Origin of the sequence: Actinobacillus genomosp. 1 (assembly GCF_029774175.1) — a bacterium.
GTDB lineage: Bacteria > Pseudomonadota > Gammaproteobacteria > Enterobacterales > Pasteurellaceae > Actinobacillus.
Genome location: NZ_CP103834.1, coordinates 72501 through 303186, shown reverse-complemented (window position 1 = coordinate 303186; position 230686 = coordinate 72501). Strand labels below are relative to the sequence as shown.

Below are 230686 nucleotides of genomic sequence, written 5' to 3'. Positions count from 1 at the left end.
TCAACAAAATGTAATCGCTTATTTAACCGAATTAGCAAAGAAAATTCAAAACGAACTGAGATTAGCGGAAGCTAATTTGAAACTTGAAATTGAGCCGAGTCAATTACCGAATCAATCATTAACTGTTGAATCAACTCAAAAAGTAATCCATTTACTTAATGTATTGCCAAACGGCATTATCCGTAATAGTGATGTTGTCAAAGATGTAGTAGAAACCTCATTAAGTATCGGCTTAGTCAAAATTGAGGAACAACAACTCACCGCAACGATTTTAGCTCGTTCATTAATCGAAAGCGGAAAAGAAGATGTGAGAGGAAAAATCAATTCGCTTGCAGCATTAACCGGTGCGAAAGTTACATTCTCAGGAAACTACCCTGGTTGGGAGCCTGATACTCATTCACAAATTACACCATTAACAAAAACAATTTACGATGAAGTATTAGGTTATGAAGCTCAAATTAAAGTTATTCATGCCGGATTAGAATGCGGATTAATCAAAAAAGTATATCCGACTATGGATCTAGTATCTATCGGTCCAACGATCCGTAATGCTCATTCACCGGACGAAAAAGTACATATCCCAGCAGTTGAAATTTACTGGAAACTTATCACTAAATTACTTGCTCAAGCACCGGTAAAATAATCCTATAAAACAAAAACGGCTAGAAGTTTACCTCTAGCCGTTTTTGTTTTTCGATATCACTCACCGTAACGCATGTTTCACGATTCCCACTAAACCGCCTAAAAGCCCTTTTCCGCTGAGTTATCAACGTGCTTTCTCAATTTCCCAAAAGCAAAAACCCTGTCGTTATCACTAACCACAGGGTTTCTTTTCGCTCTCGCGCTAATTTCAATCTGGCGATGCCCTACTCTCACATGGGGAAACCCCACACTACCATCGGCGTTACTGCGTTTTACTTCTGAGTTCGGAATGGAGTCAGGTAGAGCCACAGCACTCTGGTCGCCAGAATATTCTGTTGATGTCTTTTGTCTTCTTTATCTGTCTTTTTCTTTGTTCTTTATTTGTCTTTTTATTGACATCTTAAATTCGAAACAAGCTGTTCACTGATTTTTTAGTCTTTCGTTCTTTGTTTAGTTTCTTAACTTCACGCCCAAAAACACTTGAGCGTTGTATAGTTAAGCCTCTCGGGCAATTAGTATGTGTTAGCTCAACGTATCACTACGCTTACACACCACACCTATCTACGTCGTAGTCTCCAACAACCCTTACAGTCTTATAGACTGGGAGAACTCATCTTGAGGCAAGTTTCGTGCTTAGATGCTTTCAGCACTTATCTCTTCCGCATGTAGCTACCCAGCAATGCCTCTGGCGAGACAACTGGAACACCAGTGATGCGTCCACTCCGGTCCTCTCGTACTAGGAGCAGCCCCTCTCAATTCTCCAACGCCCACGGCAGATAGGGACCGAACTGTCTCACGACGTTCTAAACCCAGCTCGCGTACCACTTTAAATGGCGAACAGCCATACCCTTGGGACCTACTTCAGCCCCAGGATGTGATGAGCCGACATCGAGGTGCCAAACACCGCCGTCGATATGAACTCTTGGGCGGTATCAGCCTGTTATCCCCGGAGTACCTTTTATCCGTTGAGCGATGGCCCTTCCATTCAGAACCACCGGATCACTATGACCTGCTTTCGCACCTGCTCGACTTGTCTGTCTCGCAGTTAAGCTTGCTTATACCATTGCACTAACCTCACGATGTCCGACCGTGATTAGCAAACCTTCGTGCTCCTCCGTTACGCTTTGGGAGGAGACCGCCCCAGTCAAACTACCCACCAGACACTGTCCGAGACCGCGTTCCGCAATCTTCGTTAGAACATCAAACGTTAAAGGGTGGTATTTCAAGGACGCCTCCACAATCACTGGCGTGACTGCTTCAAAGGCTCCCACCTATCCTACACATCAAAATTCAATGTTCAGTGTCAAGCTATAGTAAAGGTTCACGGGGTCTTTCCGTCTAGCCGCGGGTACACCGCATCTTCACGGCGATTTCAATTTCACTGAGTCTCGGGTGGAGACAGCCTGGCCATCATTATGCCATTCGTGCAGGTCGGAACTTACCCGACAAGGAATTTCGCTACCTTAGGACCGTTATAGTTACGGCCGCCGTTTACTGGGGCTTCGATCAGGAGCTTCTCTTGCGATAACACCATCAATTAACCTTCCAGCACCGGGCAGGCATCACACCCTATACGTCCACTTTCGTGTTTGCAGAGTGCTGTGTTTTTAATAAACAGTTGCAGCCAGCTGGTATCTTCGACCGGTTCAACCTTCGTGAGTAAATCACTACAATCTACGCCGGCGCACCTTCTCCCGAAGTTACGGTGCTATTTTGCCTAGTTCCTTCACCCGAGTTCTCTCAAGCGCCTGAGTATTCTCTACCTGACCACCTGTGTCGGTTTATAGTACGGTTTAGATAAACCTGAAGCTTAGTGGCTTTTCCTGGAAGCGTGGTATCGGTAACTTCATCTCCGTAGAGACTCGTCATCACTTCTCGGTGTTATGTACATCCGGATTTGCCTAAATGTACCACCTACCGGCTTAAACAGACATCCAACAGTCTGATTACCTAACCTTCTCCGTCCCCACATCGCAGTTTATCCAAGTACGGGAATATTAACCCGTTTCCCATCGACTACGCTTTTCAGCCTCGCCTTAGGGGCCGACTCACCCTGCCCCGATTAACGTTGGACAGGAACCCTTGGTCTTCCGGCGAACGAGTTTTTCACTCGTTTTGTCGTTACTTATGTCAGCATTCGCACTTCTGATACGTCCACCAAACTTCTCAATTCAGCTTCATCCGCTTACAGAACGCTCCCCTACCCAACAATGTTTCCATTGATGCCGCAGCTTCGGTGACTAGTTTTAGCCCCGTTACATCTTCCGCGCAGGCCGACTCGACTAGTGAGCTATTACGCTTTCTTTAAATGGTGGCTGCTTCTAAGCCAACATCCTAGCTGTCTAAGCCTTCCCACTTCGTTTCCCACTTAACTAGTACTTTGGGACCTTAGCTGGCGGTCTGGGTTGTTTCCCTCTCCACGACGGACGTTAGCACCCGCCGTGTGTCTCCTGAGTATCACTCTTCGGTATTCGCAGTTTGCATCGGGTTGGTAATCCGGGATGGACCCCTAGCCGAAACAGTGCTCTACCCCCGAAGGTGTCCGCTCAAGGCTCTACCTAAATAGATTTCGGGGAGAACCAGCTATCTCCCGGTTTGATTGGCCTTTCACCCCCAGCCACAAGTCATCCGCTAATTTTTCAACATTAGTCGGTTCGGTCCTCCAATTAGTGTTACCCAATCTTCAACCTGCCCATGGCTAGATCACCGGGTTTCGGGTCTATACCTTGCAACTCTTCGCCCAGTTAAGACTCGGTTTCCCTTCGGCTCCCTTATTCAGTTAACCTCGCTACAAAATATAAGTCGCTGACCCATTATACAAAAGGTACGCAGTCACAAGATTTCTCTCGCTCCCACTGCTTGTACGTACACGGTTTCAGGTTCTATTTCACTCCCCTCACTGGGGTTCTTTTCGCCTTTCCTTCACAGTACTGGTTCACTATCGGTCAATCAGGAGTATTTAGCCTTGGAGGATGGTCCCCCCTTCTTCAAACAGGATTTCTCGTGTCCCGCCCTACTTATCGTTAGCTTAGTACCATCGTAATGTTTTCGGATACGGGATTATCACCCTCTACGATTGAGCTTCCCAGCTCATTCTCCTAACAAAACGATTATCACTAACAGGCTCTTCCGCTTTCGCTCGCCGCTACTTACAGAATCTCGGTTGATTTCTTTTCCTCGGGGTACTTAGATGTTTCAGTTCTCCCGGTTTGCCTTATTAAGCTATGGATTCACTTAATAATACTAGATTCTTCATCTAGTGGGTTTCCCCATTCGGATATCTTGGATTAAACGCTTCTTATCAACTCATCCAAGCTTTTCGCAGATTAGCACGTCCTTCTTCGCCTCTGATTGCCAAGGCATCCACCGTGTACGCTTAGTCACTTAACTATACAACCTCAAATGTTCTTGTTCTTTCAAACTTTTACATTTAACGTGTTGATTAATTCAACTAAACACTTGACTGCTTTTGTTCAGTCAAGATTTTTTAACTACTCAGACTTTCTTTCGAAAATCTCTCAGTTTTTCAGCTTGTTTCCAATTTTTTAAAGAACAATTTAAGACAATAATTTGACTTATCATCATGACTAAATAAACAAATACACCATTTATTCACTTAGTCATGATGATTGGTGGAGATAAGCGGGATCGAACCGCTGACCTCCTGCGTGCAAGGCAGGCGCTCTCCCAGCTGAGCTATATCCCCATACATCATGACTTAATATAATCACACCTTTCGGTTTTCACTCGTTTAGAGTGGTGGGTCTGAGTGGACTTGAACCACCGACCTCACCCTTATCAGGGGTGCGCTCTAACCACCTGAGCTACAGACCCAAAAGGATGCCGGATTATATCCGTTTTCGTCTTCTTTCTATCAAACAATCTGTGTGAGCACTCGCTGTCGCTTAATTCTTGGTAAGGAGGTGATCCAACCGCAGGTTCCCCTACGGTTACCTTGTTACGACTTCACCCCAGTCATGAATCATACCGTGGTAAACGCCCCCCTTGCGGTTAAGCTATCTACTTCTGGTACAACCCACTCCCATGGTGTGACGGGCGGTGTGTACAAGGCCCGGGAACGTATTCACCGCAACATTCTGATTTGCGATTACTAGCGATTCCGACTTCATGGAGTCGAGTTGCAGACTCCAATCCGGACTTAGACGTACTTTGTGAGATTTGCTCCATGTCGCCATATTGCTTCCCTCTGTATACGCCATTGTAGCACGTGTGTAGCCCTACTCGTAAGGGCCATGATGACTTGACGTCATCCCCACCTTCCTCCAGTTTATCACTGGCAGTCTCCTTTGAGTTCCCGGCCGAACCGCTGGCAACAAAGGATAAGGGTTGCGCTCGTTGCGGGACTTAACCCAACATTTCACAACACGAGCTGACGACAGCCATGCAGCACCTGTCTCAGAGCTCCCGAAGGCACTCCCGTATCTCTACAGGATTCTCTGGATGTCAAGAGTAGGTAAGGTTCTTCGCGTTGCATCGAATTAAACCACATGCTCCACCGCTTGTGCGGGCCCCCGTCAATTCATTTGAGTTTTAACCTTGCGGCCGTACTCCCCAGGCGGTCGATTTATCACGTTAGCTTCGGGCACCAGTCTCAAAGACCAATCCCCAAATCGACAGCGTTTACAGCGTGGACTACCAGGGTATCTAATCCTGTTTGCTCCCCACGCTTTCGCACATGAGCGTCAGTACATTCCCAAGGGGCTGCCTTCGCCTTCGGTATTCCTCCACATCTCTACGCATTTCACCGCTACACGTGGAATTCTCCCCCTCCCTAAAGTACTCTAGTTGACCAGTATGAAATGCAATTCCCAGGTTAAGCCCGGGGCTTTCACATCTCACTTAATCAACCGCCTGCGTGCCCTTTACGCCCAGTTATTCCGATTAACGCTCGCACCCTCCGTATTACCGCGGCTGCTGGCACGGAGTTAGCCGGTGCTTCTTCTGTGACTAACGTCAATTGAATGCCCTATTAAAACATCCACCTTCCTCATCACCGAAAGAACTTTACAACCCGAAGGCCTTCTTCATTCACGCGGCATGGCTGCATCAGGGTTCCCCCCATTGTGCAATATTCCCCACTGCTGCCTCCCGTAGGAGTCTGGACCGTGTCTCAGTTCCAGTGTGGCTGGTCATCCTCTCAGACCAGCTAGAGATCGTCGGCTTGGTAGGCCTTTACCCCACCAACTACCTAATCCCACTTGGGCTCATCTCATGGCATGTGGCCCGAAGGTCCCACACTTTAATCCTAAGATATTACGCGGTATTAGCTACAGTTTCCCGTAGTTATCCCCCTCCATAAGCCAGATTCCCAAGCATTACTCACCCGTCCGCCACTCGTCACCCAAGGAGCAAGCTCCTTTGTGCTACCGTTCGACTTGCATGTGTTAAGCCTGCCGCCAGCGTTCAATCTGAGCCATGATCAAACTCTTCAATTCAAAAAGTTTAATCGCTCAATATACTGCTTAGCTAAGTTCACTTCCCTTACCTAACCAAGTTAAGTAAAAAGAAAAATATGAATTTCTAGTTTAAGCACCTATTAAGACTTCAAGTTTTAAATAATTTTTTAAAATCAAGTCAATCAACAAGTGCCCACACAGATTGTCTGATATATTGTTAAAGAGCAAAAAAGAACGACGCACTGCATTTACTTCTCGTTCACAACAGCGCGTCGTTGTGTGAGGTGCATTATAGAGAAATTCACATTCCTTGCAAGTACTTTTTACAAAAAAATCTTGAAAAAGTGTTTAAGAGAACAGATTTAATACAATTAGTGCATTATTTTAACCAAACAAGTGTATTAATTGTGCTTTCAATCCGCTTTGGCGTTGAATATTATTATTCACCGCTTGTAGCCAAATCTGTTTTCCTCCGAATAACGTAAAATGTTTTTTAGCTCGAGTAATTGCCGTATAAATTAATTCTTTACTCATAACCGGTGCAAAATGTAGCGGTGTTATCAGTAAAGTATATTCAAATTCCGAACCTTGTGATTTATGAACCGTCATCACATAAGCCGACTCAAACTCCGGAATCCTATTTAACGAAAGACTTAAATACTCATCATCGATTTTCGTGTCAAAATAAACTCTCGATACTTTATTTTCATCCGGTAAGATAATTCCTATATCGCCACTATAAATATGATTTTGGGGAGAGTTTTGCGTAATAAGTAACGGTTTACCGATATAGTAGTTTTTACTTTGTTCTAAAGAAATCAGTTTTGCCACAGCTAAAGCTATTTCTATCCTTTTATTTAATTGTTCTACACCCAATTCGCTTACTCGCAATGCCGATAAAAATCTTACTTTTTGGAAAGCCTTAAAAATTTCGCCGACTGAAACTTCTTGCGGATTGTTAAACCGCAATTTTACTAAAGTAAGGTACTCTTTATATAGCTCTACCGCCTTATCGACTACTTGCTTTACGCAGTTTCGGATCCATTGTTGTTTTTCGGAAAAGTCTGAAATATACGCATATTCAACTAAAGATAGATCCGTGGAACCTTTTGCAAAAAGCTGCCAAGATTCCGCCGCTTGCTTTTCATTAACTAATTTGGCTAACTGCCCGATACCAGAATTATCCGCAAAACGGTAACTTTTTTTCAAATGGCATAGTGAATCACAAATCGCTACCGGTTTTCCTTGCGAAACTAATTGATAACCGGTAACTTGACGCAAATAATCGCAATGTTCTTGGCTATAGCCTTGTTGAATAAATTCTCCTAGCTCTCCCATAATTGCGCCCGCTTCCACCGACGCAAGCTGGTCTTTATCGCCTAAAATAATTAATCGGGTACTCGGCTTTAATGCCGCCATTAATTTTTCCATCAAGAAAAGATCGATCATAGAGGCTTCATCTACGACTAACAGATCAATATGTAGCGGATTTTTTTTGTGATAACGAGGTTCATCGCTTTGCGGACGTATTCCTAATAAACGATGAATGGTCGATGCGATCGTTGGAATATCGAAACTCAAATGAAGTCCGCTCAGACTCAATGAAATGGACTCTTTCAAACGTGCAGCCGCTTTTCCTGTCGGCGCAACAAGTGCAATATTTAGCATCTCTTTACCGCTACGCAGTTGTTTTTCTTGCAAAGCGGCTAATAATTTGGCAACCGTCGTCGTTTTACCAGTTCCCGGTCCGCCGGAAATGACACTAAACTTTTTCTTGATTGCGGTAGCAACCGCCACTTTTTGCCAATTTATCTCATCGGATTTTTCAAATAATTTTTCAATAATCCGTTTATCTAATTCCGTATTTGCAATTTCTTGCGAAAATTCGACCGCTTTGACTAAGTAATTCGCAATATTATTTTCCGCCTGCCAGTAACGATAAAAATAAAGTAGTCCATGCTGAAACAGCATCGGTGCAACTTGTATAGGATCCGAACTAAAGGCAATATGATTTGCTAATACCTTCTGCCATTCAAGCGGTGTAATATTGTCGATTTTTTGCAAGATTTCGCTATGAATATCTCGCTCGCTATTCCTACCGGTTAATCCGAAAAAAGAATGTGTTATATAAGAATCAAGGCGAATAGCGGAATGCCCTTGCATTACCTGAAAAGAAACCAATGCGGCAAGCAGTACCGCCAAGTTTTTTTGTTGTTCGGTATAGGGATGATTTTGCTGTTTACGATCAATCATTTTGGCGAACTGATAATCTAATTCGGAAATCACATTCGTTTCTTTCAAATCGTATAAAAGTGTCAGCATAAAGAAAATCCTCAACGTTAAATCTGTATAGAATTATCCGATGTTCATTATTCGTTGTCCATTTATTCTCATCGGGCGTATAATTATCTTTACTTTCAAATAAAACTATCAACAAAAAGTAATGAAACCAGCAACAGCAACTATTAGCCGCGAGGCTCTCCGTCATAATATAGAACTGATCAAAACTTTTGCACCTCAACAAAAACTCCTCGCCATGATTAAAGCTAATGCCTATGGACAAGGCTTATTACCCGCAGCTAGTACGCTTGCCGATTTAGTCGACGGTTTTGGCGTTGCACGTTTAAGAGAAGCATTGGAAATTCAAGAAACTGGTTATACCGGCAAAATTTTATTAGTTGAAGGCTTCTTTGACCGAGAAGAATTATTAAAAACACTCTCTCGCCGTTTTGATACGGTAGTTCATTGCTTAGAACAGCTTGAATTACTTGAGCAAGTTGCTCAAGAATGGCAACAAGAGCAACAAAAAGGATTCTGGAAACGTAAAGCAAAAATTTATTTCCCAATCAATGTTTGGTTAAAAATTGATACCGGTATGCATCGTCTAGGTGTCCATCCGGAACAAGTTGAGATGTTCTATCAACGCTTAAAAGCCTGTCCATTAGTAGCAAGTATTAGCTTTGTCAGTCATTTTAGCCGTGCGGATGAACCTGATTGTGGTTACACCGAAAAACAAATTGCAATCTTCGAGTCAGCAACAGAACCTTATCCTACCCACGAACGTAGTATTTCCGCATCAAGCGGCATTTTATATTGGAAACAAGCTCATTATGAATGGGTGCGTCCCGGCATTATTATGCACGGTATCTCTCCGCACTATACACCAATCACGGACTTAGGCTTCAAACCGGTAATGACGCTTGCTTCGTCTTTGATTGCAGTAAGAACACATAAAGCAGGCGAACCGGTCGGTTACGGCGGTGCTTGGATAAGTGATAAAGATACCAAATTAGGTGTCGTGGCAATGGGCTACGGTGACGGCTATCCTCGTAACGCACCGGAAGGTACACCTGTTTTAATCAACGGACGAATCGTGCCGATTGTCGGACGAGTTTCGATGGATATGTTGACGGTTGACTTGGGTGCGGACAGTCAAGATAAAGTCGGTGATGAAGTGATTTTCTGGGGCAAAGATCTCCTCATTGAAGATGTTGCACAACATATCGGCGTAATCAGCTATGAATTGATTACTAAACTTACGCCACGCGTGATTTTTGAGTATAAATAATCCAAATAAGAAGCGGTCGTTTTGACAAAAAATCTTGCAAAAACGACCGCTTGTTGACTTATCTAGTATCGAGTAACTTACTCAATTATTTTGCACAACCACAGTGTGAACCATTTTCTTCAAAACGGCGAGCTGCTTCGTCCCAGTTTACCACGTTCCAGAATGCTTTAATGTAGTCTGGACGACGGTTTTGGTAATTTAAGTAGTAAGCGTGTTCCCACACATCTAAACCTAAAATTGGGAAACCTGAAACTCCAGCAACGTCTTTACCCATAATTGGGTTATCTTGGTTTGCTGTTGAAACCACTGCTAATTTGCCGTCTTCAATCACTAACCATGCCCAACCTGAACCAAAACGTGTTGCTGCTGCTTTTTCAAATTCCGCTTGGAACGCTTCTACTGAACCAAAATCACGCACGATGGCATCTTTTAATGCACCTTGTAAAGTTGTACCGGTTTTTAAACCTTTCCAGAAAAGCGTATGGTTTACGTGACCGCCAACGTTGTTACGTACTGCAGTACGTTTTTCAGCAGGCACTTGGCTTAAATCTTTAATTAATGCACCCGGACATTTTTCTAAAAGCTCAGGGTGAGCTTCTAATGCTGCATTTGCGTTATTTACGTATGCTTGGTGGTGTTTTGAGTGATGGATTTCCATCGTTGCTTTATCGAAATGTGGCTCTAACGCATCATAAGCGTAGCCTAACTCTGGTAATTGATATGCCATTTTAGGGTCCTTTTTGTTAGGTGAATAAAAATCGTGTTAAATATACCAAAAATAGGCTTGAGAAGACATCATTTTTTAATCTAAATCAAAAAAATAGAATTTTTCTATCATTTTATGAAACTATTTTTAGTTCCGTCTTTTATTTCTAAAAAAAACAATTGACAAACCAAACACTTTCCCCCATTCTCTCGAATAAGTGAAATATTGATTCAACAATATACAGAGTAACCAGAATTATGGCACGTTTTACAATGATTACCACCACCGGCATGATGACCATTATGTGTAAGGCATAATGCGGGGGTGTGTACCAGTAAAACGGCAAGAAACAGACTAAACCCGCTAACAAGCGGGTTTTTTTATACCTAAATTTGCAAATACTAATATCAAAAAATCATCAGGAGAAATTATGCGAGTTCTTAAATTTGGCGGTACTTCCCTTGCAAACCCGGAACGCTTTATCCAAGCTGCCGACATCATTGAAAAGGCACATTTAAAAGATCAGGCGGCGGGCGTACTTTCCGCACCGGCTAAAATCACCAATCACCTTGTCGCCATTGTCGATAAAGCTATCGCAGGCGAATCTTTCGAAACCAACCTTAAAGAAGCCACCGAAATTTTCCACAATATTATCAATGGGCTCTATGCAACAAATAATAATGTTGATCGTGAAGGCTTATTGGCTTTAGTGGAAGCGGAATTGACCCAAATTCAAGGTGTGGCAAATGAAGCGGCAAAAAGCAAATCATTACCGGATAGTGTTGCGGCGACGATTCACTGTCGTGGCGAAAAACTATCGATTGCGATGATGCAAGCGTGGTTCGAAGCGAAAGGTTATGGGGTAACTCGTATTGATCCTGTTGAAAAATTATTAGCGCACGGCAGTTATTTAGAATCCTCCGTCGATATTGCCGAATCAACCAAACGTGTAGATGCTAATTCTATTCCAAAGAAAAATGTCGTATTAATGGCAGGTTTTACCGCCGGTAATGAAAACGGTGAACTCGTGTTACTCGGTCGTAACGGTTCCGACTATTCGGCTGCGTGTTTAGCCGCTTGTTTAAAAGCGGATTGTTGCGAAATTTGGACGGATGTGGACGGTGTTTATACTTGTGACCCTCGCTTAGTACCGGAAGCGATTTGTTTAGAATCAATGAGCTATCAAGAGGCAATGGAACTCTCATACTTTGGTGCGAAAGTGATTCACCCTCGTACCATCGGTCCGTTAGTCCCGTTAAATATTCCGTGCTTAATTAAAAATACCGCAAATCCTGATGCAAAAGGCACGTTAATTGACGGCAATGTAGCTACTGACGGCTTAAAAGTAAAAGGCATCACTAACCTTGATAACGTTGCAATGTTTAACGTATCGGGTGCCGGAATGCAAGGTATGGTCGGTATGGCGGCTCGTGTTTTCTCAACAATGTCAAAAGCCGGTATTTCGGTCATCTTAATTACCCAATCTTCTTCCGAATACAGTATCAGTTTCTGCGTACCCGCAAAATTCGAGGAAAAAGCGACCGCTTGTTTAAATGCGGAATTTGCTCAAGAGTTAAGTAAAGGCGATTTAGATCCGATTGATATGATCCGTGAGCTTTCTATCATCTCGGTAGTCGGTGACGGTATGCGTACAGCTAAAGGGATTGCGGCACGTTTCTTCTCTTCACTTGCGCAAGCAAATATCAGTATCGTTGCGATTGCGCAAGGTTCGTCTGAACGTTCAATTTCTGCGGTTGTACCGATGAATAAAGCGATTGAAGCGGTTAAAGCGACTCATCAGGGTTTATTCAGTAATAAAAAATCGATTGAAGTCTTTTTAGTCGGCGTGGGAGGTGTCGGAAGCGAACTGATTGATCAAATCAAACAACAAAAAGCGTTTCTGGCAAAAAAGGATATTGAAATCCGTGTTTGCGCATTAGCGAACGCGGATAAAATGTTACTCAATGAGAACGGTTTAAACTTAGATAACTGGAAAAGTGATTTGGAAACGGCAACTCAGCCGTCCGATTTTGACGTTTTATTGTCGTTTATCAAATTACATCACGTAGTTAATCCGGTCTTCGTGGATTGTACTGCGGCACAATCCGTAGCAAACCTTTATACCCGAGCATTAAAAGAAGGTTTCCATGTAGTAACGCCGAATAAGAAAGCGAATACCGGTAGCTATCAATATTATCAAGAACTACGTGCTGCGGCTCGCCAAGGTCAGCACAAATTCTTGTATGAAACTAACGTGGGCGCAGGTTTACCGGTAATTGAAAACTTACAAAACTTGCTTGCCGCCGGTGATGAAGTGGAAAAATTCGAAGGGATTTTATCCGGTTCACTCTCATTTATCTTCGGTAAATTGGATGAAGGCTTAACACTTTCGGAAGCAACTCTAATCGCAAAAGAAAAAGGCTTTACCGAACCGGATCCGCGCGATGACCTTTCCGGTGCGGACGTTGCACGTAAGTTGTTAATTCTTGCTCGTGAAACCGGTTTAGCATTGGAATTTGACGATATTGAAGTGGAAGGCGTATTACCGAAAGGCTTCTCAGAAGGTATGAGCAAAGAAGAATTCTTAAAAGTCTTGCCGGAAATTGATGCACAATTTAATGAACGAGTGCAAGCGGCTAAAGCTGAGGGTAAAGTATTGCGTTATGTCGGTTCGATTACCGGTGATAAATGCCGAGTAGCGATTGAAGCGGTAGATGAAGATCATCCGTTGTATAAAGTAAAAGACGGTGAAAACGCATTAGCGTTTTTAACTCGCTACTACAGCCCGATTCCTCTTTTATTAAGAGGTTACGGTGCCGGTACGGATGTAACCGCCGCCGGTATCTTTGCCGATATTCTACGTACCTTACACGGAGGTTCAAACTAATGACGACATTACGAATTTATGCGCCGGCGTCAAGCGCCAATCTTAGCGTAGGTTTTGACTCTTTAGGTGCTGCCATTTCTCCGATTGACGGCTCGTTACTTGGCGATGTGGTACAAATTGAAGATTGCGAAACGGCTTTTGAATTGGAAAGTGCCGGTTATTTCGTGCGTAAATTACCGAAAGAGCCGCAAAAAAATATCGTTTATCAAGCCTACGTATTATTTAGCGAACGCTTGAAATTACGCGGCGGTTCAGTCAAAAACTTACGTCTTATCCTTGAAAAAAATATGCCGATCGGTTCCGGTTTGGGATCAAGTGCCTGTTCAATCGTTGCGGCATTGGTAGCTTTAAATAAATTCCATGACGAACCGTTCTCAAAAATGGAATTGTTAGAAATGATGGGCGAACTGGAAGGACGAATTTCCGGTTCAATCCATTATGATAACGTTGCACCTTGCTATTTGGGCGGCTTGCAGTTAATGACGCAATCACTCGGTAATATTTGCCAAACCATTCCGTTCTTTGACGAATGGTATTGGGTGCTCGCTTATCCGGGCGTTGAAGTTTCGACGGCGGAAGCTCGTGCTATTTTACCGAAAAACTATACTCGTCAAGATATGATTCAACAGGCGCGTTACCTCGGTTCGTTCGTACACGCTTGTCATACGCATCAAGACATCTTAGCGGCGACAATGATGAAGGATTTAATTGCCGAGCCTTATCGTGAAAATCTACTGCCGAACTTTGCCGAAGTTCGCCAAGGCTGTAAAGATCTCGGTGCATTATCGGTAGGTATTTCCGGTTCGGGCCCGACAATGTTTGCCATTGCGCCGGATTTGGAACACGCTCAAAAATTAGTAGCCTATCTTGAAAAAGAGTATCTACAGAATAACGAAGGCTTTATTCATATCTGTAAAGTGGATAACCAAGGCGCGCGTGAATTGAAATAATTCGCAGTGTATTTAGTCTACTATACAAGCGGTCGGATTTTGCAAAAAAATTGTAAAATCCGACCGCTTTTTTAGTGTGATTCTCCTCGTCTTTTGAACAAGTCAATTTCATATTCCTTTCCGTTATATTAAATGATTTTTCGCCACTAACATCTTTCGGAAAAATATCGTATGCTTGCCGAGAAATCTTAATTCAGACTAAAGGAACAACTCTATGACAATTTATGCAGACAACTCATATACTATTGGCAATACCCCGATTGTTCGTTTAAAAAACTTCGGTCAAAACGGAAATTTATTAGTAAAAATCGAATCTCGTAACCCAAGCTTCAGCGTGAAATGCCGTATCGGCGCCAATATGGTATGGCAAGCGGAAAAAGACGGTATTTTAACCGAAGGCAAAGAAATCGTAGATGCGACCAGCGGCAATACCGGTATTGCTCTCGCTTATGTAGCGGCGGCTCGCGGTTATAAAATCACTCTTACCATGCCGGAAACGATGAGTACCGAACGTAAACGCTTATTACGCGGTTTAGGTGTAAACTTGGTTTTAACCGAAGGCTCAAAAGGTATGAAAGGCGCGATTGCTAAAGCGGAAGAAATCGTCGCAAGCGATCCGAACCGTTATGTGATTTTAAAACAGTTTGAAAATCCGGCGAACCCGGCGATTCATCAACAAACCACCGGTCCGGAAATTTGGAATGCGACCGAAGGTAAAGTGGACGTGATTGTTGCCGGTGTGGGTACGGGCGGTACGATTACCGGTATTTCTCGCTATATCAAACAAGATCAGGGCAAACAAATTATTTCCGTTGCGGTCGAACCGAAAGAATCACCGGTTATTAGCCAAACCTTAAACGGCGAAGAAGTTAAACCGGGTCCGCACAAAATCCAAGGTATCGGTGCCGGCTTTATTCCGAAAAACTTAGACTTAAGCCTTATCGACCGTGTCGAACAAGTTTCAAGTGAAGAAGCGATTGCAACCGCACGCAGAATTATGGCGGAAGAAGGTATCTTAGTCGGTATCTCGTCCGGTGCAGCGGTAGCAGCGGCGGATCGTTTAGCGAAGTTACCGGAATTTGCCGATAAACAAATCGTGGCGATTTTACCGTCCGCTTCAGAACGTTATTTAAGCACCTTATTATTTGAAGGTGTAGAAGTTTAATTTTCTCTTCTTTCTTTAAAATGCCGGTATAACGCCGGCATTTTTTTGTTTAGAAATGCTCGTAAGCGGTCTATTTTTGCAAAGAATTTGCAATTTGGATGATTTTGCTGTATTATTCGCCACGTCTTTTTACGGTATTATCCGTATCTATTTATTCTTAAATTAATCCAATCTTACAATTATCAAGAATTATTTCTTATGCATCTTACTCAATTAAAAAACACTCCTGTATCGGATCTTGTTGCGCTCGGCGAAGGGCAAATGGGCTTAGAAAATTTAGCTCGTTTACGTAAACAAGATATCATTTTCGCCATTCTTAAACAACACGCGAAAAGCGGTGAAGATATTTTCGGTCAAGGTATCTTAGAGATCTTGCCGGACGGCTTCGGTTTCTTACGTTCGGCTGACAGTTCATATCTTGCCGGTCCTGACGATATTTATGTTTCCCCGAGCCAAATTCGTCGTTTCAACTTACAAACCGGTGATAAAATCGAAGGTAAAATTCGTCCGCCGAAAGAAGGCGAACGCTATTTTGCGCTATTAAAAGTTGATCTCGTCAATGATGACAAACCTGAAGTTTCTCGCAGCAAAATCTTATTTGAAAACTTAACCCCTTTACACGCCAATTCACGTTTACGTATGGAACGCGGTAACGGTTCAACCGAAGATTTAACCGCTCGTATTCTTGATTTAGCAGCTCCTATCGGTAAAGGTCAGCGTGGTTTGATCGTCGCACCGCCGAAAGCAGGTAAAACCGTGCTTCTGCAAAATATCGCACAAAGCATTACCCATAATCACCCAGAATGTGAATTGATCGTATTACTGATTGACGAACGCCCGGAAGAAGTCACCGAAATGCAACGTACCGTACGCGGAGAAGTGATTGCCTCCACCTTTGACGAACCGGCGACACGTCACGTACAGGTTGCGGAAATGGTAATCGAAAAAGCGAAACGCTCGGTAGAGCATAAAAAAGACGTGGTTATCTTATTAGACTCGATTACTCGTCTTGCTCGTGCTTACAATACCGTGACCCCTGTTTCCGGTAAAATCCTTTCCGGTGGTGTGGATGCAAACGCATTACATCGCCCGAAACGTTTCTTCGGTGCGGCACGTAACGTAGAAGAAGGCGGCAGCTTAACCATTATCGCGACGGCATTAGTTGATACCGGTTCGAAAATGGACGAAGTTATCTTCGAAGAGTTTAAAGGTACCGGTAATATGGAATTACACCTTTCTCGTAAAATTGCGGAACGTCGTGTATTCCCTGCGATTGAGTTTAATCGTTCGGGTACACGTAAAGATGACTTATTAATGTCGCCGGAAGAACACCGCAATGCGTGGATGTTACGTAAAGTGCTGAATCCGATGGATGAAGTAGCGGCAATGGAATGGTTAATCGATAAACTCGGCGTAGCCAAAACCAACGAAGAATTCTTCGAATTAATGAAACGTTCATAAAAATATTAGGCACTCTTTCGAGTGCCTTTTTCTTATCTACTACTTGGCTAGAATTTAGCTTCTAAACTTAGTACATAATTTCTGCCCGGTGCGGCATAACTTGCATGACCTCGATTATAAACCGGAACCACACTGGTTACAGCGGTTTGGCGAACCGCTTCCCAAGTGCTGTATTTACGATTGGTTAGGTTATAAATACCGCCTCGTACGGTAAAGTGTTTGGCAAACGTATAATAACCGATCACATCATAAATATACCAAGGTCGAGTACGTTGATTCGTCACACCTTTCACCACATCGTCGGTGTAATAAATCGTTCTACCGATTAATTCATCGGCTTTTTTCGCTTTAGAATAAGTTAGAATATAATTCACGCCCCATTTACCGTTCGGCTCATCATAACCCAAACTTGCCACATAACGTTCCGGCTGTATCGCATCTAACACTGGGCTACGAACAAACACATAATTCGGTTTCGTATCGACGTTTTTTACTTTAATACGGTTATAAGCAAGATTTGAATACAAACCGTCCGGTAAAGCAGACCAAATACCATGCCAATTAAGTTTACCTAATAGATTTACCCCATTAAGATTAATCGATTGGAGATTATAAAAGCCATGAATACCTTCAAGCCCTTTTTCTCTCGCACTGACAATCAAATCTCTATAGCGGTTATCAAAATAACTGACTTCCAATACACCGAAATCACCGTTAAAAGCTACACCGACTTCTTGGTTAAGTGCCTTTTCCGAAGTTAATTTCTTTTTAAGCAATGCTCTACGCCAATATTTGCTATCATTGGCTCCGGGAACACGGCGACCGAACATTTCATCAAATGACGGTATTCTAAAACCGTTTGAAACACGATAAGACAGTGCAATATGTTCTATCGGTCGCACAGTTAAACCGGTATTCCATGAAAAGTTTTTATGCTTACCGGCATCTATCCAATCATCATCCGATTTAAAGCGATGATAGTCATAACGTGCACCTAAACCTAAATCCAGTTTATCACCGATGAAAATACGATCCGATAAACCAATCGCATAATGTTGTCCTTTGGTAATATGTGCCGAACAATCGGTAAAATCTTTGCGTTTTTCATAATTCGTATCGGACTTACAATAACTATCACGAACGACGATTGCTTGTCTTTTCCCAATAATTCTCGGGTATTTATAAGTACCGCTATTGTAATAGCCGACATCTTTATCTCGATTTCCTACGTCATAATACGGATGTTCCGATCTATCATCTTTAGAATAGACTAAATAAGTACGTTCGAATTGATCTCGCTTATGGTTAGAACGCATACGATCATAACTCATTAGTAAATTAAATAAGTGTTGCGTTTTCCCGATTTCCAAATCCTTTTCAAAAGAAAGTTGGACTTGTTTATGACGTTCCTTATAAATATTACGTTCATAATTGGCATTAGAATCACGCTTATCCGGTGTTACCTTACAATTTTTATCAATGTATGGATATCGACTGCAATTTAAATTATGCACCTTAGTCAGTAAACGAATATCTTGTTGGTCTAAATTGAGATTTAAGCGGTCAAAGATACCCTTATCGTTCTCAGACTTATATTGATAACCAAACCCTAAGCGACGTTTCGTATGCCGTTCGTCAAAGAATCTTGCTTGGCTCCAATAAGCACTTTGTACTAAACTAGGATTAAGCGTATTTCCGTAACCAATCGCTTGAGTAGGATCATCCGGATAAAAGTTTCTACCGAATAACGAGTATGCTATCTCTGTTTTTCTAGGATCCAATTGTCCTTTACTATTTCGCTCTAAACCCGCATATTTCTCCTGCGTCATGTCTTGTATATCATAACGTTGTTTAGTTTGCTCAAATACGGCATTTACCGAATGTTTCGGGGAAAAATGGTAAGCTAATTTAAATAACCAAGAACCCGACTGATATTTCATAGGATTCGGCGCAATACGTCCGTCACCGGTATAATCTTTCGCATTAACCGAATCCTTTACTACTTTCGCCCCTCGCACAATCGGACGCGGAACACAGCCGGGATTACTCCCCTGTCCGGTCGGACATTCGTCTTGAAAGACGAACCAGTTATCCCTTTGATTTTTATCTAAATTGAGATCCTTCGGTACAACGCGGTAGAAGGACTGCCTTACATTAGTGGCATCTTTATGGATTTCCGTTTCTTTGCCCTTTCGATGCGTATATTGCACCAGTGCTTCAAATCCACCGGAACGACCGGCAAAACTAAGCGATTCACTAAATTGCTTATTTTTACTCACATAAGCTGTTTTACTGTCTAATCCCCAATTTTGTCCTTCTTTGATAACATCATCCGGATTTTTAGTACGGAAACCGACAGCGCCACCTAAGGCACCGCTACCGTATTCTTGTGAGCTTGCTCCTTTACTAAATTCAATCGAACGAATATTTTCATATTCAATTTCATTAATTGCTCCGCCTTGCGCAAGCGGCGAGATGCTTTTATAGGACTGAATTTGCGGTAGCCCGTCCACCAGTAATGCCACACGATTGCGATCCACCCCTCGAATCGAATAACCGCTACTTGCGCCTCGTCCTTGTTCAACCACTGAAATACCAGGATCATAACGGGTCAGATCTCGAATATTTTGTACCTGTTCTTTATCAAGATCCTTACTGGTTTTGGTAACTTTACCTAAGCCGGTAACTTCATTTTGTCGGCGGTGTACTTCCGTTTTGGCTTTGACCGTAACGGTATCTAATTCCGTTTCATTCTGCTTTGCATAAGTTTGTGCGGATAAAATCAGGAAAGCGGATTGAATTGCGATATAACTTAAACTTAATTTAAATTGCTTCACTCTCTACCTCTCCCCTATTTCTTCTCGACTTGACGTTTTGCACCGAATACACCGGCTGCTTTATCCTGACTTTGTTCATTGCTCAAGAAACTACCGCCGATCTCTGATGCCGTCTTACCATAAAAACCGCCTGATACTTTGCCCTCAACATGGTAAGTTTTTCCTTCGGCAGTAAAACCTTCGCTTAATGTTTTTACTACACCGGAAAAACCGTTTTTCTCTATGACACCTTCTTGAAGCGACAATACGGTTCCACTAACCGGCCCGCTACCAAAACCGCCATTCACTTTTTTATCTGCAAAATTCACTTCTAAATATACTGCGCTATTTTCCGGTGCTTGCCATTTCGAGCTATTATCTTTGCTGCCGATTTGCCCCTGCCAACTGCCCTTATATGCAAATACTCCCGATTTCGGAATTGCATTGACTGCGGTACGTTCGCCGGTTATATATAATTTTTTCCCCTCGCCCGCTACTTCAAAGCTACCGAATTTAACGTCCGCCAAGTTCTCACAACAAGCGGTCACTTTTACCGATTTATTTGCCAATTGCTGCTCAAAATTTTGTTTAAGTAACGGAATAATTCGCCCGTCAATCACAAGTAAATTCGCTTGCCCGAACGAATCCATTTCAGTTTGTTTAAAGTCGGCTAAATCAATTTGTCGAGCATCGAATCTTGTTTCTGTCGCTGCTTTGCCGTCTTTTTGTTTGGCAGCAAACACGCCGAATAACGATTTATCATTAGCTAAGAATTTCCCTGCCAATTCTTCCGCATTCGGCCCGTAGAATCCTCCCTCTAAAGAATTATTAGCATTTGAACCGAAATAACGATCTTTCGGATCAGTGGCTTTGGCACTACCGCGGAAACGGTTACCAAACAGTTTGCCATCAATATCATATCGTTTAGTTCTTTCTTGTGCTTTACCGCTATATACAGGATGATTTCGATATAACTGACCGGTTATTTCTTTTTTACCAAAATTCACGGTAAATTCACTGGTATGTCCTACTGCACCTTTATTTTTATCATTATTAACAGGTTCATCATAGGAAATCGCACCATAACGATCGCCGACATGAGATTCTTCAAAACCTTGCGCACTGCGTTTATTTACCGCATCGGTGGTGAAATCCCACGTGCCTTCATACTTCACAATTTTATCAACCGGTAATGCTTTAGACGGATTTACGCCTTTGTAGAACACATATCCGACTTTACCGGAACGATATACTTTTTCTTTTTTTCATTTTCCTCTGCAGTAAATCCACCGTTAGCAAATACGAAACCGGAACGGACATAGTCCATATTTCTTGTACGTTGCGGGGATTTGCCGTCATGAGAATAAACTAAGGAAAATTTATCTCCGGAATTTTTTACTGACGGATGATCTTCAATTTCTTTTGCGTGAGGAATATCTTCTAGCTTGCCACTTAAACGATGAACATTTTCCGGTGAAAGATCTGCTCGTTCTTCAGCTTTCGGGAGAATAACACGTCTTGGTATCGCAATTTCCGAACCTAAAGTCGGTTGTAAAAATTCCGGTAATTGTTCGTAAGGTTTCGCTTCGGTAATGTCATCTCCAAACTCTATCGGTTTAGCCTTTTTAGGCTCATATCTCGGCACTTTTTCTTGGGTATTATCTAAGCCAAAGCCACCTTTACCGCCTGAACAGGCGGTCAGTAATGTTGCGGCTATTACTATCGCAATTTGTGATTTTTTCACGTTCATTTAAGTTCTCCTTTATAAATAAGAATAATTATCATTAAAATTATAGCAAATATTTTTAATTATTTTGTAAGAAAATGTATAAATATCTTTTTATTTACAATACATAGACTAAACGCAATAAAAAATCCCCCTAAGTGATTCACTTAGAGGGATTCTGTTTCGCTTAAATATTGTTAAAAAAACTATCCGCAAAAATTCACTAAAATATAACCGCTTACAGACTTTCCAATACGTCTCTTAATACTGCAACCCCCTGCTCAATCTGTTGTTCCGAGATAATGAGCGGCGGCAATAAACGTAATTTTGTCTTGGCGGTAAGCGTTAATACACCTTTCTCTATTGCTTTCGCCACCACATCAGCGGCTTTTACATCGTCTTCAAATTCAATACCGAGCATTAAACCTAAGCCGGAAACCGATTTTACTTTTGGTAAGGTAAGCAATGCCGCACGTAATTTTTCGCCTTTAACCGCAACATCAGCAAGGAATTTTTCATCCATTTTGGCTAACACTGCATTTGCCGCCGCACAACAAACCGGATTCGCGCCGAATGTTGAACCGTGATCACTTTTACTCAACGTATTTTGGCATTTTTCACCCAATACGAAAGCACCGATCGGTAAACCGCCACCTAAACCTTTGGCAAGCGTGATAATATCCGGCTGTAAGCCGAAGTGCTGATAAGCAAATAATTTTCCGGTACGCCCGATACCGGTTTGTACTTCATCAATAATAAAAATAATATCTTTTGCTTGGCAAATTGCTTGTACGCCTTGTAAATATTCGGCATCTAATGCACAAACACCGCCTTCGCCTTGCACCACTTCTAGAATTACCGCACACACATCATTTTGTTCAAGACGTGTATGTAAAGCATTTAAATCGTTAGCCGGTGTATGTTCAAAACCTTGTGTAAATGGGAAAAAGTGCTGATGAAAAACATCTTGTCCGGTTGCAGCAAGAGTTGAAATCGTACGTCCGTGAAATGAATTAACTAAACTGAGTACGGTCGCTCTGCCCTTGCCGTATTTGTCGTGGCTATATTTACGCGCAGTTTTAATTGCCCCTTCATTCGCTTCCGCACCCGAATTGCAAAAAAATACGCGTTTTAGACCGCTTGCCTTCACCAAACTTTTAGCCAGTACAGCAGACGGCTCGGTAAAGAATAAATTTGAAGTATGTTGTAATTTACCCGCCTGAGTGGTTACCGCCGCCAGCCAACTGTCATCCGCCCAACCGAGACTATTTGTCCCGATGCCACTGGTAAAATCTAAATATTGATTGCCTTCGAAATCCCACACGTCACAACCTTTTCCGTGTGAAAGGGCGAGGTTAAATCTGCCGTAAGTTTGAGCGATATAATCTGTATCTAATTGTTTGATGTCGTTGCTATTCATTTTCTCTTCCTAATTATTTTTTATAAAAAAGCGTGCCGTTTTTACCACCGAATAGTGAAACTAAAATGGCGTGCGGTACTCGTCCGTCAATGATGTTTGCCTCAATGCCGCCGGCGTTAATAAAATCGGTACAGCAGGCAATCTTCGGAATCATACCGCCGGCAATAATGCCTTGATCAATTAAGTCTTGTACTTCGCTGACCTCAACCTCCGGAATCAACGTACTTTCATCAAAGCGATCACGTAATAAGCCGGCAATGTCCGTCATACTCACTAATTTCGCTGCTCCTAATGCCATCGCAATTTCACTTGCTGCCGTGTCCGCATTGATATTGTAAGCGACACCTTGCTCATCCACACCAACCGTAGAAATCACCGGAATTAAATTTGCATTTAACGCAAGTTCCAATAATTGAGTATTTACTTTAACAATCTCGCCGACAAAGCCGTAATCTACTTCGCCTTGTAACTTTTCGCATTGCAGCATATTTGCGTCAATACCGCATAAGCCAACGCCTTTGCCCTTTAGCAATGCCACCAAGCTTTTATTCACTTTACCGGCAAGCATTTGTAATACCACATTGATCGTATCTTGATCGGTTACTCGTAAGCCATTGATAAATTGCGGTTCTTTGCCAAGTAATTTCACCCCTTGTGAAATTTCCGGTCCGCCGCCATGTACTAATACTACTTTTACACCTAATTGGTTCAGCAATAAAATGTCTTGCATCACCAATTTTTTTAGATCTTCATTGATCATCGCATTGCCGCCGTATTTCACTACGATAATTTTTTCTTGATACGGAGCAAGATAAGCGGTCGCTTTTTCTAAAAGATTTGCAAAATTTTCAACTTCGTTTTGTAACATTTTAAACCCCAAATAATATCTCACGCTGACTATACGTCTAGTCCGGCTGTTTCTTCACGGCCTAACATTATGTTCATACATTGTACTGCCGCACCAGATGCGCCTTTACCTAAATTATCGAAACGTGCACACAATAACAGCTGTGTTTCATTACCGTAAACAAAGATTTCAAGGCTGTCTTTACCGCTCAATTCATTCGCCGCCAACATTCCGTCTTCAGGTAGCGAACAAGCAGGATGAACCGTAATCAATTTGGAATTTTGATAATACTCGCTGAATAAATTTGCAATTTTTTCAGCAGAATTGACCGCTTGTGAAAGGGCTGAAGCAGGGAGCGGTACAGTCACCAACATTCCGCTGTAATAGTCGGCAACTACCGGAGTGAAAATAGGAGGATGGTTTGAACCGGTAAGCACTTGCATTTCCGGTAAATGTTTATGTTTGAGAGCTAATCCATAAACACGAGGGGCATTGAATTTTTGTTCACGATCCGGATTTTGATATTCGGAAATCATTGATTTACCGCCGCCGGAATAACCGGTGAGAGAATGACAAGAAAGCGGATAATCGGCACTTAACGCACCTTTTTCAATAAGAGGACGAACTAATGCAATATAACCTGTCGCATGACAACCCGGCACGGCAACTCGATTCGCATTTTGAATTTTTTCAAACTGCCCGGAAAGCTCTGCAAAGCCATAAGTCCAATCAGGATTTACACGATGAGCGGTTGAAGTATCACAAATTCTTGCATCCGCCGGCGCATGAGCGACTAATTCTTTCGAAGCTTCATCCGGTAAACAAAGAAAAGTCAGATCCGCTTCCGCGACTTTCGCTACTCTTGCACTGAGATCTTTACGTAATGCTTCCGGTAGGCTTAATAGCTCGATATCTTCCGCACTAGCAAGACGATCAAAAATACGTAAACCGGTTGTACCGACTGCTCCGTCCACAAAAATTTTATATTTACTCATCATAAATCCTTATTACTGTCAAAACATTGAGCATCTTACTCTTATTCAAACAGAATTTCAAACGCAAAACAGAATAAAAATTCATTAAAAATGAATAAACATTCAATTAATTTTAACATTGCCTATCACATATAAAAAATCCTCCGAGATTTTCACCTCGAAGGATTTACAAAATAATTTGGAAAATTGACCGCTTATTCTGCTTGGTCACCGATTAATACAGATTCTAACGCAATCGTGATCATGTCATTAAAAGTTAATTGACGTTCTTCCGATGAAGTTTGTTCACCGGTACGGATATGGTCAGAAACGGTACAAATTGCTAATGCTTTCGCACCGTATTCCGCCGCTACCGCATAAATACCTGCCGCTTCCATTTCCACACCTAAGATGCCGTATTTTTCCATTACGTCAAACATTTCTACATCCGGTGTATAGAATAAATCCGCAGAGAATAAGTTACCTACGCGTGCTGCAATACCTTTTTGTTTTGCCGCTTGAACTGCCGCTAATGTCATATCAAAATCGGAAATTGCCGCAAAATCGTTATCACGGAAACGAATACGGTTTACTTTTGAATCAGTACAAGCACCGGAACCGATGATTACATCACGTACTTTCACATCTTGACGCACAGCACCGCAAGAACCGACACGAATGATTTTTTTCACACCGTATTCGGTAATCAGTTCTTTTGCATAAATTGAGCAAGATGGGATCCCCATACCGTGCCCCATTACTGAAATGCGGCGACCTTTGTAAGTACCAGTATAACCGAACATATTACGGACATCCGTCACTTGCACCGCATCTTCTAAAAACGTTTCAGCGATATATTTGGCACGAAGCGGATCGCCCGGCATTAATACAACGTCAGCAAATGCACCTTCAGGTGCGTTAATGTGTGGAGTAGCCATTTTGTTTTCCTCTATTACGCTATAGTTTATAAAAATTAATCAATTTATACTGTTTATCTTAGTAACCGCTTACTTCTTGATTTGCTTGGCCATTTAAAGCTGCTAACAAGTTTGTTAATAAACTTGAAGCACCGAAACGGAAATGAGCCGCATTTACCCAATCTTTGCCTAAAATCTCTTGAGCAAGCACTAAATATTGTGCCGCTTCTTGTGCTGTTTTTACGCCGCCCGCCGCTTTAAAGCCGACGTTATCCGCAACATTTAAATCACGAATGGTTTCTAACATAATGCGTGCCGATTCTAAAGTTGCATTTACCGGCACTTTACCCGTTGAGGTTTTAATAAAATCCGCACCGGCTTTAATTGCAATCTCACTTGCTTTACGAATTAATTCAGCGGTTTTCAGTTCCCCGGTTTCAATAATTACTTTCAATAATACGTTTGATGCTTGGCAGACCGCCTTACATTGTTGAACTAATTCAAAACCGATTTGCTCATTACCCGCCATTAATGCTTTGTAAGGGAATACTACATCCACTTCATCCGCACCGTAAGCCACAGCAGCTTTGGTCTCCGCAACTGCGATTTCAATATCATCATTACCATGCGGGAAATTAGTTACCGAGGCAATTTTAACTTGCTCCGTACCTTGTGCTTTTAGCGCTTTACGAGCAACCGGCACAAAACGCGGATAAACACATACTGCTGCCGGCGTACCGAATTCCGTCTTACCTTGCTGACAAAGAGAAATTACTTTCTCATCCGTGTCATTGTCATTCAACGTAGTTAAATCCATCAAGGATAAAGCGATTTTTGCCGAATCTTTTAAACTCATACGAACCCCCGTTTTACTTTTGTAAAAATATAGAAAAATTAGACCGCTTGCATATTAGATTAAGTCACGCAAACGTTTACTTCGTCCTAAAACGACAACACCACTGTTTCCAGTGGTGTTATTCATTAAATCATTGGCGATTACATTACCGCTCCGCCGATACCGATAAATAAACCGGCAATCGCTGCACTCATTAAGTTAGAGAGCGTACCTGCAATAACAGCTTTAACCCCCATACGAGCCACATCACCTCGGCGACTTGGCGCCATACCGCCTAAACCGCCGATTAAGATTGCGATTGAACTTAAGTTGGCGAAACCACATAAGGAGAAAGTAATGATTGCAATCGTTTTCGGACTTAAGGCTACCGTTGCTTCAGGTTTTAAGTAGTTCACGAAATCCGCATAGGCAACAAATTCATTTAAAATTAATTTCTGACCGATTAATGAACCTGCCACTTGAGATTCTGCACCCCAAGGCACACCGATTAACCATGCTAAAGGTTGGAACACATAACCGAACAATGATTGTAAGGTTACATTTTCATAACCGATAAGTGAAGAAATTCCGCCGATAAAACCGTTAAGCATTGCAATTAATGCGATAAACGCTAATAACATCGCACCGACGTTCATTGCCAATTGCATACCGGAGAACGCACCGACCGCCGCCGCTTCAATCACATTCGAAGGTTTTTCTTCAATATCATCATCACTTAATTCGTCTTTAAACTGCTCTGATTGCGGGTGAAGAATTTTAGCGAATAATAAACCGCCCGGAGCCGCCATAAATGATGCCGCAATTAAATACGGAAGCGGTACGCCCATACCCGCATAACCAATCATTACCGCACCGGCAACCGAAGCTAAACCGCCGCACATTACTGCGAATAACTCGGAATTGGTCATTGATTTAATATAAGGTTTAACTAAAAGAGGCGCTTCCGTTTGACCGACAAAGATATTTGCCGCCGCAGACATTGATTCTGATTTAGATGTACCTAATACTTTTTGTAACGCACCGCCGAGGATACGAATAACAATCTGCATGATACCTAAATAATATAGTACGGAAATGAGAGATGAGAAGAAAATGATCGGAGGAAGTACTTTTAATGCGAAAACGAAACCGCCGCCACCGAATACTTCAAACATTTTATCACTTACCAAGCCGCCGAATAAGAAGCTGATACCGTCGTTACCGTAATTGATAACTTTACTCACACCTTCTGCTGCAGCTAATAAACCCTGACGACCGGTTTCCCAATAAAGAATGATCGCTCCAATCCCAACTTGTAGAACCAATGCTCCGATTACCGTACGAATACTAATAGCTTTGCGGTTATTTGATAATGCAAAGGCAATCAGTAAAAGCACAACAATACCTAAGATACTATTTAACGCACTCATTTGAAAAACCTCAAAAATGAAAAAAGAATAACAAATACCGTTATACAAAACAGTAAGTAAAAAAGCATAATTACTATACCTTTTTTTACATAAAAAATCTCTAAAAATTTACAGCTAGAATATTTCAAAATTGAGAGATTGATCACATTATCATTATTTAAAATCATATAAATAGATATAATTACCCTATCTTATTCTCTATGGCTTTATTTATGTTAAAAAAATCACCGATTCCACTTATGCGTTGGTCTGCCACACACCAATGGGAACTTCGTTTTGATACGATTCTCATTCTCTCATTGACGATGATTTTCATTGGTATCGCAGAGGGATTGCTTATTTTAGCGAATTTAGGCGCAACGCCTTGGACGGTATTATCGCAAGGCTTAGCCTTACAGCTGGATATATCTATCGGTACATCTATCGCGCTAATCAGCTTTTTAGTGTTATTACTGTGGATTCCGTTTAAATTACGTTTTGGTTTAGGAACATTGCTGAATATATTTCTAATCTCATTATTTGCCGATATTTCCGTCAATTTTCTTGAAAAACCAGAGACACTCGTTTTCAGAATAATCTATATTCTGATTGCGATTATCATATTTGGGGTCGGTACGGCGATTTATTTATCGTGCCGGCTAGGTGCCGGGCCAAGAGATGGATTAATGGTAGGAATTTGTTTACGTTACGGTTGGAAAATCAGTATAGTCAGAACACTGATTGAAATTTTCGCCTGTGTTGTCGGTATTCTGCTCGGCGGTACATTTGGGATCAGCACTATCCTTTTTGCAATAAGTATCGGCTGGCTTATTCAGCTCACTTTTTCGGTTTTAGTTCGTTATTTTCAAGCGGTCTGATTTCGCACATTTTTTGCCCAAAACAGCGAGAATCAAACCGCTTGCTTTGTGTAACTAAGCGTGCGTTAATGTCACAGCTTCTCGTACTAATCTACCGATTTCATCCCAATTCTTCGCTTGAATCAAAGATTTCTCGACAAACCAAGAACCACCGCAAGCCACAATATTCGGAATGGCGAGGTAGTCCTTGATATTGCTCGGGCTAATGCCGCCGGTCGGCATAATTTGCAGATTAGAGTAAGGTCCCAGTAAGGCTTTAATCATTTTCACGCCACCGCTAGCTTCCGCCGGGAAGAATTTAACCGCTTCAATGCCTAACGCCAATGCCGCTTCAATTGACATCGGGTTATTCACCCCCGGGGTAATCGGGAAATCTAAATCTTGGCACAGTTTCACGATAGTCGGATTAAAGCCCGGTGTCACGACAAAATCCGCACCGGCATTTTTCGCTTTGACCACTTGCTCGGCGGTTAATACCGTACCGGCGGCAATCAATACGTCCGGATAATGCTGGCGTACTAAGCGAATCGCCTCTTCCGCCGCAGCCGAGCGGAAAGTAATCTCCGCCACCGGTAAACCGTTTTCCGCTAACGTCTTAACTAACGGTAAAATATCTTCCGCTTGTTCTACCGCAATTACCGGCACGACTTTTACCTGACGAAGTTTTTCAATTATTTGTGCTGTTGTATATTTCATCATCTGTTCCTTACTACATCGAATTAAATTGAGCGAGTAAATGAGCTGTCGCCGATTTCTCAATAATTGCGCCTTTGTGTTGAATGACAATACCGGCTAATTGATTACCTTGACGACAGCACACTTCTAGCGGTTTATCTTGTAAATAACCGGCTAAGAATCCGGCATTAAAAGAATCCCCTGCAGAAGTGGTATCTACAACGTGTTCCACCGGAGTGGTCGGCGCAGTCGTTTGTTGCTGATACTCACAAACGACTGCGCCGCGACTACCTTGTTTTACTACGATTTTAGCAATCCCGTAAGCCGATAAACGCGCAATGGTCTGCTGTTCGTCCTTGTCTTGCCATAACATCGCTTCATCATCAAACGTCACTAAAGCCACATCAACTAACGGTAATAGAGCTTTATAACAAGCTTGTGCCTGTTCAACGCTTTCCCAAAGCTTAGGACGGAAATTACTGTCAAACGCAATTTCAACTCCCGCTTCTTTTAATGCCGCTAAATAAGTAATCAATAACGCTCGGTCAATTTCCGGTAAAATAGCTAAAGATATGCCGCTTAAATAAATCATATCTACCGAATCCAGCTCGCTTAATACTTGAGGAAAATTCGGATGCTGCAATAAATAACGGGCTGCCGATTGATTACGCCAATACAAAAATGTTCGTTCGCCTTGCTTATCTAATTGAATTAAATACAACCCCGGCGAACGCTGTTCGTCTTTTAACACCCATTGAGTATTAATGCCGTCTGCTTGCCAATAAGCCAACATTCCTTGACTTAATTTATCTGTCCCTAAAGCAGACACGTAGCACACTTGAAGCTTTTCGGGAGCGGAGACTCGTGCCAAATAGGTTGCCGTATTGAGCGTATCGCCGCCATAAGTCTGGCGCATTTGCCCAAACGGCTCCCCATTCAGCTCTATCATGCACTCCCCTAAAAGGGCTAGTTTTTTCATCTTTTTTACCGATTATTTGAAATAATTTTTTGCATTATGGTAACAAATGTTTTTGACCATATTCCCCAACAACTCAATATCATTCGGAGCTTCACCTTTTACCACCCAAGTCCCGATCATTTCACATAAAATACGGCGGAAATATTCATGACGAGTATAAGATAGGAAGCTTCTAGAATCGGTAAGCATACCAACAAATTGACTTAACAAGCCTAGTTGAGAAAGCTGTTGTAGTTGTCTTTCCATTCCATCTTTTTGATCATTAAACCACCAGCCTGATCCGAACTGAATTTTTCCTGCAATCCCACCTGTTTGAAAATTACCGATCATCGAAGCAATCATCTCGTTATCACGAGGATTTAAACAATATAAAATTGTTTTTGGTAATTGATTGGTTTGATCCATTGCATCTAATAAATGAGAAAGCTGTGAAGCATAAGTAAGATCTGCAATTGAATCAAAACCGGAATCCGCACCAAGTAATTTAAACATTCTAGTATTATTGTTACGTAAAGCTCCGATATGCATCTGCATTACCCAATTACGCTTACAATATTCAGTTGCCAGCCATACTAAAACGGCAGTTGTAAATTGAGCGATTTCTTGTTCCGAAAGCGGTTTATTTTCTAATCTTTTTTGCAAGATTTGATCTAATTTCGCTTCATCGGGAATTGGAGAAAATCGTAGCACTTCAATGCCGTGATCCGCAGATTTACAACCATTCGAATCAAAATGTTCAACTCGTTTTAGTAATGCTTTTTTCAAAGCGGAGAATGAATTAATTTCAATATCGCTCACTCTACCGAGTTGTTTGATATAATCATTAAATGTAGGTAATTCGATTTTAAACGCTTTATCCGGTCTGAAACTCGGAACAACCTCAATATCAAAATTAGGGTCATCTTTAATGATTTTATGGTATTCCAAACTATCAATAGGGTCATCCGTTGTACCGGATAGCTTAACATTCATTTGTTGCATAATGCCTCGAGCAGAAAATTCAGGCTGTTGAAGCATTTCATTACATTCATCCCAAATTTGTTTTTCCGTTTTCGGGCTAAATAAAATATTCGTCAAACCAAACGGACGACGTAACTCTAAATGTGTCCAGTGATAAATCGGATTGCCGATACATTGGGGAACCGTTTTCGCCCATGCCTGATATTTTTCATAATTGCTCGCATTACCGGTAATTAATTTTTCGTCAATACCGGCCGAACGCATTGCTCTCCATTTATAATGATCCCCCTCTAACCAAATTTCAGAGAGATCTTTAAATTGTCGATTTTCGGCAATCTCTTTTGGCGAAAGATGGCAGTGATAATCAAATATAGGCTGATCTTTTGCATAACTATGATATAGCTCACGAGCAATATCATTAGATAATAGAAAATCTTCACACATAAATTGTTTCATTGTTTCCCCCTACACTCCACTATATGCAGAGAAACCGCCGTCAATCGGTAATACAACGCCGTTAATAAAACTCGCATATTCTTCATCCATTAAGAATAGAATTCCTCCCATTAATTCATTTGCTTCACCAAAACGCCCCATTGGAGTATTAGTGAGAATCTTATGCGCTCTTGGTGTAGGGTTTCCTTGCCCATCAAATAATAAGCCGCGATTTTGATTACTTACTAAAAAGCCCGGAGCGATGGCATTACAGCGAATACCTACGTGAGAAAAATATACCGCTAACCATTGTGTAAAATTACTAATTGCCGCTTTTGCACCTGAATATGCCGGGATTTTTGTTAATGGAGTGTAAGCATTCATGCTTGAAATATTAATGATATTTGCACCTTTCTTACCGATCATATCTTTCGCAAAGACTTGGGTCGGTAATAATGTTCCTAAGTAATTCAAGTTAAAAACAAATTCAATACCTGATTTATCTAATGAAAAGAAAGATTTTGTGGTATCCGGTAAATCAAACTCGTGGAATTCGTTATCAGTAGTTGCTTTCGGATTATTCCCTCCCGCTCCATTAATTAAAATATCGCAAGTTCCCAAATCCCGAGCAATTAAATCACGAGTAGTTTTAATACTTTCTAGCTCTAAAACATTAGTCTGATAGGCTTTTGCAATATAGCCTTCTTGATTAATTTCATCTGCATAATTTTGTGCCGCTTCCAAATTGATATCCAATAATGCGACTTTCGCACCGGTTTTAGCAATTTCCTTGGCAAAATAAGCACACAGTACACCACCGGCACCGGTAATAACGACAACTTTATCTTTAAAATTATGATTTCTTGCTAATGACATATCTAAATTCTCCCGAATATAATTTACAAAAAGAGAGGGCGTGATAACTCACGCCCGAAAAACACATATTATCTTGCCGCATCAATTTTTTGCACGAACGGACCGATCACACTATCAGCTAGAGCCTTATCGTGCATAGGTTTCACTGCATCAACAAATGGCTGTTTATCTACTTTTACAAATTCAACACCAAGTGTTTCTTTTGCTTTTTTCACTTCTTCGGCAGTCATTTTCGCCCAAAGATCTTTATGACTCATCATGGAATTATCCGCCGCTTGTTTTACAGCTTTTTGTTGTTCAGGTGTTAATTTCGCCCAAGACTTTTCACTAATCAATAAAACATCCGGAATAATAGTGTGCTCATCTTCGCTAAAGAATTTTGAAACCTCACCATGTCGCATTAAAGTTAATGCTGTCGGGTTATTTTCGGCTGCATCCACAACACCTTGCTGTAATGCGGTGTAAAGTTCACCAAATGCTAATGGAGTAGGAGACGCTCCCATTAATTTCACCATTTCTAATGCACTCGGGCTAGGTTGTACACGTACTTTTAAGCCTTTCAGATCAGCAGGGGTTTTAATTGGTTTTGCCGCATAGAAACTACGGGAACCTGCATCATAATAAGTTAAACCGATAAAACCTTTTCCTTTTGTCGATTCTAAAATTTTTCCACCGATTTCAGGATCCTTTAAGACTTTGTAATAGTGTTCGCTATCTTTAAATAAATAAGGAACGTTAAATGCACCATATACCGGTTCAAATGCTTCCAGTTCACTCGCATTTGATTTTGCCATATCTAAAGAACCTGATTGGATCAACTCCATTGATTCACGTTGGTTACCCAATTGGCTGTTTGGATAAATACGAATAACAACTTCACCATTAGTTAATTTTTTAACTTCATCCGCCATATTTTGCATTGAGATATGGACCGGGTGAGTTTTGTCATTATTGTGACTTAGTTTTAATGTCGTTTTTGCTGAAGCTGATAATGAAACAGTAGCAGCTAATAAACCACTAATCGCAATTGCTAAGGCATTTCTTTTTGTGAACATAATTAAGTTCTCCATCGTGAATGATATGAAAAGCGAAATAATTCTATATTTAGATTGAATTATTTTTCAAAATAATGTTAGACCAATACTAAAAATTGTTCTAGACAATTTAATTAAATTTGTGACAAAACTCACAAAATTCATAAAAAAACCTGTTTAAACACTAAAAATAGAGTATATTTGGTTTACCAATTTTGATAAACCATCAAAATAAGTCGTATTTTATTACCTTATGAGGAGAAAATTATGGCACGGCTCATATCTTTACTTGATCGAATCTTAGCCACTTTCTGCGTAGTCCTATGTATCGGACTTGTTATCTCTGTTGTATGGCAAGTCTTCTCTCGTTATGTTTTAAATGATCCGAGTACAGTTACAGATGAATTAGCCCGCTTCTTATTTATTTGGGTCGGACTTGTCGGTGCTGCTTACGGATTAGGGAAGAAAAAACATTTAGCAATAGATTTATTGTTAATGAAATTAGAAGCCAGTCCTAAAAAATACCTTTTACTTCAATTTGTTATCAATGCTATTAGTATTTTCTTCGTAAGTGTCATTATGTGTTACGGCGGTAGCCGATTAGTCTTAGATACTATTGCAGCAGGACAAATATCCCCTGTTCTAGGGATTCAAATGGGTCTTGTTTATTTAGCCTTACCTGTAAGTGGATTCTTTATGCTCGTATTTTTAGTAAGAGACGTATTCACTGATATTCATAAACTTTCAGCTCAACATTAAGGAGTCTATTTATGGAATGGACAACGATTATCACATTAGCCGGTAGTTTTTTCTTTTTTCTTGCTATTGGTGTACCAATCTCATTTGCTATTGGTGTATCTTCATTTTTAACTATTCTGCTGGCAATACCTTTTGATTCTGCGATTGCTGTTATTTCTCAAAAAATGGCATCCGGTTTAGATAGTTTTTCTTTACTTGCAATCCCATTCTTTATTCTTGCCGGGAACATTATGAATAGAGGAGGAATTGCAATACGATTAATTGAGTTTGCTAAAGTATTGGGCGGTCGTTTACCGGGTTCTCTTGCTCATGTAAACGTATTAGCAAATATGATGTTCGGTTCTATTTCAGGTTCTGCTGTTGCAGCGGCGGCGGCAGTAGGCGGAACAATGGCTCCGCTTCAAAAGAAAGAGGGATATGATCCTGCATTTTCAGCAGCGGTAAATATCACTTCTTCTCCGACAGGTTTATTAATTCCACCAAGTAATACCTTTATTGTTTATTCATTAATTTCAGGCGGTACATCTATCGGGGCTTTATTCTTAGCAGGATATATTCCCGGTATTTTGATGGGCTTAGGGATTATGATCGTTGCATATTTCTTTGCTAAAAAACATAAATATCCGGTATCACCGAAACCTACACTAAAAGAAGTAACACATCGTACATTAGATGCTCTACCGAGTTTAGGATTGGTTATTGTAATTATTGGAGGGATTATCGGTGGTATTTTTACTGCAACTGAAGCTTCTGCAATAGCGGTTGTTTATACGTTAATTCTTTCGATGATTGTCTATAAAGAAATTAGCTTAAAAGAATTACCGGCAATTATTCTTGATGCAATGGTTACCACTTCAATCGTGTTATTGTTAATTGGTGCATCAATGGGGATGTCTTGGGCAATGGCGAATGCCGATATTCCTTACACAATTAGTGATGCTTTACTTGGTATCTCAGATAATCCGATTATTATTCTATTAATTATCAACATTATCTTACTTATCGTCGGTACCTTTATGGATATGACCCCGGCATTACTGATTTTTACTCCTATCTTTCTACCAATTGTAACTGAATTAGGAATGGATCCCGTTCATTTCGGTATCTTAATGGCATTTAACTTATCTATCGGTATTTGTACACCTCCGGTCGGTTCAACATTATTTGTCGGTTGTTCTGTTGCAGGTGTAAAAATTGATAAAGTCATCAAACCGTTATTACCGTTCTATGCAATATTAATCGTAACCTTATTTATTGTCACTTTTATTCCACAATTAAGCTTATGGTTACCACAAATGTTACTAGGTTATTAATAAAAGGAATAAATGATGAAAACATTAAAATTAATAAAATTTGTAAAAGCAGAAAATAATCGAATTGATATTGAATGTGAACGTAATTATTTATTACATATCTTTGTATTAGAGAATGACATTATTCGTGTCGCTTTCAGTAAAAATTATCAATTTAAATTAGATAGAACATGGGCTATTACCCCGAATCAAGCAGATATCGAGTGGTCTGGAAGAAATCGTTTTTCTACCGATGGATTCTCACTACCTAGTTATCAATTAGAAATAAATGATAATGTTATTGAAGTATCTACCAATCTACTGAAACTTCGTGTACATAAACCATTATATTTAGAATGGCAATATCAAGTTAATAATAGTTGGCAACCTTTAAGCCAAGATAGAAAAACCGGTGCCTATTTATTTGGTACGGACGATAGCAAAATTAGCCATTATATTGAGCGCAATACTTCAGAGAATTATTATGGCTTAGGTGAAAAATCCGGAAATTTAAATAGAAAAGGCCGCCGTTTCGAAATGCGTAATCTTGATGCTATGGGATATAATGCCGAAACAACCGATCCGCTTTATAAGCATATCCCATTCTATATTACTAGTAGAGATGATGTAAGTTTTGGTATCTATTATGATAATTTAGCATCTTGTTGGTTCGATTTAGGTAATGAATTAGATAACTATCATATTGCATATAAAAGCTATCGTGCAGAAGATGGAGATCTAGACTATTACGTTATTCTTGGTCCAAGTGTACTTGATGTTACCAAAAAATATACGGCATTAACCGGTGGTACGATTTTCGGCCCGAAATGGAGTCTAGGTTATAGCGGTTCTACAATGAGTTATACCGATGCCCCAGATGCTCAAGAACAGTTAAAAAAATTCGTAGACCTATGTGCCGAATATGATATTCCATGTGATTCATTCCAGTTATCATCAGGCTATACTTCTATTGGAAATAAACGATATGTGTTTAATTGGAATTACGATAAAGTTCCAAATCCGAATGCAATGTCTGCACATTTTCACCAAGCCGGTATGCATTTAGCTGCAAATATTAAGCCTTGTTTACTACAAGATCATCCGCGTTACGAAGAAGTAAAAAACTTAGGTTTATTTATCCAAGATTCTGAATTTAATCAACCGGAACGCTCGGTATTCTGGGATGACGAAGGCTCTCATTTAGATTTTACCAATCCAAAAACTATCGAATGGTGGAAAAAAAATGTAACCACACAACTTTTAGAATACGGTATTGATTCTACTTGGAATGATAACAACGAATATGAAGTTTGGGATGGAAATGCAAAATGTGCAGGTTTTGGTAAAGAAATTCCAATTAAACTCATTCGACCGTTACAGCCGCTATTAATGATGAAAGCTTCCTACGAAGCACAACGTGAATTTACTCCTACTCTACGCCCATATCTCATCTCTCGTTCAGGAAGCCCGGGTATGAATCGTTATGTTCAAACTTGGTCGGGAGATAATAGAACCAGTTGGAATACCCTACGTTATAACATTCGTATGGGACTTGGTATGAGTTTATCCGGTTTATACAATTTAGGCCACGATGTCGGCGGATTTTCCGGTAATAAACCTGAACCGGAATTATTTGTTCGTTGGGTTCAGAATGGTGTAATGCACCCTCGTTTTACGATTCATTCTTGGAATGATGATAAAACGGTTAATGAACCTTGGATGTATCCGGAGGTAACTCATATTATCAGAGATACAATTAAACTTCGTTATCGCTTAATGCCATATCTCTATAACATCTTTTGGAAATCTCATAATGAATTAGAGCCGATGTTACGTCCGACGTTCTTGGATCATGAAAATGATATAAACACATTTGTAGAAAGTGATGATTATCTTTTAGGTAAAGATCTACTTGTTGCATCTGTAGTAGAACAAGGACAACGTGAACGGGATGTCTATTTACCTCAAAATAATGTAGGTTGGTATGATTTTTATAATCACGCTTATCATAAGGGCGGACAAACAATTACAACTGAAGCTCCTCTCGAGAAAATTCCATTATTTGTAAAAGCAGGTTCAATTATTCCGGTGTCTGCTAGAGAAGCCTATATAGATTCTCAAAATGATACCTACAGAGAACTAATGGTATTTCCATTTATAAAAGATGGAGAAACGTCAAATACTATTTTTGACGATGACGGAGAAAGTTTTAAATACCGTAACAACGAGTATTTACAATTAGTGGTAAAATTACATTGTACGAATACAAATATCTATATTGATATTCATAAACAAGGTAATTGGATTCCATCTTATAAAGAGCTAAAAATAACACTTCCAAATAATGAAAAAAGACAGCTTATTATAAACGGTAATGTCTTTATAGAAGGGGAGTTAGTTTCATTAAATGATATTCCTAGAGAGAGTTAAAAAATGACAAAAAATGCAGATCTACGTTCATATAAAAAAATTGGTTCTATTTTAAAACAAGAATTAATTGACGGTATTTACCAAGTTGGTGAGCGACTGCCGCCTGAACGGGATCTTGCAGAAAAATTAAATGTAAGCCGAACGGTCATACGTGAAGCGATCATTATGTTAGAACTAGAAAATCTTGTATCAGTTCGAAAAGGATCCGGAGTTTATGTTATCCGACAACCGTTATCCGAAGCACAAAATGATGACGTTTATGAATATGAAGATGTCGGTCCATTCGAACTACTACAAGCTAGACAGTTATTAGAAAGTAGTATTGCTGAATTTGCCGCAATTCAAGCTAATAGAAATGACGTATTACGATTAAAAGAAATTTTAAATCAAGAACGTATTACTTTAGAACAAAATGACGAGGACTATTCCGCAGATGAAGAATTTCATAGTGCAATTGCTGAAATTACACAAAATGAAGTGTTAATAAAAATGCAAAAAGAGCTATGGAAGTATCGAACAAATTCAATGTGGAAAGGCTTACATACACACATCAGTGATCAAAAATATCGCCGTAAATGGCTAAAAGATCACGAAAATATTTTAAATAGTATTCAACGTAAAGACCCTGCTCTTGCTAAAAAAGCAATGTGGCAACATTTGGAAAATGTTAAACAAAAGCTATTCGAATTATCTGATATAGAAGATCCTAATTTCGACGGTTTTTTATTTAATGTTAATCCGGTTGCTGTCGGTCTTTAAATCATAATTAAGATTAAGGAGTTTTCTATGGAACAAGCATGGCGTTGGTATGGTCCTAATGACCCGGTTTCTCTTTCAGATGTTCGTCAAGCTGGGGCAACAGGCATTGTAACGGCTTTACATCATATTCCGAACGGACAAGTTTGGACGGTAGAAGAAATACAAAAGCGTAAGAAAATTATCGAAGATGCCGGATTGGTATGGTCTGTCGTGGAAAGTGTACCGGTTCATGAAGAAATAAAAACGCAGACTGGTAATTATCAAGTATGGATTGATAATTATAAACAAACTTTGCGCAATCTTGCTGCTTGTGGCATTGATACCGTATGTTATAACTTTATGCCGGTTTTAGATTGGACTCGTACTGATTTAGCCTATGAAGTAGCTGATGGTTCTAAAGCTCTTAGATTTGATCACATTGCGTTTGCCGCCTTTGAGTTACATATTTTAAAACGTCCCGGTGCAGAAAGTACTTATACGGAATCAGAACGCCAGCAGGCAAAAATCTATTTTGAGAAAATGACCGATGAAGATATTGCTACACTGACAAAAAATATCATTGCCGGATTACCCGGTGCAGAAGAAGGTTATACGTTAGAAGAATTTCAGGCTCAGTTAGATCGTTACAATGGAATTACTCCGGAAATTTTCCGCACTCATTTAGCCTATTTCCTCAATGAAATTATTCCGGTTGCTCAAGAAGTTGGAATAAAGATGGCGGTTCATCCTGATGATCCTCCTCGACCAATTTTAGGATTGCCGCGTATTGTTTCTACAATCGAAGATATGCAATGGTACGTCGATACTCAACCACTGCTGGCAAATGGTTTTACTATGTGTACCGGTTCATATGGGGTTCGTCCGGATAACGATTTGGTAGAGATGACAAAACGTTTTGCTGATCGAATTTATTTTGCTCACTTACGTGCAACCCAACGAGAAGAAAATCCGTTAAGTTTCCATGAAGCGGATCACTTAGCCGGCGATGTCGATATGTTCGGTGTTGTTAAAGCCTTATTAGATGAAGAATATCGTCGTAAAGCTAATGGAGATTCACGTTTAATACCAATGCGTCCGGATCACGGTCATCAAATGTTAGATGATCTCCATAAAAAAACGAATCCCGGATATTCAGCAATTGGACGTTTACGTGGTTTAGCAGAATTCCGCGGATTAGAACTTGCGTTGAAAAAAGTATATTTCGAAAAATAACTTTAACTAACTCAGGCCTAACTAGGTATAAACGACTTAGTTAGGCTTTTTTTATTCGATTCACAAAAGTTAAAAACATCTATAACACTAAGAGCAACTAACACCTTGTACTCCCCGATAAATCACTATATGCTATGAAAACTTAATACAAGCGGTCTAATTCCGTAAAAATTTTACAAATCAGGAGAATATATGGCGAACATTCGAGAAATTTATTTGGCGGGCGGGTGCTTTTGGGGGACGGAAGCCTTTATGCAACGTATTAACGGCGTGCTTGATGCACAATCAGGTTATGCGAACGGCAATACTGAAAACCCGAGTTATCAAGAAGTGTGTGCCGGCAGCGGTCACGCTGAAGTGGTGAAAGTGACTTACGATGCGGATAAAATCAGCCTAGCAAAATTATTAGATTACTATTTTAAAGTGATTGATCCGGTAAGTGTAAATCAACAAGGCGAAGATAAAGGTATTCAATATCGCACCGGTATTTATTATGTTGATCCGCAAGATATTCCGGTTATTAATCAAGCACTTGCCGATTTACAAGCACAATATGAGCAACCACTCGCGGTTGAGAATACAATGTTAGAACATTACTTCCCGGCGGAAGAATATCATCAAGACTATTTAGATAAGAATCCGAACGGCTATTGCCATATTGATTTGCAATTAATGAACGAGATTCTACGTAATCAATAAAAAATTAAGGCGTATCATTGGATACGCCTTTTTACTATTTCCGCATTAAACCGTAAATCGCTTTGAGAGCCGCAAGCGGTAAAATTCTCGGTAAACCTCGCATTAAGAAAATAACGAATCCGGTTAAAGGATCATGAATGTTACATTCATTTTTAAGCTTCATTAAACGCCATTCGCTTTTGAAATAATTCCAACCGTGTCGGCGACTTACCATACCGTTTCCAACTCGGGCATATACCAATAAATCGGCTAAGTTCGCCACATGATTGCCGTTTGCCACCATTTTTACCCAAAGATTATAGTCTTCTTGTAAATCTTGATAGCCGCCGCACGCCTGTACCGCTGATTTTTTATAAGCAACCGTCATATGATTAAACGGGCAACGCAAGCGGGTAAATTTTACAATATCTTCCGCTTTAGTCGGCACATTTCGGTAAGCAACAATATCTTGAATATTCTCTCCGAATTCGGTAATTTGTCCACCAAAGATTATCGTATCCGGATTTTGCTCGATAAATGCCACTTGTTTTTCAAAACGTTCCGGCAAACAAATATCATCGGTATCCATACGAAACACCCATTCGTGCGAACAATAATTTAAGCCGTCATTCAGCGTTTTGCCTAAACCACGATTTTGCTCAAAACGAACCGCTTTAATCGGAAGTTGTTGCTCGTATTCCACTACAATTGCATCCAGTTCCGCGGTCACTTTACCGTCAAATAACACTACGATTTCATCGGCCTGTCGAGTTTGTGCTTTTAAGCTTTCAAAACATTCTCTTAAAAACTGCGGGTTTTCTTTGATATACAAAGACATTAAAACAGAGAATTTCATTAAATAAACCTTTTCATATTAATTGCCAATTTTGGCGAGATAAATGTAACCATTGCAATAATTAAATGTTTTAAGCTATGGCTACGTTTGAACATTTGCAAATAATAACTTGCCGCTTGGCGAGAAAGATTCATCGCATAAGGGTAAGATAAAATATACAGCGAGTTCATTTCAAAATTTGCCGCTTGCGTTTCCGTTTTCACATATTTTTGGCGAATCGCTTGCAACGCTAACTCCGTATTGGCGGTATTGGTCGAAACGCTCGAACGTTTGGTATGAAAACCGCAAATGCTAAGCGGTTGATCAATAAATAGCGGTGCAAAATTCGGGCTGGATACCACTTTCAGTACAAATTCATAATCTTCCAACGATTTTAAATCGGTCGCTAAACCGCCCAATTCAAAAAAGAATGATTTTTTAATACCCAACATCGGCATTCCACCAATCTTATTAGCTAGTAATATCGCATCTAAATTCAATTTTTCCGGAGGAAGCGGTTTGGTAATATAGCTAAATCCTTCATTAACCATCACACATTCCGCCGGATGATAAACAAAATTTGCTTGCGGGTGTTGAGCAATCTCCTGCGCAAGTACTGCACATTTTTGATCGGCAAAACGGTCGTCGTCGTCAAGGAACAGTAACCATTCATAACTTGCGTGTTCCGCACCGACATTGCGACTGCCTGCAGCCCCTTTATTCGGATTATTACGGATTACTTTTACTTCGAAAGGATACCTATGCGCTACCGTAACAGGTTGTTGAGAAAAATCATCAACGATAATGACTTCAAAATTTTGTAGCATTTGTTTAGTCAAGCTATCCAATAATGTTGGAATTTCTTGATTACGATTGTAGGAAGGCACAATAATACTAAACATTTTTTGCCTCGCTATTTTTGTTAAAAAATACTTTAATTCGACCGCTTGATCCGAACAAAGATAAGAACATTAACAAGACGAACATAATGCCCGGATAAGCATAAGTGTCCGCTTTAATATTCAATACGCTCAATAATGCTAAAGTGGAAAGCGTAAATTTCCAACTGCCGTTTAACCAATTATCTGCCACTCGTTTAACAAAATATGCGGTAAATATAAAACACACGAAAATATAGCCGACACCGCCGTATAAGGCTTGGCGAATAAAACCAGAATCAGAGCCACCGTAATAACTACCGCCGTTTACATAATATTGACCGTCACCCATAATTAATTGCTTCACTTCCGGCATAAATAAATGCTTATTCATCAACGTATCGGTTGAAGAACTTAGGCGATCACCACCGTTAATTAAGTTGATTACCGGTTCGAGGGCGTGTTCTACATAAGGGTGAGTCGGATAGTTATAGGCTAAAAACAACACAACCGCAGCAAATGCAATAACAGCCGTAAGGTAATGACGACGAAAATACAGTACTAAACTCACAATTGAAAATGTGAGGAACGTACGTCCGGCAATCAGCCCGATAAACAGCAATAAAAAGACATAAACCGCATTTAATTTTTCCGTTTTATGATGATATGCCAATAAAAAATGCAGTAACAACATATAGAAAATACTTAACGGGAAAAATGCCGAAGACGTTAAGTTATATAAACGATATTCCTGCTCCGAACCGATAAAGCGACTTAAATGTCCGCGCATTTCGGCATTAGTATTTAATGCTAATTCTATAAATAAGGTTACGCCCAATAATGCTAAGAAACCGATAGTTGCTTGTACGCCAATCCCAATTTTCAGATCACGAATTAAATAAGATTTACCTTGCTCGGTTTGATAAAACAGATTGTAAATCACAATACCGAAAATAAAGGCAATCAACAATTTTACGTACATACTGATTACGCCAAGCTCTCGCGTGCCGTTAATCAGAAGAGGAATTATCGATAATCCGATTAATGCGATACAAGCAATTAAACTATCAACCGGCACGACAAAACTTTTTTGGGTTTTGTTATACCATTTATAACCAAGCCATAATAACGATAAAAAGCCGGTTAATAAGCTCATTCGCACTACATGGAAAAACCACGGATCATAAATATAAAAAAGATTAATCAACGATGTCATTTATAAATTTCTCTTAATCGCTAACAATTTTTTAAGCGGAAACTTTAATAATTTTTTCAGCATATTGTTGGAAATTGAACCGCGTAATGTTTCCAAATTACTGACTAAATTCGGATTTTCAATCGCCATCAGCGGACGTACCACCAAAGTATCAATCGCAAATTTTTGTCCGAATAGAATATAGTCGTCCGCCAACCAAAACGGTAAAGCCGCTGTTTTTTGCATTAAAAATTTACGAGCCGCTGATTTTTTAATTAAATAGGCAACCGTGCCGGCAAAATAGTTTTTATACGGATAGGCATAACGATATTCGGTACCGCCGACTTTTTTCTGCATAAAACGGAAGGTTGTCGGATAGTTGATCGCTAATTCCGTATCATTAAAATCAAGAATTTTCGATTGACCGACTAATACCATATCCGCACTGAGCTTTTCATTGAGCAAAGCGGTCAAATTTTGCTGAAAATTTGCAGCAAATAGGCAATCGTCCTCACATACCAGTGCATAATCGTCTTCATTAATCGCCGCATCATTGACAATTAATTCGTACACACCTAGATGACTCATCGTACAACCGATTTCGCCCTTCGTCACTTTACGTCCGTAATGTTGCTCAAACTTTGCCATATCAAAACGTTGTTCAAGTTCGGCTTGCTCAACACTCATCGTATTAATTGCACTAAATAACGTAAAATCAGCCGTATCCGGTTGGGAAAAGAAAAGCTCTCTGCGTTGTGCGTCTTTATCGAGAGAGATGAGAAATTTTTTCATTTTGGTTCTACCGTCGTTTGTATTACAGGGTATTTAAAATAATAGATAATTGAAATAATCAGACGAGTTAAACTCCCGCCGATAAAGGCATAAGCGACACCATACAATTGGTAATCACGCAATAAATAAAATAGTCCGACAAAGACTGCAATCGATAGAATTTGACGTGTAAACAACAACACTTGTTTACCTAACAACAGCATATTTTGTGAGAGAATCCAAGAAAGTCCGGCTAAAATCGAATTGATAATAAACCAAATCAATACGTCCGCCACTTCAACATATTTTGCACTAAAGAAAAAGCTAATAATCGGCTCGGCAAGTAAAGGCACTAACACGATTGCACCAACACTCATTAAAACAACCACCGCTAATACCGCTTTAATTCGGTTTAAATTATTTAATAATCCCGAATAGTAGTAATCCGCTAACATATTGATAAATTTAGTCATCAGCGAATCAAAAGCAATACATACCGTATAAAGCCCTAATACGTAATTGCCCATAAACGCCATAATCAAAAACTTATCCAAACTTGATGTGGTAGCCCCGAAAATTTGTAATAAATTTTGCTTGCCCCAAGTTTTCAGGAAAAATTGACGATCAATTTCGCCGACTTCATTTGTCTTTTTAAACGATTTATCAATTTTTGCCAGATAGAATAAGCAAGCAATCGCTTGAATAGCACTAAATAGCGTCAAAAGATAAAGCACAACTTTAAATTCTTGTTCTCCGAACAGCCAATAAGCCGAACCGTAAATCGTCACTAATAAAATCGGCTGTTGCAAAGTTAAGATACGATACACTTTCATCTTCGGATCGATTTTACTTTTTTCTAACGTAATCGTCAGGATCGCCGTTAGCACGACATTAATGATAAAAAGTCCGTCATAAGAGGTAAAATCAAACAGTAACATTGCAATATTCGCTACAAGTACGGTAAATGCAAGAAAAGCAATAAAATAACGTTTCCAGTGTAAATATTGCTTATTGCGCATTGATAACGCTAAAGCGAAACCGACCCCGCCGGTTGCAATCGTAACTACATAAGAAACTGCGGTAATAAATAACTGATGAGTACCGCGATCTTCTACGGAAAGCATATGCGCCAGAATAAAAGAGCTTACCATGGTAAGCCCCATACTCAAGACGGTTACCGCAATCAGTTTTACCAGATTACCGCTAATGTTGATAGGTTTTGGCATAATTAATATCTTTTGTCCATTGATTGTAATAACCGGTATTTTTCCCGTAGGAGTTATCACATACTTCATTTGACAGGCCTAATAAACATGAAAAAATATGTCCGTGTAAACGGCTGGTCACGACATGATCATAACTTAGGAATACATCTTGGCAACGATTAATCACATCTAAAGCATGCTGATACCACAAATCATTAATTTTATTCTTCACAAAACCTAAATTGAATCGATTTGCCAATTTTGAAAAACGGCTGCACCATAATTCAAATTTAATGTCGCTCGGTAATAAAATATCATCCCAGTCTTTAACATTCGCTAAATTTGGTAATGTTGCCTGAATTTCCGCTTCAATATGACTTTTCTCTACATCTTTACGTAAGAAATACAGCGTTTTATCGGAATTAGAAACTGCTTTCTGCGGCAAATGCCCATAAAGTTGATGAGCCATATCCGGAGAAAGTTGCACTTTATCGGAAAAATGCGCTTTCATCATTTCAAAGGTTTTAATATCACGTGCAAATAAATGGCAGTCTTTATGTGCCGCAAAAACAGCAGCCGACTTTTTCATTGCCGCATCATTTGAGAAATGTGCCGTTTGCGGTAATAAAATAATACGGTTATTTGGAAATGCTTTAACCAAATCTTCCCGCATTTTTTGGATAGAAGGATAAATATCGCCGAAATTACCGCCACCATGGCAAAGAATCGTTGAATTCGGAGTAACGAATTTTTTCGCTTCTTTCACATCAAAGCCCTGTAGGCTACGACGAAGACGAATATTAAGATTATAATCCTTAAAAAATTGTTCCGTACCGGCATAGATCAATAAATCCCCTACATTTAGATGCAGAGGATAATCGAAATAAAGTACGTCATTTTTATCTAAAATGAGGGTTTCAATCTTTTGTAATTGTTGTTTTAATGCTAAAAGGGTTTCGTTCATAAAATAAAGCCTATTGAGTAAGACCGAATTACTGGCAAATGTGGCATTTGGACAGGGTAAACAGCGGCAAGTTCCACTCAAAAACTTAATAAAAATAAAGTGTGCATTCTACCAATAAATCAAGCAAAATACGCAAAAATTTTTAGAGGCTTTTTTATGTTTTATCTCGGCAAAATTCTAACCGCTATTGTACTTCCTCCCTTTAATATCGCCGTACTTTGGCTTTTTTCCTTAATTTTTTATTGGCTAAATTTCAAAAAAATCAGTTATGGTTTGGCTTTTTTGGGGATCGGTTCGCTTTATCTGTTCAGTACGCCTTATGTCGCTACCAAATTAACCGATTCTCTCGTTACCGAAGATAATTTGTCTTTAGATGATTATAAAAAAGCGCAAGCGATTGTGGTACTTGGCGGTGGCGTTCGGGATAGCAAAGAAATTTATAATCAAATTGCAGTAGGTAATCAGGCGTTAGAACGTATGCGTTATGCCGCTTATCTGCAAAAAGAAACACAGTTACCTTTGCTGATTACCGGCAGTAGCCCGAACGGTACTTCCGAAGCGAAAACCATGGCGAACGAGTTTCAGTATTTCTTCGGCGTACCGACCCAATGGCTGGAAGAAAAAGCCAAAACCACCAAAGAAAATGCCCAGTTTTCACGTGAGCTATTAGCAAAAGACGGTATTAATAAGATTATCTTGGTCACGAATCAATGGCATATGAAGCGTGCCAAAATGTTATTTGAAAAACAAGGTTTTGAAGTGCTTCCGGCGAGTATCGGACACGGCGTAACCCCAAAAGAATACATTAATTTTGCCTATTTTATTCCACAATCCGGTGCAATGGACAGCATAATGCTTTCTTTAAAAGAATGGCTAGGCTATTGGAAAGAAAAATAACATATATTATTAAGCGGTCTGATTTTCGTTATTTTTGCAAAAAATTTGGAAAATCAGACCGCTTGTCGTATGAATTCGCTGTTAGCCGATTTCTTGCGGATCAATATCTAAGGTTAAACGAATATTGGTTTGTAAGCCTAAATTGGCTTTATCCGAATCAAATTGATCGATCAACTGTTGTAATACGCCTCTTGAGCGATGTTGAATTAATAAAAGCCAGCGGTAATGCCCCGCTTTTTTTGCCATCGGTGCAGAAAAAGGAGGTAGAATTTGAATATCCTGTAAACCGAGTTCCGTGCTTTTTTGCTGGAAGTAAGCGGTCAAATTTTGCAAAAGATTTACTACTTGCTGATTGTCTTTACCGGTTGCTCGTAACAACACTTGCGCAGCAAACGGCGGCAAGCCCATCACTTTACGCATTTTTAACGCTTCTTGTGCAAACGCTAAATAACCTTGTTCTAACAAAGTCTTGAGCAACGGATGTTCCGGATAATGCGTTTGTAATACCACTTCGCCCTGCTTTTCCGCTCGTCCGGCACGCCCCGCTACTTGTACATAAAGCTGCGCCAAACGTTCTTCCGCGCGGAAGTCGGTGGAAAATAGTGCCGAATCTACATTCACAATCGCTACCAATGTAACATTCGGAAAATGGTGTCCCTTCGCTAACATTTGCGTGCCGATCAAAATTTGGCTTTTGCCTTCTCGGATATCATTTAAGTGATTTTCCAATGCCCCTTTACGAGCGGTGGAATCTCGGTCGATACGGCTAATTTGGTAAGTTGGAAACTGCTCACTTAACACTTGCTCCAACTGTTCCGTCCCCACTCCGGTCGTAATCAGATTGGTTGAGCCGCAATGTCCGCACTGGCGAGGAATCACCCGCTGCGAAGAACAGTGATGACAACGCAAGATTTTTTGTTTCTGATGATAAGTGTAAGGCTTTTCACAAGCGTCACATTCACATATCCAGCCACACTCATGGCAGAGCAAAACCGGCGCAAAGCCGCGACGATTTAAAAACAACATTACCTGATTTCCTTGTTCCAAATGCTGTTTCATCATCGCTAATAAGCGATCGGAAAGTCCGGCGGTAATACGCTGTGTTTTTAAATCAATCAGTTGCTGTTTCGCCTGTTGAGCATTACCGGCACGGGCAGTTAAAGATAGTTCGATAAACTTGCCGTTTTGAGCATTTTGCACGCTTTCTAAACTTGGCGTTGCAGATCCTAAAATGATCGGAATATGTAAATTTTTTGCCCGTAAAATCGCCAGATCTCTCGCGTGATAACGCCAGCCGTCTTGTTGTTTGAAAGAACTATCATGCTCTTCATCAATAATGATTAAGCCCAATTTCTCAAACTGGCTAAACAATGCCGAACGAGTACCGATGATAATCGCACTTTCACCGTTTTTTGCTCGCAACCAAGCATTCAAGCGTTCGGTTTCATTCATATTCGAATGCAGCACGTCAATTTCAACATTAAAACGGGCTTTAAAGCGTTGTACCGTTTGCGGGGTCAGTCCGATTTCCGGCACTAACACCAACACTTGCTCGCCTCGCTTTAACACCTCTTCAATCACTTGCAGATACACTTCGGTTTTGCCCGAACCGGTTACGCCATTTAATAAAAAAGCTTCAAAACCGTTTTGTACTGTTAAGCGGCTAACGACTAAGGTTTGCTGTTTATTTAATACCAGTCGATTATGCAAGTTTACAAGCGGTCGATTTTGCAATTTTTTTTGCCAATGTTGCGGCTCAAACGGCACATTAACCGGTTCGATATAGTTTTTCTCCAATAGCCCTTTCCAAGCCGATTGACTACAAGCGGTCGGTTTTTCAAAAAAATTTGCAATTTCTGCCAGTTCCGCCAGTAAATCTTGTTGTTTTTTTGCCCTCTTGTTCTCACCCGAGAGCAATGCCGCCCGCCCGGTCTCAGTAACTACAAAATAATCCGGTTGCGATCTTTCGGTGCTATCACCATTGCGCAATTTCACCGGCAAAGCATTGATCGCCACTTCACCGATAGGAGCGTGATAATAACGAGCCGCCCAACGGATCAATGTCCAAATTTCCTCGTCAAAGATCGGTTCTAAATCTAATACTGCTTTAATCGGTTTGAGCTTATCTTCAGGCACATCGCTTGTTTCAGGGAAATCTACCACCACGCCGATTTTCGTTTGATTACCGAAAGGCACTTCAACACGCACGCCTTTGACTGCCGACAAAAACGGCGGCAGTAAATAATCAAAATAACGATGTAACGGCACAGGCAATGCCACTCTAACTAGCTTCGACATAATCAATAAAAAAGAAAGGACAATAGCTTATTATCTATTGCCCTTTGGGGTTTTGCAAAAAAATCTTAAAATTTAACCGCTTGTTATAGTTTTACCGGCTCAATAATTTCACTTGGGTAACAACCTAATACTTTGACATAGCTTGTTACATCTTCTAAAGCTTTTAACGCCTGTTGGGTATTTTCAGCATGCGTATTTGCTTCTAGTTCCACATAGAACATTTCTTCCCAAGGTTTACCGTAAATCGGGCGAGATTCCAATTTGGTCATTCGGATTTGATGTTGTTTAAAGACCATTAACGCATCCACTAATGCACCGGCTTGTTGAGAAGTGGTCATCAGTAATAACGTTTTTGTTTGTACTTGTGGCGAAACGTTAATCGCTTGTTTCGCTACCACGATAAAACGTGTGATATTGTTTTGTTGGTTGGCAATATCGGTTTTGATATTGGTTAAACCGTAGAGTTTACCGCCGTCCTCATTGCCTAATGCGACGATATTCGGCTTATTTAAGCGAGCGACCATCTGCATTGCGTGTGAGCTGCTTTCGCAATACTTGATATGGACTTTATTCAGGCTTTGAATAAATTGGCTGCATTGTTGAATCACTTGTGGGTGACTGTACAAGGTATCAATTTCAGCAAGATCTATATTACCGTTTGCCAGTACGCAGTGCTTGATCGGATAAGCCAATTCACCGACCACCGCTAAATCGGTATGTTGTAGTAAATCATATACGTCATTGATTGAACCTGAAGTGGTGTTTTCAAGCGGAAGCACACCAAATTCGGCTTCACCTTCACTCACCTTATCAAACACTTGTTGGAACGAATCACAACTCAATTCAATTAAAGAACCTTGATATTTTTTAGCAAATTGACGGGACGCCATATTGGAATAAGAACCACGCATACCTAAAAAGGCAATCGATACATTTTGTTCTTTTTGCTCGTTTAATTTATTTTGCAGATAATTTTGCTGAGTCAACACGGAATCTTCGATAATACGTTGGAAAATTTGTGTGACATATTGCGGATCTAATTGGTAATTTTCCGCTTCGGCATGGCTTACTAGTGCTTGTAATAGCGCTTTTTCTCGTTCGATATCACGTAGCGGTTTTTGTGTGATTTCTTTGCTACGAACAACATCAAAAGCAAGCCGATGACGTTCGGCAAGTAATTTCAGTAAATGGCGGTCAAGTTGGGTGATTTGTTGGCGGATATTGGATAGATCTAAAGACATTGCGTTTTCTCTTAATTATTTGATTTATCAAGATTATAGCGATTTAGTTGATAAAAAAAAGATAAGCGGTCAAATTTGCAAAATTTTTTGCAAATTTGACCGCTTTAATACGCTTACTATGCTAGAAAATTAATGTTGTTCTTTTACGCTTAATTTCAGTGAAATAGCTACTGATATTGCGAGAAGTGTGACTATGCCTATCCCAATTGTCATCCACATAATTTACTCCTTTGTTAAATTTTCTTTGTTCTTTCTTATAAAATCTGCACTATAAACTAAAGAATAAGTGCAGATAAGTAATAAGATAGTACTCGATATTTTATAAAATATACTATTTGAGCTATATAGTACAACAGGTATCGTTAATATAGAAATTTTACTAATATCATCAAAGGTTTTACACCATGAATCTAAACTTTCTTTATGAAATGGCTTTTGAAATACACTAAGCATAATTATCTCCAAATAACTGCAGGAGAATAATTAAAGTTAAAGATTTGGATAGCCAATTTTCCTAAGTTTTCGATCGAGATCGCAAAATTTTCTAAAATGAGTAGTAGTAACTAATTCGCAATACCCTTATGACGTAATAATGCGTCTAAGGTTGGTTTACGACCACGGAAACGTTCAAACAATACCATCGGTTCTTCCGAACCGCCACGCGTCAGAATATTATCTAAATAAGATTGACCTGTCGCTCGGTTGAAAATACCGTCCTCTTCAAATTTTGCAAAGGCATCCGCTGATAATACTTCCGCCCATAAGTAACTGTAATAACCTGCGGCATAGCCACCTGCGAAAATATGGCTAAAGCTATGTGGGGTACGCACCCATTCAGGTGTGCGAACCACAGCAACATCCGCTTTTACTGCTTTTAAGGTATCTAACACCAAGCCTTCACGAGGTTGTGCCAAATGCAAACGGAAATCGAATAAACCGAACTCTAATTGTCTTAATACAAACATTGCCGCTTGGAAGTTTTTCGCCTTGAGTAACTGGGTTAATTTATCTTTCGGTAACGGTTCGCCGGTTTGATAATGCCCCGAAATAAATTCAAGTGCTTCCGCTTCCCAACACCAGTTTTCTAAGAATTGGCTCGGTAATTCCACCGCATCCCATGGCACACCGTTGATCCCCGCAACATCACCGACATCAATTTGGGTTAGCATATGATGGATACCGTGACCGAACTCATGGAATAACGTAGTGACTTCGTCATGTGTAAAGAGTGCCGGCTTATCGCCAATCGGTTTATTAAAGTTACAAGTTAAGTATGCTACCGGTTTTTGTAATGATCCGTCCGCTAAACGTTTTTGGTTGATACAATCGTCCATCCACGCACCGCCACGTTTATTTTCACGTGCGTATAAATCTAAATAGAATGCACCGCGTTCTTCGTTTTGCTCATCGTAAATTTGGAAGAAACGCACGTCTTCGTGCCAAGTATCAATACCGAATTTTTCTTCGATTCGTAAGCCGAAAATACGTTTCATTAATTCAAATAAGCCTGAAAGTACGCGATCTTCCGGGAAATAAGGGCGAAGTTCTTCATCATTGATTGCATATAACGCTTGTTTTTGCTTTTCACTATAGAATGCAATATCCCACGGCTGAAGTTCGGTTACGCCGTATTCTTGTTCAACAAAGGCGTGTAGTTCCGCTAATTCTTTTTCACCTTGTGCTTTTGAACGTTTGGCTAAATCTTCTAAGAAATCGACAACTTGTTGCGGGTTCTCCGCCATTTTGGTAGCAAGAGAAAGATCAGCATAAGTTTCAAAACCTAATAATTGCGCCATTTCTAAGCGTAATTTAAGTTTCTCATCGATATTTGCTGAGTTATCCCATTTGCCTGCATTTGAGCCTTGATCAGAAGCACGGGTTGCATACTCTTTATAAATTGCCGCACGTAGTTCACGGTTTTCGCAGTAAGTCAGTACCGGATAGTAACTTGGGAATTCTAAAGTAAAGCGGTAACCTTTTTTACCTTTGCTTTCCGCAGAAAGTTTTGCCGCTTCTAAGGCGGATTCAGGCAAGCCTTGAAGCTGTGCTTCGTCTGTGATCACGATATCCCAGCCCATTGTGGCATCAAGGACATTATTACTGAATTGCGAGCTGAGTTCAGATAAACGGGCAGACACTCCGCCATAACGTTTTTGTTTATCTGCGGGTAATGAAATCCCTGAAAGTTCGAAATCACGTAGACTGTTTTCAATCGCTTTTTTCTGTGCAAGCGAATAGCTCTCAAACTCCGGTGAGTTTTTAAGTTTTACATAGCCTTGATATAAGCCTTGGTGTTGTCCCGCCCAAGTACTGTATTCGGAAAGTAGCGGTAAGCAAGCCTGATAAGCTTCACGTAGTTCCGGCGAGTTTTTTACCCCGTTTAGATGACCGATAGGCGACCATGCACGCGCAAATTTATCACCGGCAATGGCTTGCGGCATGTAGAAATTTTCCCAAGTCGGATTTTCGATTTGAGCAACTTGTTCAATAGTATCGCGACATTCTTTAATCACTGCTTCTACTGCAGGTTGGATATGCTCCGGTTTGATTTGTGAAAATGCAGGTAAACCAGTGTAATTTAAAAGAGGATTGGACATTGTTTATTAATTCCTTTTGTTTAGTCAAAAAGTGTTATTATGATTAGGCTAAGGCGAGAAAAGATCAAGTCCTTCAAATAAAAAGCGGACGGAATTAGTGCATTTTTTACAAAAATAGACTAAATCCGACCGCTGAATGATTAGTATTTGACGATATGTCCATAGCTTTCAATAATCGCTTTTAAACGATCCATTGTTTCTTTTGGAGGCGGTAATACGCCTTCCAATTCATATTTATAACCGAGTGTTTCCCATTTATGTGCGCCCAAGCGGTGATATGGCAATAACTCGACTTTCTCAATATTTTGCATACCCTGGATAAATTGTCCTAAGCGGTGTGCGGAATCGTCATCATCGGTATAACCCGGTACGACAACATAACGAATCCAAGTGCGTTTATTTAATTTTTGCAAATAACGAGCAAAATCAAGCGTACGTTTATTCGATACACCGATTAAATCTTGGTGAATTTCATCATTTAGCTGCTTTAAGTCAAGCATTACTAAATCGGTCACTTCAAGCATTTCATCAACGACCGGGCTATAATGGCGTACGAATCCGTTGGTATCTAAACAAGTATCAATGCCTTCCGCTTTACAGGCTCTAAACCAATCTCTTACAAATTCCATCTGCAATACGGCTTCACCACCAGATGCGGTCACACCGCCACCGGTTGCTTTCATAAAGTGCTTGTAGGTTACCACTTCTTTCATCAGATCTTCGACACTGATTTCTTTACCGCCGTCAAGATCCCACGTATCACGGTTATGGCAGTATTTGCAACGCATCAAACAGCCTTGTAAAAACAGAATAAAGCGGATTCCCGGACCATCAACCGTGCCGCAAGATTCGTATGAGTGGTAGCGAGCAAAAGTCATAAAACTTCCTTAATGAATAAATTTAAGAATTTCAATTGTAAATATTTTAGCAGAAATCAAGCTATAAGTAGCTGAATTTCACGAAATTTTTACTATTTTACTTGGCATTTCCATATCCAAAACTCATATGACTTTGAAGTCTTTGAGGCAACAGCAATAGTATCCAAATCAATAAATATTATTTTATCTTCAGGGTAAATAAAAGGATTATTACACATTTTAGGAATATCTAAATAAAAGAAATTATAGAGTGAATCTTTAATAAATTCTGTAGTTCTTATCCTATCCTTTATATCTATTAAATTACAAATACTTATTATCAATACAATAATTGGAGTTATTATATAAATGGAACTGTTCAAACAGTTTATCTTTACTTCTTTATATATTTTTATTTTATTTCTGTATTCGTACATTTCTATAATCATATTTACCAAATTTAGAAACGGTAACAAAAAATAAAAAAGTAAAGAAGAAATGAAAAACAAGTATAAAAATGAAATTGCAACAAGAAAGAAATCTGAAAAATATTGTGAACTCAAGGAGGTAATGTCAATTATATCGTTAGGAATGAGAAAATATAAATAATAACCAAGAACAATAAAAGTGGGTAATACTATGTTATTTAGAATAAACTCGTTAATATCACTATTTTTAGTATTATATAATTTATATGATAAAACAAATATTAGAGGACATAATGATATAAGTATCGCTGTTGCTGATTTTACAGAATTAATCTCATCAATACACATACAAAGAATTAAAGTTGTAATTCCAGATAAGCATATTTCAATTAACGACCTCAAATAAAAATTACCTACTAGTTTAGCGAATGAATTTTTCTTTGGTGGAACTCTACATACTAAGGATATAAAGAATAAAAACATACCGAAATAAATTAATATATCGGAAAAAGATAAAAAGTTATAAAGTAAAGCTAACAATACAGTTAGCATAGTTAGATATTTAATTAACATAAACAATAAAAAGCCGCCGTAAAGGCGGCTTTGATAATGAATAGAGAAATTACATTGATTCGGTAAATGTACGAGTAATTACGTCCATTTGTTGCTCTTTAGTTAAAGAGTTGAAACGTACCGCATAACCGGATACACGAATAGTTAATTGCGGGTATTTTTCCGGATGTTCAACCGCATCTAATAATGTTTCACGGTTTAATACGTTTACATTTAAGTGCTGACCGCCTTCAACAGTCGCTTCGTGGTGGAAGTAACCGTCCATTAAGCCTGCAAGGTTACGTTTTTGAGCTTCGTAATCTTTACCTAATGCGTTCGGTACAATTGAGAAAGTATATGAAATACCGTCTTTCGCATAAGCAAACGGAAGTTTCGCAACAGAAGTTAATGATGCAACCGCACCTTTTTGGTCACGACCGTGCATTGGGTTTGCACCAGGACCAAACGGAGCACCAGAACGACGACCGTCAGGCGTATTACCAGTTTTCTTACCGTAAACCACGTTAGAAGTGATAGTAAGAACAGACTGTGTCGGAGTCGCATTGCGGTAAGTTTTGTGCGTTTGGATTTTTTTCATGAAACGTTCAACTAAGTCACAAGCGATTTCGTCTACACGGTTATCGTTGTTACCGAATTGCGGATATTCGCCTTCGATTTCGAAGTCTAACGCTACATTTGCAGCCACTACGTTACCGTCTTTATCTTTAATGTCGCCGCGAACCGGTTTCACTTTTGCGTATTTAATTGCAGATAATGAGTCCGCCGCAACAGAAAGACCTGCGATACCACACGCCATTGTACGGAATACGTCACGATCGTGGAATGCCATTAATGCGGCTTCGTAGCTGTATTTATCGTGCATGAAGTGGATGATATTTAATGCAGTCACATATTGTGTTGCTAACCAATCCATGAAGTGATCCATACGAGCCATTACATCGTCGAAGTTTAAATATTCGTCTGTAATCGGTGCTGTTTTTGGACCAACTTGTGCACCAGATTTCTCATCAATACCGCCGTTGATTGCGTATAACATTGTTTTCGCTAAGTTTGCACGAGCACCGAAGAATTGCATTTGTTTACCGACAACCATCGGAGATACGCAACATGCGATTGCATAGTCATCGTTATCGAAGTCAGGACGCATTAAGTCATCGTTTTCGTATTGTACTGATGAAGTATCAATAGATACTTTTGCACAATAACGTTTGAAGCCGTCCGGTAATTGTTCAGACCAAAGGATAGTTAAGTTTGGTTCCGGTGACGGACCCATTGTGTAAAGCGTATTTAAGATACGGAAGCTGTTTTTGGTTACTAACGTACGACCGTCTAATCCCATACCTGCTAAAGTTTCGGTTGCCCACATTGGGTCACCTGAGAATAATTGATCGTATTCAGGTGTACGTAAGAAACGAACCATACGTAATTTCATTACTAAATGGTCGATTAACTCTTGCGCTTCTTCTTCTGTAATTTTACCTGCTTTTAAGTCACGTTCGATATAGATATCTAAGAATGAAGATACACGACCGAATGACATTGCCGCACCGTTTTGTGATTTAACCGCAGCAAGGTATGCGAAGTAAGTCCATTGAACCGCTTCTTGTGCAGTTTCAGCCGGACGAGAAACGTCAAAACCGTATGATGCAGCCATTTGTTTGATTTGGCCCAATGCACGGTGTTGTTCTGCGATTTCTTCACGTAATTGAATTGTTGCTTGGATATCTTCACCCGCTTCTAAACGAGGTTGTAATGAAGCAAACTGTCTTTGCTTGTCTTTCATTAAGAAATCCGCACCGTATACCGCTAAACGACGGTAGTCACCGATAATACGACCACGACCGTAAGCATCCGGAAGGCCGGTAATTACACCTGATTTACGGCAACGTAAAATGTCCGGAGTATAAACATCGAATACACCTTGGTTATGTGTTTTACGATATTCAGTAAAGATTTTTTCTACTTCAGGGTTTAAGGTACGACGATAAACTTCGCAAGAACCTTTAACCATTTTGATACCGCCAAACGGGATAATCGCACGTTTTAATGGCGCATCAGTTTGAAGACCTACAATTTTCTCTAAAGCTTGATCGATATAACCCGCTTTGTGAGAAGTAATTGTTGATGGAGTTTCGCAATCAATATCGTACGGTTCGTGAGTTTTGTTCTCAACTTTGATTTTTTCCATCACTTCTTCCCATAACTTAGTTGTCGCAGCTGTTGCGCCAGCTAAGAAAGACTCATCGCCTTCATAAGGAGTATAGTTTTTTTGGATAAAATCACGTACGTTTACTTCAGTTTGCCAGTCGCCACCAGTAAACCCTGCCCATGCTTTTTGTTGAGCTTCAGTTAGTTGAGTCATTTTAAGTCCTCTGTTTGTTAGTAAATTAAGTCTGACAAGCGGTAATTTTTACAAATATTTGCCTAAATCGAACCGCTTAAATTGAAAATCATTTTAGTGCTTACGGATATATAAGAACCATTGCACTAAGCCAATGAAAAATACACCGCCTACGATATTACCAAAGGTAACCGGAATTAAATTTTTCACAACGAAATGGTATAAATCTAAATCTGCATATTGTGCCGGATCAACATTAATCGCCGTCCAAAATTCGGGTGATGCAAAGTGTGAAATCATCATGCCCATCGGAATCATAAACATATTGGCAACACAGTGCTCGAAGCCTGACGATACGAACAAAGCAATCGGCATAATCATAATAAACGCTTTATCGGTTAGGCTTTTACCTGCATTTGCCATCCATACCGCAAGACAAACCATCATGTTACATAAAATACCGAGGGTAAAGGCTTCTATCCAAGTATGGTGAATTTTATGTTGTGCCGTTTTAAGAATAGTTAAACCCCATTGACCGTTTGCCGCCATAATTTGACCGGAGAGCCAAATCAACACCACCACACTTAAACCGCCGATAAAATTACCGCCGTACACAATGCACCAGTTTTTAAACATTTGAAACCAAGTAATACGATGCGTCGCTTTAGCCACAGCGGTTAAAGTTGATGAAGTAAAAAGTTCAGCACCAAAAACTACACATAAAATTACGCCAAGTGAGAAAACCGTACCACCGACTAACTTCGCCATACCCCAAGGCACATCCGACGCACCAGTTTGGGTTGTGGTATAAAATACGAATGCAAGTCCAATAAAGCCACCTGCTAAAATTGCGGAGATGAAAGAATATAATTGATGTTTAGTCGCTTTATAAACTGCGCCGTCTTCAGCGATTTTTGCCATTTCAGCAGGAGAGAACATTTATAATCCTTAAATATAAATTTGAAAAATTACAGAAATTGTTGAGAATTATAGACCTGTTACCTCAATCCCTCAAAACAAAATTGTAATTATATTGAGGTAAATCAAAAGCACATTTTGATATAGATCAAATTGAAACTAAACCTCAAACTTTTGTTAAAATAACCAGATCAGGCGTTTAACAAAAATTTTACAAAACGAGTATGACAGATTATTTTACTTCTTTTTTCAGCTTATTTTTTTCAGTAGAAAATCAGCTGATAACAATGTTTCTAAGCGCATTTTTGAGTGCAACGGTACTGCCCGGCAATTCCGAAATTATTTTTACCACGCTAGCAACTCAAACTCGCTTGACTGATTCGAATTTATTTTCAAGCCAAATACTTTGGCTACTTGGTGTTGCAACCGTGGGTAACAGCCTTGGCAGTTCCATTACTTATGCAATGGGATTATTAATTCCCAAACCGCTGGATTTAAAACATAAAACGGCTCAATGGGCATTACGTTTATGTGAAAAATACGGGGTATTTGCCTTATTGTTAAGTAGTTTGCCGATTATCGGTGATCTGCTATGCGGTATTGCCGGTTGGCTTCGTTTTAATTTATGGCAATCGCTTATCTTTATTTGCTTGGGTAAATTTATACGTTACTTAATCTTACTGTTTGCCATATCACCTTGGTTTTAACTATTAAATAACTCCCTATAAAAAAGCGGTCTGTTCTTGCAAGTTTTTTGCAAAATCAGACCGCTTGTCGCTTATAAGTTTCTTAACGCTTCGATGCGTTTTTCAAGTGGAGGGTGGCTCATAAACAATTCTTTAGAACGCGCACCGTTAATCATAAATGCCGCGAGAGAACCTTGCATTTCTTGCGGTTCGTGTACGTGTTGTAAACGCTGTAACGCCGCAATCATTTTCTCTTTTCCGACTAATTGTGCTGAACCGGCATCCGCACGGTATTCACGGTAACGTGAGAACCACATTGCAATCATGGTTGCGATAACACCAAAGACCATTTGCAAAACAATATCCACAACCCAGAAAACTAGAGTGTTTTGGGTCGCATTACCGTTTTCATCTTTGCCGCTTGAAGCCGCCGTCGAAATGATACGGGATAAGAAAATAACAAAAGTATTTAATACGCCTTGTAATAAAGTCATCGTCACCATATCGCCGTTTGCGATGTGTGCGATTTCATGTGCAACCACCGCTTCGGCTTCATCTTCCGTCATGTTATCCAATAAACCGGTACTTACCGCCACTAACGAATTACTTTTTGTCGCACCGGTTGCAAAGGCATTGACATCGGCAGAGTGATAAATCGCAATATCCGGCATTGGAATATTCGCTTGTTGCGATTGACGTTGTACGGTATCGAACAACCACTGTTCCGCATGATTACGCGGTTGTTGAATCACTTCCGCACCGACGGAACGTAACGCCATGCTTTTTGACATAAATAAAGAAATTAAAGAGCCGGCGAAACCGAATACGAGAGACATCACTAAAATGCCGCCGGTGCTGCCGCCTTGAATACCGGTCACTTGGAAAATAATGTTTAACACAATACCAAGTACGAAGGTAATCGCTAAGTTAGTTAATAAAAATAAGACAATTCTTTTTGCCATAGGTAAATAAATCTCCAAAGAAAGAGTGGGGAAAAACTAATCGATAAATAAGGGTAATTCTATAAGAATTTAAGCGTTTGACAATAATTATTCCCATAAATTTAACTGTTTTTTAACGTTTTCCGGCGGGTAATGCACCGAAAGCCCGATTAGTCGCACCGAACGATGATTTGCCCTTTGCCAGACTTGTTGCAGTAACTCAATAAAACATTCTAACGAAAGCCCGTCAGTGGTACGTTCCAAAGTAGTTTGCGTAAAGTCACCGAATTTTAGTTTGATGCCTAACTTTCTAAATTCCTGTAGAGAATGCTCTCCCCAATTTCGTTGCAAACGAAAAACCAGTTTTTTAAACAGCTGATCAACAATTTGTTCCGCTTCCGCTAAATGCCAAATATCAGTCGGTAACGTATTTTCGACTGCTAAGGATTTTCGAGGGCGATTCACTTCGATTTTTCGGTTATCAATCGCGTGGCTGAAGTCCCAAAGTCGTTGCCCGAATTTTCCAAATGTCTTATAAATAAAAGCTTTATCGTTGTTCTGAATATCGCCGCAGGTGTGTAATCCCAGTTGAGCTAATTTTTCATTGGTTACCTTACCGACCCCTGGGATCTTTTTTAGTGGCAAATCATAAATAAAAGCGGTCATATTTTCCGGAGAAATGACAAATTGCCCGTTAGGCTTGTTTTGATCCGAAGCGATTTTTGCCAAAAATTTGAGCGGAGCAATGCCGGCGGAGGCGGTTAAATGTAACTCATTCCAAATTGCCGAACGAATTTCTTGGGCAATCCAAGTGGCAGAGCCGGAACATTGTTGGCAATCGGTCACATCTAAATAAGCCTCATCTAATGAAAGCGGTTCGATGATATCGGTATAACGGCGAAATATTTGATGAATTTGTTCGGAAACCGCTTTGTATAACGGCATATTTACCGGCACCAGAATCAGATTCGGACAGCGTTTTAACGCTTGAGCGGTCGGCATTGCACTGTGTAATCCGAATTTTCTGGCTTCGTAATTACAAGTAGTTAATACGCCTCGACCTTCAACGGAACCTCCAACGGCAACAGGCTTGCCGATTAACGCCGGATTTTCTCGCATTTCAATCGCAGCATAAAAACAGTCCATATCGATGTGAATGATTTTGCGTTGCCTTGCCATATGATTTCGAATACTTATAATTAAGCTGTATATAAAAACAGTTTTATTTTATGTGGTTACCGTTAAAATTTCAACTCAAAAAATACATAATGATAAGGAAGATGAAATGTTATACGGTTTGGCGATAGTGCTGATTCCCTTGTTTTTAGGCTATTTATTTAAAGTCGGTAAAGGTAAATTACAGGTTGTTAATCAGGTTGTAAGTATTTGTTTATATTTGATTTTATTTGTGATGGGGATCTCGCTCGGGCAATTAGATGATATTGGTAGTAAATTACCGCAAATCGGCGGGATTGCGTTGGGCTTGAGTTTGATCATTCAATTATCAAACATTATCGGTTTAGCGATTTACGATAAATGGCAACCGATGGTGCGTGAAGAAGTGAATCCGCAAGAAATCCCTTCTCGTTGGGTAATGCTAACGGATTCGTTTAAATTAATCGGCACCACCATTGCCGGCGGCGTGATCGGCTTCGTCACTAAAGGAATATTAGCTTTTCCATTACACGCCAGTACTTATGTATTAGAAGTGATGATCTTCGGCGTTGGGATTCAGTTACGTAATAGTGGGATTCCGTTACGAGAAGTCTTTTTTAACAAACGAGGCATTTACACTTCTTTAGTTATGATTGTCAGTAGTCTTATCGGCGGAGTTATTGCCGCTTTGGCACTGGATTTAAGCATTATACAAGGGCTTACGTTTGCTTCGGCATTCGGTTGGTATTCATTATCCAGCGTATTAGTTAATGACGCTTGGGGGCCGATATACGGCAGTATCGCCTTCTTTAACGATCTCTCACGAGAGATTTTCTGTTTATTTACCATTCCGTTTTTTATGCGAGCGTTTCCTTCTACCGCAGTCGGACTAGGTGGGGCGACTTCATTAGATTGTATGTTACCGGTGATTCAAAAATCGGGGGGAACGCAGGTTGTGCCGCTTGCCATCAGCTTCGGCTTTATTGTGAATCTGGTTGCACCGTTATTATTAGCGTTATTTATCGGTTTAGCCGGATAACAAAAATGGCAGGTTTATAAACCTGCCATTTTTTCGTCTTAATGATTAATGCACTTTCAGCAATTTAGCTAATGCCAATGACTTACGTTCAATTTCTTGCCATTCCGATTGAGGCTCGGATTCTTCAACAATACCGGCACCGGCATAGAGCGTAATACAATTTTGTGCTATTTGTGCAGAACGTAAGGCAACGCAAAACTCCGCCTCGTCCGGTTGTAAATAGCCTAATGTACCGGCATACCAACAGCGTGAGAATTGCTCATATTCGGCAATAAATTGTTTTGCCGCTTGACGCGGTAAGCCAGCGACCGCTGCAGTCGGGTGAATGCGAGCGAGACAATCCGCATCACTGATATTCGGTTTTAATACCGCAGAAATTTTACGGCGTAAATGCTGAACATTATGTAAGCGTTTAATTTCTGCGTTGCTGATTTGCAATTCGGTAACACAATCGGTTAGTTGAGTCTGAATATCATCCACCACTAGCTGATTTTCATAAATATTTTTCGGATCGGTCAATAGCCACTCCGCATTCAGTTCGGTTTGCACAATACTTTCTGTAACAGCGGCAGTACCGGCAAGCGCTTCGGTTTTGAAGGTTTGCTGTTGGCGTTGATACAAACGTTCGGGGCTTGATCCGACAAATGCCGAGTCGGCATTCTCCGACCAAATAAAGTGATAACAACCTAAATTGGTTGTTTGACTCACGGCAAGTAAATCATAAGCGGAAAGAGCCTGCTCAAATTGTAAAGTTTTGGCATTAGCAAGCACTACTTTATTAAATTTTCGTTGCTGAATATGACTAATTGCTCGCTCGATATTTTGTTGCCAGCCGGCAAAATCATAAACGGAATTTAGTGAAACTAACTTGTTTTCAACTAATTCGAGCGGTGCGGTTTGAGTGAAATTTACAAAAATTTGTTCAAAAATGACCGCTTGTTGCGACAATTCCTTCTCATCAATATAGAAATAAGCGGTTAAATTTTGCTGATTTTTTACCAATTGCAAGCGAGGCAAAATAAATTGGCACTTACCTTCAAATTGTACGCCGCCGACTAATCTAAATTGCGTTTGTTTAACAAACCTTTGTGCTTCATCTATAGCGGAAAATGTCCGAATCGCGCCGATACTTGCAATGGTCTGATCAGTATCTCTCGCCTGCCAAAAAAAGTGCGGATAATGATTTTGTGCCTTTAACCAGCTCAATAACGCAATATTTTCTTCAGACAAGGGAATCTCAGCTTGATATTCAATCAAGCCAAAATGCGTTTTAACATCTGTAGATTGCTTGCTAAGCTGTTGTTTTAATTGGTTTAAAATAGACATTTGCAAAATTTCTAAAGAATCTGACCGCTAAATTTTAGCTATTGTGAAAAAAGGTCATTATTTTAGCTTATTTCCTCTTTAAATTCCTAACAAATCAGAGTAAAGTTGAACAATTTTCTTACTCTAATAACGATTTTATTTCAAAACAAACAGGACAAACACCATGGAACGTTTCCCTAAATCCGACAAACTCGCAAACGTTCGTTACGATATTCGTGGCGCAATTCATAAGGAAGCTCTTCGTTTAGAAGAAGAAGGTAATAAAATTTTAAAATTGAATATCGGTAACCCCGCCCCGTTTGGTTTTGAAGCCCCTGACGAAATTGTAGTTGATGTCATTCGCAATTTACCTAAATCTCAAGGTTATTGCGATTCCAAAGGTTTATATTCGGCGCGTAAAGCGGTTGTGCAATATTACCAGTCTAAAGGAATTCGCAGTATTGATGTGAACGACGTATATATCGGTAACGGTGTATCGGAATTAATTACAATGTCAATGCAAGCCTTACTGAATGACGGTGACGAAATGTTAATTCCAATGCCGGATTATCCGCTTTGGACTGCGGCGGCAACGCTTGCCGGCGGTAAGGCGGTACATTACCTGTGTGATGAGAACAACGAATGGATGCCTGATATTGAGGATATTAAAGCGAAAATCACACCGAGAACCAAAGGGATTTTAGTGATTAACCCGAATAACCCGACCGGTGCGGTTTACAGTCGTTCAATGTTGCTCGAGATTGCGGAAATTGCCCGTCAGCATAATTTGATGATTTTCGCAGACGAAATCTATGAAAAAATTATTTATGACGGTGCGGTTCACCACCATATTGCCGCTCTCGCACCTGATTTATTATGCGTAACCTATAACGGCTTATCAAAAGCCTATCGAGTTGCCGGTTTCCGTCAAGGTTGGATGGTGTTAAGCGGTCCGAAAAATCAGGCGAAAGGATTTATTGAAGGTTTAGATATGCTTGCGTCTATGCGTTTATGTGCGACTACACCGATGCAACACGCAATTCAAACCGCATTAGGCGGCTATCAAAGTATCAATGAGTTCGTATTACCGGGCGGTCGCTTACTCGAGCAACGCAATAAAATGCACGAATTATTGGTACAAATTCCGGGGATTTCTTGTGTGAAAGCGAAAGGTGCGCTTTATATGTTCCCTAAAATTGATACGGAAATGTACGGCATTAAAGACGATGCAAAATTTATTTACGACTTATTACAAACGGAAAAAGTATTATTAGTACAAGGTTCTGGTTTTAACTGGCATAAACCGGATCACTTCCGTGTGGTGACATTACCTTATGCGCATCAAATTGAAGAAGCCCTTGGTCGTCTTGCGAATTTCTTAAAAACTTATAAACAATCTTAATCTTTTCTCTGCCCCTGTTCGGGGCAGATTATCTCTTACCTATTATGCAACTCGGTATTATTTATTCACTTTCCGCTTCCGCATTATTCGGCGGAATGTATTATCTTGCGACATTATTACGCCCGCTTTCCGGCGAAAGCTTATTCGGCATTCGCATGGTCGTTACATTACCTTTTCTATTTTTCGCCATTTTTGTCCTCAAGAAACAACATGAATTTTTTGCGTTTGCCAAACGTTTAAAGCAACAACCGCATTTAATACTTGTCATCTTAATCACCTCTGCGATTGTCGGTTCGCAAATGTGGCTTTTTTTATGGGCTCCGAATAGCGGCAAAGCGTTGGAAGTTTCAATGGGTTATTTACTGATGCCGATTGTCATGGTGGCTTTCGGGCGTTTAGTTTATAAAGAAAGCTTATCTCGTGTTAAATGGCTGGCGATAATTTTCGCCACACTGGGCGTATTAAATAGCGTCATTTTTGCCGGCGGTATTTCTTGGGAAGGCGTTTTCGTCTTTGTCGGTTATCCTGCTTATTTCCATATTCGCAGAAAATTCCAATTAAGTAATATCTATAGTTTCGTCTTTGAAATTATGTGTCTGATTCCAATTTCGCTGTATTTTATTTGGAATACCGATATGGATTTTATTTATGCACAGAATCCGAATATTTACTACTTTATTGCGATTTTAAGTGTAGTAAGCGGTTCGGCACTACTTTCTTATACGTTAGCCAGTACCATATTACCGTTTAATGTGCTTGGGCTATTGGGCTACTTAGAGCCGACTTTTATGATGATGATTTCATTTTTAATCGGTGAGCGATTGGATCCTAATTCCTATTTTCTAATGACCTGTTTGGTTATTGCAGTATTGTTCTTAATTTTAGACGGCATTTTTAGTATTCGAAAACAACGTAAAAAAGTGACGGTGGAGAACTAAATGTTAAAAGGCATACTATGCTGCATGAGTGCCAATTTTTTATTTGGGCTAGGTTATTATTTTGCGATCTTATTACGCCCGCTTAACGGCGAAAGTATGTTCGGCTATCGCATTGTAGTATTAGCTCCCTTTATTTTATTGGCAATTTTACTGTTTAAACAAATGGAGAAATTTCAGCAGCTTTGGCAAAAAATCAAGCAAAATCCATCGCTTGTCTTGGTGCTGTTATTGCTTGCTTTGAATACCGGTATTCAGCTTTGGTTATTTTTATGGGCGCCGAATAACGGACAAGCGATTGAAGTTTCCATCGGTTATTTGTTGTTACCTATTGTGGCGGTAGCGTTAGGTAAAATCGTGTTTAAAGAGCATTTTACCCTGTTAAAATGGCTTTCGCTCGGCTTTGCGGTGATTGGTGTGGCTTCCAATATTTGGCTGACCGGCTCGTTTTCATGGGCGACAATCGTTGCCGGTGTCGGTTATCCGCTTTACATTACGCTGCGTCGTTACTTTGAAATTAATACGCTTGCCACCTTTTTCGTAGAATTACTGTTAGTGATGCCGTTTGCCGGTTATTTTATCGCTCAAACCGATATGCAGCCGATTTTGGCTAACAATCAGCATATTTATTACTTCCTTGCTCTGTTCGGCTTGGTAAACGGGGCAGCTTTTATTTTATATATCGCCTCCAGTAATCTATTACCGGTAAACGTTCTCGGTTTGCTCGGCTATGTAGAACCTCTGGTAATGCTTTGCGTTTCGTTTATGATTGGCGAAGTTTTGGATTCCAAATCGTATCTATTAATGATTTGTTTAGCCTTGGCAATTATCTTATTAACCATTGATAATTTTAGGCTGACTCGCAGATGAACGATATTGTCAATTATTGGGGATTTTTGACCGCTTGTATCCTGCTGAATCTTACCCCGGGTTCCGATACGATTTATATTCTCACGCGTACGATTGCCGAAGGAAAAAAAGCCGGTTTAATGTCCTCATTTGGTATTTTGACGGGGTTCTTTGTACATATTTTGGCGGTATCGGTCGGACTGGCGCAAATTATTGCCCATTCTCCCACTCTGTTCGCCTTGTTAAAATATGCTGGCGCAGGGTATTTAGGTTGGCTCGGTATTAAAATGTGGCGAGAACCGTTTTTAATCCATCAAGTCAATTTGGATAAATTACCGTTATGGCAAATTTATCGTCAAGGTTTGCTCACCAACTTATTGAACCCGAAAGTTATTCTATTCTTTTTAGCATTATTGCCGCAATTCGTGGCAAGTCATGTAGAAAGTACTTTTTTGCCTTTTTTCTTATTGGGATTAACCTCGCTTTCAACCACGACGATTTGGGTCGTTATATTAGTCTTTGCCGCTTATCCGCTTGGAAATTTGCTACGAAGCAATCCGAAAATAGGCGCATCAATGAATAAAATTTGCGGCACAATCTTTATCGCTTTGGCGATAAAAATCGGATTAGAATAGCGGTATATACAAGCGGTTAAATTTTCCGGCTTTTTTGTAAAAATCCCCGAGAGTTTGTTCACTATCGGGGATTCATTATCAGAAGGTGACTTCCGCGGTTAATTTAAAATTACGCTCCGGCGCATAAAATCGCGCTAATCCGGCACCTGTTTTTTGATCAATTAAATTACTGGTACCGAACGGACGAATAGAACGGGCGGATTCCCACGTAAGATATTTACGATTTTGTAAATTATACACGCCCGCTTGCAAGGTTACATTTTTTAACGGCTTTGCATACGCAATTAAATCTACAATAGTATAAGCACCGCTACGCCATTTTAAATGGCTGTTATCCGCTTTTTCTTCAGCGTGATACATATTGTAGGTATCTTCCGCTTTTTTCGCACTCACCCGAGTTACATATACGTCCAAACCGAATTTATCTTCAGGATGAGCATACCCTAAACCGAATACGGACGTTCGCGGCTGAATCGCATTAAGCGGGATATTACCGTCTATTTTACCTTTTTGATAAGTGTATTTATAACTGGCACTAAATCCGTTCAATAATTGCCATAATTGTCCGAAGTGTAGTTTAGAGTTGATTTCCAATCCGTTTACTTTCGCTTCTTGGCGATTAATATTTTGATATATTTGATACGGTCTGGCCGTCGCACTTCCGCCGAAAGCATTCACTAAGTTTTTTGCTCCAAGATATTTTAAATCGATAAAATTATCATAATCCGTTTTAAAGTAGCTGGTCGTGATAAAACCGAGATCGCCGTGCAATGTAAGTGCGGCTTCTTTGGTTTCCGCATGCTCCGCTTTTAAATTTACATTCGGCAAAATGGTAAAATCAGGATGCTTAAATGTGAAATAGAGTTCATCCGAAGTCGGTGCTCTGAACCCGTTTGAATATTTCAGCTGTATTTGTAAAAACTTAAACGGATCCGCCGTTGCGCCGAGAGAGTACGAATGTTTCTGATATAAAGTTTTTCTTGAAAGATAGCGGATATTATCTTCGGCATTTTTACGAATATCTTCTTTAGAAGGCTTATCCGGTAAAGGAACGAATAAACCTTGTAACATATCGTCAGGAATTTTTGCCGTTTTCCCCGCGATATATTCAGGCTTATATTTAATGTCATCGTAACGATAACCGATATTAAAACTCAAGTAATCATTCGCTTTAATGTTATCGGCAAAATACAACGAGGCATTTTCGGCTTTTACCGGAATCAGGAAAGAAAACTCCCCTTCACTCGGACAAAGTAATCCGTTCCATTGATCCGCACCCGTCGCATTTTCACAAGTAATGGCTTCTTCTACGCCTCCCTTGGCAAAATTCGTTCTAAACCCAAAAAATCGTTTTGCCCACCATTGTGCCTGACCGAATGCGCCGAAACCGCTACGATTGACCATCTTTTTCTCGGTTTGATTATAAGCTCCGCCATATTCAAGCGAATGTTCCTTATCAAAGAGAGAAAGCGTTTTCGTCAAATCCAAATTAATTTGTTTAGTATTCGTATCCAAATCTCGTTCGGTATAAATATTTTCGGTATAGCCCTTACTTTCCGGCAGTAATACGCTATTAAAGGCATTTTTCCGAGAGATTGCGGCAAATTTTTTACCGTTTTTATCCGTATAAACCCTATCTAACATCACTTCTTTAGAGGATATGCCGTCATAACCCTTTTTATAGGCGGTTACCGGCGCGTTACAATCAAAAATAGTACAGTCAAACCAAAAATCTTTAACTAAATTAATCCCTTTAGTCGAAGTCCCCGTCGAATCGGAAATCGTCGTCAAACCTAAATCATCAACGCCTAATTTCGGCTTATTACCGTCTCGATCCACCACTTTGCCGTCTTTTAATTGTAGGCCTGCCGGATTACTTGTTTCATCACAATGTTTACCGTCGCAATAATCATCGGTACGAGCGCGATTTTTAATTTTTTGTGTCGAATAAGTCACTTTCAGCGTATCCCAAAATGGATTTTGGCTGAAATTCTCATAAACGAACGCATAATTTTGACGCTTACTCTTATCATTCGTATGACGTAATTCTTTTTCATTAACATTAATAAAAGTAGTCGGCTTTAAATTATAAGAAAAATCGTGCCCTCTATTCGTTTTCTCATATAAATCGGCAACAACGCTGAAACGATGATTTTCAGACGGCGAATAACCGAATTTAATTAATGTACTGTCTTTCTTAATCGAATAAGGATCGGCTTTTTCACGTTTTTTTCCCTGTAGTAACCCATCGGCACGTTTATAATCATAGTTTTCCAATTCGTGTCCGTTACGTAACGTTTTAATCGCCAGCAAATCAAAATTTTTATAACGTCCGGCAAGAGTCAAGGAGTTAGCTCGTTGATTATCTGCCGTTGAATAACCCGTTTTATAGCCAATGTGATAATCTTTTTCAGTTAAAAAATCTCGCGCGTCTTTGGTTTCGAATACGACCGTTCCTCCTAATGCTCCGCTACCGACATGTACCGAATCAGCCCCCTTTCGAATAGTCGCCTGCTTCAAAGTTTCAATTTCAACACTATTACGCGTGTTATTAAAATTACCATAACCTTCAAACAGTTCTTTAAACCCTTGAGATGAGAGTGTTTCCGCTTGATGTAAACCATCAACGGTAATCGCGACACGATTCTCATCAACGCCTCGAATCGCATAGCCGCTACTGCCCATTCGCCCCGTTTCAACAACCGTCACGCCGGTTTCATAACGCACTAAATCTCGTGAATCTTGAACCTGCTGTTTAGCAAGCTGTTTAGCCGATTTCTTTATTTCGGCAATTTTTTGCGGCTGTTCGGACTCTTTAACTACTACGGTATCTAACTCGGCATTTTCTTCTGCAAGCGCAACATTGTATTGCAATACGCAAAGCGCAATAATCGACAGATTAAAACGAATCTTAATCATTATGATTCTCCTTTTAAAAATAAAAAAACTGTACCGTTTAAAAAACCGGTACAGTAAACAGTTATCGTATAATTATTCTGTTTTATGACCTTCATCCAAATGCACAAAGCTCACAAGATCATCAGGGCTGACCTCAAATGCCTTACCGAAGCCTTTCACAAAAAGCCCGTGAGTCGGTTTAAAGCTAAATAAATTAAAATCTTGCATTTTTGCCAGTTCGTCAATTAACTCGCCATGGCGCACTTTTAAAGCGGTTAATCCGCTTTCCCACTCTTGTGTTCCACGTTCAATCATTCGAGCCGTCGCATCAAAAGTTAAACGGCGACGCGCAAAAATCTGGCGACTGTTCTTCTCATCGTCAATCAGCATTAACGAAACTTTCGGTACTTCAATTAAATTACGAGCGTGACGTGCAATGGTTGAAATCAGCACTTGATATTCACCGTCATTAATTACAAAAGGGGCGTAACTGACATTCGGATTGCCGTCTTTATCTACCGTAGAAAGTACAATAGTTTGAATATCCTGTTTTAATTCTTGAATTTCCGGCCCTAAACGATTTTGTAATACTTCTTGGCGATTTGTCGCTGTCATAAGATCTCCTTAATTTTCCTCAGCTAAACTTCATCAAAGTTATTGATAATAAAAACAATTCTTAATTATATTAATCTTGATATTTTGCGCAATCCGAAAAATGTAAATTTTGACACTTATTTAACAAATCGAGCGTTAATCTTTGTTTCGGGCATAAAAAAAGCAACCCGTTCGGATTGCTTTTATCTAACTTGATTGAGGATTTTTAATTCATCATTTCACGTGCCGCCTGCATACTCTGAATAATTGCACGACGGTTTATCGACTCATTATCACTATCTAATACTTTACGCCATAAATCTATCGCTTGTCGGTAGTCTTTTTTAGCGTAAGCATCCGAAGCTAATAGCAATAAACTTGAACTTTCTTTCTGATCTAAGCGCAATGCCTTATCTACCCATTGTCTTGCTTTTTCCGAAAGTTTATTCTGGTTAGCATAATACTCCACGGTTGCCATTGCACCGAAAATAGCCGCTTTTTCGCCTAATACTTTCAGCGCATTGTCATAACAAACTAATGCGGACTCAAAGTCGTTATTCAACGCATAAGCCTGTCCTAATTCATACCAAAGATCTCCGTCATTCGGCGTTGCCCGTAAACGGTCTTGTAAATTAGTAATATATCGATAATTTTTCTGCTCTTTGTCTTCCAACTGTGTTTGAACTTGGAAGGCTTGGTGCATTTGATTTCCGGCTTGTACAATTTGGTAACGGCCCGTTTGCCAATAAGCTACACCGGCAACCAGTAAGATAACCAATAATAAAGCAAATAGCGCAAGCGGTCGTTTTTGCCCCAAATTTTGCAAACTTTCGGATATTTGCCGCTGTTCGAATTGATAACGTTCCTGTGCTTCGGCAAGATATTCCGCTTTCAAATCCGAGGTAAAATTATCAGCAAATTTAACCGCTTGTTGATAATTCTCTTGGTTAAGTTGTTGTCTTGTTTTCATCTTGATTTACGTTGCTATTTATTACGTTTTTTAGTACGCCACACAATTGCGCCGAACAGTATGAGAAATAGCCCGACCGGCATACCCCATAATAACCAAGTTTGCGCATTAAACGGCGGTTTATAATTCACAAAGTGTCCGAAACGCTCGGTCATTATCTTAATAATTTCCTCGTCCGTTTTTCCTTGATTAACCATTTCATACACTTCTAAACGTAATTTATATGCCGTGGTCGCATTAGACTCGACTAAATTCTGGTTTTGACATTGCGGACAACGCAAAGACTTTGCCAGAGCAACCGCTCGTATGCGATCGGCTTCGTTCTGAAATTGAAAGGTATCCACCATTTCCGCCTTGGCAACCAGACTGAATACAAGCGGTAAAATTAGTGCTATTTTTTGCAATACTTTTGCCATTATTTTTCCTCTTGTAATGCTTTTAAACGAGGAAGAAAATCCTGTTCGAAATCAGGGTTATACCCTTTCTGCTGATAACGCACCACACCGTGCTTATCAATCAAATAACTGGAAGGTGCGGACGATACTTTTAACGTTTGGATTAAAAATCCTTTTTCATAATCATCAATTACTAAATCGAACGGATTCCCCCAACGCCCCAATGCTTCACGCGCATCATTCGGCTGATCGGAATAAGTAAGACCGACAATCGGCACACCTTGCTCTTTCAATTTGAGTAAAATCGGAAATTCTTTAATACACCAAGTACACCAACTTGCCCAAACGTTTAAAATATAAGGCTCTTTCGGCAAACTGTTATTATTAATATGCGCATGGTGATCGAGTAAATTTTTACCGACAAATTCCGGAAGAGGTTTATCTCGCCAATCTTCGGTCGGCGAAAGCGCATCTTTGCTCATTAACGGAACCGTTAGAAATGCGACTAATGCAACCAATAATAATAAGGGTAAAAATAAAAACGCTTTTTTCATATTTCATCTGTCCATCAAGAGGTTATTTTCGACGATAACCGAATAAGGCGAGTATGGAAGCTAGCACCATAATAATACCGCCGAGCCATAATGCTCCGACATAAGGTTTATAATGCAAACGGAACGCATATTCCAAATTACCTAATTTGTCGCCCATCACAATATAAATATCGTCCAAACCGTGATGATAAAGCCCGACTTCCGACATCGTCATGGTACGAATATCATAATAACGACGTTCCGCTACCACCGTTGCAAGCGTTTTTTCCGCTTTACTAATACTAAACAGCGCGTTTTCGGACGTATAGTTTGCACCGATACCGTCCTGATAATCTTCATATTTAAAGGTAAAACCGGCAAGATCCGCCTGTTGCTGCGGTTTTAAACGTACTCCGATTTCATCGCCATAATAACTGTTCATCATGGCTCCGATAACACAAATCGCAAAACCGATATGCGCTAAACGCATGGCAAGCGGTCGGATTTTCCAAAATTTGCTCGAATAAGGCAAATGCGTCAAAATAATCCACACTGCTAGACTGACAAATAGCGTCGGTAATATGTCAAATTGATGTAATTTAGTTTGCGAAATCGTTTGTTGAATCAAGATAAAACTTAGTCCGACCGCCACCGGTAACAGCCATAATTTCATCAAAATTTGTTTCGACGGAATTTGCTTCCAACGCAATACCACCGCAAATCCCATTACCGTCATTAACAGTAATGCCAGCGGCGCAAAAACATTATTAAAATAAGGTGCGCCGACCGAGATTGAACCCCAATTCATTGCCGTAAAAATCATCGGGTAAAAAGTCCCGAGCAACACAACCGAGGCGGCTACGCTCAATAGCCCGTTTACTAGTAATAAAGCGGTTTCTTTGGATAGCGGTTGGAAACGTACTTCGCCCTGCCATAAATTCACTCGGAAGGCGAACAAGGCTAACGCAATAAAACTTAAACTGAAAAACAGAATAAGCAGCGCCATTCCTCGATCCGGATCAACCGCAAACGCATGTACAGAAGTGAGTACGCCGGAACGAACGATAAAAGTACCGAGCAAGCTCAACGCAAAAGCAAAAATCGCCAGTAAAATCGTCCAATAGTTAAAGATTCCGCGCTGTTCACTCACCACTAAACTATGCACTAATGCAGTCCCCAGCAGCCATGGCATCAACGAAGCGTTCTCGACCGGATCCCAAAACCACCAGCCCCCCCAGCCTAATTCATAATATGCCCACCATGCGCCGAGAATAATCCCTGCGGTAAGAAAACCCCAAGAGATCATGGTCCAAGGTCGAATCCAACGTACTATCGCAGCATCTAACATACCTTCCATCAATGCCGCCACAACCATTGCGAAACTCACCGCAAAACCGACATAGCCTAAATAAAGTAAAGGCGGATGGAAAATAAGCCCTACGTCTTGTAACATCGGGTTAAGATCTCTGCCTTCCGGCGGAGGCGGAAAGCTACGCTCGAACGGATTGGATACCAATAAAATAAAGAGCATAAATCCAAGGCTGATTAAACCTAATACCGCCAATGTTCGTCGGTTAAACAAGCGGTCGGATTTATCTGAAAAAATGCAAAACACGCTAGTCCATAACGTCAGTGCCGTTAGCCAAAACAGCATTGAGCCTTCATGACCGCCCCAAGTCGCTGCAAATTTAAAGAAGTCCGGTAATTGACTATTAGAATGCTGCGCAACATAAATAACCGAGAAATCATCGCTCAAAAAAGCATAAGCCAATAGACCGAAAGACAATAAACAACCTATCGTTTGCAAGTTACTTAATAAAACATTGTATTGAAGCAAACTCGCTTTCTTGGTTAGCTCTCCCCACAATGTCAGCCCTACTTGGCAAATAGCGGCAACCGCCGCAAAAATTAACGCAAAATAACCCAATTCAGGAAGCATAGAAACCTACTTCAACTTCAATAAATAACATCTGATTTTACAAAGAAAATCTCAAAAATAACCGCTTGTTTTCACTAAACCTAATCATAAAGATTTGTTACCTTTATGTAAACGAAAAGGGCGATAACTCGCCCTTTGTTGTTAAGATATTTGATCAAATACGAATTTTTCAATGCTTTATTTCTCTTCATTGTTTGTATTTGAACTCACCGATTCTTCCGCCAAAATTTCCGCCGCGTCCTCATTCAATGCTTCCGCCGCTTGCTGAGGTTTAACAAACGGTTTCGGAGTGAAATATTTCCGAATTAATTCCGCCGAAGTACCGTAAATAAGCTCTTCTTTAAAACGTTCTTTATCCAGCAAGCGAACATTCTCTACGATTTCGGTCGCTTCCACTTCATCCACGCCTAATTTCATCATTGCCGCTTTACTTAATACCAAAGCGGATTCCAATGTTTCGCGAATTTGGAAATCTACGTGTAATTTGGTTAGTTCAATCGCACTATGACGGTCATAAGTTCGTGCGAATATCGGGGTAAGCGGATACTCATTCTTAATTTGTTCGACAATTAATGCGCTACGTGTCGGATTATTAATCCCTAACACGACACAATCGGCTTTTTCCAATCCGCTGGCTCGTAATACGTCTAATCGCGTACCGTCTCCGTAATACACTTTAAACCCGAAAGTAGCCGCCGCTCGAATACGATCAGTACTTGAATCAATCACGGTAACCGTAATACCTCTCGCTAACAATGCCTGACAGACAATCTGACTAAAACGCCCGAATCCGATAACAATTACGCTGTTCTCCAAATCTTCGGCAATCTCAATCCCCATCATATTCGGAGCTTCGGCACTCGCTTTACGCGCAATCATACGTTGCATCAGCAACATCACTAACGGCGAGATTAACATCGACACAATCACCGCTGCGGTAAAAGTCGCCTGCTGATCTTGATCTAATAATCCAGCCGCCGCCGCTGCAGAAAACAGTACGAAAGCAAACTCACCGCCATGGCTCATAATCGAAGTACGCATTAAGGCTTCTCGATTCGAAAGCCGTGTAATCAAAGCGATAATATAAACGCCAAATGCTTTCCCAAACACGCACACCGCAACGATACTTAATAACCAAACTAAATCGTTAAACACGAAATTCAGATCAAGCGACATACCGACACCCATAAAAAACAGCCCGAGTAATAGCCCTCTGAACGGTTCTATATCCGCTTCCAACTGGTGCCGAAAAGAAGATTCGGACAGAATAACACCGGCGACAAACGCCCCCATTGCCATCGAAAGTCCGCTCATTTCCATCAATAACGCCGCACCGAGTACCACTAGCAATGCCGCAGCGGTCATCATCTCTCGGACTTTCGCTTTCGAAATCATTCTAAATAACGGATTCATCACCCATTTACTGCCGATAACTAAAATAAGGATACCGACAATCGCAATACCGATAGAAGTTAAACTTGATGTTTGTTCTTCATTCGCTTGTTCCGGTGCCAGAAAAGCAATCGTTGCCAGTAAAGGTACAATAGCCAAATCTTCAAATAACAAAGTCGAAACAATGCGTTGTCCTTTTTGAGTACTCGCAATCCCTTTATCTTCAAGCACTTGCATTACAATCGCTGTAGAAGAAAGGGTAAAACCCGCCCCGGCAATAAAAGCGACTTCTTTGCTTAACCCAAGAATATAAATGCCGGCTAAGGTCAATAACACGCCGCAAGTCGCAACTTGCAAGAACCCTCGTCCAAAAATCGCTTTACGCATACTCCACAATAATTCGGGGTGCATTTCCAAACCGATAATGAACAGGAACATCACAACACCGAGTTCCGCCAAATGAACGACCGCTTGCGGATCCTGAATCAATCCTAACACCGACGGGCCAATCAGACAGCCCGCCACTAAATAACCCAGTACACTACCTAGCCCGATACGTTTAAATAACGGCACAATCGTAATACTGGTAGCAAGTAACGCCACAATTTTCGCTAATTCCGGATTATCTAAATGAGAGATATCGATCGACATAAAATTGAGATTCCAAATATAAAATAACTAAATTAATACCATCCTGTTCCAGTACATCTTAATTTAGCAAGTTGAGTAATAAAAATACGATTCTTACTGCATTTGCCGCAAATATTGGCGATGTTGCTTACTTTGGAAAGGCACAATTTGCGTTTTGCCATCTAAACGAATTAATTGATAAAATTGGGGAAAATTAAAACTTTCCAACGAAGCATTTTCTTTACTCTTTTCAGCGGCATGCATTCGATTGATTTCTTTTACTTTTTCTTCTTTAGAGCAAAAACAATCGTAACAAATTTCTAAGGTGTTTCGTTCATCTAAAATATATACGTTAAAGCTACCGTCCGCATTATCCTCAAAGAAAAATTGTAGAAACCCCTCACTGGCAAATTCATCAATTTCTTTCGGAAAAACACTGCTTGCTTTAGCTCGTACACCCGCTTCATCTTGTAAATTTGCAACTTTTGGGCTAAATTCGACCGCTTGCTCATCTATCGGTTGAATCTCTACTTTTTGTTTACCAAAAACGAATTGCCACATTTTGCCGGCAACTTTTAAGGTACTTAACGGTTGTTTTTGTGAAATCGTTCCCGTTTGAATCGTAATACATTTATGCACCAATTCCGCAATAAAGTCACGTAACTCACTGCGTAAATGACGGCTGTAACAAAAAACATTAACCGATTGCGGTGAAGCCGAGCTTCGATAAATCTTATTAGAGATCAACTTCAATGCTTTTAAAATCGCATCGTCGCCTTCAAAATGCTGCGTTCTGATTTCATTCCACAAATTCCGGTAAATAATGCTTACACTGCCGACTAAACTCTGCTGAGTCGAGCCAAAATTAAATAAATCGCTCGGCTGTAGGGTACGTCGGGTCTCCGACAATTTTTGCGTCGGATCTTTAACTAAATTTACCGCTAAAATCAGGCTGCGAATTTCGTTCGGATGCAACAAATCATCGTCAATCATTTCCGGAGCTTTAACCGGAAATGATAAACGTAAGTCGGTAATAAATTGGCGCAAACGAGCCAAATCCAAACTGCGGCTGACCAAATGCAGTTGGGTATTGGAAGTAATTACCCCGTTAAAGTAGCCCCAAGCAACCAATTTGGTTAGATTTTTCGCCTGTCTAACGTAGCGTAACGCCGGATCATAAGGACTTCTCGGTGCTTGATTGATCATATACCAGCCCGCTTGCATCGCAGATCCTTCCCGTACTTCAATAAAAGTCACCGCACTTTCCGCCAAATTCTCGGAAATTTGAGGATTAATTAACGGCACTTTACCCGGTGCCATTTCAAACACCGAATATAATTTTCGCATTAAAATATCAATATCACTGGCTAAAATGCTCGGATCGATATGAAATTTTCGGGCGAATTGAATTAAATTTCGATAACTCTGCAACAGCTGCTCGACAATAATTTGCTGATGAGTGACCGCTTGCTTAATTTTCCAATTTTGACGATTGTCCAGTAAGTTAAGTTCTTGCAGGTTCCAATTCCATCCCTCGATTAACTCTCTTAGAGCCTGCGTACGCCATGTTTCTCTCGCTTCGCCCTCACTCGCTTTCACATAGAAACACATTCTTAACCGCGATAAACGCAACATTTCTTTACGCCGACTCAGATAGCCCGTCACTTGCTCCAACATCGCCAGATAAGGATCAAAATGATATTCGCAATCTTGCTCTGAGAGTAATTTCAACTTGAATTGTTTTGAGATCAAATCCGTATCCGGATAAGTATCCGCATAACTTTCCAATAATAAAATTTTGATTGCCGATTTATAAGGATATTCAATCCCTTTATATAATTGCCAAAGGCTCGCACCAAAAAACTCATCGGCTGAAAGCGATGAAAAATCGCCGAAATCAACCCATTCCTCCGGATTAAATTCGGTAGAAGATAAATATCGCTGATAAAGTCCGTCAGGTAAATGTAACCAAAGCAATCGCTTACCGGCTAAACGAATCGCCGAACGATAAAATTCATCCAATAAGAAATAATGTTGCGCAGAACCGCTATGTTCTTCATTTACATCGCTATGATATAAATGCGCTTTAAAATGCGCCGGATTCATCAAATAGAAGTTGATTTCCACGCCTAAATGTTTAGCCCATTGTTTAATTTTTTCCAGTTTCTGCTCAATTAATTGGTACTCTAAAGCATTTAAACGATCAGAATAACACAGCCATAAATCAATATCGGATAGACTGGTTTGCGTAATTGCACCGGTACTGCCCATAGAATAAAGCCCGTCAAACGCAGTAAAATCGGAAGGACTTTGAAGTGCATAACGGTCTATTGATAATTGGGAAAGATAATGCGCTTGAGATTCCGAAAGTTCAAAAGAAGCGATACCGCTCGGTGCATTCTTTACATATGCGGGTAATTCCGGCAAATTGGCATGGATTAAAAGCGGTAATAATGAGAAAACCTGCTCGAATTGCGGACTGTTCGCCGCTAAAGCACGTTGAGTTCTGAAATGATCCAACGCATCAACACGAGAAATTCCCCATGTAATATGTGATGTCCAATCAATATTTTTTGAAAAGGAAGCCTCGGATAAATGATTATTTATCGTATTTGTTGATAACTGTAACGTTTTCACATTTACTCCCTTACAACATAAAAGTGTGATCAATGTAACATTTTGATAAAAAAAGTAAAGACAGCCGCCAAATAACTTTTGACATCTCGCAAAAATTTTAGAAAAACAGCTCGGATCAGAATTGAAACCATCACGAAAAGAGTTCAGACCAGTCCTAAAATCATGTAAAATAAATAAGTTTTAGTAGCTTACTTTAGCGAACAAGTGTAAGCTGAATCTAATATCTTACGAAATCAATCTGATGAAGGAAACAAAATGAAAAGAGTCGTTATCACTGGTTTAGGCGTTATTTCTAGTATCGGTAACAATAAAGAAGAAGTTTTAGCTTCATTAAAAGAAGGTAAATCAGGTATTGAATTCGTTCCTGAATTTGCTGAAGTCGGTATGCGCAGCCAAGTTGCCGGCACAATTAAATTAAATCCGGCCGAATTAATTGACCGTAAAGTCTATCGTTTTATGGGGGATGCCGCCTCTTACGCTTATCTTTCAATGAAAGAAGCTATCGAAGATTCAGGTTTAACCGAAGATCAAGTATCAAACGATCGTACCGGTTTAGTTATCGGTGCAGGTACCGGTTCGGCACACAGCCAATTAGTGGCTTGTGATGCGGTACGCGGTCCGCGCGGCGTGAAAGCGGTTGGTCCTTATGCGGTAACCAAAACCATGGCATCAAGCGTATCGGCATGTTTAGCGACACCATACAAAATTCGTGGCGTAAACTATTCAATCAGTTCTGCATGTGCAACTTCTGCGCACTGTATCGGCCATGCAATGGAATTAATCCAATTAGGTAAACAAGACGTTGTATTTGCTGGTGGTGCGGAAGAACTTTCTTGGGAATGTGCAACCGAATTCGATGCGATGGGAGCGGTTTCAACCAAATATAACGATAACCCGACTAAAGCAAGCCGTGCTTATGACGCAAACCGTGACGGTTTCGTTATCGCAGGCGGCGGTGCGGTTGTGGTTGTTGAAGAATTAGAACACGCACTTGCACGTGGCGCAAAAATCTATGCTGAAATCGTAGGCTACGGTGCAACCTCTGACGGTTATGACATGGTTGCGCCAAGCGGTGAAGGTGCGGAACGTTGTATGAGACAAGCGTTAGCAACCGTAAACGGTGAAGTGGAATACATTAACGTACACGGTACTTCTACACCGGTTGGTGATGTGAAAGAGTTAGGTGCAATTAAAAACGTATTCGGTGATAAAAAACCTGCGATTTCATCAACAAAATCAATGACAGGCCACTCTTTAGGCGCAGCGGGCGCACACGAAGCAATCTACTCATTATTAATGTTAGATAACGGCTTTATCGCACCAAGTATTAACATCGAAACATTAGACGAACAAGCGGAAGGCTTAAATATCGTGACAGAACGTCAAGAGAAAGCATTAACAACCGTAATGTCTAACAGCTTCGGTTTCGGTGGTACGAATGCTTGCTTAGTATTCCAAAAATATAACGGTTAATTGAAAAATCGTATAAAGTAAAAAAGTGCGTTTAATACGCACTTTTTTATTAGCTTAAGCGGTCGAATTTGGCTTACTTTTTACAAAAAAAGCTCATCTTCGTTGAAGATGAGCTTTTTCTTTATCGAGTTACTATCGATTGAATTCTCTGCTCAATGCCTGCCGCATCTAAGCCTAAATCTGCATAGCTTTCCGCTTGGGTCGCTTGTGGCACAAAGAAATCAGGAATACCAAGCATGACAAGCGGTCGAATTTTACCGATTTTTTGCAAATATTCATTCACAAAACTGCCTGCACCACCTTGAATTGCATTTTCTTCCAAGGTAACCAATAACTCATGCGAATCCGCTAATTCCGCTACTAATTGTTCATCAAGCGGTTTCACAAAACGCATATCTACCAGCGTGTAATTATGTTTTTCTGCAACGATACGTGCTTCATTTAGCAATGGACCAAAGTTTAGAATCGCCACTTTTTGCCCTTGCTGAATTAGCTTACCTTTACCAACTTCAAGCGCTTGCATCGGTTCTAACGCCACACCTTGCGCATTACCTCTCGGGTAACGTACCGCCACCGGTGTATTCATGCTATAAGCCGTATAAAGCATTTGACGCATTTCATTCTCGTCTGACGGACACATAATCGTCATATTCGGGATACAGCGCATAAAACTCACGTCAAATGCACCTTGGTGAGTTTGCCCGTCCGCACCGACAATCCCAGCTCGGTCAATCGCAAAAATCACCGGTAAATTTTGAATCGCCACATCGTGAATCAGCTGATCGTAAGCACGTTGCAAGAAACTTGAATAGATCGCTACCACCGGCTTATAACCGGCAATTGCTAAACCTGCACCGAAAGTCACCGCATGCTGTTCAGCAATCGCAACATCAAAGTATTGTTCAGGGAAGCGTTTTGAAAATTCAACCATGCCCGAACCTTCCCGCATTGCCGGTGTAATCCCAATTAACTTGCTGTCTTGTTCCGCCATTTCGCATAGCCAATTACCAAAAATATCCGAATAAGTTGGAATCGTTTTTGATTTCGGCAATTGCCCACAAGTCGGGTCAAATTTAGGCACGCCGTGATAGCCAATCGGATCATTTTCCGCCGGCTCGTAACCTTTACCTTTTTTGGTACGAATATGTAAGAACTGTGGGCCTTTTAGCTCACGCATATTGCTTAACGTTTTAACCAATTCATCAATATTATGACCGTCGATCGGACCGATATAGTTAAAACCTAACTCTTCAAATAAGGTACTTTCCGGCGAGATCACCCCTTTCATATGTTCTTCACTTTTCTTCATGAAGTTTTTAATGGTCGGGACTTTATCCAATACTTTTTTGCTGCCGTCACGTACGGTCGTATAGATTGAACCTGAGAAAATACGTGCCAGATGATTATTTAGTGCGCCGACATTCTCGGAAATCGACATTTCGTTGTCATTTAAAATGACTAACATATCCGTATGTAACGCACCGGCATGATTCATCGCTTCAAACGCCATACCCGCCGTAATTGCCCCATCACCGATCACACATACGGTTTTTCGTCCGGCATTTTCTTTTTCTGCCGCTACAGCAATACCGACACCGGCACTGATTGAAGTCGAAGAATGACCGACACTTAATACGTCATAAAGGCTTTCCTCACGCCAAGGGAAAGGATGGATACCGTTTTTTTGGCGAATGGTATGCATTTGGTCACGACGACCGGTAAGAATTTTATGCGGATACGCTTGATGACCAACGTCCCAAATCAGTTGATCAAAAGGCGTTTGATACACATAATGCAAAGCCACCGTCAGCTCTACCACCCCTAAACCGGAGGCTAAATGACCGCTTGTTTGGCTAACCGATTCCAGTAAATAAGCACGAAGCTCATCCGCCACAGGCTGTAATTGCTCTTTTGCAAGCAAACGCAAATCTTCCGGAGAATTGATTTGGCTTAACAGAGGATATTTGTTTTGCATAGTGTTTTCTTTTTTTATTTAACTACGAACCGCACAAATTAACACGGATATTGCAAAATAACCGGAAAATTCAACCGCTTATTCGCTTTATCCGTGTAATCTATGCGTTAAATTAGTTTTTAAGATCTTCAGTTAATGCCGGCTGGATCGCATTTAAAATCTCTTTTACCACACGAGCCTGACCCGCTACGACATTACCTGATTTTAAGTAATCCGTACCGCCAACAAAGTTTGTTACGATTGCTCCCGCTTCACGTGCAATTAAATCGCCCGCTGCGCAATCCCACGGTTTTAAACCGATTTCAAAGTAACCGTCCACACGATTTGCCGCTACATAAGCTAGATCAAGTGCCGCAGAACCGGTACGACGGAAATCCGCCACGCCGTTATTCATTAAACCTTCTAGCATATTTAAGTGCGCAGGACGATGTTTAGCCGCTTTGAAAGGAAAGCCGGTTGCAAGTACGGTACCGTTTAAATCACGACGTTCCGTTTCTACACGTAAACGGAATTCATTGAGTTTTGCACCTTCACCGCGCACGGCAGTGAAAAGTTCATTACGGATTGGGTCATAAACAACTCCCACTGTTGTACGACCGTTTTCACGTACCGCAATCGAAACCGCAAAATGAGGTAAGCGTTTCACGAAGTTTGTTGTACCATCTAATGGATCAATCACCCATTGCACATTTTCGTTTTCGCCTGCCAAGATACCTGATTCTTCGCCGACAATAGCGTGATCAGGATAAGATTTACGAATAACTTCGATAATCGCCGCTTCCGCCGCTTTATCAATTGCCGTTACATAATCATTTGTACCTTTTTGAGCCACTTCGATTTCACTCGCGGCTTGCTCATAGCCTTTAGCAATAATATTGCCTGCTTTTCGTGCAGCACGAATAGCAATGTTTAACATTGGGTTCATAATTCCACCAGATTTTAAAGAACATAAAAAGACGACTGATTATAAAGAAACTCGATAAATAAAGAAATAACAAGCGGTCTGATTCTCAAAATTTTTTGCAAAAAAGCGGTATTTTACTAAGTGAATAAACTATAATAGCCCGAAATTTTCCCTAAGGAACAATCAAATGAAACCAAAATTTAATGAAAATAAACCTCGCTTTCAAACCGTTGATGAGCGTCGTGATAACAAATTCCAAACCAAATCAAACCGCTTTAGCGATGACTCTAATTCAAACCGCCGAGAGCAACGTAACGAACGCTCTTCAAACCGTTTCGAAGATAAACCTCGTTTTGACAAACCGAAATTCGGTGGTGATAAAACCCGCTTCGAGCGAAAAGATCGCCAAGAAGCTCGTGAAGTGGTTTACCCGACAAGCGGTAAAAAAGCCGGCGGCGAAGGTAGCGTACAAATTAGTGTAAAAGGCGGCAATAGCACAATTAAAGAGAAAAAAACCGGCCCGCTTTCTCCTCGCGCACCGGAAAAAATTAAGAAGAACCGAGCGGAAGAAATGAAAGTGTACGGCGAAAACGCCTGCCTTGCATTGTTTAAACAAAGACCGGATGCGATTGTGCGTTTATGGGCAACTGTAGAAGGCGCGAAAAAGTTAGGCGATATGCTTAGCTACCTCGCCGAACACAAAAAAGCTTACCATGTGGTAGATCGTGTCGAAATGGAACGCGTTACCGGTACAGAACATCACGGCGATGTCTGTTTATTAGTGAAAAAAGCCGTACCGTTCTCATTAGAAGGATATCTACAAGTACCGCGTAAACGTGACTGTTTAGTCTTGCTGGATGCGGTAAATAATGCACAAAACGTAGGCGGTATTATTCGTACTTGTGCGTTCTATGGGGTAAGCGGTGTAATTGTAGAAAGTGCAGATACGCTTAATTCAAGTGCTGCGGCTCGCGTTGCCGAAGGCGGCTTAGAATTTGTCCGTCCGCTTGAAACTAAACATAAACAAATCGCACTGACGCAATTACGTAATGCCGGTTATCAAATCGTCCATTTAACCCGCAATAAACAAGCAACTTCGCTGGCAAAAACCAAATTAGCTGAAAAAACGGTATTCGTATTAAGTGAAATTCCGGCACAAGATATTGAATATCCGGAAGATACCACCGTACAACTTTCTTTTGAAAACCCGTTAAACAGCGGCTTAAATGTGGCGGTAAGTGCCGGTATCGTGCTGAATCAATGGTACCAAACACATATCGTTTAAGATTGAAACTAAAAAACAGGCTTACGCAAAAACGTAAGCCTGTTTTTCTTTGGACTTTTGTCAGCCTATTAGCCCTTTTATTCCGTCAAAAATCAGAATCATACCAAATACAATAAAAATCACACCGGCGACATTATCAATATAGCGGCTATATTTTGCATAAAAATTGCGAATCGGTTTGCGAGAGAAAAGCAACGAAACCAATAAGAAATAAACAAATGCGCTCCCGACTAAAATCATTAATACCGCAAGTAAATCCGCCATATTGGATAATTGTGCAACATAGCCGGATAACACACTGCTAAAAAATACCGCAATTTTGGCATTCGCAATATTCACACTTAATGCTTTTAAAATTTCTTGTCTAGCCGTCGTTTGCACCACTTTTGCTTTTGACTCATCAAATTTTGCATTTTGGGTAACTTGCGCCATTTTAACGCCCATATAAGCCAAAAAGCTTCCGCCTAAAATCATAATAATATACTGAATAATATGCGTAGTTTGGCTCAAGACAGATAATCCAAACACTGCTACAACCGCCCAAATTGCTACACCAATAGAAATACCGATACAAGCACAGATCGCATTACGCGTACTATCGCTTGCCGCTTTTCGGCTAATATAGAAAAAATCAGGGCCGGGGCTAATTAAACCGATTAATTGCACAATAAAAATCGTCATCAACATAACACTTTCCTAAATAAACCAATAAATAAAATGTAAAACAATCAGAGCATAAATTGCAGCAAGAATATCGTCAAACATAATGCCTAAACCGGTTTCCAATTTTTCATCGAAATAACGAATCGGATAAGGCTTTAAAACATCAAAGAAACGGAAACAAATAAACGTCAGTATATAAGCCAGCCAATTATATTCGGGTAAAAACGCAAACATCAGAAAAATTGCCACAATTTCATCCCATACGATACGTCCGTCATCATGTACATTTAGATCTCGACTGGTTTGCTCGCAAATATGGCAACCGGCAATAAAACTAATCAGGGATAAACCGATAAAGAATAGAGAACTCTCGGTCAAATTCCACAATAAAACGGCAATCAAAACACCGGCAAGCGATCCCCATGTACCCGGAGCCGGTTTTAATAAGCCAGAGCCAAAACCGCAAGCGAATAAATGAATCGGATTTTTTAAATTAAAACTGTTCATAGCTATTTTTTATGATGACTTAAAATGATCGAAACCGACTTGAGCCGGCGTTGGTACTTGTTTGCCATTTTGGTGCAAAATCAGACCGCTTGTTGCCGGGGTAATTTGACCGATACAGCTGACTTTAATCCCTTGAGAACGTAAAATTTGCTCCATTTCCGACCGCTTGTCATCCGATACGGTAAAGCATAACTCGTAATCTTCCCCACCGGTTAAAGCGAAATGAAGCGCTTCTTGCTCACTATATTTAGCCACTAAATGTGTAGAAAGCGGTATGTTATCCAGTTCGATTTCAGCCCCGACTTGACTACGCGTTAGAATATGCCCTAGATCCGCTAATAAGCCGTCTGAAATATCGATTGCACAACGGGAAAATGCTCGTAATGCCAGTCCTAATTCCACTCTTGGCGTAGGTCGTAAATGGCGTTGCACTAAATAGCGGTCGGATTCGTCCGAAATTTTGCAATTATTCAACAACAGCGATAAACCGGCTGCACTATCCCCTAAACTGCCGGAAACAAAAATCCAATCACCGACTTTTGCTTGATGTCGGAACAATCCTTGATCTTTCGGTAAAATTCCTTGTGCGGTAAGAGTGAGCGAAAGCGGTCCGCCGGTGGTATCACCGCCAATCAAATCCACATGGTAGCGATCTAGCACGGCAAATAGACTGTGACTAAATTCGGTAAGCCACTGATGATCAACTTTCGGAAGCGTTAAAGCTAAAGAAACCCAAGCGGGAGTTGCCCCCATAGCGGCTAAATCACTTAAATTAACCGCCAATGTTTTATAAGCTAAATCCGCAGCGGAAATAGACGGAAGAAAATGCGTTCCAGATACAAGTGTATCAGTAGTAATCGCTAAACGTTCATTCGGTTTTAAAGTAGTCACTGCACAGTCATCACCGACTGATAAATCCACATCTGAACGTACCTTATTACGTTTAAAATATTGTGCAATGACTTCAAATTCCGTCATTTTTCCTCCGTTACATAACAAAAAAGAAGGTGAACTTACGCTCACCTTCTTTTGATAAACCAATTACTTACGACCTAAAGCCGGTGCTAATTTGTCTAAAATACCGTTGATATATTTATGGCTATCGTCCGAACCGAATACTTTCGCCACTTCAATACCTTCATTAATCACTACTTTATAAGGTACGTCAAGTTCATATTTTAATTCGTATGCTGAAAGACGTAAGATAGTGCGTTCAATCGGATCAACTTCATCTTCCGCACGATCTAAAAACGGACGAAGCTCGTTATCAATCGCTTCTACATATAAAACCGTACCACGTAATAATTTACGGAAATAGGGTAAATCAACACCATTCATATCTTGGTCTGTGACAAATGATAATTCAACTTCTTCTACACTATTTTGCGAAACATACCAAGAATAAAGAGCCTGAACCGCACACTCTCTGGCACGGCGACGTGGGGAAACTTTCATAAAACCTCTGCGTTTATCATAAAGAGCAAAATGGCGGCATTTCAATAAACCGCCACACAATAATTCGGACGCAATCTATAAATAATTTATTGCGATTTAAGCGAAAGATTTTAGCACAATTTATCCTATTTTGGCGGTAATTTCTGTGAAGAATGCGAGGAAATTTGCTGTTTTTCGTTTTTGACGATATAAGGCGTAACGAAAATAACTAATTCGCGCTTACTGATCCTATCACTGGAATGGCTAAATAATTTTTTAAGTACCGGAATTGAACCTAAAATAGGGACTCTGTCCTCTCCTTTTGCGGCTAAATGTTGAAAAATACCACCAAGTACAATGGTTTCACCATGCTGAGCAAATACTTGCGTATTGAGTTCTTGTTTATCAATCGTCACTAAACCATTAATTGTTGAAGCGGCTGAATTCGGTGAATTTTGCGTCACTATCAGATCGAGCAAAATCTGATTATCGTTTGAAATATGCGGTGTCACTTGCAAGCCTAAAACCGCTTCTTTAAATTCAATATTTTTCACTTCATCTTTACGGTTATATAACACATAAGGAATTTCCGTCCCTTGCTTAATACTTGCCGGCTTCTTATTGGTGGTCAGCAAACGAGGACTGGCAATAATTTCCACATCATTTTCCTGCTCTAAAGCGGTTAATTCCAAATCAAGCACACGACCATTAATTTTAGCCACTTGTAACGCAATAGAAGCAGCATTATTTACCGGAAAATTTACGTTTAAACGGTTAGTATTCGGTAGGCCATTCGCTTCAAGCGAACCGGCAATTTTATGATGTCCGTTTGCCGGAGAAAATATCCCCCAGCGTACGCCTAACTCTTGTAAATTCTCACTACTTATCGTGACAATTCTCGCTTCAATCGCAATTTGCTCGGTCGGCTTATCCAAATTTCTAATTAATTTCACGATATTTTTCATTGATTCCGGACTATCTTTAATGATCAAACTATTACTACGATCATCAAAATGCAAATAACCGTTTTCCGATAAAAAATGACCGCTACCTTTGGTTAAAGATTCAATTACTTCCGCCGCTTTGGCATAATCTAACTTGATGGTTTTAGTAATTAACTTAGGTTTTAACAATTCAGCATTTAAGCCTACGCTAGTAGTTCTTTCATCTTTTTTATGGCTAATAAAATAGATCTGATTTTCATAGGCACTGGTCAGCTTATTTGCTTGAGTAATACTTTTTAGCACACTATCAAAATCGCTATTTTCAATCCTTAAGGTGGTATTTGTTTCAATATTGTCGCTTAACACAATATTTTTGCCGTACTCTTCGGCTAAGTAGCTTAAAATTTCTGCTGTCGGCGCATTTTTTAATGAAATAGAAAAAGCATGTGCAATCACAGAGGACAACATAAAAAAGAGTAGCAAAATCATTCTGTTCATATTTTCCGCCTATAACTTTAAGGTAATTGAAGTCGGGGATTGGCAATTTTTCTCTGTTTGCCAATCAATGTAACTTATTGATTTTAAATCAATCTCTATGATCTGAATCAACTCGTCATTCAGCCAATCATTAACTTGCAGATCAAACAGTTGCTTTTGAGCATCCATAAAAATCGCTTTATAGTTATCCTGTTTTTTCAGAACGCCGATAAATTTTAATTGTGCCAATTTTGCCGGCAAATAACGGGAATTTCGTTGTGGCGGTAAGCTACAAGCGGTTAAATTTTCCATATTTATTACAATGTCCGCCTCCGTTGAAAATGTGTTGCTTTCTTCAGTTAATTTCTCTCCGTAAAAGGGATCCGCAATACTTATTGATGAGAGAAACAATAAGATCCAAGCATATTTATTCATTTTTATCCTCAATAACAATAACGTTCGCTCTTAATTGCAACTGCTTTTCCTGATCCAATTTAATTAAATGGATCTCTTTAAATTTTAATAATTTAATTTCAGATAATGTCTTAATTAATTTAAATATATTCGATACTTGATGAGTTAAGGAAAAATCAATAGATTTTTCCGGTTCTAAACTCCATTGCATTTGTTCCAACTTTACTTGATGCGTAATAAATATATTTTGTAATTGTTGATTAAGCCGGCTAATGTGCTGTTCTTTTTCTTCTAAATTATGATGATATTGGGTAACGCTTTGATAAAGCCGACGTTTTTGATCTATTTCTTCGGTTAGCTGTTGATGGATAAGGAATAATTCTTTCTCAAAGTAAGACTCATATAAATATTGATAAGAAGGATAACTGATTATCGAAATAAATATCATTAGCGCAATTGTCTTAAAATAGCTTTGTATAAAAGATAAAATACGAAATAAAGAGTGATTCGGTAATAAATAAAGGCTATTAAGTGAAAACATTATTTATTCTCTCAGCATAATATTAAAACTAAATTCAACTTGATGTTGTTCATTTATTTGAAAATTAACTAATGCAAATTTAAATACTTTTTGCTTAGCCAGATATTTCTCTAATTGTTCAAATTGACTCGAATTTATAAGGAGACCGACTATTTTCATCGTGGGAATATCATTGTATTCAAGAATCACTTCTTCTATGCCGCCTTGCGGTAACGGTAAACTTTGTAATAAATTTAAAAATGCGGTGACTTGGTTTTCCGTCAATACATAAGACGTATCAGATATTGGCGAACGTCGATATTGTTCTAACTTTCGATTCAAAGTATCCAATTCCGTTTTAAGCTGCTGATTTTGCTTGGCAAGCGGTCTGTTTTGTTGATTTATTTGCAAAGCGGTTAGTTGCAAATAAGTAGCAAGACCTACCGCAACGATTGTAATCGAAAGCAAACCGTAAAATTGTTTATAGATTTTTTGTCTCCATCGTCTTATACGAAAATCGGTTAAATTTATCCCCTGCCATTCCATAAACTCGCCCCTAATGCGGTTAAATATAAAAACGGATCTTTTATCGAATTCGGTAATTCAAGCTTGCTTAAATCACAATTTGCTTGCGTAAGATCCGTATTAAATTCAATGCCTTTAGTCGTTAATCTAAACGTCTTATCTTCCAAAGCGTAAATCCTGTCTTCTAGCGACAATTCTAGCGTTGATAAATAATTGAAACCGCGAACAAAACAATAAAGCTGACAGTCAAGAATCGTATCGGATTGAATTAGAAGAGAATCCGCATAGTTTTTACGTAAAGCATAAACGATTACCCGAATTAACCTTTCATCCGCTAACGGAAAAATTTGATAATCAAAATAAAGCTCTTTAAGTGAAATCGGTAATTCTTGGTGTAACACCTGTAAAAGTTGGCGATAGATCATCGCATGATCATAACTTATCGGTAAAAACAAATATTTTCGCCAAATATATTGAAAAGGGACAGAACGAATAAATGTTAAATTTTTTGGGAATTCAACCGCTTGCGGTAATGAAAATTGATTATTCTCTGCTATTTTTTGCCAATAAATTTTTCTTTGATGTCGATATTCAAAGGAAAAACAGCGATAGGTCTGATTTTCACTTACTCCAACCAAACAATTTTCAGATTCCTTTTTAAGTAATTTGGCGAAAAATTCCACAATTTTAATTCCTTAAATCAACTTTATTCGATTTTTAAGCGGTTTTTTTAACGTTTTTGGCTTATAATTACACTTTTATAGTCGCTATATCTTGGCAATAACTTTTATTTCCGTCATTTACCAGAAGAGAATTTTTCGATGAAGATCGCAAAAATAATATTAAGTGCCTTACTTTCACTTATTATTTTAGGTGGCATTGCTGCCGGTTTAGCTTATATGCATATCAGAGAAAGTTTACCGAATGTATCCAGCTTAAAAACGGTTGAACTGCAACAACCAATGCAGATCTTTACCGCAGACGGCAAATTAATCGGTGAAGTGGGCGAGCAACGTCGTATTCCGGTGAAATTAGCCGAAATTCCGCAAACTCTGATTGATGCGGTTATCGCGACTGAAGACGTTCGCTTCTATGAGCATAAAGGTATTGATCCGAAAGGAATTGTTCGAGCAATTTGGCGTTCAAGCCAAGGCGACACCCAAGGGGCGAGTACCATTACCCAACAATTAGCTCGAAATTTCTTCTTAACCCCCGAACGTAATTTAGAACGAAAACTAAAAGAAGCGATTCTTGCTCTCGAAATTGAAAAAGTACTAACGAAAGACGAAATTCTTGAGCTTTACCTAAATAAAATTTATTTAGGTTATCGTTCTCATGGTGTTGCCGCTGCCGCTAAAACCTATTTTGGTAAAAACCTTGATCAGCTGACTCTGGGTGAAATGGCGATTATTGCCGGTTTACCGAAAGCACCATCGACGATGAATCCGTTATATTCGGTAAAACGTGCGGAAAATCGCCGTAATGTGGTACTTGGCCGAATGTTGGAAGTTAAAAAAATTACTCAACAACAATACGAGCAAGCGAAAGCGGAGCCGGTAAAAGCGACTTATTATGGAACTACGTTAGAATTCCGAGCGGATTATGTTACTGAAATGGTTCGCCAAGAGATGGTCAAACGCTACGGTGAAGACGTTGCCTATAATAAAGGCTTTAAAGTATATGCCACCGTCCTTTCAACCGACCAAAAGGCGGCGCAAGACGCATTAAGTGAAAACTTAATTAATTATGATCGCCGCCACGGTTGGCGCGGAGCCGAAAAACTTTGGACCGGCAAAGAAGCTTGGGACGACGAAAAAATCATTGATCATCTAAGTAAATTACCGAATTCCGATCCATTTATCGGAGCGGCGATTACGAGCGTCGGAAAAAATAGCTATACCATTATGCTACCTAACGGCGATAAAGAGGAACTGCAAAAATCAAATGCCGTATTCGGTAAACAAATCAAACTTAATGCGGGCGAACAAATTTGGGTTCGTAAACATAAAAACGGTAAAGATTGGCAACTCGGTCAGATTCCCGAAGTAAATTCGGCATTAGTATCGTTAAATAGTGATAACGGTGCGATTGAAGCGATTGTCGGCGGATTCAGCTTCGAACAAAGTCGTTTTAATCGAGCAACCCAATCACTCGTTCAAGTCGGTTCGTCAATCAAACCGTTTATTTATGCCGCGGCAATGAATAAAGGTTTAAGTCTTTCGACTACCTTAAGCGATTCTCCGATTACGATTACTAAAAAGGGACAAAAACCGTGGACACCTAAAAATGCGGATAATCGTTATGAAGGTCCTTTACGTTTACGCGTCGCACTCGGTAAATCCAAGAATATGGTCGCTATCCGAGCATTACAGATGGCCGGCGTAGATTATGTTGCGGAATATCTTGAGCGTTTCGGCTTTAATCGGGAGCAATTTGTCGCAACCGAAGCTCTTGCGTTAGGGGCGGCTTCGTTTACCCCGTTGGAAATGGCTCGAGGGTATGCGGTATTTGATAATGGCGGTTACTTAATCGATCCTTATATTATTGAACGTATTTTAGATAATCAAGGTAACGAATTATTTAAAGCCAATCCGGCTATTGCTTGTCTAGATTGTAATATCGGCGTGAAATATCCTGAACCGACCTATTTTGACGGTGTGAAAATTCATGATGAAACACAATTGCAAGCATCTACGGAAGTGTCGGAAAGTGATGAAACCAATGATACTCCGGCTGAGAATGACGATGAACTTGAAATTAAACCTGCAGTTAAATCCGATGCACCGAGTTTAATGACTGAAGCGGTACAAAACGGACAGGAAACCCGTTATGCGCCTCGAGTGATTAGCGGTGAACTTGCTTTCTTAATGCGTAGCGCATTGAATAGTGCGATTTACGGAGAACCGGGACAAGCCTGGAACGGAACCAGTAAAGCATTAGCGAATGAATTTAAACGTAAAGACATCGGTGGAAAAACAGGTACGACCAATAATTCGAAAGTCACTTGGTATGCCGGTTTCGGAGCTAATATCGTTACTACGGTTTACGTCGGTTTTGATGATAATAAACGTGATTTAGGTAAAGGTGAAGCAGGAGCGAAAACCGCAATGCCCGCTTGGATTAAATATATGAAAGTGGCGTTAGCGGATAAAAAAGAAAGAACGCAGGCAACTCCGCCGAATATCATTGAAACCAAAATTGATAGCGTAAGCGGCTTCCTTGGTAATAACCTAACCGAATACTTTATTAAAGGAACCGAACCGACGAAAAAATATATCGTAGAAAAAGCTTACAAACTACCTCAAGAATCTAAACCGCATTTAGAACAACGCTTAGGTTTACCACCGAAAGAATTATTAAATTCACCGGGTAGCTTTGAATTATTCTAAAAAAATAATTTATGAAATTTTAGGGATTATCTCCCTATGAGGTTGAAATTGGGTATGGTTTCTTGCGATAATCATACCCAATTATTTTGGGCAATTTGTGGTATTTATTATACTAAATTAAATCGAAAAACCATTTTGCAAAATTTTTCGTAAAACAGACCGCTTGCTGTTGCTAAAAACACGAAGCAATTGAGCATTAGCGGTCGTTTTTTTCCACAAATTGAATTTGTCACATAATATATTTTAAATAAAAGAAGAACAAACGATGGCAGAAAAACGTAATATTTTCCTTATAGGTCCTATGGGTGCAGGTAAAAGCACCATCGGTCGTCAGCTCGCTCAAATGTTAGGAATGGAATTTATTGATTCTGACGCTGTGATTGAAGAACGTGCCGGTGCCGATATCGACTGGATTTTTGATCTTGAAGGCGAAGCCGGTTTCCGTAAGCGTGAAGAACGCATTATTAATGAGCTTACGCAAAACCAAGGTATTGTATTATCAACCGGCGGCGGTTCCGTTTTATCAAAAGAAAATCGCAATGTATTATCTGCTCGAGGTATTGTTATCTATCTTGAAACAACGGTAGATAAACAATTCGAGAGAACGCAGCGCGATAAAAAACGTCCGTTACTTCAAACGGAAAATCCTCGTGAAACCTTGGAAGCACTCGCCAAAGAGCGTAATCCGCTTTATGAAGAAATTGCGGATATTACGCTACAAACCGATGAGCAAAGTGCGAAACTGGTTGCAACGCACATCATCGAACTGATTGATAATCTGCAATAGGTTTCTCGGGATTCGGTTTCCTATAAATATTGAATGAGGAAGTAATAAATATGTTGCAAGTAAATGTTGAATTAAAAGAGCGTAGCTATCCGATTAGCATCGGAGCCGGTTTACTCAGTGATCCGCAAAGCTATTCTTCGCTGAAAGCGGGCGATAAGGTAATGATTGTTTCAAACCCGACCGTCGCCGCACATTATCTTGCAACAGTAACCGATACGCTGAATTCATTAGGTTGCAGTGTCGATTCCGTTCTCATCCCGGACGGGGAGAAATATAAAACGCTAGATTCTCTTAATATGATTTTTACCGCCTTATTGGAGAAAAATCACAATAGAGATACGATACTTATCGCCTTAGGCGGTGGAGTGATCGGTGATGTAGCGGGCTATGCCGCAGCGTCGTATCAACGCGGTATTCGTTTTATCCAAATTCCAACGACCTTGCTTGCACAAGTCGATTCGTCGGTCGGCGGTAAAACGGCGGTTAATCACCCGCTTGGCAAAAATATGATCGGTGCGTTCTATCAGCCTATTTTGGTTATTATTGATACGAATACCTTACAAACGCTTCCTAAACGAGAAGTGAGTGCCGGGCTTGCCGAAGTAATTAAGTATGGTGCAATCTTCGATATTCATTTCTTCGAATGGTTGGAAAACAATATCCATCACTTAGTCGCGCTGAAACAACACGAACTGGAATATTGTATTCAACGCTGTTGCCAGCTAAAAGCTGATGTCGTAGCACGTGACGAAACGGAGAAAGGCGACCGTGCATTACTTAATTTAGGACATACCTTCGGTCATGCGATCGAAGCTTATATGGGATACGGAAACTGGTTACACGGTGAAGCCGTGTCGGTCGGGATGCTGGAAGCGGCGGAATTATCCCGTATTCTAGGCAATTTATCCGCACAAGATGTCGCTCGTTTGGAAAAATTACTTGCACAAGCCGTACTCCCGACAATTTCTCCGGATACGATGGAGCCGAGCGAATATTTACCTTATATGTGGCGAGATAAAAAAGTATTAAGCGGTCAATTACGTCTTGTCTTATTAAAATCGCTCGGAGAAGCTTACGTTACGGCACAAGCGTCGGAACAGCAAGTTTTAGCTGCGATTGAAAGATTCACACAACGTTAGTTCAATGAATAATAGAAGAGCTTTTCTAAAGTGGGCGGGAGGAAAATATCGCCTAACCACTGAAATTCGTAAACATTTGCCCCCTAAGCCTGCTCAGGGGGCTTGTTTCGTTGAACCTTTCGTTGGAGCCGGCTCCGTATTTTTAAATACGGATTATGAGCGTTATTTACTTGCCGATATTAATCCCGATTTAATTAATTTATTTAATATCATTAAATATGATGTTGAACATTATATTAAAGAAACTAAAACGCTGTTCTTAGATACCGAAGCGAATACCGCTGCTTTTTACTATGCACGACGTCAAGAATTTAATCATTCGTCCGATAAATTTAGGCGGTCGGTTTTATTTCTTTATTTGAACCGTTTCGGCTTTAACGGTTTATGCCGTTATAATCAAAAGCATGAATATAATGTGCCGTTTGGTGCTTACAAAACACATTATTTTCCCGAAAATGAATTACGCTTTTTTGCAGAAAAAGCACAAAAAGCCGAATTCATCTGTGCCGATTTTGAGCAAGTTTTCGCCCGCTTGCATCAAGCTCCCGATAATTATATTGTTTACTGCGATCCGCCTTATGCGCCTTTACAACAGGAAAGTAATTTTACCCATTACGCCGGCGGCGGATTTAGTCTTGTTCAGCAAGAAAAGTTAGCCCAGCTCGCAAAACAAGCGCAAAAACATAAAATTCCCGTACTCATTTCAAACCACGATACGGCTTTTACCCGACAAATTTATCATGGTGCGAAAATAAAAAAAATTAAAGTTCAGCGTTCTATCGGGCAACGAGCCGATTCTCGTATCAAAGTCGATGAACTGTTTGCACTCTTCTCATAATTTGCAAAAATTTCTTAAAATCTTACCGCTTATCCGCGGAAATAGCCTAGCTTAGGAGTAATAATGGCGAATAAATCTGTAGAACGCCAATCTTGGTCAAATAGATTGGCTTATGTAATGACGGTTGCCGGAGCGACCGTCGGTTTCGGTGCAACTTGGCGTTTTCCTTATTTAGTTGGTGAAAACGGCGGCGGAGCCTACGTCTTTTTATTTTGTATCGCAATGATTGTGATCGGTATCCCGATGATTTTGGTTGAAAACGTTATCGGTCGTCGTATTAAAGTCAATGCGATTGATGCTTTCGGCGGTTCTGCGAACGGTCAAAAGATCCATTCGGGTTGGAAAATTTTAGGCTATATGGGCTTACTCGGTGCTTTCGGTATCTTAGCCTACTATATGGTATTGGGCGGCTGGGTATTAAATTATATCGGTAGTTTAATCAGCGGTGCTCTAGATCTTTCCACACCGATAACGGTTGAAACGACCGCCTCTTACTATAAGGAAAGTATTCAGAACAGTCCGATGGCGATTATCGGTTATACCGCTTTATTCGTATTGGTAAACTACTTCATTTTGATTAAAGGCATTGTGGACGGTATCGAACGTTCGGTTAAATATCTTATGCCGTTACTCTTTATCTTTTTATTAGTGATGGTGATTCGTAATGTCACTCTACCGGGAGCAGCGGAAGGGATTGCATTTTACCTGATGCCTGACTTTTCAAAAATTACACCGAAACTTTTCGTATTCGTATTAGGGCAAGTATTCTTTGCCTTAAGCCTTGGTTTCGGCGTGTTAATTACGCTTTCCAGCTATTTAGATAAAAACGAGAATTTAGTTAAAACCGCTACCATTACCGGTATTATGAATACCTTGATTGCGGTTCTCGCCGGTTTTATGATTTTCCCTTCATTATTTAGTTTTGGCGTTGCGCCGAATTCAGGTCCTACGCTTGTTTTCCAAAGTTTGCCGATCGTATTTTCCAATATGTGGGGCGGCACCGTTTTTGCCATTATTTTCTTTAGTTTACTCGTGGTAGCCGCACTGACTACTTCATTAACAATTTATGAAGTGATTATTACCTCTTTACAGGAAAAGACACGAATGAGCCGTAAAAAAGCGATTGCGGTTACGCTGTTTACGATTTTTGTGATTGGTAATATTCCGTCGGTATTAGGCGATAATCTTTGGCAAAATATTCGTATCATGGACAAAAGTATTTTTGATGCTTTCGATTATATCAGCGGTAATATTCTATTTATCCTTACCGCATTAGGTAGTGCGATTTTTGTAGGATTCGTTTTGAAAGATGAGGCGAAAAAAGAATTAGGCGCAGGAGAAACCTTCACGAATATTTGGTTTAATTACGTCAAATTCGTTATTCCGGTCATTATCTTAGTGATATTCTTCAACTCTCTTTAAAGTAACAAAAAAGGCTATTCTATCGAATAGCCTTTTTTATCATAAAATAGATGAGTTAAAAATTAGCCCATACCGTATTTTTTTAATTTTTTACGTAATGTACCACGGTTAATCCCTAACATGGTTGCAGCGCGAGTTTGATTACCGCGCGTATATTGCATAACCATATCTAACATCGGGTGTTCAATTTCAGATAATACCAACTCATATAATTCCGTTGGATCTTCACCGTTTAATTGAGATAAATAATTTTTTAATGCCGCTTTCACATTGTCACGAAGTGGTTTATTCACTTGTTGTGCTTGAGCATTTAACATTGATACCGTTAATGGGTTTTGTACAGGTTGTTGTTCTAACATTGTCCTCTATCCAACTAAAATAAGGATTCTACCGAATCGATTTCATAAAATCTTCCAATGCGAGTAATTGTTCTTTTGTCGAATCCAACGCATTGAAAGTACGTTTAAAAGTTAAGTCTGGCGACAATTGATCCGCATACCAACCGACATGTTTACGCGCTATACGATAACCTTTTTGTTCACCGTAAAACCGATGAAGATCTTCAATATGTTTAAACATGAGTTGGCATTTTTCATCTAAAGGCAAATCCAAAAGACGACCATTCTCTAAAAATTGTTCAACTTCCTTAAACAACCAAGGACGACCGAAACTGCCTCTACCGATCATAACCGCATCCGCTCCCGTATAATCTAACACATACTTCGCTTTCTCTGCGGAGGTTATATCGCCGTTAGCAATAATCGGAATAGAAACCGCTTGTTTAACGGCTTTGATACTGTCGTATTCGGCATTACCTTCAAAAAGACAATGACGCGTACGACCGTGAATCGTTAAAGCGGAGATACCTGCTTTTTCAGCAATTTTAGCAATCTCCAAACAGTTTCTATTTTCCTGATCCCAACCTGTTCTAATTTTTAATGTTACAGGCACATCTACAGCATTAACGACCGCATCTAAAATTTGAGCGACTAATTCGGGTTCACGTAGAAGTGCGGAGCCCGCCATTTTCTTGTTTACCTTTTTAGCCGGGCAACCCATATTGATATCAATAATTTGTGCCCCGTACTCAACATTGACTTTCGCCGCCATTGCCATTTCCGTTGGATCCGACCCTGCAATTTGTACGGCATTTATGCCAATCTCTTCATGATGCGCAAGCCTCAAACGAGATTTTTCCGTATGCCATACGTCAGGGTTTGTGGACATCATCTCTGAAAAAGTCAGACTTGCTCCGAGTTTAGTACACAAGCGACGAAAAGGTTGGTCGGTAATACCTGCCATCGGCGCGAGGAAAATACGGTTTTTTAATTCATATTGCCCTATACGCATATTCTCTTCTTCCGTAAGTGATTAAATTTAAAGCAAATTTAACGAGATAAATATCCAAATAAAAAGTACGGCTAAAAAACCGTACTCTTTAATCAATCTATGTCAGCTTTGGCTGATTTTGAGGTGCGTATGATACGCACTTTTTACATAATTGGGAAGCCTATTTATTGGACAATTTCTAAAAAAATGAAAATAATTTTATTATTATTCCAAAAACTATCATTTAAGGATTTTCAATTGCTAAAACTTTACCGAAGTCTGTTTTCCAATCAATCTCCGCAATCACCGCCGAATAAAAATGCACATTTTCCTGGTCTTGCGTCAAACTCAGAACTAAATCATACACTAACGGTAAATGTGACACGACTAAAATATTTTTAGCCCCTTCTTCTCGTAAAAAATCCAAATAGTTTTTAACATTCTCAGGATCGCCGTAAGGCGTTATCCCTTCCCAAACTTCTATCGGTAGCTCGGCTATATCTTGCTTAAAATCAACCGCTCGCATACCTTCAAGCAAAACATCAAAAGTTTGTTTTGCACGTAAAAACGGGCTAACAATGATCTTATCCAAAACAATATTCCGCTCAAGAAAACGTTTTGCCAACCATTGTCCCTGCTTATAAGCCGTTTTTTGCCCATGCTCGGTTAAACTTCGTTCACTATCCATTGCCGCATTAAACCCGGCTTCACCATGGCGCATAATCCAAATATTCATAGGAAAACCTCATAACTATATTTAAACCAACTTGATTTAAGCGTATAATACTTAATGTTTTAGGCGTTAAAATACCGCCTATGAAAAGAATTTTCAATTTCTAAATAATCAATAATTACGGAGTCTAATCAATGTCTAGAAAACTCAGAAGAACAAAAATTGTTTGTACAATGGGACCAGCTACCGATCGCGGTAATAATTTGGAAAAAATTATTGCTGCAGGCGCAAATATGGTTCGTATGAACTTCTCACACGGTGTGCCGGAAGATCATATTGAACGTGCAAATAAAGTACGTGAAATTGCAGCTAGATTAGGTAAAACCGTAGCGATTTTAGGCGATTTACAGGGTCCTAAAATTCGTGTTTCTACATTCAAAGACGGTAAAATTTTCTTAAATATCGGTGACAAATTCACTTTAGATGCGGATTTACCGCGTGGTGAAGGTCATCAAGATGCGGTCGGTTTAGACTATAAAAACTTACCGAACGATGTCGTACCGGGTGATATTCTTTTATTAGATGACGGTAACGTACAATTAAAAGTTCTTTCCGTTGAAGGCGTAAAAGTACATACGGAAGTGACTGTCGGCGGTCCGTTATCGAATAACAAAGGTATCAATAAGTTAGGCGGCGGTTTATCTGCACCGGCATTAACGGAAAAAGATAAAGAAGACATTAAACTTGCGGCTAAAATCGGTGTCGATTACTTAGCGGTATCATTCCCGCAATCCAGTGCGGATTTAGATTACGCTCGTCAATTAGCACGTGAAGCGGGATTAGAAGCGAAAATCGTAGCTAAAGTAGAGCGTGCGGAAACCGTTGCAACCGAAGAAGCAATGGACGACATCATTTTAGGTGCTGACGTAGTAATGGTTGCTCGTGGCGACTTAGGTGTTGAAATCGGTGATGCGGCGTTAGTCGGTGTACAAAAACGTTTAATTCGTCGTGCGCGTAAATTAAACCGTGTTGTAATTACCGCAACTCAAATGATGGAATCAATGATCAAAAAACCGATGCCGACACGTGCTGAAGTAATGGACGTAGCAAATGCGGTATTAGACGGTACCGATGCGGTAATGCTTTCAGGCGAAACGGCAAACGGCGATTATCCGGTAGAAACGGTTAAATCAATGGCTGAAGTCTGTTTAGGTGCTGAAATTATGCCGAGTATCAACATCTCTCGTCACCGTATGGAAGGTACGTTTGCAACGATTGATGAAGCGGTTGCAATGTCTGCGATGTACACCGCTAATCACTTAGAAGGCGTATCGGCGCTTATCGCTTTAACCCATTCCGGAGAAACGGCGAAATTAATGAGCCGCATCAGCTCAGGCTTACCTATTTACGCATTATCTCGTAATCAAAAAGCATTAAATCGTACTGCTCTCTATCGTGGTGTAACACCGGTCTTCTATGATGAAGAAAGCCGTACTTTCGAAGGTGCGAAAAAAGCCATCGCATTATTAAAAGAGAAAGGTTATTTAATGTCAGGCGATTTAGTATTATTAACTCAAGGTGACGAATTAAAAGAAGGCGGTACAAATACCAGCCGTTTACTAAAAGTTGAATAATCTCTGAATTCAATCCGAATAAACCCACGCAAAGCGTGGGTTTTTGCTATATTATCCAAGAGTTAATCCACTTACTATTTCAATGCGCAAATTTTAATGAAAAAACAACCGCTTAATATCTGTATTTTACGCCTGTCCGCAATCGGGGACGTATGTCACACTCTCGCTGTCGTTCAGGCGATTCAACGCCAATACCCTAATGCCGAAATCTGTTGGATTATCGGTAAAACGGAAGCGAGCTTAATGCAAGGCTTAGCCAATGTCGAATTGATTCCCTATGATAAAAAAACAGGTTGGAAAGGAATCTTTACACTATGGAAAACACTCGCTCACAAGCGGTTTGATTTTTTATTAAATATGCAAACCGCCTTTCGTGCTTCAATGATTTCGTTAGGCATTAAAGCGACGAAGAAAATCGGTTTTAATCGAGATCGCGCGCGTGAAATGCAATGGCTTTTTACTAATGAAAAAGTGGAAATGACTGCTTCTCCACACGTTTTGGACGGGCAAATGATGTTCGCCAAAGCAATCGGTGTGACTGATTTAACGCCTCGTTGGTCGCTACCTTTAAGTCAGTCCGATCTGAATTATAGTGCCGCTTTTATTGATAAGAACAAGAAAAACGTACTGATTGCGCCTTGTTCCAGTAAACAGGAAAAAGATTGGGGAGCAGCACCTAATGCAGAACTTGCTCAATGGCTTACCGCACAAAATATCAATGTGATTATTGCCGGTTCCCCTTCTGCTTATGAAATGGAAACTGCAGCAAAAATTCAGCAATTAGCACCGAATTGTATCAATATTACCGGAAAAACCAATTTAAAACAGCTTACTGCATTAATTAAGCAGGTTGATTTGGTTATCTCGCCGGATACCGGTGCGGCACATATTGCAACTACGCAAGGTACACCGGTTATCGGCTTATATGCGATTCATAATCCTCGTCGAACCGCCCCCTATAATGATCAGCACAACGTTGTTTCCGTCTATGATCAAGCCGTATTGGATTATTATGGAAAGCCGTGGAATAAGTTACCTTGGGCGACTAAAGCGAGAAGTAAATCCGGAGAAAAATTAATGGAGCGAATCTCAGTGAGCGATGTAAAGAAAAAAATAGTTGAAACACTGGCTGTAAAATTGTAAAGTAATAATGTATTAAAAATTTTACAGAGAAGGAAACAAAAATGAACACCGTAGTTAATCAGGACAGTTTACATAATGTGAATATTATTGACGAGAAAGTATTGCTTACCCCGGCTGAATTAAAAGCCGAATTACCGTTGTCAGAACATCTGCGTAAACAAATCGAAACATCACGTCGAGAAATCTCGGATATTATTCATAAACGTGATCCACGTAAACTGATTGTTATCGGTCCTTGTTCTATTCATGATCCGGTAGCCGCCATCGAATACGGTAAAAAATTAAAAACATTAGCCGACAGCGTTTCGGATAAACTTTATATCGTAATGCGTGTATATTTTGAAAAACCGCGTACTACCGTAGGCTGGAAAGGCTTGATTAACGACCCTAAGATTGACGGTACTTTTGACGTTGAAACCGGTTTACGTGTCGGACGTAAACTCTGTTTAGAACTTGCCGAATTAGGTTTACCGCTTGCCACCGAAGCCTTAGATCCGATGACTCCGCAATATTTGGCGGATCTATTCAGTTGGTCGGCAATCGGGGCTCGTACGACAGAGTCACAAACTCACCGAGAATTGGCTTCCGGTTTATCTATGGCGGTCGGTTTTAAAAACGGCACGGACGGCAGTTTATCCGTAGCGATTAATGCAATGCAATCCGCCGCACAAAGCCATAGCTTTATCGGCATCAACCAAAAAGGTCAGGTGAATTTATTGCATACTAAGGGTAATCCGGATAGCCATGTGATTCTACGCGGCGGAAAAACACCTAATTTTGAAAAGCAATATGTTGAGGAATGTGAAATCGCATTACGTAACGCCGGCTTACCGGAAGCAATTATGATTGACTGTAGCCACGGTAACTCAAATAAAGATTATCGCCGTCAGCCGCTTGTTACCGAAAATGCGTTAGAACAATTATTAAACGGAAACCGTTCGATTATCGGTTTAATGATCGAAAGCCATTTACATGCCGGTAACCAATCTTCCGATCTGCCTTTCGCTCAAATGCAATACGGCGTATCTATTACCGATGCCTGCATCGATTGGCAAACGACGGAAAATCTCTTAACCGATTTTGCTGAAAAATTAAGAGCTTAACACCAGCCTAAAAGGTTCGATATAAAACGAATAAGCGGACACATTTTGCCAAAAAATTTAAAAATTTGACCGCTTATTTTATGAATCTTTCGATAGCATAAAGGACCCTTATATGAATCCGCTCAATCCTTTACGAGAACAAATCGATCAAGTTGATCAACAATTAATCCGACTGTTTGCCGAACGTTTAAAATTAGTCGCCGAGGTGGGAAAAGTTAAATCGGAACACGGTATTCCCGTTTATGCGCCGGAACGCGAAACGGCAATGATAGCCGCCCGCCGTCAAGAAGCGGAAAAGCAAGGCGTTCCCGCCGACTTAATCGAAGACGTATTAAGACGAGTAATGCGTGAATCTTATGTGAATGAAAACAAACACGGCTTTAAAACCACGAATCCGCATATTCATAAAATCGTAATTGTCGGCGGTAAAGGAAAATTGGGCGGATTATTTGCACGTTTTCTAACGCTTTCGGGCTATAGGGTGGAAACGTTAGGCAGTCAAGATTGGAATCAAGCGGAACAAATTCTCGCTGAAACCGATTTGGTTATCGTTTGCGTACCGATAGCTAAAACGTTGGAAACGATTGAACGCCTACAACCGTTTTTAACCGAAAATATGATTTTAGCGGATTTAACCTCCGTTAAAGCACAACCGCTGGAAAGAATGTTGGAAGTACATAGCGGTCCGGTCGTCGGTTTACATCCGATGTTCGGACCGGACATTGCTTCCATGGCGAAACAATTGGTTGCTTGTTGCCACGGACGTTTTTCCGAAAAATACGAATGGTTTATCGAACAAATTAAAATTTGGGGTGCAAAAATTGAGGTTATCGATGCTCACGAACACGATCATGCAATGACCTATATTCAAGCATTACGCCACTTCTCGACTTTTACTTTCGGTTTGCACTTATCCCGCCAACCGGTCAAATTATCACAGCTTTTGGCACTGTCTTCACCGATTTACCGTTTAGAGTTAGCAATGATCGGACGTTTATTTGCGCAAGACGGCGGTTTATATGCCGATATTATTTCGGATAAACCGGAAAATCTTGCCGTAATCGAATCACTGAAAGACACTTTTGCCACCAGCTTAGAATTCTTCAAAAATAATGATAAAGCCGGCTTTATCCAAGCCTTTGAAGAAGTTCATCATTGGTTTGGCGATTATTCGGAACAATTCTTAAAAGAAAGTCGAATACTACTACAACAAGCGAACGATAATCGTAAATAAAACAAGCGGTCTGATTTTTATTTCTTTTGCAAAAAAGTATGGAAATTAGACCGCTTATTTTTTTATTGAGCCAAATGAACGTCCGCCATTTCTGTTTTTGCCTGCTTTTCATCAACAAGTTCAACACCCGCCCCACCGACAAACGCACCTATTTTCATATATTGACGTACAAAATAATTTTGTCCGCCAACGGTTGAAAATACGAGAGTGTTATTGCTGAACTCCGATTCCGTAGCGACTTTATGCGTTCCCGGTGAAACCAATTTATGGAAGAAAACACCTTTAGCCGTTTCTCCAATTAGTTGATCATCAAGATAAACATTCTTCTTAAGTGCAGCTCCGAAGACCGAATTAGGTCTATAGATATAAATACCGGAATGTTCTTGAGTCGGAGCATGAAATTGTTTCAATGCATTACTCTTCTCTAAAGAAGCCATCGGTACGGTTGCGCATGCCGAAAGAAATGTACTAATAGCGGTAATAATCAGTAATTTTTTCATTTTAATCCTATTGTTTTTGACCACCGAAACTCACATCCAATTTGCTATTATTTTCAAATTGAACTAAACCCGCCGCCTGCTTAGCTCCATCACCAAACAATGCGCCTTCATACCGACCTTCTGAATTACCAATCACGCTTGCCTGTCCGGAAAATTTTGCACCAGATAAATTACCTTGATGTAACGTAATATCTCGTCTTAATTCATCTCCTTTGAAAATGGAAAAATCTATTTTTCCATCAACAGTCTTGTTATCAAAATCAACATTTAAGGTTGTTTCTCCACCTTTTACAAACCCCTTATCATATCCGCTAATCCACACTGCATCACCTTTATAAGTTGCAATACCCGATGTAGGAATATTAATAGCTTCTGAACCTTGATAACGTAATTCACGCACGGTTTCCGCATCATTACGCCAAACACCATAGAAAGAATCGGAATTATTCATCCCCAATAAAATACCTTCTGTTGTTTTAGCTCCTACCGTACCTTCCGGACTAATCGTTAAATTTATTTTATCACCATCCGGTGTTTTAGCCGTACCACTACCACCGCAAGCCGTAGTAGTAAGAATTAATGAAACTAAAAACGAAATTTTCAATGTTTTCATAATAGATCCTTAAATTTAAATTACTTAATAGATATGAGTAAACACAATAAAACACTCAACAATAGAGTATTTATCAAAATATACAATTACAATGAAAACAAAACAAGCGTAAAAATCTAAAAAATATCACTCATTGAGTAAAATATTGATGAGAAACAAAATGAATAGATTTGTAGCGGCAGAGGTAGATCAAGCAATAGGGAAAAAAATTCAACAACGTAGAAAGGAATTGGGATTAACGGCAGAAAATTTAGCGGAACAAATTGGTGTTTCCCAACAACAATTCTCACGCTATGAGCGTGGCGCAACCAAAATTAATGTAGCACATTTGGTGAATATTGCGGTGATTTTAGATACACCGATCAGTTGGTTTTTTAGTGACAGTAAAGCAGATAATTTAACTTTCTCGGATAAAGAACAATATGTTCCGATTCGACAAGATGCACTTAAACAACGTTTGGACTTTCATTGGTCAAGACTTTCTAACGATCAAAAAAGAAATCTGATTAACTTTCTTGATTCGATTAATAATCCTTCCACATCACAATCCTACTTTGCAAAGAAAAGGGGAAATTAGACCGCTTATCAAACAAAAGAAAAGGCTCTGCTAAGAGCCTTTTGTATCGTTTTATATACATATTTATATTTTAGTTAAAGCTACTTCTCTTACTGCTTTTACCCTAAATTATCAATATTTATAGCTCCTCTCTTTACCTCTGGAAGGTATAAATCCGATTCTTTTTTAAGAAAACCAGCAATAGCATATTCTAAAAACATGCACCTCTTATAATCGCCATAAAAAGGCATTTACTCCTAAGAATTTCAATATATCAGAACAATAATCAAACAATCATACTTATTTTTAATAAATTTATAAAATACTTAAAAAGCCAATAAATCTAGCACAATCATCTAAATCCATATGGAGTTTATACGATTATGCTTTAACCAAAACATTTTAGCTTACAAAATTTTTATCATTTTTTTCACTAAATAAATTAATCGAAAAAAAGCGATTGTTTTCATTCGAAACTTAAGCATACAATGCAAAAGACCGTACTAAATTTTATACAATAAAGGGAAAGAAAATATGACACAAACACAGCAAATAGAGCCGGCTTCGAACTGGCAATCAAAATTAAAAGCAATGGGACCGGGGATATTAATGGCTTCGGCTGCGGTAGGCGGTTCGCATATTGTTGCTTCAACTCAAGCCGGTGCAATTTACGGTTGGCAATTGGCATTAATTATTATTTTAGCAAATTTATTTAAATACCCGTTTTTCCGTTTCGGCGTGCAATATACGTTAAGTTCGAATAAAACCTTATTAGAAGGCTATCAAGAAAAAGGCAAAATCTACTTGTGGATATTCTTTATTCTTAACGTGATTGCGGCAATGATCAACACGGCGGCGGTAGGTATTGTAACGGCGGCAATTTTAAAATTTATCTTCTCGGCACTCGGCATCCAATTTGATCTAAGTATTCCGGTTGCCAGTACCGTTATTATTGTGGTGACTTGGGGCATTCTGTTATTAGGTAAATATCGCTTTTTAGATACTCTTTCTAAAGGCATTATGATTGCGCTAACGGTTTCCACTGTAACCGCTGTAATTGTAGCGGCGTTAAAAGGCGGCGTACAAGTTGCACCTGATTTTATTGAGCCAAGCCCTTGGAATTTGGCTTCACTCGGTTTTATTGTAGCATTGATGGGCTGGATGCCGGCACCGATTGAGATTTCTGCAATCAATTCAATGTGGGTGGTAGCAAAACGTCGTTTAAACAAAGTGAGCTATGAAGACGGTATTTTTGATTTCAATGTCGGTTTTATCGGTACGGCAATTCTTGCCTTAGTATTCTTGGCGTTAGGCGCATTGGTTCAATACGGTTCGGGTGAAGCGGTTGAACAGGCGGGTGTAAAATATATTGCACAGCTCATTAAAATGTATGCGTTTGCTATCGGTGATTGGTCCAAATTGTTGATCGCATTAATTGCTTTTATGTGTATGTTCGGCACGACCATTACCGTAATTGACGGTTACTCACGAGCGAATAATGAAGCGTTACGTTTATTACTTAATAAAAAAGAAAGCTCTGTAGCCAGTTTAAGTATTTGGATGACGGTTACATCTGCCATCGGTATTCTTATCATCTCGGTATTTATGAGCGATGTGGCGAAAATGCTTTCTTTCGCAATGATCTGTTCGTTTGTTTCAACCCCGGTGTTTGCGGCATTGAATCTTTCACTCGTATTAAAAGGCGAACATAAAGTCAAAGGCGGTTTATTTTGGTTATCTATTGTCGGTTTAATTTACCTTACCGCTTTCACGCTATTATTTATTGCGTATGAGTTAGGTATGTTGTCTTAGTTAGACTAGCCGGAAATACACAAGCGGTCTATTTTCCCGACTTTTTTGCAAAAAAATCAGGAAAATAGACCGCTTACTTTTCCTCAAATTATACGTCTGATACGTTATTACTTATGAGTGGAAAACCGCCGAGATCTTTTAAACGATTCACCATTGCACAAAATAACTCTGTGGTTTTTTCCGTATCATATAAGGCTGAATGCGCCTGTTTACCGTCAAACGAAATTTTTGCCATTTGACAAGCTTTGACTAATACGGTTTGTCCGTACATAAAGCCGGCAAGCGTTGCGGTATCAAACATTGCAAACGGGTGAAACGGATCACGTTTTGCGTTAATACGTTTCACCGCCGCTTGTACGAACGCCTGATCAAAGGTAGCGTTATGCGCCACAATCACTGCTCGTTGGCAGCCTTGATCTTTTATTGCACGGCGCACCATTTTAAACATTTCCGGAATCGCAATATTTTCCGGCACCGCTCCGCGCAACGGGTTATCAATATCAATACCGTTAAATTTAAGCGAATCCGGATTGATATTCGCGCCTTCAAACGGCTGAATATGAAAATGGCATTTTTGATCCGGCACTAAATAACCGTTCTCATCCATTTTTACCGTGATTGCCGCCAGCTCCAATAAAGCGTCCGTTTGCGCATTTAAACCTGCGGTTTCCACATCAATAATAACCGGTAAATAGCCGCGAAAACGATTTTTTAATAAATTATAGTCTGTTACTTGTTCTGTCATTGTTTGTTCATTACGGATGTTTAGCATCCATTTAAATAAAAAGCGGTCGTATTTTAGAGAGGAATTGCAAATATCTCTCTAAACCTGACCGCTTACGCCATAAAAAATATTTAGGGTATTCTCTTTTATGACGAATAAGACTAGTTACCTAATGCAGCCTGTGCATTTTTATTTTCGATAAACTCAATTTTATAACCGTCCGGATCTTCGGCAAAAGCGATTACTGTAGTTCCGCCTAATACCGGACCCGGTTCACGCGTAATTTTAGCACCTGCCGCACGTAAACTTTCAATTGTTGTATAAATGTCATCAACACCTAAGGCAATATGACCGAATGCCGTACCTAACTCGTAGCTTTCTACGCCCCAGTTATACGTTAATTCGATTACCGCACTTTCGCTTTCGTCCGCATAACCGACAAATGCTAACGAATATTTATATTGAGGGTTTTCGCTAGTACGAAGTAAACGCATACCTAACACTTCGGTATAGAATTTAATTGAACGCTCTAAATCGCCCACTCGTAACATGGTATGTAAAATTCGCATAGTTCATTCCTTATTTAAGTTAAAAAACGGCATGTATTATGGCATAATTCCATACTAAAATCATTTTCCAATTTTACTTATCTATCAATTTTAATTTATGTCGCACGATCACGATTCCGAAAAAAAATATGAGGTTGCCACACACGCACTTTTACCGATGGTATTAATGCTGTTTGTGCAAATGTTTCTTAATCACTACTTTGCCCCGCAAAACGCTATTTTTATTTCGCCGTATTTGCTCGCCTTTTTCATTACTAATCTCATTATCTTTTTTGTGTTATGGAAAGGGGAAATTTGCCCGGGACAAACCGGTAGGCTGTTATTTGTCTTGAAATTTTTTATGCTGTTTTCTCTCGGCAATTTTATTTATTCAATCGGCTTTACGCCGAAACATAACCCGATGGCGCTTGCCGGCGTGGCATCTTTGATGCTTGGTCTTTTTTATTGGTTGTTTACCGCCCGTGAAAAACCGATAAATACGTTAATTTACTGTGCTTTCGGTATTCTGGCGGTCGGTATGATTCAGTATTTGGCGATTTATTGGGTTGAACTTCCGTCTTTATTTAACGGTGTTCGCGCAAATAATTTTGCCCAATTGTTACTTGGTATTCTGCTTGCCGGTTGGTATTTGATGTTGGCAAAAAGCCGCCTTGACGTTTTCTTTAAATTATTAGTACAACTTGCGCTTATCGTCTTAGTATTCAATTACCTATGGAGTGCGTTTGTACTTTATCAACAGTTGCAAATTATGCCGGATATAGCGTTATTGCCTTATGTGCTTTATTTTATCGTACAATTTGTGATTTTCGCTTTACTCGCTTGGTTATTACTCGGCAAAGGTGAAAAACAAATTAAAAACCCGCTAGGCTGGACATTAGCCACCTTATTGGCAATGCTTTATCCATTCACTAATATGATCTAATGCTAAAACGTAGCTTACTTGTTATCGGGACTTTAGTTGCACTGCTGATTGTCGGCGGTGCAATGCTGTTTTCAGGTAAGCAACTTGCAACGGTAAGCAACTGGTTTCTACCGGACGGCTGGCAAATTCAAATACCTGCCGGTGGTATTCAAGCGAATTTGGAAAATGCCAATTTAGCTGAATTTTCACTTACCTATCAAAACTGCCCGTTAATTACGGTCGATAATCTTGCTGTGCATTGGCATAGTCAGCATCAAGTCTCAATTGATAAAGCGACCCTTGATTATCAATGTTTAACTCAATTACCCGCTTCGGACGAATCCCCCTCTAAATTCTCGCTCGCCCCGATTTTAGCTTTGTTACCGGAAGGTGAGGCGGAAATTAAAGCGTTACATTGGCTGAATTTACCCAATGATCTTCATCCTCGCTTCTCTCAATTATTAGAAACACCAAGCTACGGCAAATTTGCATTTTTTCAGCAAAAATTGACCGCTTTAATCCGACAACAAGCGGTCGAATTAACGGCGGAATTTGCTAATCAAACTCTTTCCGGCAATTTAAGCTATCAACCGAGCGAACAGGAAAAACACAATTTACTGTTTTCCGCCCACGTGAATCCGAAAAATTTGTTCGCCATTCCATTACAATTTGAAGGCGATTATCATTGGATTCTACCGAAAGAAATGATCGCAAATGAAGTGATCCGAGCAGGCAGCTCTCTACTTAGTTGGCAAACCGATGAGCAAAATCAGTTAGTCGGCGATTGGGCTTTCGCTTCCGAAACCGCCCAGAAAAACCGCTTAAATTTTCCATTCCGTTTTGATTTTCACACTCTTGAAATTACGCAAGGTAAATTCTATTGGGATTGGCTGGAAGACTTTCCGCTGCAAGGCTTTATTAATGCAAAACTCACCCCGAACAGTTTTGCGAACGGCGATTATTATCCGCTTAAAACTTACTTACGCTTTAACCTGTTATCGCAAAGTAAAACTGCCGGTAAAGGCAATATCGTATTGGAAAGCCGTGACGGTGAAATACAAGCTGACAGCTTAAATATGCCGTTTCAAATTACCGGTAATGTGAAATATGACGATTTCATTCTGTACAGTTCTTTACCGGTAGCATTCAGCGGTAAATTTGATCATCTTAATTTTAAATTTCAACCAAAATCGCTGTTACGTCTAGTGGGTAAACAACGTTTACTGACGATCCACGATTTACGTTTTCCGCTTGCCGGTATCCAAATTAACAAATATGGAGTAAACGGTCGCTTACAAGCGATATTTAAGGGTGAAAGCCCCGATTTTAAAAATATTAATCTGCATTTAGACGGTTTTGCGAAAAATTTTAAAATCGGACAATTAGATTTTTTTGAAAATGTCGCAGATAAAAATGCGGTACAAGATTTGTGGCAATGGCGAGTATGGGGTGATACCAATATCCATACAATAGCCAGCAAACTCAAGATTAGCGGACAAGGAAATTGGCACCAAAATTTAGTACAACTCAACAAATTAAGCGGTGAATTAGGCAAAATTCACCAAAAAGGCGTGTATATTCCCAAAACCGAATTAAGTTTACCGGAGCCGATTAAATTCGCTTATCAAAAATGGCAACTTGACGGCGGTATTCAACTCAAATCACCGGAAATGCGTTTTGATTACGGGGGGGTTATTCCTTCTCCGTCCGCTAAATTACAGGTGAGCGGTGAAATTGAAAACCTAAATTTAAAAGGCGAGCTGCAAGGGGATAAAATCGAACCGCTTAAATTATTTGCTCGTCGTAAATTGACTAAAACCGCAAGCGAACTCATCGGGCGATTATACTGGAAGGAACAATCTGCAAAAGTATTCCAACCGTTAATTCCGTTTCGCCAACATTGGCTGATTACCGACGGTACGGTACGAGGCGAAACCGCTTTTAGTGCCAGTGCGGAAAAAGGTATTATTGCCGGCGGGCATTTTGCCATTCGCAACGCAGCGCTTTCCATGCCTAACGGTGAAGCGAAAGCGATTGAATTTAACCTGCCTTATCGCTTACAAGACAATGAATTCGACTTCGGTTTGAAGCAACCGATTGATCTCAAAATCGGGCAGTTAAATCTTGGCTTACCGATTAAGAAGATTCGGGTAAAAGTATTCGGGCATTATCCATATAACCGTAAAAAGCCGTTAATGCTCCAACAGCTTTCGATGAATTTATTAGACGGAGAATTGAATGTCGAGCGATTTGCCTTGCCGCAAACGCAAATCGCTTATTTAAAACTGGCGAATATCAACTTCGAGCGGATTCTCGAATTAGTTCAATATCAACAAATTGAATTAAAAGGCAAAGCGAATGCCACCTTACCGTTTTGGTTGGAAGGTAAACCTTGCTATGTATGCGACGGCTTACTCAGCCAAGCAGTCGAGTCCAATTTAAAAATTCAGCCCGAATTAATGAAGGCAATTTCGCAAACCAGCGGTTATTCGGAACGGTTATTGCTTTATCTATTGAACGATACGAAAATTACCGATTTACGCGGTTTAATAAACGTCGGTTCAACCGGCGAAATGGTATTGGACGCCAAATTAAAAATGCAGCTCAATCAACAAGAAAAAGCTAAAATCAACTTTAACTATAATCATAAAGAGAATATCTTTAATCTGTGGCATATGATCAACTCGGGTTCCTATGTCGAACAAAATCTTGAGAATTCTATTTATCAGCAACTGGATAAAAGAAAATGAGAAAAAGCCTACTTTTTGCAATTTTTTGCCTGAATTTGACCGCTTGTACCCCGAAAGTACAGCTTGAAACGCCGGCGGAAGGGATTACGATTAATATGAATGTGGTGGTGGATCACCGTATTGATGTGAAATTTGATGAAAAGTCGCGTGCCGTATTGCAAACCTCGGACAATAAAGCGGCGAAATCGGAAGCGGTGGTTGAAGCTCCGATAGAATAGGTTACAAAAAATGCACGGATTGCCGTGCATTTTTTACTTAGAATGTGACCATTTGATGATGTTTAAAGCGTTGGTAAATTTCCGCTAATTTTTGACCGCTTGGCAGCACTAAATCGGGGTTAAGATCATACATCGGCACAATCACAAACTCACGATTTTGCATTTCAATATGCGGTACGGTTAAACGTTCGTTGTGAATCCGTTCATCGCCGTATAAGATAATATCCAAATCCAGCGTACGTTCGCCCCAACGGCGAATTCGCACTCTTCCTTGGGCGTTTTCAATGCTTTGTAATTTATCCAACAATTCCAGCGCCGTTAAATCGGTATCGAATTTTGCCACCGCATTCACATAATCCGGCTGATCTTGTGGCCCGACCGGCTTACTGCCGTAGAACGGGCTAATTTCAAAATTAATTGCAAATGTTTTTAAAGATTCGACCGCTTGTTTAACTTGCGCAAGCGGGTTATCCAAATTGGAACCTAAAGCGATATAAACCGTTTTCATCATCATATCCGTTTCTGTCAAACTTGCTAAAAGAAAAGGCACAAGCTCTCACTTGCACCATACTTCAATTTATTCAGCCGTAGCTTTCTTCGCCGGCTTTTTCTTTCTAAATGTTTTACGGCGACGCTTTTTCTTTTCTTCGCCTGCAAAATTCGGCACATTTCTGACCGCTTTTAGCATTTCCGCACGTTGTGCGTCATTACTGAATTGATATTCGTGCCACCAAGCGGAAAGCTCGACTAAATCGCCGCCTTCAATCTCGGCACGCATCACTAACAAATCGAAACCCGCACGGAATTTTACGTGTTCTAAGGTCTGTTGCGGGCGTTTGCCCGAACGTTTGGTCATTTGGAACTGTAACGCCCAAATATCACGAATCACAGAGGTATGACGGCGATGTAATGCAATCGCTTTACAACTTTCGGCTAACACGTCATTCGCCGCCAGCATCATCGCATCATGACTATTTAAGCCGCCTTCGTTTTTCAGCATTTCCATTTTCTCACGTAACGGATACCAAAGAAGAGCGGCGAATAAAAACGCCGGATTCACCCGTAAATTATCACGAATACGATCATCGGTCGAATTCAGCGCTTTACTTAACATACGCTCCGCATTCGAATCGTTACGTTCGGTAAAAAACGGCGTAAGTACTGGAAATAACTGCTCGAATAAGCCGTATTGACGCATTAATTGATAGGTTTTAAAACCTTGTCCCGATTGAAATAATTTCAACGATTCGTCAAATAAACGCGCCGCCGGAATGTTTTTCAATAAATGCGCCAATTCACGAATCGGCGTATCGCTCGGTTTATCTAAAAACATATCCAATTTCGCCATAAAACGAACCGCGCGTAACATTCGTACCGGATCTTCTTGATAACGCACCACCGGATCACCGATTAAACGCAGTTTTCCCGCTTTCAGATCCGCAATACCGTCGAAGAAATCGAAAATCAAGTTATGTTTCGGATCATAATAGAGCGAATTCACGCTAAAATCACGGCGTTGCGCATCTTCGCGTAAGGTACCGTACACATTATCGCGCAACAACATTCCTTCTTCGCTTACTTTAGAAATCTTATCGCTGTTATGGCTGGCGTGATCGGCACGGAAGGTCGCCACTTCGTAAATATCACGTCCGAATACGATATGTGCCAAACGAAAACGGCGTCCGATTAAACGGCATTGGCGACCGAAGATTTTCTGAATCTCTTCCGGTTTTGCATTGGTCGCAACATCAAAATCTTTCGGCTTATGCCCTAGCAATAAATCTCGAATACAGCCGCCGACCACATAAGCTTCAAAACCGGCACGTTGTAATTTTTCAACAATCGCTAACGCATTTTTAGGGAAATCTTTCGGCGTAATATCATAATGTCCGGCATTTACTGTAAATTTTTTGTGCAATAAATGGGAAGGAAGATCCGAGTGCTTTTTCGGTTTCTTCGTAGAACGTTCCGACTGTTCGTTAAAAGCCAGAGCGGGACGCTTGGATTTAGGTTGTAATTCTACCGCTTTAACTTTTCTTTCTTGCTTAGCACTAAGCGTTTCTTGTTCGGCAAGCGGTTGTTTTTTTGATTTTTTTTGTCGAGAAAACAACGACTTAATATAGTTAAAAATAATCCACCTCAAGGGAATAAAATTAATCGATTGATAAACGGCACTAACTAAATGATCATAAAAATAATGGACAATGTAACATTGTCCATATTCATTGCCGTTTATCCATTCTTAATTAAGCTTATAAGCCCATTTGCTTTTCACGGATTTCCGCAAGTGTTTTGCAATCGATACACATATCCGCGGTCGGGCGCGCTTCTAAACGACGTAAACCGATTTCAACACCGCAAGTTTCGCAATAGCCGTATTCGTCTTCGGCAATGCTATTTAACGTTTGCTCAATCTTCTTAAGCAATTTACGCTCACGGTCACGGTTTCTTAATTCAAGACTGAATTCTTCTTCCTGAGTGGCACGGTCCGCAGGATCGGCGAAATTAGCGACTTCTTCCTGCATTTGGTTTTTTGTACGCTCAGCTTCGTCCATAATTTGCACATGCCATGCACGAAGAATTTTACGAAAATGCTCTTTTTGCGCATCATTCATATATTCTTCATCTTTCTTCGGTTGGTAAGGTGTTACGCCCGCTAAAGCTAATAAACCTAATGAAGTGGTGTTTGCCACTTGAGACATAATTTCACTCCTTGTTGGATGAGTTCATCCTAAATTCAGTAAATTCAAACTAAAATTTTTACGCTAATTTAAAAGGGCGTATAAATAGCAAATGTAATCCCTTTTGGCAATTAGAATTTGCAAAAATTTTTATAATTTTCACCGCTTAGCAGACAAGAAAAATGGCTAAAGATTCCTTTAGCCATGAAAAAAGATGAATAATTCTTTTATTGCCAGCTTTTCGTCCAAGTCGCCAGCCAGCTTTTTACCTGCGTAGCATCAGGCATTTTAAAGGCTAACGGCTTATAATCCGGCAATTTATCAAAAGCGGAATCCGGTACTGATCCAACCACCGGTTTCATCACATTATGATACGAAATAACTTTCTGCGCTTCCGGCTGGTGTAAGAAAGCTAAAAATTGTTTCGCCAATACTTTTTGTTTACTGCTATTCAAAATGGCGGCGACTTCCGTTTGCACCAAATGCCCTTCGTCAAATTGGGCGGCAACGTATTTATCGGTTTTATCATGCCATTGATGATAAAGCGGAGAAGTGGAATAGCTTAACACTAAATCCGACTCCCCTTTTAAAAAGGCACTATAAGTTTCCGACCAGCCTTTTCCGACCGTTACCGTATGTTTGGCTAAGGTTTGCCATGCTTGTTCGGCTTGCTCGCCATATACTGTATTTAACCAAAATAATAAACCGCGTCCGACCGTACTGGTACGAGGATCTTGGTAAATCACTTTCAAATCTTGACGTTCCACCAATTCTTTTAACGATTTCGGCGGATTCGCTAATTTTTCTTTATCGTAAACAAACGCATACTCGCTATAATCATACGGATAAAAGGTTTTATTCTCCCAATTTAATGGAGCTAGGTTTAAATCGTGCGTTGCAAACAAACCGGTTTTTTCCGCTTCCGCCATCGTGAAATTATCAATGCCCAACATTACGTCCGCTTTTGTTTTTTTTCCTTCCAAACGAATACGGTTTAGCATAGTAATACCGTCTTCAAACGGCATAAATTTCACGTCACATTGGCATTGCGCTTCAAATAAGGGTTCTAATTTAGGAGCAGGTCCCCAATCCGATGAAAACGAATCGTAAGTATAAACGACTAAAGTAGGTTGTTGCGCATAAGCGACACCGGTAACGAAAGCCGATAATGCGGCTATTTTGGCGAGTTTCATAGATGTCCTTCTAAATTCGGATAATATAGAAGGATTTGAGCGAAATATACTTTTTCTGTAAGAAAATAGAATCAAAGTATCTCAAATCCCTACGCTGATACTAATCAGATCAGGTTCTACGGGTATGGTATTTCTCAGCTTCGTAAAGCACCCCAATGAGAACGAATCAATTGTAAGTCAAGCGTAAACATAATGCAAATTCAAAAGGCAAACGTTTGCTTTCTTCCGATAAAAGGACTATACTATAGCCCTAGTGCCAGAAAGGAACTAGATAGATTTATATGCAATACTTTACAACATACTTAAACACTCATTTAGGCCAAACATCATATCGCTATGGTGCTTGGCTCTTTTTTTGGCATTTCAATTTTTAACAGATCTCCTCGCTAGAGATCTTTTTTTTACCTAAATTAAACAAGTCGTAAAGAGGAATAAATTAACATGAGCCAATTAATTCGTACGCTTAAAAGCCATATTCGTGACGAAATTATTAAAAAAGGCGGTTGGGTAAATTCTCATGCCCATGCTGACCGCGCATTTACTATGACGCCGGAAAAAATTGCGATTTATCAAAATGCCAACCTTCAGCAAAAATGGGACTTAGTGGATGAAGTGAAACGTAACTCGACGGTTGATGACTATTACCGTCGTTTTTCTCAAGCTATCGAATTAATGATTTCACAAGGGGTAACCGCATTCGGTACTTTTGTGGATATCGACGGCGTATGTGAAGACCGTGCGATTATCGCCGCACATAAAGCACGCGAAGTATATAAAAGTGATATCGCTTTAAAATTTGCCAACCAAACTTTAAAAGGGGTTATCGAGCCTACCGCTAAAAAATGGTTTGATATCGGTTCCGAAATGGTGGATATGATCGGCGGTTTACCTTATCGCGACGAATTGGATTACGGCAAAGGCTTGGAAGCGATGGACATCTTAATGGATAAAGCCAAATCGCTCGGTAAAATGTTGCACGTGCATGTGGACCAATTTAACACGCCGAAAGAAAAAGAAACCGAACAATTATGCGATAAGGCGATTGAACATGGTATGCAAGGTCGAGTGGTCGCGATTCACGGTATTTCTATCGGTGCGCATCCGAAAGAATACCGCAAAATGCTCTACCAAAAAATGCGCGATTCGCAAATGATGGTTATCGCTTGCCCGATGGCGTGGATTGATAGCGGCCGTAAAGAAGACTTACAACCGTTCCACAACGCACTTACACCGGCGGACGAGTTAATTCCGGAAGGCATTACCGTAGCAATCGGTACCGATAATATCTGCGACTATATGGTGCCGTTATGTGAAGGCGATATGTGGCAAGAACTGAGCTTACTTTCAGCCGGTTGCCGTTTTACCAACTTAGAGGAAATGGCGAATATCGCTTCAATTAACGGCAGAAAAGTATTAGGTTTACTCTAACCCTCTCATACGACAAAAAAACCGAGCGAAAACGCTCGGTTTTTTTATCATCGTTCAATACTAGCGTTTATAAATATCCTCGCCGTTTCGGCGGGTTTTGAGTAAACGTAAAATCCATACGTATTGCTCCGGATTTTTCGTCACAAAATACTCAATCACTTTATTCATTTCTCGGGCGGATTGCACCGGGTCACCGGAAAATTCCAACGCCGGCAAAATTTCCATTTGATATAGGCTCTTTTCCGCATTGTAAATCGGAAACATCGGAATCACTTCCGCATTAGCGACACGAGCCATTTTATTCAGCCCCGGTAGGGTGGCTTTTTCCGTCGCAAAGAAATCGGCGTAAACGCTTAATTCTTCGCCGAAATCCTCATCAGGTAAAAAATAGCCCATATTGCCTTTACGCACATCGTTTAGAAACGGTTTAATACCGTTTTGGCGTGTATGCATTTTTCCGCCGAAACGTTCGCGCGTTACATTCCAAAGCCAATCAACCAATGCGTTTCGGTGAGGGTTGTACATTGAAACCATTGGCATTCCGTGCGTATGCAGAATAATACCTGAAGCATCAATCGCCCACGTATGCGGCACAAGCAAAATAATATTCTTACCGTTTTGTTTAGCTTGTTGCAGATGTTCCAAGCCTAAAAATTCACTACGCCGTTGTAAATGTTTTACCGAACGAATTGCGATTTCACCAATCCCCAGCATAGTTTGTGCTACGGTAATAAACATTCGCTCAATCACTTGTTCACGCTGCTGTTCGGACCAATTCGGAAAGCAATAACGTAAGTTTGTATCCGCACGATGATATTGCTTTTTGCCTTTTTTCTTTAAGTAATTTTTGACTACTCTTCCGACAAAAACGGCTAATTTATCACGTAAACGAGCCGGCACATAAGCCAGAACGACCAGCGCCAAAACACCAAGCCATACGCCCCAATATTTCGGATACAAAAATTCCTTTAAAAATTTATGTTCATACCCTTCTCGGGCTGTAATTCGTTCTGCCATTCGGTTCTCTATTTCTTATCAATCAAATTCTTTACCGCCAAAATGACCCCAAGCCCAATAAATGCACCGGGAGGTAAAATTGCCAGTAATAAACCCGAGTCTAAGTGTAACACATCAATTCGTAAAGATTTCGCCCAATCGCCCAGTAATAAATCCAAGCCGTCAAATAAAGTACCGTTTCCAATCAGTTCTCGAATCGCTCCTAGCATCACAAGACTGAAAGTCATTCCCAAGCCCATGGCAAAGCCGTCAAAGGCGGAATGAGCTACCGAATTTTTTGAAGCAAAAGCTTCCGCTCGCCCGATTACAATACAGTTGGTCACGATAAGCGGAATAAAAATCCCCAGCGACTGATAAACCGGATAGGCAAAAGCATTCATTAGGAGCTGTACCGCCGTCACGACTGTCGCAATGACCATCACATAAATCGGGATACGAATATCATTTGGGGTAAATTTACGGAATAACGATACCATTGTATTGGTACAAACCAGCACTAATAAGGTCGCTAACCCTAGTCCGAGTGCATTCGTAACATTATTTGATACGGCTAATAACGGACAAAGCCCTAATAATTGCACCAAAGCACCGTTATTCTTCCACACACCTTCGGCAAGTAAATTACGCCAAACGGACGGATTAGCCTGCTCTGTCGTATCAATCTCCGTGACGGGAATTCTATTTTCAGTATTCATACTCTTATATCTTATTTACAACTTGCGAAAGTTTCTAATTGTTCCGGCGATTTCGCTAATTCGGTAACTATCCATTTCGCACTTTGGCGCACATTATTCACCACCGCACGGGGAGTAATAGTCGCACCGGTAAATTGATCAAACTGACCGCCGTCTTTTTTTACCGCCCACTGCGATTCATTTTCTAGGCTGAATTGTTTCCCGCTAAAGGACAAAATCCAATCCGAAATGCGAGTTTCAATTTTATCGCCCAATCCCGGCGTTTCTTTATGTTCCAACGTTCGTACACCAAGTACTTTACCGTCCGGCTGAATCCCCATAAGTAAAACGATGTTGCCAGAATAGCCGTCCGGAGCGGTAGCTTGAATCGCATAAGCGGTTAAATTTTGCGATTTTTTTGCAATATAAATACGGTTTAAATAAGGTGCGTTCGGGAGATTTACAATTTTACAGGAACCGAGCAAATCATTATCAAAATGCTCCGCTGGTACGACTTCCTGCAAGAATTGACGCTGCTGAGCAGCGGTTACTTCATCAATACGCCCTTTGGTCAGCAAATAAACGCCGGTAGAAACCGCCGTACAAATCAGAGCGATAACGCCTAATAACAACGCATACTTAACGGTAATTTTTGAGGTATTCATTATCTTCCGGTTCCATATAATCTTGGTTGAGTGTAATGGTCAATTAACGGTACGCAAATATTTGCCAGTAACACCGAAAACGCCACCGCATCCGGATAATTACCGTAGTAACGAATTAAATACACGAATACACCGATTAAACCGCCGAAAATCAATTTGCCGCGAGGCGTAATAGAAGCGGTAACAGGGTCTGTTGCAATAAAGAAAGCACCGAACATCATTGCGCCGCTGAAAAGCTGACTGACGACATTTAAGTGAGTATGCGGTAACAATAAATCGGTTAGTCCGCTTAATAAAGCAAACATAACTAACATCGCCGCCGGAATTTGCCAATGAATAATGCGTTTATAAATTAGCAATAAACCGCCGGCAAGAAAGGCTAAATTAATTTGCAACCAACCATTTGCGAACATACCGCTAAAAATCGGCGAATGCATTACCCCATCAACGCCTAATTTCTGCATACTGGTTTTGGCACTATCAAGCGGTGTTGCCTGTGCGATACCGTCCACACTTCCCAGTAATTGGTGCACACTAAAGCCGTCACTGGTAACACCGGAAAATACCAATGAAATTGCATCACCGAATGTCGGCGGTTCACTTAATAAATCGATCGGCACCAGCCAGCCGGTCATTTGTACCGGAAAAGAAACCAATAACAACGCATAAGCAACCATTGCCGGATTAAATAAATTCTGACCTAAACCGCCATAACTATGTTTTGCTAACAATAAAGCGACAATCACACCAATAATAATGATCCAATAAGGTGCATAAGGCGGAATCGACATCGCTAAAATTAACGCTGTCAATATACCGCTTAAATCCGCCACATAAAAAGCGGTCGGTTTTCGGCGTAATTTTGCAAGAGTAATTTCAATTACCACCGCAAGCAATATTGCAATGGCAACTTGAATAAAGACACCGTAACCAAAGAAATATACCTGCACGCCAAGTGCCGGTAACATTGCCGCTATAACCCATAACATAAATTTCGCCGTTAAACTCGACGAATGCGTATGGGGAGAGCTGACCATTTTAAACATTAAATAATTCCTTTCCGCTTAAATTCTCGGTAAATTTAGATTAAATCGAATCGCTAATAAGCGTATCACAATCACGGTAGCGACCGTCGCAATATCCACCCAGCGGCTTTCTACGCCGGCGGAATAGAACAATACAAAAATCACACCACCAACTAAGCTTGCCGTAACATACACTTCTTTTTGTAACACGATCGGCACTTCGTTACGTAAAATATCTCGAATCACACCGCCAAAGCAGCCGGTTATACCGCCTAACGCAATCGCAATGAAAGGGTGTAACCCGAAATCCAAACCTTTTTGTACACCAATTACAGTAAACACGCCTAAACCAATCGCATCAAAAATCAGCAAGCCAGTTTGCCATTCTTTTTTGCTGATATTATTCTTAAATACCGCTGTAATAATTACTGCAAGAGTAATCATCAATACATAGATCGGCTGTTTCATCCAAAAAACCGGCGTACTGCCGATCATCACATCACGCAGCGTACCGCCGCCTACACCGGTCACAAACGCTAAAATGAACATACCGAATATATCCATTTTATGCTGACGAGCCGCCATTGCACCCGACACGGCAAATACGATCGTACCGATTAAATCTTGAATAAATAAGAATGACCAAGGCAACGGTGGTAATAAGCTGTCGAATAAATTAGTCATTTGGTGGCTCTTGCCCCATTTTCTTCGCTTTAGCTCTTGCTATTGCCGCTGCAACCGCCGCTTTACGCGGATCTTCCGCTTCGGTTGCAGTTGCAACTTTTTCGGCATTTTCGACCGCTTGTTCTGGCATTTGGGCCGCTTTCTTCGCTTTCGCTCTGGCTAACGCTGCCGCAACCGCCGCTTTACGCGGGTCTTCCGCTTCGGTTGCAGTTGCAACTTTTTCAGTATTTTCAACCGCTTGTTCAGCGGATTGTTGTGCCGCTTTCTTCGCTTTTGCTCTGGCTAACGCCGCTGCAACCGCCGCTTTGCGTGGGTCTTCCGTTTCGGCTGCAGTTGCAACTTTTTCGGCATTTTCGACCGCTTGTTCAGCGACTTGCTGAGCCTCTTTCTTCGCTTTCGCTCTGGCTAACGCCGCCGCAACCGCCGCTTTACGCGGGTCTTCCGCTTCGGTTGCAGTTGCAACTTTTTCGGTATTTTCAACCGCTTGTTCCGGCGTTTGAGCTGCTTTTTTCGCTCTTGCACGAGCTAACGCCGCTGCGACTGCCGCTTTCTTAGGATCAGTTTCTTTATCCTGTTGTACGGTATTAACCGATAAATTCTCGTTACTTGCTTCAGCTGCAGCCTCCGCTTGTTTTGCCAAGCGTCTTGCTCTGCGTTGCGCCATTAACTCACTATTATCCGGATCACCATTAGCTTTTGTATGGACTGCTTCCACCGCTGTTTCGGTTTCTGCTTTTTTCGCCTTAATACGGGCAAGTGCTGCCGCAACTGGATCTTCTCCGGCAGAATTTGCTATTTCTTCTCGGCGTTTATCCGCCGCTTGTGCGATACGTGCGGTTCGAGCTTCTTTTTCTTTTTGTAAACGAGCTTCTCTCGCTTCAAAACGAATTTTCGCTTCTTCCGCTTTTTTCGCTTTTTCTTCAATTTCCGCTATTTTAGCTTTTTCTTGGCGGAAATATTGAATCAGCGGAATGTAGCTCGGGCAAACATAAGCACAAACGCCACATTCGATACAAGCGTCCAAATGATATTCTTTCGACTTATCATGATCTTCCGAGCGTGCATACCAGTAAAGCTGCTGCGGCAATAATCCGACCGGACAAGCGTCCGAACAACTTGAACAACGGATACAGCTACGTTCAGGCTCCGGCGGTGCATATTCAAAATGATCCGGCGCAATAATACAGTTTGCTGTTTTCGTAATCGGTGTTTGCAATGACGGCAGGATAAAACCGGTCATCGGTCCGCCTAAAAAGACCGGAAAACGGCTATCCGCTTGATAATCTACTTGCTCCAGTAAATGTTGAATCGGGGTACCCAGTCTTGCCCACACATTGCCTTTATTACGAATTTTATCGCCGGTCAGCGTCACCACTCGTTCAATCAAAGGCTCATCATCCATTACCGCACGCTTAACCGCAAATGCCGTACCGACATTGTGCATCACTATACCCATTTCGATGGTACGTTTACCTTGCGGAATCTCTAAACCGGTTAAGACTTGTACCAATTGATCGCTCGCACCTGACGGATAAATGGTTGGAATTATGCGTAAGGTAATATCGTTCGAGCCTTTTAAGGCTTGTTCCATCGCTTTAATCGCTTGCGGTTTATTATCTTCAATCGCTAATACGACTTCTTCCGGACGTAACACATAACGTAAAATACGGATTCCTTCAAGAAACTCATGAGTATAATCCTGCATCAGACGATCATCACAAGTAATGTAAGGTTCGCACTCCGCTCCGTTGATAATCAATACTTTACAACGCTTATCCGCCAAACTGAGTTTTGAAGCGGTCGGGAACACCGCACCGCCTAAACCGGCAATACCGTATTGGTAAACTTTTTCGATAATTTGACCGCTTGTCAGCGTTAAGAAATCGTCTATCGGCTGACGTTCAATCCATTCGTCTTTACCGTCCGTTTCAATAATTACGGTAATCTCGGGTAAACCGGACGGATGTGCGGATACATAAGGCTCAATGCCGATAACCGTGCCCGATGTCGGTGCGTGTACCGGCAACTGGCGATAATTATCACCCTTGGTCAGCGGCTGCCCTTTTAATACACGATCGCCAATCTTAACCAACAACTCGCCCGCCCAGCCCGAATGTTGTACCACCGGCACATAGAAAAATTTAGGTAGATGTAAACTGCGAATCGGCTTTTGATTCGATTGTTTTTTATTTTGCATCGGGTGAATTCCACCCGGAAACTCCCATAATTTACCGGATTGGTTACCTTGACGAATACGATCCAATACGTCTATCGCATTACTCATGTTTACCTCCGCCAATTACCAATTTTTTCTGTAAATCCGTTGTATTCACTACCGGAATCACTAAATTCTCATCAAATTGCCAATTCCATGTTCTCGTAGTCGTCTGCTGTTTAACCATTTCAATACAATTGGTCGGGCAAGGGGCGACACACAATTCACAACCGGTACATAAATCGGGAATCACGGTATGCATCGCTTTATTGGTACCGATAATCGCATCAACCGGACAGGCTTGAATACATTTGGTACAGCCGATACACATATCTTCGTGAATCAATGCCACCTTCACTTCCGGCTCGGCAACGCCGTCCATTGCCGGCACTTCCACACCCAATAGATCCGCAATTTTTACCACCAAAGGCTGACCACCCGGCACGCATTTGGTAATTTGATCACCGTTGGCTATCGCTTCCGCATACGGCTTGCAACCGGGATAACCGCATTGCCCGCATTGGCTTTGCGGTAACAAGGCATCAATTTGTTCGACGATAGGATCGGCTTCAACTTTTAACTTAATTGAAGAATAGCCTAAAATCGCCCCGAAAATCAGGGCGATCACAGCAATAGCGATAATGATATAAACAATAATAGGAAATGCTAACATTAGATTTTTACCAAACCGGTGAAGCCCATAAAGGCAAGCGACATTAATCCCGCCGTAATTAAAGCGATTGAAGCCCCTTGAAACGGACGTGGCACATCCGCAGCCGCCAAACGCTCACGTAATGCGGCAAATAGAACAAGGACGAGTGAAAAACCTAATGCGGCACCAAATCCGTAAAGCACGGACTCCACAAGATTATTTGAAAGATTTACATTTAATAATGCGACCCCCAGCACCGCACAGTTAGTCGTAATTAACGGCAAATAAATCCCTAATAAACGATATAAGGTCGGGCTGGTTTTATGCACAATCATTTCCGTTAATTGCACAATCACCGCAATCACTAAAATAAACACTAAAGTACGTAAAAATTGTGCATCTAAAGGGATCAGCACATAAGTTTCAACTAAATAAGCCGCCAACGACGCCACCGTCAAAACGAAAGTAGTCGCCATTCCCATTCCAATGGCGGTTTCCACTTTTTTCGACACGCCCATAAACGGACAAAGCCCTAAAAATTTCACTAGGACAAAGTTGTTTATCAGCGCGGTACTAATAATTAACAGAATGTAATCGACCATAGCATCCACGATAAAAAGATAAAATAAAAATAAGCGGTTGTTTTCATTAAAGAACTTGCAAAAAAATTCAAAAATTCGACCGCTTGTATAGGATAAATAAGTTAGAAAAATGCTCGCTATTATCTCGTTTTTTACGTTTTCGAACAATAAAAAATATGAGGTATATTCATCAACATATTATTTCGAATAATTTTATATTTTGATCTCTTTTGAGATTTTCTGATCCGGATGATGTACAACAAATTTATACATAATGCACAGCAAAATTTACAATTTACGAATCTCTTTATTTTTCCATCACTTATAAAATTTCAATCCCTCGCCTATAAATTTTTCTATTTTCTTTTCTGAAAAACGAACTAAAATCCACAATATATTGTGTTAATAGATAAAATCAACACAATATATGGTAACAATTTTATAACAAATGAAAAACCTCAGATTTTGCTCGGAACGAATTGTTTGGCAAGAAGTGCCGCACGAAACTTCACTCGCCTTCTTAATTACCGGTTGCCCGTTAGGCTGTAAAGGCTGTCATAGTACGGAAAGCTGGAAATTAGGAAGCGGTCAAATTTTGACGAAAAATTACCTCACCGAGCAATTAAATAAATATCAAGGCTTAATCAGCTGCGTACTTTTTATGGGTGGCGAATGGCTGCCTGAACAACTTATTCCGCTACTGAGTTACTGCAAACAAAGAGGGCTACGGACTTGCCTTTATACCGGGCTTGAACGAGATGAGCTTTCCGCAGAATTACTTTCGCAATTAACCTACCTAAAAACAGGGCGTTGGATTGCAGAAAGAGGCGGTTTAAACAGTCTTACCACCAATCAACGTTTTATCGATTTACGCACCGGCGAAAATCTCAATCATTTATTCATCAAGGGAGTTTAATTACATGATTCGCTTACAACCTAATCAACTTGAAGGCAAGTTAAGCTTTATTGAGCATTATCTGCACGCAAAAAATGCGGCGGACGGTTCCAAAATGGATGCGAATGCCAATGTGACCCAAAAAAACATTGCCACCATGGAAAATGAAATGATGAAAGACTTCTTTGTGCAAATTAACCGTGCCAAAGTGAGTAACAAAATTGCAGAATTATTTGATGAAGAGCTTGCCGGCGAATACTTACGTCAAATTGAAGCGCATGAGATTTACGTACACGATGAAACCAGTCTAAAACCTTATTGCGTATCGGTTACGATGTATCCTTTCTTACGTGAAGGACTCACCAAATTAGGCGGCGAATCTAAAGCACCGAAGCACCTTGCATCATTCTGCGGTTCTTTTGTGAATTTTGTGTTTGCGGTCAGCTCACAATTTGCCGGCGCAGTCGCTACCGTTGAGTTTCTAACCTATTTTGACTATTTCGCCCGTAAAGATTTTGGTGATAATTATCTGGAAACCCACCGCAGTGAAATCGAAAATCATCTACAACAAGTGGTTTATAGCATTAACCAACCGGCTGCCGCTCGTGGCTACCAAAGCGTGTTTTGGAATATTTCACTTTATGATAAACACTATTTCGAAGCAATGTTCGGTAATTTTGTGTTCCCTGATTTTGAACGCCCGAATTGGGAAACCACTGCGGCATTACAAATTTTCTTTATGAAATGGTTTAACCAAGAGCGTACTAAAGCGATTTTAACCTTCCCTGTGGTTACGGCGGCAATGCTGACTGAAAACGGCAAATGCAAAGACAACGAATTTGCCGATCAAATGGCGGAAGAGTTGTCACAGGGTAATTCATTCTTTATTTATCAATCGGATAATCCCGATTCACTCGCTTCTTGCTGCCGTTTACGTAATGAGATTTCAGATCATACCTTCTCTTATTCATTAGGTGCAGGCGGTGTGGCGACCGGTTCGATTAACGTCATTACCATTAATATGAACCGTTTAGTGCAAGATGGACGTGACTTAGAGGACGAAGTCGGCAAGATCCATAAATATCAATACGCTTATCGTAAATTAATGGAAGAATATTTAGCCGCCGGAATGCTACCGGTTTATGATGCGGGATTTATCTCTTTAGATAAGCAATTCCTCACGATTGGTATTAATGGAATGGCGGAAGCGGCCGAATCACAAGGGCTAACTGTCGGTTATAATCCGGATTATATGCAGTTTGTACAAAGCCGTTTAAAAGTGATTTTTGAAGCAAATCAGACCGCTTCCAAAAAATATGGCGTGAAATTCAATACCGAATTTGTACCGGCGGAAAACCTTGGGGTGAAAAATGCTAAATGGGATAAAGCTGACGGCTATTTTGTGCCACGTGATTGCTATAACTCTTATTTCTATGTAGTGGAAGATGAAAATACTAATGCTTTGGATAAATTCTTGCTCCACGGAAAAGAGCTAATTGAGTGGTTAGATGGCGGTTCTGCGTTACACCTCAACCTAGACGAAGCATTAACTCAAACGGGCTATCGCTCATTGCTTGATATTGCAGCAAAAACCGGCTGTAACTATTTCTGTATCAATGTGAAAATCACCATTTGTAACGAATGTGCACACATTGATAAACGTACTTTATGTAATTGTTCAAAATGCGGTTCGCAAAATATCGACTACGGCACACGAGTAATCGGCTACTTAAAACGCGTATCCGCTTTCAGTTCCGCCCGCCAAAAAGAACACAGTTTGCGTTTTTATCATCGGGAAGCGGCTTGACCCCTCTCTCTACGGAAATTGCTTGACGCAATTTTCGTTGTCTCTCTCCCGCAAGGGGAGAGAGTGCATTTCCTTTTTCTCTTAAAAATTTAACCGCTTGTATCACCAATCTTGGTTGGCAAAACGTTCGACTAAAAAGTCCACAAACTGCCGAACATTAGGCGACAATTTATGGCGTGAAGCATAAAGAGCATAAATCGAATAAGTTGGTAATTGCCAGTCAGTGAGTATCGCAGTCAGACGATTTTCCGCTAAATGTTCACTAGTCAAATACTTCGGCAGCATTGCTATACCGCCGTCTGAAAGCGTAAAGTTCAATAATGCCAATGTATCATTGGTCGTAAAGGTGCTGGTTAATTCTAAATGGACTTCCTGATCAGCTTGGCTAAATTTCCATTCCTTTTTATTAATATTGGCATGAGCTAAATAGCGATGCTGACTTAGATCTTCCGGTCGTTTTGGCGTTCCGTATCGTGCTAAATAGTTCGGGCTTGCGACAATCAAGGAATGACACTTCGCCAATGGGCGAGCAATTAAACTCGGATCCGGATTATTGGTAATCCGAATCGCAACATCAATCGCTTCTTCCACCAAATTCACTACTTTATCTCCCAACTGCATTTGCACATTAAGTTGCGGATGTATTTCCATAAATGTTTGAATTGCGTCCAATAAATGCGAACTGCCAAAGGTAGTATTCGAAGCAATACGCAATGTGCCGTGCAAACTATTTTGTTGCTGATGAAAATCCTGCTCAATCGAATCGGTTATATTTGCAATTTTTCGGCAATATTCGACCGCTTGTCTGCCTGCATCCGTTAGCGAAACGTGGCGAGTAGTACGATGTAATAATCGGGCATTAAACCACTCTTCCACTAACGCAACCGCTCTGGTTACCATTGGACGAGAAAGTTCCATTCTCTCCGCCGCTGCTGTAAAACTATGAGTTTCCGCCACATTTAAAAATACTTGAATCGCTGTAATTCTGTCCATTTTTCATTCTTATAACATTTTAAATTGAAACAATTATAATTTAAAATTGAAACAATTATAATTTAAAATTCATTATTTTCACCAAATTTATTTCAAATAATGAAACAAACTTTTGCTAAAGAGATTCTTTTTCACTGGATTCATTTACGTATAATGCAGCTCATCTACTGATGAAGAAATAAGATTTCAAGGAAATAAAATGCAAAAAATTTATTATCTTTTCGACCCTTTATGTGGCTGGTGCTATGCCGTCTCCAACGGCTTGGCAGAATTAGCGGAAAATGCCGAAATTGAACTGATACCAACCGGCTTATTTAGTTATGACCGTTTGATTGATGCCGATTGGGCAGAACACGCTTGGACAAATGACCAACGTATTCATCAACTTACCGGACTATCTTTTAGTGAAACTTACCGACAAAATATCTTGCTTGGAGCGAAAAACTTTAATTCTTTCGCACTGGTGCAAGCCTTAACGGCGGTACGACAAGTAGAACCCACTCAAGAATTAAACGTGCTTCGCCTATTCCAAAAAGCTCGCTATGAAAACGGTCTAGATACGGCGGATATTAACGTACTCAGCCAAATTTTAACTGAGAATGGTTTTACACAAGCGGTCAATATTTTGCAAAATTCTGCCACGATAGATCTTGCTAAGGAACGCATTACCCAAGGGGCGGCATTAGCGGCAGAACTTGGTGTACGTGGAGTACCGCAAATTTTTAAACAAACCGAACAAGGTTTGATTCAACTCAATACTCAAACATTTATCAAATAGGAGCATAAAATGAAAATTGCAGTTATCGGAGCAACAGGATTAGTCGGAAATGCAACTGTACAAGAATTAGCTGAGCGTGGTCATCAGGTCATCGGCTTTGCACGTAACATTGAGAAAGTATTCCAAGCGGACAATGTAACGGCAGTACAAGCAGACGTAAATGCCGCTGATTTTGCCGAAAAATTAAAAGGCTTTGATGCCGTAGTAGCCGCATTTAACGGCGGTTGGGACAATCCAAACTTAGCAGCGGATACCGAGCGAGGTTGGAAGGCTATTTTAGCTGCGGCTAAAACCGCTCAAGTGCCGTATTTATTGGTCATCGGCGGAGCAGGTAGCCTATATGTTGCCCCGAATCTTCAGTTAGTTGATACGGCGGAATTCCCTGCGGAAATTTATCCGGCGGCAAATGTGGTGCGTAATTTACTGACTGAATTACAAGCTCGCCGAGATATTAACTGGGCATTTTTATCGCCTGCCGCAATGTTTGCCGTCTTACCGTTATCTTTCGATAAAACCGGCACTTATCGTTTAGGTAAAGATGATATGTTGCTGAACACAGACGGCAGCCCAGCTAATATTACTGTGCCGGATCTCGCCGCCGCGATTGCTGATGATGTCGAACAGAAAGCTCATTTATTTGAGCGTTTTACCGTGGCGAACTAGAAAATAGCTCTCTCCCGCAAGGGAGAGAGTTAATTATCGTGCCTTTGTAATCTGATTGGTTCTCACATCAAACACATCCATTCCGCCGGCAAGGGCGGCTTGGATACCGAGATCGGCATCTTCAAATACCAGACAATGTTTAGGCTCTACCCTCAAACGCTCAGCACAGAGTAAAAAGGTTTCTGGTGACGGCTTATGTTGTTTCACATCGTCCGCATCGACAATCGTGTTGAAATACGGGCGTAGGTTAAATTTATCGAGTAATTTATACGCCTGCACACGGTGAGCGCCGGTGCCGACCGCTAACGGCTTTTTGCCCGAATAGTGTTGGATAATTTCAAACGCTGGTAGCAGAGAAGAATGTTCATAGGTAAGATCCATCGCAATTTTACGCTTCATTTGCACCACTTCTTCCAATAATTCCATCGGCATATTCGCTCGTTGCATAATTTCACGCCCAATGGTGTAAGTGGTTGCACCGCCTAACTCGTACATTACTGAGCTATCTACTTGATAACCGAAATGTTCGCCGGTAATCTCCCACGCTTTTGCATGGCTTGGCATCGTATCAATAATAGTGCCGTCCATATCAAAAATGAGAGCCTGATACTGATCCAAAATTTCTGCACTGACTAACATCGCTTTCTCCTAAATACGTTCTTTAATACCGCCAAATTCCTCAATCATTTTTTGAGTAAATAATTTAAGTTCTTCGGTCATCAACAAGAAATCCGCATCAAAACGTTGAGCAATATCTTCTTTTAAAATATCATCATTTTTCTCACGCACTTCATCGGCAAATTTCACACGGGAAAGCGTAGCATCTTCATTTAATACGCACGAGAAGTGGTTCTCCCAATCAATTGCAAGTTTTGTGACAAATTTGCCCGCTTGTAAATGTTGAGCGATCTCTTCGCTTTCCAGATCTTGGCGTTTGCAACGAATCATGCTATCCGTATCAAAAGATTTTAACTCTGCTTCTTCCAATAAACTCAACCAATTCGGCGTATGTCCTTTGGCAATCCAGTTTGTCATCACTTCACTCGGCAACAAAGCGAAGGAAATCGGCACAACGGGTAGCGATCCTAAGGTTTTACGCAATAATGCGAGCGTATCCTCCGCTCGTTTGCTTGAGCCTGCATCAACATAAATGAGCTGTGCATCTAAATCCAACCAAATTGCGGTGAATTGATGTTTACTGAATGCTCGAGGCAACAACATTGCCACCACATCATCTTTGATCGCCTGTTTTTCGGTTTTCTTGAGCTTACGGGCTTCTTTTTCTTCTAAAACGGCAATACGTTCTTCCGTTTCTTTTTTCACCACATTCGCCGGTAACAGCTTATCTTCTTTATGTGAAATCAATAAAAACTGTTTGCCCTGCGAAAAATGTAATAATTCCGAACCGGAAAGCGGACTCGACCAACCGAATTTACTCATATCGCTTTGTGAACAAGGGGTAAATTTGGCTTGTTGCAGTTGCTCTTCCAGAGAACTACTTTCCAACGAAAGTGGCGAAGTCAGGCGATAAATCATGACATTTTTGAACCAGAACATTTTTATGATCCTTTTAGGGTGTTAGAATGGGCAAAATTCTAACAGATTTCTCTTTTGGGCTCTAATCAAATCTCCCCTTCCTTTTTTCTAAAAAAGGGAATTTTAGGGCTGATTGGAGAACCGCTCCCCTCTTTTATAAAGAGGGGCTGGGGGAGATTTTTATGAGGGTAAAAATGAATCATCAAAAACTTGCCTTTATTGGCACCGGCAATATGGCATACGCTATCATTCAAGGCTTACTCAAAAGCCATTATCCCGCCTCGCAAATCATCGCTTGCAACAAAAGCAATTTAGCTCGCCGAGCGGAATTACAAGCGGTCGGAATCGCCACAAATTTTACCAATCGTGCAGCAGTTGAACAGGCGGAAGTCGTGGTGTTAGCGGTCAAACCGCAAATGATGGCGGAAGTTTGTAGTGAATTTTCAACGGTGGATTTTTCGAATAAAACCGTGATTTCTGTCGCAGCTGGGATTTCAGTTGCCCGTTTAGAGCAGCTTTTACCAACAGCAAAAAATATTATCCGCACCATGCCAAATACACCTTCGCTGATTGGCGAAGGAATGACTGGGTTATTTGCAAAAAAATCGGTAAATTCGACCGTTTGTCAATTTGCTGAAAGCCTGATGTCCGCAGTCGGGAAATGCTATTGGGTCGAACAAGAACAGCAAATCAATCACATTATTGCAGTGACCGGTTCCAGCCCTGCCTATTTCTTCCGTTTTATGGAAGCGATGCAACAAAGTGCAATACAAATGGGGTTCAGTGAAGCTGATGCACGTTTACTGGTGCAACAAGCCGCATTAGGCGCAGCAAAATTAGTCGAAGCAAATCCGAATACTTCACTTGCTATACTACGAGAGAACGTGACCTCAAAAGGCGGTACGACGGCACAAGCCTTAGCGGTATTTGAACGGCACAAATTAACCGAAACGGTCGATCAAGCGATGCAAGCGGCTATTCAGCGTGCGGAGGAAATGGAGTTGCAGCTATGATCAATCTAACGCCGTTCCAATGGTCGGCATTTAATTTCTTCGGCTTCTTTTGTGCCTACGGAGTATTTTTACCCTTTTTACCGGTTTGGTTAAAACAATACGGATATAGTACCGAAATGATCGGCTTACTCGCCTCCTTCGGTTATTTGTTTCGCTTTGCCGGCGGAATGTTAGCTTCACAACAAGTGAAATCGCCCAATCAATTAATCCCTACGGCTCGTATTCTCACATTACTGAATCTGATTGTGATCGTTGTTATTGCATGGTCGGCGGAATCGATTTGGTTGCTATTCCCAGCACTGATGCTGTTCCATATTTTTAATGCCGGTGCGATGCCGATTGGAGATAGTATCGCTTCGCTTTGGCAACAACAAGTCGGTATCGATTACGGCAAAGCGCGCTTATTCGGCTCGATTGCCTTTGTGGTCGGTTCATTAAGCACAGGCTATTTAACCGGTTGGCTAGGGGAAGGTTCAATTATTTGGATTATGTTCGTTTTCTTTATCTTACTAGGTTGCGGGCAATTACTTACGCCGACAGTCGGCTTTGAAAATCAACAAGATAAGAAATCTTCATCAAATCTCAGCTATTGGCAGATTCTCAAAGAACCAACTACGTTACGTATGATGTTTGCCGTTTCATTAATTCTTGGATCACACGCCGCTTACTATATTTATAGTACGATTCATTGGTCGGCAGCCGGTATTTCCACCCAAACCAGCAGCTTGTTATGGGGCTTTGCGGTGTGTGCTGAAATTTTATTTTTCTTATTTTCCAACCGCTTATTTAAAGCGTGGCGTATTTCGCACTTAATGATCATTGCAAGTTTTGTCGCAATTATTCGCTGGTCAATTTTAGCTTCAACCACTGAAATTAGTCTGTTGGCGATCTCTCAAACATTCCATGCCATCACGTTCGGTATGGCTCACTATGCAATGATTCGTTATATTTCTGCTCAAGATCCGGAAAAAATAACTAAATTACAGGGTTTATATTTTGCGTTATCGAATTGTGGCTTTACGGCGATCTTTACCTTTATATCAGGTATGATATACCAAGATAACCCAAATTTTGTCTTCTGGTTGATGGCGATTATCGTTATACCGGCAATTTTAATCGTACCGAAAAAATTTAACGCTACATTACGTTAAACCCAAAAATAAACAAGCGGTCATATTTTGCAAATTTCTTACAAAATATGACCGCTTGCTTTATACAAGTAAGTTAATCCTTACTTCAATTGTTCTTCGATAACACCTCCACCTAAGCAAACTTCGCCTTGATAGAAGACCGCTGATTGTCCCGGTGTCACCGCAATTTGCGGTTCATCAAAGATCACTCGAATCGTATCATCACCCATCGGTTGAATTTCACACGCGATATCCGTTTGACGATAACGCGTTTTTACCGTGCAACGTAGATTTTCACGAATCGGCTGACGATCCACCCAGTGTAGCTGAGTTGCGATTAAACCGCTTGAAAGTAATGCAGAATTATCATGACCTTGTGCCACGACCAGTACATTATTGATGAGGTCTTTTTCGACTACATAAAACGGATCTTCGCTCAAGCCTTTCACCCCGCCAATCCCTAAACCTTTACGCTGACCAAGGGTGTGATACATTAAACCGTCATGACGACCGACAACTTTACCGTCCACCGTTCTGATTTCACCCGGTTGTGCCGGTAAATAACGCGCTAAGAAATCTTTAAATTTACGTTCACCGATAAAGCAAATACCGGTCGAATCTTTTTTCTTCGCTGTCGCTAAACCGAGATCCTCAGCAATTTGACGTACAATCGGTTTCTCAATATCACCCACCGGGAATAGGCTCTGTCCTACTTGCTTATGGCTTAACGTGTAAAGGAAATAACTTTGATCTTTATTTGCATCTAAACCACGTAATAATTGTGCGTTATTATCATCACCGCTACGACGTACGTAATGACCGGTTGCAATATAATCCGCACCTAAATCTTCCGCTGCATATTCTAAAAATGCTTTAAATTTAATTTCTTTATTACAAAGAATATCCGGATTCGGCGTACGACCCGCTTTATATTCGTTTAAGAAATGCTCGAAGACATTATCCCAATACTCTGCGGCAAAATTGATTTTGTGCAGTTTCATGCCCAGTTTATCCGCCACCGCTTGAGCATCGGCTAAATCCGCCGCTGCGGTACAATAATCGGTATCATCGTCTTCTTCCCAGTTTTTCATAAACAGGCCTTCAACTTGATAACCTTGTTGTTGCAGGATAAAAGCGGATACTGATGAATCTACGCCACCGGACATTCCAATAATCACTTTCTTTTTCGCATTCTCCGCTAATTGCTCAGCGGTTAATTTAGCAAAGTGAGTATCATAAGTTTTTGAGCTAAGTTGAGTTTGATTTGTCATAATTCTCCCGTAACTTCGGTTAAGGCGAAGCACATTGGTTGGTTTAACAGATAGGTAAGTATTTACTTACACATATAGAAAACGGCACAAACCGAATGTTTGTGCCATTAAAATATTGAAAAAGAGACTGTAAGGTTTAACAATTTTTAAACCTCTTTCCCCTCTCCCTGATTTTTCTTTCATACAAAGAAAAATCTGTCCCTCTCCCACAAGGGGGAGAGGGATATGTGTCCTTTATATTTTTTATTTTACTTCGTAGAATTGCGGTTCTTTGTTGAAACGTGCCACTTCTTCAGGATCAGCCGTACCGTCTGCCATTTTAGCTTTCAGATTGTCGCAAGGCTCTTCGCAGTCACACATTTTTTTCATACCTAATGCGGTAATACCGCCACAGCTGCCTTTGATTGTTTTTCCTTTTACGATAAAGCCAATCGACATTGCAAAAATCACGGCGATAAAAAAGCCGAAAGTAATTAATAATGTTTCCATTGTTTACTCCAATTATTTTTGGTTAATTAATTTTTCAAATTCGCTCGACATTTTAGTTTCAAATGTTTCGCCGTTCTTGATGATCAGAAAGACCGCTAACTTTTCACGCTCAGCCACTTCTAACGCTTTTTCTGGCCCTAACACGAATAAACCGGTTGATAAACCGTCCGCCGTCATTGTGGTTGGGGCAAATACGGTAATCGAAGCCAATTTATGGCTAACCGGACGTAATTCTTTCGGATTAATAATATGTGAAAGACGGTTACCTTGTTCATCTTCAAAATAATTACGGTAATTACCGGATGTCGCCATACCAAGATTGTGTAACGGTACGGTAATCTGTGCTGCTTGTCCTTGCGCTAGTGTCGGTTGCTCAATTGCAATACGCCAATCCACACCTTGTAAATTTTTCCCTTTACCTCGCAACTCACCACCGATTTCCACTAAGTAATTGGCTAAACCGAGGCTTTCCAGATATTCCGCCAATTTATCTACGCCAAAACCTTTTGCGATGGAAGAAAGATCTACATAAAGATTAGGTACTGATTTGATTAACGACGGCTTTTCACCTACCGTTAATTTTAATTTTTCAATGCCGACCGCGTTCGCACGTTCTGCAATTTGTTCTGCTGAAGGTACTTTATTTAAACGTTTATCCGGTCCGAATCCCCATAAATTCACTAATGGCCCGACAGTTATATCCAGTGCGCCTTCAGTTACTTTATTTAAACGAATCGCTTCCGCTACTACTTTTGCAAAATCAGGCGAAATTTCAACCGCTTGTTCCACGTCACGCAACTGGTTAAAACGACTGATTTGCGAATCGTCTTGATAGGTGGACATTTCATGATTAACCGTTTTAAGTAAACCGTCAAGCTGCCGCTGTACTTCTTCTGACTTAGGTAAATGAGATAGCTTACGGTCATCAATATATTTGACCGTATAAGTTGTACCCATCGTTTTACCTTGTAAGGTAATTTGCTCCGGAGCTTTATTACAAGCGGTCAAAAAAAGTACCGACATTGCGAAAATTAAAATAGATTTAAGTTTCAAATTAAACCTCTTTATTTTAGTAGGTAAGATTTACGGACGAATACATCACTTCACCCTAACAAAAGAAATTACTATTGAAAAAGACTGCAACAGCAAACTTTTTCACTAATAATTTAAAGCACTTCAAGCGGTGTGATTTACAAAAAACTTTGCAAATCACACCGCTTGTAAATCTGGGCGCATTTACACCCTGTTCGATTTGGTATTAACCACCGAAGTCATCTAATAAGATGTTTTCGTCTTCAACACCTAAGCTCTTCAGCATACCGATTACCGCTGCGTTCATCACCGGCGGACCACACATATAGTATTCACAATCTTCAGGTGCTTCATGATTTTTCAGATAGTTCTCATAAAGTACGTTGTGAATAAAGCCTGTGTAGCCTGTCCAGTTATCTTCCGGTAACGCATCTGAAAGTGCTACGTGCCATACGAAGTTATCGTTTTCAGCCGCTAATTGGTCAAAGTCTTCTTGATAGAAGATTTCACGTTTAGAACGCGCACCATACCAGAATGACATTTTACGTTTAGATTTTAAACGTTTTAATTGGTCAAAGATATGCGAACGCATCGGCGCCATACCCGCACCACCACCGATAAACACCATTTCGTTGTCGGTTTCTTTCGCGAAGAATTCACCGAACGGACCGGAAATCGTTACTTTATCACCCGGTTTTAACGACCAAATGTATGAAGACATTTGACCCGGTGGAACATCCGGATTACGCGGAGGAGGCGTTGCAATACGCACGTTTAGCATAATGATGCCTTTCTCTTCCGGATATGAAGCCATTGAGTAAGCACGAATAATATGCTCGTCCACTTTTGACACATAACGCCATAAGTTAAATTTATCCCAGTCTTCGTGATATTCTTTCGGAATATCGAAGTCTTTATAATTAACTGTATGCGGTTCCGCTTCAATTTGGATATAACCACCCGCACGGAAAGGTACTTCTTCGCCTTCAGGAATTTGAAGTTTAAGCTCTTTGATGAAGGTTGCTTTGTTATCGTTAGAAATAACGGTACATTCCCATTTCTTCACACCAAAGATTTCTTCCGGAAGCTCAACATCCATTGAAGATTTTACATTTACCTGACACGCTAAACGCCAACCTTCTTTCGCTTCTTTCTTCGAAATGTGCGATAACTCGGTCGGAAGAATTTCACCACCGCCGGATTTTACTTGTACTTTACATTGACCGCATGAACCGCCACCGCCGCAAGCTGACGATACGAAAATACCTTTGCTCGCTAAAGCACCAAGTAATTTACCGCCCGCCGGAAGCGTAATGCCTTTTGCCGGATCGTTGTTGATTGAGATGGTAATATCACCTGAATCGACTAATTTTGATTTAGCGAAAAGAATGATCACCGCAAGCACTAATACCAGAGCAGTAAATGCGATAATACCGAAAATAAAATTACTATCCACGATATGCTCCTTATAATTGAATGCCTGAGAATGACATAAAGCCTAACGCCATTAAGCCTACGGTGATAAAGGTAATACCTAAACCGCGTAAACCTGCCGGCACATCAGAATATTTCATTTTTTCAGTTAAACCGGCAAGCGCAACGATTGCTAACATCCAACCCGTACCCGCACCGATACCATAAACCACAGATTCCGTGAAGTCATATTCACGTTGAACCATGAATGATACGCCGCCGAAAATCGCACAGTTTACGGTAATCAACGGTAAGAAGATACCTAATGCGCTATATAACGCCGGGAAGAACTTATCCAATACCATTTCCAAGATTTGAACAAGTGCCGCAATCACACCGATGAATGTAATGAAGTTTAAGAAACTTAAATCTACACCTTCAACAAGTGCGCCGTCTTTTAAAACGTGTGTGTAAACCAATTGGTTAGCCGGTACGGAAATACCTAATACTACGATTACCGCAACACCTAAACCAAAAGCCGTTGAAACTTTCTTAGATACCGCAAGGAATGTACACATACCAAGGAAGAAAGAAAGTGCCATATTCTCAATGAATACAGACTTAACAAATAGACTTAAATAATGTTCCATCTTATTTCTCCACTTGCTCCGGTTTCCAGGTACGAAGTCCCCAAATCACAAAACCGATAATGAAGAACGCACTTGGCGCTAATAAGAATAAACCGTTAGCTTGATACCAGCCGCCGTCTTGAACGGTTTGTAAGATTGTTACGCCGAATAGTTTACCCGAACCGATTAATTCACGTAAAAACGCAACGATGATTAACATCGCACCGTAACCTAAACCGTTACCGATACCGTCTACAAAACTTTCAACCGGACCTGATTTCATTGCAAATGCTTCAGCACGACCCATTACGATACAGTTAGTAATGATAAGACCTACGAATACAGAAAGCTGTTTTGATAAGTCATATGCATACGCACGTAAAATTTGGTCAACTAAGATTACAAGTGATGCAATGATAGCCATTTGTACAATGATACGGATACTATTCGGAATATAGTTACGAATCATTGAAATAAACATACTGGAGAAAGCGGTAACTAAACTTACCGCAATCGCCATTACTACCGCTGTTTGTAACTGAGTAGTTACCGCTAATGCAGAACAAATACCTAAGATCTGTAATGCAATAGGGTTGTTATCCACGATTGGAGATAACAATAACTTTTTAAGATTGTTACTCGCCATTAGTTAGCTCCCATTGCTGCTTTAAATTTCGCTAAATATGGACCGAAGCCATTAGCACCGAACCAATATTTGAATGAGCCGTCCACGCCGTTTGAAGTTAATGTTGCACCGGATAATCCGTCGATACCGTGATCTTTGTCTTCCGAAGCACCTTTACCTACGGTTAATGCCACTTCATTGTTTGCATTGAATAATTTCTTACCCACAAAGTTTTTCTGCCAGTTAGGGTTAGCGATTTCACCGCCAAGACCAGCCGTTTCACCTTGTTCATAGTAAGTAATACCGTTTACCGTATTCGCATCAGGTTGAACCGCAACAAAACCGTACATAATTGACCATAAACCGTTACCGTACATAGGTAGTACCACTTGGCTTATTTTACCGGCTTCGTCTTTGACTAAATATACTTCCGCATATTTAGCACGTACTTTAATGTTCGCTTTATCATCAGCCGGATTAATCACTACGTTTTGAGCAGGATCTTTCGCTGCCGCTTTCGCATCAAAGTTGGTTACGCCATCAACATAATCACCGGTCGCTAAATCAACGATTTTCGGCTCAATGAATTTAGCATAGGTTTCTTGCACGTTTGTTTTTTCCTGCATTAAACCTGCCGCTTGTAAGATGTTTTTCTGTTTATCAAGCTGTTTCTGAATATCTTGTGTCGGTTTTAATAACACCGCAGCACCTGCTACGATAAGAGAACAGATTAAACTTAATAACACAACAACGGTTAAAGTACCGCTTACGCTATCTTTATTAAATTTAGCCATTTTTATGCCGCCTTCGCTTTTCTACGTTTGATGTTGCCTTGAACGACTAAATAGTCGAAGATCGGAGCAAATAAGTTAGCGAATAAGATTGCTAACATCATACCTTCCGGATATGCCGGGTTTGCTACACGGATAACAACACACATAAAACCGATTAACGCACCGTACCACCATTTACCTTTGTTGGTAAATGCCGCAGATACAGGGTCTGTCGCCATAAAGAACATACCTAATGCGAAACCGCCTAACACTAAGTGCCAGTGCCATGGCATTGCAAATAATGGATTTGTATCCGAACCGATTAAGTTAAATGCGGTTGCGGTCGCAGCCATACCAACCATTACGCCGGCAATAATGCGCCATGAAGCAATACGGGTAAACACGATAATTGCCGCACCGATGATTAACATCAGTGTTGAAACTTCGCCGATTGAGCCTGGAATATTACCTAAGAATGCATCCATCCAAGTAATTTCTTGACCGGTTACCGCATGTTTAAGTGCACCCTGTCCGCCTTGCGCCCATTGAGATAGCGCCGTCGCACCTGAATAACCGTCGGCGGCAACCCATACTAAGTCACCGGAGATTTGTGCCGGATATGCAAAGAATAAAAACGCACGTCCCGCTAATGCCGGGTTCATAAAGTTTTTACCTACGCCACCGAATACCTCTTTTGCCACAACAACACCGAATGTCGCAGCAAGCGCAGCTTGCCATAACGGTAATGTCGGCGGAACGATTAATGCTAATAAGATAGAAGTAACAAAGAAACCTTCATTAATTTCATGCTTACGCACCATCGCAAATACGACTTCCCAGAAACCACCTACTAAGAAAATAGTTAAATAGATTGGAAGGAAATAAGTTGCACCGAGGAACATTTTACTGCCCCAGCCCGCATCAGCGGTTAATGTCGCACCTAACGCATCCGAAAAACCGTAATGCCAGTTATTTGCGATAGTATCCGCTAATGTACCTAAATGATTTGTTGCCAATAACGCTTGATGACCGACGTTATACATTCCCCAAAACATCGCTGGGAATAATGCCAACCATACGATAATCATCATACGTTTAGAATCCAACGCATCACGTACGTGTGAATCTTTACGAGTCACAGTACCCGGTGTATAAAGAATGGTATATGTCGCTTCAAAAAGCGTGTACCATTTTTCATATTTTCCACCTTTATGAAACGCAGGTTCCATCTTTTCAAAAAGATTTTTTAAACCCATTTTCTTAACCTTCCTTCTCGATCTTATCTAACGCAGCACGTAACATCGGACCGTAGTTGTTTTTACCCGGGCAAACATAAGTACATAATGCTAAATCTTCTTCATCCAGCTCTAAGCAACCTAAGTTTTGCGCAGAATCGGTATCGCCGGCCGCTAAATCACGAAGTAATAATGTCGGGATAATATCTAACGGCATTACACGTTCATAGGCACCGATTGGCACCATTGCACGCTCACCACCATGAACGGCAGTCGTGAAGTTAAATAATTTTTTACCGAAGTGACCTAATACGGTACGAGTAATAGAGAATTTATCCGAACCCGGCATAATCCAACCGAATAATTCTTTTTCACGACCTTCCGCAAGTACGGAAACTTGTAACGCATAGCGACCTAAATAATCAACCGGACCTGTTGCCGTTGCACCGCTTAATACCGAACCTGAAATCACACGATTCTCACCTACGTTTAACTCATTCGCAGTTAATTGAGAAAGATTAGCACCAAGACGCGTACGCACTAAACGAGGATTTTTCACTTGCGGACCTGCAAGAGAAATAACACGGTCAGTAAATAATTCGCCTGTTGTGAATAATTTACCAATCGCAATAACATCTTGATAATTTAAGTGCCAAACTTGCTTGGTTGCACCTACGGGATCAACAAAGTGGATATGTGTACCGACTAAACCTGCAGGGTGAACACCACTAAACGATTTAATTGTGATGCCTTCAATTGCCGGACTTAACGGGATATTACTATCCGCATCTTTACATAGATAAACCGGTTTCTGACCGTCAAATAAACGAGTTAAAACAGTTAAACCGTATTTAAAATCGGTTTCATACTCTTTTAAAACCACTTCCGGATCCGCCGCTAACGGATTAGTATCCATTGCATTAACGAAGATAGATGACGGAATAGCATCTACTGCAGGAACCTTACTGAACGGACGAGTACGGAATGCAGTCCATAAACCTGATTCGATAAGATTTTGTTTCACTTGCTCGGCTGATAACAACGCTAATTGCGTAGCATCATAGCGAGTAAAGGTAATTTGCTCATCACCCTCAACTTTAATCACGACCGACTGAAGAACACGCTTTTCACCACGGTTAATTGCAACCACAGTACCGCTTGCAGGAGCAGTAAATACTACGCCCTGATTCTTTTTATCTTCAAAAAGAACCTGACCTTTTTTCACTACATCGCCTTCACGAACTTTCATTGAAGGACGCATACCCACATATTCTTCGCCAAGCATCGCAACTTCATTAACGGTATTGCCGTTATGGATTACTTGTGCCGGTGTACCTGCGATAGGTAAATCCAAGCCTTTCTTGATTGTAATCATATTATTTGCACTACTTTTGTTGGGTTAAAAATATGATTGCGAAAATCGCAATCGCTTCTCTTGAGCCGTAACTTACATAAAAATAAACGAATTCCCCCACTTATTTCCGAAGTTACATAAAGTTCTCAAATCTGATTTTTCCTGTATTTTTTCACAAGATAAAATAAACAAGCTATTCTACCCTAAATATAGGCTCACTTTCCACAAAAACACGGCTTTTTTATCCTCTAGCCCTTGAAAATTTGAAATAAATCAATATTTATTCCTCAATTTTTTAACAATTACCTCCTAAGAGTTAAACCTTTCGCTTTCATAGGCGGTACGTTTTTATGAACTTTTTGTAAAGTTTTTAACAATCCGGATTTGCAAAATTTTGAGTAGAAAAAACCGCTTGTAAGGCGTAGAATGTCCGATAAATTTAGTCAATTAATTATTAAACTTGGAACAATACTAATGGAACAACAAGAAACTATCCATATTTCAATTTCTGAGGCGGCCCAAACACATTTCCGCCGTCTTTTGGAACAACAAGAAGAAAACACTAATATTCGTATTTTCGTAGTAAACCCGGGGACGCCTAACGCTGAATGCGGCGTATCCTATTGCCCGCCGAATGCGGTTGAAGAAACGGATACGCAATTTGAATACAACGGCTTCTCTGCATTTGTCGATGAAATTAGTTTACCTTTCTTAGATGAAGCTGAAATTGATTATGTTACGGATCCGATGGGATCACAACTTACTTTAAAAGCACCGAATGCCAAAATGCGTAAAGTGGCCGACGATGCGCCGTTTATCGAACGTTTAGATTATGTGATTCAAACTCAAGTGAATCCGCAATTAGCCAGCCACGGCGGTCGAGTAACACTAATCGAAGTGACTGAAGATAAATATGCAATCTTGCAATTCGGCGGTGGCTGTAACGGTTGTTCGATGGTGGACGTAACGTTAAAAGAAGGGATCGAAAAACAATTGTTAGCGATGTTCCCTGATGAACTGGCTGGCGTAAAAGACGTGACCGAACACCAACACGGCGAACACTCTTATTACTAAGTTATCAGAAAAAGCAAAAGCACGAGTAATTTACTCGTGCTTTTTTTGCGACTAGCGTAATACGATTCGATAAATAAATCCGAAACGGCACATAGATATAAAAACACCACCTTACGGTGGTGTTTTTCAATACGTATAATTAACCTTCACAACTAGAACAGCTTAATAAGTTACGGTTAAATACTTGTGCCGCACTCATTGAGTATTGGTAATAAATTGATTTTAAACCGAGTTCTTCTGCGGTTAAGTATAATTGGTTTAAGTCACGAGCAGGTGTTGCCGGATGAACCATAATATTAATACTTTGACCTTGGTCGATATATTTCTGACGTTGTGCCGCTTGCTGAATCACGCTTAACTGACTGATTTCAGAGAAAGTTTTGAATACTTCTTTTTCTTCGTCGGTTAATTGTTCCAAGTGCTGCACGGAACCGTCATTATGTAAAATCGATTCCCAAATTTCTTCCGTATCCAAACCTTTTTCTTGGAGTAATTTCTCTAAGAACGGGTTTTTATATACGGTTTTGATTTTCGCTAAATCTTTCACATAGTAGTTAGATTTAAACGGTTCAACCGACGGCGATACGCTACCTAAAATAAAGCTGCTTGATTTAGTCGGAGCAATACTCATTAACGTAGTATTACGACGACCGTAGCCTTTTAAGATTTCCGGCTCGCCAAAACGTTTCGCTAACTCTTGCGACGCTTTTAAGGTTTTCTCTTGTAACGTTTTAAAGATTAAGCTGTTTTTCTGCATCGCTTGGAAGCTATCAAACGCAATGTTATTCGCTTGTAAATAGCTATGCCAGCCTAACACGCCTAAACCTAATGCACGGTGACGAGTTGCAAAACGATTTGCACGTTCTAAGAACGGCATATCTTTACTTTTTTCGATAAACTCGCTCATTACCACGTCTAAGAAGTAAGTTAATACTTCCGGTGCATCGGTGTCTTTCCACTCATCAAAATAAAGTAAGTTCATTGAAGATAAACAACAAACGAAACTTTCATCCGAGCTAGACGGAAGCATAATTTCGGTACATAAGTTGGAAGCGTGTACCGTCATATTTTTATCTTTATAAACGTCCGGACGACCGGCATTCGCGTTATCTTTAAAGAATAAATACGGAATACCCGTTTCGGTTTTACGTTGTAACAATTTCGCCCAAAGCTGGCGTTTATACGGGTCGCCCGCTTTCATTGACTCCAACCAATCATGACCGACACATACGCCATAGTACATTAATTGAATCGGGTTACCTTCGGTATGAATATCTAACCATTCGTCAATATCGCCGTGTTCAATATCGATATAACCGGCAAATTGACCTTTACGCGAAGTACCTTGAGAAATCACGTCGATTACCGTATCAAACAATTTACTAAAATTAAACGAACCGTCTGATTTACCGTTATTTTTAATTGCCGAACCGCGCGGACGAATATCTCCGAAATACGCTGAAGTACCTCCACCGATTTTACTCATCATACCGACTTCTGCGGTTGTCACCATAATTTCATGGATTGAGTCGCCTATATAGCTACCAAAACAAGAAATCGGCAAACCGCGATCTAAACCGAAGTTTGACCAAATAGGTGATGAAAGCGAGAAATAACCACGCCCCATATAGTGATAAAATTTATCCGCATAGCCTTCAATACCAAGTTTGCGCTCGGCATGTTCTGCGATAAAACGAATACGATCTAATGCGGTTGTTCCTTCAAGTAAATAACCACGTTGTAAAAATAAACGGCTGTCTTCATTTAGCCATTCAAAATCAGGACGAGAATTAGAATAAGTCATCTGCGGTAATCTGCTTCATTTTTTTGCTGTAATCAGTACTACGTTTGTTAAAGAAATCTGTTTCTTTTGTCGATAAGATTTCAATATCAAACCACTCGGTTTCTTTTAGTAATTCAGGATTTACATCGTACGGAGGCTCTAAGCCAAGCGTTATTAACGAGTTGTTATAACGGCTGCGAATATAGTTTTCGACTTCTTCACGGCTAATAAAACTTAAATCACCTTCTTCAAAAATCCAATCTAAAATACCGCATTCCGCCTCAAATGCTTGGCTTGATAACGTTTTTAAATCTTCAAAAAATTCCGGTGTGAAAAGTTCACTGTGTTCTTCGCGTAAAATTTCGTATAACGCAATACCGAATTTACCGTGAATCTCTTCTTCTTTTGAAGTCGCTTCAACCGCATTCGAAATCCCTTTAAAAAGGTTTTTATGCTTATTGAACGACATCATAATTAAGAACTGACCGAATAGGGAAATATGTTCTACAAAAAGTGAGAATAAAACAAGTGAAAGCACAAATTCGCCTTTACCCGCATCTTTATCCTTCATGAACGATTCCATATAACGGATACGGTTCATTAACGGTTCAATATCTTGGATTTGGCTAAACATTTCGTTTAGCCCTAATTTTTCTAATAAAAACGAGTAAGCGTCTTTATGACGAACTTCCGATTCGGCGAATGTGCCACCGACATCATCCATTTCCGGTTTCGGGAAGTAACGGTATAACTCACCCCAGAAACGTTTTACGTTCACTTCAACTTGAGAAATCGCTAACATTGCACGCGTTAAAACGTGACGTTCGTGATCGTTAATATCAATACGGTAATTCTGAATATCGCCGGTAAAATTAAACTCTGTATGTAACCAATAGGAATGGCGAATAGCATCTTTAAATTCTAATAATTCAGGGTATTCATACGGCTTGATATTCAAGCGTTTTTCAAACAGATTTCTAGACATAATTCCTTGGCTCTATTTTAAATTGCAATGGGCGTGGATTTTAGGCAAATTTTTTTATGATCACAAGTCTTGACAAACAGTCTTTTTAGTTAGTTTCTTGATTTATAAAGGAAAAAAGTTTTTTTAATTTACAAGCCCATATCTAGTGGTTTACTGATAAAAATACACTAGATGTTGTATCGACTTAATTATAATCAAATCGTTAATAATGTTTAAAAGCCGTGAATTTGCAAGCGTTTTATAGTATGATGAAGCAAGTTTTTATCTCTACGCAAGCGGTTAAATTTAGCGAAAAATTTACAAAAAATCGGCTAAATTCCACCGCTTGTTATTTTTATTTATGAATAATCTTATGCAAAATCAATTTTATCGCGGACGTTTTTCCGTTGCGCCAATGCTGGATTGGACTACTCGTCATTGTCGCTACTTCCATCGTCAATTTAGCCGACACGCTTTACTTTATACCGAAATGATCACCGCGCCGGCGATCATTCACGCCAAATACGATCTGCTTGAATACGATCCGAGTGAAAATCCGGCTGCGTTACAGCTCGGTGGCAGCGATCCGGCTCAACTTGCTCATTGCGCCAAATTAGTTGAAGAACGCGGCTATGCGGAAATCAATTTAAACGTCGGCTGTCCTTCCGACCGTGTACAAAACGGGATGTTCGGCGCTTGTTTAATGGCAAAAGCCGATTTGGTTGCCGACTGTATCAAAGCCATGCAAGATGCAGTGCAAATTCCGGTGACGGTTAAACACCGTATCGGCATTGATGATTTGGACAGCTACGAATTTTTGTGCGATTTTATTGAGAAAGTACAACCGTATAGCAATAATTTTATCGTTCATGCTCGTAAGGCGTGGCTTTCCGGTTTAAGTCCGAAACAAAATCGTGAAATTCCACCGCTTGATTATGAACGTGTTTATCAGCTCAAACGTGATTTTCCGCATTTAAATATTTCGATTAACGGCGGCATTAAAACCGTCGAGGAAATCAAACGACACTTGGCATTTGTCGATGGCGTAATGGTAGGACGTGAGGCTTACCAAAATCCGTCTCTATTAGGGGAAATAGATTCGCAAATTTTCGGTGAAAATCGACCGCTTGTCACCGCCCGAGAAGCGGTGGAAAAAATGTTGCCTTATATTGAAACGCAAACGAAAAAAGGGGTTTATTTAAACCATATCGTTCGCCATATGTTAGGCGCATTCCAAAACTGTAAAGGCGCACGCCAATGGCGTCGTCATTTAAGTGAAAACGCCACCAAGCAAGGCGCAGGTGTTGAAGTGGTTGAACAAGCTCTTAGCTTTGTACAAGAAAGTAATTAAATTTGCTATTTTTCCCTTAAATTCAGATAATGTTTTTATTTGGATTTAAGGGAAAATTTATGACCGTTCATTGCGTCAATCCAAAAGGTAGCCTTGACCAACTATCTCACTTAGAGATGGAATTACTCACCAAAAACGCGCAAGGCAATCTCTATTCACTCTATCGAAACTGTTCGCTTGCCGTGCTGAATTCAGGTGCAATTACCGATGACAGCCGCGCTCTTCTTAATCAGTATCCCGACTTCGACATTAATCTGCTTACCAAAGAAAAAGGCGTATCGCTTGAATTGCATAATCCACCGAAATCCGCCTTTGTTGATGGAAAAATGATCGTAAATATTCAATATCATTTATTTGCGGTGTTACGCGATATTGTGTTTGTGAATGCGCTTTATCAATACATCGGGCAACACACTTCACCGCAAGAGGATAATAAATATATTACTAATCTTGTGTTTTCGATTTTACGTAATGCCAAAGCATTGGAAATCGGTTCGGATCCGAATCTGATTGTTTGCTGGGGCGGACACTCGATTAATCAAACCGAATATCAATATTGTCGTGCGGTCGGTACGGAACTCGGATTACGCCAATTTAATATCGTCACTGGCTGCGGCACCGGCGTAATGGAAGCACCGATGAAAGGAGCTACCATCGGTCACGCTAATCAACGTTATAAACACAGTCGTTTTATTGGAATTACCGAGCCGTCGATTATTGCCTCCGAGCCGCCGAATCCGATCGTAACCGAATTAATCATTATGCCGGATATCGAAAAACGCCTGGAAGCATTTGTGCGTATGGGACACGGTATTGTGATCTTCCCCGGCGGCCCGGGTACATTAGAAGAGCTACTTTATATTTTAGGTGTGAAGCTGAATCCGGCGAATAAAGCGCAGAAACTACCGGTTATCCTTACCGCACCGAAAGAAAGTGCCGACTATTTTACAGCTATCGATCAATTTATCGGTGAAACTTTAGGTAAACAAGCCCAGCAGATGTACGAAATTATCATTGATGACCCGATATTGGTCGCACAAAAAATGGCGAAAGCAATGAAAGAAATCAAGCAACAACGTTTGGAGCTTGCCGATTCGTATAGCTTTAACTGGTCTTTACATATTTCCGATGAATTTACTCATCCGTTTGAGCCGACTCATCATAATATGACCAATTTGAATTTACATTTTGATCAGCCGACCGAACAGCTTGCGGCAAATTTACGTCGAGCGTTTTCCGGGATTGTAGCGGGGAATATCAAGCCGGCGACCCAAGATCTGATCGAACAATTCGGTCCGTTCCAACTACAAGGTGATCGCAAATTATTGGATAAAATCGACCGCTTATTGCAAACGTTTATTACTCAACATCGAATGAAATTGCCGACCGGAGAAGCATATAAACCATGCTACCAAATTCTACCGAATACGGAGAAATAGCAAATGTATTTACAACAAATTGAGATTTCAGGTTTTCGCGGTATTAATCACCTTTCTCTGACACTACGACCGAATATGGTCTTGATTGGCGAAAATGCGTGGGGTAAATCCAGTTTACTGGATGCGTTAAGCCATATCTTTAATGTTAAAGACGAACTATACCAATTTAGCGAACAGGATTTTCATTTAAGGGATCATCAACAAGCACAGCCGATCGAATTATGTTTTACCTTCTGTGAAGAGGAAAACGAGACCTTCGGGAAAGATGAAGAAAATCACTATTACGATATTTTCCATTTAAACGATGCCGGATTACAGCACGTTTATCTGCAAATTACCGGTACTCTCACTGAGCAAGGGGTTAAAACGGAATATCAGTTTTTAGATAACCAAGGCGTACGATTAGAAATTGAGAATCTGCAACAAGTGGTACGTTCGGTCATTAACCATACGCCGGTCTATCGGTTCCGTGATGCGCGCTTAAACAAATTTGCAAATTTAGAGGCACTCTCTCAATCGGATACTTTAGCACAAAATGAGTTGGCTAATGAACTTAGAGCGCTTTCATTATTATTAAGATATTACTTCTTAAATGCACATGCTCATCAACATCATCCGAATTCGATGTTAGACACCAGCCAACTATGGAATCAAGTCAAGTCGCTCTGCCAACGTTTAAAACAAAGTAATGATCAACAGCTGATACAACAAGTTCGCACGCAACTGTCCTCACTCTTTGTGCTGAATCAAAAGCACAATCAAATTAAAACGCCGATTATCTTATTTGAAGATCTTGAAGCGCGCTTGCACCCTCGAATGATTGCGATCTTTTGGGAATTAGTCACTTATCTGCCGGTGCAACGTATCACCACCACTAATTCGATGGAATTACTTTCTCAAGTGCCATTACGTGAAATCAGCCGCTTGGTGCGTTATCAAGATCGTACCGAGGCGTATTCGCTTGCACACAGTTCGTTAGGTAAAGAAGATCTGCGTAAACTCACCTTTCATATTCACTATAATCGAGGCCTAGCTTTATTTTCTCGAGCATGGATTTTAGTCGAAGGCGAAACGGAAGTTTGGATTTTGACGGAATTAGCGAATTTACTGGATATTAATTTGGAAATGGAAGGGATTCGGATTGTAGAATTTGCCCAATGCGGCTTACGTCCGTTAATTAAATACGCTAAGGCGATGGGTATTGAGTGGTATGTATTAACCGACGGCGATCAAGCGGGCGAAAAATATGCCGATATTGCTGAAAGTATGTTGCAGGAAGACGAACATCCGAGCAAACATCTAACTGTTATTCCACGCCAAGATATCGAACATTTTTTCTATCACGAAGGACTAAGGGAAGTATTTGTACGCCTTGCACGCTGGCAACCGAGAGATCATAAATCATTCCCAAGCAAAACCATTATCAAACGAGCGATTCAATATACTTCAAAGCCGGATTTAGCGATTGCGATTTCAACTGAAATCAAACAGCGAGGCAATCAAGCGATTCCTCGCTTATTCAAAAAATTGTTTATTAAAGTCTTGCAACTTATCAAAGAGCAATAAATCACAAGCGGTTAAATTTACAAGATTTTTTGCAAATTTAACCGCTTGTCTGATTCCAAATCGGCTATGCTTAACGCCGAATTTCAAAGCGTTCGAATTGTTCCGAGCCTTGATAACTTTGTTCAATTAAATTACGTACTGCAGATGTCGGAGGGCCTTTTTGTAACCAGTTTCTGAAAGCTGCCATTTGCGCTTCGCTACCCATTGCAACCACTTCCACCGAGCCTTCAGGGCGATTTTTCACATAACCTTTAATGCCGATTTTCCCCGCCTCTTGTAGCGTGAAGAATCGAAAACCGACACCTTGCACATGTCCGGTCACAATAAACTGTTTCTGTTGCATAAGCCCTCCGCCAATTTCTACATTTTCAATTTAATTAAACGTGCGACATTTTCTGCGCTGGACTCCAAGTTTTCTCGTCCTTGCTTTAAGGTTTCTTCAAGTGAATTTAACTGACGAATAATCGGGAATACCGCATCAATGCCGTGCTGATAAACCACATTGTAATCTTCTCGTAAGCAACCGACAATCGCAATTACCGGCACATTAAATTGTTTTGCCGTTTTTGCCACACCGACCGGTGTTTTACCGGCAATACTTTGTGCGTCCATACGCCCCTCGCCGGTAATCACTAAATCCGCATCTCGGATATGCTCCGCCAGACGAGTCGCTTCGATAATGATTTGTACGCCGGCTTTAAGCTGCACGTTCGGCAGCAATAATAAGCCACCGCCCATACCGCCTGCCGCACCGGCTCCGGCACGCTCCGCAACCGCAATTCCTTGTTGAGCTAAGGCAATTTCCGCAAAATGTGCCAATGCCTTATCTAAGGTTTGTACCATTTCCGGCGTTGCACCTTTTTGCGGACCGAATACAGCCGATGCGCCACGCTCACCGCATAGCGGATTGTTTACATCACACGCCACTTCAAACTCAACGCTTTGTAAACGAGGATCTAAATTTTCCAACGAAATTCGGCTGATTTGTTGTAGCTGTTCGCCCCCAAAACCGATTTCCTCACCAGCCACATTTTTGAAAGAAGCACCGAGTGCTTGCAACATACCGACACCGCCGTCATTGGTTGCACTACCGCCAATACCTAACAGAATTTTTTTCACGCCCAAATCTAACGCTTTTTTGATTAATTCGCCGGTACCGAAACTGGTAGTTTTAAGCGGATTACGCTGCTCAAAAGGCACAAGGTGTAAACCGGAAGCCGCCGCCATTTCAATAAAAGCGGTCTGTTTATCGCCCGAAATACCTAAAAAACCGGTTACTTTATTACCGAGCGGCGCAGTCACTTCAACTTCTAATAATTCACCTTTAGTCGCATCAATTAATGACTGAACCGAACCTTCACCGCCGTCCGCCATCGGCACTTTAATGTATTGCGCATCAGGGAAAATACGTCTGAAACCGCCTTCGATCGATTGCGCCACTTCAAGCGCCGTAAGACTTTCTTTAAATGAATCGGGAGCAATAACAATTTTCATATTTTACCTCTTAGAATAATTTAAACACACCAAATACCAAGGTTGAAACAATAGTCATAATTAAACCGACCGCTGTTTCATACGGAATTAATTTTAAGCGTTCTTTCATCTCCATATTGACGCTACCACCGGTGGCGTGGAAGAAAGAACCGTGCGGCATATGGTCAAATACGGTCGCACCGGCGTGAATCATTGCCGCACCAGCCAATGCACTTACACCTAATTCGATTAAAGTTGCACTAAATACATTTGAAGCAACCACGGTACCTGCTGTGGTTGAAGCGGTTGCTAACGACATTAACGCCCCTGAAATCGGTGCAAGTAAATAAGACGGTAAGCCTGAAGCGGTTAATGCTTCAATTAACACATCTTTTAAACCCGAATTGGCAATAATACCGGCTAATGCCCCCGTACCTAATAACATCACGGCGACCGGTGACATTTTTAATAAGCCTGAAGTGGCAAATTGATTTACTTGTTTTAATTTGCCCATTGCCAACGCACCGACTAAGCCGCCAAGCGGTAATGCGATCAGCGGGTCAATTTTAATATCCGCAATAGGACGTAATGCTAATAAGATAATCGCACAAAGCGGTGCGGCAATTGCCGGTAGGAAAGCGGGTAAATTTTGCAGATTATTTGCGGAAACTTCACTATCCGCCACTTTTGAACCTTTGTTGATCAGACGTTTGGCTAAAAAATAGGTCAAAATAATACCGAAAATAGCCGGAATGATACCTGCCGCCATTACAGAAGTGAGCGGTAGGTGGAAAGCGTCCGAAGCGGCAATCGCATTTGGGTTTGGCGACATTAAGTTACCCGCTTTACCGCCACCAATCATCGCGAGTAAGATAGCCGGTTTTGATAAGTTACCACGTTTCGCTAACGCTAATGCGATAGGTGAAACGGTAATCACCGCTACGTCCACGAATACCCCAACAGCAGTTAAAATCATGGTTGAAAGTACTAGCGCAAGCAATGCTCGGGTTTCGCCTAATTTTTTCACGATGGTTTCGGCGATAGTACTTGCCGCACCGGATTCAATTAATACACCGGCTAATACACCCGCAGCTAAGATACGCATTACTGCGGTGGTAATTCCTTGCGCTCCGCCAATCATTAAACTCACGGTTTGCGACAGATCCGCACCGCCGATTAAACCGCCGACTAATGCACCGATTAACATACCGTATGCCGGCGGCACTTTTTTCAAGATAAGAACGATTGCCACAGAAAGGGCAACGACTGCTCCAATTGCTGTTACTGTTACCATAATAAGCCCCTATAAGAGAGATGAACCAACGAACGGTGCTTATTATCTAAATTTTATCGGAAAAGTCGTTATTAAAAATGACAAAAAACAAACGAAATATCTGCAGATTTTTAGATAAAAATACAAATTACTTTAACAGTGAAGCACCTAAATAAAGAATAAACTTATCCTCTATCTTATTGAAAGATAAGGACGTTATTTGTTCAATTTTTTCTAAGCGATAACGTAACGTATTAGGATGAATAAACAGTTTTTCCGAAGCGTGAGCAAGATCACAATTTGACAAAAAATATTGTTGCAAACTTTTAAATAAAACCGCTTTTCCGTCTTGTGCAAACAAAGTATTAAACGGCGAAAGTAATTCTTCGCTTTGCCATGTTTTTGCAAAATCAGCCAATAAAGCGGGTAATTTATAATCGGAAAAAAGTAATATCTGCTTCTTCAAACGTAATTGTTCCGCATAAGACAACGTATGTAATGCGGATTGATAAGAAAAGCCCGCTTGATGAAAATGCGTCACTTTTGCCCCGACCACGATTTTATATTCTTGATGGCGGTTATGTTCCGGCAGTAAAGACAATAGTCCTCTATCCTTACACAAATGAGTAAACTCATCTTCCGTTTTCAACAGCACCAATTTATCCAAATCCATTACCGCTAAAGCAATGTGCTTAGAATTAAGTTCTAAATGATTGAGCAATAATTGTAATTTCTCGGCATCCGGCTGATTCATTTTAATCATAATAGCTACCAGCGGTTTGGAAAAATCCAGCTGGAAAAAGACCGCTTGCTGTGTGATTTCCTCTTTACTTAAACTACCTCGTAAAAGTTGGCGGATAAATTCTTCTTTATAGCGTTGTTGCCAACGTTCTTTTGCTAATAAAACGGATTGTTCCACAATTAATTCCGCCGCCATTTTCACCAGTTCGCCATACTGACGAACCTCATTCGGTTTGCCGGAAATCCCGATTACGCCAACCGTGTTACCTAAATAAGAAATCGGTAAATTCAGCCCTTCTCTGGCCTCGTAATTCCATTGTTTTGCCAAATATTCATCAATTTCAACCGATTGTTTATTACGTAATGCAATTACCGCTCCGGTATGGCGTTCGCCTAAACGGGAAGGATCGCCCGAAGCAATAATCACCCCCTCTTCATCCATAACATTCACAGAATTAGGAATAATTTGCATAGTGCGCTTCACAATAGTTTGGGCGGTAGGTATATCAAGTTTTAACATCATTTAATCACCTTGTGACGATAGGAATTACCTTTTAATGTAACTAAATCATTAAAATAGCATTTAGGGTATCACGCTATAAAGCAAAGAAAACTATAGATAAGCCTCTATACTTCAATAAAATTACAGAATAATATTCTAGATATAAATAAAAACAAGCATTATTCAGCTTATTTAACAGCATAAAAAACTCAATTTTTTATAAAAATAGCATTTTACATTATATTTTTTAGCAGTTATATTCGTTATCAACATTACACAAGCGGTCATTTTTACAAAAAATTTTGCAAATTTCACCGCCTATTATATGCATTCACAATATCTTTTCAGCGTTGGACAATATTATGGCAAAAACATTATACGAAAAACTATTTGATGCCCACGTTGTATATGAAGCTGCAGGCGAAACGCCGATTCTTTATATCAACCGCCACTTAATTCACGAAGTCACCAGCCCGCAAGCGTTTGACGGTTTACGTGTCGCCGGTCGCCAAGTACGCCAAATCGGTAAAACTTTCGGTACGATGGATCACAGTATTTCTACCCAAGTACGTGATGTGAATAAATTAGAAGGTCAGGCGAAAATCCAAGTTTTAGAATTAGCGAAAAACTGTGAAGCGAACGGTATTTCGTTATTCGATATGCAAACCAAACAACAAGGTATCGTACACGTCATGGGGCCGGAGCAAGGCTTAACTCTACCGGGAATGACGATTGTATGCGGCGACTCGCATACCGCAACACACGGCGCATTCGGTGCGCTTGCGTTTGGGATCGGTACATCGGAAGTGGAACACGTACTTGCAACGCAAACCTTAAAACAAGCGCGTGCGAAAAGTATGAAAATCGAAGTACGCGGCAAAGTGAACCCCGGTATTACCGCAAAAGATATCGTACTAGCGATCATCGGCAAAACAACCATGGCGGGCGGTACCGGTCATGTGGTAGAGTTCTGCGGTGAAGCGATCCGTGATTTATCCATGGAAGGTCGTATGACGGTATGTAATATGGCGATTGAATTCGGAGCGAAAGCCGGTTTAGTCGCACCGGATGAAACTACCTTCGCTTACTTAAAAGACCGTCCGCACGCACCGAAAGGCAAAGATTGGGATGATGCGGTTGAATATTGGAAAACCTTAAAATCGGATGATGATGCGGTCTTTGATGCGGTCGTTGTATTGGAAGCGAAAGATATTGCACCGCAAGTAACTTGGGGAACTAACCCGGGTCAAGTCATCGGTATTGACCAAGTAGTACCGAATCCACAAGAAATGGCGGATCCGGTGACGAAAGCTTCAGCAGAAAAAGCTCTCGCATATATCGGTTTAGAGGCTAACACCGATATGAAAAATATCCCTGTGGATCAAGTATTTATCGGATCTTGTACTAATTCTCGTATTGAAGACTTACGTGCGGCGGCGGCAGTAATGAAAGGCCGTAAAAAAGCAGATAACGTAAAACGTGTGCTAGTTGTACCGGGTTCGGGCTTAGTAAAAGAACAGGCGGAAAAAGAAGGCTTAGATAAAATCTTTATCGAAGCCGGTGCAGAATGGCGTAATCCGGGTTGTTCAATGTGTTTAGGTATGAATGATGACCGTTTAGGCGAATGGGAACGCTGCGCTTCAACCTCTAACCGTAACTTTGAAGGCCGACAAGGTCGTAACGGCCGTACCCACTTAGTTAGCCCTGCAATGGCAGCCGCAGCGGCAATGTTTGGTAGATTTGTCGATATTCGTCACGTGGAATTAAATTAAGGATAAAAAAATGGCAGGATTAAAACAACACTCAGGTTTAGTCGTTCCGCTTGATGCGGCGAATGTGGATACTGACGCAATCATTCCAAAACAGTTCTTACAAGCAATTACTCGTGTCGGCTTCGGTAAGCATTTATTCCACGAATGGCGTTATTTAGATGCGGAAGAAACTCAATTAAATCCGGATTTCGTGTTAAATTTCCCGCAATATCAAGGGGCGACTATTTTACTGGCTCGTAAAAATTTAGGCTGTGGTTCTTCTCGCGAGCACGCACCTTGGGCGTTAGCCGATTATGGTTTCAAAGTAATGATTGCCCCGAGCTTTGCGGACATTTTCTATAACAACAGCTTAAACAATCATATGCTTCCGATTCGCTTAAGCGAAGAAGAAGTGGAAGAAATTTTCCAATGGGTATGGGCGAACGAAGGTAAACAAATCCATATTGATTTGGAAGCAATGACGGTAACGGTCGGTGACAAAGTTTACTGCTTCGAATTAGACGAATTCCGCCGTCACTGTTTATTAAACGGGTTAGATAATATCGGCTTAACCCTACAACACGAAGCTGCTATCGCAGCTTACGAAAGTAAAATTCCGGCATTTTTACGTTAATAGTTGCAATAAAAAACGGCTTAAATGCCGTTTTTTTCATCGCTAAATCTCAAATTTTGTCTTATCGCCGATATCGAAATGTAACGGCATTCGCCATTTTTGAATACTGAGTACCACTAATAATACTCCGCTTATCGCACTGACCACTTGGTATAATAATACTTGCTCCAACAACAATGCCAGCCAAAGTACCGCCACAAGAAGCGGTTGGAAATTTAAGCCGAATACTCTAAAACAAAAATATTCTTTATAACTCAGACCACCGATAACCAATAACATTGCCCCTAAAGCAAGCATTGGAAAACCGAAGATTTGGCAAAGTAAACCTATCCATGCCACAAACTGAAAAATAAAACGGAATTGTTTCAAATAAAGATGAAGCGAGGAAGCTAACATCGCTCCGGCAATAAATAAGCCGGACGAAGACAATTCGGTTTGATAGGGGAGCAATAACACCATAATACTTGCTACCACAAAACCTAGACGATAGACGATAACGGTTAGATAATCCCAAAAATCCATCGGGGATTTAATATGCGGATCTGCCATAATTTTCTCCTTTTATGTAATCAAGCGGTTAAATTTTGGTTATTTTTTGTAAAAAATAAGGCGAGTATAAAACTCGCCTCACTTTATAGCAATAGTTGATTACGCTTTATGGCTATCTTGATAGTCTTTCGCCGCTTTTACAAATCCGGCAAATAACGGGTGACCGTCACGCGGTGTTGAAGTAAATTCCGGATGGAACTGCGCCGCAATAAACCATGGGTGGTTTGGAATTTCAATAATTTCCACTAATTTACGGTCTGCCGATAAGCCGCTCACTTTTAAGCCTGCCGCTTCGATTGGCGGTAATAACGTATTGTTTACTTCATAACGGTGACGATGACGTTCAACAATGGTTTCCGCACCATAAACTTGACGTGCCTTCGTGCCTTCGATTAAGTGGCATTGTTGCGCACCTAAACGCATTGTACCGCCTAAATCCGAATCATCGGAACGTGTTTCCACATTACCGGACTCATCTTGCCATTCGGTAATCAAACCGACTACCGGTTGCGGGCAATCTTTGTCAAATTCAGATGAGTTTGCTTGAGTTAAGCCAGCTACATTACGTGCGTATTCGATGAGTGCGATTTGCATACCTAAACAAATACCTAAATAAGGGATTTTGTTCTCACGTGCATATTGTGCGGTACGGATTTTACCTTCCACACCGCGGTAGCCGAAGCCGCCCGGCACTAAAATCGCATCTAAACCTTGGAGTAATTCAACACCTTTGGTTTCGATATCTTGTGAATCAATATACTTGATATTTACCGTTAAGCGATTGGTTAAACCGGCGTGTTTTAACGCTTCGTTTACCGATTTATACGCGTCCGGTAATTCAACATATTTACCCACCATACCGATAGTTACTTCACCGGTCGGATTCGCTTGGCGATAAAGCACTTGTTCCCATTCGCTTAAATCCGCTTCCGGACAATCTAAACGGAAACGATCGCAAACAAAGCTATCTAAGCCTTGTGATTTAAGTAATTCAGGAATACGGTAAATCGAATCCACGTCTTTTAATGAAATAACCGCACGTTCCGGCACGTTACAGAATAAGGCGATTTTTTTACGCTCGTTGCTTGGAATCGCACGATCCGAACGACAAATTAACACGTCCGGTTGAATACCGATTGAAAGTAATTCTTTTACCGAATGTTGAGTCGGTTTGGTTTTCACTTCGCCTGCGGTCGGAATGTACGGCACTAAAGTTAAGTGCATAAATAAGGTTTTTTCACGACCGACATCTACCGCTAACTGACGTAACGCTTCTAAGAACGGTAACGATTCGATATCGCCCACCGTACCGCCGACTTCCACGATAACTACATCACGGCCTTTACCGCCTTCAATCACACGTTCTTTAATTTCATTGGTGATATGCGGAATCACTTGGATTGTCGCACCTAAATAATCGCCGCGACGTTCTTTGCGTAATACTTCAGAGTAAATTTTACCGCTGGTAAAGTTATTCGCTTTGCTCATTTTAGAACGGATAAAACGCTCATAGTGACCTAAGTCTAAGTCAGTTTCCGCGCCGTCTTGCGTGACGAACACTTCACCGTGTTGCGTTGGGCTCATTGTACCCGGATCGACGTTGATATAAGGATCCAGCTTCATAATGGTTACGTTTAAACCACGAGCTTCGAGAATTGATGCGAGAGATGCAGCGGCAATACCTTTGCCTAAAGATGAAACAACACCGCCCGTCACGAAAATATAATTCGTTGCCATTTTGTCTGCCTTTGATTAATCAGTTAAATAGATAAGAAATTCGGAATGGATAGTAAATAAAAACTATCAGGACGGGAGCCTAGTATATAGTAAAACGTATTTTTTGGCTATCGGAAAAATCAACAAGCGGTCAAATTTAACCAATTTTTTACAACTTTGTTTTGCAATAAAACGAAAAAATTCACCCGCTTCTCTTACGGATAAATTTTGTGAACCGGATCAAAGAATAAGAGGCAAGTATTTCTATCTCCTTATGATTACATGGGATAATTATGTATCTTTTTTAATCTTAAGGAGCTTATATGAAACTCAAAAAACTTGCCTTACCCGTTGTGCTTTCTATGGCAATGTCGAGCGTGTATGCGGCGGAATTACCGAATATTACGATTTTAGCAACCGGCGGAACGATTGCCGGTAGCGGTCAAAGTGCTGTCAGCTCGGCTTACCAAGCAGGACAATTGAACATTGATACCTTAATCGAAGCCGTACCGGAAATGAAGACGTTGGCAAACATTAAAGGCGAACAAGTAGTCAAAATCGGCTCACAAGATATGAGTGATGAGGTATGGCTAAAATTAGCGAAAACCGTTAATAGCCAATGTGCCAATACCGATGGTTTCGTGATTACTCACGGTACGGATACGATGGAAGAAACCGCATATTTCCTCGATATGACGGTAAAATGCGATAAACCGGTGGTTTTAGTCGGTGCAATGCGCCCGGCAACGGAGAAAAGTGCGGACGGTCCGTTGAATTTATACAATTCGATTGTGGTGGCTAAAGACGCTAAATCCGCCAAACGCGGCGTATTAGTCGCGATGAATGATGAAGTTCTAGGGGCAAGAGATGTGACTAAAACCAGCACCACCGCCGTACAAACCTTCCACTCGCCGAATTTCGGTACGCTCGGCTATATTCATAACAGTAAAGTCGATTACGAACGCGCACCGGAAAGCAAGCACACGCTAAATACTCCGTTTAAGGTTGATAATCTGAATGAACTGCCGAAAGTCGGTATTATTTATGCGTATGCCAATATGCCGACCGAACCGCTTAAAGCCTTATTAGATGCGGGTTATCAAGGTATTGTGGTTGCCGGTGTCGGTAACGGTAATATGAATGCGGCGAATTTAGCCTTGCTTGAACAAGCGGCGAAAAATGGAGTTGCGGTGGTTCGTTCTTCACGAGTGCCAACCGGCTATACCACTCGTGATGCGGAAGTGGATGATTCTAAATACGGCTTTGTCGCATCAGGTACGCTCAACCCGCAAAAAGCCCGTGTGTTATTACAACTTGCTTTAACTCAAACTAAAGACATCAATACAATTCAACAATATTTTGAAGACTTCTAGTTTTCAGCCATAAAAGCAAGCGGTCTGTTTCTTGCAAAAAATTGCGCAAAACAGACCGCTTGTTTTTTTATAACATTCGCTTATTTTACAAAGCTATCAAAGGTTAGCTCGTAGTTATCGCCGTCACGATTATATGAAATATAACGAGGGAATTTTTCACCTACGTATTTTTTCACGGTAATCGCTTTGTGATCACTGGTTTTAAAACTATAAGTAATTTCCTGATAAGTCTGACCTTTCACGGTCACGGCTTTTTGTACCTTGTTTAATTTTACATTCGGTGTCGGATATAATTTTTTACCGTTCGTGGTTTGGAAACTATTCGGTAATTGATCATAATAGCTTAACTGAAACGCAGTGGTAAACAAGTCAAAGGTCGGCATAGTTAATGCTTCTTGTTTTAACGGATCTTTCGCTTTACCGTATTTCACCGTATTAGAATCAATCTCGGCTAACGCATAGGTTTTACCGTTACGCGTATCACGATAGCTCAGCATATTAAATTGACCGTTACGTTCCGTCCCTTTTGCCGAGAAAACAATGTTATATAACGGTACATTAATTTTCGATTGAATCGAATATTGACCGCCGCCGTTTTTAAAATGTACATAAGCCGGCATCAGATAATTCGAACTATATTTAATATTGAAATCATCCGCCCAAGCGGTTGAAATTAATGCAGAAATTGCAACAAATGAAAGCGCAATTTTTTTAATAAATCCCATCTATTTTTCCTCTAATTTAGTGCTTTCGAACAAACGAAGAATCGCATTGCTTTCTCTTAATTGTTCGGCTTTTTCTACTTGCATTTTAGTTAAATGCGGCGAGAAATAATTAATAAAATCATACATATAATTACGTAAGAAAGTACCGCGTTTAAATGCGATTTGCGTCATACTGGATTGGAATAAATGACTCGCATCAATCGCCACCAAATCGCTATCCGCCGGCGTATGCGCCATTGACGCCATAATACCGACGCCTAATCCTAAACGAACATAAGTTTTAATCACATCCGCATCCGTTGCGGTAAACACAATGTGCGGTAAGATACCTTCTTTATTAAATGCGTGGTCGAGATCCGACTGTCCGGTAAAACCGAAGGTGTAAGTAATCAGATCATATTTACCGAGTTCTTCGACCGTTAAATTCTTACTTTGGTTCACAAATTTCACTAACGGATGATCCGGTTTCACAATAACGGAGCGATTCCATAAGTAACACGGCAATAAAATCGCATCTTCAAACAAATGCTGCGCTTCAGTTGTAATCGCGAGATCGACTTCGCCCGCCATCAACGCATCATAAATTTGACTTGGCGATCCTTGGTGTAATTGTAGGCTAACTTCCGGATACTTGGTTTTGAACTTTTCAATAATCGGCGGCAATACATAACGCGCTTGTGTATTCGGTGTCGCAATACGTAATACGCCTCGATTCGGACGAGTTTGTTCTTCGGCTACCGATTTAATACTTTGCGCTTTTACCAATAATTCACGCGCAATCGCGACAATTTTTTCTCCCGCCGGCGTTAATCCTTTAATATGTTTACCGTTTCGCTCAAAAATATTAATACCGAGTTCGCTTTCTAATAAGCGTACTTGCTTACTAATGCCCGGTTGAGAAGTATAAAGCGTTTCCGCCGCCTCGGTAATATTCAAATTTTGATTTACGATTTCAACGATGTAACGCAATTGCTGTAATTTCATTATTCAGTTCCTTTAACAATCTCAATAAGCCGGCTCATTGAGCTAACTTCATAGGTCGGGCGAATTTGGGTTTGATTCTTACTTTTAGTAGGATTAAACCAACAGGTATCAATCCCCGCATTATTACCGCCTAAAACATCGGATGCAAGCGTATCACCTACCATTAATACTTTTGTTCGGTCTTCCTGATCCATTAAAGTAAAAGCGTAATCAAATACTTGTCGATCCGGCTTTGCCGCACCGATTTGTTCCGACACAACTACAATATCAAAAAAACGTTCGGTTTTCGTATTGGCCAATCGTTTTTGTTGTAATTCGGTAAAACCGTTAGTGATAATCCCCATCTTCACTTTACCGTATAGCTGCTCCAGCATAGCCATTACTCCGTCTAACGGTTTACTTACCAAAGCCATTTCCGCCATTAATTCTTGATTAAGCTGTAAAGCATCTATACCCGTTTGTGCCGAAAGTCTTGCGAAACGTCTAGTCTGAATATCTTGCGCCGTAATCTCATTATTCTGATAAGCAACCCAAAGCGGTTTATTAACCGCTTGAAACGCTTCATAGTCTTCTCGTGTAAATTCGATTCCGTACCGCTTCAGCATTGCGGTTAAACCCAAATACGAATTAAAAGAAAAAAGTGTTTCATCAGCGTCAAATAAAACCCATTCATACTTCATTATTTATAACTTCCTTCAATTTCATGCGTAATCCACTCGACAAAATGTTTCACTTTAGCCACCTCGGCCATTTGCGGAGGATAAACGACATAAAAGGCTTTCTCATCATAAACATCCGTAGTTAAAGCCTCAATTACCGATCCTTCCTCTATCGCATTTTGCGCAAGGATTCTATTGGCGACCACAACACCTTGCCCGTGTTTAGCCGCTTGAATTCCCATCGAAGTATTCGAATACATCGGACCGGATTCAGCTTCCAAATTGTTTAAATTCAGGTGTTCCGCCATTTGCTTCCATTTAGTATGTGAACAAACGTGAATTAAATTTTTACCTTCTAAATCCTCAGGTTTGGTAATCGGATGATCACGCAAATACTCCGGCGATGCCAAAATCATAATACGAGCTTGAACAAGTTCGATCGCTTCAAGATTTTGCCAATGCCCCGAACCGTAATAAATCGCGACATCAATATCTTTACCCAATAAACCTTCGTCTTGAGAAGCGGTTGTAAGACGAACTTCAATATCCGGATATTTTTTATGAAACTTATTCAGACGAGGTACCAACCAGTGCATACCGAACGACGGCGTGGTACTGATCGATAAAATTTGCCGGCTGTTTTTTAGTTTAACTTTTTCGGTTGCCACCGCAATCTGTTCGAGAAGCGGTTGAATTTCTTCAAAATATTGCGCACCAGTTTCGGTAAGTTCTAATAAGCGGTTTCTACGATGAAAAAGTGAAACGCCTAAAAAATCTTCCAATAACTTTATTTGGTGGCTGACTGCAGCTTGCGTAACAAATAAATCGTCCGCCGCCTTGGTAAAATTCAGATGGCGGGCGGCAGATTCAAATGCTTTTAACGCATTGAGAGGGGGAAGTCTTTTGTTCATAGATAATTATTCTTGGTTAATTAATCAAATGTGCAACTACATTATTTTTTTTGATAGTTAAAATTAAAATTTTTAGTTTGTCATACTGGTCTAACATCACTATAATGCGCGCCGTACTTAGACGGATAGTGATAGCTTAAGTTTCCGATTTCTTATGGTAAATTTAACTATTTCAGATTTTTAAGTATGATGTTGTGTTTGCATATTGGTCTAGGAAACTAGACTAGAGTGACTTTAAGTTACTCGTTTCACTTCCTGTATATTTTGAACCCTTTTGGTTTATCAACCGCCCGTTTGGGCGGTTTTTTTCGTTTATATCTTTGTTATTGTAACAGAATGAGTAAACCTCGTCAGTAGTTGATCAACATTTTGATTAAAATTTCTTATCTATCCCCTCAAATATAGAATTTTTTTATCCATAACCGCTGACAACATCTACTATATAAACGACTCGATTTATAGTATCCTTAACCCTATTTTAACTATCTAAATCTAAGAGAAATCCTTTGAGCAAACGTAAACTTACTCAAAATCAGCAACGTAGAATCAATTCCAATCACCGAAAAAAAATAACTAAGTCCGAGCTTGAATGGCAAGACGATATGCTTGGCGAAGTACAACAAGGTATCGTGGTGACCCGCCATGCCAAACACGCCGATGTGGAATCGGATAGCGGAGAGATTGTACGCTGTAATTTACGTCGTACCTTGAAAAATGTTGTGGTCGGTGATCACGTATCTTGGCGCAAAGGAAGCGAGCAGTTACAAGGAATAAGCGGTGTAATCGAAGCTATTTATCCGCGTAAAAATGAGCTGAGCCGTCCCGATTATTATGACGGTATCAAAGTAATGGCGGCGAATATCGACCAAATTATTATTGTTTCCGCCGTATTACCTACTCTTTCACTCAATATTATTGACCGCTACTTAGTGATTTGTGAAACAGCGAAAATTCCTGCACTTATCGTGTTAAATAAAATTGATTTACTCTCGGAAGCAGAACGACAAGAAGTCCAAAAGCAGTTGGCTATTTATGAAAATATCGGTTACGAAACGCTTTGTCTGTCTGCCGATACCGGTGAAAACATGGATAAATTAGACCGCTATTTATCACAAGGAACTTCCATTTTTGTCGGACAATCCGGGGTAGGGAAATCGAGTCTAATCAACCAATTACTACCGGATGTTAATGCCCTTACCGGCACAATCAGCGATACGTCGGGTTTAGGTCAGCATACCACTACCGCTTCAAAATTATATCATTTGCCGCAAGGCGGTAATTTAATCGATTCGCCGGGAATCCGTGAATTCGGCTTATGGCATTTAGAACCGGAGCAAATCACGCTTGGTTATCGTGAATTTCAATCGGTACTAGGCACGTGTAAATTCCGAGATTGTAAACATAAATCGGATCCGGGCTGTGCGGTGAGAGAAGCGGTCGAAAAAGGCGAAATTAATACAATTCGCTTTGAAAACTATCATCGTCTGATTGAAAGCCGTGATGAAACCAAAAGTCAGCGTCATTTTAGAACTGAAGAATAAAATTAAATAAGAATCAATAGCAATGAGCACAAATTTCATTTATCCTAATGCCCACTTGATCGCAGGTGTGGACGAAGTCGGTAGAGGCCCGTTAGTGGGTGCAGTGGTAACCGCTGCCGTTATTTTAGATCCGAATAATCCGATTGAAGGTTTAGCCGATTCTAAAAAACTTTCGGAGAAGAAGCGTTTGCTTTTAGCGGAGGAAATTAAAGCAAAAGCGATTTGTTGGTCTTTAGGACGAGCCGAACCGGAAGAAATCGATCAATTGAATATTTTACACGCAACGATGCTCGCCATGCAGCGAGCGGTTGCCGGATTAAATATTCAGCCCGATTTCGTGTTGGTGGACGGCAATCGTATTCCAACTTTACCGATGCCGGCACAAGCGGTCATAAAAGGAGACAGTTTAGTTGCTGAAATCAGCGCAGCTTCCATTTTAGCCAAAGTTGCCCGAGATAAAGAAATGGATGAATTAGATGAGCAATATCCGGAATACGGGTTTGCAAAGCATAAAGGCTATCCGACTAAACTACATTTTGAAAAACTGGCGCAATTCGGGGCAACCCCTTTTCACCGAAAGAGCTTCGCCCCAGTGAAGAAAATCTTAGGTTTATAAATGTTAGAACTACTACTCGAACCATTCCAATATAACTATATGCAAAAAGCGATTTTTGTCAGTATGGGGGTTGGTGTGGTTTGTGCTTTTCTCTCTGCCTTTTTAATGTTAAAAGGCTGGTCTTTAATTGGTGACGCACTTTCTCATGCCGTAGTGCCGGGCGTTGCTATCGCTTATGCGTTAAAACTTCCTTATGCCTTCGGTGCATTTTTTTCCGGTATTCTTGCTGCTCTTTCTATTTTATGGGTGAAAAGTATTACTCGAATAAAAGAAGATGCGGTTATCGGCTTCATTTTTACCACATTCTTTGCACTAGGCATGTTTATTGTATCGTTAAACCCCACCTCAGTTGATGTGAATGCGATTGTAATGGGTAACATTCTCGGTATTGCGGATGAAGACTTATGGCAAGTTGCGATTATTATCGGATTATCGTTACTAGCTCTGATTTTATTTTGGAAAGATTTACTGCTCACTTTTTTTGATGAACATCACGCCTTATCCGTAGGACTTTCTCCTCTACGCTACAAAATATTATTCTTTACCTTATTAAGTGCTTGTGTCGTAGTCGCATTACAAACGGTTGGTGCAATCTTAGTGATTGCAATGGTAGTTACTCCGGGCGCGACCGCATATTTACTAACGGACAGATTCCCTCGTTTAGTGATTATTGCTATTCTTATCGGCAGCCTCAGCAGCGGAATCGGTGCTTATCTCAGTTACTTTTTAAATGGTGCGACCGGCGGTGTGATTGTTTGCTTACAGACTTTTATCTTTTTACTGGCTTTTTGCTTTGCACCCAAATACGGTTTAATCAGTCAAAAACGTAAGCGTTTGGAGGCGATCAATGAATGAGTTAGTGCTATGGTTCGTTGAACCTTTTGAATTTGAATTTATGCAAACCGCTCTTTTTACAGCCGTGTTGGTCGCTTCTGTTTGTGCGGTACTGTCCTGTTATTTGATTTTAAAAGGTTGGTCGTTAATGGGCGATGCGATTTCGCACGCAGTATTACCGGGGGTGGTAATATCCAGTCTGCTAGGATTTCCTTTAGCTGCCGGCGCATTTGTTTCAGGGCTGTTTTGTGCGGTTTCTGTCGGTTATCTCAAAGAAAACTCCCGTTTAAAAGAAGATACTATTATGGGGATTATGTTCTCCGGCTTATTTGCACTCGGTATCGTGTTATTTACCGCTTTACCGACCGACCAACATCTTACTCACTTATTATTCGGTAATTTGCTCGGTGTGACCCAAACCGAATTAATTCAAACCGTTCTTATTTGTACAGCAACTTTTGCTATTATTATCTTGAAACGTAAAGATTTTTTACTTTACTGTTTTGATAGCAGCCACGCTAAAGTTATCGGTTTACCGGTTAAACTGTTGCATTACGGCTTACTTGCGCTCTTAGCATTAACCATCATCAGTGCAATGCAGGTTGTCGGTGTGATCTTAGTCGTTGCAATGCTAATTGCCCCGGGAATTACCGCCTACCAATTATCAAACCGATTCGACTATATGTTAGCAATAGCGATGACGATTGCGATAAGTTCATCTGCTTTAGGTACGATCTTGAGTTATCATATTGATGCGGCTACCGGCCCGACAATTATTCTAATTCAATCGATTGTTTTTGTGATTGTGCTAATTAGCAAGCACTTTCAAAAGCGCAAGCGGTAAAATTTTTTGCAAAATTTGCCAAAAAATTAGAGAATTATTATTTCTAAACAACACTCTCATAAGGAATACCTATGTCAAACACCACATTTGAAGAAACGATTTTCAGTAAAATTATTCGCAAAGAAATCCCGGCGGCAATTGTTTATCAAGATGAACTCGTGACTGCATTCCGTGATATTTCCCCGCAAGCACCGACTCACATTCTTATCGTACCGAATAAATTAATCCCGACCGTAAACCATGTCGAAGCGGAAGACGAATTGGCGTTAGGTCGCCTATTTACTGCGGCGGCAAAAATTGCTAAAGAAGAAGGCATTGCTGAAGACGGTTATCGTTTAATTGTGAACTGTAACGTACATGGCGGTCAGGAAGTATTCCATATCCATATGCATTTAGTCGGCGGTGAGCCTTTAGGCAAAATGTTAAACAACAAATAGTATGAAACAGTTAAAATCTTATTGGTCATTGGTAGTTTTTTCGCTTTTTTTAACCGCTTGCGGCAGTAATCCGCAAAGTTATATCAAAGGGAAATCCGCTCCGATTGTAAATGTTGAAGCTCAAATTGCGACACAGATTGAAATTGATGCGAAAAGTGAAAAAGTTTCCGTTACGAATTTAACTGAGTATCCGCTTAACTTATCCTATAAATTGTTTTGGTATGATAATCAAGGCGTTACACAAACCAATAACAATATATCGATGCAACCTTGGTTGAGTTTATGGCTAAATGGTAAACAGTCACAAACACTGTCGCTTGAAAAACCAACCGCTGAAAGCAGCAATTATCGTATCTATTTACGTGGTAACCGATGAATGCACTTGATTGGCTTGAAAGCCAACAACAAGCGGTCGTTTTTTGCAAAAATTTAGCAGGTTTGACCGCTTGCAGCCAACAGATCCAGCTCGTCTCCGGCGAGCGATTTGTTTTACGCCGACAAAATGAACGAGCGACAGCTTTCGGAATTAATTACACTCAAGAAGCACAAATTTTACGCTATCTAACACGCTTAACTTTCACTCCCAAAGTCTATTACTACAATGAAAATTCCGGTTTATTGACTTGGATTGAAGGTAATACAGCTGTCTGTTTCAGTTCATCATTATTAAACAAACTGGCATTGCAGCTTGCCGAATTACATCTTTTTCCAATTGCCGAATCATTGCCAAAGCTCGATCTTGCCGAACGTTGTCAATTTTTATGGCAAAAACTCCCTGTTACAAAACAAACGGCATTGGGATTTCACCCTCCGTTTCAAACGATTCAACCTTTCACATTAGCAATCTGCCACCATGATTTGCATTTAGGTAATTTTATTGAAAAAAATGACCGCTTGTATTTGATTGATTGGGAATATAGTGCCGTGTCGGATCCTGCATTAGAGATTGCGATGCTTTTTAGTGCGAATGCTCAGATACTCAACGAACAACAACAAACTGATTTTCTTCGCTTGTATCTACAAGCAACAAAATTTGATGAGAAAGGTTTTAAACAAAAAATGGCAGAATATCATTCTGCCATTAATCAGTTAAATCAATTATGGTTTGCGATTCTTGAACCATAAACACTATTTTAGGAATGGATTGTGCAGTTTCTCACGTCCGATCGTAGTATGAGGACCATGACCGGCAACAACAATAAAATCATCATCCAAGTCAAACATTTTGGTACGAATCGTATCGAGTAACACATCTAAACTGCCTAGATAAAGATCGGTACGTCCGATACTGTCTTTAAATAATACATCACCGCTAAAAGCGATTTTATTCTCAAAATCAAAGAAACCGATATGCCCCGGCGCATGTCCCGGTAAGTGGCGAATACTAAAACGTAATGCTCCGACCTCTACCTCATCGTCCTCGTTTAGCCAATGATCCGGTAAAAATGCTTTAATCGGCGGGAGACCGAACATTTCACACATTTGCGGCAGCTGTTCAAATAACGGTTTATCATCAATATGGGAACCATATACTTCCACACCAAAATGATCCCGTACTTTTTCAACCGCCATAATATGATCTAAATGACCATGGGTGAGTAATAACTTTTGTACGTTTAGATTTTGTGATTCAACAAACTGAATAATTTTATCCGCATCATCACCCGCATCAATAATGGCGGCATTTTTATTATCGTCCCAAATAATGCTACAATTTTGCTGAAACGCACTTACCGGGATAATTTGTAAATTAAACATAAAATTCGACCGCTTACCTAACCGCGCCAAGTACGAACAGGACCGGTATCTACATGAATAAAATTACTGCGAGGATAATATCCTACCCCGCCATTATTCAGGCTTTCGGCTACCGCTCTTACTTTTGCTAACGGCACGCCCGAGATTCTAAAATCAACCGCCTGTCCGCGGATATGATAGCTGTTACTCGCCACACCGCGTTGTGTTCTATGCATTCTTGCATTTGTCTGTGCCGAACGATAACCGCTTAACACTAAAATTTCCGCATTACGAAAACCTAGATGTTGTTGGATTTGATTTAATTTAACGAATAACATCGGGTCAATTCGCTTAACTTGATTCGTATGGCGATCACGCATTAAGTAATTTAACTGCCCTAAATCGTCACTGGAAAGCAAACCATTACTAAATTTTGCCGCATAAGTATCACCCGTATTAATATTACGGAAACGTAAAGCTAACGGAGTAGGAGTAGAAAACATCGCCATGGCTTTACTCGGCAATAAACTTGCTCCTAAAACAAGACCGCCGAGTGATAACCACTTACGACGTTGAACATTAATTTGATTCATCGCTATTCCTCATTCTTCACGAGTAATGATTGATAGTAAATGATTTATAACAAATTATTTACTATCAACCATAAATAAAGGCTTATTAATTAATAAGCCCATTAGGTTTAATCTAAAAAAGAAAGTTCCGAGAAGCAAGTAAAACTTCTCGGAAATTTTTATATTTGTGAATTAGATCACACTTTTTAGTTTATTCCAATTCACCGCATTTTTCGGAATCGCTACATCGAATTTATAAATATCCGGTAAGGTATAAACTTTACCGTTTTCTACCCAAGAGGTCACATAATATAAATAAACCGGATTATCCGAACGAATATTTGCTGAAGTCGTTTTCTGACTGTCTAACACTTTTTGCTTTTTATCTGCACTCCAGCCCGCTTCTTTTAATAAAATACTTGCCAGATCATCGGAACGTTCCACACGTACACAGCCGGAGCTTAACGCACGATCCGTTTTACCGAATAAGCCGCGGTTCGGCGTATCATGTAGATAAATCGCATCCGAACTCGGCATATTAAATTTAAAACGACCTAATGCGCTATCATCTCCCGCTTTCTGACGAATACGGTAAGGTAGATTTTTACTATTCACATATTGCGCCCAATTCACGCTGCGAGGGTTAATTTTATTACCGCTACCGTCAAAAATTTCATAACCGGCCGAATCCGCGAATCCCGGATTTTTCGCCAATTTCGGAACAATATCTTTGGTTAAAATTGTCGGTGGAATATTCCAAGGCGGATTCACTACCACGTTACTTAACTTACTATACATCACCGGCGTACGGCGATCATCACGACCGACAATAACTTTTGATTGTAATGCAAGCTGACCGTCACGGAAGTAATAAAGCTGATAACTAGGAATATTTACGAAAATACCGTTATTAAAGCTTGGAATAATACGTAATCTTTGCGCATTTAAGGCTAACTTATAAAAAGCGTCGTTACTACCTGCCTCTACCGTAGGTTGTTCCGCGCTACCGGCCTTAGGTTTCTTAGCCGGTTTAGCTTTCTTAGCCGCAGTACTCATAAACAATACGCGTTGCGCCGTTTCTTGATAAATATGATTACGAGGCACTAAATTTGCAACAAACTGACCCGAATCACCGTTTTTAGTCGATTCTACCCATTGACTGATTTGCTCTAAGCTAGGTGCTTTAGGAATATAGCTACCTAGGTTATATAGCCATTGGTTAGCATTTTTATACACATTTTTATTGTAATAAAGATAATCTAAAAAACCATCGGTTAATAATATATCTCGTCCCAAGCCTTCCGGATGATTTAAAATTTGTTGCAATGCTTTTGCCGATTTAGCAGATACGCCGCTAGCGGCAAATAATGCATATTCCTTAAGGAATTGCTTCTCCGCATACTTATCACTCCACATCATTGCATAATCATTATCTAAATAAATTTTAGCAACAGATTTACTTAGTAATAACTGATTATCTCCGACCGTCTGCTTTACTCTCGCTACCGCTTCTTGCAATTTACGTTCTTCTTCCAAACGTATTTGCTCTTGTTCAAACACATAATCGGCACGTTTGGCAAGCTCGGCCGCTCTAGCTTGCTGAGCGCTAAAGCTTAACTGAGGTAAAATAGCATCTGACGCCGTATGCTTAATTGCTGTATTTTCTGCCGTTGAAACAGTGTGAAGATTAGTTGCATTAGTTTCGGCTAAAACGACACTTGAAAGCATTACTAATGGCAGTAATTTGAAGGTTTTCGCCTTACTCATATAAAAATCCTTGCTCCGAGATTATAAAATATCAATAAAAGCAAACCGCTTAACTTTCATTAAGCGGCAGCTAATTTAATATATTATAAGCTATTTTATGGCTTCTTATCAATTTCTAACCAATCAACCATCATTTTTTCAGCTTCTTTCAAGAAGAAATCAGGTGCTTCATAGTCTTTTGGTAAGGCATCAATATTCTTAATCGCTTTTTTCCCTTCTCTTGCAAAACGTGCATTCAGGTCTTTTAAACGTTTCGCTTCGTCGGCACGATCTTCTTTCAAACGCTCTTCCAAATTCAGTGAGGAATACTTACGAGCATCTCTTTCTTTACGAATTGCAATATCTTCATTCAAAGTAATAAACTCAGGTTCTTTTGCAATACGCTCTTCATGTTTTGCAGTCAGTGCGGCAACCGCATCTCTCGCATGTCCGGCTTCTTGATAGTTTGCCGCAGGAATTTTATCCCAAGGCAAGGCATTATCTTCAAAGCTTTCCCCGGTTTTCTCCGCATTGATAATTTCAGGGAACTTAATATCCGCCTCAACCCCTTTTAACTGGGTACTACCACCGTCAATACGATAGAATTTTTGAATCGTGTATTGAATAAAGCCCAACGGCTCTTGATCCAAATCATATACAAAATTCAATGAACGGCTTTGTTGTACCGTACCTTTACCGAAAGTTTGTTGCCCAACGATAATTGCTCGGTTGTAATCTTGCATTGCCGCCGCAAAAATTTCGGATGCTGACGCACTATGCCGATTAATCATCACCATAATTTTACCGTCGTAAAGCGATTTATCCGCTTCCGGATCCTCATGTACTTTAATTCGGTTAAACGCATCTCTTACCTGAACTACCGGACCGTCTTTAATAAATAAACCGGTCAATTCAACCACTTCAGTCAGAGAACCACCGCCGTTTTCACGTAAATCGATAACCAAACCATCTACTTTTTTGGTTTTCATTTCATCTAACAATTTACGAACATCATTGGTTAAACCGATATAGAAGGTTGAAATTTTAATCACGGCAACATTTTTACCATTGATTTTATCAACGGTTAATTTTGCCGCACTGTCTTCTAAACGAACTTTATCTCGGACTAAAGTGATAATTTTCGTTTTTCCGCCTTTTTCCGGTTCAATTTCTAAACGAACTTTCGTACCTTTTTTACCTTTGATCTTATCGACGACATCATCTAAACGCCAACCGATGACATCTTCAATCTCACCATTATCTTGACCGACACCGACGATCTTATCACCGACCACAAGTTTTTTACTGCGAGCGGCCGGTGCGCCCGGCACAAGCGATTTAATCGTTGTTACGTCGTCTTCCATCGCAAGCGTTGCACCGATACCTTCTAAAGACAGATTCATACTTTCTTGGAATGCTTTTGCCGCACGAGGAGAAAGATAACTTGTATGCGGATCGATTTCACGTGCAAACGCATTTAGGTAGGTTTGCAAAACGTCGTCCGCTTTAATTTGCGTCAAACGCTTAATCGCTAAATTATAGCGTTTAATTAACGTTTTCTTAATTTCAGGCCATTTTTTATCTTTTAGATATAAGTTAATAACGTCGTTTTTAACTCTTTGTTCCCATAATTGATTCGCTTCTTCAACCGTTGCCGGGAAATCAGCCTTTTCACGATCATTCTCAATTTGCTCGGAACCTTTCAAATTCGGTTCTTTATCTAATAAAGATAAAGCATATTTATAACGTTCATAACGACGCTTAGTCATTAAATCATAGATTTCAAATGCGGAATCTAACTTGCCTTCATAAAGTTCATCGTCTAATTTAGCCGCATATTTAGCACGCATCTCATCAATATCAGATTGCAAAAAAGTATTATGCGCACCATCTAGCCAATCCATATAGCGGTTAAAAATCTTATTGGCAAACTCATCGTCTAATTTAAACTTATGATAATGAGATTGCGTTAAACGTGCTGTAACACGTTTAGTTGAAAGGCTATGTTGTTCCGTCGGTTTTGGGGTTACTAACACGCTCTCTTGAATTTGTGGTTCTACCGCAAATGCTGTACTTACGACAGTTCCGAGACAAATAGCAATAAGACGGCTAAGTTGATTTATTTTCATAAAAATCCTGATTCATTATAAAGATATGCTCAAGCGGTCAAAAAATATTTTATATTGTAAAACGACAATAAATTAACCGCTAGACCTGCAAATTATTTGTTTCCCTTACCAAATTTGCTTGTTAATGCAGCTAAGCTCTCAGCAGTTGCTTTTACAGAAGCTTCTTTGGAAACTCGAGGAGCTTTTTTAACATGATTTACCGCATTTTTCTTTGTATTCTCTTCTCGAGCCTTTTTCTTAAAAAATTCTTTACGCTGTTCTTTGCGTTGCTCCGCTTTACGTGCCGCATAAGCTTCTTTTGCTACGGCTAAAGTTTGTGCCGCATGTTCTGCCTGTGCTTCATCAACGATACCGGCTTCCTCGCCTTGTAAACCGACACGTTGAATATTTGCTTTACAACAAGCCAAATAACGCCAACTCATCGTATAAGTACGTAATGCCTGACGCAGTAAAGTTTTGCTCACTTTTTCATCGTTAGCAAGTGCTTCCGCTAAATCTTGGAAAAGTCCGACTTTTAGTGGTTTAGCTTCTCCTTCAACACTAAAACAAAGTGGAAACTTCTCCGCTAAATACGTAATTACTTCTTTTACGCTCGGATTAGTTTTGTTGCCATTTTGAATTTTTACTTGTTGTTCTGACATGTTGTTTTTCTCTTTCAATTTAAGTCCAAATAGATGCCGACTCAACACAGAGTCTGAGTTCGTTACTATATTTTATTTACGGATTCCCGTCTATATAAAATCAAGTCATTCCGCTATTTTGTTACATTCATATATATTTCTATGTTCCGATTCCGATAAATAAGTTCAAAAAACATTTGCTTTAATATTTTTTTAGTGTTCTAATCTACTCCGCTTCTCGTAGCGTTATTGAGTACGATTGCTTTATCGATGTTTTCCTTTCTATAAAATCTTTTGATTTTCTGAGAGCTCTTCGCGAATAAATCTCCAATCTCCAAACAAACGTGTAGCAATTCTTTTTATCAAATTTTTTATAAGGAAAATCCTATGTCTAAAGCAACAGGTATCGTTAAATGGTTCAACTCAACTAAAGGTTTCGGCTTCATTACTCCTGATCAAGGCGGTAAAGATATTTTTGTTCACTTCTCTGGTATCGTAGGTTCAAACTTCCGTACTTTAGAAGAAGGTGCAAAAGTCGAGTTTGAAGTACAAGATTCAGATCGCGGTCCTTCAGCAGTAAACGTAAAAGTACTTTAATTTTAAATACTTATATAACGAATCTAAAAGCCAGCAAAATGCTGGCTTTTTTCATTTATCGAATTAGACTTCGTTAGGTTGATATGCTAACGGGTATAAATCCAATTTATCCATTAGTAAGCGGTCAAAATCTTCTTCCGGATTACCTGTCGTTAATAGCTTTTCGCCATAAAAAATTGAGTTTGCACCCGCCATAAAGCACAATGCTTGCATCGCTTCCGGCATTTCGGTTCTACCTGCGGATAAGCGCACATAACTTTTCGGCATCGTAATTCTGGCAACGGCAATCGTTCTAACAAATTCCGTCCAATCCAAATCTTCCGCATTTTCAAGCGGAGTGCCTTCCACTTTAATTAATTGGTTAATCGGTACGCTTTCCGGCTGCGGATCTAAATTAGCTAAACTAGCAATAAGTCCGGCTCGTTCTGGGCGGGTTTCATTCATCCCGACAATTCCGCCACAGCAGACTTTTAATCCAGCATGACGTACTTTACCAAGCGTATCCATACGATCATCGTGATTGCGGGTATGTACGATTTTGCTATAACGTTCCGGATCCGTATCCAAGTTATGATTATAATAATCCAATCCGGCTTCTTTTAAATCTTCCGCCATCCCTTCTTCAAGCAAACCGAAAGTACCGCAAGTTTCTAAACCTAACGATTTTACTGCTCCAATGATTTCGGAAACCACTTTAATATCTTTCGGTTTTGGACCTCGCCAAGCAGCTCCCATACAAAAGCGACTAGCCCCCCTTGCTTTTGCAATCTTCGCTTTTTCAAGAATCTCTTCGACATCCATCATCACTTGCTTCTCAAGTCCGGTATCATAACGAGCGGACTGCGGGCAATATTCGCACTCTTCCGGACAACCGCCCGTTTTGATCGAAAGTAATGTCGATAACTGAATCGCTTGCGGATCAAAATTTTCTCGATGTATTTGTGCCGCTTTAAAAATCAATTCCATAAAAGGCATAGCAAATAATTCTTCAACTTGGCATTTACGCCAATATTGTGCTGTCGGATGCGGGGTAAGTTCACTTTTTGCCTTTAGACGCAAATTATAAGTTGTCATGTTATCTCCTTAGGTAAACGAAGCGGTCATATTTTCTCAAATTATTACAATTTATTGAGAAAAATAGACCGCTTAATCATATATTGTCTTCTGCTATTTGACTGATTTCTGTTTATGAGTCGCTTTTGCTGATTTTTTTCCTTTCGGTTTTGAATTAGCTTCCGATTTATGCTCATCTTCTACCATCGTTTTTACACAAAGATGAAGAATTTGTTCAACCCCATTTTTGATGTACTCATCACCACGGACTTTATTTTTTTGAATATCAAGCATTGCATCATGAATACCTTGCGTCATACTCGGCGTTTGTACGAGATTCCAACAACTCGGATCCAAATGATTAAAATTACCTTGTAAATCCGCCGCATAAAGTACACCGCTATAATAAGCGTAAATATTGTGATCCATTAAGCGATTGAGAATCATGGCACGAATTTGTTCTACCGGCAGATTTACTTTTTTGTTGTACCAATCATCAACACCGTTCATAAATGAATCGATATCGTAACTTTCGTTTACTCGATCAGCGTAAGTTTGTGCGGTTGCGCCATAAGCTATTGCATAGGATTTTTGATCTACTTCCGAGTCATTTAAGCGAGTCCAGCTACTTTTACTCGAACAAGCGGTCAATACCGCTAGGGTTAAGCAGATCAAAATGGGTTTCATCAGTTTTTTCATATCGCACTCCTTATCGCTTTATAAAAATTTATTATCCATTTTACCGAATAAATGGCAAAATTACCTAAATTTTTTTAAGAGGTAATCATGAAACAGTATTTGGATTTATGTCATCGTATCGTAAACGAAGGAAAATGGGTAGAGAATGAACGTACTGGTAAGCGTTGTTTAACCGTTATTAATGCCGATTTAACTTATGATGTCGAGGCGGGAGAGTTTCCGCTGGTCACGACACGCAGAAGCTTTTGGAAAGCCGCTATCGCCGAATTATTAGGCTATATTCGCGGTTATGATAACGCTGCCGATTTCCGTCAATTAGGTACAAAATCATGGGATGCTAACGCCAATCAAAATGCGGCTTGGTTAGCGAATCCGTATCGTAAAGGCGAAGATGATATGGGTTTGGTTTACGGTGCGGTCGGACGTCATTTTCCGAAAGCGGACGGCGGTTCCGTAGATCTACTGCGTCAGATTGTTGATGACTTAAAAAAAGGAGTGGATAATCGCGGTGAGATTTATACTTTTTATCACCCGGGCGTATTCCACATGGGCTGCTTACGTCCATGCTTGTACAGTCATCATTTCTCATTGTTAGACGGTACGCTTTATTTAAACAGTACGCAACGTTCCGCTGATGTACCGCTTGGGCTGAATTGGAATATGATTCAATGTTACACTTTCTTAGCTTTAATGGCGCAGATTACCGGGCATAAAGCCGGTCAAGCATTTCATAAAATCGTAAACGCACATATTTATGAAGATCAATTGGAATTAATGCGTGATGTACAACTTAAGCGAGAAGCATTAAAAGCACCGAAACTTTGGATTAATCCGGAAATCAAATCGCTGGAAGATTTAGAAACATGGGTAACACTTGATGATTTTAGCGTCGAAGGTTATGAATATCATCCTGCAATTCAATATCCCTTTTCCGTATAAACAACAAAAAAGCCTAGAACGATTCTAGGCTTTAAGAAAATCTTATAAAAGAATTATTTTACTAAATCTTTTAATGCTTTACCTGCAACAAACGCCGGAACTTTAGACGCTGCAATTTTAATTTCTTCGCCGGTACGCGGGTTACGACCAGTACGTGCATTACGCTCGTTTACTTTAAAAGTACCGAAGCCGATTAACTGAACGGTGTCGCCATTTTTTAGGCTTTCAGAGATCGCATTTAAAGTCGCTTCTAATGCCGCTTTCGCATCTTTCTTGCTTAACTCTGCACCAGCAGCGATTGCATCGATTAACTCAGTTTTGTTCATGATTGTATCCTCTAAGATTTATTTTAGATTAAATGACGTTACACGTCCGAAATTGTTACGTAAAACGTTTACTAGCTTAATTGAAACTTTCCTTTTCGCAAAGGGGATTCGTGATAAAATTGTTGATAATTTAGTTTATTGGTTAAATTTTAACCCAATATTACTAATTCCGCTAGCGCGAATATCCTCTTTTAGTCCTAAAATGAGTTCGATATCACGTGCTTCGCATTCATTCAGCAAACGATAGATTTGCCACTGCACATCTAATTCGTCCTGAATTTCTTCCGAATTTTTCAATTCTTGCTCGTTCAGTTCTTTTTCATTTTGCATTTCGAGGTAACTCGCCACCGTACCGAGTGAAATCTGGCTGATGCGGACGGCTTGCTCCAAACTGGAACCTGCAATAATGCCGTGCAATAATTCGGATAACGCTTCACACGCTTCTTGAGCGGGCAACACGCCGAAAAAATCATAATCGTTCACATCGGGAATAATTTCTTCTAATTTTTCCAGCTGGTTATCAAAATTAATTTTCGTTCCTTTTATTGTCAAAAATTCCCAAATAAGGTTCAGAATATTTTGAAAAATTTTTGCTTTTTCCGGTTGTTGCGTAACGTCACAAAAAAGCTGGTAGTTCGGATACATTCTTTCACAAAGGCATGTCATAAACGTCAGATGTTGCCAAGACTCAAAACGTTCCATTCGTTTATGAATAGGATTTCTCATTTTTCCCTCTTTTCCTAATACGATTTTTCTAAAACAAGCGGTCGAATTTCGTTAGTTTTTTACAAAAAATTTTGGAAATTTAACCGCCGGTTTAAAGCAAACTTGTGATTAAATTACTTATGGTATTGTTTTGAATACTCGTGCACCGCATCAACAAATACTTTCGGACTTTGTTCAGGTACGTCTTGATGGATACCGTGACCGAGATTGAACACATGACCGGAGCCTTGACCGAAGCCGGCTAAAATTTGTTTTACTTCTTGTTCAATACGTTCCGGCTGTGCATACAACACACTCGGATCCATATTACCTTGTAGCGCGACTTTGTATCCGACACGACGGCGTGCATCCGCAATATCAATCGTCCAGTCTAACCCCACCGCATCACAGCCGGTTTCCGCAATTGCTTCCAACCATAAACCGCCACCTTTGGTAAATAAGGTCACCGGTACTTTTCTACCTTCGTTTTCACGAATTAAACCGTCCACGATTTTGTGCATATAACGTAGCGAGAACGCTTTATATTCGTTATGCGCCAATACACCGCCCCAAGTATCGAAAACCATCACAGCTTGCGCGCCGGCTTTGATTTGTGCATTCAAATATAAGATCACGCTATCGGCTAATTTATCTAATAATGCGTGTAAAATTTGCGGATCGGCATACATCATTTTTTTGATTTTGGTAAACGCCTTGCTTGAACCACCTTCCACCATATAAGTCGCTAATGTCCACGGGCTGCCGGAAAAACCGATTAACGGTACTTCGCCTTTTAATTCACGACGAATAGTACGTACCGCATTCATCACATATTGCAATTCACCCTCAGGATCCGGAATCGGTAGCTTTTCCACCTGTGCTTTAGTTTCAATCGGACGAGCAAATTTAGGACCTTCGCCGGCACCGAAACTTAAACCTAAACCCATTGCATCCGGAATAGTTAAAATATCAGAGAATAAAATCGCCGCATCCAACGCATAACGACGTAACGGCTGTAAAGTCACTTCACACGCAAGATCCGCATTACGACATAAAGACATAAAATCACCGGCTTCTGCTCGCGCCGCTTTATATTCCGGTAGATAACGTCCGGCTTGACGCATCATCCATACCGGTGTCATATCGACAGGCTCACGTAACAGTGCTTTTAAATAGCGATCATTTTTTAATTGGTTCATAGTATTCCTTGTATAATCAATTCAAAACGGAAACAAGCGGTTGAATTTTATAAAAAATTTGCAAAATTTTGCCAGAATATAACCGCTTGTATATAACTCATAAGGATTAATGGAGTTGAGGCTTTTCAGTTGTTTTCACATTCAATGCAAAATGACTATGCAAGAAAAGTGTCAGTACGCGCAAATATTCAACCACTTCCTCTCCCGCCTCTAATAACTCATTATTATCATCATCTTCATTGTAACCTAATTTAGATATTTCTTCTAAATCATCTAAAGCCTCACCGATTTCATCCGTTTCTCGGCTTAATTTCGGTTGCGCAAGCCCTAGGCCTAATAAGAATTGGCTTGTCCAATCGGCAATCGCATCCGCTAAAGCGAAACCATCTTCATTATTCGGAGTCCAAAGCGAAAATAAGGTATTGGCTTCATCAAAACTTTCGGTCAATTGTTGGTAAAAAGCACTTAATTCCGCTAGAGGAGCTTGTGAAAAAGCATGCCCGTCATTTAAAAATTGGTAAGTTAAGGTTTTCCAAGATTCGTCTTGTACCCCACCCGCAATTAATCCGCTTAAAAAGCCGTGTAGCTCTGCGGAGGTTTCCGTGATTTGAAGCTGGGCAATTAATTGATTAAATTCATTTGATTGTGTAATAGCCATAGTTGTCTTATTTGTGATTCTGTTAAAGAATGGCATAATAGCAAAAAATTTATATTACTTGTGAGGATTTCGCGACTATGTCGGCAAATTATATTGAAGTTCAAATTTTTGGGCAGGTACTTCGTTTACATTGTCCACCGGATCAACAAGAAAACTTACTAGCCTCGGCACAACGTTTGGAAGAGCGTGTTACCCTTTTAAAAGATCAATCCGGTATTATCCAGTTGGAAAAAGTATTGGCGATTGTCGCTCTCAACCTCAATTATGAACTTGAACAAGAAAAACAAAAGAATGCCAATAACAAAGCGGTTTTGGAATCTTGTATTCATCAATTAGATAACTCTCTGAGTAAGTTGCTTACCGGCAGTTCCGTTGCGATTAATCAAGAAAGTGTTTAAAAGCTGATCGTTTGAGAATTTTTCTCAATTCAAGACTAGGAAAAAACCTTAATATCCGTTAGTATAAGACTTGCCTGAGGTGTTCGTTGCTAGTTACGTCCCTGAGCCGATAATTTAAAACTTTGAGTTGGACATCTAAATGCCGGTGAGCAAGCTTACCTTGAGTAAGAAGCCTAAAGGCAATTAAGTTCGACTCCCTTGAACCTTCTGGTTCAAGGACCATCACAAGTAACGGCACTTCGGGTTCCTTCTTTTGCATTAAGGTATCCTCAATATGCAAGCTCATTCCATACAAGATCGTCATCAGCTTCGTCAATTTATTCTGGCTGAACGGGCTAAATTATCTTTAGAGCAACAATCTATCGCCTCGCTTAACATCATTCCGCAAGCACTCTCCCTCATTGATAAATATCACGCCGAACATATTGCGCTCTATTTACCTTTTAATTGCGAAATCTCACCGCTTCCGTTGCTTAAACAATTACAACGGCAAAATAAATTTCTTTATCTTCCTATTTTGCATCCGTTTGTCAAAGGTCATCTTTTATTTCAACAATACGATAAAGAAACTGCATTTACGACACATAAATTTGGTATGCAGCAACCGAAATTGGACGTACGTAAAGTAAAACCGCTTAATGAAATCGAGATGATATTTACACCGTTACTCGCTTGTGATAAAACCGGTAATCGGTTAGGCTACGGAGGCGGTTTTTACGATAGAACGCTTGCCTTAGCAACAGAAGCCATAAGCGTAGGGCTTGCCTACCCTTTTCAATTTATAGAAAAGTTACCGACAGAGCGTTGGGATATACCTCTTAATCATTTGATCTTAGGAGATACAAAGTGACAGACAAAGAATCCGCAGGAAGCCAAACATTAGTTCGAGGTCTTAAATTACTTGAATTACTCTCCCAATATCCGAACGGTTGCCCGTTAGCACAGCTTTCCGAACTTGCCAATTTAAATAAAAGTACCGTCCATCGTTTATTGCAAAGTCTTCAACAAGAAGGCTTCGTCCGACCTGCTCCGACTACGGGAAGTTATCGTTTATCCACAAAATGTTTAGCTATCGGTCAGCGAGCCCTCAGCTCACTGAATATCCTACATATTGCCGCACCGCATTTAGAAGCACTTAATTTAAAATTAGGCGAAACGGTTAATTTCGCTATGCGAGAAGGCAATCACGCCATCTTAATTTATAAATTGGAACCAACAACCGGTATGATGAAAACCCGAGCTTATATCGGACAAAGGCTCCAACTATACTGTTCCGGTATGGGAAAATTATTTCTTGCCTATGATAAAGCGGAATACGTTCCGCACTATTGGAACATTCAGCAAGATACTATTCAGCAATTAACACCGAATACGATTACGACGGTTCCGGCAATGAATACGGAACTTGAGAAGATCCGCCAACAGCAATTTGCGATGGATGACGAAGAAAACGAAATGGGTGTTTCATGTATCGCTTGTCCTATTTTTGATCATCAAGGACAAGTAAACTATGCCATATCCATCTCGCTTTCTACCGCAAGACTGAAACAAGTCGGGATCGATACGTTACGTTCGGAACTTCAAACCACCGCGCATAAGATCTCGGAAGAACTAGGCTGGATCTTCCCGTAAGCGGTCGATAATTCCACATTTTTAGCAAAATCTCAGCGAAAATCTGATTGTATATTCAGGTATTTTTTCTATCCACAAAAGCTGTGGATAACTTTGTGGATTTCTTTTTGAAAAATCGCTTAACCCTAGATAGAGTCTAACTTTGTCAGCATAACTAGATAACTGGATACAAAATAACTTATCATTTAAAATCAATAAGTTATATTTTTTCCAGCAATTTTAAATAAAAAGTCTAAAAATTTTCTTGTAAAGATGCTTGACAATGTCCGCCTGTGTAAAACTTATTTTTTCACCTCCCAAGATTGATAAAAAGTTGAAATGGGATTTAACTTAAAATTAACACTTGAAACAATTTATTAAAAAATCATTTGCATTCCTTTATTTTTTCAGCTATGTTCCGAAATGAGCAGATCTTCAGCAAGCTGCTGAAAATTTGATTTAACTCGTAAGTACCGCATAAAAATACATGAAATTTTGTTAAAAATTCATTTCCATCCTATCTTTTGCTATAATTCGCAACTTTTGCATAAAGTTAAATTAAATTAGCAACATAGAAAGAATAAGAGGAATAACTATGTTCAACTTCGATCCGACCACCATTACATTCCTGATCTATATTATTGGAATGATCGCTATCGGCTTTATCGCCTATCGTGTTACAAATAATTTATCCGACTATATTCTCGGCGGTCGCCGTTTAGGTAGTTTTGTCACCGCGTTGTCCGCCGGCGCCTCGGATATGTCCGGTTGGTTACTGATGGGATTGCCCGGCGCAGTTTATGCAAGCGGTTTAATTGAAGGCTGGTTGGCCGTCGGACTCACTATCGGGGCTTATCTGAACTGGAAACTGGTTGCCGGACGCTTACGTTCGCATACCGAACATAGCGGCGATGCGCTTACACTTCCCGAATACTTCCATAACCGTTTCAACGACGAAACGCGTATTATCAAAATTTTATCGGCGGTCATTTTTTTACTATTCTTTGCCGTATATTGTGCTTCAGGAGTGGTCGCAGGTGCGAGAGTATTTGAAAACCTTTTCGGCGTACCTTATGAAAATGCCATTTGGTACGGCGCAGTTGCCACCATTCTTTATACCTTTATCGGCGGTTTCTTAGCGGTAAGTTGGACAGATACGATTCAAGCCTCATTGATGTTATTCGCTTTAATTTTAACCCCTGTTTTTGTCATCATGAACGTAGGTGGTTTTGAGGTAATGCAAGATACGATTGCCAAAGCGGGTGAATTAGCGAAAAAAGATTACAATGATATTTTTGCCGGTACCACAGTCTTGGGCGTATTAAGCCTACTGGCTTGGGGTTTAGGCTATTTCGGGCAACCGCATATCGTGGTACGTTTTATGGCGGCGGAAAGTGTAAAATCATTGGAGAAAGCTCGCCGTATCAGTATGACTTGGATGATTATCTGTTTAGCGGGTGCAATCGGTATCGGTTATTTCGGTATGGCTTATTTCTTTACTCATCCGGAACAAGCCGCCGTCGTGAATCAGAATAAAGAACAAATCTTTATCGAATTGGCTAAATTACTGTTTAACCCGTGGATTGCAGGCATCTTACTTTCTGCCATTTTAGCTGCGGTAATGAGTACTCTCTCGGCACAGTTATTGATTTGTTCAAGTGCGATTACCGAAGATCTTTATAAAGGTATTTTACGTCCGTCCGCAACCGATAAAGAATTAGTGTGGCTCGGACGAATTATGGTATTAGCTGTTGCCGCTCTAGCGATCTATATTGCGCAAGATCCTAATAGCCAAGTATTCGGCTTAGTAAAAGACGCTTGGGCAGGTTTCGGTAGTGCTTTCGGTCCGGTAGTATTACTGTCATTATTCTGGAAACGTATGAACGGCTTCGGAGCAATTAGCGGTATGTTAGTGGGGGCGTTAATCGTGTACTTCTGGAAAGACATTACCCTCTGGGCTAATTTACCGGAAGTCTATTCGATGATTCCGGGCTTCATTCTAGCGACGTTAGCGATTGTCTTGGTTTCCCTCATTACTCCGCCGCCGAGCAAAAAGGTAACGGACACATTTGAGCGTGCGGATAAAGCCTATTTAGCAGAGCTTCAATAAAGACAAAGCGATTTGCTGGCAACGGCAAGTCGCTTTTTTGTTTTCGAAATGCAAACTTTTTCATAAAAACGACCGCTTGTTAAAGCGAAACAGGAGTCCTTTATGCCGACAAACATTTATCAACTTCTTCCTTCTTCAGCCGTCCTTCGTGAAAATATCAGCCGACATTATCGTATTGATGAAACTGAATTGGTTCAGCAGCTCTTAGTTGAGGCGGAAACAGAAATCTTACAACCCGAAATTAAAAATCTCGCCCGTAAACTGATAGAAAAAGTACGCACCAACCGCCAAAAAGCCAGCGGTGTCGATGCGTTGATGCACGAGTTTTCTCTTTCAAGCCAAGAAGGTATTGCTTTGATGTGTTTAGCCGAAGCCTTACTGCGTATTCCTGATCAAGCGACCCGAGATAAGCTGATTAAAGACAAAATCGCCAAAGGCGACTGGAAATCACATATCGGCAGCAGTCCGTCTTTATTTGTCAATGCTTCCGCATGGGGATTAGTCTTTACCGGTAAATTACTGTCTCTGAATCAGCAAGCATTATCAAGTAGTCTAAATCAGCTGATTAGTAAAGCGGGAGAACCCGTTATTCGTAAAGGTATCGATTTTGCTATGCGTTTGCTCGGTAAACAATTTGTCACCGGCGAAACGATTCAACTCGCCCTCAAAAATAGTGAAGCACGTTTTAATAAAGGCTTCCGTTTTACCTACGATATGTTGGGTGAATCCGCATTTACCGAACAAGACGCACAACGTTATTATCAAGATTACGTGAATTCAATCCACGCGGTCGGTGCAGCCTCAAAAGGGTTAGGCGTTTATCATTCTTCCGGCGTATCGGTTAAACTTTCGGCGATTCATCCTCGTTATAGTCTGGCACAGTATGATCCTGTGATGGATGAACTTTATCCCCGCTTGCGCGATTTATTTCTGTTAGCAAAACGTTATAACATCGGCTTAAATATTGATGCGGAAGAAGCGAATCGTTTAGAAATTTCATTAGATTTAATGGATCGCTTATTAAGCGAACCCGAATTAGCCGATTTTGACGGGATAGGTTTTGTCGTGCAAGCCTACCAAAAACGTTGTCGCTCCGTTATCGATTATTTAATTGCCAAAGCAAGGGAAAACAACCGTAAGTTGATGATTCGCTTGGTAAAAGGTGCTTACTGGGATTCCGAAGTCAAACAGGCTCAAGCGGAAGGAGCAAGCGGCTATCCGGTGTTCACGCGCAAAGTGCATACCGATTTGAATTACATTGCTTGTGCGAAAAAGCTATTAGCGGCACAAGATGTGGTATTCCCGCAATTTGCCACCCATAATGCGCAAACCTTATCCACTATCTATCACTTAGCTAAAGGTAAACGCTTTGAATTTCAATGTTTACACGGCATGGGCGAAACACTCTATGATCAAGTGGTAGGTCAAGAAAATCTCAATATTCAATGCCGCGTTTATGCGCCGGTCGGTTCTTACCAAACCTTATTAGCCTATTTGGTGCGCCGTTTATTAGAAAACGGTTCAAACAGTTCATTTGTAAATCAGATTGTCGATGAAAAAGTCAGTATTGATAAGTTACTTGAAGATCCGGTAGCAAAAGCCGGTACTACTGCAGGAACGATGCACCCGAAAACGCCGTTACCGCTAAATCTATTTACGGATCGTAAAAATTCAGCCGGATACGAACTAAGCGATATGCACCATTTAGTACAATTAAGCGCACAATTAAACGAATTGGCGAATAACAATCAGTACCGTGCCGTTCCGCAAATTGCCGAGCAATTCTATCAAGGTGCGCAGCGAAAAGTAATTTACAATCCGGCTGATCAAACTCAAATCGTCGGAGAAGTCACCTACGCCAATGAAGCCGATGTTGAAAAAGCTTTTGTAATTGCCGAACAAAATCAGACCGCTTGGCAAGCGACTCCGCCGGCACAAAGAGCGGCGATTCTAGAAAAGCTCGCCGATTTAATGGAAAACAATATGCCGACTTTATTCGATTTAGCGGTGCGAGAAGCGGGTAAAACGCTGAATAATGCAATAGCCGAAGTCAGAGAAGCGGTCGATTTTTGCCGTTATTATGCAAACGAAGTGAAGCGCAACCCGCAGGCTTATCAAAATCCGAGGGGGATTATCGTTGCAATTAGCCCGTGGAACTTCCCGTTGGCAATTTTTACCGGTGAAGTCGTTTCCGCTTTAGTTGCCGGTAATGTGGTGTTGGCAAAACCGGCGGAACAAACTTCCTTAATGGCACATTATGCAGTGGAATTATGTTACCAAGCCGGTATTCCAAAAGGTGTTTTGCAATGTTTACCGGGTAGCGGAGCGGAAATCGGTAATCAACTGACTTCCGATCCTCGAGTGGACGGCGTAATTTTTACCGGCTCGACCGAAACTGCCAAAACCATCAACTGCAATTTGCAAAAACAAAGCAAAATCGTACCGCTTATTGCGGAAACCGGCGGACAAAACGCCTTGATTATGGACAGCTCTGCACTCAGCGAACAAGTGGTGGCGGATGTGCTTAACTCGGCGTTTGATTCGGCAGGACAACGCTGTTCAGCACTACGTGTACTTTATCTGCAAGAAGATGTTGCCGATCATACTCTAGCAATGCTTAAAGGTGCAATGGCGGAGTTACGTGTCGGCAAACCGCAATTACTGAATACCGATATTGGTCCGGTAATCGATCGCACGGCACAAAGTCGCTTATTAGCGCATATTGAAAAAATGAAAGCGATGGCAAAATCGTACTATCAAGTGCCTATTGCAGCGGAGGTGGAACAGAATGGGATTTTCGTGCCGCCAACCTTACTTGAAATCGATCATATCTCACAAATCGAACATGAAGTGTTTGGCCCGGTACTACACGTGATTCGCTTTAATGCCAACCAATTCGAACAAATTATTGATGACATTAATTCGACCGGATTCGGTTTAACCAGCGGTTTACACAGCCGTATTGATGCGACCGTTACTCAATGGCTCGACAAAGTACACGCCGGTAATTTATATGTGAATCGTAATACGGTCGGTGCGGTGGTAGGCGTACAACCGTTCGGCGGCATGGGGCTTTCCGGTACGGGACCAAAAGCCGGCGGGCCTCTTTATTTACAACGTTTAGTAAAAAGCGAGGCTTGGACGCTTGCGGATTTAGAAGGCGAAACGGTTATAGAAACGGATAAACTTGCACAAGCCGTTCGCCAAACACTTAGCGGTGAACAACAAAGCGAAGCGTTGGCTCTCTTGCAAACTTTACACCCAAAATCACCGCTTGCAAAAGCGTTTAAAATGCAAGGTATTACCGGCGAAAACAACTATTTACGCCTTGAAGCTCGTCCAATGATTGCAGTAAGTAATGGCTCACTGCTCGAACAAATTAAAGCAATGATTGCGATTGCGGTATGCGGCAGCAAAGCGGTGATAAAAAAAGATTCACCGTTAGCGGAATATGCACATCAATTTGCCGAATACGTAACGGTAGCAGATGACTTCAATCGTCTTCCTGCATTAAGCGTGATGATTGTACTTGATCCGCTTTCTGCAGCAGAACGCCAACATTATGCCGAGCGTAACGGTGCGATTTTAACTTATGTGGAAAGCCTTGACTTGGCACTCTCTCTATTACCGCTGGTACATGAAAAGTCTATCAGCATTAATACTGCAGCCGCCGGCGGTAATGCAACCTTGATGAGTGAAATGGATTAGTATTATCCGAATCAGCTTAATATTTATCCCCTTAGCAATAAACTGAGGGGATTTTTATTTTCTGTTTAGCAAGTCATTTTCTTTTCAGCTATAATGCGCCGACTATCCCGTGAGGTAGTGTTTACGTATGTTAATTCAAACCGAGAGTTGAAACAAAAATGACAAATCAAACTATCAGTACACCTAAACAGGTGTTCGTTGGCTTACAAATGCTATTTGTGGCATTTGGTGCTTTAGTATTAATGCCGTTAATTACCGGCTTAGATCCTAATACAGCCCTCCTTACCGCCGGTATCGGTACCCTACTTTTCCAACTTTGTACTAAAGGTCAAGTGCCTATTTTCCTTGCATCTTCCTTCGCATTTATCGCACCGATTCAATACGGCGTACAGCAATGGGGTATCCCAACCACTATGGGTGGCTTGGTATTCACCGGCTTTGTCTATTTTGCATTAAGTGCGTTAGTGAAATGGAAAGGGGCAAATATCCTCGAAAAACTTTTCCCACCGGTGGTAGTTGGTCCGGTAATCATTATTATCGGTTTAGGCTTAGCCCCGACTGCGGTTGATATGGCGTTAGGCAAAGGCACAACGATTGAACCGAATACCGCCTTACTGATTTCGATGGCAACCTTAATCACCACGCTTATCGTGGCGGTATTTGCCAAAGGTTTAATGAAATTAGTACCGATTATGTTTGGAATTGTGGTCGGTTATATTCTTTCTCTAATTTTCGGCATCATTGATTTTAGCCCGGTCACCAATGCCGCTTGGTTTAGCTTACCGAAACTCACCACGCCGGAATTTAAGTTAGAAGCAATTCTTTACTTGTTACCTATCGCCCTTGCACCGGCTGTCGAACACGTCGGCGGCATTATGGCAATCAGCTCGGTAACCGGCAAAGATTTTATGACTAAACCGGGTTTACACCGTACATTATTAGGTGATGGTGTTGCTACTTCTGCCGCCGCATTCTTAGGTGGTCCGCCTAATACTACCTATGCGGAAGTTACCGGTGCGGTTATGCTCACCAAAAACTTTAACCCGCGTGTAATGACCTTTGCCGCTATTTGGGCAATTGCGATTTCATTCTGCGGCAAAGTGGGCGCATTTTTACAAACCATTCCGGGTGTAGTAATGGGCGGCATTATGATGTTAGTTTTCGGTTCTATTGCGGCAGTCGGTATGAGTACATTAATTCGTGCCAAAGTCGATATGGGCGAAGCTCGCAACCTCTGTATCGTTTCAGTAGTCATGACCTTCGGTATCGGCGGTATGCTAATCAATGTCGGCGAATTCTCACTGAAAGGCATTAGCCTCTGCGCTATCGCCGCAATCATTATGAACTTAGTGCTTCCGAAAGAAGCGGCTAAAAAAGCGGAATAATTGCTAACGATTCTGTTATAAACAAGCGGTCAAATTTCTCTAAAAGTTTGCAAATTGCAAAAAATTTTAGGAATTTGACCGCTTGTTTTTTATATAAAGGCATTTCAATCTATCTTATGCCTCTACATTAACTATGCTAAATAACCTATATATAAGTTAATTTCTTATTACACTTTATATTTCTTGAGTAGAAATTATTGTGAAACAACACAAAGATATACACACTCTGTATTTAATTAATTTAGATGAGGGATAGATAAAAGGCAATAAAAAAGCCCTAACGAATAGTTAGGACTTTTTTACTTATGGACTAACCCGCTATCGTCAATTGCCCTGCATAGAGGATAAAGTAACGTAAGCAGAGTACACCGATTAAGTCGAAGATTGAAACTAAAATGATAAATTTAACATTGTGCTTCAAGCTGTGGCTACCGAAGATATTTGCAATCAACGGAATTAAGATACCGATAAAGAATACCCCAACCCAGAATATCGTTCCCCAGAAGCCTGACAAGGCGTTTTGTAATGCTAATTGTTTATCCGCACCACCGAAGTGTAAACCGACGAAGAATGCAACTAATAAACCTAATTCGGTAACCATAATCGGTACTTCGAATTTATGTATAAAATGCACTTCGTTGCTCTCACCGGATAATTTACCGGCAAGCAGAATCACTAAGAATGTCGCCGCAATACCTGAGGACGTACCTGATGCTAAGAATAACGCCGGTAATACAGGGTTATTCAACATCGGATAACTGATTAATGCAGAAAGTAGGAAACCGGTATAAGCCCCTAACACAGCCGCTAACACAAAGAGTACGAATTCTACCGCTTTGAGTAAGCGAGTTTCGGCAAAATCAACCAACGGTAATACGAATTTAAACATCGGTAAGTAGCGATTCACTAAAACAGCCAGCCAATCTTTGAACATAATGGCAATCCAAACTACAAGCACAGCCATGTAAACTTGGAATAACATTACCCCCATCGACATTACGGAAGTACCGTTATAGTTAAACATTAATTTCCAGAATGTCCACGGTTTGGTCAAGTGGAAAATTAATAATGTTAAACCGATAAGCGTCGGTAACGTACCTAAAATCGCTGCACTACGGATAATCCAGTTGTCGCTATTTTTTACGATTTTTGCACCGCTATTACGGTAAGCAATCGCTAACTGCACCGCACCTGATGAAATACCCAATAAGAAAAGGTAAATCGCAATCGTGCTGTCCCACACTAAATTCGGGGTTTGGAACGGAATATAGCTGTTCATTATCTATGCTCCCCCTTGCCAAATGGAATGTGGTATAAGTTAGGCTCGGTACCTAACGCAACTTTAGTACGATACACAGGATTTTCACGCACTTTTTTGTACACTTCGCTGTTGTGATCGTTCATATCGCCAAAGGTTAATGCTTTAGTCGGACATGCTTCTACACAAGCCGGTTGTTTACCTTCCGCAAGGTTAGTATCACGACAGAAGTTACATTTATCTGCGGATTTTTTCTCCGGATGAATAAAACGTACACGGTACGGGCAAACTGCGATACAGTATTGGCAACCGACACATAAGTCTGAATGTACATCAACAATGCCGGTTTCCGGATCAACGAATGAAGCACCTGTCGGACATACCGCTACGCAAGGAGCATTCGTACAGTGTTGGCAAGATTGACGGAAAAATTCATACTCGACATTAGGGAATTCGCCATAAGGCTCGCTACGGATAATTTCTAAACGTGAAACGCCTTCCGGTACTTTGTTTGTGGTACGACACGCGTCCATACAAGCGGTACAACCGATACAGGACGTTTCATCGTGCACCATCGCATAGCGAATTTTTTTCTCTTCTTTCTCAGTAGCAAGAGTTACTGAGGTAGCAAGCCCAGTGCTTGCTACGACAGCGATAGCACCTGCCCCTGAGACGAAGTCTCTACGGGTGCAAGTCATTATTTGGTTTCCTTCACTTCTGTTTTAGCCGGGGTGTTAAATTCACCTTTTTGAACCTTGGTATGGCAATCAACGCAAAGTTTAATACGTTGTTTTTCTTCAATACCTTTCATCGGTTCTTTTTCCGGATGTAATTCATGACAGTTCGTACATGAAATTTTCGCAGCGTGCGTATCGTGCGCCCAGAATTTTTCACGTAATTTGTCTGCGGTATGACAAGCTACGCATACTTGATTTTGTTCGTGAACCGAACGTTCAAGTGAAGGATTACTTGCTTTACCGTGCGGATTAAAACGCATTACATCTTTCACACCTTTACGGTGATTCTCGGAAATATTGCCGTGACAGCTTACACAAGTTACTTGCTCACCGGTATTCGGGCTTTTCACGTCTTTTTGAAAGTGTTTACCCGCATGATGGAAAGGTTTGCCGGTTGCATTTGCCGATTCGTGACATTGCACACAATATTTATTCGGATCACGGCGCGCATCTTCCGCAATTTGCGCATCACTTGCTTGCTGTGTCCAAAGTGGTTTAGGTTGCTGCGGCATATCCGCTTGGGAAGCGGTTGAAATTGCAAGAAAACTTGCAAAAGCGACCGCTTGGAGGGCGATTGCTCGCCCTGCTTTTGAGATAATGTTTTTCATAATTTCACCTCAAGCTTCTATTATTTCGCTTCTGCTTTTGGTGCTACAACTGCTTTCGGTTCTACTGCTTCTTCTGCAGGTAATAAGCCTTTTTTACGAGCTTCAGCATCCCATTGCGGAACAACTGTACGTAAGAATTCATCTTTCGCCGCTTGTTCTTTAGGAATATCTAAACCAATCGCTTTTTGTGCTTTTTCTTTAGTAGAAATATCAGGAATTGCTACCGGTGTTGTCACGCCGTGTTTCGCTAATACGACACCTAATTGCGCACGTGCATCCGCTGCACGGTCGATACCTGATGCGATTACGTGAAGCATTACGTCAGGTGCGTGCATATGGCTACCGTGACCTGCTGCTGAGTAATCCCAACGCCATTGAGCGTGACGAATCGCAGTTAAGACGTCTTTCATCTCTTCTTGAGTTGCACCTGCATCCCAAGCCGCTTTCGCTTCAAAGTGCGCTTTCACTAATTGATCTTCTAAGCGGATCATTGCTTCTTTCACTTGTTTTTTATGTTCTTTCACACGTGCTTTAAGTGTTTCTTCACTTTGCTCGTGACAAGTTTTACAAGTTCTATCGAATTGACCGTTTTCAAGCGGGTTCGCAATTCTGTGATCGGTATAAACTTTACCGGTTTTGCTATCCACGGTTTTCGGCATATGACAGTCGATACAAGTCACACCATTTTTACCGTGAACACCTTGCGACCAAATTTCGAAATCCGGGTGCTGTGTTTTTAACATCGGCGCTTTAGATAAAGCGTGTGTCCAGTCTGCAAATTGGATTTCATCGTAGTATTTTTCGATACTATCGACATCAATACCTTTAGTCCATGGGAAGGTTACGTCTTTTTTATCTTTGAAGTAGTATTCAACGTGGCAGTTCGCACATACTGCGGCACGTTTACCGTGTTTATCTAAGTCTTCAAATTTCCAACCGACAGTTTCTAAGGCACGTAATACGTGTGGACGAGCGACACGTAATGCAGGTTTACCTTCTTCAAATTCTTTAGAAGTTGTATCGTGACAGTCGGCACAACCGATTGAGTTTACGATTTCCGCACCGTATTTCGCCCATTTCGGATCAAAATAACCGCGTTCGCCTTTTTCTTCGATTAAACGAGGAACATCCGGACCTTTACATGTCCAGCAAGCCATTGGCTGCGGACCGTCATTTTCGTCTTTCGGCGCACCGGTACGTAAAATTTCACGTACGTCCGTAATAGCATAGTAGTGACCGCGAGGTTTGTTATAGTCTTTTGCGAATGCGTAACCCGCCCATAACACAACATAACGTGGGTCTGCCGCTAACGCGCTACCACGATCGGTTGATTCCGAAGTCGCTTTCCATGAATTGTATTGGAGCGGATATTTTTCTGCGAAAGTATGGTTCGCAGATTCAATTTTCACACCGAGTTTCTCGTGTTTGATTGCTTTATCCGTTAAAGATGGTGTTTGAGCCGGCTGTTCTTCCGCCCATGCTGCTGATGATAAACACCCCAACATTGCAATGGTCGCCATTGCTAGGTTTTTAGTTAAACGTTTCACGTTGTGTCCCCCCACAAAATGCCTGATAGAAATGAGAATTTTTCTTATTAAAAACAATAAGATAAACATTAGTTTCATGTGCGAGAATAAGGTAAAACGGATAATACTTTCTAGGCTAATCTTAACTTTTATTGAAATAAATCAACAAAATTTCCATAAATACCTCTTTAGTGTTACCTGACAAAATCCTCAAATACCTCTTAAGCGTTACTTATTTTCTTCATACAAATCACAAGCAGATTTTATTAATTAGCATATATAAAATTAAATCTCGGATAATTTTTATAAGTTATGCGCTTTTCATTAGGATTTTCTTTATTAAATAAAATTATTTTTTTAATTAAGGTTTAAAAAAAATAAAATCTATGTTATCAATAAAACCTTTCACGCTATAGATTCAACTACATAACAATATTAATTAAGGACACAACATCATGAATGGTGCAAATTTGGTCATTGAAAGCCTTAAAGCGCACGGAGTTACAACGCTCTTCGGCTATCCGGGTGGTGCGATCATGCCTACTTACGATGCAATTTATGACTCGGGATTAGATCACTTATTAGTACGTAACGAGCAAGGTGCGGCAATGGCGGCAATCGGTTACGCTCGCGCAACGGGTAAAGTGGGTGTTTGTATTGCAACTTCAGGCCCCGGCGCAACCAATTTAATTACCGGATTAGGCGATGCGGCATTGGATTCTATTCCGGTCGTAGCCATTACCGGACAAGTAGCAAGTCATTTAATCGGAACCGACGCCTTCCAAGAATCAGACGTTTTAGGCTTATCATTAGCTTGCACCAAGCACAGTTTTATCGTGCAAAATGTTGAAGAATTACCGGAAATTATTGCACGAGCTTTTCAAATCGCCCAAAGCGGTCGTCCCGGCCCGGTCTTAGTGGATATTCCTCGTGATATTCAACTTGCACCGACATCGGCAAAACCTATCGTTTATGAAAAACAAGCGGTTGAAGCGCAAAATCAAGACTTATTAAACGAAGCGAAAACATTGCTGGCAAATGCCAAACGTCCGGTACTTTACGTCGGCGGCGGTGTCGGTATGGCCGGCGGTGTACAAGCGGTCAGAAATTTCCTAAAAGTCACAAATATTCCGTCCGTATCAACATTAAAAGGATTAGGCACAATTACCATCGATGATCCGCTTTATATGGGTATGATTGGTATGCACGGCACTAAAGCGGCAAACTACGCAGTACAAGAATGTGATCTTTTAATCGCATGCGGTGCGCGTTTTGATGACCGTGTAACCGGTAAATTAGATACTTTCGCCCCGCACGCTAAAGTGATTCATATTGATATTGATATTGCCGAGATTAATAAATTACGCAAAGTGGAAGTTGCGCTACGAGGCGATTTAATTGAAGCGGTTAATACATTAGCGCAACCGCTAGATATTGATCCTTGGCGTGAAGACGTAAAACGTCTAAAAACGGATTTGGATTTCCAATATATTGATAATGCGGGCGAAGGCGATATTAATGCGAAAGCGTTACTGAATACGCTTTCTCAGCGTAAGCCGAAAAATGCGATTATTACTACCGATGTCGGTCAGCACCAAATGTGGTCGGCACAACATTTACAACATTTCGCCCCGGAAAACTTCATCACTTCAGCAGGTTTCGGCTCAATGGGCTTCGGTTTACCGGCTGCGGTTGGTGCGGTTAAGGCTCGTCCGCAAGATCCGGTAATTTTAGTTACCGGTGACGGTTCGATTATGATGAATATCCAAGAATTAGGTACGCTTAAACGCGGTCATTTACCGGTTAAGATCCTCTTACTTGATAACCAACGCTTAGGTATGGTGCGCCAATGGCAATCTCTTTTCTTCCACGGTCGCCACAGTAATACCATTTTAGACGACAATCCTGATTTTGTCGTATTAGCTTCAGCATTCGGTATTCAAGGTGAACGAATCGAAAAAGCAAGTGAAGTATCTGATGCGTTAGATCGTTTACTCAATGCTAAAGGAGCTTATCTATTACACGTTTGTATTCCGGAAGAAGATAACGTATGGCCGCTTGTGCCGCCGGGTGCGTGTAATGCGGATATGCTGGATGATGAGATTTAGTGATTGAGGAGAATGAAGAAATGCAACGTTATGATTTAACGCTTAAAGCGGAAAAACGTCCTGAAACGCTGGAGCGTATTTTACGTGTTGTACGCCATCGCGGCTTTGAAGTCGTGACATTAAATGCGCAGAATAACGGAAATCAATTTGAAATCACACTAAGCGTACAAGGCGAGCGTGCTATTGAATTATTGACGCATCAATTAAGTAAATTGATTGATGTTACCGTCATCGAATAATCTATAAAAAATAAATCGAATAAGCGGTCTGATTTTATCCGTTTTTTACAAATTCATTGAGAAATCGAACCGCTTACCGAATAACGAAACACAACATACCCTAATTTGGAGAAATATATGCCTATTTTACGTTCTGCAACCTCAACGCAAGGTCGCAATATGGCAGGCGCACGTGCATTATGGCGTGCAACAGGAATGAAAGAAAACGACTTCGGCAAACCGATTATCGCCGTGGTAAACTCATTTACCCAATTTGTACCGGGTCACGTCCATTTACGTGATATGGGTAAACTGGTTGCCGAACAAATCGAAGCAGCCGGCGGCGTCGCAAAAGAATTTAATACCATTGCGGTGGATGACGGTATCGCAATGGGTCACGGCGGTATGCTTTATTCCTTACCAAGCCGTGATTTAATCGCTGACTCGGTGGAATATATGGTCAATGCGCACTGTGCCGATGCGATGGTGTGTATTTCAAACTGTGACAAAATCACTCCGGGAATGTTAATGGCGGCAATGCGCTTAAATATTCCGGCGGTATTCGTGTCAGGCGGCCCGATGGAAGCGGGTAAAACCAAATTATCCGATCAACTGATTAAATTAGACTTAGTTGATGCAATGATGAAAAGTGCCGACAAAACCGTGTGTGACGATGACGTAGATGCAATCGAAAAATCCGCTTGCCCGACTTGCGGTTCATGCTCAGGTATGTTTACCGCCAATTCAATGAACTGCTTAACCGAAGCATTAGGTTTATCTTTACCGGGTAACGGTTCAATGTTAGCCACTCACGCCGACCGTAAAGAATTATTCTTAACTGCCGGTCGCCAAATCGTTGAGCTTTGCAAACGTTATTACGAGCAAGACGATGCGAGCGTATTGCCACGTTCAATCGCGACCAAAGCGGCATTTGAAAACGCAATGAGCTTAGATATCGCAATGGGCGGTTCAACCAATACGGTTTTACACTTATTAGCCGCGGCACAAGAAGCGGAAGTGGATTTCACTATGGCGGATATCGACCGCTTATCACGTAAAGTGCCGTGCTTATCGAAAGTTGCGCCGAATACCAATAAATACCATATGGAAGACGTACATCGTGCCGGCGGTATTATGGCAATTTTAGGCGAACTTGAGCGTGCTGACTTATTACATTCTGATACTCGTACTGTATTAGGTATGACAATCGGTGAACAGATTGCGAAATACGACATTACCCTCACGAAAGACGAAGCGGTACATAAATTCTTCCGTGCCGGCCCGGCGGGTATTCGTACCACCAAAGCATTCTCACAAGATTGTCGTTGGGATACGGTAGATGACGACCGTCAAAACGGTTGTATTCGTTCAAAAGAATTTGCCTATAGCCAAGACGGCGGCTTAGCAATGCTGACCGGTAATATCGCACTAGACGGCTGTATCGTAAAAACCGCCGGTGTAGATGAATCCATCTTAAAATTCACCGGTGATGCGATTGTGTTTGAAAGCCAAGAAGAAGCAGTGGAAGGCATTTTAGGCGGTAAAGTACGTGCCGGTCATGTGGTAATCATTCGTTACGAAGGTCCGAAAGGCGGCCCTGGTATGCAAGAAATGTTGTATCCGACCACTTACTTAAAATCCATCGGTTTAGGTAAAGAATGTGCACTATTAACGGACGGTCGTTTCTCCGGCGGTACATCAGGTTTATCTATCGGTCACTGCTCACCGGAAGCCGCTTCCGGCGGTACCATCGGTTTAGTACGTGACGGCGATAAAATTGCGATCGATATTCCAAACCGTTCAATCCAACTTTTAGTTTCGGATGAAGAATTAGCGGTACGCCGTGCGGAACAAGATGCGAAAGGCTGGAAACCGGCAAATCGCCAACGTGAAGTTTCGATGGCGTTAAAAATGTTCGGTCACTTCGCAACCTCTGCCGACAAAGGTGCGGTGCGTGATAAAACCAAATTGTAAAGGTTATTCATCAAGACTTATAAAATCTATTGATTAAAACTTATAAAAGCGGTCAAATTTCGCTAGAAAATTGCAAAATAATTTGCAAAAATTCGAGCAAATTTGACCGCTTTTTGATCTCCGTTTGAGATCTCGCTTATTAGGAATGCAAATGTTTGATTTGTTTTTATCGTTAAACCCGATTTTACAAGCCTTTATCGCCGGTTTATTTACTTGGGGCTGTACTGTTTTTGGTGCCGCTTTCGTCTATTTTTTTAAAACGGTAAACCGCAAATTACTGGACGTAATGATGGGCTTTGCCGCCGGTGTGATGATTGCCGCCTCTTTCTGGTCACTCCTCGCCCCCGCTCTGGAATATGCCGAACCGAGCTACGGTTCGCTCGCATGGCTACCGGCTGCGGTCGGTTTCCTTGCCGGCGGTTTTTTCTTGCGAATGATCGATAAAGTCGTCCCGCATTTACATTTAAGCAAACCGCTTACCGATGCGGAAGGTATGCCTAAATTTAAACAGGGCTTATCGAAAAGTATGCTACTTTTCTTAGCTATCACCATTCACAATATTCCGGAAGGACTTGCTCTCGGTGTAACCTTCGGTGCTTTAGCTTCAAATGTAGCCGATCACCAAGCGATGCTCACCGGGGCAATCGGCTTAGCTATCGGTATCGGTTTACAAAATATTCCGGAAGGGTCATCACTATCGTTACCGATTCGAGGCGAAGGCAAAAGCCGTAAACAAGCGTTTTTATGGGGCGCAATGTCCGCGATTGTCGAACCTATCGCCGCAGTCATCGGTGCGGCTTTCGTACTTTCGATGACCGCTATTTTGCCTTATGCGCTCGCCTTTGCCGCCGGTGCGATGATTTTCGTGGTGGTCGAAGAACTGATTCCCGAATCGCAAAGCGGCGGTAATACCGATATTGCTACCTTGGGCTTAATGGTGGGATTTGTAATTATGATGGTATTAGATGTGGCTTTAGGCTAAGCTACCGAACATAACGCTTCATCTAAAAAGGATTGATATGATTTGGTATAAGGCACTGTTTTCGTTTCAAGGGCGGCTTAACCGCCAAGGCTTTTGGATCGGCTTTGCGATTAACTTTATTTTCTTATTTATTGTTGCAAATTTTTGGTTAAATTCGACCGCTTTCAATCTGATCAGTTTGCTTCCGCTTGCATTATCGCTATACAGTTTATCTGCGGTGATTATTAAACGCCTACACGACCGAAACCGTTCGGGAAAAGCGGTTACCATGGCATTTTTACCGCTTGTGTGCTATGGTGTATCGCTTTCCGCCCAAGGCACGATGCAATGGCTATTGGGGATAATGATGCCGATGTTTATCGGTACGATGTTGTTGCTGGAATGGGGTGTATTTAAAGGTAATCCGCAGGCGAACCAGTATGGGGAAAAGGGGTTAAGTGTAAAATTCCTAGCACAATAGAATCTTACTCGGTTAAATATAATTCAACCTCTTTAAGGCTACCGATATGTAACTAATAACAAAAACGCTATAATCTGCTTGAACTTTTATTCCCTTCTGAACCGCCTGAGCGTGTTGCAATTTGTAGAAACATTTTTCTTGAGCCGAAGGCGAATCTAAAATGTTTCGTTAAGCAAATTTCAACTAAGCGAAGAAAAGCGGTGAAGTAGGGTTGCCTTTCTTTGCCTACTTTCTTTGGCAACGCAAAGAAAGTAGGAAAAACTTTTTAAAGATGCTTAAACTTAAATATTAATTAATATTTCTTCTTAAATTAAAAGAAACACTAATAATGCTCAAACTAAACTATCACAAAACTCATTTTTTAACTTCCGCACCGGATATTCGTCATTTACCGGAAGACAATGGTGTGGAAATTGCCTTTGCCGGTCGTTCAAACGCCGGTAAATCTACTGCTCTCAATGCATTAACCAATCAAAAAAACTTAGCACGAACTTCAAAAACACCGGGGCGTACTCAGTTAATTAACTTATTTGAAGTCGAGCCGAATTGTAAACTGGTCGATTTACCCGGATACGGTTATGCGGCGGTACCGGAGCAAATGAAGCTCCAATGGCAAAAAGCGTTAGGCGAATACCTACAAAAACGTGAATGTTTACGCGGTGTGGTGATCCTGATGGATATTCGCCACCCGTTAAAAGATCTCGACCAACAGATGATCGAATGGGCGGTATCCGCACAATTACCGGTGTTATTGCTATTAACTAAAGCGGATAAACTCAGCCAAAGCGCAAGAAGTAAAACGGTAAAAATGGTGCGAGAAGCGATTCTACCGTTCCAAGGCGATATTCAAGTCGAAGCCTACTCTGCACTCAATAAAATTGGTATTGATAAACTTTCCGACAAATTAGATAGCTGGTTTGCCGAACAATTCCTCAATCAAGGAGCATAATATGTACGATTTTAATGAATTACGCCAAGAAACGGATGAGATCATCGAAAACCTCTTAAAAGACGGTTCGGATCCTGATGCGCTTTATATTATTGAACACCATGTGGCTCACCGTGATTTTGATAAACTGGAAAAATTAGTAGTTGATGCTTATAAACTCGGCTATGAAATTTCAGAAGCGGAAGAAGTGGAAGAAGAAAACGGCAAAGTGATCTTCGTGTGCGATATCGTGAGCGAAGTCAATTTAAATACCGACATCATTACCGCCCAACAAAAAGAATTACTGCCGCTGATTGAAAAAGTCGGTGCGGAATATGAAGGTTGGGGTACTTATTTTGAAGATCCGAATGCGGAAGATGATGAATACGGTGAAGACGGCGAATTCTTCGATGACCAAGATGAAGATTTTGAGTTTGACGAAGAAGAAATCAGACGTCACTAATAGTTAAAAAATCCCCCATACGCTCGTGTGGGGGATTATTTTATTGTGCTTAAAGCCCTTTTTTGACCCAATAACGATATGGGGTATTTTCCGTTTCGCTATTTAGCAACTGGTGATCCATAAATTCACAAAAACTTGGAATATCTCGCGTAGTAGCCGGATCATCCGCTACAATTAATAAAACCTCGCCTTCCGCCATATTTCGAATGGTTTTGCGAGTAAGCATTACCGGCTCCGGGCAACGTAACCCAAGCGTATCTAATGTTTGGTCAATTTTTATATCCGTCATATTTTTCTCTTATTTTTTCTTTTATGAAACAATTATTTACACAACATATCAAGCGACTACAACAAGTCGTTCAAACCATTTTAGAAACTAACTTTCTCAGCGGTTTATGGATTTATTCCGGCACGGCTCGCTATCATTTTTTAGATGATCAAACCGCCCCTTTTAAAATAAACCCGCATTTTAACTACTTCTTCCCTTTTCCGACAGCAGAAAATTGCTGGCTATTTTTAGATGGCAAAAATAAACCGACCGTCTATTTCTATGCACCGAACGATTATTGGCACTCGTCGCCGACCGTCCCGACAGACGCTTTTTTTGCAGATGAATTTCAATGGGTGATTTTGCAAGATTCCCAAGAAATTGCAAAATTTATCCAAAATTCGACCGCTTGCGCCTTTATCGGTGAGGATAAAAACTTGGCAGAATCGCTCGGTTTTAACCAAATCAATCCGCAAAAAGTGCTGAATCAGCTCCATTTCGAACGTTCTATCAAAAGTGAATTTGAAATCGAAGCAATCTATCAAGCACAATTTGCGGCGTTAAAAGGGCATCAGGCAGCAAAACAAGCCTTTTTTGAGGGGAAAAGTGAGTTTGAAATTAACCTCGCTTATCTAAAAGCCAGTCAGCAATCCGACTTAAACGTGCCTTACGGCAATATTGTTGCAATTAATCAACACTCGGCTATTTTACACTATACTCGGCTTGATTACTCCCCTAATCCGCAACAGCAGAGCTTTCTGATCGATGCCGGTGCAACCGTACACGGTTACGCCTCCGATATTACTCGCACTTATGTGGCTGATCCTAATAGCGAATTTGCGGCAATGATCAAGCAAATGGAACAATACAAATATCGCATTATCAAGCAACTTACTGTGGGGGTAAACTATCTAAGCTATCATACGCAAATGCAGCAATGGATTGCCGAAATGCTGCACGAATATGACTTTGTTCGCCTTACACCGGAACAAATTTTTGAAGAAGGGATTTCCAGAGCCTTTTTGCCACATGGTTTAGGGCATTTACTTGGACTACAAGTACACGATGTTGCAGGCTTCCAACAAAATCCTCGTGGTACTCGCAAATCACCGCCGGAGGTTTATCCAAGTCTGCGTTGTACCCGTGATTTGGCGGAAAATATGGTGCTGACGATCGAACCGGGGTTCTATTTCATTGATATGTTGCTGAATCCGTTGCAAAATAGTCCGCTTGCACGTCATATTAATTGGCAAAAGATCGCTGAATTTAAACAACGCGGCGGCATCCGCACCGAAGACAATATTGTGATGCGTTCGCAAGGCGCGGAGAACTTAACCCAAAAAGCGGAAATTGAACTTCAACTTTCTGATCATTAAAGCATTCAAATAAGGAACTGTTATGCCATTTATTTTTATCTTACTCGGCATTTTTCTGTATATCTATTGCGAGATCTCGCTATTGGTCACCATAGGTTCACAAATCGGGGTACTACCGTTGATTTTATTATTAATCGGCATTTCGGTATTAGGTTTATGGTTTGTTAAATTACGCGGTATCTATGCGATTTATTCCGTGCGTAGCGAATTAAGTCAAGGCAAAATCCCGACCCAAGCGGTGATCGGCTCGCTCCTGTTTATTTTAGCCGGCATTTTTTTAATTATTCCCGGCTTCTTAAGCGATATTATTGCGATTTTATTAATGCTGCCGGTGACGCGTCATATTGCCGAACGCTATTTAATGCGTTTCTTTAAATCAAGAGTGCGTTTCAGCCATTTTTCAAGCGGTCAATTTTCACAGCAAGATAACAATACGTTCGATGCCGAATTTGAACGCAAACAAGATCAAGACAAATGGATTAAGTAGTAAATTCTCACTCGATAAATAACACCATGTTTAAAACAAAATTTAATCCAAAAAATAAACCTCGTTCCGTAACAAACAAACCGAACTTGCAAAATAGAACCCAAAAACGACCGCTTAAACCACAGCTTTCGTTTGAAGATACTGTGGTCGTATTGTTTAACAAGCCGTTTGACGTGCTAACCCAATTCACTGATGAACAAGGGCGACAAACGCTGAAAGATTTTATTCCGATTCCACAGGTTTATCCGGTCGGTCGCTTAGACCGTGATAGTGAAGGTTTATTGTTACTCACTAACAACGGTGAAATTCAGCACCGCTTGGCGAATCCTAAATTTGAAAAGCAGAAAACTTATCTCGCACAGGTGGAAGGGATTCCGCAAGCTACGGATTTAGCTAAGTTAGAGAAAGGTGTTGAATTGAAAGATGGCTTAACCAAACCGGCAAAAGTGAAAGCGATTTCCGCCCCGAATTATGAATGGCAAACAGCCCCGAAAATTCGAGAGCGAAAAACCATTCCAACCAGTTGGATCGAGCTAAAAATCCACGAAGGAAAAAATCGCCAAGTGCGCCGAATGACTGCTCATATCGGCTTTCCGACCCTGCGCTTAATCCGTGTCGGTTTAGGGCAATTTCAGCTTGGTGATTTAGATAGCGGTGAATACCGAGTTTTAGATGAAAAAGAAAAACGCCAATTATTTCAACAAATTGACTTAAAAATTTAATGATTTCGGGAGCAAATATGAAAAGTTATTGGGTATTAGTACATCATTTTGATCTTGCTTTAAAAGATGATGAAATTCCTTCCGGTACAGCCGAACAATTAGGTTTAGTCGGCTTTACTAAATTACAGGTTGGAGAATACCAAAACTCACCGGTTTTTCTGGTGCAACTGGATGAACAAGCGGTCGAAAATCTACAAAATTTTACCATGGTAAATCTACGCTCACAGATTGCTCGTCCGGCGGAATTAGCTCATCTGTTACACCGAGCCGTTTCACTTAATCATTTCCTCAATACGCATAAATTCTGCGGCAAATGCGGCGCTCACACCGAACTTGCTAACAACGAAATTGCAGCACATTGCCCAGATTGCCAACATCGTAGCTACCCGACAATCAGCCCGTCTATTATTGTGGCGGTACGCCGTGGACGACAAATTTTACTTGCCAACCATCTGCGTCATAAAGGCACGATTTACACCACATTAGCCGGTTTTGTCGAAGCCGGTGAAGCAATCGAAACCACCGTTCAACGTGAAGTATGGGAAGAAAGCGGCTTAAAAATCAAAAATATCCGCTATTTCGGCAGCCAACCCTGGGCATTTCCAAACTCACTGATGCTAGGCTTTCTAGCCGATTATGATAGCGGAGAAATCACGCTACAAGAGGAAGAAATCTTCGATGCAAAATGGTTCGACTGCGATCAACCGCTCCCAGAACTGCCACCGGAAGGCACGATTGCATTGGAGCTAATCAAAGAAACGTTGAAGATTTGTCGAAAGGAAGGATAACAATAATTTTATAACGGGCTAATTAAGCCAAAACAAAAAAGGGAGAATTAAATTCTCCCTTTTTTGAAGATTAGCCAAATAATTTACCTAACACGCCTTTTGCTGCTTGTGCTAGTAGGTCGTTAGTATTTAAGTTTTGTAGATCCGGTAATTGACCGTCCGGTGTTAATGTATCAACGATTTTCGGTAAAAATTCCGCTAATAAATCGCCCGCATCTTTTTCTTCTACACCCGCTTCTTGTGCCGCTGCTTGAAGATTTTCTTGACCGAATACATTTGCGATTTGCTCACCTGATACCGGTGCGTTTTCTTCATCCGCACTGATCCAAGTTTTTAATAGGTCGTCTAAACCGCCCTGTTGTAATTTAGCGATTACGCCTTCAACACCACCTTGAGATTGTAGTAATGCTTGAATTAATTGAAGTGCTGTTGATTGATTGCCGTTACCGCCACTTAATACAGATGATGCGATTGAGCCTAAAATGTTTCCTAACATAGGTTTACTCCGAGAATGTGCCTAAGCACGTTTTTATTTACTGAGTTGCTACTCAGCCTAGATAATTAAGCGATCTGATTTGCAAAGTTTTTTGCAATTTTGACCGCTTGTGTATGCAGATTCTAAACTAAAATCTGGCGAACACGCTCCAAATCTTCTTGCGTATCCACCCCTACTTGAGGTGCTTGTTTAGCAAGTTCGATATGAATTTTTTCTCCGTACCATAACGCACGTAATTGTTCTAAAGATTCCAACTGCTCTAATTGTGTCGGCTGCCAAGCGATGTATTGTTTTACAAAGCCAGCACGATATGCGTAGATACCAATATGGCGTAAGTAATTTTGGCTTGCGACAAAAGCGTCATCACAATCAGAGAAATGATCACGAGCAAACGGAATCGGCGCACGAGAGAAATAAAGTGCCATACCGTTTTTATCTGCCAGCGCTTTGACGGCATTCGGATTGAAAAGTTCTTCTTTAGTGGTTAATTTTACCGCTAATGTCGCCATATTCACTTGGCAACGATCTAAATTTTCTGCCACTTGCGAGACGATCACCGGTGGGATCAGCGGCTCATCACCTTGTACATTCACGATAATTTCATCATCGGCAATCTGCATCTTTTCAATCACTTCCGCTAAACGTTCCGTGCCTGAATTATGTTGATCCGAAGTCATACACACTTCCGCGCCAAATGCTTTAGCAGTTACTTCAATCTCCGGATGGTCGGTCGCAATAATCACCCGTGCTGCACCGGCTTGTTGTGCTTTTTCCCACACGTGCTGAATCATCGGTTTGCCGGCAATATCTAACAACGGTTTACGAGGTAAGCGGCTTGAAGCATAACGTGCCGGAATAATCACAGTAAAATTCATACAATTTCCTTTATAAAAAACACGGAACATCCGCTTGAATCAACATAGTAAAATTCCTGTGAAATTTAACCGCTTGTTTGAATGAAGCTAATGTTCCGTAAAAATATTTAGGCTTCTAACGCATCTAAGAAGCGTTCTGCATCTAATGCAGCCATACAGCCTGTACCTGCTGAAGTGATTGCTTGGCGATAGTTATGATCCATAACATCACCGGCAGCAAATACGCCTGCTACGCTAGTTGCAGTCGCATTGCCTTCTAAGCCCGATTTCACTTTAATGTAACCGTTATCCAATTCAAGCTGACCGTCAAAAATTGCGGTATTTGGTGCATGACCGATTGCGACAAAGAAACCGTCCACTTTAATTTCTTCTTTGCTCTCGTCTTTGGTAGAAGCTAAACGTACACCGGTTACGCCCATATTATCGCCTAACACTTCTTCGACCGTTCTGTCGGTGTGAAGAATGATTTTGCCTTCTTCCACACGTTTCTGTAAGCGACCTAATAAAATTTTCTCAGCACGGAAACTGTCACGGCGATGCACTAAATGTACTTCACTAGCGATATTGGCTAAATATAACGCTTCTTCAACGGCAGTATTACCGCCACCAACAACCGCAACCGGTTTGTTACGATAGAAGAAACCGTCACAAGTTGCACAAGCCGATACGCCTTTGCCTTTAAACGCTTCTTCCGAATCTAAGCCTAAATATTTTGCCGATGCACCGGTTGCGATAATTAGCGCATCACAGGTAAAGGTATTAATATCGCCTTTTAAAGTAAACGGACGCTTAGATAAATCTACGCTGTTGATATGGTCGAAAACAATTTCCGTGTTAAATTTTTCAGCGTGTTTCAGCATTTTATCCATTAAACCTGTACCGGTGGTATGCTCATATTCTCCCGGCCAGTTTTCAATTTCATCGGTGGTGGTTAATTGACCGCCTTGTTGCATACCGGTCACCAATACCGGATTTAAATTCGCACGAGCGGCGTAAACGGCAGCAGTATAGCCCGCCGGACCTGAGCCTAAAATTAAAAGTTTTACGTGTTTAACTGTCATTGTGTAATCCTTATCAATAAATATTGTTGCTATTTTAACGTAAATTTAGTTGTAACTCTATTTTCGTTTTCACTCATCTTTTTTTCGATTTTGTGAAGTAACTAACAGAAATTCGCCTCGAATTTTGGTTAAATTGGGACAAATTCTTCTTTTAAAAGGATCCCCTGCTATGAAAAAACTTATCAATTCAATCGAAGCTGTCTTACAAGAGCAATTAGCCGGTTTTGCCAAAGCGCATCCTACCCTTGTTCTGAATACTGAGCCGACTTATGTACGCCGAGCTGACGCACCGGTTGCCGGTAAAGTGGCATTGATTTCAGGTGGCGGGAGCGGACACGAACCGATGCACGCCGGTTTTGTTGGTAAGGGAATGTTAGACGGTGCTTGTCCGGGGGCGATTTTTACTTCTCCGACACCGGATCAAATGTTTGAATGCGGTTTAAATGTCGATAGTGGAGAAGGTGTTTTATTACTTATTAAAAATTATACCGGTGACGTTTTAAATTTTGAAACCGCAACCGAGCTTCTTGCCGATAGCGGTGTAAAAGTCGCAACCGTATTAATTGATGATGACGTAGCGGTCAAAGACAGCTTATATACCGCCGGTCGCCGTGGCGTTGCCAACACAGTGTTATTAGAGAAACTATTAGGGGCAGCGGCAGATAAGGGTTACAACTTATCGCAATTAGCCGAGTTAGGTTATAAGTTAAATAATGCCGGACATTCAATTGGTATTGCGCTTGGGGCTTGTACTGTACCGGCAGCCGGTAAGCCGTCTTTTACTTTAGCCGAAAACGAAATGGAATTTGGCGTAGGGATTCACGGCGAACCGGGCATTGAACGCCGTCCGTTTGAGAACCTCGATAAAACCGTACGCCAAATGTTTGAAACACTCATCGCACACGGCGATTACGAGCGTACTGTACGCCGTTGGGATAACGATACTCAACAATGGAACGAAGTGTTAGATAAAAAACAAGCGTTACAAAAAGGCGATCGTGTGATTGCGTTAGTGAATAACTTAGGTGCGGTACCACTTTCAGAATTATATGGTGTTTACAACGTACTAGCGGATTGTTGTGAACAATTCGGTTTAATTATTGAGCGTAATTTGGTCGGTTCATTCTGCACCTCACTCGATATGCAAGGTGTTTCTATTACATTACTAAAAGCAGATGATGAAACCTTAGCACTTTGGGATGCACCGGTTAATACGCCGGCATTACGTTGGGGAGAATAAAATGGCGATTTCAAAACAGCAAATTCTGCAATGGCTTGAAAATTGTAATCACGTGATGAGCGAGCAACGAGATTTCCTCACACAGTTGGATACCGAAATAGGTGACGGCGATCACGGCTTAAATATGCAACGTGGTTTTAGCAAGGCATTAGAAAAAGTTGCTACCGTAAGCGATAAAGATATAGGTACAATTTTAAAAACGGTCGGTATGACGTTACTCTCTCAAGTCGGCGGTGCGAGCGGGCCTTTATACGGCACTTTATTTATCAAAGGTTCACAAGTTGCTAACGGTAAAGAACAGCTTACGTTTGAAGAACTTGTTAGCGTCTTCAAAGCCGGTGTGGAAGGCATTGTCGCTCGTGGACGTGCAGAACCGGGCGATAAAACTCTGTGTGACGTTTGGCTTCCGTTGCTTGATGAATTAGCCCAAGCGGACCATTCTCAGCCTGAAGCGGTTCTACTTAATCAAGCGGTCGAAAAAGCCAAAATTTTTACAAAAGCCACTGTGCCGATGATGGCTAAAAAAGGACGTGCCAGCTATTTAGGCGAACGCAGTATCGGTCATGCGGATCCTGGAGCAACTTCAAGTTATTACCTCATCAAAGCCTTAGCGGCAGCGGTTAAATAGGAGTTGTCATGGTTAATTTAGTCATTGTTTCGCATAGTAAACAGCTTGGAGAAGGCGTGGCTGAAATTACCCGCCAAATGGCACAAGGATCGTGCCAAATCGCAGTCGCTGCCGGTATTGATGATCCGGATAATCCGATTGGCACGGATGCGGTAAAAATTATGAATGCGATTGAAGAAGTATTCAGTGAAGATGGCGTGGTGATCTTTGTCGATCTCGGTAGTGCGATTTTAAGTGCGGAAACCGCAATTGATTTACTTGAGCCTGAAAAAGCGGAAAAAGTGGTAATTAGCTATGCGCCGCTGGTTGAGGGTGCATTCGCCGCTGCGGTAGCGGCCGCCGGAGGCGATGATTTGGCTTCAGTATTACAAGAAGCAAATGAAGCGGCTGCGTTAAAACAGCAACAAGCGGTCTAATTTTCTGAAAAATTTACCAAATAAAAAATGAGGCGAAAGTGTTACTCCGCCTCATTTTTTTGCTTCAAATACAATTAATAGAGCAATGAATAAAGCTGACGTCTAAATTTCGGCACAACAGGATCGTTACCCAAAGCAGAAAGAATCGCTAAAAATTGACTTTTCACCTCACCATTTGCACTATTTAAATCGGCTTTTAGCCAATCAAACAGTAGCACTAACGCCTCTTCATTTTTATGTGCTTGATGTAACTGATTTGCTAAACGAATCGCAATTTCCGGCGTTTTGTTATTTGCATAATCTGCTTGTAATTGCTGTAATTCCGGCGATTCGTTCGCTTGTTCTAACAACTCAATTTGCGCTTGCAAACCGTTCCAACGGCTATCACGATCTTGAATCGGAATCTGCTTTAAGATTTCTCGAGCTTCTTCCACTTTCTTCATCACAATAAAAGTTTCCGCATACAACAAGGCGAAATCACTGTTTTTCTTATCAGTCATTTCCCAAGCTGATTTGAGTAGCGGTAATGCCTCTTCATAACGCTGATCTTGCAACAATTCCAACGCTTGATTGAATTTAAGCTCTTCTTCTTTCGGTAAAATATTGGCTAAACGAACTCGCATTTCTTGCTCGGATATTGCCCCTTGAATCATATCCACCGGCTGCCCACCGGCAAAAAGATACATGGTCGGAATCATTTGAATTCTAAATTGAGCTGCCAATGCTTGTTGTTCGTCACAATTCACGGTTGCCAATAAAAATTGTGCCGGATTTTCATCCGCTAATCGGCGTAATAATGAATCCATTTCCAGTGAAGCCACTTCTCTCGGGGAGATAAAATTAAAAACGACCGGCACTTGTGCCGCTGCATTCCACACTTCACTAAAATTACTTTCGGTGACATTGACAAAATAATTCATACTCTTTCCCTAATCTAAAAAAATCGGCAATATTATTATAGCTGATTTTTAGTAAGCCGTTTCAATCGGTAAACCGCTTCGTTCCCAGCCGTCAAAGCCGCCTTTCACGCTATAGATACGTTCAAAACCTTGCTCGACTAAAAATTGTGCGGTATTGCGACTACTCACTCCGTGATAACACATGACGATTACCGGCTCTTCATAATCGACTTCATCTAAAAAACGACCGTAACTTTCATTGGTTAAATGAAAGGCATCTTGCGGATGACTATAGATATAACGACGCGCATCACGGATATCAACTAAGGTCGCACCTTCGTTTTCGATTAATTCCCATGCTTGTTGCGGGCTAATTTCAGTAAATGTTTCACTCATAATTCATACTCAATAATAAAAATAGATATACATAAAAATCGGACGACTATACCACAATACATTTACAAAAATAAACGAGAATACCTATTATTACGAGTTGAATTTTTTGACTTACTCAGTATAATTGCAAACCATTTTCATTATAAATGAACTTTTTTTGCTTATTTTAGACCGTTTCCGAGGATTTTATGGAACAAATGCTTGAACTATTACAAGGCCATGTAGATTATATTATTTTAGGCCTCTTATTATTAATGAGTGTCGTGTTAGTATGGAAAATCATTGAACGCATCCTGTTTTATAAACAGCTTGACGTAACAAAATACGAAACCATTCAAGATTTAGAAATAGATGTAACCCGTAATCTCACCACCATTTCTACTATCGGTGCTAACGCACCTTATGTCGGTTTATTAGGAACCGTATTAGGTATTTTATTGACTTTCTATCATTTAGGTCATTCCGGCGGTGAAATTGATGCCGCATCCATTATGGTGCATTTATCACTCGCATTAAAAGCTACCGCAGCCGGTATATTAGTTGCAATTCCCGCCATGATGTTCTATAGCGGTTTTAACCGTAAAGTCGATGAAAGCAAACTTAAATGGCAAGCTATTCAAGCCCGTAAAGCCAATCAATAAGCGGTTAAATTTCACTTATTTTTTGCAATTTAATCAGGTTTCTTATGAAAAAATTTGACGAAATTAATATTATTCCTTTCATCGACATTATGTTGGTGTTATTAGCGATTGTGTTAGTCACCGCTTCATTTATCTCCCAAGGGAAGATTCCGGTAAATATACCGAAAGCGACTACAACCCAAGCAATGAAAGCGGACGAATTGGCAAAGCTTCTGACAATTACGGAGAACAATGAATTTTATTTCAACGACCAACCGATGACTAAAGAAGCACTCACCGCAGAAATTGCAACTTGGGACAAAACCCAAAAAGTTACCTTAAAAGTAGATAGTGCGGTAGCCTTTGAAAAATTTGTCGAACTGACTGATGTTCTCTCTGCGAACGAAATTAAGAACGTTGCAATCGTGACCAAAAAAGATACCTCGAAGAAATAGGATACGAGTATGAAGAAAAAACATTCTCGTATCGGTTTAACCAGTTCTATTGCAATTCACGCCGTTATTTTTGCCGGTTTAGCTTCTATGGTAACCCATTCTCATTCTGATAATTTACCTCAAGAAGAAGTCATGTCGATGGAATTAGTTGCCGCTTTGTTGGAACAACCTCAAGTTGCCGTGGCACAAGAGGAGCCGCTTCCGTCTGAACCGGAGAAAGTTGAAATAGCACCGGAGCCGGAACCTGAAGCAGAAGCGATTCCCGAACCGAAACCTCAGCCAAAGCCGAAAGAGAAACCTAAAGAAAAACCAAAGGAAAAGCCAAAACCGAAAGCGCAACCTAAGCCTAAAGAGCAAGAAAAACCTAAAAAAGAAAAAGCTAAAGATAAGCCGATTAAGGCATTAGAAAAAGGTCCTGAAGCAAAACAAGGTATTGTTGCCAAAGCAATTCCGAATGCGGTGCAAGGTACCCAATTACGTGCAGGTATTCCAAACGGGAAACCGGAAGGCAATCCGAACGGTCTGTCTGCAAACGGAGCACAAAACGGTGCGGTAGGCGGTGGCGGTAACGGAGCTTCAGGTAGTGAAATCGGTGCTTATAAAGCGGCATTACAGCGTGCACTACAACGTCGAGCGAATAACGCTTATCCGACTAGAGAAAAGATGATGCGTAAAACAGGTGTGGTTACCATCGGTTTTAGCGTGTCATCTTCCGGTGAGTTGATAAATGTGAAAGTGTTAAATAGTTCCGGTAACGGTAATCTTGATAATGCAGCGGTTAAAGCGGCACAAAGTACTAAAGTTTCTCCGCCGCCGGCCGGTTTCCCAAGTAACGTTACCGTTCCGGTAAAATTTTCGATTGAGTAATCTTATTAACAAGCTCCCTCACGGGAGCTTATTTTTTCATCGTAACAAGCGGTTATTTTTCACTAAAACTTTGCAAAAAATCGGTAAATGATAACCGCTTGCCTAAAGCGAAGTGCTTAAGTAAAATAAACCGTTTCTATTTTAATTATACAAATTGAGGAAAATGTAATGTTTGGAAAAGGCGGCTTAGGCGGTTTAATGAAACAAGCTCAGCAAATGCAAGAGCGTATGCAAAAAATGCAAGAAGAAATTGCACAGCTTGAAGTAACCGGAGAATCCGGTGCGGGTTTAGTAAAAGTAACCATCAATGGTGCGCATAATTGCCGTCGTATCGAAATCGATCCGTCATTAATGGAAGACGATAAAGAAATGGTGGAAGATTTGGTTGCCGCGGCATTCAATGATGCCGTTCGCCGTGCGGAAGAAATGCAGAAAGAAAAAATGGCAAGCGTGACTGCCGGAATGCAATTACCGCCCGGTATGAAATTCCCATTCTAATTTAGCGATAATGGATAGGAGCTTTGGCAACTATCCATTATTAATTTTCAACTATCCATTCCTATTTTATGCAAATTAGCCCTTTACTCGAAAATCTGATGGAAGCCCTACGTGCATTACCCGGTGTCGGCCCGAAATCCTCACAACGTATGGCGTATCATTTATTGCAACGCAATCGCGCCGGCGGTGTAAATTTATCTAAAGCCTTGAATGAAGCGATGACGCATATCGGTCATTGTCATTCTTGCCGTACTTTTACCGAAGAAGACGAATGCAATATTTGTAAGAATCCTCGCCGCCAAATGAGCGGTCAGCTTTGCGTGGTTGAAATGCCGGAAGATATTCAAGCGATCGAGCAAACCGGACAATTTTCCGGACGTTACTTTGTATTGATGGGACACCTTTCGCCGCTTGACGGCATCGGTCCGAGAGAAATCGGCTTAGATCTGTTACAAAGCCGTTTAGAAAACGAATCTTTTCACGAGGTTATTCTTGCCACCAATCCGACGATTGAAGGTGATGCTACCGCCAACTATATTGCGGAAATCTGCCGTATTCACAACGTGAAAGTAACTCGAATCGCGCATGGGATTCCGGTCGGCGGTTCATTAGAAATGGTGGACGGTACGACCCTTTCCCACTCTTTTGCCGGCAGACGAGATATTTCGCTATAAGATGAAAAGGTTATTTGGCTAGCTATAAAAGTCTGATACAATTACTCAGGTATTAATCACTAGAGGTTATCATGGAAACTATCGATACTATTGAAAAAATCAAAAAACAAATCGGCGAAAACCCAATTCTACTTTATATGAAAGGTTCGCCGAAATTCCCTTCATGCGGTTTCTCTGCCCGTGCGGTAGAAGCGGTAATTAACTGCCAAGTACCATTCGGTTATGTAGATATTTTAACGAATCCGGACATTCGCGCCGAGTTACCGAAATTCGCAAACTGGCCGACTTTCCCACAATTATGGGTGAAAGGCGAATTAGTCGGCGGTTGTGACATCGTATTAGAAATGTTCCAAAAAGGCGAACTTCAAACCTTATTAAAAGAAGTCGCGGCAAAACACGCTTAATTCTTTTACAATCACTCAGCCCAAGCAATTCGCTTGGGCTTTTTTCTATAAAAAATGCCGTTTTACTCTTACATTCTTATTCGTTTTTGGCTTACAATGTAAAAATTCATTTGTAATACATAACAATAAGGACACAACAACATGGCTTTAAAAGATTTAGACTGGGCCAATTTAGGCTTCTCATATATTAAAACGGATTATCGCTTTATCGCACATTGGAAAGACGGTAAATGGGATGAAGGTCAATTAACTACCGATAACACACTCCACATTCACGAAGGTTCAACCGCACTTCACTACGGTCAGCAATGTTTCGAAGGCTTAAAAGCCTATCGTTGCAAAGACGGCTCTATTAACTTATTCCGTCCGGAAGAAAATGCAAAACGTATGCAAGGTACTGCACGTCGCTTATTAATGGCGGAAGTGCCGACCGAATTATTTGTACGCGCTTGTAAAGAAGTGGTAAAAGCAAACCAAGATTGGTTAGGTCCATACGGTTCAGGTGCAACGCTTTACTTACGTCCGTTCTTAATCGGTGTCGGTGAAAATATCGGGGTGAAAGCGGCGCCGGAATACATTTTCTCGGTATTCTGTTGCCCGGTGGGTGCTTATTTTAAAGGCGGTTTAGCACCGTCTAACTTTATTACGACTGACTACGACCGTGCGGCACCGGTTGGAACCGGCGGCGTTAAAGTCGGCGGTAACTATGCGGCAAGTTTGTTACCGCACGAATTAGCCGTACAACAAGGTACAGCAACCCGTAAATTTGCCGATGCGATCTACCTTGATCCGAAAACTCACACCAAAATTGAAGAAGTGGGTGCGGCAAACTTCTTCGGTATTACCAAAGATAATAAATTTATTACCCCTGCGTCAGAATCTATCTTACCAAGTATTACCAAATACTCGTTATTACATATCGCCAAAGAACGTTTAGGTATGGAAACGATTGAAGGCGACGTATATATCGATCAATTGGATCAATTCGCCGAAGCCGGTGCTTGCGGTACGGCGGCGGTAATTACGCCGGTTGGCGGTATTCAACATAAAGATAACTTCCACGTGTTCTATTCGGAAACGGAAGTCGGTCCGGTCACAAAACGCTTATATGCGGAACTTACCGGTATCCAATTCGGTGATGTTGAAGCGCCGGAAGGCTGGATTGTTAAAGTAGAATAAGCCGATTTAAGCTGTGACAAGCGGTAAAATTTTGCAATTTTTTTGCAAATTTCTACCGCTTGTTTTCTTTCAAATATAAGGAATATTATGATTCAACGTATTGATGTCAGTAAACGTTTCTCTGAAGTTGCAATTCATAACGGCGTGGTTTATCTCGCTGGTCAAGTGCCGACGGACGATAGCCAAGATGCTTATCAGCAAACCAAACAAGTGCTTGCGGAAATTGATAAATGCTTAGCTAAAGCCAATACCGATAAAAGCAAGATCTTAATGGCAACCGTTTATCTTGCGAATATGGCTTATTATGATGAAATGAACCGTGCATGGGACGAATGGGTTGCGGAAAATAATGCGCCACCACGGGCTGCGGTGGAAGCAAGACTCGCAAATTCGAATTGGAAGGTTGAAATCGTCATAACCGCAGCCATTTAATAAATAAGGCGTAAGTATTCGCTTACGCCCTGTGTGCTTAATCTAATAGGAGGAAAAATGAAAGTATTTAATCGACACGCTCATATTTTCTTTATTGGAGGAGCTGCCGATCTTGAACCCTACTACTTTGTCGGGCCACTACACAATATTACGATTGCACAGAAAAAATTAGCTCGAAGAATGCAAAAATACTTAGTGCATCACTCGAACATTCACCTTCATTCCTTAAGCTATAATCGTGTTTATTATTTGAGCGATATTGAGTTAAATGTCTTAGTTAAAATCCAACCGCAAGATCTGATTTACATTATCGGACATAGCTTAGGCGGTTGGAATGCTACGCATTTGGCACGTATTCTAAAAGATAAAGGATACCGAGTCCGTATTCTTGCAACGCTCGATCCGGTTGGAGAAGGTACGCTGGTTTGGATTGGATCAAATATTTATAAAAATCCGGAAACAGAACCGCTTGCCGATCTATGGATTAATATTCGAGCGGAAAATGACAATTTGGATCTATCCGATATAGTTGCGCAGATAGGTCGGCAATGGTTACTTAATGATGGGCCGGATATCAATGAAACGCTATACATTCATCATTATGATGCTCAACGTATGCTAAGACACAAATTACATACCGGCAAATCCATTATGGACTATATCATCGAAAATATTCGACAACTTTTATAACTGCGACGATTCTTACTTTACGATTGTCCGATAATTATTTTAGAATATAAATTAAATTCTATAACAAGGACAAAAAATGAATATCAGCGAAAAATTCCCCGATACAATTACCAAATTATTACGCACAATCTTAAGCATATTACTTATTATTCTGGCTATCGTACTCATTATCGCGCTCGTTAAAGTAACCTATGGGCTATGTGTAATGATTATCACCAGCGGTGCGACCGTCCCTTATGCTCTTGCCGAACAAATTGTAATGTTCTTTCTCTACTTCGGTTTCCTAGGACTCATTTCACAATATTTCAAGAGCGGTTACCACTTCCCTTTACGCTATTTTATTTATGCGGGGATCACCGCCATGTTACGCTTGATTATTGTCGATCACGAAAGTGCAACGAACACAATTCTATTCGCCGGCGCAATCTTATTGATGGTTATCGCTCTCTGCTTAGTGCTTTATTCGGATAAACTTAGAAATATCTAGCTATTTTCGACTAACCTATAAAGTCTATTGCTGATAAAGCAGATAAAAACCACTGAACACACGGATTGCACAGAAAATATCTAAATTATCCATGTATTGCGTAGTTAAATTTTCGAAATATTCTACCGCTTATAAATAAAAAACCACGAAATACAATGATCACATAAGATAATTTCCGAGTAATCTATGTATTCCGTGGTTAATGTTTATCTTTCTAGCTAAACTATTCCACCATAAAGCAGGCAATTTTGGTGCCGTTTTCATAGCTTTTTAATTGAGGTTGTTCCGCTTTACATTTTTCGGTCGCCAAGCGGCAACGAGCATGGAATGCACAACCTTTCGGCGGATTTAACGGGCTTGGTAATTCACCGGTTAATTTAATTCGCTCACGACGTTGCTCCGGATTTAAGTGAGGTGTCGCCGAAAGTAACGCTTGGGTGTACGGGTGGCGAGGATTACTGAAAATCGCTTTGGTTTCGCCTTGCTCCACCACTCGCCCTAAGTACATCACCATCACTTCATCGGCAATATGCTCAACCACCGATAAATCATGCGAAATGAAAACATAAGACAGCCCCATCTCGTCTTGCAGATCCATCATCAAATTAAGTACCTGCGCCCGTACCGATACATCTAATGCCGAAACCGGCTCATCAGCTACAACCACATCAGGGTTAAGCATTAGGCCTCGAGCAATCGCAATACGCTGGCGTTGTCCGCCGGAAAACATATGCGGATAGCGGTCGTAAAACTCAGGCTTTAAACCGACTTTGCCCATCATTTCCAACACTTTCGCTTTACGCTCTGCTGCCGATAAATCAGTATTAATTAATAACGGCTCTTCTAAAATGCTTCCCACTTTTTTACGTGGATTCAGCGAGCTATAAGGGTTTTGGAACACAATCTGAATTTTTTTACGGCGTAATGCAGCGGTATCTTTATCATTGACTAAGAAATTCTGCCCTTTATAAAACAATTCTCCTTCAGTCGGACTTTCAATCATAGTGAGCATTCGCCCCAAGGTTGATTTACCGCAACCAGACTCACCGACCACCGCCAGGGTTTTACCTCGTTCCAACTGGAATGACACGCCATCTACCGCTTTAACCGTTTTCGGTTTTGCGAACATTCCCTGCTTAACCGGATAATATTTTTTCAGATTTTTCGCATCAAGAAGCGGTGCGTTTTGTTCATTTTTTATTTTTTGCATATTAGTTTTTAAATATATTTTTTCGATGGTAATCTAAATATAATTTCTGCTGGCTTTTGAATTTACCTACATTTAGCTCTCTTTTTATATTCCATTCAAATAATATTTGCTCTGATAAATGTGGACTAACTATCAATTGGCCATCATCTTCAAAAGAAATATATCCATTATCAAACAACTTATCTATATGTGGAGCTAATAATAAGCCATTATATCCATCCAAACGCTCTTTATCACTACTATCTCGCCAAGGCTTAATATGGCTCGCTATTAAAAATGTAATATCGCTAGTTTTTGTAACTCTGCAAGAGTTTTCTATTTGATAAAGATTCTTTTTAAATATGTTTTGGCCTAATCTTGCTCTAACTAAAGATTGATTTTCTGTTTCTCTCAATACATCTGCTTCAGCACTACTATTAATATTAAATAGCTGTTTTTCTAAAAAAACTTCAATATATGCAGCTAAAGATTTACCTATAGGAGCAATATATGCTCCCTGTTTTACAGTACAATTTTTAGTAAATAAAGTATTATCTTTAAGCTCTTTTTTAATTACATATTTAATATCTGCTAATAAGATAGGTGATAAGATTCTTTCAAATTTGACATCTAACTTATAACCTTCATTTTTCCAATTATTTTGAAACCCATCCGGCTTAGATGCTTTATATGCAAATCCTAAAGCTAAACCTACGTACTCTATTTTGGAATTAGATAATGAATAAATAATATCTCCATCCTTGATATCTCTGATATCACTATAGAATTTATATTTTTTCCCGTCAGCTCTTGTTTCTGGAGCCCATAAAAAATTATCCGAGTCATTAGCCGTGTTATTTCGGTTTACAATCCAATACTTACACATAGCTTTCCTCTACTTTTATTGGCATACCATTTTCATTTAATGGAAAATGGCATTTCACTTGGCGACCGCTTAAAACACGTAATTCAGGTTCGCTGGTTCGGCATTTATCCGTAGCATACGGGCAACGAGGATTCAGCAAACAGCCTTGCGGTCGGTCATATTTGCCGGGAACCACACCGGGCAGCGATTGTAAACGAGATTTACCTTCGGCAAATTCAGGCAAAGCTTTAAGCAATGCTTGCGTATAGGGGTGAAGCGGCGCTTTAAAGATTAATTCCGCCTTGCCCTCTTCCACTACTTGCCCTGCATACATCACGATAATACGATGTGCCGATTCCGCAACCAACGCTAAATCGTGGGTAATCAGAATCAACGCCATATTTTCTTTGCGCTGCAATTCCAGCAATAAATCAATAATTTGTGCTTGAATCGTTACGTCTAATGCGGTGGTCGGTTCGTCCGCAATCAATAATTTTGGGTTACAAGCAATCGCCATTGCAATCATTACACGCTGGCTCATACCGCCCGAAAGCTGATGCGGATACACCTCTAAACGAGATTGTGGATCCGGAATCCCCACCATGGTCAATAATTCAATCGCACGTTCACGGCGAGCCGCTTTTGAGCCGCCTTGATGCACCTTCAACGCTTCCATAATTTGGAACCCGACCGTATAACTTGGGTTAAGACTGGTCATCGCATCTTGGAAAATCATAGACACGTCCGCACCGACAATTTTTTGTTTTTCTTTCGGTTTTAACGCTAATAAATTATTGCCGTTAAACTCAAGCGAATTTGCCGTCACTCGACCGGGAAAGTCAATTAAGCCCATAATCGCTAACGAACTGACCGATTTACCGGAACCTGACTCACCGACAATGCCTAACACTTCGCCTTCGTTAATCGTATAACTGATACGATCTACCGCTTTGAAGGGTGCTTTCTCATCACCAAAATGGACAGAAAGCTGATCTACCGTTAATAAAGCCATCTTGCTCTCCTTATTGTTTCAGTTTCGGATCGAGCGCATCACGTAAGCCGTCACCCATCAAGTTAAACGCTAATACAAGTAATAAAATTGCGAGCCCCGGAATGGTTACCAACCAGTTTGCCGATTGCATAAAACCACGAGATTCCGCTAACATCGTACCTAATTCCGGTGTTGGTGGCTGTGCTCCGATACCTAAGAAGCCAAGTGCGGCAAGTTCTAAAATCGCATTGGAAATCCCCATCGTCATTTGCACAATTAACGGTGCAAGGCAGTTCGGTAAAATCACGATAAACATTAAACGTAATACACCGGCACCGGCAACTCGGCTCGCGACCACATAATCACGATTTTTTTCGCTCATGACCGAAGCTCGGGTTAAACGCACATAACTTGGAATCGATACAATCGCAATCGCTATCGCCGCATTAATCAAGGAAGGTCCTAAAATGGTGACCACGCCAATGGTGAGAAGTAAGCTTGGAATTGCCAACATAATATCGACAAAGCGCATAATCACGATATCAATCACACCACCGTAATAGCCGGCAAGTAAGCCTAAAATCACACCGAATACGCATGATAAAACAACAATCACTAAACCGATAAACACAGATAAGCGCGCACCATAGATAATACGGGAAAGAATATCACGCCCAATATCATCGGTTCCTAGCAGATAAGCGGAATTACCGCCGTCCATCCACGCTGGAGGCAGTAATAAAGCGCTACGGTTTTGCTCAATCGGATCAAAAGGGGCGACCCAACCTGCAAATACCGCAGCGAAAAAAACAATAGTAATAAAGGCAAGCCCGATAACCGCACCACGGTTTTGGCAAAAGTAATACCAAAACTCTTGTAAAGGTGTCTTCGGAGCCGGTGCCGAAAGGGTTGTTGAAGACATTATGTATCTCACTCCATTCAAATCATTTTGCAAAATTTTGCGTAAATTTAACCGCTTGTAAAAGCTGAAAAATAGGCTTAGTTATGGCGAATTCTCGGATTAACTACGCCGTAAATTAAATCAACGGTTAAATTCACTAAAATAATAATCGTCGCAATAATTAATACCGAGCCTTGTAATACCGGATAATCACGCGCATTAATCGCATCAATAATCCATTTACCGATACCCGGCCACGAGAAAATATTTTCAGTCAGTACCGCACCGGAAAGTAGCTGCCCCACAATCAGTCCCACCACAGTGACTACCGGAATTAACGCATTACGTAACGCATGGACAATCACAATACGAGTAGTATTCAAGCCTTTCGCTTTTGCGGTACGAATATAATCTTCACCTAACACTTCCAGCATTGAAGAACGAGTCATACGCGTCACCACCGCCAATGGAATAGTCCCTAATACGATTGAAGGTAAAATTAAGGATTTGATTGCGGCAAGGAAAGCACCTGATTCATCTGAGATCCAAGTGTCATATAGCATAAAGCCAGTTTCCGCTTCAATCCAATATTCGGAAGGTAAACGTCCTGAAGCCGGTAAACCTAACGGCGTAGAGAAATAAAGAATTAAGATTAAGCCCCACCAGAAAATCGGCATCGAATAGCCGGTTAAAGATAAAGTGGTTACCGTATGCGAAATCCACGAATCTTTCTTCACCGCAGCAATCACACCGAGGAAGATACCGAATACCAACGACCATAATAATGCAAAGAAGGCTAATTCAACCGTTGCAGGGAAAAGCGTAAAAAACTCTTTTAATACCGGCTCATTATTACGAAACGAATTACCGAGGTCACCCTGAAAGATCCCTTTAATATAATTAAAATACTGCTCATGCAGCGGTAAATCTAAACCGAGTTGAGCCATCATTTGGGCATGAACCGCCGGATCTAAGCCACGTTCCCCCATCCGAATTTCAATCGGATCGCCCGGAATTAAATGCACTAAGGCAAAAGTAATTAACGTTATCGCCAGAAAGGTTGGGATAACCATCAAAAGACGTTTAAGAATAAATGAAAACATTAGGTAATACTCGTTATTTGTACTACGGAAAAGATGAAAACACGGCATTAAACGGTGCAATTAGCGAATTTACAAATCGCCAATAACTCTCTGCCGTGCTTTCAATGGTCAATCAGAGAACTTATTTTGTCTCCAAATCAACCCCGTAGAAATTATGTAAGCTAAATGGGCTGATCACATAACCTTTTACTTCCTTACGAACCGGGAAATAAGTGGTTGAGTGAGCAATCGTTATCCATGGTGCTTGTTCTTTGAAAAGTACTTGCGCTTGTTTATAAAGCTCGGTACGTTTTGCTTTATCGGTTGTTTGAACGGCATCGGTCATTAATTTATCAAAATCTTTATGACAGAATTTGGCATAGTTAGAACCTTGTTTTACCGCCGCACAACTTAATAAGGTATTCAGGAAATTATCCGGATCGCCGTTATCACCGTTCCAGCCCATCATACCGGTGGTATGTTCGCCGTCACGCATACGATTGAGATATTCACCCCATTCGTAACTGACGATTTTGGCATTCACGCCTACTTTTTTCCAATCTTCTTGGATAAGCTCCGCCATACGGCGTGCATTCGGGTTATACGGACGAGAAACCGGCATTGCCCACACTTCGGTATCAAAACCTTTTTCCAATCCGGCTTCTTTTAACAAGGCTTTGGCTTTTTCCGGATTATAGTCATAATCCTTCACGTCATCGTTATAACTCCACATTGTCGGTGGAATCGGATTTTTCGCTTTTTCACCGGAACCTTGATAAACCGACTGAATAATCGCATCTTTATTAATCGCATAGTTTAAGGCTTGACGCACTTTCACATCATCAAACGGTTTTTTCTGCGTATTGAAATGTAAATAGCCGATATTTAAACCCGGTTTGGTCATTAAATTGATATTCGGATCTTTTTTCAAGGCTTCAAGATCAGCCGGATTCGGATAAGGTGCGGCATGGCATTCGCCTTTTTGCAATTTTGCCATACGTACCGAAGCATCCGGTGTAATTGCAAAGACTAAGCGATCAATCGCCGGTTTGCCGGTCCAATATTGCTCAAAGCCTTTGTAACGAATCTGAGCATCTTTTTGGTAATCAACAAATTGGAATGGACCGGTACCGATAGGATTTTGATCTAATTTTTCAGGCGTTCCCGCTTTCAATAATTTATCCGCATATTCTGCAGAGAAAATCGAAGCAAAGTCCATCGCAATATTCGCTAAGAACGGTGCATTCGGGACTTTTAGATTAATTTTAACCGTATAATCATCCACTTTCTCAACATTTTGAATAATGTTGCCCATATCCATACCGATAAAATATTCATAGTTACCACCGGACACTTTATGATACGGATGATTCGTGTCTAATTGACGATTAAATGAGAATACTACGTCATCGGCATTAAAATCACGACTCGGTTTAAAATCCTTAGTCGAATGGAATTTCACGCCTTTACGTAAATAAAAGGTGTAGCTTTTACCGTCTTCCGACACCTCCCATTTTTCTGCTAAAGACGGCACAATCGTTGTTTCACCTTTAGCAAAATCGACTAAACGATTAAAAATCGCTTGGCTGGTTGCATCAAGCGTACCACCGTCCGTTGCAAATTGCGGATTCAGATAAGTAGGCGATGCTTCTAAACAATAAACGAATGTTTTCGGTGCGGCAAAAGCCGAGCTCGAGGCGGCAATAGCCAATGACAATAAAGAAAGTTTTGTGAGTTTTTTCATTGAATACTCCGATGTTGTGTTTAGGATTATTATTTTTATGAATTATTTGAATATACAAGTTTTTCAATGAAGTTCAATACTTTTTCAATCAAAAGCGGTCTAAATTTAACGAAAATTTGCAAATATCTCGCTAAATTTAGACCGCTTATCATATTTACTATACTCTATTGAATATTTTCCAGCTCAACACGATAAAAGTTATGTGATAAAAAAGGGCTGACCGTATAGCCTTTTACTTCTTTACGTATAGGAAAATAGGTAGTCGAATGTGCAATCGGAAGCCAAGGTGCTTGCTGTTTAAAAATCACTTGAGCTTGTTTATAAAGAACTTCTCGCTTCGTTTTATCCGATTCTTGTGCCGCTTGTGTGACTAAATCATTGTAAGATTTATCACAAAAATGCGCATAATTCGAACCTTGTTTTACCGCATTGCAGCTTAATAGCGTATTCAAGAAGTTATCCGGATCGCCGTTATCACCAGTCCAGCCCATCATACCGGTTGAGTGTTCGCCTTGCTCCATACGCTTGAGGTATTCCCCCCATTCAAAGCTGACGATTTTTGCAATAACGCCGATTTGTTTCCAATCTTCCTGAACCATTTCAGCCATACGACGTGCATTCGGATTATACGGACGAGAAACCGGCATTGCCCATAATTCCGTTTCAAAGCCGTTTTCTAATCCGGCTTCTTTTAATAATGCTTTTGCTTTTTCCGGATTATATTCATAATCCTGAACTTGATCGTTATAGCCCCAAATTGTCGGCGGCATCGGATTTTTGGCGATAGAGCCGGTACCTTGATACACCGATTCTAAAATCGCCTGTTTGTTTACCGCGTAATTGAGTGCTTGACGAACTTTTTGATTATCCAACGGCTTCTTATCTAAATTAAAGGTAATATAGCCGATATTCAGCCCTGATTTTTCCAATACTTGTAAATTAACATCCACTTTCATCTGGGCAATATCAGCCGGGTTCGGATAAGGCATTGCCTGACATTCATTTTTCTGCAATTTAGCATAACGTACCGTTGCATCAGGCGTAACACTAAAGACCAAACGGTCTAATTTCGCTCTGCCCTGCCAATAATCATCAAATGCTTTAAAACGCACATGAGCGTCTTTTTGTAAACCGGCAAACTCAAATGGTCCTGTACCAATTGGTGCGGTATCCACTTTTTCCGGTGTACCGGCTTTTAACATTTGATCAGCATATTCCGAAGATGAAATCGAAGCGAAATCCATTGCAAGATTTGCTAAAAACGGCGCATTCGGTACTTTTAAGTGAAATTTAACTACATAAGTATCTACTTTCTCAACTTTCTCAATAATATTCGGCATATCCATACCTAAGAAAAACTCGTAGTTACCGCCCGAAACATTATGGAAATAATTATATTTATTTAGTTGGCGGTTAAAGACGAATAACACATCATCGGCATTAAAATTACGAGATGGGGTAAACTCTTTATTCTTATGAAACTTAACCCCTTTACGTAAATAAAAGGTATAAGTTTTACCGTCTGCAGAAATATCCCATTTTTCAGCTAAAGAGGGAATAAGATTAGTTGTACCCGGTTCAAAATCAATTAAACGATTATATAACGCTTGCGCCACATCTAATGTCGCCCCATCCGTACCGATTTGCGGATTTAAGAAAGTAGGTGAAGATTCAATACAATAAGTAAAAGTTTTAGGTGCGGCAAATGCCGTATTAGAGAATAGAAGCAACGCAAGTGTTGGTAAAGAGAAAAGTTTTTGCATGAAATATCCTGATATTATGTTATAAATTATTTCCTAGAATAATTTACATATTATCAGCCCTATTTCATATTGCAACGCTCAACAGTAAGGTAATTATAAAAAGCGTCTGCAATCTATCATAGATCCTCATCAAAGTATTCATTTGATGCTAACAAGCGGCCAAATTTATTCAATTTTTTGCAAACTTCACATCATCTGCTTTCAGTAGAAAATATATAAGGACATTTAGGATGTGGAAAAGAAAAAACACCAGAAGGAAACTCGAAGTAGTAAAGACCCGTTGGCAAATAGATAGTAAGCACTTAAAAAACAAAAACCCCGTAGTTATCACTAACCACAGGGTTTCTTTTCGCTCTCGCGCTAATTTCAATCTGGCGATGCCCTACTCTCACATGGGGAAACCCCACACTACCATCGGCGTTACTGCGTTTTACTTCTGAGTTCGGAATGGAGTCAGGTAGAGCCACAGCACTCTGGTCGCCAGAATATTCTGTTGATGTCTTTTGTCTTCTTTATCTGTCTTTTTCTTTGTTCTTTATTTGTCTTTTTATTGACATCTTAAATTCGAAACAAGCTGTTCACTGATTTTTTAGTCTTTCGTTCTTTGTTTAGTTTCTTAACTTCACGCCCAAAAACACTTGAGCGTTGTATAGTTAAGCCTCTCGGGCAATTAGTATGTGTTAGCTCAACGTATCACTACGCTTACACACCACACCTATCTACGTCGTAGTCTCCAACAACCCTTACAGTCTTATAGACTGGGAGAACTCATCTTGAGGCAAGTTTCGTGCTTAGATGCTTTCAGCACTTATCTCTTCCGCATGTAGCTACCCAGCAATGCCTCTGGCGAGACAACTGGAACACCAGTGATGCGTCCACTCCGGTCCTCTCGTACTAGGAGCAGCCCCTCTCAATTCTCCAACGCCCACGGCAGATAGGGACCGAACTGTCTCACGACGTTCTAAACCCAGCTCGCGTACCACTTTAAATGGCGAACAGCCATACCCTTGGGACCTACTTCAGCCCCAGGATGTGATGAGCCGACATCGAGGTGCCAAACACCGCCGTCGATATGAACTCTTGGGCGGTATCAGCCTGTTATCCCCGGAGTACCTTTTATCCGTTGAGCGATGGCCCTTCCATTCAGAACCACCGGATCACTATGACCTGCTTTCGCACCTGCTCGACTTGTCTGTCTCGCAGTTAAGCTTGCTTATACCATTGCACTAACCTCACGATGTCCGACCGTGATTAGCAAACCTTCGTGCTCCTCCGTTACGCTTTGGGAGGAGACCGCCCCAGTCAAACTACCCACCAGACACTGTCCGAGACCGCGTTCCGCAATCTTCGTTAGAACATCAAACGTTAAAGGGTGGTATTTCAAGGACGCCTCCACAATCACTGGCGTGACTGCTTCAAAGGCTCCCACCTATCCTACACATCAAAATTCAATGTTCAGTGTCAAGCTATAGTAAAGGTTCACGGGGTCTTTCCGTCTAGCCGCGGGTACACCGCATCTTCACGGCGATTTCAATTTCACTGAGTCTCGGGTGGAGACAGCCTGGCCATCATTATGCCATTCGTGCAGGTCGGAACTTACCCGACAAGGAATTTCGCTACCTTAGGACCGTTATAGTTACGGCCGCCGTTTACTGGGGCTTCGATCAGGAGCTTCTCTTGCGATAACACCATCAATTAACCTTCCAGCACCGGGCAGGCATCACACCCTATACGTCCACTTTCGTGTTTGCAGAGTGCTGTGTTTTTAATAAACAGTTGCAGCCAGCTGGTATCTTCGACCGGTTCAACCTTCGTGAGTAAATCACTACAATCTACGCCGGCGCACCTTCTCCCGAAGTTACGGTGCTATTTTGCCTAGTTCCTTCACCCGAGTTCTCTCAAGCGCCTGAGTATTCTCTACCTGACCACCTGTGTCGGTTTATAGTACGGTTTAGATAAACCTGAAGCTTAGTGGCTTTTCCTGGAAGCGTGGTATCGGTAACTTCATCTCCGTAGAGACTCGTCATCACTTCTCGGTGTTATGTACATCCGGATTTGCCTAAATGTACCACCTACCGGCTTAAACAGACATCCAACAGTCTGATTACCTAACCTTCTCCGTCCCCACATCGCAGTTTATCCAAGTACGGGAATATTAACCCGTTTCCCATCGACTACGCTTTTCAGCCTCGCCTTAGGGGCCGACTCACCCTGCCCCGATTAACGTTGGACAGGAACCCTTGGTCTTCCGGCGAACGAGTTTTTCACTCGTTTTGTCGTTACTTATGTCAGCATTCGCACTTCTGATACGTCCACCAAACTTCTCAATTCAGCTTCATCCGCTTACAGAACGCTCCCCTACCCAACAATGTTTCCATTGATGCCGCAGCTTCGGTGACTAGTTTTAGCCCCGTTACATCTTCCGCGCAGGCCGACTCGACTAGTGAGCTATT

211 protein-coding genes, 2 tRNA genes, 5 rRNA genes, 1 other RNA gene and 1 riboswitch (2 of these 220 only partly in view) are annotated in these 230686 nt (G+C 40.7%); of the genes, 90 read left to right on the top strand and 129 right to left on the bottom strand.

All coding sequences use genetic code 11. The annotated features are described in order from the left end of the window. Positions 1-643 carry the 3' portion of an aminoacyl-histidine dipeptidase gene (locus NYR63_RS01420; protein WP_279457837.1) on the top strand. 812 nt of this gene lie to the left of the window's left edge, so the window shows 643 of its 1455 coding nt (coding positions 813-1455); the start codon falls outside the window, past its left edge; it ends in the stop codon at positions 641-643. A gap of 210 nt (positions 644-853) precedes the next feature. Here NYR63_RS01420 and rrf (NYR63_RS01415) read toward each other — a convergent pair. The 6 genes from rrf (NYR63_RS01415) to recD all read right to left on the bottom strand — a co-directional run bounded on the left by rrf (NYR63_RS01415) (position 854) and on the right by recD (position 8381). Next, a 5S ribosomal RNA gene (gene rrf, locus NYR63_RS01415) occupies positions 854-969 on the bottom strand. 164 nt (positions 970-1133) lie between these two features. Continuing rightward, positions 1134-4032 (bottom strand): 23S ribosomal RNA (locus NYR63_RS01410). 240 nt (positions 4033-4272) lie between these two features. After that, a tRNA-Ala gene (locus NYR63_RS01405) sits at positions 4273-4348 on the bottom strand. Positions 4349-4399: 51 nt separating this feature from the next. Then, positions 4400-4476: transfer RNA gene (locus tag NYR63_RS01400), tRNA-Ile, on the bottom strand. 82 nt (positions 4477-4558) lie between these two features. Then, positions 4559-6098: ribosomal RNA gene (locus NYR63_RS01395) — 16S ribosomal RNA — on the bottom strand. The 16S, 23S and 5S rRNA genes sit together here with 2 tRNA genes alongside, the layout of an rRNA operon. Positions 6099-6443: 345 nt before the next feature. Next, positions 6444-8381, bottom strand: a complete 1938-nt coding sequence (recD, locus tag NYR63_RS01390) for an exodeoxyribonuclease V subunit alpha (RefSeq protein WP_279457836.1) — start codon at positions 8379-8381, stop codon at positions 6444-6446. Between the two features lie 121 nt (positions 8382-8502). Between recD and alr the strand changes: the two genes are divergently transcribed. Further along, on the top strand, positions 8503-9627 hold the full coding sequence (gene alr / locus NYR63_RS01385; RefSeq protein ID WP_279457835.1) for an alanine racemase: 1125 nt from the start codon (positions 8503-8505) through the stop codon (positions 9625-9627). An 85-nt stretch (positions 9628-9712) separates the two neighbouring features. On the opposite strand, the gene sodA is transcribed toward alr, so the two are convergent. Continuing rightward, the gene (gene sodA, locus NYR63_RS01380; RefSeq protein ID WP_279457834.1) at positions 9713-10354 is read right to left on the bottom strand and encodes a superoxide dismutase [Mn]; all 642 of its coding nucleotides are present in this window, start codon (positions 10352-10354) and stop codon (positions 9713-9715) included. 409 nt (positions 10355-10763) lie between these two features. On the opposite strand from sodA, the gene thrA reads away from it, so the two are divergent. The 4 genes from thrA to rho all read left to right on the top strand — a co-directional run bounded on the left by thrA (position 10764) and on the right by rho (position 16796). Then, positions 10764-13220 (top strand): bifunctional aspartate kinase/homoserine dehydrogenase I, encoded by a 2457-nt coding sequence (thrA, locus tag NYR63_RS01375; protein ID WP_279457832.1) that lies wholly within the window; start codon positions 10764-10766, stop codon positions 13218-13220. Beyond that, positions 13220-14170, top strand: coding sequence for a homoserine kinase (gene thrB, locus NYR63_RS01370; protein ID WP_279457831.1), 951 nt, complete (start codon positions 13220-13222; stop codon positions 14168-14170). The genes thrA and thrB overlap by 1 nt, the downstream gene beginning before the upstream one ends. A 214-nt stretch (positions 14171-14384) precedes the next feature. Further along, entirely contained in the window at positions 14385-15335 is a 951-nt protein-coding gene (cysK, locus tag NYR63_RS01365; protein ID WP_279457830.1) for a cysteine synthase A, read from the top strand. 198 nt (positions 15336-15533) lie between these two features. Next, positions 15534-16796, top strand: coding sequence for a transcription termination factor Rho (rho, locus tag NYR63_RS01360; protein ID WP_005596104.1), 1263 nt, complete (start codon positions 15534-15536; stop codon positions 16794-16796). Positions 16797-16843: 47 nt separating this feature from the next. On the opposite strand, the gene NYR63_RS01355 is transcribed toward rho, so the two are convergent. From NYR63_RS01355 to NYR63_RS01315, 9 genes are all read right to left on the bottom strand, one after another. Continuing rightward, a complete protein-coding gene (locus tag NYR63_RS01355; RefSeq protein WP_279457828.1) occupies positions 16844-19633 on the bottom strand; it encodes a lactoferrin/transferrin family TonB-dependent receptor in 2790 nt (929 codons plus the stop codon). A gap of 14 nt (positions 19634-19647) precedes the next feature. Continuing rightward, entirely contained in the window at positions 19648-20838 is a 1191-nt protein-coding gene (locus tag NYR63_RS01350) for a transferrin-binding protein-like solute binding protein (RefSeq protein WP_279457827.1), read from the bottom strand. Then, positions 20820-21362, bottom strand: a complete 543-nt coding sequence (locus NYR63_RS01345) for a transferrin-binding N-lobe domain-containing protein (protein WP_279457826.1) — start codon at positions 21360-21362, stop codon at positions 20820-20822. Before NYR63_RS01345 ends, NYR63_RS01350 begins: the two co-directional genes overlap by 19 nt. Before the next feature lie 214 nt (positions 21363-21576). Continuing rightward, a complete protein-coding gene (locus NYR63_RS01340) occupies positions 21577-22758 on the bottom strand; it encodes an aspartate aminotransferase family protein (protein ID WP_279457825.1) in 1182 nt (393 codons plus the stop codon). Positions 22759-22771: 13 nt separating this feature from the next. Continuing rightward, positions 22772-23626 carry an acetylglutamate kinase gene (gene argB, locus NYR63_RS01335; protein WP_279457824.1) on the bottom strand — a complete coding sequence of 285 codons (855 nt, stop codon included), beginning with the start codon at positions 23624-23626 and terminating at the stop codon, positions 22772-22774. 29 nt (positions 23627-23655) lie between these two features. Further along, positions 23656-24600, bottom strand: a complete 945-nt coding sequence (gene argC, locus NYR63_RS01330; protein WP_279457823.1) for an N-acetyl-gamma-glutamyl-phosphate reductase — start codon at positions 24598-24600, stop codon at positions 23656-23658. 194 nt (positions 24601-24794) lie between these two features. Further along, on the bottom strand, positions 24795-25517 hold the full coding sequence (gene deoD / locus NYR63_RS01325) for a purine-nucleoside phosphorylase (protein ID WP_279457822.1): 723 nt from the start codon (positions 25515-25517) through the stop codon (positions 24795-24797). Positions 25518-25575: 58 nt separating this feature from the next. After that, positions 25576-26352 carry a deoxyribose-phosphate aldolase gene (gene deoC, locus NYR63_RS01320; protein WP_279457821.1) on the bottom strand — a complete coding sequence of 259 codons (777 nt, stop codon included), beginning with the start codon at positions 26350-26352 and terminating at the stop codon, positions 25576-25578. Positions 26353-26492: 140 nt separating this feature from the next. Beyond that, positions 26493-27761: a NupC/NupG family nucleoside CNT transporter gene (locus tag NYR63_RS01315; protein WP_279457820.1), complete on the bottom strand. Its 1269-nt coding sequence runs from the start codon at positions 27759-27761 to the stop codon at positions 26493-26495. A 212-nt stretch (positions 27762-27973) separates the two neighbouring features. Here NYR63_RS01315 and NYR63_RS01310 point away from each other — a divergent pair, with 212 nt between their 5' ends. Continuing rightward, a complete protein-coding gene (locus tag NYR63_RS01310; RefSeq protein WP_279457819.1) occupies positions 27974-28618 on the top strand; it encodes a YczE/YyaS/YitT family protein in 645 nt (214 codons plus the stop codon). A gap of 54 nt (positions 28619-28672) precedes the next feature. Here NYR63_RS01310 and NYR63_RS01305 read toward each other — a convergent pair whose 3' ends face one another. From NYR63_RS01305 to NYR63_RS01285, 5 genes are all read right to left on the bottom strand, one after another. Further along, positions 28673-29314, bottom strand: a complete 642-nt coding sequence (locus NYR63_RS01305) for a bifunctional 4-hydroxy-2-oxoglutarate aldolase/2-dehydro-3-deoxy-phosphogluconate aldolase (RefSeq protein ID WP_279457818.1) — start codon at positions 29312-29314, stop codon at positions 28673-28675. Positions 29315-29327: 13 nt separating this feature from the next. After that, positions 29328-30272 (bottom strand): sugar kinase, encoded by a 945-nt coding sequence (locus tag NYR63_RS01300; protein ID WP_279457816.1) that lies wholly within the window; start codon positions 30270-30272, stop codon positions 29328-29330. Between the two features lie 12 nt (positions 30273-30284). Next, complete coding sequence (uxaC, locus tag NYR63_RS01295; RefSeq protein WP_279457815.1) at positions 30285-31688, bottom strand: glucuronate isomerase; 1404 nt, start codon at positions 31686-31688, stop codon at positions 30285-30287. 9 nt (positions 31689-31697) lie between these two features. Further along, positions 31698-32543, bottom strand: a complete 846-nt coding sequence (locus NYR63_RS01290) for an SDR family oxidoreductase (RefSeq protein WP_279457814.1) — start codon at positions 32541-32543, stop codon at positions 31698-31700. A gap of 68 nt (positions 32544-32611) precedes the next feature. Further along, positions 32612-33598, bottom strand: coding sequence for a TRAP transporter substrate-binding protein (locus tag NYR63_RS01285; RefSeq protein WP_279457813.1), 987 nt, complete (start codon positions 33596-33598; stop codon positions 32612-32614). Positions 33599-33844: 246 nt separating this feature from the next. Here NYR63_RS01285 and NYR63_RS01280 point away from each other — a divergent pair, with 246 nt between their 5' ends. The 6 genes from NYR63_RS01280 to msrA all read left to right on the top strand — a co-directional run bounded on the left by NYR63_RS01280 (position 33845) and on the right by msrA (position 40728). Beyond that, positions 33845-34336 (top strand): TRAP transporter small permease, encoded by a 492-nt coding sequence (locus tag NYR63_RS01280; RefSeq protein ID WP_279457812.1) that lies wholly within the window; start codon positions 33845-33847, stop codon positions 34334-34336. 11 nt (positions 34337-34347) lie between these two features. Further along, positions 34348-35649, top strand: a complete 1302-nt coding sequence (locus tag NYR63_RS01275) for a TRAP transporter large permease (RefSeq protein WP_279457811.1) — start codon at positions 34348-34350, stop codon at positions 35647-35649. Between the two features lie 15 nt (positions 35650-35664). Next, positions 35665-38058, top strand: coding sequence for a glycoside hydrolase family 31 protein (locus tag NYR63_RS01270; RefSeq protein ID WP_279457810.1), 2394 nt, complete (start codon positions 35665-35667; stop codon positions 38056-38058). Positions 38059-38061: 3 nt separating this feature from the next. Next, on the top strand, positions 38062-38817 hold the full coding sequence (locus NYR63_RS01265; RefSeq protein WP_279457809.1) for an FCD domain-containing protein: 756 nt from the start codon (positions 38062-38064) through the stop codon (positions 38815-38817). A gap of 27 nt (positions 38818-38844) precedes the next feature. After that, complete coding sequence (gene uxuA, locus NYR63_RS01260; RefSeq protein WP_279457808.1) at positions 38845-40029, top strand: mannonate dehydratase; 1185 nt, start codon at positions 38845-38847, stop codon at positions 40027-40029. 192 nt (positions 40030-40221) lie between these two features. Beyond that, entirely contained in the window at positions 40222-40728 is a 507-nt protein-coding gene (gene msrA, locus NYR63_RS01255) for a peptide-methionine (S)-S-oxide reductase MsrA (protein ID WP_279457807.1), read from the top strand. Between the two features lie 34 nt (positions 40729-40762). Here the strand turns inward: msrA and NYR63_RS01250 are convergent, their stop codons facing one another. Genes NYR63_RS01250 through NYR63_RS01225 form a run of 6 tightly spaced genes read right to left on the bottom strand, consistent with a single transcriptional unit; the run spans position 40763 to position 46555 of the window. Continuing rightward, positions 40763-41563, bottom strand: a complete 801-nt coding sequence (locus NYR63_RS01250) for a glycosyltransferase family 2 protein (RefSeq protein ID WP_279457805.1) — start codon at positions 41561-41563, stop codon at positions 40763-40765. Continuing rightward, positions 41563-42444 carry a glycosyltransferase family 2 protein gene (locus tag NYR63_RS01245; protein WP_279457803.1) on the bottom strand — a complete coding sequence of 294 codons (882 nt, stop codon included), beginning with the start codon at positions 42442-42444 and terminating at the stop codon, positions 41563-41565. Before NYR63_RS01245 ends, NYR63_RS01250 begins: the two co-directional genes overlap by 1 nt. Continuing rightward, complete coding sequence (locus NYR63_RS01240; protein WP_279457802.1) at positions 42437-43636, bottom strand: hypothetical protein; 1200 nt, start codon at positions 43634-43636, stop codon at positions 42437-42439. The genes NYR63_RS01245 and NYR63_RS01240 overlap by 8 nt, the downstream gene beginning before the upstream one ends. Next, entirely contained in the window at positions 43637-44407 is a 771-nt protein-coding gene (locus NYR63_RS01235; protein WP_279457801.1) for a glycosyltransferase family 25 protein, read from the bottom strand. Beyond that, positions 44404-45612 carry a lipopolysaccharide biosynthesis protein gene (locus NYR63_RS01230; RefSeq protein WP_279457800.1) on the bottom strand — a complete coding sequence of 403 codons (1209 nt, stop codon included), beginning with the start codon at positions 45610-45612 and terminating at the stop codon, positions 44404-44406. The genes NYR63_RS01235 and NYR63_RS01230 overlap by 4 nt, the downstream gene beginning before the upstream one ends. After that, on the bottom strand, positions 45590-46555 hold the full coding sequence (locus tag NYR63_RS01225) for a polysaccharide pyruvyl transferase family protein (RefSeq protein ID WP_279457799.1): 966 nt from the start codon (positions 46553-46555) through the stop codon (positions 45590-45592). Before NYR63_RS01225 ends, NYR63_RS01230 begins: the two co-directional genes overlap by 23 nt. Before the next feature lie 156 nt (positions 46556-46711). On the opposite strand from NYR63_RS01225, the gene NYR63_RS01220 reads away from it, so the two are divergent. Continuing rightward, positions 46712-47452: a YdcF family protein gene (locus NYR63_RS01220; protein ID WP_279457798.1), complete on the top strand. Its 741-nt coding sequence runs from the start codon at positions 46712-46714 to the stop codon at positions 47450-47452. 81 nt (positions 47453-47533) lie between these two features. Here the strand turns inward: NYR63_RS01220 and priA are convergent, their stop codons facing one another. The 6 genes from priA to focA form a co-directional block, all read right to left on the bottom strand. Then, positions 47534-49732, bottom strand: coding sequence for a primosomal protein N' (gene priA / locus NYR63_RS01215; RefSeq protein WP_431831770.1), 2199 nt, complete (start codon positions 49730-49732; stop codon positions 47534-47536). A gap of 101 nt (positions 49733-49833) precedes the next feature. Next, complete coding sequence (locus NYR63_RS01210; RefSeq protein ID WP_279457795.1) at positions 49834-50991, bottom strand: chorismate mutase; 1158 nt, start codon at positions 50989-50991, stop codon at positions 49834-49836. Between the two features lie 563 nt (positions 50992-51554). Continuing rightward, positions 51555-53588 carry an oligopeptidase A gene (prlC, locus tag NYR63_RS01205; protein WP_279457794.1) on the bottom strand — a complete coding sequence of 678 codons (2034 nt, stop codon included), beginning with the start codon at positions 53586-53588 and terminating at the stop codon, positions 51555-51557. 140 nt (positions 53589-53728) lie between these two features. Then, on the bottom strand, positions 53729-54466 hold the full coding sequence (gene pflA, locus NYR63_RS01200; protein ID WP_279457793.1) for a pyruvate formate lyase 1-activating protein: 738 nt from the start codon (positions 54464-54466) through the stop codon (positions 53729-53731). A gap of 1029 nt (positions 54467-55495) precedes the next feature. Next, positions 55496-57808 carry a formate C-acetyltransferase gene (gene pflB / locus NYR63_RS01195; protein ID WP_279457792.1) on the bottom strand — a complete coding sequence of 771 codons (2313 nt, stop codon included), beginning with the start codon at positions 57806-57808 and terminating at the stop codon, positions 55496-55498. Positions 57809-57901: 93 nt separating this feature from the next. Next, positions 57902-58726: a formate transporter FocA gene (focA, locus tag NYR63_RS01190; protein WP_279457791.1), complete on the bottom strand. Its 825-nt coding sequence runs from the start codon at positions 58724-58726 to the stop codon at positions 57902-57904. A gap of 203 nt (positions 58727-58929) precedes the next feature. Here focA and NYR63_RS01185 point away from each other — a divergent pair, with 203 nt between their 5' ends. Beyond that, positions 58930-59412: a YqaA family protein gene (locus NYR63_RS01185; RefSeq protein WP_279457790.1), complete on the top strand. Its 483-nt coding sequence runs from the start codon at positions 58930-58932 to the stop codon at positions 59410-59412. A gap of 71 nt (positions 59413-59483) precedes the next feature. Here the strand turns inward: NYR63_RS01185 and htpX are convergent, their stop codons facing one another. Both htpX and dinB read right to left on the bottom strand, forming a co-directional pair. Beyond that, positions 59484-60353: a protease HtpX gene (htpX, locus tag NYR63_RS01180; RefSeq protein ID WP_279457789.1), complete on the bottom strand. Its 870-nt coding sequence runs from the start codon at positions 60351-60353 to the stop codon at positions 59484-59486. 87 nt (positions 60354-60440) lie between these two features. Further along, entirely contained in the window at positions 60441-61511 is a 1071-nt protein-coding gene (gene dinB / locus NYR63_RS01175; protein WP_279457788.1) for a DNA polymerase IV, read from the bottom strand. A gap of 106 nt (positions 61512-61617) precedes the next feature. Between dinB and NYR63_RS01170 the strand changes: the two genes are divergently transcribed. Continuing rightward, positions 61618-62526, top strand: a complete 909-nt coding sequence (locus tag NYR63_RS01170) for a lysine exporter LysO family protein (RefSeq protein WP_279457786.1) — start codon at positions 61618-61620, stop codon at positions 62524-62526. Positions 62527-62571: 45 nt separating this feature from the next. Here the strand turns inward: NYR63_RS01170 and NYR63_RS01165 are convergent, their stop codons facing one another. Then, positions 62572-63852 (bottom strand): isochorismate synthase, encoded by a 1281-nt coding sequence (locus NYR63_RS01165; RefSeq protein ID WP_279457785.1) that lies wholly within the window; start codon positions 63850-63852, stop codon positions 62572-62574. A 163-nt stretch (positions 63853-64015) separates the two neighbouring features. Here NYR63_RS01165 and NYR63_RS01160 point away from each other — a divergent pair, with 163 nt between their 5' ends. Genes NYR63_RS01160 through NYR63_RS01145 form a run of 4 tightly spaced genes read left to right on the top strand, consistent with a single transcriptional unit; the run spans position 64016 to position 67652 of the window. After that, a complete protein-coding gene (locus tag NYR63_RS01160) occupies positions 64016-65233 on the top strand; it encodes a pyridoxal phosphate-dependent aminotransferase (RefSeq protein ID WP_279457784.1) in 1218 nt (405 codons plus the stop codon). Positions 65234-65277: 44 nt separating this feature from the next. Next, positions 65278-66171 (top strand): EamA family transporter RarD, encoded by an 894-nt coding sequence (gene rarD, locus NYR63_RS01155; protein ID WP_279457783.1) that lies wholly within the window; start codon positions 65278-65280, stop codon positions 66169-66171. 24 nt (positions 66172-66195) lie between these two features. Continuing rightward, entirely contained in the window at positions 66196-67038 is an 843-nt protein-coding gene (gene rarD / locus NYR63_RS01150; RefSeq protein WP_279458520.1) for an EamA family transporter RarD, read from the top strand. Next, positions 67035-67652: a LysE family translocator gene (locus NYR63_RS01145; RefSeq protein WP_279457782.1), complete on the top strand. Its 618-nt coding sequence runs from the start codon at positions 67035-67037 to the stop codon at positions 67650-67652. Before rarD (NYR63_RS01150) ends, NYR63_RS01145 begins: the two co-directional genes overlap by 4 nt. Positions 67653-67730: 78 nt before the next feature. Here the strand turns inward: NYR63_RS01145 and NYR63_RS01140 are convergent, their stop codons facing one another. The 8 genes from NYR63_RS01140 to NYR63_RS01105 form a co-directional block, all read right to left on the bottom strand. Next, positions 67731-70577, bottom strand: coding sequence for a TonB-dependent hemoglobin/transferrin/lactoferrin family receptor (locus NYR63_RS01140; protein ID WP_279458519.1), 2847 nt, complete (start codon positions 70575-70577; stop codon positions 67731-67733). A 66-nt stretch (positions 70578-70643) separates the two neighbouring features. Continuing rightward, on the bottom strand, positions 70644-71165 hold the full coding sequence (gene hutZ, locus NYR63_RS01135; protein ID WP_279457781.1) for a heme utilization protein HutZ: 522 nt from the start codon (positions 71163-71165) through the stop codon (positions 70644-70646). 205 nt (positions 71166-71370) lie between these two features. Beyond that, complete coding sequence (locus NYR63_RS01130; RefSeq protein ID WP_279457780.1) at positions 71371-72114, bottom strand: TPR domain-containing protein; 744 nt, start codon at positions 72112-72114, stop codon at positions 71371-71373. Positions 72115-72128: 14 nt separating this feature from the next. Then, positions 72129-72530 (bottom strand): heme lyase NrfEFG subunit NrfF, encoded by a 402-nt coding sequence (gene nrfF, locus NYR63_RS01125; protein ID WP_279457779.1) that lies wholly within the window; start codon positions 72528-72530, stop codon positions 72129-72131. Next, positions 72530-73063, bottom strand: coding sequence for a redoxin family protein (locus NYR63_RS01120; RefSeq protein WP_279457778.1), 534 nt, complete (start codon positions 73061-73063; stop codon positions 72530-72532). Before NYR63_RS01120 ends, nrfF begins: the two co-directional genes overlap by 1 nt. A gap of 22 nt (positions 73064-73085) precedes the next feature. Next, the gene (nrfE, locus tag NYR63_RS01115) at positions 73086-74981 is read right to left on the bottom strand and encodes a heme lyase NrfEFG subunit NrfE (RefSeq protein ID WP_279457777.1); all 1896 of its coding nucleotides are present in this window, start codon (positions 74979-74981) and stop codon (positions 73086-73088) included. Between the two features lie 177 nt (positions 74982-75158). Continuing rightward, entirely contained in the window at positions 75159-77024 is a 1866-nt protein-coding gene (locus NYR63_RS01110; protein WP_279457776.1) for a monovalent cation:proton antiporter-2 (CPA2) family protein, read from the bottom strand. Positions 77025-77117: 93 nt separating this feature from the next. After that, positions 77118-79640, bottom strand: coding sequence for a class I adenylate cyclase (locus tag NYR63_RS01105; protein WP_279457775.1), 2523 nt, complete (start codon positions 79638-79640; stop codon positions 77118-77120). Between the two features lie 255 nt (positions 79641-79895). On the opposite strand from NYR63_RS01105, the gene fabB reads away from it, so the two are divergent. After that, positions 79896-81113, top strand: coding sequence for a beta-ketoacyl-ACP synthase I (gene fabB / locus NYR63_RS01100; protein WP_279457774.1), 1218 nt, complete (start codon positions 79896-79898; stop codon positions 81111-81113). 121 nt (positions 81114-81234) lie between these two features. Here fabB and dxs read toward each other — a convergent pair whose 3' ends face one another. Both dxs and suhB read right to left on the bottom strand, forming a co-directional pair. Further along, entirely contained in the window at positions 81235-83088 is a 1854-nt protein-coding gene (dxs, locus tag NYR63_RS01095) for a 1-deoxy-D-xylulose-5-phosphate synthase (RefSeq protein ID WP_279457773.1), read from the bottom strand. 112 nt (positions 83089-83200) lie between these two features. Continuing rightward, complete coding sequence (gene suhB, locus NYR63_RS01090; protein ID WP_279457772.1) at positions 83201-84013, bottom strand: inositol-1-monophosphatase; 813 nt, start codon at positions 84011-84013, stop codon at positions 83201-83203. 166 nt (positions 84014-84179) lie between these two features. Here suhB and NYR63_RS01085 point away from each other — a divergent pair, with 166 nt between their 5' ends. After that, positions 84180-85277, top strand: coding sequence for a TrmH family RNA methyltransferase (locus NYR63_RS01085; RefSeq protein WP_279457771.1), 1098 nt, complete (start codon positions 84180-84182; stop codon positions 85275-85277). 60 nt (positions 85278-85337) lie between these two features. Here NYR63_RS01085 and NYR63_RS01080 read toward each other — a convergent pair whose 3' ends face one another. From NYR63_RS01080 to NYR63_RS01040, 9 genes are all read right to left on the bottom strand, one after another. After that, entirely contained in the window at positions 85338-85961 is a 624-nt protein-coding gene (locus NYR63_RS01080; protein ID WP_279458518.1) for a LysE family transporter, read from the bottom strand. Positions 85962-85973: 12 nt separating this feature from the next. Continuing rightward, entirely contained in the window at positions 85974-86447 is a 474-nt protein-coding gene (locus tag NYR63_RS01075; protein WP_279457770.1) for a phosphatidylglycerophosphatase A family protein, read from the bottom strand. Between the two features lie 9 nt (positions 86448-86456). Then, positions 86457-87425, bottom strand: coding sequence for a thiamine-phosphate kinase (gene thiL / locus NYR63_RS01070; RefSeq protein WP_279457769.1), 969 nt, complete (start codon positions 87423-87425; stop codon positions 86457-86459). A 63-nt stretch (positions 87426-87488) separates the two neighbouring features. Next, positions 87489-87902, bottom strand: a complete 414-nt coding sequence (gene nusB, locus NYR63_RS01065) for a transcription antitermination factor NusB (protein ID WP_279457768.1) — start codon at positions 87900-87902, stop codon at positions 87489-87491. 125 nt (positions 87903-88027) lie between these two features. Then, on the bottom strand, positions 88028-89323 hold the full coding sequence (gene pilQ / locus NYR63_RS01060; protein ID WP_279457767.1) for a type IV pilus secretin PilQ: 1296 nt from the start codon (positions 89321-89323) through the stop codon (positions 88028-88030). A 9-nt stretch (positions 89324-89332) separates the two neighbouring features. Next, the gene (locus NYR63_RS01055) at positions 89333-89737 is read right to left on the bottom strand and encodes a hypothetical protein (protein WP_279457766.1); all 405 of its coding nucleotides are present in this window, start codon (positions 89735-89737) and stop codon (positions 89333-89335) included. Beyond that, positions 89730-90161 carry a chromosome segregation protein gene (locus NYR63_RS01050; protein WP_279458517.1) on the bottom strand — a complete coding sequence of 144 codons (432 nt, stop codon included), beginning with the start codon at positions 90159-90161 and terminating at the stop codon, positions 89730-89732. The genes NYR63_RS01055 and NYR63_RS01050 overlap by 8 nt, the downstream gene beginning before the upstream one ends. 99 nt (positions 90162-90260) lie before the next feature. Further along, positions 90261-90782, bottom strand: coding sequence for a hypothetical protein (locus tag NYR63_RS01045; RefSeq protein ID WP_279457765.1), 522 nt, complete (start codon positions 90780-90782; stop codon positions 90261-90263). After that, positions 90764-91444 carry a pilus assembly protein PilM gene (locus NYR63_RS01040; protein ID WP_279457764.1) on the bottom strand — a complete coding sequence of 227 codons (681 nt, stop codon included), beginning with the start codon at positions 91442-91444 and terminating at the stop codon, positions 90764-90766. The genes NYR63_RS01045 and NYR63_RS01040 overlap by 19 nt, the downstream gene beginning before the upstream one ends. A 138-nt stretch (positions 91445-91582) precedes the next feature. Between NYR63_RS01040 and NYR63_RS01035 the strand changes: the two genes are divergently transcribed. From NYR63_RS01035 to NYR63_RS01015, 5 genes are all read left to right on the top strand, one after another. Then, the gene (locus NYR63_RS01035) at positions 91583-94150 is read left to right on the top strand and encodes a penicillin-binding protein 1A (RefSeq protein ID WP_279457762.1); all 2568 of its coding nucleotides are present in this window, start codon (positions 91583-91585) and stop codon (positions 94148-94150) included. Between the two features lie 265 nt (positions 94151-94415). After that, positions 94416-94937: a shikimate kinase AroK gene (gene aroK, locus NYR63_RS01030; RefSeq protein ID WP_279457760.1), complete on the top strand. Its 522-nt coding sequence runs from the start codon at positions 94416-94418 to the stop codon at positions 94935-94937. 50 nt (positions 94938-94987) lie between these two features. Then, the gene (gene aroB / locus NYR63_RS01025; RefSeq protein WP_279457759.1) at positions 94988-96076 is read left to right on the top strand and encodes a 3-dehydroquinate synthase; all 1089 of its coding nucleotides are present in this window, start codon (positions 94988-94990) and stop codon (positions 96074-96076) included. A gap of 4 nt (positions 96077-96080) precedes the next feature. Further along, positions 96081-96914, top strand: a complete 834-nt coding sequence (locus tag NYR63_RS01020) for a Dam family site-specific DNA-(adenine-N6)-methyltransferase (protein ID WP_279457758.1) — start codon at positions 96081-96083, stop codon at positions 96912-96914. Between the two features lie 63 nt (positions 96915-96977). Beyond that, entirely contained in the window at positions 96978-98336 is a 1359-nt protein-coding gene (locus tag NYR63_RS01015) for a sodium-dependent transporter (protein ID WP_279457757.1), read from the top strand. A 62-nt stretch (positions 98337-98398) separates the two neighbouring features. On the opposite strand, the gene fis is transcribed toward NYR63_RS01015, so the two are convergent. From fis to sixA, 3 genes are all read right to left on the bottom strand, one after another. Next, complete coding sequence (gene fis / locus NYR63_RS01010; RefSeq protein ID WP_005595953.1) at positions 98399-98695, bottom strand: DNA-binding transcriptional regulator Fis; 297 nt, start codon at positions 98693-98695, stop codon at positions 98399-98401. 28 nt (positions 98696-98723) lie between these two features. Beyond that, the gene (gene dusB, locus NYR63_RS01005; RefSeq protein WP_279457756.1) at positions 98724-99686 is read right to left on the bottom strand and encodes a tRNA dihydrouridine synthase DusB; all 963 of its coding nucleotides are present in this window, start codon (positions 99684-99686) and stop codon (positions 98724-98726) included. A 223-nt stretch (positions 99687-99909) separates the two neighbouring features. Then, positions 99910-100401: a phosphohistidine phosphatase SixA gene (sixA, locus tag NYR63_RS01000; RefSeq protein WP_279457755.1), complete on the bottom strand. Its 492-nt coding sequence runs from the start codon at positions 100399-100401 to the stop codon at positions 99910-99912. A gap of 131 nt (positions 100402-100532) precedes the next feature. Between sixA and pyk the strand changes: the two genes are divergently transcribed. The 4 genes from pyk (at position 100533) to tyrA (ending at position 105452) form a co-directional block, all read left to right on the top strand. Further along, entirely contained in the window at positions 100533-101972 is a 1440-nt protein-coding gene (pyk, locus tag NYR63_RS00995) for a pyruvate kinase (RefSeq protein WP_279457753.1), read from the top strand. Positions 101973-102068: 96 nt separating this feature from the next. Continuing rightward, positions 102069-103115: a glycosyltransferase family 9 protein gene (locus tag NYR63_RS00990; RefSeq protein WP_279457751.1), complete on the top strand. Its 1047-nt coding sequence runs from the start codon at positions 102069-102071 to the stop codon at positions 103113-103115. Positions 103116-103156: 41 nt separating this feature from the next. Beyond that, positions 103157-104218: a 3-deoxy-7-phosphoheptulonate synthase gene (locus NYR63_RS00985; RefSeq protein ID WP_279457749.1), complete on the top strand. Its 1062-nt coding sequence runs from the start codon at positions 103157-103159 to the stop codon at positions 104216-104218. A gap of 112 nt (positions 104219-104330) precedes the next feature. Then, positions 104331-105452 carry a bifunctional chorismate mutase/prephenate dehydrogenase gene (tyrA, locus tag NYR63_RS00980; protein WP_279457748.1) on the top strand — a complete coding sequence of 374 codons (1122 nt, stop codon included), beginning with the start codon at positions 104331-104333 and terminating at the stop codon, positions 105450-105452. A 62-nt stretch (positions 105453-105514) separates the two neighbouring features. On the opposite strand, the gene NYR63_RS00975 is transcribed toward tyrA, so the two are convergent. Continuing rightward, positions 105515-105952: a DUF2846 domain-containing protein gene (locus NYR63_RS00975; protein ID WP_279457747.1), complete on the bottom strand. Its 438-nt coding sequence runs from the start codon at positions 105950-105952 to the stop codon at positions 105515-105517. A gap of 7 nt (positions 105953-105959) precedes the next feature. After that, entirely contained in the window at positions 105960-106565 is a 606-nt protein-coding gene (locus tag NYR63_RS00970) for a transferrin-binding protein-like solute binding protein (protein ID WP_279457746.1), read from the bottom strand. A 160-nt stretch (positions 106566-106725) separates the two neighbouring features. Between NYR63_RS00970 and NYR63_RS00965 the strand changes: the two genes are divergently transcribed. Further along, on the top strand, positions 106726-107142 hold the full coding sequence (locus NYR63_RS00965) for a helix-turn-helix domain-containing protein (protein WP_279457745.1): 417 nt from the start codon (positions 106726-106728) through the stop codon (positions 107140-107142). Between the two features lie 98 nt (positions 107143-107240). Here NYR63_RS00965 and NYR63_RS00960 read toward each other — a convergent pair whose 3' ends face one another. Then, entirely contained in the window at positions 107241-107372 is a 132-nt protein-coding gene (locus NYR63_RS00960) for a hypothetical protein (protein ID WP_279457744.1), read from the bottom strand. A gap of 283 nt (positions 107373-107655) precedes the next feature. On the opposite strand from NYR63_RS00960, the gene NYR63_RS00955 reads away from it, so the two are divergent. Next, a complete protein-coding gene (locus NYR63_RS00955; protein WP_279457743.1) occupies positions 107656-108933 on the top strand; it encodes an NRAMP family divalent metal transporter in 1278 nt (425 codons plus the stop codon). Positions 108934-109021: 88 nt separating this feature from the next. Here NYR63_RS00955 and rnt read toward each other — a convergent pair whose 3' ends face one another. Together rnt and gloA are read right to left on the bottom strand one after the other, a co-directional pair. After that, positions 109022-109678, bottom strand: coding sequence for a ribonuclease T (rnt, locus tag NYR63_RS00950; RefSeq protein WP_279457742.1), 657 nt, complete (start codon positions 109676-109678; stop codon positions 109022-109024). A gap of 140 nt (positions 109679-109818) precedes the next feature. After that, positions 109819-110226, bottom strand: coding sequence for a lactoylglutathione lyase (gene gloA / locus NYR63_RS00945; protein ID WP_005600229.1), 408 nt, complete (start codon positions 110224-110226; stop codon positions 109819-109821). Positions 110227-110323: 97 nt separating this feature from the next. Between gloA and NYR63_RS00940 the strand changes: the two genes are divergently transcribed. Genes NYR63_RS00940 through NYR63_RS00930 form a run of 3 tightly spaced genes read left to right on the top strand, consistent with a single transcriptional unit; the run spans position 110324 to position 114095 of the window. After that, positions 110324-111148: a hypothetical protein gene (locus NYR63_RS00940; protein ID WP_279457740.1), complete on the top strand. Its 825-nt coding sequence runs from the start codon at positions 110324-110326 to the stop codon at positions 111146-111148. After that, positions 111148-113877: a YdbH family protein gene (locus NYR63_RS00935; RefSeq protein ID WP_279457739.1), complete on the top strand. Its 2730-nt coding sequence runs from the start codon at positions 111148-111150 to the stop codon at positions 113875-113877. The genes NYR63_RS00940 and NYR63_RS00935 overlap by 1 nt, the downstream gene beginning before the upstream one ends. Further along, on the top strand, positions 113874-114095 hold the full coding sequence (locus NYR63_RS00930) for a YnbE family lipoprotein (protein WP_005606896.1): 222 nt from the start codon (positions 113874-113876) through the stop codon (positions 114093-114095). Before NYR63_RS00935 ends, NYR63_RS00930 begins: the two co-directional genes overlap by 4 nt. Positions 114096-114132: 37 nt before the next feature. Here NYR63_RS00930 and folK read toward each other — a convergent pair whose 3' ends face one another. The 4 genes from folK to thiB all read right to left on the bottom strand — a co-directional run bounded on the left by folK (position 114133) and on the right by thiB (position 117969). Next, the gene (folK, locus tag NYR63_RS00925) at positions 114133-114603 is read right to left on the bottom strand and encodes a 2-amino-4-hydroxy-6-hydroxymethyldihydropteridine diphosphokinase (protein ID WP_005620554.1); all 471 of its coding nucleotides are present in this window, start codon (positions 114601-114603) and stop codon (positions 114133-114135) included. A gap of 69 nt (positions 114604-114672) precedes the next feature. Next, on the bottom strand, positions 114673-116205 hold the full coding sequence (gene pcnB, locus NYR63_RS00920) for a polynucleotide adenylyltransferase PcnB (protein WP_279457737.1): 1533 nt from the start codon (positions 116203-116205) through the stop codon (positions 114673-114675). 142 nt (positions 116206-116347) lie between these two features. Next, positions 116348-116797 (bottom strand): RNA polymerase-binding protein DksA, encoded by a 450-nt coding sequence (dksA, locus tag NYR63_RS00915; protein ID WP_005595916.1) that lies wholly within the window; start codon positions 116795-116797, stop codon positions 116348-116350. Between the two features lie 206 nt (positions 116798-117003). Further along, positions 117004-117969: a thiamine ABC transporter substrate binding subunit gene (thiB, locus tag NYR63_RS00910; RefSeq protein ID WP_279457736.1), complete on the bottom strand. Its 966-nt coding sequence runs from the start codon at positions 117967-117969 to the stop codon at positions 117004-117006. 68 nt (positions 117970-118037) lie between these two features. Next, positions 118038-118134, bottom strand: a riboswitch (TPP riboswitch). 276 nt (positions 118135-118410) lie between these two features. On the opposite strand from thiB, the gene NYR63_RS00905 reads away from it, so the two are divergent. Then, positions 118411-119397 carry an amidohydrolase family protein gene (locus NYR63_RS00905; RefSeq protein ID WP_005595914.1) on the top strand — a complete coding sequence of 329 codons (987 nt, stop codon included), beginning with the start codon at positions 118411-118413 and terminating at the stop codon, positions 119395-119397. 60 nt (positions 119398-119457) lie between these two features. On the opposite strand, the gene lpxM is transcribed toward NYR63_RS00905, so the two are convergent. Genes lpxM through rsxA form a run of 8 tightly spaced genes read right to left on the bottom strand, consistent with a single transcriptional unit; the run spans position 119458 to position 126931 of the window. Next, positions 119458-120414 carry a lauroyl-Kdo(2)-lipid IV(A) myristoyltransferase gene (lpxM, locus tag NYR63_RS00900; RefSeq protein WP_279457735.1) on the bottom strand — a complete coding sequence of 319 codons (957 nt, stop codon included), beginning with the start codon at positions 120412-120414 and terminating at the stop codon, positions 119458-119460. Positions 120415-120422: 8 nt separating this feature from the next. Next, the gene (locus NYR63_RS00895) at positions 120423-121109 is read right to left on the bottom strand and encodes an electron transport complex subunit E (RefSeq protein WP_279457734.1); all 687 of its coding nucleotides are present in this window, start codon (positions 121107-121109) and stop codon (positions 120423-120425) included. 11 nt (positions 121110-121120) lie between these two features. Then, positions 121121-121753: an electron transport complex subunit RsxG gene (rsxG, locus tag NYR63_RS00890; protein WP_279457733.1), complete on the bottom strand. Its 633-nt coding sequence runs from the start codon at positions 121751-121753 to the stop codon at positions 121121-121123. Continuing rightward, complete coding sequence (gene rsxD / locus NYR63_RS00885; RefSeq protein WP_279457732.1) at positions 121753-122799, bottom strand: electron transport complex subunit RsxD; 1047 nt, start codon at positions 122797-122799, stop codon at positions 121753-121755. Before rsxD ends, rsxG begins: the two co-directional genes overlap by 1 nt. 18 nt (positions 122800-122817) lie before the next feature. Further along, the gene (locus NYR63_RS00880) at positions 122818-123462 is read right to left on the bottom strand and encodes a trimeric intracellular cation channel family protein (protein ID WP_279457731.1); all 645 of its coding nucleotides are present in this window, start codon (positions 123460-123462) and stop codon (positions 122818-122820) included. Then, positions 123455-125746 carry an electron transport complex subunit RsxC gene (gene rsxC / locus NYR63_RS00875; protein WP_279457730.1) on the bottom strand — a complete coding sequence of 764 codons (2292 nt, stop codon included), beginning with the start codon at positions 125744-125746 and terminating at the stop codon, positions 123455-123457. Before rsxC ends, NYR63_RS00880 begins: the two co-directional genes overlap by 8 nt. Then, entirely contained in the window at positions 125739-126350 is a 612-nt protein-coding gene (gene rsxB / locus NYR63_RS00870) for an electron transport complex subunit RsxB (RefSeq protein WP_279457729.1), read from the bottom strand. The genes rsxC and rsxB overlap by 8 nt, the downstream gene beginning before the upstream one ends. Beyond that, positions 126350-126931, bottom strand: a complete 582-nt coding sequence (gene rsxA / locus NYR63_RS00865) for an electron transport complex subunit RsxA (RefSeq protein ID WP_279457728.1) — start codon at positions 126929-126931, stop codon at positions 126350-126352. Before rsxA ends, rsxB begins: the two co-directional genes overlap by 1 nt. 427 nt (positions 126932-127358) lie before the next feature. Here rsxA and nrdG point away from each other — a divergent pair, with 427 nt between their 5' ends. Together nrdG and nrdD are read left to right on the top strand one after the other, a co-directional pair. Next, the gene (gene nrdG / locus NYR63_RS00860) at positions 127359-127826 is read left to right on the top strand and encodes an anaerobic ribonucleoside-triphosphate reductase activating protein (RefSeq protein ID WP_279457727.1); all 468 of its coding nucleotides are present in this window, start codon (positions 127359-127361) and stop codon (positions 127824-127826) included. Positions 127827-127830: 4 nt separating this feature from the next. Beyond that, positions 127831-129612: an anaerobic ribonucleoside-triphosphate reductase gene (nrdD, locus tag NYR63_RS00855; RefSeq protein ID WP_279457726.1), complete on the top strand. Its 1782-nt coding sequence runs from the start codon at positions 127831-127833 to the stop codon at positions 129610-129612. 102 nt (positions 129613-129714) lie between these two features. Here the strand turns inward: nrdD and NYR63_RS00850 are convergent, their stop codons facing one another. Next, positions 129715-130605 carry a LysR family transcriptional regulator gene (locus NYR63_RS00850; protein ID WP_039197504.1) on the bottom strand — a complete coding sequence of 297 codons (891 nt, stop codon included), beginning with the start codon at positions 130603-130605 and terminating at the stop codon, positions 129715-129717. Positions 130606-130804: 199 nt separating this feature from the next. Here NYR63_RS00850 and NYR63_RS00845 point away from each other — a divergent pair, with 199 nt between their 5' ends. Both NYR63_RS00845 and NYR63_RS00840 read left to right on the top strand, forming a co-directional pair. Continuing rightward, positions 130805-131383, top strand: coding sequence for a DsbA family protein (locus tag NYR63_RS00845; RefSeq protein ID WP_052190392.1), 579 nt, complete (start codon positions 130805-130807; stop codon positions 131381-131383). Positions 131384-131392: 9 nt separating this feature from the next. Continuing rightward, on the top strand, positions 131393-132046 hold the full coding sequence (locus NYR63_RS00840; RefSeq protein WP_039197506.1) for an NAD(P)-dependent oxidoreductase: 654 nt from the start codon (positions 131393-131395) through the stop codon (positions 132044-132046). A gap of 33 nt (positions 132047-132079) precedes the next feature. On the opposite strand, the gene NYR63_RS00835 is transcribed toward NYR63_RS00840, so the two are convergent. Continuing rightward, positions 132080-132685: a beta-phosphoglucomutase family hydrolase gene (locus NYR63_RS00835; protein ID WP_279438056.1), complete on the bottom strand. Its 606-nt coding sequence runs from the start codon at positions 132683-132685 to the stop codon at positions 132080-132082. Between the two features lie 9 nt (positions 132686-132694). Next, positions 132695-133603 carry a recombination-associated protein RdgC gene (gene rdgC / locus NYR63_RS00830; protein ID WP_279457725.1) on the bottom strand — a complete coding sequence of 303 codons (909 nt, stop codon included), beginning with the start codon at positions 133601-133603 and terminating at the stop codon, positions 132695-132697. A gap of 173 nt (positions 133604-133776) precedes the next feature. Here rdgC and proC point away from each other — a divergent pair, with 173 nt between their 5' ends. Further along, a complete protein-coding gene (proC, locus tag NYR63_RS00825; protein ID WP_279457724.1) occupies positions 133777-134595 on the top strand; it encodes a pyrroline-5-carboxylate reductase in 819 nt (272 codons plus the stop codon). Further along, complete coding sequence (locus NYR63_RS00820) at positions 134592-135746, top strand: 3-phenylpropionate MFS transporter (RefSeq protein ID WP_279457723.1); 1155 nt, start codon at positions 134592-134594, stop codon at positions 135744-135746. The genes proC and NYR63_RS00820 overlap by 4 nt, the downstream gene beginning before the upstream one ends. Before the next feature lie 80 nt (positions 135747-135826). On the opposite strand, the gene mnmA is transcribed toward NYR63_RS00820, so the two are convergent. From mnmA to NYR63_RS00775, 9 genes are all read right to left on the bottom strand, one after another. Next, complete coding sequence (gene mnmA, locus NYR63_RS00815) at positions 135827-136996, bottom strand: tRNA 2-thiouridine(34) synthase MnmA (RefSeq protein WP_279457722.1); 1170 nt, start codon at positions 136994-136996, stop codon at positions 135827-135829. Between the two features lie 243 nt (positions 136997-137239). Continuing rightward, positions 137240-137485 carry a (Na+)-NQR maturation NqrM gene (gene nqrM, locus NYR63_RS00810; protein WP_279457721.1) on the bottom strand — a complete coding sequence of 82 codons (246 nt, stop codon included), beginning with the start codon at positions 137483-137485 and terminating at the stop codon, positions 137240-137242. Positions 137486-137497: 12 nt separating this feature from the next. After that, positions 137498-138538 (bottom strand): FAD:protein FMN transferase, encoded by a 1041-nt coding sequence (locus NYR63_RS00805; RefSeq protein WP_279457720.1) that lies wholly within the window; start codon positions 138536-138538, stop codon positions 137498-137500. A 205-nt stretch (positions 138539-138743) separates the two neighbouring features. Beyond that, entirely contained in the window at positions 138744-139973 is a 1230-nt protein-coding gene (gene nqrF, locus NYR63_RS00800) for an NADH:ubiquinone reductase (Na(+)-transporting) subunit F (protein ID WP_279457719.1), read from the bottom strand. A 10-nt stretch (positions 139974-139983) separates the two neighbouring features. Continuing rightward, positions 139984-140580, bottom strand: coding sequence for an NADH:ubiquinone reductase (Na(+)-transporting) subunit E (gene nqrE / locus NYR63_RS00795; RefSeq protein ID WP_279457718.1), 597 nt, complete (start codon positions 140578-140580; stop codon positions 139984-139986). Position 140581: 1 nt separating this feature from the next. Continuing rightward, the gene (locus NYR63_RS00790; protein WP_279457717.1) at positions 140582-141205 is read right to left on the bottom strand and encodes an NADH:ubiquinone reductase (Na(+)-transporting) subunit D; all 624 of its coding nucleotides are present in this window, start codon (positions 141203-141205) and stop codon (positions 140582-140584) included. Beyond that, positions 141205-141978 carry a Na(+)-translocating NADH-quinone reductase subunit C gene (locus NYR63_RS00785; RefSeq protein ID WP_279457716.1) on the bottom strand — a complete coding sequence of 258 codons (774 nt, stop codon included), beginning with the start codon at positions 141976-141978 and terminating at the stop codon, positions 141205-141207. Before NYR63_RS00785 ends, NYR63_RS00790 begins: the two co-directional genes overlap by 1 nt. Before the next feature lie 2 nt (positions 141979-141980). Further along, positions 141981-143213, bottom strand: coding sequence for an NADH:ubiquinone reductase (Na(+)-transporting) subunit B (locus NYR63_RS00780; RefSeq protein WP_279457715.1), 1233 nt, complete (start codon positions 143211-143213; stop codon positions 141981-141983). 4 nt (positions 143214-143217) lie between these two features. Further along, positions 143218-144567, bottom strand: coding sequence for a Na(+)-translocating NADH-quinone reductase subunit A (locus NYR63_RS00775; protein ID WP_279457714.1), 1350 nt, complete (start codon positions 144565-144567; stop codon positions 143218-143220). A 453-nt stretch (positions 144568-145020) separates the two neighbouring features. On the opposite strand from NYR63_RS00775, the gene nfuA reads away from it, so the two are divergent. Further along, on the top strand, positions 145021-145620 hold the full coding sequence (gene nfuA / locus NYR63_RS00770; RefSeq protein WP_279457713.1) for a Fe-S biogenesis protein NfuA: 600 nt from the start codon (positions 145021-145023) through the stop codon (positions 145618-145620). 139 nt (positions 145621-145759) lie between these two features. On the opposite strand, the gene NYR63_RS00765 is transcribed toward nfuA, so the two are convergent. Continuing rightward, a complete protein-coding gene (locus tag NYR63_RS00765) occupies positions 145760-147424 on the bottom strand; it encodes a ribonucleoside-diphosphate reductase subunit alpha (RefSeq protein WP_005603350.1) in 1665 nt (554 codons plus the stop codon). Then, positions 147411-148388, bottom strand: coding sequence for a ribonucleotide-diphosphate reductase subunit beta (locus NYR63_RS00760; protein ID WP_237592873.1), 978 nt, complete (start codon positions 148386-148388; stop codon positions 147411-147413). The genes NYR63_RS00765 and NYR63_RS00760 overlap by 14 nt, the downstream gene beginning before the upstream one ends. Positions 148389-148740: 352 nt before the next feature. Here NYR63_RS00760 and dusA point away from each other — a divergent pair, with 352 nt between their 5' ends. The 3 genes from dusA to NYR63_RS00745 are packed head-to-tail and all read left to right on the top strand — an operon-like array spanning position 148741 to position 152723. Continuing rightward, positions 148741-149718 (top strand): tRNA dihydrouridine(20/20a) synthase DusA, encoded by a 978-nt coding sequence (dusA, locus tag NYR63_RS00755; protein ID WP_431831763.1) that lies wholly within the window; start codon positions 148741-148743, stop codon positions 149716-149718. Positions 149719-149777: 59 nt separating this feature from the next. After that, positions 149778-151157, top strand: a complete 1380-nt coding sequence (ppnN, locus tag NYR63_RS00750) for a nucleotide 5'-monophosphate nucleosidase PpnN (RefSeq protein WP_043990856.1) — start codon at positions 149778-149780, stop codon at positions 151155-151157. 3 nt (positions 151158-151160) lie between these two features. Then, positions 151161-152723: a DUF2813 domain-containing protein gene (locus NYR63_RS00745; protein WP_279457711.1), complete on the top strand. Its 1563-nt coding sequence runs from the start codon at positions 151161-151163 to the stop codon at positions 152721-152723. Positions 152724-152793: 70 nt separating this feature from the next. Here the strand turns inward: NYR63_RS00745 and NYR63_RS00740 are convergent, their stop codons facing one another. The 4 genes from NYR63_RS00740 to NYR63_RS00725 form a co-directional block, all read right to left on the bottom strand. Continuing rightward, on the bottom strand, positions 152794-153066 hold the full coding sequence (locus tag NYR63_RS00740) for an acylphosphatase (protein ID WP_039197534.1): 273 nt from the start codon (positions 153064-153066) through the stop codon (positions 152794-152796). A gap of 17 nt (positions 153067-153083) precedes the next feature. After that, positions 153084-154217 carry a glycerate kinase gene (locus NYR63_RS00735; RefSeq protein WP_279457710.1) on the bottom strand — a complete coding sequence of 378 codons (1134 nt, stop codon included), beginning with the start codon at positions 154215-154217 and terminating at the stop codon, positions 153084-153086. A 10-nt stretch (positions 154218-154227) separates the two neighbouring features. After that, positions 154228-155490 (bottom strand): GntP family permease, encoded by a 1263-nt coding sequence (locus NYR63_RS00730; protein ID WP_279457709.1) that lies wholly within the window; start codon positions 155488-155490, stop codon positions 154228-154230. 127 nt (positions 155491-155617) lie between these two features. Further along, a complete protein-coding gene (locus NYR63_RS00725; protein WP_279457708.1) occupies positions 155618-156733 on the bottom strand; it encodes a CdaR family transcriptional regulator in 1116 nt (371 codons plus the stop codon). A 341-nt stretch (positions 156734-157074) separates the two neighbouring features. Here NYR63_RS00725 and leuC point away from each other — a divergent pair, with 341 nt between their 5' ends. Continuing rightward, positions 157075-158484: a 3-isopropylmalate dehydratase large subunit gene (leuC, locus tag NYR63_RS00720; RefSeq protein WP_279457707.1), complete on the top strand. Its 1410-nt coding sequence runs from the start codon at positions 157075-157077 to the stop codon at positions 158482-158484. Between the two features lie 10 nt (positions 158485-158494). Then, entirely contained in the window at positions 158495-159097 is a 603-nt protein-coding gene (leuD, locus tag NYR63_RS00715) for a 3-isopropylmalate dehydratase small subunit (protein ID WP_279457706.1), read from the top strand. Positions 159098-159139: 42 nt separating this feature from the next. On the opposite strand, the gene NYR63_RS00710 is transcribed toward leuD, so the two are convergent. Both NYR63_RS00710 and pyrG read right to left on the bottom strand, forming a co-directional pair. Then, positions 159140-159646 (bottom strand): DUF2301 domain-containing membrane protein, encoded by a 507-nt coding sequence (locus NYR63_RS00710; RefSeq protein WP_279457705.1) that lies wholly within the window; start codon positions 159644-159646, stop codon positions 159140-159142. 99 nt (positions 159647-159745) lie between these two features. Continuing rightward, on the bottom strand, positions 159746-161383 hold the full coding sequence (gene pyrG / locus NYR63_RS00705) for a glutamine hydrolyzing CTP synthase (protein ID WP_279457704.1): 1638 nt from the start codon (positions 161381-161383) through the stop codon (positions 159746-159748). 302 nt (positions 161384-161685) lie between these two features. Between pyrG and ansB the strand changes: the two genes are divergently transcribed. Next, positions 161686-162735 (top strand): L-asparaginase 2, encoded by a 1050-nt coding sequence (gene ansB, locus NYR63_RS00700; RefSeq protein WP_279457703.1) that lies wholly within the window; start codon positions 161686-161688, stop codon positions 162733-162735. A gap of 80 nt (positions 162736-162815) precedes the next feature. Here the strand turns inward: ansB and NYR63_RS00695 are convergent, their stop codons facing one another. Genes NYR63_RS00695 through NYR63_RS00680 form a run of 4 tightly spaced genes read right to left on the bottom strand, consistent with a single transcriptional unit; the run spans position 162816 to position 166014 of the window. Beyond that, positions 162816-163460 (bottom strand): hypothetical protein, encoded by a 645-nt coding sequence (locus tag NYR63_RS00695; RefSeq protein WP_279457702.1) that lies wholly within the window; start codon positions 163458-163460, stop codon positions 162816-162818. Next, positions 163461-164444: an HTH-type transcriptional regulator CysB gene (gene cysB, locus NYR63_RS00690; protein ID WP_279457701.1), complete on the bottom strand. Its 984-nt coding sequence runs from the start codon at positions 164442-164444 to the stop codon at positions 163461-163463. After that, positions 164444-165124, bottom strand: coding sequence for a pyrimidine 5'-nucleotidase (gene yjjG, locus NYR63_RS00685; protein ID WP_279457700.1), 681 nt, complete (start codon positions 165122-165124; stop codon positions 164444-164446). The genes cysB and yjjG overlap by 1 nt, the downstream gene beginning before the upstream one ends. Then, on the bottom strand, positions 165124-166014 hold the full coding sequence (locus NYR63_RS00680; protein WP_279457699.1) for a transcriptional regulator GcvA: 891 nt from the start codon (positions 166012-166014) through the stop codon (positions 165124-165126). The genes yjjG and NYR63_RS00680 overlap by 1 nt, the downstream gene beginning before the upstream one ends. 506 nt (positions 166015-166520) lie before the next feature. On the opposite strand from NYR63_RS00680, the gene rsgA reads away from it, so the two are divergent. The 7 genes from rsgA to NYR63_RS00645 all read left to right on the top strand — a co-directional run bounded on the left by rsgA (position 166521) and on the right by NYR63_RS00645 (position 171411). Beyond that, positions 166521-167555 carry a small ribosomal subunit biogenesis GTPase RsgA gene (gene rsgA / locus NYR63_RS00675; RefSeq protein WP_279457698.1) on the top strand — a complete coding sequence of 345 codons (1035 nt, stop codon included), beginning with the start codon at positions 166521-166523 and terminating at the stop codon, positions 167553-167555. A gap of 22 nt (positions 167556-167577) precedes the next feature. Beyond that, entirely contained in the window at positions 167578-168171 is a 594-nt protein-coding gene (gene rnhB, locus NYR63_RS00670) for a ribonuclease HII (RefSeq protein WP_279457697.1), read from the top strand. Further along, positions 168172-169026, top strand: coding sequence for a metal ABC transporter permease (locus NYR63_RS00665; RefSeq protein WP_279457696.1), 855 nt, complete (start codon positions 168172-168174; stop codon positions 169024-169026). Continuing rightward, complete coding sequence (locus NYR63_RS00660; RefSeq protein WP_279457695.1) at positions 169019-169849, top strand: metal ABC transporter permease; 831 nt, start codon at positions 169019-169021, stop codon at positions 169847-169849. The genes NYR63_RS00665 and NYR63_RS00660 overlap by 8 nt, the downstream gene beginning before the upstream one ends. A gap of 71 nt (positions 169850-169920) precedes the next feature. After that, positions 169921-170286 (top strand): purine nucleoside phosphoramidase, encoded by a 366-nt coding sequence (gene hinT / locus NYR63_RS00655; RefSeq protein WP_115586527.1) that lies wholly within the window; start codon positions 169921-169923, stop codon positions 170284-170286. Between the two features lies 1 nt (position 170287). Next, positions 170288-170662 carry a YcfL family protein gene (locus tag NYR63_RS00650; RefSeq protein ID WP_279457694.1) on the top strand — a complete coding sequence of 125 codons (375 nt, stop codon included), beginning with the start codon at positions 170288-170290 and terminating at the stop codon, positions 170660-170662. Next, on the top strand, positions 170659-171411 hold the full coding sequence (locus NYR63_RS00645; RefSeq protein WP_279457693.1) for a phosphotransferase family protein: 753 nt from the start codon (positions 170659-170661) through the stop codon (positions 171409-171411). Before NYR63_RS00650 ends, NYR63_RS00645 begins: the two co-directional genes overlap by 4 nt. 3 nt (positions 171412-171414) lie before the next feature. On the opposite strand, the gene NYR63_RS00640 is transcribed toward NYR63_RS00645, so the two are convergent. The 5 genes from NYR63_RS00640 to proQ all read right to left on the bottom strand — a co-directional run bounded on the left by NYR63_RS00640 (position 171415) and on the right by proQ (position 177111). Further along, positions 171415-172044: an MBL fold metallo-hydrolase gene (locus tag NYR63_RS00640; RefSeq protein ID WP_279457692.1), complete on the bottom strand. Its 630-nt coding sequence runs from the start codon at positions 172042-172044 to the stop codon at positions 171415-171417. 17 nt (positions 172045-172061) lie between these two features. Further along, the gene (locus NYR63_RS00635) at positions 172062-172616 is read right to left on the bottom strand and encodes a YcbK family protein (RefSeq protein ID WP_279457691.1); all 555 of its coding nucleotides are present in this window, start codon (positions 172614-172616) and stop codon (positions 172062-172064) included. 171 nt (positions 172617-172787) lie between these two features. Beyond that, complete coding sequence (locus NYR63_RS00630; RefSeq protein WP_279457690.1) at positions 172788-174362, bottom strand: L,D-transpeptidase family protein; 1575 nt, start codon at positions 174360-174362, stop codon at positions 172788-172790. Positions 174363-174457: 95 nt separating this feature from the next. Then, positions 174458-176470 carry a carboxy terminal-processing peptidase gene (gene prc / locus NYR63_RS00625; RefSeq protein ID WP_279457689.1) on the bottom strand — a complete coding sequence of 671 codons (2013 nt, stop codon included), beginning with the start codon at positions 176468-176470 and terminating at the stop codon, positions 174458-174460. A gap of 92 nt (positions 176471-176562) precedes the next feature. Further along, complete coding sequence (gene proQ, locus NYR63_RS00620; protein ID WP_279457688.1) at positions 176563-177111, bottom strand: RNA chaperone ProQ; 549 nt, start codon at positions 177109-177111, stop codon at positions 176563-176565. Positions 177112-177477: 366 nt separating this feature from the next. Between proQ and cspE the strand changes: the two genes are divergently transcribed. Beyond that, complete coding sequence (gene cspE, locus NYR63_RS00615) at positions 177478-177687, top strand: transcription antiterminator/RNA stability regulator CspE (protein WP_115586521.1); 210 nt, start codon at positions 177478-177480, stop codon at positions 177685-177687. A gap of 63 nt (positions 177688-177750) precedes the next feature. Here cspE and bioB read toward each other — a convergent pair whose 3' ends face one another. Both bioB and NYR63_RS00605 read right to left on the bottom strand, forming a co-directional pair. Further along, positions 177751-178761: a biotin synthase BioB gene (gene bioB, locus NYR63_RS00610; protein ID WP_279457687.1), complete on the bottom strand. Its 1011-nt coding sequence runs from the start codon at positions 178759-178761 to the stop codon at positions 177751-177753. 93 nt (positions 178762-178854) lie between these two features. Then, positions 178855-179439, bottom strand: a complete 585-nt coding sequence (locus NYR63_RS00605) for a hypothetical protein (protein WP_279457686.1) — start codon at positions 179437-179439, stop codon at positions 178855-178857. Positions 179440-179526: 87 nt separating this feature from the next. Here NYR63_RS00605 and NYR63_RS00600 point away from each other — a divergent pair, with 87 nt between their 5' ends. Then, on the top strand, positions 179527-180378 hold the full coding sequence (locus NYR63_RS00600) for a thymidylate synthase (protein ID WP_279457685.1): 852 nt from the start codon (positions 179527-179529) through the stop codon (positions 180376-180378). A 53-nt stretch (positions 180379-180431) separates the two neighbouring features. Here NYR63_RS00600 and NYR63_RS00595 read toward each other — a convergent pair whose 3' ends face one another. From NYR63_RS00595 to NYR63_RS00580, 4 genes are all read right to left on the bottom strand, one after another. Continuing rightward, positions 180432-180704: an HU family DNA-binding protein gene (locus NYR63_RS00595; RefSeq protein WP_005595795.1), complete on the bottom strand. Its 273-nt coding sequence runs from the start codon at positions 180702-180704 to the stop codon at positions 180432-180434. 135 nt (positions 180705-180839) lie between these two features. Next, positions 180840-181430 carry a YjaG family protein gene (locus NYR63_RS00590; RefSeq protein ID WP_279457684.1) on the bottom strand — a complete coding sequence of 197 codons (591 nt, stop codon included), beginning with the start codon at positions 181428-181430 and terminating at the stop codon, positions 180840-180842. Positions 181431-181543: 113 nt separating this feature from the next. Next, positions 181544-182608: a uroporphyrinogen decarboxylase gene (gene hemE / locus NYR63_RS00585; RefSeq protein WP_279457683.1), complete on the bottom strand. Its 1065-nt coding sequence runs from the start codon at positions 182606-182608 to the stop codon at positions 181544-181546. A gap of 106 nt (positions 182609-182714) precedes the next feature. Next, positions 182715-183266 (bottom strand): UPF0149 family protein, encoded by a 552-nt coding sequence (locus NYR63_RS00580; RefSeq protein ID WP_279457681.1) that lies wholly within the window; start codon positions 183264-183266, stop codon positions 182715-182717. Positions 183267-183343: 77 nt separating this feature from the next. On the opposite strand from NYR63_RS00580, the gene NYR63_RS00575 reads away from it, so the two are divergent. From NYR63_RS00575 to NYR63_RS00545, 7 genes are all read left to right on the top strand, one after another. Next, on the top strand, positions 183344-183664 hold the full coding sequence (locus NYR63_RS00575; protein WP_279457680.1) for a cell division protein ZapA: 321 nt from the start codon (positions 183344-183346) through the stop codon (positions 183662-183664). Positions 183665-183732: 68 nt separating this feature from the next. Beyond that, a non-coding RNA gene (gene ssrS / locus NYR63_RS00570) (6S RNA) lies at positions 183733-183914 on the top strand. 24 nt (positions 183915-183938) lie between these two features. Then, positions 183939-184514, top strand: coding sequence for a 5-formyltetrahydrofolate cyclo-ligase (locus NYR63_RS00565; RefSeq protein WP_279457679.1), 576 nt, complete (start codon positions 183939-183941; stop codon positions 184512-184514). After that, positions 184511-185296: an IclR family transcriptional regulator gene (locus NYR63_RS00560; protein WP_279457678.1), complete on the top strand. Its 786-nt coding sequence runs from the start codon at positions 184511-184513 to the stop codon at positions 185294-185296. The genes NYR63_RS00565 and NYR63_RS00560 overlap by 4 nt, the downstream gene beginning before the upstream one ends. A 574-nt stretch (positions 185297-185870) precedes the next feature. Further along, entirely contained in the window at positions 185871-187385 is a 1515-nt protein-coding gene (gene putP / locus NYR63_RS00555) for a sodium/proline symporter PutP (RefSeq protein WP_279457677.1), read from the top strand. Between the two features lie 102 nt (positions 187386-187487). Beyond that, complete coding sequence (putA, locus tag NYR63_RS00550) at positions 187488-191093, top strand: bifunctional proline dehydrogenase/L-glutamate gamma-semialdehyde dehydrogenase PutA (RefSeq protein ID WP_279457676.1); 3606 nt, start codon at positions 187488-187490, stop codon at positions 191091-191093. Between the two features lie 158 nt (positions 191094-191251). Then, on the top strand, positions 191252-192478 hold the full coding sequence (locus NYR63_RS00545) for a uracil-xanthine permease family protein (RefSeq protein ID WP_279457675.1): 1227 nt from the start codon (positions 191252-191254) through the stop codon (positions 192476-192478). A 310-nt stretch (positions 192479-192788) separates the two neighbouring features. Here the strand turns inward: NYR63_RS00545 and nrfD are convergent, their stop codons facing one another. The 4 genes from nrfD to nrfA are packed head-to-tail and all read right to left on the bottom strand — an operon-like array spanning position 192789 to position 196628. Continuing rightward, entirely contained in the window at positions 192789-193757 is a 969-nt protein-coding gene (gene nrfD, locus NYR63_RS00540; RefSeq protein WP_279457674.1) for a cytochrome c nitrite reductase subunit NrfD, read from the bottom strand. Beyond that, positions 193757-194434 (bottom strand): cytochrome c nitrite reductase Fe-S protein, encoded by a 678-nt coding sequence (gene nrfC / locus NYR63_RS00535; RefSeq protein ID WP_005618707.1) that lies wholly within the window; start codon positions 194432-194434, stop codon positions 193757-193759. The genes nrfD and nrfC overlap by 1 nt, the downstream gene beginning before the upstream one ends. Beyond that, positions 194434-195081, bottom strand: a complete 648-nt coding sequence (gene nrfB / locus NYR63_RS00530) for a cytochrome c nitrite reductase pentaheme subunit (RefSeq protein WP_279457673.1) — start codon at positions 195079-195081, stop codon at positions 194434-194436. Before nrfB ends, nrfC begins: the two co-directional genes overlap by 1 nt. Before the next feature lie 20 nt (positions 195082-195101). Next, positions 195102-196628 carry an ammonia-forming nitrite reductase cytochrome c552 subunit gene (nrfA, locus tag NYR63_RS00525; RefSeq protein ID WP_279457672.1) on the bottom strand — a complete coding sequence of 509 codons (1527 nt, stop codon included), beginning with the start codon at positions 196626-196628 and terminating at the stop codon, positions 195102-195104. A 434-nt stretch (positions 196629-197062) separates the two neighbouring features. Between nrfA and ilvG the strand changes: the two genes are divergently transcribed. From ilvG to rraB, 7 genes are all read left to right on the top strand, one after another. Further along, the gene (gene ilvG, locus NYR63_RS00520) at positions 197063-198715 is read left to right on the top strand and encodes an acetolactate synthase 2 catalytic subunit (protein ID WP_279457670.1); all 1653 of its coding nucleotides are present in this window, start codon (positions 197063-197065) and stop codon (positions 198713-198715) included. Positions 198716-198735: 20 nt separating this feature from the next. Then, positions 198736-198954, top strand: coding sequence for an acetolactate synthase 2 small subunit (gene ilvM, locus NYR63_RS00515; RefSeq protein WP_279457669.1), 219 nt, complete (start codon positions 198736-198738; stop codon positions 198952-198954). A 117-nt stretch (positions 198955-199071) separates the two neighbouring features. Then, complete coding sequence (ilvD, locus tag NYR63_RS00510; RefSeq protein WP_039197639.1) at positions 199072-200907, top strand: dihydroxy-acid dehydratase; 1836 nt, start codon at positions 199072-199074, stop codon at positions 200905-200907. A gap of 151 nt (positions 200908-201058) precedes the next feature. Next, on the top strand, positions 201059-201889 hold the full coding sequence (locus NYR63_RS00505; protein WP_279457668.1) for a ZIP family metal transporter: 831 nt from the start codon (positions 201059-201061) through the stop codon (positions 201887-201889). Between the two features lie 37 nt (positions 201890-201926). Next, positions 201927-202349 carry a DUF805 domain-containing protein gene (locus NYR63_RS00500; protein WP_279457667.1) on the top strand — a complete coding sequence of 141 codons (423 nt, stop codon included), beginning with the start codon at positions 201927-201929 and terminating at the stop codon, positions 202347-202349. Between the two features lie 328 nt (positions 202350-202677). Then, positions 202678-203298, top strand: coding sequence for a ribosome biogenesis GTP-binding protein YihA/YsxC (yihA, locus tag NYR63_RS00495; RefSeq protein WP_279457666.1), 621 nt, complete (start codon positions 202678-202680; stop codon positions 203296-203298). Between the two features lies 1 nt (position 203299). Further along, on the top strand, positions 203300-203740 hold the full coding sequence (rraB, locus tag NYR63_RS00490) for a ribonuclease E inhibitor RraB (RefSeq protein WP_279457665.1): 441 nt from the start codon (positions 203300-203302) through the stop codon (positions 203738-203740). Between the two features lie 49 nt (positions 203741-203789). Here rraB and tusA read toward each other — a convergent pair whose 3' ends face one another. Further along, positions 203790-204029, bottom strand: coding sequence for a sulfurtransferase TusA (tusA, locus tag NYR63_RS00485; protein ID WP_005603270.1), 240 nt, complete (start codon positions 204027-204029; stop codon positions 203790-203792). Positions 204030-204052: 23 nt separating this feature from the next. On the opposite strand from tusA, the gene pepQ reads away from it, so the two are divergent. From pepQ to nudC, 4 genes are read left to right on the top strand one after another with little or no spacing between them, the layout of a single operon-like run. After that, positions 204053-205384, top strand: a complete 1332-nt coding sequence (gene pepQ / locus NYR63_RS00480) for a Xaa-Pro dipeptidase (protein WP_279457664.1) — start codon at positions 204053-204055, stop codon at positions 205382-205384. A gap of 22 nt (positions 205385-205406) precedes the next feature. Then, on the top strand, positions 205407-205871 hold the full coding sequence (locus NYR63_RS00475; RefSeq protein ID WP_279457663.1) for an FxsA family protein: 465 nt from the start codon (positions 205407-205409) through the stop codon (positions 205869-205871). Between the two features lie 26 nt (positions 205872-205897). After that, positions 205898-206593, top strand: a complete 696-nt coding sequence (locus NYR63_RS00470) for a pseudouridine synthase (RefSeq protein ID WP_279457662.1) — start codon at positions 205898-205900, stop codon at positions 206591-206593. Beyond that, on the top strand, positions 206593-207381 hold the full coding sequence (gene nudC, locus NYR63_RS00465; RefSeq protein WP_279457661.1) for an NAD(+) diphosphatase: 789 nt from the start codon (positions 206593-206595) through the stop codon (positions 207379-207381). Before NYR63_RS00470 ends, nudC begins: the two co-directional genes overlap by 1 nt. 70 nt (positions 207382-207451) lie before the next feature. Here the strand turns inward: nudC and NYR63_RS00460 are convergent, their stop codons facing one another. The 3 genes from NYR63_RS00460 to trxB form a co-directional block, all read right to left on the bottom strand. Further along, complete coding sequence (locus NYR63_RS00460) at positions 207452-207877, bottom strand: YidB family protein (protein WP_279457660.1); 426 nt, start codon at positions 207875-207877, stop codon at positions 207452-207454. Between the two features lie 122 nt (positions 207878-207999). After that, positions 208000-208752 carry a 3-deoxy-manno-octulosonate cytidylyltransferase gene (gene kdsB / locus NYR63_RS00455; protein ID WP_279457659.1) on the bottom strand — a complete coding sequence of 251 codons (753 nt, stop codon included), beginning with the start codon at positions 208750-208752 and terminating at the stop codon, positions 208000-208002. A 107-nt stretch (positions 208753-208859) separates the two neighbouring features. After that, entirely contained in the window at positions 208860-209813 is a 954-nt protein-coding gene (trxB, locus tag NYR63_RS00450) for a thioredoxin-disulfide reductase (protein WP_279457658.1), read from the bottom strand. Positions 209814-209982: 169 nt separating this feature from the next. On the opposite strand from trxB, the gene dhaK reads away from it, so the two are divergent. The 3 genes from dhaK to dhaM are packed head-to-tail and all read left to right on the top strand — an operon-like array spanning position 209983 to position 212097. After that, positions 209983-211053 carry a dihydroxyacetone kinase subunit DhaK gene (gene dhaK, locus NYR63_RS00445; RefSeq protein WP_279457657.1) on the top strand — a complete coding sequence of 357 codons (1071 nt, stop codon included), beginning with the start codon at positions 209983-209985 and terminating at the stop codon, positions 211051-211053. Position 211054: 1 nt separating this feature from the next. Beyond that, complete coding sequence (gene dhaL / locus NYR63_RS00440) at positions 211055-211681, top strand: dihydroxyacetone kinase subunit DhaL (protein ID WP_279457656.1); 627 nt, start codon at positions 211055-211057, stop codon at positions 211679-211681. 8 nt (positions 211682-211689) lie between these two features. Continuing rightward, positions 211690-212097, top strand: a complete 408-nt coding sequence (gene dhaM / locus NYR63_RS00435) for a dihydroxyacetone kinase phosphoryl donor subunit DhaM (protein ID WP_279457655.1) — start codon at positions 211690-211692, stop codon at positions 212095-212097. 74 nt (positions 212098-212171) lie between these two features. Here the strand turns inward: dhaM and NYR63_RS00430 are convergent, their stop codons facing one another. Together NYR63_RS00430 and glpE are read right to left on the bottom strand one after the other, a co-directional pair. After that, positions 212172-213017: a co-chaperone YbbN gene (locus NYR63_RS00430; RefSeq protein ID WP_279457654.1), complete on the bottom strand. Its 846-nt coding sequence runs from the start codon at positions 213015-213017 to the stop codon at positions 212172-212174. 48 nt (positions 213018-213065) lie between these two features. Continuing rightward, the gene (gene glpE, locus NYR63_RS00425; protein WP_275217222.1) at positions 213066-213392 is read right to left on the bottom strand and encodes a thiosulfate sulfurtransferase GlpE; all 327 of its coding nucleotides are present in this window, start codon (positions 213390-213392) and stop codon (positions 213066-213068) included. A 188-nt stretch (positions 213393-213580) separates the two neighbouring features. On the opposite strand from glpE, the gene exbB reads away from it, so the two are divergent. The 10 genes from exbB to psiE all read left to right on the top strand — a co-directional run bounded on the left by exbB (position 213581) and on the right by psiE (position 219698). Continuing rightward, positions 213581-214033 (top strand): TonB-system energizer ExbB, encoded by a 453-nt coding sequence (exbB, locus tag NYR63_RS00420; protein WP_279457652.1) that lies wholly within the window; start codon positions 213581-213583, stop codon positions 214031-214033. Between the two features lie 44 nt (positions 214034-214077). Continuing rightward, the gene (gene exbD, locus NYR63_RS00415; protein WP_279457650.1) at positions 214078-214467 is read left to right on the top strand and encodes a TonB system transport protein ExbD; all 390 of its coding nucleotides are present in this window, start codon (positions 214078-214080) and stop codon (positions 214465-214467) included. Between the two features lie 9 nt (positions 214468-214476). After that, a complete protein-coding gene (locus NYR63_RS00410; RefSeq protein WP_279457649.1) occupies positions 214477-215334 on the top strand; it encodes an energy transducer TonB family protein in 858 nt (285 codons plus the stop codon). A gap of 168 nt (positions 215335-215502) precedes the next feature. Then, positions 215503-215832, top strand: a complete 330-nt coding sequence (locus NYR63_RS00405; protein ID WP_005600053.1) for a YbaB/EbfC family nucleoid-associated protein — start codon at positions 215503-215505, stop codon at positions 215830-215832. 68 nt (positions 215833-215900) lie between these two features. Then, positions 215901-216506: a recombination mediator RecR gene (gene recR, locus NYR63_RS00400; protein ID WP_279457648.1), complete on the top strand. Its 606-nt coding sequence runs from the start codon at positions 215901-215903 to the stop codon at positions 216504-216506. Between the two features lie 71 nt (positions 216507-216577). Further along, positions 216578-216910 (top strand): Grx4 family monothiol glutaredoxin, encoded by a 333-nt coding sequence (grxD, locus tag NYR63_RS00395; protein WP_279457647.1) that lies wholly within the window; start codon positions 216578-216580, stop codon positions 216908-216910. Between the two features lie 141 nt (positions 216911-217051). Next, positions 217052-218089, top strand: a complete 1038-nt coding sequence (locus NYR63_RS00390) for a branched-chain amino acid aminotransferase (protein ID WP_279457646.1) — start codon at positions 217052-217054, stop codon at positions 218087-218089. Positions 218090-218176: 87 nt separating this feature from the next. Then, positions 218177-218521: a RidA family protein gene (locus tag NYR63_RS00385; RefSeq protein ID WP_279457645.1), complete on the top strand. Its 345-nt coding sequence runs from the start codon at positions 218177-218179 to the stop codon at positions 218519-218521. A 57-nt stretch (positions 218522-218578) separates the two neighbouring features. Beyond that, positions 218579-219211, top strand: coding sequence for a hydrolase (locus tag NYR63_RS00380; protein ID WP_279457644.1), 633 nt, complete (start codon positions 218579-218581; stop codon positions 219209-219211). Positions 219212-219287: 76 nt separating this feature from the next. Continuing rightward, positions 219288-219698 (top strand): phosphate-starvation-inducible protein PsiE, encoded by a 411-nt coding sequence (gene psiE / locus NYR63_RS00375; RefSeq protein ID WP_279457643.1) that lies wholly within the window; start codon positions 219288-219290, stop codon positions 219696-219698. A gap of 223 nt (positions 219699-219921) precedes the next feature. Here the strand turns inward: psiE and NYR63_RS00370 are convergent, their stop codons facing one another. The 9 genes from NYR63_RS00370 to NYR63_RS00330 form a co-directional block, all read right to left on the bottom strand. After that, positions 219922-220908, bottom strand: a complete 987-nt coding sequence (locus NYR63_RS00370) for a peptide ABC transporter ATP-binding protein (protein ID WP_279457642.1) — start codon at positions 220906-220908, stop codon at positions 219922-219924. A gap of 1 nt (position 220909) precedes the next feature. Continuing rightward, positions 220910-221773 (bottom strand): HNH endonuclease, encoded by an 864-nt coding sequence (locus NYR63_RS00365; protein WP_005614290.1) that lies wholly within the window; start codon positions 221771-221773, stop codon positions 220910-220912. Next, positions 221766-222764 carry a dipeptide ABC transporter ATP-binding protein gene (dppD, locus tag NYR63_RS00360; RefSeq protein ID WP_279438110.1) on the bottom strand — a complete coding sequence of 333 codons (999 nt, stop codon included), beginning with the start codon at positions 222762-222764 and terminating at the stop codon, positions 221766-221768. Before dppD ends, NYR63_RS00365 begins: the two co-directional genes overlap by 8 nt. Positions 222765-222774: 10 nt before the next feature. After that, positions 222775-223665 (bottom strand): ABC transporter permease subunit, encoded by an 891-nt coding sequence (locus NYR63_RS00355; protein ID WP_039197684.1) that lies wholly within the window; start codon positions 223663-223665, stop codon positions 222775-222777. Between the two features lie 77 nt (positions 223666-223742). After that, positions 223743-224747: an ABC transporter permease subunit gene (locus NYR63_RS00350; RefSeq protein ID WP_279457641.1), complete on the bottom strand. Its 1005-nt coding sequence runs from the start codon at positions 224745-224747 to the stop codon at positions 223743-223745. Positions 224748-224868: 121 nt separating this feature from the next. After that, on the bottom strand, positions 224869-226470 hold the full coding sequence (locus NYR63_RS00345) for an ABC transporter substrate-binding protein (RefSeq protein ID WP_279457640.1): 1602 nt from the start codon (positions 226468-226470) through the stop codon (positions 224869-224871). A 164-nt stretch (positions 226471-226634) separates the two neighbouring features. After that, positions 226635-228233 (bottom strand): ABC transporter substrate-binding protein, encoded by a 1599-nt coding sequence (locus tag NYR63_RS00340; protein ID WP_279457639.1) that lies wholly within the window; start codon positions 228231-228233, stop codon positions 226635-226637. Positions 228234-228602: 369 nt separating this feature from the next. Next, positions 228603-228718 (bottom strand): 5S ribosomal RNA (gene rrf, locus NYR63_RS00335). 164 nt (positions 228719-228882) lie between these two features. Further along, positions 228883-230686 (bottom strand): 23S ribosomal RNA (locus NYR63_RS00330) (it continues 1095 nt past the right edge of the window).

Coding starts and splice junctions, on each gene's coding strand:
- NYR63_RS00370 (WP_279457642.1), bottom strand. CDS start 220,908: ATGCAAAAAATAAAAAATGAACAAAACGCACCGCTTCTTGATGCGAAA.
- NYR63_RS01015 (WP_279457757.1), top strand. CDS start 96,978: ATGGCGAATAAATCTGTAGAACGCCAATCTTGGTCAAATAGATTGGCT.
- NYR63_RS00340 (WP_279457639.1), bottom strand. CDS start 228,233: ATGCAAAAACTTTTCTCTTTACCAACACTTGCGTTGCTTCTATTCTCT.
- fis (WP_005595953.1), bottom strand. CDS start 98,695: ATGTTAGAACAACAACCTGTACAAAACCCATTAACGGTATCAATGTTA.
- yihA (WP_279457666.1), top strand. CDS start 202,678: ATGCTCAAACTAAACTATCACAAAACTCATTTTTTAACTTCCGCACCG.
- exbD (WP_279457650.1), top strand. CDS start 214,078: ATGAAAAAATTTGACGAAATTAATATTATTCCTTTCATCGACATTATG.
- deoD (WP_279457822.1), bottom strand. CDS start 25,517: ATGGCTACTCCACACATTAACGCACCTGAAGGTGCATTTGCTGACGTT.
- ilvM (WP_279457669.1), top strand. CDS start 198,736: ATGCAACGTTATGATTTAACGCTTAAAGCGGAAAAACGTCCTGAAACG.
- sixA (WP_279457755.1), bottom strand. CDS start 100,401: ATGAATATTTGGATTATGCGCCATGGTGAAGCCGGGTTTAATGCGGCA.
- grxD (WP_279457647.1), top strand. CDS start 216,578: ATGGAAACTATCGATACTATTGAAAAAATCAAAAAACAAATCGGCGAA.
- rdgC (WP_279457725.1), bottom strand. CDS start 133,603: ATGTTCTGGTTCAAAAATGTCATGATTTATCGCCTGACTTCGCCACTT.
- htpX (WP_279457789.1), bottom strand. CDS start 60,353: ATGGCAAAAAGAATTGTCTTATTTTTATTAACTAACTTAGCGATTACC.
- NYR63_RS01130 (WP_279457780.1), bottom strand. CDS start 72,114: ATGAAAACAAGACAACAACTTAACCAAGAGAATTATCAACAAGCGGTT.
- NYR63_RS00600 (WP_279457685.1), top strand. CDS start 179,527: ATGAAACAGTATTTGGATTTATGTCATCGTATCGTAAACGAAGGAAAA.
- aroB (WP_279457759.1), top strand. CDS start 94,988: ATGTTGCAAGTAAATGTTGAATTAAAAGAGCGTAGCTATCCGATTAGC.
- NYR63_RS00905 (WP_005595914.1), top strand. CDS start 118,411: ATGAGCCAATTAATTCGTACGCTTAAAAGCCATATTCGTGACGAAATT.
- NYR63_RS01085 (WP_279457771.1), top strand. CDS start 84,180: ATGAAACCAAAATTTAATGAAAATAAACCTCGCTTTCAAACCGTTGAT.
- NYR63_RS01160 (WP_279457784.1), top strand. CDS start 64,016: ATGGAACGTTTCCCTAAATCCGACAAACTCGCAAACGTTCGTTACGAT.
- NYR63_RS00820 (WP_279457723.1), top strand. CDS start 134,592: ATGATCAATCTAACGCCGTTCCAATGGTCGGCATTTAATTTCTTCGGC.
- nrfD (WP_279457674.1), bottom strand. CDS start 193,757: ATGAACAGCTATATTCCGTTCCAAACCCCGAATTTAGTGTGGGACAGC.
- NYR63_RS00710 (WP_279457705.1), bottom strand. CDS start 159,646: ATGGCAGATCCGCATATTAAATCCCCGATGGATTTTTGGGATTATCTA.
- lpxM (WP_279457735.1), bottom strand. CDS start 120,414: ATGGCAGAACGAATTACAGCCCGAGAAGGGTATGAACATAAATTTTTA.
- NYR63_RS00345 (WP_279457640.1), bottom strand. CDS start 226,470: ATGAAAAAACTCACAAAACTTTCTTTATTGTCATTGGCTATTGCCGCC.
- cysK (WP_279457830.1), top strand. CDS start 14,385: ATGACAATTTATGCAGACAACTCATATACTATTGGCAATACCCCGATT.
- tusA (WP_005603270.1), bottom strand. CDS start 204,029: ATGACGGATATAAAAATTGACCAAACATTAGATACGCTTGGGTTACGT.
- NYR63_RS01270 (WP_279457810.1), top strand. CDS start 35,665: ATGAAAACATTAAAATTAATAAAATTTGTAAAAGCAGAAAATAATCGA.
- dhaM (WP_279457655.1), top strand. CDS start 211,690: ATGGTTAATTTAGTCATTGTTTCGCATAGTAAACAGCTTGGAGAAGGC.
- dusB (WP_279457756.1), bottom strand. CDS start 99,686: ATGCGTATAGGGCAATATGAATTAAAAAACCGTATTTTCCTCGCGCCG.
- NYR63_RS01280 (WP_279457812.1), top strand. CDS start 33,845: ATGGCACGGCTCATATCTTTACTTGATCGAATCTTAGCCACTTTCTGC.
- NYR63_RS00635 (WP_279457691.1), bottom strand. CDS start 172,616: ATGAATCAAATTAATGTTCAACGTCGTAAGTGGTTATCACTCGGCGGT.
- dhaL (WP_279457656.1), top strand. CDS start 211,055: ATGGCGATTTCAAAACAGCAAATTCTGCAATGGCTTGAAAATTGTAAT.
- NYR63_RS00430 (WP_279457654.1), bottom strand. CDS start 213,017: ATGAATTATTTTGTCAATGTCACCGAAAGTAATTTTAGTGAAGTGTGG.
- NYR63_RS00630 (WP_279457690.1), bottom strand. CDS start 174,362: ATGAGTAAGGCGAAAACCTTCAAATTACTGCCATTAGTAATGCTTTCA.
- argC (WP_279457823.1), bottom strand. CDS start 24,600: ATGAGTAAATATAAAATTTTTGTGGACGGAGCAGTCGGTACAACCGGT.
- NYR63_RS00930 (WP_005606896.1), top strand. CDS start 113,874: ATGAGAAAAAGCCTACTTTTTGCAATTTTTTGCCTGAATTTGACCGCT.
- NYR63_RS00580 (WP_279457681.1), bottom strand. CDS start 183,266: ATGGCTATTACACAATCAAATGAATTTAATCAATTAATTGCCCAGCTT.
- NYR63_RS00385 (WP_279457645.1), top strand. CDS start 218,177: ATGATTCAACGTATTGATGTCAGTAAACGTTTCTCTGAAGTTGCAATT.
- NYR63_RS01340 (WP_279457825.1), bottom strand. CDS start 22,758: ATGAATAGCAACGACATCAAACAATTAGATACAGATTATATCGCTCAA.
- aroK (WP_279457760.1), top strand. CDS start 94,416: ATGGCAGAAAAACGTAATATTTTCCTTATAGGTCCTATGGGTGCAGGT.
- NYR63_RS00940 (WP_279457740.1), top strand. CDS start 110,324: ATGTCGCACGATCACGATTCCGAAAAAAAATATGAGGTTGCCACACAC.
- dxs (WP_279457773.1), bottom strand. CDS start 83,088: ATGCAAAACAAATATCCTCTGTTAAGCCAAATCAATTCTCCGGAAGAT.
- NYR63_RS01315 (WP_279457820.1), bottom strand. CDS start 27,761: ATGAGTGCGTTAAATAGTATCTTAGGTATTGTTGTGCTTTTACTGATT.
- bioB (WP_279457687.1), bottom strand. CDS start 178,761: ATGACAACTTATAATTTGCGTCTAAAGGCAAAAAGTGAACTTACCCCG.
- hutZ (WP_279457781.1), bottom strand. CDS start 71,165: ATGACAGCGACAAATCGCCAAGAAGTATTACAAAATCGTTTAGGGCCG.
- NYR63_RS00590 (WP_279457684.1), bottom strand. CDS start 181,430: ATGAGAAATCCTATTCATAAACGAATGGAACGTTTTGAGTCTTGGCAA.
- NYR63_RS01120 (WP_279457778.1), bottom strand. CDS start 73,063: ATGAAAAAAGCGTTTTTATTTTTACCCTTATTATTATTGGTTGCATTA.
- NYR63_RS00775 (WP_279457714.1), bottom strand. CDS start 144,567: ATGATTACAATCAAGAAAGGCTTGGATTTACCTATCGCAGGTACACCG.
- NYR63_RS00390 (WP_279457646.1), top strand. CDS start 217,052: ATGGCTTTAAAAGATTTAGACTGGGCCAATTTAGGCTTCTCATATATT.
- rsxC (WP_279457730.1), bottom strand. CDS start 125,746: ATGAGTAATGCGATAGACGTATTGGATCGTATTCGTCAAGGTAACCAA.
- NYR63_RS00355 (WP_039197684.1), bottom strand. CDS start 223,665: ATGTCTTCAACAACCCTTTCGGCACCGGCTCCGAAGACACCTTTACAA.
- NYR63_RS00970 (WP_279457746.1), bottom strand. CDS start 106,565: ATGAAAACATTGAAAATTTCGTTTTTAGTTTCATTAATTCTTACTACT.
- NYR63_RS00740 (WP_039197534.1), bottom strand. CDS start 153,066: ATGCAACAGAAACAGTTTATTGTGACCGGACATGTGCAAGGTGTCGGT.
- NYR63_RS00730 (WP_279457709.1), bottom strand. CDS start 155,490: ATGGTAACAGTAACAGCAATTGGAGCAGTCGTTGCCCTTTCTGTGGCA.
- NYR63_RS00665 (WP_279457696.1), top strand. CDS start 168,172: ATGTTAGAACTACTACTCGAACCATTCCAATATAACTATATGCAAAAA.
- gloA (WP_005600229.1), bottom strand. CDS start 110,226: ATGCGAATTTTACATACCATGTTACGAGTGGGCGATTTAGAGCGTTCA.
- NYR63_RS00650 (WP_279457694.1), top strand. CDS start 170,288: ATGAAACAGTTAAAATCTTATTGGTCATTGGTAGTTTTTTCGCTTTTT.
- glpE (WP_275217222.1), bottom strand. CDS start 213,392: ATGAGTGAAACATTTACTGAAATTAGCCCGCAACAAGCATGGGAATTA.
- NYR63_RS01240 (WP_279457802.1), bottom strand. CDS start 43,636: ATGACATCGTTGATTAATCTTTTTTATATTTATGATCCGTGGTTTTTC.
- NYR63_RS01170 (WP_279457786.1), top strand. CDS start 61,618: ATGTTATACGGTTTGGCGATAGTGCTGATTCCCTTGTTTTTAGGCTAT.
- putA (WP_279457676.1), top strand. CDS start 187,488: ATGCCGACAAACATTTATCAACTTCTTCCTTCTTCAGCCGTCCTTCGT.
- NYR63_RS00965 (WP_279457745.1), top strand. CDS start 106,726: ATGAATAGATTTGTAGCGGCAGAGGTAGATCAAGCAATAGGGAAAAAA.
- proQ (WP_279457688.1), bottom strand. CDS start 177,111: ATGTCAGAACAACAAGTAAAAATTCAAAATGGCAACAAAACTAATCCG.
- NYR63_RS00380 (WP_279457644.1), top strand. CDS start 218,579: ATGAAAGTATTTAATCGACACGCTCATATTTTCTTTATTGGAGGAGCT.
- pflA (WP_279457793.1), bottom strand. CDS start 54,466: ATGACTTTTGCTCGCTACCACTCATACGAATCTTGCGGCACGGTTGAT.
- NYR63_RS01035 (WP_279457762.1), top strand. CDS start 91,583: ATGAAGATCGCAAAAATAATATTAAGTGCCTTACTTTCACTTATTATT.
- NYR63_RS00565 (WP_279457679.1), top strand. CDS start 183,939: ATGCAAGCTCATTCCATACAAGATCGTCATCAGCTTCGTCAATTTATT.
- NYR63_RS00880 (WP_279457731.1), bottom strand. CDS start 123,462: ATGACTAATTTATTCGACAGCTTATTACCACCGTTGCCTTGGTCATTC.
- NYR63_RS00505 (WP_279457668.1), top strand. CDS start 201,059: ATGTTTGATTTGTTTTTATCGTTAAACCCGATTTTACAAGCCTTTATC.
- rsxD (WP_279457732.1), bottom strand. CDS start 122,799: ATGTTTAAAATGGTCAGCTCTCCCCATACGCATTCGTCGAGTTTAACG.
- NYR63_RS00845 (WP_052190392.1), top strand. CDS start 130,805: ATGCAAAAAATTTATTATCTTTTCGACCCTTTATGTGGCTGGTGCTAT.
- cysB (WP_279457701.1), bottom strand. CDS start 164,444: ATGAAATTACAGCAATTGCGTTACATCGTTGAAATCGTAAATCAAAAT.
- uxuA (WP_279457808.1), top strand. CDS start 38,845: ATGGAACAAGCATGGCGTTGGTATGGTCCTAATGACCCGGTTTCTCTT.
- pilQ (WP_279457767.1), bottom strand. CDS start 89,323: ATGAACAGAATGATTTTGCTACTCTTTTTTATGTTGTCCTCTGTGATT.
- putP (WP_279457677.1), top strand. CDS start 185,871: ATGTTCAACTTCGATCCGACCACCATTACATTCCTGATCTATATTATT.
- msrA (WP_279457807.1), top strand. CDS start 40,222: ATGGCGAACATTCGAGAAATTTATTTGGCGGGCGGGTGCTTTTGGGGG.
- NYR63_RS01310 (WP_279457819.1), top strand. CDS start 27,974: ATGTTAAAAAAATCACCGATTCCACTTATGCGTTGGTCTGCCACACAC.
- nrfE (WP_279457777.1), bottom strand. CDS start 74,981: ATGCTTCCTGAATTGGGTTATTTTGCGTTAATTTTTGCGGCGGTTGCC.
- NYR63_RS01055 (WP_279457766.1), bottom strand. CDS start 89,737: ATGAATAAATATGCTTGGATCTTATTGTTTCTCTCATCAATAAGTATT.
- NYR63_RS00545 (WP_279457675.1), top strand. CDS start 191,252: ATGACAAATCAAACTATCAGTACACCTAAACAGGTGTTCGTTGGCTTA.
- NYR63_RS00735 (WP_279457710.1), bottom strand. CDS start 154,217: ATGAAAATTGTTATTGCTCCCGATTCATTTAAAGAAAGTCTTACGGCG.
- NYR63_RS01230 (WP_279457800.1), bottom strand. CDS start 45,612: ATGCCAAAACCTATCAACATTAGCGGTAATCTGGTAAAACTGATTGCG.
- pflB (WP_279457792.1), bottom strand. CDS start 57,808: ATGACTCAACTAACTGAAGCTCAACAAAAAGCATGGGCAGGGTTTACT.
- nrfB (WP_279457673.1), bottom strand. CDS start 195,081: ATGAAAAACATTATCTCAAAAGCAGGGCGAGCAATCGCCCTCCAAGCG.
- thrA (WP_279457832.1), top strand. CDS start 10,764: ATGCGAGTTCTTAAATTTGGCGGTACTTCCCTTGCAAACCCGGAACGC.
- recD (WP_279457836.1), bottom strand. CDS start 8,381: ATGCTGACACTTTTATACGATTTGAAAGAAACGAATGTGATTTCCGAA.
- psiE (WP_279457643.1), top strand. CDS start 219,288: ATGAATATCAGCGAAAAATTCCCCGATACAATTACCAAATTATTACGC.
- rnhB (WP_279457697.1), top strand. CDS start 167,578: ATGAGCACAAATTTCATTTATCCTAATGCCCACTTGATCGCAGGTGTG.
- nrdD (WP_279457726.1), top strand. CDS start 127,831: ATGATTCGCTTACAACCTAATCAACTTGAAGGCAAGTTAAGCTTTATT.
- rraB (WP_279457665.1), top strand. CDS start 203,300: ATGTACGATTTTAATGAATTACGCCAAGAAACGGATGAGATCATCGAA.
- rsxA (WP_279457728.1), bottom strand. CDS start 126,931: ATGGTCGATTACATTCTGTTAATTATTAGTACCGCGCTGATAAACAAC.
- mnmA (WP_279457722.1), bottom strand. CDS start 136,996: ATGACAAATCAAACTCAACTTAGCTCAAAAACTTATGATACTCACTTT.
- ilvG (WP_279457670.1), top strand. CDS start 197,063: ATGAATGGTGCAAATTTGGTCATTGAAAGCCTTAAAGCGCACGGAGTT.
- dinB (WP_279457788.1), bottom strand. CDS start 61,511: ATGGCAAGGCAACGCAAAATCATTCACATCGATATGGACTGTTTTTAT.
- thrB (WP_279457831.1), top strand. CDS start 13,220: ATGACGACATTACGAATTTATGCGCCGGCGTCAAGCGCCAATCTTAGC.
- NYR63_RS01165 (WP_279457785.1), bottom strand. CDS start 63,852: ATGTCTATTTTAAACCAATTAAAACAACAGCTTAGCAAGCAATCTACA.
- pyrG (WP_279457704.1), bottom strand. CDS start 161,383: ATGGCAACGAATTATATTTTCGTGACGGGCGGTGTTGTTTCATCTTTA.
- NYR63_RS00645 (WP_279457693.1), top strand. CDS start 170,659: ATGAATGCACTTGATTGGCTTGAAAGCCAACAACAAGCGGTCGTTTTT.
- nusB (WP_279457768.1), bottom strand. CDS start 87,902: ATGAAAGTTTCCCCACGTCGCCGTGCCAGAGAGTGTGCGGTTCAGGCT.
- fabB (WP_279457774.1), top strand. CDS start 79,896: ATGAAAAGAGTCGTTATCACTGGTTTAGGCGTTATTTCTAGTATCGGT.
- NYR63_RS01220 (WP_279457798.1), top strand. CDS start 46,712: ATGTTTTATCTCGGCAAAATTCTAACCGCTATTGTACTTCCTCCCTTT.
- NYR63_RS01265 (WP_279457809.1), top strand. CDS start 38,062: ATGACAAAAAATGCAGATCTACGTTCATATAAAAAAATTGGTTCTATT.
- leuD (WP_279457706.1), top strand. CDS start 158,495: ATGGCAGGATTAAAACAACACTCAGGTTTAGTCGTTCCGCTTGATGCG.
- NYR63_RS00410 (WP_279457649.1), top strand. CDS start 214,477: ATGAAGAAAAAACATTCTCGTATCGGTTTAACCAGTTCTATTGCAATT.
- nfuA (WP_279457713.1), top strand. CDS start 145,021: ATGGAACAACAAGAAACTATCCATATTTCAATTTCTGAGGCGGCCCAA.
- ansB (WP_279457703.1), top strand. CDS start 161,686: ATGAAACTCAAAAAACTTGCCTTACCCGTTGTGCTTTCTATGGCAATG.
- NYR63_RS00460 (WP_279457660.1), bottom strand. CDS start 207,877: ATGTTAGGAAACATTTTAGGCTCAATCGCATCATCTGTATTAAGTGGC.
- NYR63_RS01210 (WP_279457795.1), bottom strand. CDS start 50,991: ATGTCTTTAGATCTATCCAATATCCGCCAACAAATCACCCAACTTGAC.
- NYR63_RS00595 (WP_005595795.1), bottom strand. CDS start 180,704: ATGAACAAAACTGAGTTAATCGATGCAATCGCTGCTGGTGCAGAGTTA.
- NYR63_RS00990 (WP_279457751.1), top strand. CDS start 102,069: ATGAAAAAACAACCGCTTAATATCTGTATTTTACGCCTGTCCGCAATC.
- NYR63_RS00935 (WP_279457739.1), top strand. CDS start 111,148: ATGCTAAAACGTAGCTTACTTGTTATCGGGACTTTAGTTGCACTGCTG.
- NYR63_RS01345 (WP_279457826.1), bottom strand. CDS start 21,362: ATGAACGTGAAAAAATCACAAATTGCGATAGTAATAGCCGCAACATTA.
- NYR63_RS00660 (WP_279457695.1), top strand. CDS start 169,019: ATGAATGAGTTAGTGCTATGGTTCGTTGAACCTTTTGAATTTGAATTT.
- NYR63_RS00780 (WP_279457715.1), bottom strand. CDS start 143,213: ATGGGTTTAAAAAATCTTTTTGAAAAGATGGAACCTGCGTTTCATAAA.
- NYR63_RS00895 (WP_279457734.1), bottom strand. CDS start 121,109: ATGAATACTGAAAATAGAATTCCCGTCACGGAGATTGATACGACAGAG.
- ilvD (WP_039197639.1), top strand. CDS start 199,072: ATGCCTATTTTACGTTCTGCAACCTCAACGCAAGGTCGCAATATGGCA.
- NYR63_RS01020 (WP_279457758.1), top strand. CDS start 96,081: ATGAATAATAGAAGAGCTTTTCTAAAGTGGGCGGGAGGAAAATATCGC.
- NYR63_RS00835 (WP_279438056.1), bottom strand. CDS start 132,685: ATGTTAGTCAGTGCAGAAATTTTGGATCAGTATCAGGCTCTCATTTTT.
- thiL (WP_279457769.1), bottom strand. CDS start 87,425: ATGACGGAATTTGAAGTCATTGCACAATATTTTAAACGTAATAAGGTA.
- uxaC (WP_279457815.1), bottom strand. CDS start 31,688: ATGAAACAATTTATGTGTGAAGATTTTCTATTATCTAATGATATTGCT.
- sodA (WP_279457834.1), bottom strand. CDS start 10,354: ATGGCATATCAATTACCAGAGTTAGGCTACGCTTATGATGCGTTAGAG.
- NYR63_RS00680 (WP_279457699.1), bottom strand. CDS start 166,014: ATGAACAAAAGACTTCCCCCTCTCAATGCGTTAAAAGCATTTGAATCT.
- pepQ (WP_279457664.1), top strand. CDS start 204,053: ATGAAACAATTATTTACACAACATATCAAGCGACTACAACAAGTCGTT.
- NYR63_RS00955 (WP_279457743.1), top strand. CDS start 107,656: ATGACACAAACACAGCAAATAGAGCCGGCTTCGAACTGGCAATCAAAA.
- trxB (WP_279457658.1), bottom strand. CDS start 209,813: ATGACAGTTAAACACGTAAAACTTTTAATTTTAGGCTCAGGTCCGGCG.
- NYR63_RS00850 (WP_039197504.1), bottom strand. CDS start 130,605: ATGGACAGAATTACAGCGATTCAAGTATTTTTAAATGTGGCGGAAACT.
- dusA (WP_431831763.1), top strand. CDS start 148,741: ATGCAAAATCAATTTTATCGCGGACGTTTTTCCGTTGCGCCAATGCTG.
- NYR63_RS00500 (WP_279457667.1), top strand. CDS start 201,927: ATGATTTGGTATAAGGCACTGTTTTCGTTTCAAGGGCGGCTTAACCGC.
- nqrM (WP_279457721.1), bottom strand. CDS start 137,485: ATGGAAACATTATTAATTACTTTCGGCTTTTTTATCGCCGTGATTTTT.
- rsxB (WP_279457729.1), bottom strand. CDS start 126,350: ATGTTAGCATTTCCTATTATTGTTTATATCATTATCGCTATTGCTGTG.
- nqrE (WP_279457718.1), bottom strand. CDS start 140,580: ATGGAACATTATTTAAGTCTATTTGTTAAGTCTGTATTCATTGAGAAT.
- rho (WP_005596104.1), top strand. CDS start 15,534: ATGCATCTTACTCAATTAAAAAACACTCCTGTATCGGATCTTGTTGCG.
- NYR63_RS01250 (WP_279457805.1), bottom strand. CDS start 41,563: ATGAAATTCTCTGTTTTAATGTCTTTGTATATCAAAGAAAACCCGCAG.
- yjjG (WP_279457700.1), bottom strand. CDS start 165,124: ATGAAGTATGAATGGGTTTTATTTGACGCTGATGAAACACTTTTTTCT.
- NYR63_RS01300 (WP_279457816.1), bottom strand. CDS start 30,272: ATGAAAAAACTAGCCCTTTTAGGGGAGTGCATGATAGAGCTGAATGGG.
- NYR63_RS00640 (WP_279457692.1), bottom strand. CDS start 172,044: ATGTTTAATTTACAAATTATCCCGGTAAGTGCGTTTCAGCAAAATTGT.
- cspE (WP_115586521.1), top strand. CDS start 177,478: ATGTCTAAAGCAACAGGTATCGTTAAATGGTTCAACTCAACTAAAGGT.
- nrfF (WP_279457779.1), bottom strand. CDS start 72,530: ATGGCAAAAGTATTGCAAAAAATAGCACTAATTTTACCGCTTGTATTC.
- NYR63_RS00840 (WP_039197506.1), top strand. CDS start 131,393: ATGAAAATTGCAGTTATCGGAGCAACAGGATTAGTCGGAAATGCAACT.
- NYR63_RS00725 (WP_279457708.1), bottom strand. CDS start 156,733: ATGATGTTAAAACTTGATATACCTACCGCCCAAACTATTGTGAAGCGC.
- dppD (WP_279438110.1), bottom strand. CDS start 222,764: ATGGCTTTATTAACGGTAGATCAGCTTTCTGTCCATTTTGGTGATGAG.
- nrfC (WP_005618707.1), bottom strand. CDS start 194,434: ATGACTTGCACCCGTAGAGACTTCGTCTCAGGGGCAGGTGCTATCGCT.
- NYR63_RS00475 (WP_279457663.1), top strand. CDS start 205,407: ATGCCATTTATTTTTATCTTACTCGGCATTTTTCTGTATATCTATTGC.
- NYR63_RS01225 (WP_279457799.1), bottom strand. CDS start 46,555: ATGAACGAAACCCTTTTAGCATTAAAACAACAATTACAAAAGATTGAA.
- NYR63_RS01075 (WP_279457770.1), bottom strand. CDS start 86,447: ATGAACAGTTTTAATTTAAAAAATCCGATTCATTTATTCGCTTGCGGT.
- prlC (WP_279457794.1), bottom strand. CDS start 53,588: ATGTCCAATCCTCTTTTAAATTACACTGGTTTACCTGCATTTTCACAA.
- rnt (WP_279457742.1), bottom strand. CDS start 109,678: ATGACAGAACAAGTAACAGACTATAATTTATTAAAAAATCGTTTTCGC.
- NYR63_RS01185 (WP_279457790.1), top strand. CDS start 58,930: ATGACAGATTATTTTACTTCTTTTTTCAGCTTATTTTTTTCAGTAGAA.
- NYR63_RS00960 (WP_279457744.1), bottom strand. CDS start 107,372: ATGCCTTTTTATGGCGATTATAAGAGGTGCATGTTTTTAGAATATGCT.
- nrdG (WP_279457727.1), top strand. CDS start 127,359: ATGAAAAACCTCAGATTTTGCTCGGAACGAATTGTTTGGCAAGAAGTG.
- argB (WP_279457824.1), bottom strand. CDS start 23,626: ATGTTACAAAACGAAGTTGAAAATTTTGCAAATCTTTTAGAAAAAGCG.
- NYR63_RS00605 (WP_279457686.1), bottom strand. CDS start 179,439: ATGAAAAAACTGATGAAACCCATTTTGATCTGCTTAACCCTAGCGGTA.
- NYR63_RS00765 (WP_005603350.1), bottom strand. CDS start 147,424: ATGACTTATTCTAATTCTCGTCCTGATTTTGAATGGCTAAATGAAGAC.
- alr (WP_279457835.1), top strand. CDS start 8,503: ATGAAACCAGCAACAGCAACTATTAGCCGCGAGGCTCTCCGTCATAAT.
- NYR63_RS00470 (WP_279457662.1), top strand. CDS start 205,898: ATGTTTAAAACAAAATTTAATCCAAAAAATAAACCTCGTTCCGTAACA.
- dksA (WP_005595916.1), bottom strand. CDS start 116,797: ATGTCTCAAGTGGCAAACACCACTTCATTAGGTTTATTAGCTTTAGCG.
- NYR63_RS00985 (WP_279457749.1), top strand. CDS start 103,157: ATGAACACCGTAGTTAATCAGGACAGTTTACATAATGTGAATATTATT.
- deoC (WP_279457821.1), bottom strand. CDS start 26,352: ATGAGTTTAAAAGATTCGGCAAAAATCGCTTTATCCTTGATGGATTTA.
- pyk (WP_279457753.1), top strand. CDS start 100,533: ATGTCTAGAAAACTCAGAAGAACAAAAATTGTTTGTACAATGGGACCA.
- NYR63_RS01285 (WP_279457813.1), bottom strand. CDS start 33,598: ATGTTCACAAAAAGAAATGCCTTAGCAATTGCGATTAGTGGTTTATTA.
- NYR63_RS00350 (WP_279457641.1), bottom strand. CDS start 224,747: ATGTTTTCATTTATTCTTAAACGTCTTTTGATGGTTATCCCAACCTTT.
- kdsB (WP_279457659.1), bottom strand. CDS start 208,752: ATGAATTTTACTGTGATTATTCCGGCACGTTATGCTTCAAGCCGCTTA.
- NYR63_RS01275 (WP_279457811.1), top strand. CDS start 34,348: ATGGAATGGACAACGATTATCACATTAGCCGGTAGTTTTTTCTTTTTT.
- rarD (WP_279457783.1), top strand. CDS start 65,278: ATGCAACTCGGTATTATTTATTCACTTTCCGCTTCCGCATTATTCGGC.
- ppnN (WP_043990856.1), top strand. CDS start 149,778: ATGACCGTTCATTGCGTCAATCCAAAAGGTAGCCTTGACCAACTATCT.
- NYR63_RS01245 (WP_279457803.1), bottom strand. CDS start 42,444: ATGTTTAGTATTATTGTGCCTTCCTACAATCGTAATCAAGAAATTCCA.
- proC (WP_279457724.1), top strand. CDS start 133,777: ATGAATCATCAAAAACTTGCCTTTATTGGCACCGGCAATATGGCATAC.
- NYR63_RS00575 (WP_279457680.1), top strand. CDS start 183,344: ATGTCGGCAAATTATATTGAAGTTCAAATTTTTGGGCAGGTACTTCGT.
- NYR63_RS01045 (WP_279457765.1), bottom strand. CDS start 90,782: ATGGAATGGCAGGGGATAAATTTAACCGATTTTCGTATAAGACGATGG.
- NYR63_RS01290 (WP_279457814.1), bottom strand. CDS start 32,543: ATGTCATTAGCAAGAAATCATAATTTTAAAGATAAAGTTGTCGTTATT.
- dhaK (WP_279457657.1), top strand. CDS start 209,983: ATGAAAAAACTTATCAATTCAATCGAAGCTGTCTTACAAGAGCAATTA.
- NYR63_RS01305 (WP_279457818.1), bottom strand. CDS start 29,314: ATGAAATATACAACAGCACAAATAATTGAAAAACTTCGTCAGGTAAAA.
- NYR63_RS01110 (WP_279457776.1), bottom strand. CDS start 77,024: ATGTCGATCGATATCTCTCATTTAGATAATCCGGAATTAGCGAAAATT.
- rarD (WP_279458520.1), top strand. CDS start 66,196: ATGAGTGCCAATTTTTTATTTGGGCTAGGTTATTATTTTGCGATCTTA.
- NYR63_RS01145 (WP_279457782.1), top strand. CDS start 67,035: ATGAACGATATTGTCAATTATTGGGGATTTTTGACCGCTTGTATCCTG.
- NYR63_RS00745 (WP_279457711.1), top strand. CDS start 151,161: ATGTATTTACAACAAATTGAGATTTCAGGTTTTCGCGGTATTAATCAC.
- NYR63_RS00695 (WP_279457702.1), bottom strand. CDS start 163,460: ATGGGATTTATTAAAAAAATTGCGCTTTCATTTGTTGCAATTTCTGCA.
- thiB (WP_279457736.1), bottom strand. CDS start 117,969: ATGAAACTCGCCAAAATAGCCGCATTATCGGCTTTCGTTACCGGTGTC.
- hemE (WP_279457683.1), bottom strand. CDS start 182,608: ATGAACCAATTAAAAAATGATCGCTATTTAAAAGCACTGTTACGTGAG.
- recR (WP_279457648.1), top strand. CDS start 215,901: ATGCAAATTAGCCCTTTACTCGAAAATCTGATGGAAGCCCTACGTGCA.
- NYR63_RS01235 (WP_279457801.1), bottom strand. CDS start 44,407: ATGAAAAAATTTCTCATCTCTCTCGATAAAGACGCACAACGCAGAGAG.
- NYR63_RS00365 (WP_005614290.1), bottom strand. CDS start 221,773: ATGTGTAAGTATTGGATTGTAAACCGAAATAACACGGCTAATGACTCG.
- NYR63_RS00975 (WP_279457747.1), bottom strand. CDS start 105,952: ATGAAAAAATTACTGATTATTACCGCTATTAGTACATTTCTTTCGGCA.
- tyrA (WP_279457748.1), top strand. CDS start 104,331: ATGAATCCGCTCAATCCTTTACGAGAACAAATCGATCAAGTTGATCAA.
- exbB (WP_279457652.1), top strand. CDS start 213,581: ATGGAACAAATGCTTGAACTATTACAAGGCCATGTAGATTATATTATT.
- NYR63_RS00790 (WP_279457717.1), bottom strand. CDS start 141,205: ATGGCGAGTAACAATCTTAAAAAGTTATTGTTATCTCCAATCGTGGAT.
- NYR63_RS00760 (WP_237592873.1), bottom strand. CDS start 148,388: ATGTCTAGAAATCTGTTTGAAAAACGCTTGAATATCAAGCCGTATGAA.
- hinT (WP_115586527.1), top strand. CDS start 169,921: ATGTCAAACACCACATTTGAAGAAACGATTTTCAGTAAAATTATTCGC.
- prc (WP_279457689.1), bottom strand. CDS start 176,470: ATGAAAATAAATCAACTTAGCCGTCTTATTGCTATTTGTCTCGGAACT.
- NYR63_RS00405 (WP_005600053.1), top strand. CDS start 215,503: ATGTTTGGAAAAGGCGGCTTAGGCGGTTTAATGAAACAAGCTCAGCAA.
- folK (WP_005620554.1), bottom strand. CDS start 114,603: ATGAAAACGGTTTATATCGCTTTAGGTTCCAATTTGGATAACCCGCTT.
- nudC (WP_279457661.1), top strand. CDS start 206,593: ATGATTTCGGGAGCAAATATGAAAAGTTATTGGGTATTAGTACATCAT.
- rsxG (WP_279457733.1), bottom strand. CDS start 121,753: ATGAATACCTCAAAAATTACCGTTAAGTATGCGTTGTTATTAGGCGTT.
- NYR63_RS00785 (WP_279457716.1), bottom strand. CDS start 141,978: ATGGCTAAATTTAATAAAGATAGCGTAAGCGGTACTTTAACCGTTGTT.
- focA (WP_279457791.1), bottom strand. CDS start 58,726: ATGTTCTCTCCTGCTGAAATGGCAAAAATCGCTGAAGACGGCGCAGTT.
- suhB (WP_279457772.1), bottom strand. CDS start 84,013: ATGAACCCAATGTTAAACATTGCTATTCGTGCTGCACGAAAAGCAGGC.
- leuC (WP_279457707.1), top strand. CDS start 157,075: ATGGCAAAAACATTATACGAAAAACTATTTGATGCCCACGTTGTATAT.